This is a genomic window from Vibrio sp. 2130-1 (assembly GCF_033339515.1).
Genome location: NZ_JAWOUT010000008.1, coordinates 1 through 230686 on the forward strand (window position 1 = coordinate 1; position 230686 = coordinate 230686).

General features: G+C 43.6%; 205 protein-coding genes and 2 pseudogenes (1 of these 207 cut by a window edge). 110 read left to right on the forward strand and 97 right to left on the reverse strand.

What is annotated here, in order from left to right; translation table 11 throughout:
• From R7Q09_RS13505 to R7Q09_RS13515, 3 genes and pseudogenes are all read left to right on the forward strand, one after another.
• Positions 1-126: pseudogene (locus tag R7Q09_RS13505) on the forward strand (IS110 family transposase); the annotation flags it as partial.
• Between the two features lie 549 nt (positions 127-675).
• Complete coding sequence (locus R7Q09_RS13510; protein ID WP_042763520.1) at positions 676-2181, forward strand: EAL domain-containing protein; 1506 nt, start codon at positions 676-678, stop codon at positions 2179-2181.
• A 246-nt stretch (positions 2182-2427) separates the two neighbouring features.
• The gene (locus R7Q09_RS13515) at positions 2428-3012 is read left to right on the forward strand and encodes a DUF2913 family protein (RefSeq protein WP_258479228.1); all 585 of its coding nucleotides are present in this window, start codon (positions 2428-2430) and stop codon (positions 3010-3012) included.
• Positions 3013-3842: 830 nt separating this feature from the next.
• On the opposite strand, the gene R7Q09_RS13520 is transcribed toward R7Q09_RS13515, so the two are convergent.
• On the reverse strand, positions 3843-5063 hold the full coding sequence (locus tag R7Q09_RS13520) for a tyrosine-type recombinase/integrase (protein ID WP_318070850.1): 1221 nt from the start codon (positions 5061-5063) through the stop codon (positions 3843-3845).
• 675 nt (positions 5064-5738) lie between these two features.
• Here R7Q09_RS13520 and R7Q09_RS13525 point away from each other — a divergent pair.
• The 5 genes from R7Q09_RS13525 to R7Q09_RS13545 all read left to right on the forward strand — a co-directional run bounded on the left by R7Q09_RS13525 (position 5739) and on the right by R7Q09_RS13545 (position 13568).
• On the forward strand, positions 5739-9404 hold the full coding sequence (locus tag R7Q09_RS13525) for an ATP-binding protein (RefSeq protein ID WP_318070852.1): 3666 nt from the start codon (positions 5739-5741) through the stop codon (positions 9402-9404).
• The gene (locus R7Q09_RS13530) at positions 9388-10554 is read left to right on the forward strand and encodes an EAL domain-containing protein (protein ID WP_170890131.1); all 1167 of its coding nucleotides are present in this window, start codon (positions 9388-9390) and stop codon (positions 10552-10554) included. Before R7Q09_RS13525 ends, R7Q09_RS13530 begins: the two co-directional genes overlap by 17 nt.
• The gene (locus tag R7Q09_RS13535; protein WP_017635347.1) at positions 10547-11143 is read left to right on the forward strand and encodes a response regulator transcription factor; all 597 of its coding nucleotides are present in this window, start codon (positions 10547-10549) and stop codon (positions 11141-11143) included. Before R7Q09_RS13530 ends, R7Q09_RS13535 begins: the two co-directional genes overlap by 8 nt.
• 9 nt (positions 11144-11152) lie before the next feature.
• On the forward strand, positions 11153-12523 hold the full coding sequence (locus R7Q09_RS13540) for a GGDEF domain-containing protein (RefSeq protein ID WP_213874253.1): 1371 nt from the start codon (positions 11153-11155) through the stop codon (positions 12521-12523).
• Between the two features lie 157 nt (positions 12524-12680).
• Positions 12681-13568, forward strand: coding sequence for a LysR family transcriptional regulator (locus R7Q09_RS13545; RefSeq protein ID WP_017635345.1), 888 nt, complete (start codon positions 12681-12683; stop codon positions 13566-13568).
• On the opposite strand, the gene R7Q09_RS13550 is transcribed toward R7Q09_RS13545, so the two are convergent.
• Positions 13565-14173 carry a response regulator transcription factor gene (locus R7Q09_RS13550; protein WP_025767841.1) on the reverse strand — a complete coding sequence of 203 codons (609 nt, stop codon included), beginning with the start codon at positions 14171-14173 and terminating at the stop codon, positions 13565-13567. The genes R7Q09_RS13545 and R7Q09_RS13550 overlap by 4 nt on opposite strands.
• Before the next feature lie 683 nt (positions 14174-14856).
• Between R7Q09_RS13550 and R7Q09_RS13555 the strand changes: the two genes are divergently transcribed.
• Complete coding sequence (locus R7Q09_RS13555; protein ID WP_025998672.1) at positions 14857-15837, forward strand: chemotaxis protein; 981 nt, start codon at positions 14857-14859, stop codon at positions 15835-15837.
• 49 nt (positions 15838-15886) lie between these two features.
• Here R7Q09_RS13555 and R7Q09_RS13560 read toward each other — a convergent pair whose 3' ends face one another.
• Complete coding sequence (locus tag R7Q09_RS13560) at positions 15887-16417, reverse strand: type II secretion system protein (protein WP_318070853.1); 531 nt, start codon at positions 16415-16417, stop codon at positions 15887-15889.
• 444 nt (positions 16418-16861) lie between these two features.
• Between R7Q09_RS13560 and R7Q09_RS13565 the strand changes: the two genes are divergently transcribed.
• The 4 genes from R7Q09_RS13565 (at position 16862) to R7Q09_RS13580 (ending at position 19715) form a co-directional block, all read left to right on the forward strand.
• Positions 16862-17584: a sulfite exporter TauE/SafE family protein gene (locus R7Q09_RS13565; RefSeq protein ID WP_042520743.1), complete on the forward strand. Its 723-nt coding sequence runs from the start codon at positions 16862-16864 to the stop codon at positions 17582-17584.
• A gap of 102 nt (positions 17585-17686) precedes the next feature.
• Positions 17687-18592, forward strand: coding sequence for an EamA family transporter RarD (rarD, locus tag R7Q09_RS13570; protein ID WP_031778926.1), 906 nt, complete (start codon positions 17687-17689; stop codon positions 18590-18592).
• A gap of 209 nt (positions 18593-18801) precedes the next feature.
• Positions 18802-19188, forward strand: a complete 387-nt coding sequence (locus R7Q09_RS13575; RefSeq protein WP_005376510.1) for an MAPEG family protein — start codon at positions 18802-18804, stop codon at positions 19186-19188.
• Positions 19182-19715, forward strand: a complete 534-nt coding sequence (locus R7Q09_RS13580; protein WP_318070854.1) for a DNA mismatch repair protein — start codon at positions 19182-19184, stop codon at positions 19713-19715. The genes R7Q09_RS13575 and R7Q09_RS13580 overlap by 7 nt, the downstream gene beginning before the upstream one ends.
• Positions 19716-19999: 284 nt before the next feature.
• Here R7Q09_RS13580 and R7Q09_RS13585 read toward each other — a convergent pair whose 3' ends face one another.
• On the reverse strand, positions 20000-21364 hold the full coding sequence (locus R7Q09_RS13585; RefSeq protein ID WP_213970382.1) for an endonuclease/exonuclease/phosphatase family protein: 1365 nt from the start codon (positions 21362-21364) through the stop codon (positions 20000-20002).
• Between the two features lie 394 nt (positions 21365-21758).
• Here R7Q09_RS13585 and R7Q09_RS13590 point away from each other — a divergent pair, with 394 nt between their 5' ends.
• Positions 21759-22073, forward strand: coding sequence for a DMT family transporter (locus R7Q09_RS13590; RefSeq protein ID WP_005376506.1), 315 nt, complete (start codon positions 21759-21761; stop codon positions 22071-22073).
• A 79-nt stretch (positions 22074-22152) separates the two neighbouring features.
• Here R7Q09_RS13590 and R7Q09_RS13595 read toward each other — a convergent pair whose 3' ends face one another.
• A complete protein-coding gene (locus R7Q09_RS13595; protein ID WP_005376505.1) occupies positions 22153-23058 on the reverse strand; it encodes a DMT family transporter in 906 nt (301 codons plus the stop codon).
• Between the two features lie 169 nt (positions 23059-23227).
• Here R7Q09_RS13595 and R7Q09_RS13600 point away from each other — a divergent pair, with 169 nt between their 5' ends.
• The 3 genes from R7Q09_RS13600 to R7Q09_RS13610 all read left to right on the forward strand — a co-directional run bounded on the left by R7Q09_RS13600 (position 23228) and on the right by R7Q09_RS13610 (position 25901).
• Positions 23228-23686, forward strand: coding sequence for an NUDIX hydrolase (locus tag R7Q09_RS13600; RefSeq protein ID WP_005376504.1), 459 nt, complete (start codon positions 23228-23230; stop codon positions 23684-23686).
• A gap of 104 nt (positions 23687-23790) precedes the next feature.
• Positions 23791-24363: a GNAT family N-acetyltransferase gene (locus tag R7Q09_RS13605; RefSeq protein WP_047101443.1), complete on the forward strand. Its 573-nt coding sequence runs from the start codon at positions 23791-23793 to the stop codon at positions 24361-24363.
• Between the two features lie 125 nt (positions 24364-24488).
• On the forward strand, positions 24489-25901 hold the full coding sequence (locus tag R7Q09_RS13610; protein WP_151515627.1) for a coniferyl aldehyde dehydrogenase: 1413 nt from the start codon (positions 24489-24491) through the stop codon (positions 25899-25901).
• A gap of 176 nt (positions 25902-26077) precedes the next feature.
• On the opposite strand, the gene R7Q09_RS13615 is transcribed toward R7Q09_RS13610, so the two are convergent.
• Positions 26078-26557 carry an aminoacyl-tRNA deacylase gene (locus tag R7Q09_RS13615; protein WP_005376501.1) on the reverse strand — a complete coding sequence of 160 codons (480 nt, stop codon included), beginning with the start codon at positions 26555-26557 and terminating at the stop codon, positions 26078-26080.
• 156 nt (positions 26558-26713) lie between these two features.
• Here R7Q09_RS13615 and R7Q09_RS13620 point away from each other — a divergent pair, with 156 nt between their 5' ends.
• The 4 genes from R7Q09_RS13620 to R7Q09_RS13635 all read left to right on the forward strand — a co-directional run bounded on the left by R7Q09_RS13620 (position 26714) and on the right by R7Q09_RS13635 (position 31694).
• A complete protein-coding gene (locus R7Q09_RS13620) occupies positions 26714-28255 on the forward strand; it encodes a glutamate synthase-related protein (protein WP_213962494.1) in 1542 nt (513 codons plus the stop codon).
• A 186-nt stretch (positions 28256-28441) separates the two neighbouring features.
• Positions 28442-30616, forward strand: coding sequence for a catalase/peroxidase HPI (katG, locus tag R7Q09_RS13625; RefSeq protein ID WP_158159342.1), 2175 nt, complete (start codon positions 28442-28444; stop codon positions 30614-30616).
• Between the two features lie 153 nt (positions 30617-30769).
• Complete coding sequence (locus R7Q09_RS13630) at positions 30770-31222, forward strand: antitoxin Xre/MbcA/ParS toxin-binding domain-containing protein (protein ID WP_017820987.1); 453 nt, start codon at positions 30770-30772, stop codon at positions 31220-31222.
• A gap of 1 nt (position 31223) precedes the next feature.
• Positions 31224-31694, forward strand: a complete 471-nt coding sequence (locus R7Q09_RS13635) for an RES family NAD+ phosphorylase (RefSeq protein ID WP_005376497.1) — start codon at positions 31224-31226, stop codon at positions 31692-31694.
• 79 nt (positions 31695-31773) lie between these two features.
• Here the strand turns inward: R7Q09_RS13635 and R7Q09_RS13640 are convergent, their stop codons facing one another.
• Positions 31774-33624, reverse strand: coding sequence for an acyltransferase family protein (locus tag R7Q09_RS13640; RefSeq protein ID WP_158159343.1), 1851 nt, complete (start codon positions 33622-33624; stop codon positions 31774-31776).
• A gap of 241 nt (positions 33625-33865) precedes the next feature.
• Between R7Q09_RS13640 and R7Q09_RS13645 the strand changes: the two genes are divergently transcribed.
• Positions 33866-34141 (forward strand): nitrogenase-stabilizing/protective protein NifW, encoded by a 276-nt coding sequence (locus R7Q09_RS13645; protein WP_151515625.1) that lies wholly within the window; start codon positions 33866-33868, stop codon positions 34139-34141.
• A 117-nt stretch (positions 34142-34258) separates the two neighbouring features.
• On the opposite strand, the gene R7Q09_RS13650 is transcribed toward R7Q09_RS13645, so the two are convergent.
• Both R7Q09_RS13650 and gloA read right to left on the reverse strand, forming a co-directional pair.
• Positions 34259-35359 (reverse strand): alkene reductase, encoded by a 1101-nt coding sequence (locus tag R7Q09_RS13650; RefSeq protein ID WP_104976130.1) that lies wholly within the window; start codon positions 35357-35359, stop codon positions 34259-34261.
• Positions 35360-35370: 11 nt separating this feature from the next.
• Positions 35371-35757, reverse strand: a complete 387-nt coding sequence (gene gloA / locus R7Q09_RS13655) for a lactoylglutathione lyase (RefSeq protein ID WP_005376490.1) — start codon at positions 35755-35757, stop codon at positions 35371-35373.
• Positions 35758-35968: 211 nt separating this feature from the next.
• Between gloA and R7Q09_RS13660 the strand changes: the two genes are divergently transcribed.
• On the forward strand, positions 35969-36397 hold the full coding sequence (locus R7Q09_RS13660; protein ID WP_104976129.1) for a PaaI family thioesterase: 429 nt from the start codon (positions 35969-35971) through the stop codon (positions 36395-36397).
• Positions 36398-36423: 26 nt separating this feature from the next.
• A complete protein-coding gene (locus tag R7Q09_RS13665) occupies positions 36424-36813 on the forward strand; it encodes a MazG nucleotide pyrophosphohydrolase domain-containing protein (protein WP_005376487.1) in 390 nt (129 codons plus the stop codon).
• A gap of 43 nt (positions 36814-36856) precedes the next feature.
• Here R7Q09_RS13665 and R7Q09_RS13670 read toward each other — a convergent pair whose 3' ends face one another.
• Positions 36857-37732: a universal stress protein gene (locus tag R7Q09_RS13670; protein ID WP_213877285.1), complete on the reverse strand. Its 876-nt coding sequence runs from the start codon at positions 37730-37732 to the stop codon at positions 36857-36859.
• Between the two features lie 215 nt (positions 37733-37947).
• Between R7Q09_RS13670 and R7Q09_RS13675 the strand changes: the two genes are divergently transcribed.
• From R7Q09_RS13675 to def, 5 genes are all read left to right on the forward strand, one after another.
• Positions 37948-39291 carry a magnesium transporter gene (locus R7Q09_RS13675; protein ID WP_186585352.1) on the forward strand — a complete coding sequence of 448 codons (1344 nt, stop codon included), beginning with the start codon at positions 37948-37950 and terminating at the stop codon, positions 39289-39291.
• A gap of 288 nt (positions 39292-39579) precedes the next feature.
• The gene (locus R7Q09_RS13680; RefSeq protein ID WP_318070856.1) at positions 39580-40122 is read left to right on the forward strand and encodes an AAA family ATPase; all 543 of its coding nucleotides are present in this window, start codon (positions 39580-39582) and stop codon (positions 40120-40122) included.
• Positions 40123-40229: 107 nt separating this feature from the next.
• Positions 40230-41675: an AGE family epimerase/isomerase gene (locus R7Q09_RS13685; protein ID WP_085569062.1), complete on the forward strand. Its 1446-nt coding sequence runs from the start codon at positions 40230-40232 to the stop codon at positions 41673-41675.
• Between the two features lie 537 nt (positions 41676-42212).
• Positions 42213-42677, forward strand: coding sequence for an ABZJ_00895 family protein (locus R7Q09_RS13690; protein WP_017635325.1), 465 nt, complete (start codon positions 42213-42215; stop codon positions 42675-42677).
• A 233-nt stretch (positions 42678-42910) separates the two neighbouring features.
• Positions 42911-43417, forward strand: coding sequence for a peptide deformylase (gene def / locus R7Q09_RS13695; protein WP_005388756.1), 507 nt, complete (start codon positions 42911-42913; stop codon positions 43415-43417).
• Between the two features lie 72 nt (positions 43418-43489).
• On the opposite strand, the gene R7Q09_RS13700 is transcribed toward def, so the two are convergent.
• Positions 43490-43897, reverse strand: a complete 408-nt coding sequence (locus tag R7Q09_RS13700) for a helix-turn-helix domain-containing protein (RefSeq protein WP_021707542.1) — start codon at positions 43895-43897, stop codon at positions 43490-43492.
• Positions 43898-43981: 84 nt separating this feature from the next.
• Between R7Q09_RS13700 and R7Q09_RS13705 the strand changes: the two genes are divergently transcribed.
• The 4 genes from R7Q09_RS13705 (at position 43982) to R7Q09_RS13720 (ending at position 47625) form a co-directional block, all read left to right on the forward strand.
• Complete coding sequence (locus R7Q09_RS13705) at positions 43982-44485, forward strand: DUF2938 domain-containing protein (RefSeq protein ID WP_005376471.1); 504 nt, start codon at positions 43982-43984, stop codon at positions 44483-44485.
• Positions 44486-44711: 226 nt separating this feature from the next.
• Entirely contained in the window at positions 44712-45740 is a 1029-nt protein-coding gene (locus R7Q09_RS13710; protein ID WP_017820977.1) for a phospholipase A, read from the forward strand.
• 93 nt (positions 45741-45833) lie between these two features.
• Positions 45834-46292 carry a hypothetical protein gene (locus R7Q09_RS13715; protein ID WP_005388759.1) on the forward strand — a complete coding sequence of 153 codons (459 nt, stop codon included), beginning with the start codon at positions 45834-45836 and terminating at the stop codon, positions 46290-46292.
• A gap of 328 nt (positions 46293-46620) precedes the next feature.
• Positions 46621-47625, forward strand: coding sequence for a metal-dependent hydrolase (locus tag R7Q09_RS13720; protein WP_017820976.1), 1005 nt, complete (start codon positions 46621-46623; stop codon positions 47623-47625).
• Between the two features lie 40 nt (positions 47626-47665).
• Here R7Q09_RS13720 and R7Q09_RS13725 read toward each other — a convergent pair whose 3' ends face one another.
• The 4 genes from R7Q09_RS13725 to R7Q09_RS13740 form a co-directional block, all read right to left on the reverse strand.
• Positions 47666-48058 carry a hypothetical protein gene (locus R7Q09_RS13725; RefSeq protein WP_005376463.1) on the reverse strand — a complete coding sequence of 131 codons (393 nt, stop codon included), beginning with the start codon at positions 48056-48058 and terminating at the stop codon, positions 47666-47668.
• A 500-nt stretch (positions 48059-48558) separates the two neighbouring features.
• Entirely contained in the window at positions 48559-50319 is a 1761-nt protein-coding gene (locus tag R7Q09_RS13730; protein ID WP_318070857.1) for an ABC transporter ATP-binding protein/permease, read from the reverse strand.
• A gap of 117 nt (positions 50320-50436) precedes the next feature.
• Positions 50437-50964 (reverse strand): DUF6795 domain-containing protein, encoded by a 528-nt coding sequence (locus R7Q09_RS13735; protein ID WP_213866366.1) that lies wholly within the window; start codon positions 50962-50964, stop codon positions 50437-50439.
• A 252-nt stretch (positions 50965-51216) separates the two neighbouring features.
• Entirely contained in the window at positions 51217-51831 is a 615-nt protein-coding gene (locus R7Q09_RS13740) for a PolC-type DNA polymerase III (protein WP_171053569.1), read from the reverse strand.
• Positions 51832-52187: 356 nt separating this feature from the next.
• Here R7Q09_RS13740 and R7Q09_RS13745 point away from each other — a divergent pair, with 356 nt between their 5' ends.
• The 4 genes from R7Q09_RS13745 (at position 52188) to R7Q09_RS13760 (ending at position 55323) form a co-directional block, all read left to right on the forward strand.
• The gene (locus R7Q09_RS13745) at positions 52188-53048 is read left to right on the forward strand and encodes an immunity 49 family protein (RefSeq protein WP_086047428.1); all 861 of its coding nucleotides are present in this window, start codon (positions 52188-52190) and stop codon (positions 53046-53048) included.
• A 137-nt stretch (positions 53049-53185) separates the two neighbouring features.
• Entirely contained in the window at positions 53186-54262 is a 1077-nt protein-coding gene (locus R7Q09_RS13750; protein WP_033906520.1) for a threonine aldolase family protein, read from the forward strand.
• Between the two features lie 82 nt (positions 54263-54344).
• A complete protein-coding gene (locus R7Q09_RS13755; RefSeq protein WP_005376453.1) occupies positions 54345-54605 on the forward strand; it encodes a DUF5062 family protein in 261 nt (86 codons plus the stop codon).
• Positions 54606-54828: 223 nt separating this feature from the next.
• Positions 54829-55323 (forward strand): YcxB family protein, encoded by a 495-nt coding sequence (locus tag R7Q09_RS13760; protein ID WP_005388773.1) that lies wholly within the window; start codon positions 54829-54831, stop codon positions 55321-55323.
• A 119-nt stretch (positions 55324-55442) separates the two neighbouring features.
• On the opposite strand, the gene R7Q09_RS13765 is transcribed toward R7Q09_RS13760, so the two are convergent.
• From R7Q09_RS13765 to R7Q09_RS13775, 3 genes are all read right to left on the reverse strand, one after another.
• On the reverse strand, positions 55443-56183 hold the full coding sequence (locus tag R7Q09_RS13765; RefSeq protein ID WP_213904460.1) for a helix-turn-helix domain-containing protein: 741 nt from the start codon (positions 56181-56183) through the stop codon (positions 55443-55445).
• A gap of 104 nt (positions 56184-56287) precedes the next feature.
• On the reverse strand, positions 56288-56749 hold the full coding sequence (locus R7Q09_RS13770; protein WP_005376442.1) for a carboxymuconolactone decarboxylase family protein: 462 nt from the start codon (positions 56747-56749) through the stop codon (positions 56288-56290).
• A gap of 195 nt (positions 56750-56944) precedes the next feature.
• Positions 56945-57856, reverse strand: coding sequence for a DMT family transporter (locus R7Q09_RS13775; protein WP_005388780.1), 912 nt, complete (start codon positions 57854-57856; stop codon positions 56945-56947).
• Between the two features lie 108 nt (positions 57857-57964).
• Here R7Q09_RS13775 and R7Q09_RS13780 point away from each other — a divergent pair, with 108 nt between their 5' ends.
• The 3 genes and pseudogenes from R7Q09_RS13780 (at position 57965) to R7Q09_RS13790 (ending at position 60488) form a co-directional block, all read left to right on the forward strand.
• Entirely contained in the window at positions 57965-58855 is an 891-nt protein-coding gene (locus R7Q09_RS13780) for a LysR family transcriptional regulator (RefSeq protein ID WP_250156979.1), read from the forward strand.
• Between the two features lie 266 nt (positions 58856-59121).
• Positions 59122-59949: an MBL fold metallo-hydrolase gene (locus R7Q09_RS13785; RefSeq protein WP_235213038.1), complete on the forward strand. Its 828-nt coding sequence runs from the start codon at positions 59122-59124 to the stop codon at positions 59947-59949.
• Positions 59950-60199: 250 nt separating this feature from the next.
• Positions 60200-60488, forward strand: a pseudogene (locus R7Q09_RS13790) (VOC family protein).
• A 239-nt stretch (positions 60489-60727) separates the two neighbouring features.
• Here R7Q09_RS13790 and gcvP read toward each other — a convergent pair.
• The 3 genes from gcvP to R7Q09_RS13805 form a co-directional block, all read right to left on the reverse strand.
• A complete protein-coding gene (gcvP, locus tag R7Q09_RS13795) occupies positions 60728-63592 on the reverse strand; it encodes an aminomethyl-transferring glycine dehydrogenase (RefSeq protein WP_213969406.1) in 2865 nt (954 codons plus the stop codon).
• 126 nt (positions 63593-63718) lie between these two features.
• Positions 63719-64099, reverse strand: coding sequence for a glycine cleavage system protein GcvH (gene gcvH, locus R7Q09_RS13800; RefSeq protein WP_005376432.1), 381 nt, complete (start codon positions 64097-64099; stop codon positions 63719-63721).
• Positions 64100-64152: 53 nt separating this feature from the next.
• Entirely contained in the window at positions 64153-65448 is a 1296-nt protein-coding gene (locus tag R7Q09_RS13805; RefSeq protein WP_005376430.1) for a serine hydroxymethyltransferase, read from the reverse strand.
• Positions 65449-65827: 379 nt separating this feature from the next.
• Between R7Q09_RS13805 and R7Q09_RS13810 the strand changes: the two genes are divergently transcribed.
• Positions 65828-66451, forward strand: a complete 624-nt coding sequence (locus R7Q09_RS13810) for a helix-turn-helix domain-containing protein (protein WP_005376429.1) — start codon at positions 65828-65830, stop codon at positions 66449-66451.
• Positions 66452-66711: 260 nt separating this feature from the next.
• A complete protein-coding gene (gene gcvT / locus R7Q09_RS13815) occupies positions 66712-67830 on the forward strand; it encodes a glycine cleavage system aminomethyltransferase GcvT (protein WP_213968417.1) in 1119 nt (372 codons plus the stop codon).
• Positions 67831-67901: 71 nt separating this feature from the next.
• Here the strand turns inward: gcvT and vdeR are convergent, their stop codons facing one another.
• Complete coding sequence (gene vdeR / locus R7Q09_RS13820) at positions 67902-68630, reverse strand: efflux transporter transcriptional repressor VdeR (protein ID WP_005376423.1); 729 nt, start codon at positions 68628-68630, stop codon at positions 67902-67904.
• A 160-nt stretch (positions 68631-68790) separates the two neighbouring features.
• Here vdeR and R7Q09_RS13825 point away from each other — a divergent pair, with 160 nt between their 5' ends.
• The 4 genes from R7Q09_RS13825 to R7Q09_RS13840 all read left to right on the forward strand — a co-directional run bounded on the left by R7Q09_RS13825 (position 68791) and on the right by R7Q09_RS13840 (position 74870).
• Positions 68791-69864 (forward strand): efflux RND transporter periplasmic adaptor subunit, encoded by a 1074-nt coding sequence (locus R7Q09_RS13825; protein ID WP_017820965.1) that lies wholly within the window; start codon positions 68791-68793, stop codon positions 69862-69864.
• The gene (locus R7Q09_RS13830; RefSeq protein WP_318070858.1) at positions 69864-70925 is read left to right on the forward strand and encodes an efflux RND transporter periplasmic adaptor subunit; all 1062 of its coding nucleotides are present in this window, start codon (positions 69864-69866) and stop codon (positions 70923-70925) included. The genes R7Q09_RS13825 and R7Q09_RS13830 overlap by 1 nt, the downstream gene beginning before the upstream one ends.
• Entirely contained in the window at positions 70925-73984 is a 3060-nt protein-coding gene (locus R7Q09_RS13835) for an efflux RND transporter permease subunit (RefSeq protein WP_213871091.1), read from the forward strand. The genes R7Q09_RS13830 and R7Q09_RS13835 overlap by 1 nt, the downstream gene beginning before the upstream one ends.
• A 175-nt stretch (positions 73985-74159) precedes the next feature.
• Complete coding sequence (locus R7Q09_RS13840; RefSeq protein WP_213872449.1) at positions 74160-74870, forward strand: hypothetical protein; 711 nt, start codon at positions 74160-74162, stop codon at positions 74868-74870.
• An 82-nt stretch (positions 74871-74952) separates the two neighbouring features.
• Here R7Q09_RS13840 and fruA read toward each other — a convergent pair whose 3' ends face one another.
• From fruA to fruB, 3 genes are read right to left on the reverse strand one after another with little or no spacing between them, the layout of a single operon-like run.
• Positions 74953-76692: a PTS fructose transporter subunit IIBC gene (fruA, locus tag R7Q09_RS13845; RefSeq protein ID WP_213893436.1), complete on the reverse strand. Its 1740-nt coding sequence runs from the start codon at positions 76690-76692 to the stop codon at positions 74953-74955.
• A gap of 18 nt (positions 76693-76710) precedes the next feature.
• Positions 76711-77682, reverse strand: a complete 972-nt coding sequence (gene pfkB / locus R7Q09_RS13850; protein ID WP_042520798.1) for a 1-phosphofructokinase — start codon at positions 77680-77682, stop codon at positions 76711-76713.
• 9 nt (positions 77683-77691) lie between these two features.
• A complete protein-coding gene (gene fruB / locus R7Q09_RS13855; protein ID WP_053307673.1) occupies positions 77692-78825 on the reverse strand; it encodes a fused PTS fructose transporter subunit IIA/HPr protein in 1134 nt (377 codons plus the stop codon).
• A gap of 373 nt (positions 78826-79198) precedes the next feature.
• On the opposite strand from fruB, the gene cra reads away from it, so the two are divergent.
• Positions 79199-80179 (forward strand): catabolite repressor/activator, encoded by a 981-nt coding sequence (gene cra / locus R7Q09_RS13860; RefSeq protein ID WP_062730994.1) that lies wholly within the window; start codon positions 79199-79201, stop codon positions 80177-80179.
• 17 nt (positions 80180-80196) lie between these two features.
• On the opposite strand, the gene R7Q09_RS13865 is transcribed toward cra, so the two are convergent.
• Complete coding sequence (locus R7Q09_RS13865) at positions 80197-81150, reverse strand: endonuclease/exonuclease/phosphatase family protein (RefSeq protein ID WP_213893435.1); 954 nt, start codon at positions 81148-81150, stop codon at positions 80197-80199.
• Between the two features lie 226 nt (positions 81151-81376).
• Between R7Q09_RS13865 and R7Q09_RS13870 the strand changes: the two genes are divergently transcribed.
• Complete coding sequence (locus R7Q09_RS13870; RefSeq protein WP_053303581.1) at positions 81377-81910, forward strand: RNA-binding S4 domain-containing protein; 534 nt, start codon at positions 81377-81379, stop codon at positions 81908-81910.
• Between the two features lie 106 nt (positions 81911-82016).
• Here R7Q09_RS13870 and R7Q09_RS13875 read toward each other — a convergent pair whose 3' ends face one another.
• The 7 genes from R7Q09_RS13875 to R7Q09_RS13905 form a co-directional block, all read right to left on the reverse strand.
• Entirely contained in the window at positions 82017-82835 is an 819-nt protein-coding gene (locus tag R7Q09_RS13875) for an EAL domain-containing protein (RefSeq protein ID WP_005386068.1), read from the reverse strand.
• A gap of 92 nt (positions 82836-82927) precedes the next feature.
• On the reverse strand, positions 82928-83848 hold the full coding sequence (locus tag R7Q09_RS13880) for an amino acid ABC transporter permease (protein WP_318070860.1): 921 nt from the start codon (positions 83846-83848) through the stop codon (positions 82928-82930).
• A gap of 81 nt (positions 83849-83929) precedes the next feature.
• A complete protein-coding gene (locus tag R7Q09_RS13885; RefSeq protein ID WP_005386070.1) occupies positions 83930-84748 on the reverse strand; it encodes a transporter substrate-binding domain-containing protein in 819 nt (272 codons plus the stop codon).
• 9 nt (positions 84749-84757) lie between these two features.
• Complete coding sequence (locus R7Q09_RS13890) at positions 84758-85555, reverse strand: amino acid ABC transporter permease (protein WP_005376396.1); 798 nt, start codon at positions 85553-85555, stop codon at positions 84758-84760.
• Complete coding sequence (locus tag R7Q09_RS13895) at positions 85555-86289, reverse strand: amino acid ABC transporter ATP-binding protein (protein ID WP_005376395.1); 735 nt, start codon at positions 86287-86289, stop codon at positions 85555-85557. Before R7Q09_RS13895 ends, R7Q09_RS13890 begins: the two co-directional genes overlap by 1 nt.
• Positions 86290-86451: 162 nt before the next feature.
• Complete coding sequence (locus tag R7Q09_RS13900) at positions 86452-87108, reverse strand: lysoplasmalogenase (protein ID WP_005376394.1); 657 nt, start codon at positions 87106-87108, stop codon at positions 86452-86454.
• A gap of 294 nt (positions 87109-87402) precedes the next feature.
• Positions 87403-88551, reverse strand: a complete 1149-nt coding sequence (locus R7Q09_RS13905; protein ID WP_318070861.1) for an iron-containing alcohol dehydrogenase — start codon at positions 88549-88551, stop codon at positions 87403-87405.
• Positions 88552-88757: 206 nt separating this feature from the next.
• Between R7Q09_RS13905 and R7Q09_RS13910 the strand changes: the two genes are divergently transcribed.
• Positions 88758-89639 (forward strand): AraC family transcriptional regulator, encoded by an 882-nt coding sequence (locus R7Q09_RS13910; RefSeq protein WP_017634187.1) that lies wholly within the window; start codon positions 88758-88760, stop codon positions 89637-89639.
• Positions 89640-89916: 277 nt separating this feature from the next.
• The gene (locus R7Q09_RS13915; RefSeq protein WP_318070862.1) at positions 89917-93078 is read left to right on the forward strand and encodes a chitinase C-terminal domain-containing protein; all 3162 of its coding nucleotides are present in this window, start codon (positions 89917-89919) and stop codon (positions 93076-93078) included.
• Positions 93079-93175: 97 nt separating this feature from the next.
• On the opposite strand, the gene glgC is transcribed toward R7Q09_RS13915, so the two are convergent.
• From glgC to R7Q09_RS13935, 4 genes are all read right to left on the reverse strand, one after another.
• Positions 93176-94393: a glucose-1-phosphate adenylyltransferase gene (gene glgC, locus R7Q09_RS13920; protein ID WP_033906540.1), complete on the reverse strand. Its 1218-nt coding sequence runs from the start codon at positions 94391-94393 to the stop codon at positions 93176-93178.
• A gap of 537 nt (positions 94394-94930) precedes the next feature.
• Positions 94931-96679 carry a formate--tetrahydrofolate ligase gene (locus tag R7Q09_RS13925; RefSeq protein WP_318070863.1) on the reverse strand — a complete coding sequence of 583 codons (1749 nt, stop codon included), beginning with the start codon at positions 96677-96679 and terminating at the stop codon, positions 94931-94933.
• A gap of 236 nt (positions 96680-96915) precedes the next feature.
• On the reverse strand, positions 96916-98220 hold the full coding sequence (locus R7Q09_RS13930; protein ID WP_005376376.1) for an inosine/guanosine kinase: 1305 nt from the start codon (positions 98218-98220) through the stop codon (positions 96916-96918).
• A 233-nt stretch (positions 98221-98453) separates the two neighbouring features.
• On the reverse strand, positions 98454-98924 hold the full coding sequence (locus tag R7Q09_RS13935) for a CreA family protein (protein ID WP_005397614.1): 471 nt from the start codon (positions 98922-98924) through the stop codon (positions 98454-98456).
• A gap of 145 nt (positions 98925-99069) precedes the next feature.
• Here R7Q09_RS13935 and R7Q09_RS13940 point away from each other — a divergent pair, with 145 nt between their 5' ends.
• Both R7Q09_RS13940 and R7Q09_RS13945 read left to right on the forward strand, forming a co-directional pair.
• Positions 99070-99579, forward strand: coding sequence for a flavodoxin (locus R7Q09_RS13940; protein ID WP_318070864.1), 510 nt, complete (start codon positions 99070-99072; stop codon positions 99577-99579).
• Positions 99580-99774: 195 nt separating this feature from the next.
• On the forward strand, positions 99775-100443 hold the full coding sequence (locus R7Q09_RS13945; RefSeq protein ID WP_017634183.1) for an HAD-IA family hydrolase: 669 nt from the start codon (positions 99775-99777) through the stop codon (positions 100441-100443).
• A 430-nt stretch (positions 100444-100873) separates the two neighbouring features.
• Here R7Q09_RS13945 and R7Q09_RS13950 read toward each other — a convergent pair whose 3' ends face one another.
• Positions 100874-102304, reverse strand: a complete 1431-nt coding sequence (locus R7Q09_RS13950) for a methyl-accepting chemotaxis protein (RefSeq protein WP_318070865.1) — start codon at positions 102302-102304, stop codon at positions 100874-100876.
• 314 nt (positions 102305-102618) lie between these two features.
• Here R7Q09_RS13950 and R7Q09_RS13955 point away from each other — a divergent pair, with 314 nt between their 5' ends.
• From R7Q09_RS13955 to R7Q09_RS13965, 3 genes are all read left to right on the forward strand, one after another.
• The gene (locus R7Q09_RS13955; protein WP_017820948.1) at positions 102619-102792 is read left to right on the forward strand and encodes a hypothetical protein; all 174 of its coding nucleotides are present in this window, start codon (positions 102619-102621) and stop codon (positions 102790-102792) included.
• Between the two features lie 81 nt (positions 102793-102873).
• Positions 102874-103476 (forward strand): ACP phosphodiesterase, encoded by a 603-nt coding sequence (locus R7Q09_RS13960; RefSeq protein WP_017820947.1) that lies wholly within the window; start codon positions 102874-102876, stop codon positions 103474-103476.
• Positions 103477-103543: 67 nt separating this feature from the next.
• A complete protein-coding gene (locus R7Q09_RS13965) occupies positions 103544-104797 on the forward strand; it encodes a DEAD/DEAH box helicase (RefSeq protein WP_262664993.1) in 1254 nt (417 codons plus the stop codon).
• Positions 104798-104824: 27 nt separating this feature from the next.
• Here R7Q09_RS13965 and R7Q09_RS13970 read toward each other — a convergent pair whose 3' ends face one another.
• Together R7Q09_RS13970 and R7Q09_RS13975 are read right to left on the reverse strand one after the other, a co-directional pair.
• Positions 104825-105613 (reverse strand): EAL domain-containing protein, encoded by a 789-nt coding sequence (locus R7Q09_RS13970; protein WP_213866350.1) that lies wholly within the window; start codon positions 105611-105613, stop codon positions 104825-104827.
• A 187-nt stretch (positions 105614-105800) separates the two neighbouring features.
• Complete coding sequence (locus R7Q09_RS13975) at positions 105801-106433, reverse strand: hypothetical protein (protein ID WP_005376385.1); 633 nt, start codon at positions 106431-106433, stop codon at positions 105801-105803.
• A gap of 183 nt (positions 106434-106616) precedes the next feature.
• On the opposite strand from R7Q09_RS13975, the gene R7Q09_RS13980 reads away from it, so the two are divergent.
• The 3 genes from R7Q09_RS13980 (at position 106617) to R7Q09_RS13990 (ending at position 108139) form a co-directional block, all read left to right on the forward strand.
• On the forward strand, positions 106617-106859 hold the full coding sequence (locus R7Q09_RS13980) for a DUF2164 domain-containing protein (protein ID WP_318070866.1): 243 nt from the start codon (positions 106617-106619) through the stop codon (positions 106857-106859).
• 174 nt (positions 106860-107033) lie between these two features.
• The gene (locus tag R7Q09_RS13985; protein ID WP_262651261.1) at positions 107034-107573 is read left to right on the forward strand and encodes a cytochrome b; all 540 of its coding nucleotides are present in this window, start codon (positions 107034-107036) and stop codon (positions 107571-107573) included.
• Positions 107570-108139 (forward strand): YceI family protein, encoded by a 570-nt coding sequence (locus R7Q09_RS13990; RefSeq protein WP_017634178.1) that lies wholly within the window; start codon positions 107570-107572, stop codon positions 108137-108139. Before R7Q09_RS13985 ends, R7Q09_RS13990 begins: the two co-directional genes overlap by 4 nt.
• 137 nt (positions 108140-108276) lie before the next feature.
• Here the strand turns inward: R7Q09_RS13990 and focA are convergent, their stop codons facing one another.
• On the reverse strand, positions 108277-109728 hold the full coding sequence (gene focA / locus R7Q09_RS13995) for a formate transporter FocA (protein WP_005390162.1): 1452 nt from the start codon (positions 109726-109728) through the stop codon (positions 108277-108279).
• Between the two features lie 301 nt (positions 109729-110029).
• Here focA and R7Q09_RS14000 point away from each other — a divergent pair, with 301 nt between their 5' ends.
• The gene (locus R7Q09_RS14000) at positions 110030-110935 is read left to right on the forward strand and encodes a LysR substrate-binding domain-containing protein (RefSeq protein ID WP_005376369.1); all 906 of its coding nucleotides are present in this window, start codon (positions 110030-110032) and stop codon (positions 110933-110935) included.
• Between the two features lie 228 nt (positions 110936-111163).
• Entirely contained in the window at positions 111164-111646 is a 483-nt protein-coding gene (locus tag R7Q09_RS14005; protein WP_017634175.1) for a DUF1097 domain-containing protein, read from the forward strand.
• A gap of 153 nt (positions 111647-111799) precedes the next feature.
• Here R7Q09_RS14005 and R7Q09_RS14010 read toward each other — a convergent pair whose 3' ends face one another.
• Complete coding sequence (locus R7Q09_RS14010) at positions 111800-113434, reverse strand: ATP-dependent endonuclease (RefSeq protein ID WP_213874224.1); 1635 nt, start codon at positions 113432-113434, stop codon at positions 111800-111802.
• A 268-nt stretch (positions 113435-113702) separates the two neighbouring features.
• Here R7Q09_RS14010 and R7Q09_RS14015 point away from each other — a divergent pair, with 268 nt between their 5' ends.
• The 3 genes from R7Q09_RS14015 (at position 113703) to R7Q09_RS14025 (ending at position 117559) form a co-directional block, all read left to right on the forward strand.
• Positions 113703-115445, forward strand: a complete 1743-nt coding sequence (locus tag R7Q09_RS14015; RefSeq protein WP_318070867.1) for a bifunctional UDP-sugar hydrolase/5'-nucleotidase — start codon at positions 113703-113705, stop codon at positions 115443-115445.
• Positions 115446-116068: 623 nt separating this feature from the next.
• A complete protein-coding gene (locus tag R7Q09_RS14020; protein WP_318070868.1) occupies positions 116069-117088 on the forward strand; it encodes a TerC/Alx family metal homeostasis membrane protein in 1020 nt (339 codons plus the stop codon).
• Between the two features lie 279 nt (positions 117089-117367).
• Positions 117368-117559, forward strand: a complete 192-nt coding sequence (locus R7Q09_RS14025) for a hypothetical protein (protein ID WP_005376351.1) — start codon at positions 117368-117370, stop codon at positions 117557-117559.
• Between the two features lie 185 nt (positions 117560-117744).
• Here R7Q09_RS14025 and R7Q09_RS14030 read toward each other — a convergent pair whose 3' ends face one another.
• From R7Q09_RS14030 to R7Q09_RS14045, 4 genes are all read right to left on the reverse strand, one after another.
• Positions 117745-118302, reverse strand: a complete 558-nt coding sequence (locus tag R7Q09_RS14030; protein WP_005376350.1) for a PhnA domain-containing protein — start codon at positions 118300-118302, stop codon at positions 117745-117747.
• 289 nt (positions 118303-118591) lie between these two features.
• Positions 118592-118801, reverse strand: a complete 210-nt coding sequence (locus tag R7Q09_RS14035) for a YgdI/YgdR family lipoprotein (protein ID WP_005376349.1) — start codon at positions 118799-118801, stop codon at positions 118592-118594.
• Positions 118802-118937: 136 nt separating this feature from the next.
• Positions 118938-121346, reverse strand: coding sequence for a VolA/Pla-1 family phospholipase (locus tag R7Q09_RS14040; RefSeq protein WP_222712567.1), 2409 nt, complete (start codon positions 121344-121346; stop codon positions 118938-118940).
• A 20-nt stretch (positions 121347-121366) separates the two neighbouring features.
• Entirely contained in the window at positions 121367-122602 is a 1236-nt protein-coding gene (locus R7Q09_RS14045) for an outer membrane protein transport protein (RefSeq protein ID WP_031781326.1), read from the reverse strand.
• 422 nt (positions 122603-123024) lie between these two features.
• On the opposite strand from R7Q09_RS14045, the gene R7Q09_RS14050 reads away from it, so the two are divergent.
• The gene (locus R7Q09_RS14050; protein WP_021035977.1) at positions 123025-124053 is read left to right on the forward strand and encodes a site-2 protease family protein; all 1029 of its coding nucleotides are present in this window, start codon (positions 123025-123027) and stop codon (positions 124051-124053) included.
• A gap of 75 nt (positions 124054-124128) precedes the next feature.
• Here R7Q09_RS14050 and R7Q09_RS14055 read toward each other — a convergent pair whose 3' ends face one another.
• Complete coding sequence (locus R7Q09_RS14055) at positions 124129-124917, reverse strand: M48 family metallopeptidase (protein ID WP_017634168.1); 789 nt, start codon at positions 124915-124917, stop codon at positions 124129-124131.
• A gap of 200 nt (positions 124918-125117) precedes the next feature.
• Here R7Q09_RS14055 and R7Q09_RS14060 point away from each other — a divergent pair, with 200 nt between their 5' ends.
• The 5 genes from R7Q09_RS14060 (at position 125118) to cutA (ending at position 128163) form a co-directional block, all read left to right on the forward strand.
• Positions 125118-125552, forward strand: coding sequence for a hotdog fold thioesterase (locus tag R7Q09_RS14060; protein ID WP_005376340.1), 435 nt, complete (start codon positions 125118-125120; stop codon positions 125550-125552).
• Between the two features lie 6 nt (positions 125553-125558).
• Positions 125559-125792, forward strand: coding sequence for a DUF3389 domain-containing protein (locus tag R7Q09_RS14065; protein ID WP_005376338.1), 234 nt, complete (start codon positions 125559-125561; stop codon positions 125790-125792).
• Between the two features lie 79 nt (positions 125793-125871).
• The gene (locus R7Q09_RS14070; RefSeq protein ID WP_005386283.1) at positions 125872-127581 is read left to right on the forward strand and encodes an SgrR family transcriptional regulator; all 1710 of its coding nucleotides are present in this window, start codon (positions 125872-125874) and stop codon (positions 127579-127581) included.
• Entirely contained in the window at positions 127565-127816 is a 252-nt protein-coding gene (locus R7Q09_RS14075; protein ID WP_005376334.1) for a hypothetical protein, read from the forward strand. Before R7Q09_RS14070 ends, R7Q09_RS14075 begins: the two co-directional genes overlap by 17 nt.
• A gap of 14 nt (positions 127817-127830) precedes the next feature.
• Positions 127831-128163 carry a divalent-cation tolerance protein CutA gene (gene cutA / locus R7Q09_RS14080; protein ID WP_318070869.1) on the forward strand — a complete coding sequence of 111 codons (333 nt, stop codon included), beginning with the start codon at positions 127831-127833 and terminating at the stop codon, positions 128161-128163.
• Here cutA and R7Q09_RS14085 read toward each other — a convergent pair.
• Positions 128125-128721, reverse strand: a complete 597-nt coding sequence (locus tag R7Q09_RS14085; RefSeq protein WP_005376330.1) for a DUF2238 domain-containing protein — start codon at positions 128719-128721, stop codon at positions 128125-128127. The genes cutA and R7Q09_RS14085 overlap by 39 nt on opposite strands.
• 242 nt (positions 128722-128963) lie before the next feature.
• On the opposite strand from R7Q09_RS14085, the gene R7Q09_RS14090 reads away from it, so the two are divergent.
• Positions 128964-129803 carry an isopenicillin N synthase family dioxygenase gene (locus R7Q09_RS14090; RefSeq protein ID WP_005376329.1) on the forward strand — a complete coding sequence of 280 codons (840 nt, stop codon included), beginning with the start codon at positions 128964-128966 and terminating at the stop codon, positions 129801-129803.
• A gap of 128 nt (positions 129804-129931) precedes the next feature.
• Positions 129932-130552, forward strand: coding sequence for a DNA-J related domain-containing protein (locus R7Q09_RS14095; RefSeq protein WP_005386286.1), 621 nt, complete (start codon positions 129932-129934; stop codon positions 130550-130552).
• Positions 130553-130631: 79 nt separating this feature from the next.
• Here the strand turns inward: R7Q09_RS14095 and R7Q09_RS14100 are convergent, their stop codons facing one another.
• The 4 genes from R7Q09_RS14100 to tesA form a co-directional block, all read right to left on the reverse strand.
• Positions 130632-132287, reverse strand: a complete 1656-nt coding sequence (locus R7Q09_RS14100) for an ABC-ATPase domain-containing protein (RefSeq protein WP_318070870.1) — start codon at positions 132285-132287, stop codon at positions 130632-130634.
• Positions 132288-132358: 71 nt separating this feature from the next.
• Positions 132359-134269 carry an EAL domain-containing protein gene (locus R7Q09_RS14105; RefSeq protein ID WP_318070871.1) on the reverse strand — a complete coding sequence of 637 codons (1911 nt, stop codon included), beginning with the start codon at positions 134267-134269 and terminating at the stop codon, positions 132359-132361.
• 180 nt (positions 134270-134449) lie between these two features.
• Positions 134450-135649, reverse strand: coding sequence for an enoyl-ACP reductase FabV (fabV, locus tag R7Q09_RS14110; protein WP_137282643.1), 1200 nt, complete (start codon positions 135647-135649; stop codon positions 134450-134452).
• Positions 135650-135731: 82 nt separating this feature from the next.
• A complete protein-coding gene (gene tesA, locus R7Q09_RS14115) occupies positions 135732-136334 on the reverse strand; it encodes a multifunctional acyl-CoA thioesterase I/protease I/lysophospholipase L1 (protein ID WP_005376324.1) in 603 nt (200 codons plus the stop codon).
• On the opposite strand from tesA, the gene R7Q09_RS14120 reads away from it, so the two are divergent.
• The 3 genes from R7Q09_RS14120 to R7Q09_RS14130 all read left to right on the forward strand — a co-directional run bounded on the left by R7Q09_RS14120 (position 136333) and on the right by R7Q09_RS14130 (position 141273).
• Positions 136333-137025, forward strand: coding sequence for an ABC transporter ATP-binding protein (locus R7Q09_RS14120; RefSeq protein ID WP_047101137.1), 693 nt, complete (start codon positions 136333-136335; stop codon positions 137023-137025). The genes tesA and R7Q09_RS14120 overlap by 2 nt on opposite strands.
• The gene (locus tag R7Q09_RS14125) at positions 137025-139481 is read left to right on the forward strand and encodes an ABC transporter permease (RefSeq protein ID WP_318070872.1); all 2457 of its coding nucleotides are present in this window, start codon (positions 137025-137027) and stop codon (positions 139479-139481) included. Before R7Q09_RS14120 ends, R7Q09_RS14125 begins: the two co-directional genes overlap by 1 nt.
• Positions 139482-139833: 352 nt before the next feature.
• Complete coding sequence (locus R7Q09_RS14130) at positions 139834-141273, forward strand: FAD-dependent oxidoreductase (protein ID WP_318070873.1); 1440 nt, start codon at positions 139834-139836, stop codon at positions 141271-141273.
• A gap of 28 nt (positions 141274-141301) precedes the next feature.
• On the opposite strand, the gene R7Q09_RS14135 is transcribed toward R7Q09_RS14130, so the two are convergent.
• The 3 genes from R7Q09_RS14135 to R7Q09_RS14145 are packed head-to-tail and all read right to left on the reverse strand — an operon-like array spanning position 141302 to position 143672.
• Positions 141302-142237 carry a biotin-dependent carboxyltransferase family protein gene (locus R7Q09_RS14135; RefSeq protein WP_213970879.1) on the reverse strand — a complete coding sequence of 312 codons (936 nt, stop codon included), beginning with the start codon at positions 142235-142237 and terminating at the stop codon, positions 141302-141304.
• Positions 142234-142917, reverse strand: a complete 684-nt coding sequence (locus R7Q09_RS14140; RefSeq protein ID WP_064354778.1) for a 5-oxoprolinase subunit B family protein — start codon at positions 142915-142917, stop codon at positions 142234-142236. The genes R7Q09_RS14135 and R7Q09_RS14140 overlap by 4 nt, the downstream gene beginning before the upstream one ends.
• Entirely contained in the window at positions 142917-143672 is a 756-nt protein-coding gene (locus tag R7Q09_RS14145; RefSeq protein WP_005376312.1) for a 5-oxoprolinase subunit PxpA, read from the reverse strand. The genes R7Q09_RS14140 and R7Q09_RS14145 overlap by 1 nt, the downstream gene beginning before the upstream one ends.
• A 319-nt stretch (positions 143673-143991) precedes the next feature.
• Between R7Q09_RS14145 and R7Q09_RS14150 the strand changes: the two genes are divergently transcribed.
• Positions 143992-145950 (forward strand): diguanylate cyclase domain-containing protein, encoded by a 1959-nt coding sequence (locus R7Q09_RS14150; RefSeq protein ID WP_318070874.1) that lies wholly within the window; start codon positions 143992-143994, stop codon positions 145948-145950.
• Between the two features lie 54 nt (positions 145951-146004).
• Positions 146005-147021 carry a UDP-glucose 4-epimerase GalE gene (galE, locus tag R7Q09_RS14155; protein ID WP_005376309.1) on the forward strand — a complete coding sequence of 339 codons (1017 nt, stop codon included), beginning with the start codon at positions 146005-146007 and terminating at the stop codon, positions 147019-147021.
• Between the two features lie 335 nt (positions 147022-147356).
• Here the strand turns inward: galE and R7Q09_RS14160 are convergent, their stop codons facing one another.
• Positions 147357-149495, reverse strand: a complete 2139-nt coding sequence (locus R7Q09_RS14160) for a TonB-dependent hemoglobin/transferrin/lactoferrin family receptor (protein WP_005376305.1) — start codon at positions 149493-149495, stop codon at positions 147357-147359.
• Positions 149496-149726: 231 nt separating this feature from the next.
• Here R7Q09_RS14160 and R7Q09_RS14165 point away from each other — a divergent pair, with 231 nt between their 5' ends.
• Positions 149727-150614, forward strand: a complete 888-nt coding sequence (locus R7Q09_RS14165) for a LysR family transcriptional regulator (RefSeq protein ID WP_017634152.1) — start codon at positions 149727-149729, stop codon at positions 150612-150614.
• A 77-nt stretch (positions 150615-150691) separates the two neighbouring features.
• On the opposite strand, the gene R7Q09_RS14170 is transcribed toward R7Q09_RS14165, so the two are convergent.
• A complete protein-coding gene (locus tag R7Q09_RS14170; protein WP_238967188.1) occupies positions 150692-153325 on the reverse strand; it encodes a bifunctional acetate--CoA ligase family protein/GNAT family N-acetyltransferase in 2634 nt (877 codons plus the stop codon).
• 236 nt (positions 153326-153561) lie between these two features.
• Between R7Q09_RS14170 and R7Q09_RS14175 the strand changes: the two genes are divergently transcribed.
• From R7Q09_RS14175 to yciH, 4 genes are all read left to right on the forward strand, one after another.
• Positions 153562-154131: an SPOR domain-containing protein gene (locus tag R7Q09_RS14175; protein ID WP_005390018.1), complete on the forward strand. Its 570-nt coding sequence runs from the start codon at positions 153562-153564 to the stop codon at positions 154129-154131.
• Positions 154132-154280: 149 nt separating this feature from the next.
• On the forward strand, positions 154281-155270 hold the full coding sequence (locus tag R7Q09_RS14180) for a D-alanine--D-alanine ligase (protein ID WP_033907069.1): 990 nt from the start codon (positions 154281-154283) through the stop codon (positions 155268-155270).
• A 128-nt stretch (positions 155271-155398) separates the two neighbouring features.
• On the forward strand, positions 155399-155785 hold the full coding sequence (locus tag R7Q09_RS14185) for a DUF3319 domain-containing protein (RefSeq protein ID WP_005376294.1): 387 nt from the start codon (positions 155399-155401) through the stop codon (positions 155783-155785).
• 1 nt (position 155786) lies between these two features.
• Positions 155787-156098, forward strand: a complete 312-nt coding sequence (gene yciH, locus R7Q09_RS14190) for a stress response translation initiation inhibitor YciH (protein ID WP_005376292.1) — start codon at positions 155787-155789, stop codon at positions 156096-156098.
• A gap of 254 nt (positions 156099-156352) precedes the next feature.
• Here the strand turns inward: yciH and R7Q09_RS14195 are convergent, their stop codons facing one another.
• Together R7Q09_RS14195 and R7Q09_RS14200 are read right to left on the reverse strand one after the other, a co-directional pair.
• Positions 156353-156586, reverse strand: coding sequence for a hypothetical protein (locus R7Q09_RS14195; RefSeq protein ID WP_318070875.1), 234 nt, complete (start codon positions 156584-156586; stop codon positions 156353-156355).
• Between the two features lie 248 nt (positions 156587-156834).
• On the reverse strand, positions 156835-157185 hold the full coding sequence (locus R7Q09_RS14200; protein WP_213961464.1) for a hypothetical protein: 351 nt from the start codon (positions 157183-157185) through the stop codon (positions 156835-156837).
• Between the two features lie 81 nt (positions 157186-157266).
• Between R7Q09_RS14200 and R7Q09_RS14205 the strand changes: the two genes are divergently transcribed.
• Both R7Q09_RS14205 and R7Q09_RS14210 read left to right on the forward strand, forming a co-directional pair.
• Entirely contained in the window at positions 157267-158106 is an 840-nt protein-coding gene (locus tag R7Q09_RS14205) for a LysR family transcriptional regulator (RefSeq protein ID WP_137282627.1), read from the forward strand.
• A 296-nt stretch (positions 158107-158402) separates the two neighbouring features.
• Positions 158403-158615, forward strand: a complete 213-nt coding sequence (locus tag R7Q09_RS14210; protein WP_005376260.1) for a hypothetical protein — start codon at positions 158403-158405, stop codon at positions 158613-158615.
• A gap of 90 nt (positions 158616-158705) precedes the next feature.
• On the opposite strand, the gene R7Q09_RS14215 is transcribed toward R7Q09_RS14210, so the two are convergent.
• From R7Q09_RS14215 to R7Q09_RS14260, 10 genes are all read right to left on the reverse strand, one after another.
• A complete protein-coding gene (locus R7Q09_RS14215; RefSeq protein ID WP_053307697.1) occupies positions 158706-159095 on the reverse strand; it encodes a universal stress protein in 390 nt (129 codons plus the stop codon).
• Between the two features lie 805 nt (positions 159096-159900).
• The gene (locus R7Q09_RS14220) at positions 159901-160062 is read right to left on the reverse strand and encodes a YoaH family protein (RefSeq protein ID WP_005376257.1); all 162 of its coding nucleotides are present in this window, start codon (positions 160060-160062) and stop codon (positions 159901-159903) included.
• Positions 160063-160103: 41 nt separating this feature from the next.
• Entirely contained in the window at positions 160104-161225 is a 1122-nt protein-coding gene (locus R7Q09_RS14225; RefSeq protein ID WP_005388052.1) for a conjugal transfer protein TraF, read from the reverse strand.
• A 60-nt stretch (positions 161226-161285) separates the two neighbouring features.
• Entirely contained in the window at positions 161286-162167 is an 882-nt protein-coding gene (locus R7Q09_RS14230; RefSeq protein ID WP_005388048.1) for a DUF2861 family protein, read from the reverse strand.
• A 6-nt stretch (positions 162168-162173) separates the two neighbouring features.
• Complete coding sequence (gene vxrB, locus R7Q09_RS14235; protein WP_005376251.1) at positions 162174-162836, reverse strand: response regulator transcription factor VxrB; 663 nt, start codon at positions 162834-162836, stop codon at positions 162174-162176.
• A complete protein-coding gene (gene vxrA, locus R7Q09_RS14240) occupies positions 162811-164265 on the reverse strand; it encodes a sensor histidine kinase VxrA (RefSeq protein ID WP_025767766.1) in 1455 nt (484 codons plus the stop codon). The genes vxrB and vxrA overlap by 26 nt, the downstream gene beginning before the upstream one ends.
• A 155-nt stretch (positions 164266-164420) precedes the next feature.
• Positions 164421-165797: a Re/Si-specific NAD(P)(+) transhydrogenase subunit beta gene (gene pntB, locus R7Q09_RS14245; RefSeq protein WP_005376248.1), complete on the reverse strand. Its 1377-nt coding sequence runs from the start codon at positions 165795-165797 to the stop codon at positions 164421-164423.
• 8 nt (positions 165798-165805) lie between these two features.
• Positions 165806-167362, reverse strand: coding sequence for a Re/Si-specific NAD(P)(+) transhydrogenase subunit alpha (locus tag R7Q09_RS14250; RefSeq protein ID WP_054575447.1), 1557 nt, complete (start codon positions 167360-167362; stop codon positions 165806-165808).
• A 433-nt stretch (positions 167363-167795) separates the two neighbouring features.
• On the reverse strand, positions 167796-168077 hold the full coding sequence (locus tag R7Q09_RS14255; RefSeq protein WP_115386646.1) for an HlyU family transcriptional regulator: 282 nt from the start codon (positions 168075-168077) through the stop codon (positions 167796-167798).
• Between the two features lie 41 nt (positions 168078-168118).
• The gene (locus R7Q09_RS14260; protein WP_005376241.1) at positions 168119-168487 is read right to left on the reverse strand and encodes a late competence development ComFB family protein; all 369 of its coding nucleotides are present in this window, start codon (positions 168485-168487) and stop codon (positions 168119-168121) included.
• 253 nt (positions 168488-168740) lie between these two features.
• Here R7Q09_RS14260 and R7Q09_RS14265 point away from each other — a divergent pair, with 253 nt between their 5' ends.
• On the forward strand, positions 168741-169979 hold the full coding sequence (locus R7Q09_RS14265; RefSeq protein WP_065275318.1) for a sensor domain-containing diguanylate cyclase: 1239 nt from the start codon (positions 168741-168743) through the stop codon (positions 169977-169979).
• Positions 169980-170231: 252 nt separating this feature from the next.
• Here the strand turns inward: R7Q09_RS14265 and R7Q09_RS14270 are convergent, their stop codons facing one another.
• A complete protein-coding gene (locus tag R7Q09_RS14270; protein ID WP_017634619.1) occupies positions 170232-171191 on the reverse strand; it encodes a diguanylate cyclase in 960 nt (319 codons plus the stop codon).
• Between the two features lie 273 nt (positions 171192-171464).
• Here R7Q09_RS14270 and R7Q09_RS14275 point away from each other — a divergent pair, with 273 nt between their 5' ends.
• The gene (locus R7Q09_RS14275) at positions 171465-171902 is read left to right on the forward strand and encodes a DUF3069 domain-containing protein (protein ID WP_005376232.1); all 438 of its coding nucleotides are present in this window, start codon (positions 171465-171467) and stop codon (positions 171900-171902) included.
• Positions 171903-171978: 76 nt separating this feature from the next.
• On the opposite strand, the gene modC is transcribed toward R7Q09_RS14275, so the two are convergent.
• From modC to R7Q09_RS14295, 4 genes are all read right to left on the reverse strand, one after another.
• Positions 171979-173085 (reverse strand): molybdenum ABC transporter ATP-binding protein ModC, encoded by a 1107-nt coding sequence (gene modC, locus R7Q09_RS14280; protein ID WP_065275319.1) that lies wholly within the window; start codon positions 173083-173085, stop codon positions 171979-171981.
• Positions 173082-173771 (reverse strand): molybdate ABC transporter permease subunit, encoded by a 690-nt coding sequence (gene modB, locus R7Q09_RS14285; protein ID WP_042520927.1) that lies wholly within the window; start codon positions 173769-173771, stop codon positions 173082-173084. The genes modC and modB overlap by 4 nt, the downstream gene beginning before the upstream one ends.
• A 27-nt stretch (positions 173772-173798) precedes the next feature.
• Entirely contained in the window at positions 173799-174554 is a 756-nt protein-coding gene (gene modA / locus R7Q09_RS14290) for a molybdate ABC transporter substrate-binding protein (RefSeq protein WP_042520932.1), read from the reverse strand.
• Positions 174555-174623: 69 nt separating this feature from the next.
• Positions 174624-176075, reverse strand: a complete 1452-nt coding sequence (locus R7Q09_RS14295) for a cobyric acid synthase (RefSeq protein ID WP_042521122.1) — start codon at positions 176073-176075, stop codon at positions 174624-174626.
• A gap of 155 nt (positions 176076-176230) precedes the next feature.
• Here R7Q09_RS14295 and R7Q09_RS14300 point away from each other — a divergent pair, with 155 nt between their 5' ends.
• Positions 176231-176605, forward strand: coding sequence for a NirD/YgiW/YdeI family stress tolerance protein (locus R7Q09_RS14300; protein WP_318070876.1), 375 nt, complete (start codon positions 176231-176233; stop codon positions 176603-176605).
• A 154-nt stretch (positions 176606-176759) separates the two neighbouring features.
• Positions 176760-177296, forward strand: coding sequence for a hypothetical protein (locus tag R7Q09_RS14305; protein WP_017634623.1), 537 nt, complete (start codon positions 176760-176762; stop codon positions 177294-177296).
• A gap of 135 nt (positions 177297-177431) precedes the next feature.
• On the opposite strand, the gene R7Q09_RS14310 is transcribed toward R7Q09_RS14305, so the two are convergent.
• The 3 genes from R7Q09_RS14310 to R7Q09_RS14320 form a co-directional block, all read right to left on the reverse strand.
• The gene (locus tag R7Q09_RS14310) at positions 177432-178115 is read right to left on the reverse strand and encodes an ATP-dependent zinc protease (protein ID WP_042520934.1); all 684 of its coding nucleotides are present in this window, start codon (positions 178113-178115) and stop codon (positions 177432-177434) included.
• A gap of 11 nt (positions 178116-178126) precedes the next feature.
• Positions 178127-179314, reverse strand: coding sequence for an aromatic amino acid transaminase (locus R7Q09_RS14315; protein WP_017634625.1), 1188 nt, complete (start codon positions 179312-179314; stop codon positions 178127-178129).
• A 155-nt stretch (positions 179315-179469) separates the two neighbouring features.
• Complete coding sequence (locus R7Q09_RS14320) at positions 179470-180327, reverse strand: AraC family transcriptional regulator (RefSeq protein ID WP_239945313.1); 858 nt, start codon at positions 180325-180327, stop codon at positions 179470-179472.
• A gap of 120 nt (positions 180328-180447) precedes the next feature.
• On the opposite strand from R7Q09_RS14320, the gene R7Q09_RS14325 reads away from it, so the two are divergent.
• Entirely contained in the window at positions 180448-181833 is a 1386-nt protein-coding gene (locus R7Q09_RS14325; protein ID WP_239932695.1) for an MATE family efflux transporter, read from the forward strand.
• A gap of 84 nt (positions 181834-181917) precedes the next feature.
• Here R7Q09_RS14325 and nrdG read toward each other — a convergent pair whose 3' ends face one another.
• Positions 181918-182388 (reverse strand): anaerobic ribonucleoside-triphosphate reductase-activating protein, encoded by a 471-nt coding sequence (gene nrdG / locus R7Q09_RS14330; protein ID WP_005376213.1) that lies wholly within the window; start codon positions 182386-182388, stop codon positions 181918-181920.
• A gap of 84 nt (positions 182389-182472) precedes the next feature.
• Positions 182473-184593, reverse strand: coding sequence for an anaerobic ribonucleoside-triphosphate reductase (gene nrdD, locus R7Q09_RS14335; protein WP_239945314.1), 2121 nt, complete (start codon positions 184591-184593; stop codon positions 182473-182475).
• A 309-nt stretch (positions 184594-184902) separates the two neighbouring features.
• On the opposite strand from nrdD, the gene R7Q09_RS14340 reads away from it, so the two are divergent.
• On the forward strand, positions 184903-185766 hold the full coding sequence (locus R7Q09_RS14340) for an endonuclease/exonuclease/phosphatase family protein (protein ID WP_239932698.1): 864 nt from the start codon (positions 184903-184905) through the stop codon (positions 185764-185766).
• A 36-nt stretch (positions 185767-185802) separates the two neighbouring features.
• Here the strand turns inward: R7Q09_RS14340 and R7Q09_RS14345 are convergent, their stop codons facing one another.
• The 3 genes from R7Q09_RS14345 to R7Q09_RS14355 are packed head-to-tail and all read right to left on the reverse strand — an operon-like array spanning position 185803 to position 186967.
• Positions 185803-186243 carry a YeeE/YedE family protein gene (locus R7Q09_RS14345; RefSeq protein WP_239932700.1) on the reverse strand — a complete coding sequence of 147 codons (441 nt, stop codon included), beginning with the start codon at positions 186241-186243 and terminating at the stop codon, positions 185803-185805.
• 14 nt (positions 186244-186257) lie between these two features.
• Positions 186258-186671, reverse strand: coding sequence for a YeeE/YedE family protein (locus R7Q09_RS14350; RefSeq protein WP_372058356.1), 414 nt, complete (start codon positions 186669-186671; stop codon positions 186258-186260).
• A gap of 5 nt (positions 186672-186676) precedes the next feature.
• Positions 186677-186967: an ArsR/SmtB family transcription factor gene (locus R7Q09_RS14355; RefSeq protein WP_005376206.1), complete on the reverse strand. Its 291-nt coding sequence runs from the start codon at positions 186965-186967 to the stop codon at positions 186677-186679.
• 151 nt (positions 186968-187118) lie between these two features.
• Between R7Q09_RS14355 and R7Q09_RS14360 the strand changes: the two genes are divergently transcribed.
• The gene (locus tag R7Q09_RS14360) at positions 187119-188822 is read left to right on the forward strand and encodes an FAD-dependent oxidoreductase (protein WP_137282615.1); all 1704 of its coding nucleotides are present in this window, start codon (positions 187119-187121) and stop codon (positions 188820-188822) included.
• A gap of 67 nt (positions 188823-188889) precedes the next feature.
• Here the strand turns inward: R7Q09_RS14360 and R7Q09_RS14365 are convergent, their stop codons facing one another.
• Positions 188890-189588, reverse strand: a complete 699-nt coding sequence (locus tag R7Q09_RS14365; RefSeq protein WP_176311566.1) for an aspartate/glutamate racemase family protein — start codon at positions 189586-189588, stop codon at positions 188890-188892.
• Between the two features lie 136 nt (positions 189589-189724).
• Positions 189725-190525, reverse strand: coding sequence for a PhzF family phenazine biosynthesis protein (locus R7Q09_RS14370; protein ID WP_172563819.1), 801 nt, complete (start codon positions 190523-190525; stop codon positions 189725-189727).
• 147 nt (positions 190526-190672) lie between these two features.
• On the opposite strand from R7Q09_RS14370, the gene R7Q09_RS14375 reads away from it, so the two are divergent.
• Positions 190673-191122: a YkgB family protein gene (locus R7Q09_RS14375; RefSeq protein WP_005376100.1), complete on the forward strand. Its 450-nt coding sequence runs from the start codon at positions 190673-190675 to the stop codon at positions 191120-191122.
• A gap of 198 nt (positions 191123-191320) precedes the next feature.
• On the opposite strand, the gene R7Q09_RS14380 is transcribed toward R7Q09_RS14375, so the two are convergent.
• Complete coding sequence (locus R7Q09_RS14380; RefSeq protein WP_005376099.1) at positions 191321-191797, reverse strand: DM13 domain-containing protein; 477 nt, start codon at positions 191795-191797, stop codon at positions 191321-191323.
• A 195-nt stretch (positions 191798-191992) separates the two neighbouring features.
• Positions 191993-194317 (reverse strand): FdhF/YdeP family oxidoreductase, encoded by a 2325-nt coding sequence (locus R7Q09_RS14385; protein ID WP_239945315.1) that lies wholly within the window; start codon positions 194315-194317, stop codon positions 191993-191995.
• Between the two features lie 667 nt (positions 194318-194984).
• Between R7Q09_RS14385 and R7Q09_RS14390 the strand changes: the two genes are divergently transcribed.
• The 10 genes from R7Q09_RS14390 to R7Q09_RS14435 all read left to right on the forward strand — a co-directional run bounded on the left by R7Q09_RS14390 (position 194985) and on the right by R7Q09_RS14435 (position 208416).
• Positions 194985-195869: a LysR family transcriptional regulator gene (locus R7Q09_RS14390; protein WP_005376096.1), complete on the forward strand. Its 885-nt coding sequence runs from the start codon at positions 194985-194987 to the stop codon at positions 195867-195869.
• 53 nt (positions 195870-195922) lie between these two features.
• Complete coding sequence (gene fdhD / locus R7Q09_RS14395) at positions 195923-196753, forward strand: formate dehydrogenase accessory sulfurtransferase FdhD (RefSeq protein WP_005460891.1); 831 nt, start codon at positions 195923-195925, stop codon at positions 196751-196753.
• 405 nt (positions 196754-197158) lie between these two features.
• Positions 197159-198553 (forward strand): hexose-6-phosphate:phosphate antiporter, encoded by a 1395-nt coding sequence (gene uhpT, locus R7Q09_RS14400; RefSeq protein ID WP_021707729.1) that lies wholly within the window; start codon positions 197159-197161, stop codon positions 198551-198553.
• Between the two features lie 138 nt (positions 198554-198691).
• Positions 198692-199300, forward strand: a complete 609-nt coding sequence (gene uhpA / locus R7Q09_RS14405; protein WP_064369242.1) for a transcriptional regulator UhpA — start codon at positions 198692-198694, stop codon at positions 199298-199300.
• Complete coding sequence (gene uhpB / locus R7Q09_RS14410; RefSeq protein ID WP_239945317.1) at positions 199300-200802, forward strand: signal transduction histidine-protein kinase/phosphatase UhpB; 1503 nt, start codon at positions 199300-199302, stop codon at positions 200800-200802. Before uhpA ends, uhpB begins: the two co-directional genes overlap by 1 nt.
• A gap of 6 nt (positions 200803-200808) precedes the next feature.
• The gene (locus R7Q09_RS14415; protein ID WP_239945318.1) at positions 200809-202149 is read left to right on the forward strand and encodes an MFS transporter; all 1341 of its coding nucleotides are present in this window, start codon (positions 200809-200811) and stop codon (positions 202147-202149) included.
• Positions 202150-202273: 124 nt separating this feature from the next.
• The gene (gene manA / locus R7Q09_RS14420) at positions 202274-203491 is read left to right on the forward strand and encodes a mannose-6-phosphate isomerase, class I (RefSeq protein WP_213987613.1); all 1218 of its coding nucleotides are present in this window, start codon (positions 202274-202276) and stop codon (positions 203489-203491) included.
• A 351-nt stretch (positions 203492-203842) separates the two neighbouring features.
• A complete protein-coding gene (locus R7Q09_RS14425; RefSeq protein WP_054575430.1) occupies positions 203843-205105 on the forward strand; it encodes a hydroxymethylglutaryl-CoA reductase in 1263 nt (420 codons plus the stop codon).
• Positions 205106-205512: 407 nt separating this feature from the next.
• Complete coding sequence (locus R7Q09_RS14430; protein WP_239945319.1) at positions 205513-207081, forward strand: DUF1800 family protein; 1569 nt, start codon at positions 205513-205515, stop codon at positions 207079-207081.
• A gap of 9 nt (positions 207082-207090) precedes the next feature.
• On the forward strand, positions 207091-208416 hold the full coding sequence (locus R7Q09_RS14435; protein ID WP_053349916.1) for a DUF1501 domain-containing protein: 1326 nt from the start codon (positions 207091-207093) through the stop codon (positions 208414-208416).
• 86 nt (positions 208417-208502) lie between these two features.
• Here R7Q09_RS14435 and R7Q09_RS14440 read toward each other — a convergent pair whose 3' ends face one another.
• Positions 208503-209597 carry a ketoacyl-ACP synthase III gene (locus R7Q09_RS14440; protein WP_005387993.1) on the reverse strand — a complete coding sequence of 365 codons (1095 nt, stop codon included), beginning with the start codon at positions 209595-209597 and terminating at the stop codon, positions 208503-208505.
• A 162-nt stretch (positions 209598-209759) separates the two neighbouring features.
• On the opposite strand from R7Q09_RS14440, the gene trxC reads away from it, so the two are divergent.
• Together trxC and R7Q09_RS14450 are read left to right on the forward strand one after the other, a co-directional pair.
• A complete protein-coding gene (gene trxC, locus R7Q09_RS14445; RefSeq protein ID WP_239945321.1) occupies positions 209760-210194 on the forward strand; it encodes a thioredoxin TrxC in 435 nt (144 codons plus the stop codon).
• 176 nt (positions 210195-210370) lie between these two features.
• Positions 210371-211531, forward strand: coding sequence for an MFS transporter (locus R7Q09_RS14450; protein WP_151515542.1), 1161 nt, complete (start codon positions 210371-210373; stop codon positions 211529-211531).
• A 49-nt stretch (positions 211532-211580) separates the two neighbouring features.
• Here the strand turns inward: R7Q09_RS14450 and R7Q09_RS14455 are convergent, their stop codons facing one another.
• A complete protein-coding gene (locus R7Q09_RS14455) occupies positions 211581-211970 on the reverse strand; it encodes a nitrous oxide-stimulated promoter family protein (RefSeq protein WP_005387988.1) in 390 nt (129 codons plus the stop codon).
• A gap of 14 nt (positions 211971-211984) precedes the next feature.
• On the reverse strand, positions 211985-212494 hold the full coding sequence (locus tag R7Q09_RS14460; protein WP_154204417.1) for a GNAT family N-acetyltransferase: 510 nt from the start codon (positions 212492-212494) through the stop codon (positions 211985-211987).
• 136 nt (positions 212495-212630) lie between these two features.
• On the opposite strand from R7Q09_RS14460, the gene R7Q09_RS14465 reads away from it, so the two are divergent.
• Positions 212631-212822, forward strand: a complete 192-nt coding sequence (locus R7Q09_RS14465) for a DUF2986 domain-containing protein (protein ID WP_005376066.1) — start codon at positions 212631-212633, stop codon at positions 212820-212822.
• A gap of 49 nt (positions 212823-212871) precedes the next feature.
• Here R7Q09_RS14465 and R7Q09_RS14470 read toward each other — a convergent pair whose 3' ends face one another.
• Positions 212872-215043, reverse strand: coding sequence for a TonB-dependent receptor (locus tag R7Q09_RS14470; RefSeq protein WP_154204418.1), 2172 nt, complete (start codon positions 215041-215043; stop codon positions 212872-212874).
• Positions 215044-215132: 89 nt separating this feature from the next.
• Positions 215133-215870: a siderophore ferric iron reductase gene (locus tag R7Q09_RS14475; protein WP_154204419.1), complete on the reverse strand. Its 738-nt coding sequence runs from the start codon at positions 215868-215870 to the stop codon at positions 215133-215135.
• Between the two features lie 419 nt (positions 215871-216289).
• Between R7Q09_RS14475 and R7Q09_RS14480 the strand changes: the two genes are divergently transcribed.
• Positions 216290-217621 (forward strand): anaerobic C4-dicarboxylate transporter, encoded by a 1332-nt coding sequence (locus R7Q09_RS14480; protein WP_005376060.1) that lies wholly within the window; start codon positions 216290-216292, stop codon positions 217619-217621.
• 85 nt (positions 217622-217706) lie between these two features.
• Here the strand turns inward: R7Q09_RS14480 and R7Q09_RS14485 are convergent, their stop codons facing one another.
• On the reverse strand, positions 217707-218195 hold the full coding sequence (locus R7Q09_RS14485) for an NYN domain-containing protein (protein WP_005376059.1): 489 nt from the start codon (positions 218193-218195) through the stop codon (positions 217707-217709).
• A gap of 119 nt (positions 218196-218314) precedes the next feature.
• Here R7Q09_RS14485 and R7Q09_RS14490 point away from each other — a divergent pair, with 119 nt between their 5' ends.
• Entirely contained in the window at positions 218315-218755 is a 441-nt protein-coding gene (locus R7Q09_RS14490) for a DUF4174 domain-containing protein (RefSeq protein WP_017820187.1), read from the forward strand.
• 16 nt (positions 218756-218771) lie between these two features.
• On the opposite strand, the gene cobA is transcribed toward R7Q09_RS14490, so the two are convergent.
• The 4 genes from cobA to nirB all read right to left on the reverse strand — a co-directional run bounded on the left by cobA (position 218772) and on the right by nirB (position 223682).
• Entirely contained in the window at positions 218772-219530 is a 759-nt protein-coding gene (gene cobA / locus R7Q09_RS14495) for a uroporphyrinogen-III C-methyltransferase (protein ID WP_318070877.1), read from the reverse strand.
• A 206-nt stretch (positions 219531-219736) separates the two neighbouring features.
• Positions 219737-220585 carry a formate/nitrite transporter family protein gene (locus R7Q09_RS14500; protein WP_005387971.1) on the reverse strand — a complete coding sequence of 283 codons (849 nt, stop codon included), beginning with the start codon at positions 220583-220585 and terminating at the stop codon, positions 219737-219739.
• Positions 220586-220780: 195 nt separating this feature from the next.
• Positions 220781-221104, reverse strand: coding sequence for a nitrite reductase small subunit NirD (gene nirD, locus R7Q09_RS14505; protein WP_005387969.1), 324 nt, complete (start codon positions 221102-221104; stop codon positions 220781-220783).
• A 13-nt stretch (positions 221105-221117) separates the two neighbouring features.
• A complete protein-coding gene (nirB, locus tag R7Q09_RS14510) occupies positions 221118-223682 on the reverse strand; it encodes a nitrite reductase large subunit NirB (protein WP_318070878.1) in 2565 nt (854 codons plus the stop codon).
• Positions 223683-224209: 527 nt separating this feature from the next.
• Here nirB and rnk point away from each other — a divergent pair.
• The 3 genes from rnk to R7Q09_RS14525 all read left to right on the forward strand — a co-directional run bounded on the left by rnk (position 224210) and on the right by R7Q09_RS14525 (position 228073).
• Complete coding sequence (rnk, locus tag R7Q09_RS14515) at positions 224210-224617, forward strand: nucleoside diphosphate kinase regulator (protein ID WP_005390213.1); 408 nt, start codon at positions 224210-224212, stop codon at positions 224615-224617.
• 238 nt (positions 224618-224855) lie between these two features.
• Positions 224856-225809, forward strand: coding sequence for a sensor domain-containing diguanylate cyclase (locus tag R7Q09_RS14520; RefSeq protein ID WP_318070882.1), 954 nt, complete (start codon positions 224856-224858; stop codon positions 225807-225809).
• Positions 225810-226288: 479 nt separating this feature from the next.
• The gene (locus tag R7Q09_RS14525) at positions 226289-228073 is read left to right on the forward strand and encodes an Ig-like domain-containing protein (RefSeq protein ID WP_167416013.1); all 1785 of its coding nucleotides are present in this window, start codon (positions 226289-226291) and stop codon (positions 228071-228073) included.
• 64 nt (positions 228074-228137) lie between these two features.
• Here the strand turns inward: R7Q09_RS14525 and R7Q09_RS14530 are convergent, their stop codons facing one another.
• Entirely contained in the window at positions 228138-229733 is a 1596-nt protein-coding gene (locus R7Q09_RS14530) for a DUF11 domain-containing protein (RefSeq protein WP_318070879.1), read from the reverse strand.
• Between the two features lie 678 nt (positions 229734-230411).
• On the opposite strand from R7Q09_RS14530, the gene R7Q09_RS14535 reads away from it, so the two are divergent.
• Positions 230412-230686: the 5' end (the start) of a hypothetical protein gene (locus R7Q09_RS14535; protein WP_151515534.1), read on the forward strand. It continues 1012 nt past the right edge of the window; only the first 275 of its 1287 coding nucleotides appear in the window; it begins with the start codon at positions 230412-230414; its stop codon lies beyond the right edge, outside the window.

Genomic DNA, 230686 nt, shown 5'->3' on the forward strand with positions numbered 1-230686 from the left:
CTCATTGCACGCCGAGGCAAAGCAAAAGCGATTGTCGCTCTTGCAAACAAGCTCGGTCGGGTAGCATGGCACATCTTAGCGAAAAATAGTGAATACGATATTAATCAGGCCTTTAAGTCTGTTTGATTAAAATAGTAAAGTTCTAAGGAGTTATCCTAGAGAAGCAACTGAGTTTGCAATAGCTGATGAATAAACGGTGAACCCTCCTTACTACACTCTGATAACGCAACAGGGTTATTGAAACCGAGGCTTTGAAAAGACAGTGAGGAGCGGATTACATCATGGCGCAGGTCTATTATCGACCTAGAAAGACGTCGGATATATGTTAGCGACCGTACCATTCAATTAGCCATTGCATCCAGAGGTGCGTCCATATATGTTGTACTGTGTCCAGTTCGTTGTTTTGTAGCGAGGTTTCGGCATGAGACGAGGGGAATTAACTTACTTAGCCGATCAGATCGTAAGCTTCTGATTTAGTTCCCTCGAATTACGCAAAGCCTCATCATAACATTATACCTGTTAGTATACTGATATTATCGACTCTAGCTTAGATAAGCAGCATCTGATACTGTTTTGCTACATCAGTGTCTATTGAAAACCTTTCATATCAAAAAGATCAGTGCTTGATTTTTATATGCTATTTTGTGAGTATGTTATCTTTAGGTTATTGTTCTAATGAATAAATTAAGTTTGCAGACGATTGGTATCGCTACGTCGGCATTTTTGATCCTACTTTTTCTTGCCCATATTGCTATTGCTCTGTTGCAGTCAACTCGGCAAGCCACGTTAACTGAAATACTACTTTCGCATACTGAGCGTGTTATCCAGGATGTTGTGGCGGCGATTGATGATGCCCGTGGAAACTTGGTCGAACACTGTGATTCTGCCACTATCGATGTATTTCAGGTTTTGGCTCATCGTCACTATTTTTTATATGATATTGGCCTTATTCAAGATGAAAAGTTGCTATGTACGGCGAACTGGGGGGATTTAGAACCGCCTCCTGCTGTTCCCATTGAAGGTGAATACGACACTCAATCGCTACACATCTATACAGAGACCAGTGAACTGTTTCCAATTGATTTACCTTTGGTTGCATTTCGACTTGGCTCTGTTGTTGCTTTCGCATCACTAGACTTTTACTCCCAATACCCTAGGTTAGCACCTCATTTTTCCTATCGTATTTTGTCTAAAAGCGAGCCGAAAACTTTGGCTTCGTATGAAGCTAAGTACCAATGGCCAATTGAGCAGCCGTTGTTTTATCATAGTGTTCAGCTATGCAGTGACAAGCTCCCCGTCTGCATTGACACTTATAATAGACGCACGGGGTTGTTGTATTTAACTGCTCCTGAGTTACTCATTGTTGTGCTTCTGTGTGCCTTGTTCAGCGCTTTTTTCTCATCTTGGTGGGTTTCTTTTAAAACACGTCGTGCCTCTATGGAGTATCGCTTTAAAGAGGCTCTTAAATGTCGACTTTTGCACTTGGAATATCAGCCGATCGTTCACGCTCGCTCAGAGCGTATAGCTGGTGTTGAAGCTCTTCTTCGATGGCGTGATGATCGATTTGGACACGTTTCGCCGGAATTTGTTGTTCAGATGGCTGAAGAGTTATCTTTATATGGTGCTCTTTCGGAGTTTATAGTCGATACAGCGTTTTCGGATATGGAAGAGCTACTATTTTCTTATCCCGAACTCTTCTTAGCATTGAATTTATCATCTTATGAGATACTTCATCCTAACTATCTAGAGTCACTTAAGGCTAAGGTCATGTCGAAAGGCCTTAACCCGCGTCAAATAAAGCTGGAAATCACTGAAAGAGTAGAGTTAGAAATCTCTCAACTCAGGGCATTCACACGCAGAGCGAAAGAGCTTGGCTTTATTGTTGCGTTAGATGACTTTGGTACGGGGGTTGCGAATTTGGTGTGGCTGACTGAAATAGACTTTAATGAGATAAAAATAGATAGGATATTTACGCAGTCACTATCTAATGATCTTAAGCGAGAGATGGTGAGACACATTATTATTATGATAAATCGACTTGATAAACCGCTGACTTTCGAGGGGGTTGAACATCTATCGGAATTGACTCACATTCAGGAGCTTTGTGACAACCCAATGGTACAAGGATGGTTGTATTACCGAGCTATGCCTAAATACGAATTACAACGTCTATTAGACTGAGTGGTGTTAGGTTTAAGCGTAATGTTTGTAGTGGTTTCAGTTGGCATATTTTACAGGGAGGAGGCGGAAGAGTTTACTTATGTAAATTTAATCTAGCCTCTTTACCAACGCTAAATACCTCTAACTGATAACGTTTGATTGTCTAGTAAGACAGACGGTTTTTGCGTCGATTGGTCGCCCTTTAGATTGAAATTAGACAAGTACCTCCCCATATATAAAGTATCATTCATAGGCTAAAAAATACCCATGCAAATCAAGCGAGACTTTGATTATTACTACAACCTACATCATTTAGTGACTCACTCTTTACTTCATTTACTCTGTAAGGTATCAGCTACTGAGCGTCATGTTCCTGTGACCACTCGAAATGAGATTCTTATCAAGTATCTGAAACCTAAACTCGCAAATAAATCCCTTTCCAATATAAAGAAAGACATCAAATTGATGCTTAGTCTGGCGAGAAGAAAAGGGGGGAACCTAGAAAAGAAACTGCACGAGCTAAACTCTCAAGCGAATAAAACGAAGCTCGTTGGAGCGGAAAAACTTTACAATTTATTGGTTCATCTTTATGACGAAGAAGGCATCGAGTCTCGTGTCTTTGAAGAGGGAATGGAGGCGCAATCAGGTATCCTGTATATGCTTGATGAACAGATAGAATATGGTTTTGATGATAACGATAAACAAATTGCACCGCTCTCGATGCTTATTCAATTAGAGAGGGCTCCAGAGCTTATTGATGTAATTGATCAACATGGTTTTTTTGTCGCAGAGATGAAAGAGTGGAATTCAGAAACACACCAAGCGCACATCTTGGTTCATCCAGTAAAGTAAACCTCATATCCCTTTGATGAAACGAATGGTTAAGCGTTTTTAGTTAACACGCTAAATTTTACCTAAGACTCCCTCTTCTCGACGCTTAAACGTGCTAGCCGCCGATCGCCTAGGGATTGGTATTACAGCGATAGCGAGTAAAGCCAATTGATTTTGAAAGGCCCTTGTTTTGTTAGAGCTCTTTTGGGTATCAATGAACTAGGGTTTCATTAGGCGATGACTACTGCGTAACCTAGAGGTATCGTATGATAGCTCGGATATTCTAGGTACCTTATAACCGCTCTGAGCAGTTATCGAAAAGTTAGTTCTAAATAATAGTTTGGGTAAGCAGGGCGGTTAAAGTTCAGGATTACTAGTCGTCAAACCGTAGTCTCAGGTGTTTCTTATAATGAAATCTTATGCAAGCCAACAGAAATGATTTTTAATTCTAGGGCTGGTGGTTTTTGAAGAAATAGAAAATATCACTGACATCACTTGATAGTGACACGGGCCAAATAGTGATATTTGGTGTTAGCACTAACTTAATTTGAGAGTCGATTTGGTAACAAGTTACTTGCAGATTCTATAAGTGGCTTACAGTTCCCCCTAAGCTAGTGGACTGCTAGTTAAGCTTGCTATATTTGGCTGAAAGGGTTGGGGCTTCTGTCGTAGTAGGTAGTCATTGACGCTGAGTTGTATAATTCCCTTCTGTATCTTTCGACTCTTTTTACTTTATGGATGTGCCCAATTGCTGATCTGAAGCTCCTTATAACATTGAGGGGGGGGGGCTATATTAAGCCCCTACAACAATTACAGTTCTTTTAAAATTCTAAGGTGTTGATATATATTGTTTATTTGGAGGTGGATTCTGTCTTTTCTATGTAGTCGCTCCACCAGCACATTATCTCTTTTCTTTGTTCGAAAAAATCAGAGCGGTTATAACTGGCTCTAGTCACATTTTTATCCATATGAGATAAACAAGCTTCGATATGAAGTGTATCGAATCCATGTTCGTGTAACGCAGTAGAAGCTATGGCTCTTAGTCCATGTGCGACTAATTCACCTTTGAACCCTAAACTGCGTTTTAAAGCTGCATTGGCCGTGTAGACGCTTATATGGCCATCTGGGTTTCGTTCGCTAGGAAAAACGAAATCTTTACCGATGCTGTGAGCTTTGATCTTTTCAAGTATATTAATTGCTTGCTTGGTCAGAGGTACTCTGTGTTCTCTTCTTCGCTTCATTTCTTCGGCAGGTATAGTCCAGCATTGCTTATCGAAATCAATATCTCTCCAGCGTGTTCTAGCTGCCTCCTTTGGGCGAGAAATAGTGTGTAATTGCCATAGTAGGAGTAGTTTGGTCTTATCTTGGATGCTGTCATTTTTCGACAATCGTGCCATAAGCTCACCTAATAGTTCAGGTCGTATTGTAGGCATGTGTTCGACTTTATGCTTCTCGAATGAATTAATCATCTTAGTCAGTGGATTAGCACTAATTACATCGCTTGCTACCGCATACTCCATAATTTGGTTTAAGCTCTGACAAATTCTTTTGATGGTAGATAACTTTCCGTCTTTTTCGAGAGGGCGTAGCATTTCAATGGCATCACGTCGAGTAATGTCACTTACCGGAAGAGTCCCTAAATGATCAAATACGTACTTTTCCAGTGTTCTCCAGATTCGCTCTGCATGAAATGAGCTGACTGACTTACGCTTCCTATCAAACCACATGGTTGAAATTTCTAGAAAGCTATCATTGTGCTTCCGCAATTCTTCGGTTCGTTTGTTTTCTTTGGAGCGTTTTGGATCGATACCTTCAGCGATTTGTTTCCGATATTCGGCTGCTTCAAGCTTTGCAGCAGCAAGTCGCAGTGAAGGGTAAGTACCCATTGCCATTTTGGTTATTTTTCGCGTTACAGGGTGACGATACTTGAACTGCCAAGCTTTAGTGCCGGTCCCTTTATCTGAACGCTTAGGTCGAATACGTAGCTGTAAACCTTCTTCAACGGTGAATGTATATTCCTTGTCTTTTATAACGAGAGCTTTGATTGTTGTATCAGTGATTCGCTTTGCCATAGCCGATGATCTTTGAGGTGATTACTTGGAGACCATTGTATAGTAAATTGATTTGGTGGGGTACCAGGTGGGGTACCAAAGTGATGATTTTTAGTGAAATCTAGTGGGACGCTATGGAATTGGTTTGTTTATTAAGTTGTTGATATTTAAATTTAAATAGACATTATGGCAAGCTGTGGAATTTTAGTTCAGGTGTCCAGGAAACCACTGGATTGAGTTATTAACCATTTGAATTTAATACCTTAATTTTTCTAATGCTCCAGCGGTTGTAAAAGTAGCAATGTGAATCTTGAGTGACACAATACTAGAACGCATTTTCTAAAACTGTGTTTACTTCAAGCTGCTCGAAACCGCGGAGTTGAGCTTTCTTTCATGTTAATACGCCAGTTTATCATGGAATGATGATGAATCATTCAAGATGAAAGTAAAAAGCTATGGCGTGCAAACCTAAAAGCACACATCCCTTATGTATACCGACTCGCAGTGAATATCCGTCTGGGTGAGAGACCGAACGCAAACACTGTGTAGTCAAAGGTGGATTGTGTTGTCAGATTGTTCTGACGAATTTTGGTTTTTTGGTTTTATATCAAAGCTTTATTTTTATTTCGCTATTGAGCGAAGTTTGACTTTTATCTGACAAAAACTAGTCTGAGCTTCCATTCAGAGGAAGCAGTCATGCTCAGTATTCTTAGAAGTATTACGGTATCGTCCGTCGCCTTAATTTTTTTAGCGAGTTCTTTTTGCTCAACTGCCAAACAGAGTCCTAAACCGAAGGTCATCGTTGGTGTTATTGCGCAAGACGAAGCTAAAGACTCGTTTGACGGTAGCGTTGGTCCTTCGTACGGAATTAGTCTTGAGTATTTGTCTAACATTACTAAAGCTTTGGATTATGAGTTAGAACTTCGGACTTACAAGCATATTCCGTCTTTACTTGCGGATGTCGAAAGCAAGAAGATTGATGGTGCGGTTGGATTTAGTAAAACAGCAGCAAGAGAAAAGCGTTTCTTGTTTTCGATGCCTTTTTTTTCGAGCACTATCGCTGTTTGGTATCGGAATGCCACTTACCGAGATAGTGATGCGCGTGATCTTAAATGGGTGTGTGTTGAGGGCAGTGTATATTGTGACAACCTCACTGAACGCGGTATCGATAAGATACATTACGTTAAAACACGTTTAGAGGCGTTTAATGAAGTTAAGCGAGGTAAAGCGAACGCGCTTATTTACACTTATGTTGGTATTACCCAATATTTGGATTTGAATGACATTGTAAAAGGGGTTGTCGATATTCCCAGTTGGTTGAAAAACGAAGAGGTGAGTTTTATCGCTTCGTTGGACAAACAGAGTCTGATCGATGACATCAACAAAATCCTTCAGTGGGAGCAAAATGGAAAAAATATTCGCTCCGTCGCCTCGAAAAATCCTTACCATATCAGTGATAAGTTATTGGTAGATTACCGACGTAATCATCAAAACAAACTAGTGATAACTTACAGCAGCAGTGACGAAGCTTATCCGTTTCTCTACCGAGATTCGCAAACGGGCGAGTTAGATGGCTTCTTTCCAGATTTTGTCGACTTATTGCAGTCTCGTACTGGCTTGAGCTTTAAGTATGTGAAGTCGACGTCGAGCCTTTCTAATGGATTAACGGCATTTGATGCCGATATAGTCCCCATCTCTTATGTGGGTGAGCTACCTAAGTCAGATTGGTTGTTCACTAAACCATTCATGCACAGTAATTACGTGGCTATCCAAGCGGAGCAGAGTAAGCGCGATAAATCTGCACTGAAAGAAGCGGGTATTCTGCTCACTTTGAAAAAGCAAGGGTTAGTTCATTTGGGCACTTGGCAGCAAGGCCAAGTTGATCATTATGATGATTTGAAAAAGCTGCTTACCGATTTGAAATCGGGCGTTTTGGATGTGGCTTATATTCCTGACGACATCGTTCACAACATGATTGCACAAGATCAAGTCGATGGCTTGGTGATCAATGCGGAGGACGTTTTGACGTTCTCTAATGCATTTGCGGTTGCAAACCACAATACACAACTTCAACACATGTTGAACAGCATCATCGAAACCATTGATTCTAACGAGATCGAAAAACTGCTGCGTTCTCACCGAAGCTTCAAACTGACTTATGGCTATGACTCGGAGCAGATCGCTACATTTGTTGTTGCTGGTTCATTCATATTCTGTCTCATGTTAATTGCGGCGTATTTCATCTTATCTCACATGCGACTTAAAGTGAGGTTAGCCGAATTTAATGCTGACAATGAGGAAGCGGAAAAGCAATGGCTGATGGACATCATCAAAGAGATCAATAGCTTGGTTTTTATCCATAGTGAAAATAACCATATGGAGATGAGTAATTGTGCGAACTACAACAGTAAACAGTGCCAACAATGTAGTTTGAAAAGTGATTCTGCGCACGTTCCTCTAGTGAATAATTTTGATGAACTGACCACTGTTATTGCTGGAAAGCGTATTTCAGAAGAGGTTGCCTCGTCGGGCTGTGAACTTGATATTAAACATGTATATCGAGAACGCAAAGTCATCGCTTCTCCTAGCGGTAAGAACAAGTTTGTACTGACTGTTATTCAAGATATTACCCAGCAAAAAGAACGTGAGCAGGCGTTAATCGATGCGCAAAAAGAAGCGCAAACCGCGGTACGTGCGCGCGAAAACTTTTTGGCAACCATGAGTCACGAATTAAGAACGCCATTGTCGGCAGCACACGGCATCCTCGATTTGCTAAATCGCCAAGTGACGGCAGATTCAAATCGCGAGTTAATTGCCCAAGCCATACGCTCGCTCAATCATTTGAATACGCTAGTAGACGAAGTACTGGATTATTCAAAGTTAGAGGCAGGGCACTTAACCGTCGCCCCAGTTAAGACCGACTTGCTTAAAACCTTGTGCGATGTGTTTCGAAGCTTTGAACCACGAGCGCTTGCGAAAGGTTTGGATTACAAAGTGACAATCAAACCATTTTCGAATGCTTTCATTGAAATCGACGCGCTGCGATTGGTGCAAATTACCACCAATCTACTCTCCAATGCGATGAAATTCACTGCCGAAGGAGAAGTTGGAATCAGTGTCATTCTTCATGAAAAGCAGCTTATTTTGAAAGTGGCGGATTCAGGTATCGGCATGACGGATGACCAACTCGAAGGCATTCTCAATCCTTTTGTTCAAGCGGATGACACTATTACGCGTAAATATGGCGGTACTGGATTGGGGCTAAGCATTGTTGACCGATTGATCGACTGCATGGGCGGCGTGCTCTGCATCGATTCACAATTTGGCTTGGGCACGACGATTACTGTCAGACTGCCAATTGAGCATTGCGACTCTGAGCCAGACGTTTGTTTGAACTGGACGTATAGCGAGAGCTTACCACTTAATATTCGCCAGTGGTGTGACGCGTGGAAAATGCGTCCAGCGACGTTAAAAACAATGGTGGCGAACCTTCACCCTATACACGACAGCGATGCCAGTTTTAATGGCCTAATGCTGCGTGACGAACAAAGGGTACTTGGCAGTCTTACGCTAAGAGAGATTCAATATCCAGATACATTGTTCAATTTGCTCAGCCAAACGCAGCAAGAAACCAAGCTTAGTGACGTAAATCAAGAAGTGGTTTCTTGGGTTCTCGGCACGGTACTGGTCGCAGAAGATAATCCCATTAACCAAAGTGTGATAGCAATGCAGCTTCATGAACTTGGAATCGAACCTGTCATTGTGAATAACGGCCGCGAAGCATGGGAATACATCAACCAAGATGAAAACGTTGTGTTGCTGCTGACCGATTTTCATATGCCAGAAATGGATGGCTATGAGCTTGTTAGGCACGTGAAAAACTCCGAATTTAAAGCAATTCCAATCATCGGTGTGACAGCAGAAGATGCTCGTCTTGCCATTGAACGTACACAGGATATCGGCATTGATGATGTGCTCTACAAGCCCTATGACCTTAATCAATTAAAAACCGTTTTGATTCCATTTATTGGCGAAAAAGAGAGGGGTAGGCTGCCCGGCTGGATTAAACGGTTCAAAGCTCAGGACGCAAAAGAGATTGCGCGCGTGTTTAGTCAATCAATGTCTACAGATATAAAAAACTTAAACGCAGCATCGACTGAGCGAGACAAAAAACGGGTCATTCATGGCATCAAAGGAGCGGTTGGGACGATAGGGGTAAGCATGCTGGCTGAGCTTTGTATTGAGGTAGAACGAGTTACTGCTGCGGAGTTTGACAGGCGAACAGCGGAGCTAATTTTACGAATCGAGCAGGAGATCGAAAACATAAACTATTGGGTAGAGACAAATGAATACACAATTTAATGTGATGGTGATTGATGACCATCCGCTACAAACCACAATACTTACGCAAATATTGGATCGCTATTGCGCGCAAGTCATCCCTTTTAACTGTGTGGATGCCGCTATTCAGAGTGTGCAGGAACAATATTTTGACGTGATTTTTTGTGATATCCAAATGCCCGGAAAAGACGGCATCGATATGATGGAAATGCTCGATAAAGTCCAGTACCAGGGGCAAGTTGTACTGGTCAGTGCAATGGAATTGACCATTATTTCTGCGGTAAGAGCCATGTGCGAGGGATTTAGCTTTGAAGTATTAGGGAAGCTGCCCAAGCCATACGATGAAAATGAAGTCGTTGATTTGTTAGGTAAAATAAGAGATGAAAAAGCGAAACAAGTCAGCTTTGCTCAACCGATTGAAGTGGAAGATCAAGAATTCCTGTTTGCTCTGGCTGAAGGGCGCGTGAAAAATTATTACCAGCCTTTAGTCGATGTGCAAAGTGGGGAAGTGCTTGGGTATGAAGCGCTCGCGCGTTGGAATCATCCTATTTATGGTGTGTTACCCCCTCATTATTTTTTGCCAATTGTAGAGCGTTGCCGCCTTTCAGGAGAGTTGTTTCAAGCTGTATTGAGTAATGTTATCTATGACATGAAACACCGCGGATTGACGCAAAACGTATCCATCAATGTAGACCATGAAAATTTAGAAGATACGGCGTTCTCTCATTACTTTTTACAGCAATGTTTAGAGAGCGAGATTGACCCATCACAAATCACCATTGAAATTACAGAGCGAGATACATTTCAGACTAGCGCGTCCCTGTACAAGAATTTACTCAAGTTGAGGATGAACGGTGTCACTGTCTCAATAGATGATTTTGGCACGGGTTCATCAACGTTTGAAAAACTGGCTCAACTGCCATTCAACGAGTTAAAAATCGATCGTTCGTTTGTACAAGGTGTCGAATGCGATATCAAAAAACGCAACATCGTTGTTGCTATTTGCGCGTTAGCGAAAAGTTTGAATATACGATTGGTCGCGGAAGGTATTGAAGACGAAGTCACACTGCAAGCGATACGTGAGTATGGCATTGATCTTTGCCAAGGCTTCTACATTGATAAACCCATGCCACTAGAAGCCATAACCATACTAAATGAAAGATATGAATAAATTGAATTACTTGATCTTTGACGATCATCCTCTTGTTTGTGTTGCAATCAAGTCGTTGCTGGAAGAGTTAGGTAAAACAAATGGGGTGTTTACTGCAACATCAGCGAAGATGGCATTACAAATATTGAAAAAGGAAGAAATTCAACTGTTGATCTTAGATGTGAACTTGGCAGATTGCGATGGGTTTGATTTCTACAAACGTATCAAATCCCATGGTTATGAAGGCAAAGTCATTTTCTTCTCCGCTGAAACTAGCCAAATGTACAGCCAAATGGCTTTTCGTTCTGGCGCTGATGGCTATGTGTGTAAATCGGAAAATCACGACATTCTTAAAGACGCGATAGAAGCGGTAGAGAAGGGGTATACCTTCTTCAAATTTAAGCAAGTTGTTAATAGCGTTCGAGAAATGCCACAACTTTCAAGCAGAGAAAGCGCAGTAATGAAGTATTTATTACAAGGAAAGTCCAATCGAGAAATCGCTTCAGTGCTATCAATAAGTGACAAAACAGTCAGCACATACAAACGTCGTCTATTGGATAAATTTAACGTAAAGAACATTGTTGAGCTAACAAGAGTGGCGGGGGCGTAAGACCGCATCATGACACTTAAAAGTATCGCGTTGTCTCTTTTCATCGCAACATTACTATTCGTCACTTCTGTCACAATGATTGGTGCGGTGTTAATTTCTTATGAAGTAAAGCAGTTCAACACTTACGCGAATAATTTAGCCAAAATAAAACAAAAAGTAATTCTCATGGGGCTATTGACGGAAGCGCAGCTCGAGCAATACAAAGGCATGAGCGTGAGTGAAGTAGAAGCGCAAACAGAGCTGAGCTTTCAAGATGCGATTTACTCCCTGTCACGTTATGAAAAACTTAATTACGTTGAAGCTGTTGCACGGAAATCGCTTCATCAGGCTGAAGCGTATTTATCAAATGCGTTCAATCGACAAAATGCCGTTATGTATTTTCGTTCTTATACTGGAAACAAACTCATCTTAGAGAGACCGATTGAAGCGCTAGAGGGAGTGAAAGCCACATTTGATGTTGATTGGTGTAAAAGTAACTATTCTTGTGTGTTAGCCGCGTGGAAAGAGCAACTAACGGACCGGGTATTGTTTTCCCTACCATTTAAAACGACATACTCCGATGACATGGCGATAAGCATCATGAGTCCGGTTTACTTTCAAGGTGAGTTAGTGGGAGAGTTCTCGGAAGAATTATACCTCTCGCCGCTTTATAATGATGGGAAAGCGGTGGATGTTCAAATAGCGAATGGGAACAAGCAAATGGTGATTTATTTCGCTGGCTACCCCTTTCCATCATTCGCGTACACCCAATCATATGTCGCAGACAACAACAATCTCATTGTTTACATGTACCCATTCAGTAAAATTGTATTGGATTACGTGTTCTTGTTTATCATCTTCTTTTTCGTAACCTTAGCGTATTACAACAAAGCTTATGAATCTAAAGAGAGCAAACTTCGCCTCGCGAAAGCACTGACGAACGTGACGAAAGATGATTTAACGGGATTGTTTAACCGCAGAGTCTTTCAAGATAGCGAATTCAAACGTCGTTTGGAAACCGCGCCATATTCCGTCATTGCAATAGATGGCGATAGGATCAAGCGAATCAATGACCATTACGGTCACCATGTAGGGGACGAAGTTATTGGGATTATTGCTGATGCTATGTCTAAAGTGTTTCGAAATAGTGATTATCTAGTTCGAACTGGTGGTGATGAGTTTGTTGCGATTCTGCCAGGTTGCAGTATCAGCCAATCTTCAATATTGGCGAAGAAGCTTCGTAGTGTCGTTAAAGATAACCGACTAAAGACCTTGGATATCGAAGTTAGTGTGAGTACTGGTATCGCGGCGAATGAGTTACACGAAACGCTTCAGGACGTTATTGTACGTGCAGATGAAGATCTCTATGAGATGAAAAAACACAGACAAAAGTCCCATTAAGCAGGTCTGGTATTGACTAAATGCAAAGTTACGGAACATAACCATGACATAACTGTTTGATTAATTTGACCAAACAGAATGAGTGGTCTTTTATATTAGAGCAGTCAACAAATAGTGATTGCTCTATTTATTCTCGACCTTACATCTGGTGTCGCACGTGAACAAAGATCTCGACTTAAACTTACTTAAAATACTTGTCTTACTGGATAAGCACCGTCAGCTCAAGCCCGTTGCGAAAGCGATGGGGAAGAGCGAAGCGTCAATTAGCAAATACCTTGCCCGATTGCGACTCCAGCTAAACGATGAATTGTTTATTCGGCATCCTCACCACATGGAACCGACGGACTATTTAAAACGTCAATTACCTAAAATTTCCGATGCACTCGAGAAGCTTGAAACTTGTCTAATTAGAGATGAGTTTGAACCGGAAAATTACGAAAAAGACATCACCATTTGTTTGCCGCAAACCGCTCAATACTCATTTGGGCATTTACTTGCAATGGATTTAATGGCGCTGTTTCCCAAGGCGCACATTTCGATAGCAACGATTACAGAGTATACGATAGAAGAGATAATCCTAGGCAAAGTGGATGCGCAGTTACATTACTTCAACGAGGATGTTCCGAAATCTGTTTATCAGAAGTTCATCGGCTATGCGCCTGCTGTGGTAGTTGTCCCTGAAGAGCTGGGAATTACCACCCTGGAAGAAGCGGCCAAACTTCCCTTTATCATGTTAGAGATTATCGGTTGGAAAGAGAAAGAGCAGCTCGTTAAGCGTGCAATGGAAAGCCACGGTATGGTCATCAACCGTATTGCGGCTCTAGACAACGTAAGCAGCGTATTGAAGCTAATTAAGCAAAAAAGCGCCGCAACCGTGTTACTTGAATATCAGGCGCCAATTGATGGATATAAATTTATAAGAGTGCCAGAGCATTTTTACCCAGATGGCTGGCCAAAAGTGGTTGTACAGGTGAAGCAAAGCTTAAGACATGATGCAATGCACCAGTTGTTAATCGGTGCTATTGCAAAATACATGAGCGCTTAGCGGCAAAACTCAATGTTTTCTGACTGAGGAATAGTATGCAGAAGTTCAATCAACGTGTCCGCATGGTACTTCTTCAGAATACGCGTTTTGTAGGTGCTGATTGTTTTAGCGCTGAGTGAAAGTTGTTCAGAAATCTTCTTATTAGAGTAGCCTTGTACAAGATAATGGAACACCATGGCTTCGCGATTTGAAAGTGTTACGTTACCCGACGATGGTGTGTGAGTCGACTTAAACATTGAGTAACCGCGTGAAACACTCACAATTGCGTCGATAATGGTCTCTCTTGTTTCATGCTTGCTTAAGAAGCCGTTTGCGCCCATTTCGTACGCTGCTTTAGAAAGACTCGAGTAGTCACGTGAAGAAACAAATAACAGTCGGCCACGATATCCTGTCGCTAAAATGTTTTTGGCTAAACGCATACCATCGCGGTCGCCAAGCACTACGTCTAAAATAATCAAATCAATCTTTTGGCCTCGGACAAGATCCATCACTTCCGCACTGTCAGTGGTTTGAATCACTTCAGCTGTGTTGACTACAGATTCAACTAGAGAAGCAATAGCTTCGCTATACAATGGTTGAGCGTCGATAATAAGAACATTATTCAAAGTTAACCTCACCTAATACATCAACTAGTGTGCTGTCAGGCGACAGCGCAATTGGATGAATAGGATTGTAGGAAAAACCTTGCTAAGAGGAAGGAAAATGACTCTTTCCAAAAGTGAAAATCAGTGTCTTGATTATGGGAATAGCGATGTCAGGTATTGAAATACCTAGTGATAGGATGATTGCTTAAAACTTACGCTGACAGAAAACTAACAAACTGAAAGTGTTCTTTCAGTGTTCTATGCCTTCAGATTTTCTTGCGATGCCTCTAGCGCTTCGATTTAAACCCGTGTGTTCACAAGCGCAGTTTTATACCATGCCACTTGAAGAGAGCTTGTTATACACCAGGCATGAGCACAGTAGCCAACTTTGTACTGATATCTGTTAGATAGGTTTGGCTATTGACGCTGAACATCACTTCAAATTATTTCTAAACTTTTCATTGACTCTGCCGCTAAAAGTGGAGGTGTTAATTCGCACTTTGGCCACTCATAATGTCGTGTTCAAAAATGAGACAATTTTACATGGTTTGGTATGGAAATGTGCGTTAGCCGTCCTTTTGATGGTTTACAAATTTTGTTGTAACGACTAAAAAGGACTTTTGGATTTTTAGCCAGAGAACGGCTTCTCATGGCGTTTGCATCAAACTTTTCTGATGCGTATTTTCGGTTGGATAATTGGCTTTATGAGTAACGTAACCAGCACCATTTTGACAGAAAGTGGTACCAATGAGCTTGAAATCATCGAGTTTCATTTAGAAAAAACATTGCCAGATGGCAGCACAAAAACTTGTTATTACGGCATTAACGTTGCGAAAGTACGAGAAGTGATTCGCGTGCCAGAAACAACCGATTATCCAAACGCACAACCTCATATGATTGGTGTGTTCTCATCCAGAGATGTACTGACGCCTTTAGTGGATTTAGCTGGTTGGTTAGGTGTGCCAACACGACAAGATCTGGAGCGCAAGTTTGTAATCGTTACGGATTTCAACAAAATGACCAATGGCTTCTTAATTGACAGCATTTCGCGTATTCATCGCATCTCTTGGAATGATGTGGAATCACCAAGTCAGTTTTTGGAAGCGGGCGAACAAGATTGTGTAGTAGCCGTTGTCCGTAAAGAAGGCAACCTGATCATGATTCTCGACTTTGAAAAAATCATCGCAGACATCAACCCAGAATTGAGTATGGAAAAATACGATGTGAAAGGGGACAAGTCGGTGGATCTCAACCAGAGAATGGTCGGTAAGCGTAATGCTAAAACGATCATGGTGGTGGATGACTCAGCATTTATTCGCTCTTTGATCCAAGATACATTAGCTTCTTCAGGTTACAATGTGATCACATGTAAAGACGGTGGTGAGGCGCATGAGAAGTTGATGAGCTTGATCGAGGTCGCGAAAGAAGAAAACTTGCCAGTTAAAGAGCTATTAGATGCGGTGGTTACGGATGTAGAAATGCCTCGAATGGATGGTATGCACTTAGTGAAGAGACTACGCGATACCGAAGCGTTTCATGAAATGCCGATCATTATGTTCTCGTCATTGATGAGTGAGGATAACCGAGCGAAAGCACTATCTCTTGGCGCAAATGATACGATTACCAAGCCAGAGATTGGCCGCATGGTGAATATGATGGATAAATACGTGTTTAACTTTGCGTAAAAAACCGATCAGATGAAACAAATAAGGCTGCCGATTGGCAGCCTTATTTTTATTGAGGGCAGGGAAGAATATCTAAGGTGTAACTCTCGTTTGGAGTCTGCGGCGGCCCATATAAAATTCCGCATTGTGTAAGGCTAGCTCTTTTTTCGTCGGCTGCAGCAATGACCATTTCGCGAGTTGTTGAACCAGCCGGGTGATGAAATGTTTTCCAATCCGAGTCTTCTTCGTTCAGTCCTTGCACGAGTAACTTCATCGATTCGCTATCAGAATCAGGATATCCATATAAAAAAACACAGCGCTTTGAACCACCAATATTACAGCCGTCAAATGGTAAATCTGCCATTAAAGCACTGTCTACGAAGTTTGAAACGTAAGGCTTGCTTTCCAATCCCGCAATCGCCATTTTCCCATAACCCACGCCTAATGCTGACGCAATAGCGCCTTTCATTCCTTCCAAACGTGCTTCACGTGCATCGCTTTGAAGGTTTAAAAAGCGTGGCGCGGCAGTGACAGCAAGAATACCGAGCACGACAATAACTACGACAAACTCTATTAGAGTAAATCCCGTTTGTTTTTTCATATTATTTTCACAGCAAGTTAAAGGTAGAAAAACACTGACCGTACACTTGTTTATTGTGTAAATAAGTACGGTAATGATAAATCAATCAGTAGTATAAAGAGGTGAGTTGTAAAGTGCTATACCGACGCCGCACTAATTGACTGAATCCATTAAATGCAATGGAGAATTCACGGGTCTAATTCTGCTAGATTTTAAGAGGTCATTAATTCCGCTGAAGAAATGCTGCGTGAACAGGCGAGCATGAATCCTCTTCGATGTAAGCAAACATGTACATCAGCGGAATGAAATACAAAATGCAAATGAGGGCGAACCGCACAAATGGATTGTCTTTTTATTCACTTTGATGAATGCTACGCGGAATTCATATCGCAGTATGCCTGAGGTATTCATCATGCGAATGTGCTTTGGTTTTGTGTTTATTTTTCAAATATAAGAATAATCTAAATGGAATTCGATTCGATAAACTTCCTTGCAATAGGTTTGATATTTCTTGGCTCTTATGTCCAGACCGCAATCGGTTTTGGCTTGGCTATTGTTGCCGCACCTTTACTGATTCTTTGGGCGCCAGAATATGTTCCTGCGCCAATCTGTTTAGTCGCGTTATTTATTTCGTTGATGAATGCGATGAAGCACCGCAGTAGTGTTGAAATCGGCGGCTTAAAGATGGCGTTGATTGGGCGAGTGCCGGGATCAATTGCTGGTGGCTTGCTACTCTTTTTTGTATCTACACAAACTCTCACGCTTTGGATTGGTTTGTTGGTGCTGTTTGCAGTCGTGGTGAGTGTTTTACCGTTTCGGGTTGAGCCTACGCCTTCGCGTATGACATGTGCTGGTTTCTTTTCTGGGTTGTTTGGTACCAGTTCTGCGATTGGAGGCCCTCCGATGGCGTTATTGTTGCAGCATCAAGAAGCAAATCAGTTACGCGGCAACTTATCGGCTTTTTTTGTTTTCAGTTCGATTATTTCACTAATAGTACAAATCCCAGTGGGCTTCTTCACATTGCATCATTTGGTCATTACTATTCCTCTATTACCTGCTGCGGCGCTTGGTTACTGGCTAGCAATGAAAACTACCCAGTCGTTACCAAAAGAAAAGATTCGGTTTGGGGCACTTATGTTGTGTTTTGTGAGTGGCTTTACCGCCGTCGTACAAGCGTTGAGCCAATAATGCCATCTGCATCATAAAGTCACTGCGGGATTGCATTCCTTTTTATGTATGGCGGACTTGTTTACTTACGCCAAATTGGTCGTTTAGATGGGCGATAGTTTTATGAATAACACTCGTTATGGCACTTTTATGGCAGCATTCTCCTTTGTGATCTGGGGATTGCTACCAATTTATTATCGTTATTTACCGAATGCTTCTATGGATGAGTTGCTAGCATGGCGAATCATTGGGTCTGTACCTGTCGGGTTTCTAATTGTACTTGGGATAACCCGTCGAGGGCTGAATTGGAAAGAAATCTGGCTTGATAAAAAATCCTTGTGGTACACGTTTGTGGCGAGCAGTTTGATGTGTATTTCTTGGAGTGCGTTCACTTGGGCTTTGACCCATCATCGGGTCATCGATGCCAGCTTAGGCTTCTTTATTGGACCATTAGTATCTGTTGCGCTGGGCGTATTTATTCTTGGGGATAGGCTCTCAAAAGGCAAACTTATTGCAATAGTGTTGGCAACAATTGGTGTTATGTATCAAGTGATTCACTATGGTCAGCTACCCGTTATCGCACTAACGATGGGGTTGTTCTTTGCTTTGTATGGGCTGTACAAGAAGAAGATAAATTATGACTGGAGTACAACCTTGTTTGTTGAGGCGTTGTTACTGACTCCAGTTGCACTCGCCTATTTGCTCTATAAACAATGGGCAACTGGTGAACTGGCTTCGGGCACAGATACCACAACATTGCTTTTGTATTTTGGCAGTGCACCTATCACACTTTTACCACTCGTATTTTATTCTATCGCAATACGTATAACTAATTTATCAACCGTCGGTCTAATGCAATACATCGAGCCAAGCTTGCAGTTTGTGTTGGCAGTTATGTTTTTTGGCGAGTTGTTTGACGAAGTGAAAGCGGTGACCTTTGCATTTATTTGGGTAGGGCTGTTGTTCACAATTTTTGAAAGTATTATCAAAGGGCATCGGCGCAAAAAGCTAGTCAAACACCCCTTATAGTGGTTTCAATATTCTCACATATTAGCTTCTTTATTCTTATGCCCTCCATTCGAGGGCATTTTTAATACCATAAAGCATTGGCTTTCGTTTTTTGCCCGAATAGAAATCATAACTTGAGATTATTTGACGCATTATCATAATGATACCGCTATAGTTATAGCCAAGTGACACGCTTATATAAGTGAAAACCAGATCAAGAAGGACGACATATGATCACAGCTCTGTATGCCAACATTCTCGCAATACTCATTATTTGGTTGGCTGTTCAAGTAATTAAGCAACGTCGCTTAAATCAAATTGCTTATGCCGATGGTGGGGTAGAGGCTCTACAAATTGCTCGTAGTGCCCAGAGTAATGCGACAGAATATATCCCCATCACCCTGATTTTAATGGCACTTTTAGAATTTAATAGTGCTTACCCAACATGGATACATCTCACCGGTATTATTTTTGTAATTGGTCGAGTTATTCATGCTAAAGGCATATTGAAAAAAGACTTGAAAAAGCGCATTAGAGGGATGCAGGTGACATTTCTGGTGATACTTTCATTGGTTGTGTTAAATATGATTTACCTGCCATACGATAAGTTATGGTAAGTCTGCGACGTTACATTCCACCACCTTGGGTACTCGTCCTGATTGGATTAGTACTGAATATTGGCGCGATCATCGTTACTAGCTTAGTCCTTGATAAGTTGGGTAAACAGCAATCGCAGCTCGCAGAGCAAACAGCAAAAAACTTGTATTCCATCCAACTCGCATGGAACAGTGTGGAAACCCTAGAAAGGAAAAGAGAAGCTTTACTGCTGCATGTGCACATAAGTCAGAGCGTAGCGATACCTTTAGAGCTAGAAGAGGTATTAGCAGGGCATTTATCTTCTTGGGTTCTCAACGAGTCGGATGAAATAAAAATTGATCAACTTCCTCGACTGATGTCAAAGATAAATCAGGCACAAGCTTCGTATAGAGACCGCATCGATAATTACTACATTGAGAATGTAGGGCTCAATGAGGTAATGGCAAAGCAGGATGAAAAGATCGCTTGGTACAAGAATATCGGACTCTTCTTGCAAGTATTCGGACTTGCGTTAATCCTTGCACGCGACTTAGCTAGGAAGCAATAAAAGCAAGAGCTAAAGATCAGGTTTATTGCGAAATGCCAATGGTAGTTTGCAAATTGCAATTTATTCTGTGAGCAAACAGTAGCTATTGGTTAAGTTTTAATGAAAGTGATTAAATAACAACCTGTTTTTGTGCGCTGAAAAGTTGGCACGTCTCATGCTTTAGTATGAGTGACCCTTTCTAAGCCGAGGGTCACCTAGCCAACTGACGTTGTTAGTGAACCATCTTGTTCACAAATATATACAGCCAATCACGACTCCTTGTGGTTGGCTTTTTTTTATGCAGTCTAGAACTGTGCTTTAATCCAGATCATGCGATGGTCGGAAGATACATCCTTACCATCACCATACTTACCGATACGTGCATCGTTAAATAGTTTACGGCCTTCTTCATAAGACGCTGACCAGTACACACCAGAGTCTATTACATTCAAATTTGCTGAAGGCAAGGCATAGTCTACCCCTAAGCCAAACGTTGAAGTGATGCGATTCGGATATGGGTGAGTTGAACTGTGGTCAACAGCGTGTTCAGCTGCACCAAAGCTTGTTGGGTAAAGCTCACCATTCATCACGGTTTGGTTAACCAATGGATCGTTGTGCAGCTCCTGCATTACAGAGCTAATACCGTCACCAGACACTGGATCAAGGTTTTGATCACCCATCATTACGAATTTAGCGCCGTTCGTTAAGCCACCTGTTTTACCCGCATCGTCGTAAAAATAGTCTTTGCCTTGAATGTAATGATGCCAAAACTCCACTTCTGCTGCGTTTTGCGCTTTGTTTTTACCGGTGTCGAATACTGGTGGAGTAGGATGAGACATCAACAAGTGTACAACTTCTTCGCCGTTGCGAGTTGGAATGATGATTGGTGCGTCAACGTGGTTTTTCGAAGATAGACGCACTTGATCCCATTCTTCCGCTGAGTACCATTCATCACCACACTTCATGCCGTCTGGAATCTTTTGCGAGCCATCGCAGATAGTAATGGTTGGAATTTTCGCACCTTCCATATCTTTCCATTTAAATGCTTGGAATGTACGTGTGTTTGCTGTGTCAATTTTATACTTAGACATAAGGGCAAATGCATATTGACCATGGTACATGCCAAAGCCCCATGCATCACCTGGCATTTGACCTGCGGTTCCGTTGTTGTCGAGATCAAACTCACTCAACAACCCTGTATTAGTTGAATAAGATTCAGCATAAGGGTATTCAATAGGCTCAAGGTTTGCTTCACCGCCCGCGCCATCGATACTTTGCGCGACAGACAAGTAGTTCTTCTGGAATCCTTCAATGGCTGCTTTGTTTTCCCCTGTTCCGTCGTTGTTGTATTCCGCCATCATAAGAACATCAGGACGATTCTTTTGAATGATTGCTGCAACGTTACGAATTTGAATGACTTTTTCCGCAGTGGTTTTGTCTTCGGCTGCGATTGAACCGTCTAAATAAGAGGTGACCAACGCAGTTTGCTGCGTTGGTTCAATTTGCATTTCACCTACCAAAGTTTCGAAGGTAGCGCGGTCAAAAGAGAGGTTGTAAGTCGCTATTTTTACTTCTTTAGGCTGAACATTGACGTATTCAGTGTCGTCATTACATCCAGATAGTAGAGCGGCGCCAACAAGGACAGCGATAGAGGTTTTGATTGCTTTCATGGGTACGTCATACCTTATAATTAATTCGGCTGAATATTAAAGTCATCAGTCATTGTTTTAAGCGATATTAGTCACACAAACGTTTTCATATTTACATGTTCAATTAGTTTTTGTGTGATTTGTGCAATAAATGCAACACTTTCAACACCAGAAGGTTATATGTAAATTGTTAAAAAACGGTGTCGTTATTGATGCGAAATAGAGAGTCCGCCACCGTTAAAAAGAAAAGCGTAGAATTTAAGCGTGCATGAGATGTTTGAGTTGTATGCTTATCGCCGTGTTTTATTTTTTATGTTTAGATTTCCGTATATAATAAGCAGTCAATCAGAAGTGAGGACGACCTCACCGCTCTATCTTTTCTCGGGGACGACCCCATCTCGTTGGGAAATGTGACATGGCTTGGGGAATTCTCTTCATTGCGGGCTTGTGTGAAATCGCATGGGCTGTCGGTCTTAAATATTCACAAGGGTTTACCAAATTCGGTGCTTCGGCATTCACTATTGTCTTTATGTTATTGAGCTTTTGGTTGCTTGGCATTGCGTTAAGAACCTTGCCTTTAGGCATTGCTTATGGAGTATGGGTAGGGATTGGCGCAATAGGCACGGCAGTCGTGAGTATTTATCTGTTCAATGAGCCAGCAACACTTATCAAAGCCTTAAGCTTGCTAATGATTGTCGCTGGTATCGCAGGGTTAAAAATATCAGCTTAACGTTAGGCTAAACACAAAACAGCCAGAGTCACTCTGGCTGTTTTTCTAAATGTCGTGTTTACGGTTCTGGCGAGGTATATCAAGCGTTGCGCTTAATAAAAGGTAACCGTAAGTGATGACCAAACGCATTAATTAATGCGCCTGTAACAATCAGACCGCCACCGACGTACGTCCAAATGATCGGAACCTCGCCAAAGAAAATGATGCCCAACAACACAGAAAATACGATCTGGATATACGAATAAGCGGAGGCTTTACCCGCTTGTTGAGTTTGCATCGCTTTGGTTAACCCCAATTGCCCAATTTGGGTAAAGACACCAACTAGAACCAACATGAAAGTCAGATATAGATCGGGCATTACAAAATCGTCGCCAATCAGTAAGAGTGAAGCGGGGAGAGCAACCAACGGGAAATAGAAAATGATCACTGAGCTGTCTTCTGTCTGACTCAGTTTTCTGACAATGACGTAGGCAATTGAGCTACCAAATGCGCCTAAGATCGCAATCATGACGCTAAACATTGGTAAAGCGCTATCTGAGCCTTGCCCCGTTTCTGGGCTTACCATGATATAGATGCCGAGTAAGCACAACGCAATACAAAGGAAAGTTGACGGCTGGATGCGCTCTTTCAAGAAAAATACGGCGAGTAGTGCAGTAAACACCGGATGAATATATTGGAATATCGTCGCTTCTGCCAAAGGTAAGGTGGTCACTGAATAATATACACACATCAGAGCCATCGTGCCCACAGCACCGCGTGCAAATAGTAATGGCTTATTATTGCCCCATACAGAAATTCGTTTTCGCTTTACATCGAAATAACTAATGATAAGTGAAACGAGCGCTCTTGCTGCAACGATTTCAAAAACGGGGATACCGTAGTTGCCGACGTGCTTTACTGTAGCCGACATCAGAGCAAAGCCGAACGCGGAAAGCACCATAAAGCGCACACCGATGGGAATCATAGTGTTGAATGAATTGGACATTTTACTGCTCATTTGTTGCGACAGATCTCACTTTAGCATACTTAGTTAGCGATTAAATCCTCTCAACTCAAACACTTCTGTCGACAAGATGAATAAACAGTAGAATACGTAGCAATTAATCTGCCTCTCTTCAGCGTAACAATAAAAACTCGATATTTAAGGAGCTTACATGATCCCGATAAAAGCAACGCATGTTTCAGGCGTTGTCATTTCAAAAATTGATGGTATAGAAAAAATGCTGTTACTCAAACGCGTAAAAGGTGGCTATTGGTGCCATGTTGCAGGTGGTATCGAAGCGGGTGAAGCCGGGTGGCAAACCATTTTAAGAGAGTTAAAAGAAGAGACACTAATTGACCAAGTTGAGTTACATACAGCAGACTTCCTAGAGCAGTTCTACGAAGCAAAAAATAACCGTATCATGGTTATCCCATGTTTTGTGCTATTTTGTCCGCCTAACCAATCAGTTGTTCTTAACGAAGAGCATACAGAGTATCGCTGGTGTACGCTTGAAGAAGCTAAGCAGCTGGCTCCGTTTGCCAATCAGCATCACCTATATGAACATGTATGGAAACATTATGTAGATGTGGCATCACTAACGCCATTTACGCTGATCGATCAAAAGGGCTAAATGAACGGCAACGGCTTTGATTAGTTTTTATAGAGAGGTTTGTTCTCATAAAATGAAGCGTTAGGATTTGCGCTGAGCGTTCACAATAAAAAGGAATAACATCTATGGATGAAGTCACATGCCAAGAGACGTATCAAGGAAATCACTTACAGAAGCGTTTTTCCGTCTCGCAAAGGGTCTCAATTGAGCCCCTCAACACGAAACACGCGTCCGCTTTACTAGAGGTTGTGAACACTCACCGAGAGAGCCTTGAGGGCTATCTACCTTGGACGGATTCTGTCACGAATCATAGAGAGGCCGTGAACTACATTTCCCAGCGAGTGAACAGTAACGCGCTGGATTCCCACTGGTGTGCAATTTATTTTGATGAGCAGCTTACGGGTGTTATTGGCATTAAAGGTGTGGATTCACATACGCGTGTTACTGAAATTGGCTACTGGCTTGCCAACAATGGGCGAGGCCATCGTGTGATTGATCAAGTGCTCGCAGTATTGATCCCTTTTTTGAAGCAGAAAGGGCACGCACAATTCATTCAGTTCCATTGTATGGAAGATAACATCGCTAGCATCAATATTGCTGAGCGTGCAGGCGCCACATTAAAAGAATACGTTGATCATGAGTTCGATATGCTTGACCGCTCTCAACGACTAGGCATTTATGAACTACGTTTGATGTAGTATCCACCCCAGAAATATTTTAATCAGAGTTCGAACTCTAACTTCACGAGCGCTACAATAGTAACATTGTTGCGCTCGTGTTAACTTGGGGCGTCATTGGCAGAAACTAGGCTAGGAGAAGCATCATGAACGCAATCACAGAGGTTGAAGTAGATAACTTGTTACAGCAAAGCCTCGAACGCTTAAAAGCGGCATATGCAGCCGAGCCTTATCCTAGTTTGGATGAACGTAAACAGCGCCTCGTTTTGTTAAAAAAATCGCTGCTTGAGAACAAACAAGCTTTGGTTGAAGCGTTAAGTGACGATTTTGGCTATCGCTCAGAATTTGATACCGCCATGACCGACGTTTTGCCAACGGTCTCGCATATTAATTATACCCTCAAACGACTAAAAAAATGGTGCAAACCCAGCAAGCGCGAATCCGGCTTATTGCTCGCACCTTCTAAAGTCACCGTTCAGTATCAACCGTTAGGTGTCGTCGGGATCATTTCACCGTGGAACTTTCCTGTGATTTTGAGCCTTGCGCCTTTAGTGACAGCATTGGCTGCTGGCAACCGCGTGATGATGAAGCTCAGCGAATTTACGCCAAAAACCAATAAAGTCATCGTCGATATTTGCCGTGGGTTGTCTGAGTATGTCGAAGTTTTTGAGGGTGAAGCAGACGTCGCACAAGCATTCAGCCAACTGCCATTCGATCACCTTTTGTTCACGGGTTCTACGAGTGTTGGTCGCGCAGTGGCAAAAGCGGCAGCGGAAAACCTTACCCCGGTGACGTTAGAGTTGGGTGGAAAGTCCCCGGTGATCATTGCAAAAGATGCAGACATGAAGAAAGCCGTTGATGCTGTCTTGTTTGGTAAATGCATTAATGCAGGCCAGATTTGTGTCGCGCCTGACTACGCGTTTGTACCGCAAGAACGTGTCGAAGAGTTCATTTCGCTATTCTTAAAACGTTTTGAAAAGCTCTATTTAAAATCCAACAAGAATCAAAAGCTGACCCATATTGTCAACCAACGACAATATGATCGTTTGACTGCGCTACTTGAGGATGCAAAAGCGCAAGGTGCTAACCTTCACACTGTTGAGGCGTCGCCCCAAGAGGAACGACTTCTGTATCCTCATTTGGTCACGGATGTGTCGCCGAATATGCGAATCATGCAAGAGGAGATCTTCGGGCCATTTCTACCTGTTAAGCCCTACAATGCCGTTGATGAAGCGATTGACTACATTAATCAGCACCAAAGACCACTTGCGCTGTATGTTATGTCGGACGACAAATCGACCATCAAACATATTGTACGCAACACCCACAGTGGTGGCGTCGGCGTTAATGATACGGTTTTACATGTTGGCGCTGAAGATGCGCCTTTTGGTGGCGTTGGTGAATCGGGTATTGGGCATTATCACGGAGAGGAAGGATTCAGAACTTTTAGTCATGCGAAAACCATTCTTTACACACCGAAATGGTTGCCAAGAACGAGCGTATTAATGCGCCGTAGGGCTATGGCGATAAAAGCGATCCAAAAGATCTTTGTTCGATAATAATTATGATTTGATTGATAAAAAAACCGCCCGAATAGGCGGTTTTTTGTTTCTATATGCTCTGAAACGCTGGGCAGCAAAGTTCGAGAAACTTCCTTCGCGTGCTACCAACACAACAAATAAAGGCTCTTGTTGAAAGAGCCTTGTTCAGGAAATGTCGAGAGATTTTGGCAAGTTTAATGCAGAACTTCACTGCTGAATCTTAGATATCTACAGTCGTTCATCAGTTCTTTAAACGCCTTTCTGTCCAGCTTAATCAGAGTTTCATGATCGCCAGCTTCAAGGTAGACATGTTCCAAGTTTGCCAGTCTTTCATCGCAAACTGTCGACATGTGGTAAGGGCTACCAATCGGTGGAATAGCGCCGTGTTCACAATCGGTGAAGAGTCGGTAAACCATACGCTCTTTCACCAAGTGGAAGGTGGCATTAAATTCGTCGTTTAATCGCGACAAACTGATTTTGTTGTTGGCAGGTAAGACCGCCATCATATGACGCCCTTCATGATCCTCTAGAATCACACCTTTTGCGATATTCATTAAAGGCACACCTGCTGCAACACCACTTTGTAGCGAGCTATGACTGTGGCTGTGATTCACGGTTTGAAAGTGAATGTTATGCTCAGTCAAATATTCATCTAATCGGGTTGCAATCGTCATATAGCCTCCACGTGTATGAGACCCATAAAAAGTATAGGTTAGTCGGGCGACAATCGCGCATTTTACTCGGCGACACTGACGCTCTTTACGCTCCTGTTCTACGCTTATTGCAAGCCAGCGAGAAAGCATGGTTAACAATAATAAATAGGGGGCAACATGAGCAAGCCAATCATCGCTGATAACAAGCCGATCAAAGTAGAGTTGAAAGCTGGGCAAGAATATTACTTCTGCCGATGTGGGCGTTCTAAAAAACAACCTTACTGCGATGGGTCTCATTCGGGAACCGGCTTAAAGCCAATGAGCTTTAGTGCGGAAAAAGACGAAGATGCCTATCTCTGCCAATGTAAGCATACCGCCAATGCTCCTTTTTGTGATGGTACACACAAGCGATTTACCGCAGAGCAAGTCGGTAAAGAGGGACCGGAACAAAAGCGAGAGAAAAGAGACAAACCAACGGCGTCTGCTACTCAAGAAGAACCAACCCTCGAGTTTATCCACCAATTAGCGAGAGAAGGACTCTCTAAACTCGGTCATCATGGTCCGATGGCTGCAATGGGGGTTCCTAGGCATTTGCTACCACATTGGGATGCTATACAAATTATGGTGGCGCAAATGGCGACACAACCGTTGTTGGAAGACGTTCCTGTGTCTACCGAGTTGATTGTGGGACCAAACGCGCGTAAGCCGCTCAGACTCGCCATTCCTTTGTTGGTGTCGGACATGAGTTTTGGCGCACTTTCTGAAGAGGCGAAAATTGCACTAGCAAAAGGTGCAGAGTTGGCAGGGACTGGGATTTGCTCTGGTGAGGGTGGCATGTTACCGGAAGAACAAGCCGCTAATTCACGGTATTTCTATGAGCTTGCTAGTGCTCAATTTGGCTACGACGAATCTAAGCTTCTTAATGTTCAGGCGTTTCACTTTAAAGGTGGGCAAGGAGCAAAAACGGGCACGGGTGGTCATCTGCCTGCAAATAAAAATGTAGGTAAGATCGCTCAGGTGAGAGGCATCCCCGAGGGACAACCAGCGATATCACCACCAACGTTCAAAGATCTTCACACTACTCACGATTTCAGAAAGTTTGCTGACAGAGTTCGTGGCATCACAGGCGGTATTCCAATTGGATTTAAACTCAGTGCCAACCATATTGAGCAAGACATTCAGTTTGCGCTTGATGCTGGGGCTGATTACATCATCTTAGATGGTCGCGGTGGTGGCACGGGTGCGGCGCCAACTATGTTCCGTGACCATATTAGTGTGCCCACCATTCCTGCGTTAGCTCGTGCACGTAAGTACTTAGATGAAAAAGGTGCAAGTGACCGCGTCACATTAATCATCACCGGTGGGTTGCGAGTTCCTACGGATTTTGTCAAAGCGTTGGCACTTGGAGCAGACGGAGTAGCGATAGCAAACAGTGCGATGCAATCGATCGGTTGTGTCGCGGCTCGCATCTGCAACACCAATAATTGCCCGGCAGGCATTGCGACACAAAATGCCGATTTGAGGCAGCGTCTCGACGTTGAAAAGTCATCCCAGCAACTGAAAAATTTCTTCGAATCCTCGGTCGAGCTCATGAAAGTCATGGCGAGGGCGTGTGGTCATCACGCTCTGAATGAATTTAGTCATCATGATTTAGCGACCTGGGATCACAACATGGCGAGGCTGTCTGGGATTAAGTATTCAGGTATGGACTTAAACTGATCTCTATCCATATTTTCTGCATATAGGTACATGTTTGATAACAATTATTTATTCGCTGAAATGTTTGAAATTTTGACTTGGCGTTAACTAAAAAAACAGTGTATGAACTACGCTGTTTGAGGTGGATATTCGATTTATTGAATAACAAAGAGTGGTTACCACAACCACGACACGAAGGAGCATTATATGAGCAAAGCAAACGGCGGTTCGGTAGGTAAATGTCCAGTTATGCATGGTGGGCAAACATCTACAGATAAGTCGGTGATGGATTGGTGGCCGAATGCCTTGAACTTAGACATCCTGCATCAACACGACTCCAAAACCAACCCATTTGGTCAGGACTTTAATTACAAAGAAGAACTGAAAAAGCTAGATGTCGAAGCACTTAAAAAAGATTTAAAAGATTTAATGACTGATAGCCAAGACTGGTGGCCTGCCGACTGGGGACACTACGGTGGTTTAATGATCCGAATGGCATGGCATGCAGCGGGCAGTTATCGTATTGCGGATGGCCGTGGCGGTGCTGCTACAGGCAACCAACGCTTTGCTCCTCTCAACTCTTGGCCAGATAACGCTAACCTCGATAAGGCTCGACGCCTTTTATGGCCAATCAAGAAAAAATATGGCAACAAACTAAGTTGGGCAGACCTGATTGTCCTTGCCGGTAACATGGCGTACGAATCCATGGGCTTTAAGACCTTTGGCTTTGCGTTTGGACGAGAGGACATCTGGCACCCAGAAAAAGACACTTACTGGGGGTCTGAGCAAGAATGGTTAGCCACAAGTGACGCTGATAACAGCCGCTACTCTGGTGAGCGAGATTTAGAAAACCCGCTTGCTGCGGTAATGATGGGTCTTATCTATGTGAACCCTGAAGGGGTAGACGGTAACCCAGATCCTCTCAAAACAGCACATGACATGCGAGTGACCTTTGCGCGAATGGCAATGAACGATGAAGAAACCGTCGCGCTCACAGCTGGTGGTCACACGGTGGGTAAGTGTCATGGTAATGGTGATGCCGCAAACCTTGGCCCAGAGCCCGAAGCAGCAGACGTTCATGAGCAAGGTCTTGGCTGGATTAATCACAAAACACGTGGCATTGGCCGTGACGCGGTAACGAGTGGTATTGAAGGTGCTTGGACAACACACCCTACACAATGGGATTACGGATACTTCCACCTACTATTTAAGTATGACTGGGAACTGAAAAAGAGCCCAGCCGGCGCGTGGCAATGGGAGCCCATCGACATTGAAGAACAAGACAAGCCTGTCGATGTTGAAGACGGTTCTAAGCGCTACAATCCAATCATGACCGACGCCGATATGGCGCTCAAAATGGACCCTGAATATCGTAAGATTGCAGAAAAGTTCCAAAATGACCCTGCGTACTTTGATGACGTTTTTGCTCGTGCCTGGTTTAAGTTGACACACCGCGATCTAGGACCAAAATCATGTTATTTCGGCCCTGATGTGCCAAGCGAAGATCTTATTTGGCAAGACCCAACGCCCGCAGGTAAGACAGACTACGATGTTGATTTAGTAAAAACAAAAATCGAAGCAAGTGGCCTATCCATTAGTGAGTTAGTAAGTACGGCGTGGGATAGTGCGCGTACTTACCGTGGCTCTGACCGCCGAGGCGGTGCAAATGGCGCGAGAATTCGCTTGGCTCCGCAAAAAGATTGGCAAGGGAACGAACCTGAACGTCTAAGACGTGTTCTTGCGGTGTTAGAAAAAATAGCAGCAGAAGAGGGCTGTAGTGTTGCAGATGCTATCGTGCTTGCTGGTAACGTAGGTATTGAACTGGCTGCGCGTGCCGCAGGTCATGATGTTTCCGTACCATTCGCGCCAGGCCGAGGTGATGCCACCCAAGAGATGACGGATGTGGAATCGTTCGAAGTACTTGAGCCTGTTGCTGACGGTTTCCGAAATTGGTTGAAGAAAGACTACGCGGTTAAGCCAGAAGAGCTTTTATTAGATCGTGCTCAGCTTATGGGGCTAACGGCGCCAGAAATGACGGTACTTATCGGTGGTATGCGCGTTCTAGGCAGTAACTACGGCGGTGGAAAAGAGGGCGTATTTACTGACCGAGTAGGCACTTTGTCGAATGATTTCTTCGTGAACCTTACTGACATGGCATATACGTGGAAACCAGTGAGTGCTAATCAATATGAAATCCGTGATCGTAAAACCGACGCTGTGAAGTGGACGGCTACTCGAGTGGATCTTGTCTTTGGTTCAAACTCGATCCTGCGTTCGTATGCGGAAGTGTATGCGCAAGATGATAATCAGGAAAAATTCATCCATGACTTCATCGCCGCATGGACGAAAGTCATGAACGCGGATCGTTTTGACTTGCAATAAGTGAAACGATGCCCGTCGGTAAATGGGTTGATGAATAAGTAAGAGAGGCGGGCGAAAAGCTCGCCTTTTTCTTTACCTATCTTTTTACTTTGATTGAAAGTTAAGCTCATTTGAACCATAATAACTGGACCATATGAACCATAGGAGCTTGATATGGCAACTGCAGCATTAAAAAGCTTCAAACCGAAACAACCTCATAAAGCCAATTTCTGGTTTATGTTGGGTATTGAAGACGCTGAAACAGGTCGCACTGATGCGGTTCACAAAGGCTTTGAGCCAAAGGTGTATCGCAATATTGTTGAGCGTGTGAAGCTTTCTCAGAGTGAGTTTCAAAACGTCACATTGATACCTGTTAGCACGATCAAGCGTCGTCTAAAAAACGATGAGCGCTTCAATACGCAAGAAAGTGATGCAATCTATCGATTAGCGATGTTATTGAAACTCGCGACAGAACTGTTTGACGACGAAGAGCGCGCGTTAAAATGGATGAGAGAGAATGTGTACGGCTTAGGTGGAAAACGTCCACTTGATATGGTCTCGACCACGGTGGATTTTGAAATCGTAAAAGATTTGATCGGCCGTTTAGAGCACGGGGTATTCTCGTAATATGAAGCTCTATCGTCTCACACAAAAGAAATTTGCTGACACGCCATTCAGCCCCGTTGGCGCAAAGTTGTTTGGAGGGCGATGGAACTCAAAAGGAACCGAAGCCCTCTACTTCTCTGAATCGGAATCCCTTTGCTCGTTGGAAGTATTTGTTCACGTAAACAACGATCCTGCTATCACCAAACTTTACGATTTATATCGTATTGAAATGCCAGAATACCTCATCGCCACCTTAGATGAAGAAGATCTCCCTGTGACGTGGCGGGCAATACCGGCGAGCGAGTCTACGCAGTACATTGGTGATCAGTTTCTCAATGATCCTCATCCAGAGTTTGCCGCGCTGCAAGTGCCTTCAACGATTTCACCTCGTGATAAAAACTACGTGGTGAATCCAAATCATCCCAAAATGAAAGAGATCATCAAGAAAGCCGAAAAGCTCGATTTCGCGTTTGATCCGCGCATTTTCAAATAGACGCCTAGCTTTGTCTTGCTTTAAAGCATTCAGCGCTTACCTGAGATAAGCGCTGAAGCATAAAAGTTTATTTCCTTGGTTATTGTCGGTCGTAAGTGAACTGTTGCGCTTCATTTGTAGTGTTGAGGTAATGCCCAAGCACCAACTCAGCACCTTTGTAAGATAAATGGCTGTCATCCGTATACATCGCATTGTTTGCTCCAACTCTCATTCGACATACGCCATTTCTGCAAATGGCATCGGTCAAGTCGACAAACTCAACGTGCTCAAATTGCTCAAAGTAGTTCACTAACTTCGCCACGTTTTGAGGGTGATGTTGTTTGGGAGAAAAGTCGCAGGCAGACTCTTCTGTCTCGCCAAACAAACGCGCTTTCCAAAGGCATTCTCCTACCGCAAACGGTGCAGAAGGGGTTGGACCGAAAACGACCACTTCCTTTCCTTTCAGTTCATTCAATAATTTGGTTAATGATGCTTCATAATCGGCTTGTGAAAGCTCTTTATTGAAATTAGAAGAGATAACAACGCGACGAATGGAAGGGGTACTTAGAATGGTATCGACAGCCTCATTGAAGAACTGTCGGCAAGAAATTGAGCCAGCAGCTTCTAGGATGTCGACATAACCGACCGCACAGGAATCTTGAGTAAGTTGCACCACGCCAGTTGGTGTTACTTCAGATAGACGCTTCACGTAAACCATGCTGTGACTATTGCCTAACACAGCGATGGCGGGCTGCGGCGCAGACGAGCACACATCGTTAACGTTGGTGTTGCCGTTGCAATCTAAACCATAACCGTTGTTAACGCGCATGGCCTCGAAAAATGCGCTTCTTTCTGGAAAACCACCGTTTTGATGACCGATAACGCCGAGTGTTAGCAAGGGCAACGTCAACAACACAATAACCGCGGACACAGTGCGCATGCTCATGGCTTTTCGGCTACGGAACGGCTTTTCAATAAAGCGCCAAGTGAAGTAAGACAGTACAAAAAGAGCGATCACGTAAAGCGGGATATTGATGTCTTGTGTTGTGTCCAACACGTAGCGGTAAAAGACAAATAATGGAATGTGCCACAAGTATAAGCTGTAGCTGATTAAGCCGACGAACACGACCCACTTTAGGCTCAGTAATCTACCGCAGACATTGCCTTTAGAGGCAAACAAAATCACCAACGCGCTACCGATGACCGGCACCAGCAGCGTAATGCCCGCGCCATCTTGCGATTTTTCAAATAAAAGCGCGGAAGCCAATATCAAAACGATGCCAATGGTTGCTAGAGTATCGTTAGATTGAACTTGGACTTTTCTCATCACTAATGCGAGTAATGAACCGGTTGCCAGCTCCCAAGCGCGAGAGAAGATCATGTAAAAAGCGAAATCAGGATCGTTGCTCGCGTAGACAATAGTCATCAAACTCAGCACAAATACCGTGATAAAAAAAGTCAGGTAAAACGCGTTTTTACCACGAGCGAGTAGCATGAGTAGCAAAGGAATGACAATGTAGTATTGTTCTTCAACGCCCAAGCTCCATGTGTGGAACAGCGGGTTGGCTTGATCTTCTAAACCGAAGTAATTGTGGCCTTTCAAATACAGAAGAATGTTGGATGAAGAGAGAATGGAAGACACTGCAAATTGACCAACGTCTTTGTGTGCTTGCGGCAAAAATAGCCACCAAGACATCAAATAGCTGACGGCGATCACCACCAGTAAGAGGGGGAGTATGCGACGAATGCGTCGCTCATAAAAATCACCAAGGCTGAACTTCTGGTTTTCTAAGTCGTTAATCACGATGGTGGTGATCAAATAGCCGCTGATCACAAAAAACACGTCGACGCCAATAAAGCCACCAGCGAATTGCTCAACTCCTGCATGAAACAAAATCACCAACGTGACAGCAATCGCCCTTAATCCGTCTACTTCTGCTCTGTAAGTCATATCGTGTTGCTCCAACATTCCGTTTAATGAAGTAGAGCAAAATATGAACCAGAAATAATGTTTATTTAAATCAGTGTCTTAAAGTGGTTGTCAAAATGAAAATGCTAGGTGGGTTAACGAATTCCCAAATTGAATTTCAATATGGAAAACCCATAAAGAATGATCTTAAGAAGCGCTAAATCAAAGAACGTAAAGCGCGAGGCACTTAGACTTCATTGAAAATGATTACGCTAAAGAAACGATGACAAAGAATACGATTCAGGAAAAAATTGCCAGCTTTACTTGTATCGAAGAGGCTTTGAATTACTTCGACATCGAGTTTGATAGCCGATTTATCGAAAACAATCGAACCGAGTTGGTTAAGAGGTTTCACGGCTACTTAATCCTCACTAAACCGGATGATTGGTTTTCAGGTCGTCGTGCTTTAAAGAATGCTTACTGTAAAGTACAACGCAGTTTGCTCAGTAAAAAGACGCGCTCTGCGTGTCGAGGTTGTACATCTTGTCAAAGACGTTAATTCTGATGGCTTGCCTAAAAAGAACCCTGCATCTTGGCGTTACAGGGGGAAGAGCAAGGTTCTTTTGGTTTCGCTATTGGTTTGTCGCGAGTTGCGAATCAGCTTTACGTAGATGAATTAACCCGCGTGGTACGCAGGGTAGTCCACTAAGCCTTTTTCACCGCCGCCGAACAATGTGGCAGGGTCATGTTCTGCCAGTGGATAGCCATGCTTGATGCGGCTTGGTAAGTCGGGGTTTGCAACAAACGGACGGCCAAAGCCAATCATGTCAGCTAAACCACTTTCGATCGCGTGTTGCGCCTTTTCATCGTTGTAACGACCAGCATAAATCAGTGTACCTTTGTACGCCTCACGAACTGCGGTTTTAAAGTTGTGCGGAGTGTCTGGCGCGTCGTCCCAATCCACTTCTGCAATGTGAATGTAAACCACATTGAGTTTATCAAGCAGCGCTGCAGCGGCGGTGTAGGTTTCGACTGGCGTACTATCAACGGTGCCATTTAACGAAGTGAATGGCGCAAGACGAACACCAACACGCTCAGCGCCAATGGCTTGCGTCATCGCTTCTATCACTTCACCAAGAAAACGCAGACGGTTTCCAATAGAGCCACCGTATTCATCGGTGCGGTTATTCGCTTCAGAATCGATAAACTGGTTAACCAAGTAGCCATTCGCTGCATGAAGCTCGATACCATCGAATCCGGCTTCTATCGCGTTTAGTGCGGCTTGGCGGTACTCTTCAATAACGTTCTTGATGTCTTGTTTGGTCATTTCACGTGGCTCAACCACGTCGACAAAGCCCGGTTCGTCTGTGCCGTTATCGACAAATACTTTCACGTTTTCTGCTTTTAGCGCAGAAGAAGAAATAGGTTGCTCACCGCCAATGTTATCAGGGTGAGTCACACGACCAACGTGCCACAATTGCGCGAAGATAGTGCCGCCTTTCTCGTGCACTGCATCAGTTACTTTTTTCCAGCCAGCAATTTGCTCTGGGCTGTAAATGCCTGGTGTCCATGCATAGCCTTGACCCATTGGCGAAATTTGTGTGCCTTCAGCAACGATTAGGCCCGCTTCAGCACGTTGAGCATAGTAGGTCGCCATCATGTCGTTAGCGATATTACCTGGTTGAGAAGCACGAGAACGCGTCATCGGAGGCATAACGATACGGTTTTTTAATGAGAGAGAGCCAAGTTGAATGGGTTGAAATAATGCATCTGTCATAGGAAACCTCGTTATTTTTGAGTTTGGATGAGTTCGATTTGGTAACCATCGGGATCTTTAATGAACGCGATGTGAGTTTCTCCGCCTTTCATTGGACCTGGCTCGCGAGTAACGTTGCCACCAAGCGCTTTAATTTTTTCGCAAGCGGCGTAAATATCTTCAGACCCCAGTGCCATGTGTCCGAATGCGTTACCCAAGTCGTAACTGTCGGTATCCCAGTTATAAGTTAGCTCGATGGTCGCGCCATCTGGTTGATCAGGGTTACCAACAAACACCAGTGAGTAACGGTATTCTTGGTTTTCAAAACGATCCAAAACACTCATTCCCAGAACTTTTGTATAAAATTCGATAGATTTGTCTAGGTCAGCTACACGGATCATCGTGTGGAGAAACTTCATAAGTCGCCTTTTCATAACGTTGCGTAATCACTATGCAAACCATATCGCCACTCTAAATAAACTGGAAATTATCGTTAATTATTAAAATGATTATTTAGTGTTATGAAAAGCGAGGTTGCTGGCCCTGCAACATGCAAACAAAGATTACTCGCCGTTTCTTTTTAATTGTTGGCATATGCTAATTACTCTTTTGAGAAACCGAGTAACTATCATGTCCACAAACAGCTACTGTCATTACACTCACGAATCTCATCATCAATGTGCGGTTTGTTCTTCAATTAATGTGAATCCGAACTCTTTGGCCGTGAACTACCAATACCTAGCCGATGACTCTGTTGTCGGAGAGTTTCACGTTTTACCGCGTCATCAAGGTTACACAGACCTGTTACATGGTGGTATTGCCAGTTCGCTTCTCGATGGTGCAATGACGCATTGTTTGTTATCTAGAGACATTCAAGCCCTTACGGCGCAGTTGGATGTGCGCTACCATGCACCTATTCAGTTAGATGATCGAGTCACGATTACTGCACACTGTGAAGGTGAACGACGCGGTATATATCAACTGGTGGCTCAATTACGGGTCAATAGCGAAGTTAGAGTGACGGCTAAAGGGAAGTTTATTCGTCCTAAAAAGGCATAAATAAAAACGTGTTCTACGGAGAGGCAATGAAGAAATTTGATGAGCTGTATGCAATTGCGACGAGAAAATCTCAATATGACCAAACCAATACTTGGTTTAAAGGCGTAGAGACTTATCTGGAGGCCATTGGCAAAGAAGTTGATGAAGTCCGCGAAGAGATTCGTGAGGATCGCCTTTGTCATTTGGAAGACGAGTTAGGCGATGTGTTGTGGAACTATCTTAACGTATTAAAAGCGCTGGAAAGAGAAAAGGGTATAGATCCTGAGAAAGTACTCGAAAGAGCCTGCAACAAATACGATCAGCGTGTATCTGCGATTGAGTCGGGACGCAGTTGGGATGAGATAAAACAGCAGCAGAAACAAGCCTTGAACGCAGAGCATGAAGCCGCGCAGTTAGAAGATGTAAAGAGCCAATAACTGCGCTTGGTATTGAAAGGATAGGTTAATAGGGAATACCTAGTCAGCCCTTGGAGCTGTTGACCAACAGTAGGTCACAAGGTGGTTGGTCAAGTAACGTGTCTACAGTGCTGCCAGACCAAAATTGAGATGACATGCTTCGTTTACATGCCCCCATAATCAAAATCGCTGCTTGTGATTGCTTAACTGCTTTTGGTAACGCCGTTTCAGGGTTTCCTTCCGGTAATAGTAATGGAACTCGCGTTAACTTTTGCGCACTAATAAAATCTGTAATGCCTGCTTTTTGATTGCTTAATATCTCTGCACGATAGCGAGAGAGGTATGGCGCGACGTATCGGCAGTAAACGAGCGTCATTTTCCCGCTTAAGGTTTGTTCTAATTTTGAGCCTCGCGAGACGATGGCTTTATCTACTATCGACTTTTCATCCCCTCGATGAAGTGGGTCGATTGCACAAAGCATGTTGGCGTGAGAAGGCCATGAACGCTCACTCAGTAGCAACAAGTCGCAATCTTGTTGTGCTAGTTCTGTGAGCATCGTTTGAATCTCGTGTTTGTTAAAGTGTCCCACGAGCAGTAAGTCAGTGTGGTCAACAAGTCGTTTCGCAACTTGCTCAACCCAATGGCTCCCTTTGAAATGCTCGTAAGAGAGCGTTGGTGTTTCAAGCTCTTCTTCTTCACAAAGTTCGACAACTAATGCGTTGAACTTTAAGGTCCAAGCTTCAAACTCAGCTTGTCTTTTTTTTATATGGTCAGAGTTGAAACTGAGAAAATGAGCGAATGCGTGATCTTCACTTCGGCGATGGTCTTCCACTAAAACCACAATAGGCTGAGCCAACGCTGTCGAAAATTGAATCACTTTACGAAGCACCTTACGACTTGGTAAGGCGGCCTGCTGAGTCAGAAAAAATACAGGTGCCATTGATTACTCCATTATCAAACAAGGCGAATGAGCCTGACACACATTCAAGTCTATACCATGAACTGATGCAGAGGCGTTTTGTTTCTGCGAGCGAAATATAAATTCCGCAATTAAGTCAACTATCGCCTAGAATTTTAACATCAAGAATTCATGCCTTCGGATAGCACATATCGTCAATGCGGCGAATGTGGTAGTGAAAGCTATAGGTAAAAGTAATGATAGATTCCAACCAATTGCAAATTAACCGCAAAGTGCCACATTTGCTTGCTGAGATCATTAAAGCGATAGAATCGACCGAAGACTTGAGCTTTTTGAAAGACTATCAAGAAGCACAGATTGCGAACATTTTGGAATCGGTCAACATTGCTTACCGTAAACGTGTCATAGAAGCAGTGCCGCCTGAGAAGTATTGGACGGTATTAAATTTGCTCCGATACGACACCGCCAAGCACATTCATCAATCACTCAATAAAGACTTACAACATGAACGCTTGACGTACATAACGGATTCAGAACTGATCATCTTTGCGGACTTTCTACCGACCGAATTTGTAGATGAATACCTTATTGATCAAAGTGAAGAGTCTGTCGCGCATATCCAACAAGCATTGTCGTATGAAGACAACAAAGTTGGACGTTATGCCGAGCCTCACTTTCTGGTCGCAAACCCTAAAAACAGCGTAGGAGGCATCAAAACCGAGCTGCTAAAACGCGGGCAAAGTCCAGTGCGGTTGATTATTGTGCGTGATGCAAGTGGTGTGATTGGTACGATAGAGCCGCAAACCCTGTTGCTGCACGAGAATCATATCAAACTTACCGACTTGACCGTAGTTACGCCAATTCTAGAAGATATTCAAACGATTCAAAGCGTCAGCAAACAAGTCTCGATTGATGGTGGAGCACATTGGTTTCCTATCATGGCTGGTGGCAAAATTATGGGCGTCTTGTCGATGGCGACCATTGCGATTACGTTGCGCGAACTCAGCCTGCAAGCCGTAGTGGCAGAAAACGTACGAAGCGAAGAAGATTTGTTCACACCATTAAGCGTGGCGACAAGGCTAAGAGCACTTTGGTTGGTGATTAACTTGCTGACCGCTTTCGTAGCCTCCGCCATCATTGGGCTTTTTGATAATGTGGTCGAGCAGGTCGTTGCGCTTGCGATCTTAATGCCTGTCGTGGCGAGCATGGGCGGCATCGCGGGTAGCCAAACCTTAGCGGTGGCCATTCGAGGTATCGCACTAAACCACTTGCACCAAAGTAACTTGAAGCTATTGGTGAATAAGGAATTAAAAATCGCCACCATTAATGGTTTAATTATGGGATTGGTGATCGCGGGTGTCGTTTATATGGTGTTTGATTCTTGGCCATTGGCACTTATTATTTGCTGTGCCATTTTCCTCAATAGTTTGGCGGCCGCGGCATCGGGTACGTTGATACCATTCACGTTGAAGAAGTTTAACATTGACCCCGCCGTGGCTGGCTCGGTAGTATTGACGACCGTTACCGACGTCGTCGGTTTCTTTGCGTTCTTAGGCTTAGGTGCCATTTTCTTGATATAGATATCCAATTGACGCGTTAACCAGCAGGACCAATCGCACCATTTCCCAACCCAGTATTTTGGGCGAGCTTGTTTCGCTCAGCATTCCTCCGTTTTCCATAACCGATGAACACGTCGTTTCGGTTCTTACTTTGTATATCTCTTCACTGCCCAGTTCTATTCCCCAAATTTCCCACTACCGATCTCGCTAACGCTGGCGTGCCAAATGCCAATTTCAAACGCCAGATGATGCCCATTTTCTTGGCTGTACACGCATTACTTCACTCAAACAAAAAATAAGGAAAAGATTTTGAATAAACTTATCGTATTCTCTGGTGGTCCCGGTGCAGGGAAAACTTCGGTAATCGAACAGCTAAAAACACAAGGTTTTATCTGCGCGCCAGAAACCGGCCGTCAAATAATACAAACGCAGGTTGCCAATCACGGTTCAGCATTACCTTGGAATGACAAACAAGCTTTTCGAGACGAAATGATGAAGGCAGAAGTGAGCAATTACCGAGCTTTCAATGTCCACCAAGGGAATGTGTTTTTTGATCGCAGTATTGTGGACGTATATGGCTACATTAAGTTGGAACAACTGCCAATCTCGCATGAGCTCATCACGCATTGCCAGACGCTTCGTTATCATTCTCAAGTATTCATTTTTCCACCGTGGACGTCGATATTCAGCAACGACGAAGAGCGAAAGCAAGATTTTTCTGAAGCGGTGGCTACGTATCAACAGATGGTCAACGCTTATCACAAATTTGGTTATCAATTGATCGAAGTGCCCAAAATGTCAGTCGAAGACAGAGTAGCGTTTATTCTCGGCTCAGTCATCGAACAAGGCTGAAAGATGATTGATGCAAACAAATGCGTAAGGCGATTGTGAGCACGACAACAATATGCGTAAAGGGAGTTATTTATACTGGATAAAATTCAATAACTTAATTGAGTGTTATGTCTTTTAAATATCTTACCTTATTGCTCGCAACGACGAGCATGAGCAGCTTTGCTGATGTAGGCCTGCCTTCGGGGGATGATTGGTTAAACCATGTGACGAATGGCCTAGCCCCATATTGGATGATGGAAAGCGCGCATGGACAACCTGCGGGGAATTTTCCGACTTTTCGTTGTGATAACGGTGTCATTCTCGACCCACAAAAGCCGTGTGGAGAATTAAACAAAGGGTGGATTAGCCCGCACTTCGATCGCGAATACACCCGCATGAAATCGCGCCAAACTTACGCTTATGGCGTGCTTTTTCATCTTACGGGTGACAAGCAAGCATTAGAGCTGGCAAAGAAAGGGGCTTATTACCTGATTGATCATCTACAAGATGAGAAAAACGGCGGCTTTGTGAGCTTTACGCGTAGTGGGAAACCGGGGATGGAGTGGCAACAACGAACTTCTCAAGACCAAGCTTACGCCTTGGTGGGTTTGGCGATGTACTACTACTTGACTCAAGATCCAAAGGTCGAACAAGCGCTCATCGACCAGCAAGCGTTTATATTTAAACAATACCGACGAAGCGATGATCGCGGTCTGGCTTGGGTTTTGAAAGACGGTGATGGGGAAAGTGCGAAGCAGCAAGAGCTAGTCGCTCAACTTGACCAGATCAATGGCTATCTGTTGTTAACGGCGCCACTTTTACCAGCGCCAGCGCAAGCCAAGTGGAAGCAAGATCTGCAATGGCTGACGAAAGTGATGCTAGATAACTACCATTCCGTCAAAGAGCAGCGCTTTTATGGCGCGATACACCACAAAGCGGTAATGATGCCAGATGCGAAACACAATGATTTTGGACACACCATCAAAGCGTATTGGATGACGTATCTCACTGGTCAGTTGTTGGAAAATTCCAATTGGACAGAGTTTGGTTTCAAAGGAATGAAACACACGCTTAAGCAAGCGCAATATCAGCAAAACTTTGAGCAAGTCAAAGCACTTTTCTCACCAGAATGGCAGAGTAAATGGGCACAAGAGAGCATTCCTGCTTGGCAATCAAGACCATACAAGCACTATAGCTCGTCTTGGGAATGGGCAGAACTCGATCAAGCGGCGATGACAGTTTCTCTTGTCGATGGTTCGATGAAAGAAACGCTTCAATACACGTTACCCACTTTTATGGACGTATGGGTGGATCATCAATATGGAGGAGTCGGTCTGAGTCCTAAATCAACCAAAGCGTTCCATTGGGGAAATGGTTACCACCAGTTTGAACATGCGTTGGTCGGGTATTTGTACGCGCAACAAATGGCAAAACAGCCCGCCAAGCTTTACTACGCGCGACCAGCAGAGAATAAAATGCCACTTAATCCGTATTACTTTAGCGCAGACGTAAAATCGTTGTCGTCACAAAGTGATGGAGTCGCCACCGCGACATTCACCAATATTCGACCTTAGGTTGGTCGATGGTGATGTGTTAGTTAAAGTCCGCGTAAAAGCCAATAAAGTCCTCCGATAGCAAGGATGACTATTAGCTATCTAGGTCTGTCACTAGATAAGCTTCAAGCAGTAATTGTGTAGGTAATGACCCCTGGGCGCTTATAAAAAGCCGTCAGAACCACTGGTTTTGACGGCTTTTTATTTTATGACAGGTAGAGGATTCAATTTTCAGCGCGATAGGTCCATGAAAACTTAAGTGAGATTCCAATCACGTCGCATAGTCTCACTAGTGTCATTGGAAATAAATGAATTGTTTCTGATACATAGAACGTATTAACATGGTTGCACTGGGCCCATATGAGTAAACTTATTGAATATACAATTTGAGAGAGAGGGTTTAGTTTTAAAAAATAACAGTTAGTTGGAATCTAGGTTAAATGAAAATAAAACTATTTAAAAAGCTACAAGTTGTATTTCTTGTGGTGTTGTTTCTCTAGGTTGTCCAAGCGGAAGCATGATCTAAAACGCTTATTTTATTCAAATAAATGGAAGGAAATGAAAGTGGAATTAAAAAATAACTATTCAGAATCAGAAATAAACCAGCCACCATCGGTACTTCTTGTTACGTCTCTGTTGTGTCTGGCGTCCGTTTGTTGGGCTGCATTGCTGTTGGCCATTGAATATATTGTTGGGATAGAAATGAGTGGTACAGGCTTTCTTAGCACGTTAATCCCAGCCATGAGTGTTGGTTATTACTTCGGCTACAAGACTGGAGATGTAATGCCATCAAAAACAAGATGGTATGCTGTTTTACTGTGGACTTTAGCAAGTTTGGTAGTGTTCTCTCTTATCTTAATGTCGTTAGATATTTCTCCGTTTTATTTATTATCTGAGCTCGGTGGGGTAAGTATTTTTATTGCTATCATAATGCTAATAACGATTGGCATCGCCTACTTAATTTTAAAAAGTGGTGAGAAAATGGCGATTAGAGTATTACTCAAAGCCAAGGAAAGTCAGTAGATAAAATACAACAAACGATTCAATTAGGATCATGACAAGACGTCAGCCATAATGTGCTGGCGTTTTAGTTTCCTGTTTGTAGGATTTTTATCTAAAAGGCAAACCCATTTATTGTGTTGTAGTTTGAGTTAATGGTTTATGCCTTGTGCGCAAGATAGCTTAGCAGGTTTATGTATCGAGAAACGTGTGTATAATTCGCCACGAATTACGATTTATAGATATGAAAGGTAAGTATGGCAGTCCTCGAAATTCTCTCCATTCCAGACCCAAGGCTTAAAGTAAAAGCAGAAAAAGTCACTGATGTATCGACAGTACAAACGCTGATAGACGATATGCTAGAAACACTTTACGCAACGGGCAATGGTATCGGTTTAGCTTCAACCCAAGTAGGCAGAAAAGAGGCGGTTGTTGTCATCGATATCTCTGACGAACGCAATGATCCTTTAATCTTGGTTAACCCAGAAGTGGTGAGCGGAGAAAACAAAGCACTTGGTCAAGAAGGGTGCCTATCTGTTCCTGAGTACTACGCAGATGTAGAGCGTTACACGTCAGTTGTTGTTTCTGCACTAGACCGTGATGGCAACCCGATTACAATCGAGAGCGATGAGTTCTTGGCGATTGTGATGCAGCACGAAATTGATCACCTATCTGGTAACTTGTTCATTGATTACCTTTCACCGTTAAAGCAAAAAATGGCGATGAAAAAAGTGAAGAAGTACGTAAAATCGCAAGCTAAGTAATATGAAAGGAAGTAACTCACAACCGCGAGTTACTTCCTTGTAAATCAAGAATAGGACGGTAGGGAGAGCGGTTTATCTCTGCTTTTGGGGGACATAACGCTTTACGACCTTCATAAGCCTTTGAAATGAAGAACAGTCCATATGTGACTCATGAGGGCAGGTGGCAACATGGTTTAGGCTGTCTCGCACCGCTTTCAAACGTTTTATTTGCTCATCAATCTCAAGTGCCTTTTTCGTTAGTAAGTCACGATCGATATATGGCTTTGAAACTTCTGATTGATTCAACATTTCTGCCATTTCGTTAAGCGATATTCCAGCGATACGCCCCAAACTAATTAAATTGAGTGTATTGAGTACCTCTGGTGAATATTGGCGTCTCAATCCATTCCTTCCTATCGAGCGAATTAACCCCAGCTGTTCGTAGTACCTGAGCGTTGAAGTCGGCAATCCTGATTTTCTAACCACTTCTGCAATATCCATATTATTCCCCATTGACTTCAAGTTGGCTTTAAGTTGTAGCATGCAACTAAGACCTTAACAAATCAAAAACTTGAGGAGAGAAAAATGCTGCTTTTAATGGGATTGCAAGCGGTGCTAATAGGGATTGGTGCCACTTTGATAATGGATTTATGGGCATGGTTACAAAGGAGAGTGTTTGGTATTCCTTCATTAAACTATGCGTTGGTTGCGCGCTGGGTTTTGTACATGCCCCAAGGAAAGCTTATGCATGCGCCAATTATGGCGTCAGAGGCGATGCCGGGAGAAAAGTCACTTGGCTGGTTTTTGCATTATGCCATCGGCGTTACTTTCGCTTTGGCTCACGTTACTGTTTTTGGTCATCATTGGTTGGTAGAGCCCAGTCTAATGCCCAGCTTAATTACAGGCGTGGTAACGTTGATCTTCCCATTTTTGGTCATTCAACCTTGTCTAGGATTTGGTTTTGCTGCGAGTAAAACCCCAACACCTTGGAAAGCCCGTTTTCTTAGCACATTGGCGCATTTGGGTTATGGTTTGGGTTTATTCATAGCCGGGTTTGCAATCAAAGTTACGAGCCAGTATTTTGCATAGATAAAATGAGCATCATGCAAACGAGTGGTTTTTATCTATGATGCTCAACTCTTGGTTGTTTTTTGCGCTTTGATCATAGTTGACCGATATGTCTAAAGTCTGTTGCATTTATCCAAGACGTAAAGTCGGCGGACATTTAACATTGCCTTAACGTCAGAATGGCAAGCGGTTTACCAAGAAAAACTAAAATTATCTGGTTTGACATAAAGAATATTAAGGGTTTCAGATGGCTTCAAAAGTGGCAGGGATATCAATACTGAGTTTATTGGCAGCGCCAGTTGCGATGGGAGAAACAGCCAGTGCTTATGATTTATGTTTGCTAGACAAAATAAAGCAAAGCAAAGGTGAAGAAACCATAAAGAGCATTCGCGCGCAGTGTGAGCTTGACACAGTAACCAGCACAGTGCCCGCAGATCCAGAAATTGAAGAGCCTGAAGAACTTCAGGAAAGTTTGGTCGACAAGCGTTTGGAATCAGAACGAGAAAACGCGTTCGAACCGTTTAGCCTAGTCGCGCATCGCGTTAACTATATTCTTCCGTTTACATACAGTGATCGTGTAAATAAACGCGCGTATGCCGACACCAAATACGGCGATGAACTGCGTAAGGAAGAGGCGGAGTTCCAAATCAGTTTTAAAGTACCAATGAACTATGATGACTTGTTGTTTGATGGAGATGGTCTGTTTTTTGGAATGACTCTTAAATCATTTTGGCAGGTATACACGGGTGCAGCATCTCGTCCATTCCGTGAAACCAATTATCGTCCAGAGCTTTTTTACTACACCCCAACAGACTGGAAACCACTTGATGGTTCGACTTGGTTAGGTTTTGGTATTGAACATGAGTCTAACGGTCAGAGACAGGAGCTATCGCGCAGTTGGAACCGTGTCTATGCCAACTTAACCTTTGCAAAAGACAATTTTGCGGTTTCTATCCAGCCTTGGTGGCGTATACCTGAAGATGAAAAGACATCGCCTAATGATCCCAAAGGTGATGATAACCCGGATATCGAAGACTATATGGGACACTTTGAGCTATCGAGTGCTTACAAGTGGAATGGTTACGAGTTTACCTTTTTAGGTCGCCAGAACTTTCAAACACATAAGGGTTTTGCAGAACTGGGTGTGTCATTTCCGATTTGGGGCAAAGTTCAGGGGTACGCACAATACTCAGCGGGTTATGGTAAGAGCTTGATCGACTATGATCATAATCAGCAGCGGATTGGTGTTGGTATTGCAATCAACGGTGTTTTGTAGTTTTTCGTAGATGGATAGAAATTAACACTGGCAATTGAAATTTCAATATTTAGAATGCGAGGCTGAAATTGATTTCTAACCTAGAGTGATTTTATGCTTCGTGATTACACCTTCGATTGTCTTGTAACTATGCCTCGCCATGAGCTGGAAGAGTTTAGTGCTCGTATGATCAGTAAAATGGTGCCAGAAGACGTGATGAATGAGCTGTTCACTTTTGATCAAGAAGAAGTGGATAGTGAAGACCGCATGTTGTCTGCACGTCTTGATGCAATGCTACGCATGACAGCAATCGCACTGAGTGAAATTCAACAAGCGTTTGATGACTCAGACAACGCAAAGCAAAATAGCGAGCGAATGACGCGATTGGTGCTTTGGCATTTCTACGCGATCTCATTCCGTTTGGAAGAGGCCATCACGCTAGAAACACACTGTGCGCTAGTGGAAAAACTAATCGAAAATGCACCTTCGGATGTTTTTGCGTGGGTAAAAACATTGACGGAGCTGCTGCACACTTACGCTGAAATCAACGCGAAAGAGAATCCTCAAGACTAAACACCTGTCGTTTATCGTTCAGTAAATTAGAAACAAGGCGAGCCATTTGGATCGCCTTGTTTTTTCGCGTCAGATAAACCTTCGGGTTTGAAATACCAAACAAGCCTAGACTCAGATTTGTTCGTTCACTAGCGAACGGCGTGATTCCTTCTTACACTAAATCAAGGTGTTTGTTGCTAAACAAGCAAATGCATGACTAAGTCGTGTATTATTTTCCACTTAAATGCGGATAATTTATGTCGAAGAACCTTCTGGTTTTTAAATTGGAACCGACTATTGAGCGTGTACGCTTTCCAGCTGAGCTTCATCTATCTAAAGGAAGTGAACGATGGATCCGTTAACGCAAGGTTTATTGGGTGCAGCTTTGCCACTGGCGGTGAGCAACAAGCGAAACCTTGCAGTTGTTGGCGTGTTGGGCGTGGTCTCTGGGATGGCTCCGGATTTAGATGTGCTAATCCGTTCTTCAACTGATCCTTTGCTGTATTTGGAATACCATCGCCAATTTACTCACTCGCTCTTGTTTATCCCGTTTGGTAGTTTCATTTGTGCTTTGTTGTTGTATCCATTGTTCGCAAAAAAGCGAGGACTAAGCTTCCGGCAGAGTTGGTTTTACTGCGCGCTTGGTTATAGTACCCATGCGTTATTAGACGCATGCACCAGTTATGGAACACAGCTTCTATGGCCGATAAGCAACACGCGTTATGCTTGGAACACTATTTCGGTAATCGACCCCGCGTTCACACTCCCTATTTTAATATTGCTTTTGTTTGTTGCACTGAAGCGAAGCCCAAACTATGCCCGCATTGCATTTTTATGGTGCCTGGCTTACCTAAGTCTTGGAACGATACAACGAGATAGAGCAGAAGTAGCTGGTTGGGAAATCGTCAAAGAGCGACAACACAACGCTATACAATTAAAAGCCAAACCAAGTTTCAGCAATCTTTTGGTTTGGAAACTAATTTATGAAACGGAAGAGAGCTACTATGTAGATGCCGTAAGGGTGGGGCGTTCAATAAAAATTTACCCTGGCGAATCAACTCCAAAGTTAAATATAAAAGAGCAATTTCCGTGGCTAAACCCGCAATCGCAACAAGCAAGAGACATCGAACGTTTCCGTTGGTTTTCAAACGGTTTTGTAGCGACGGATCCGAATAATGAAATGCGAATTGTTGATATGCGTTATTCCATCGTACCAAACCAAATTAATGCGTTATGGGGCATCAATCTATCCCCAAAAGCCAGCGCAGACGCGCACGTTGAATACACTGCTCATCGAGGAAGTACTGCAGAAGATCGCCAAGTTTTTTTCAACATGCTTACGGATTTTGAGTGATGGTTTTACTTTGGATGTCGATGCGGTTTCGTAATAACTATTACGCAGACTGAAAGTCCTTTACTAGGGTCGGCTTGCTAGCGAAGAAAATCTTGCCAAACAGGGACTTGTACTTCCAGCCAAGAGACAAAAGCCGTTTAGCTAAGTTCTTGTTTTCAATGATTGCAACCTCAACACCTTGGTAGTGGTAAGGATTGCTTTTGATGTAGTCGATAAATGCAGTAAGCACGCCTTGCCCGCGAACGGAGGGTGCAAAGTTGACTGCTACAATAGAAAAGCGTTGGCTACCTGCTGGGCAACGGACTAAACAGTGCCCAAGAGGATGAGTAATAGTCTCAGAAAATTCAGGAAAAGGGCGAGACTCAAGCTCTTGAGAAAGCGCATCGTATCGCTGACATAGATAAGAAAATAGTTGTTTCGCTTCGCTGTTCATATCGGTGCCGCTTTTGTGTTGCTTGGTTTGAAGGCATTGATGTCTCAAACATTGTAACCATAGATAGCAACACAAAACGCGGTAAACTTTTTCAGTAATGATTTCCTATTTTTGAAACCTTAATTGTTACAAATGAAGTTGATTGGGTTTTATATGGTAGTTGTGAACGAGTGTTTCTAGTTGAAGGGAGAATACGCTGGTTACTGGATTCTTACTGGAATTCCTTTGTTAAAAGGCGAGCTGCTTGGTTTAATGCCGCTCGTTTAACTGCGAGTGGCATCTTTTGTATTTCGTCACCTTGTACAGCGACGATGGGACATGATGTGGGATCTTCTATCCTAGCTCTTCATGGTCTAAATTATCTCATTAACCACTCAGCGCACTGCTATCAGATCCCTAGTCTCGCCAGGGCTCACGGGACTGATACAAAAACATCGTTAAGCTATTGTTATTAAATTACTTTGTTCGCCTTTACTTACTTTTGAACGCTTAACTAGACGTTACTCCAAGTGCTTAAATTGCAATGCCACAAGTCGCTGATACAACTCACAGCTTTGCATTAATGATTGGTGGTTACCAACATCGACTAATTCGCCATTGTCGAGCACCGCAATTTTATCCGCATGTTGGATAGTCGAAAGACGATGAGCAATAATCAGCGTTGTGCGTCCTTTCATTAGAGCTTCAAGTGCTTGCTGAACGTGATGTTCACTTTCACTATCAAGGGCGCTGGTAGCTTCGTCTAGCAGTAAGACTTTTGGATCTTTTAGAATCGCGCGAGCAATCGCAATGCGCTGCTTTTGTCCGCCCGATAGCCTAACGCCGCGCTCGCCTAAAAAGCTGTGATAGCCTTCGGGAAGCTTCTCAATAAACTCATGGGCATGGGCTTTTTTCGCGGCTTCGATAACTTGTTCATCCGTCGCTTCAGGATTACCGTAGCGAATATTATGAAAAACATCATGGCTAAACAGCGCTGGTTGTTGTGGTACGAGCGCCATTTGACGTCGAAGCTCGTTTGGGTCGAACTGTCGAATATCTTCACCACCAAACAACACTTGCCCTTTTTGCGGATCATAAAAGCGTTGCAGCAGTTCGAATAGTGTTGTTTTACCGGCACCAGAAGGGCCGACCAACGCCAACACTTTTCCTTGTTCAGCAGTTAGATTTAATTCTTTGATTGCTGGTTGATTTGGTCGAGAAGGGTAGTTGAAACTCACCGAATTAAAGTTAACCTCAGCAGGCATGTCGGAACGGACAGGCAAATAGTTGTTCGGCGCTTTAATATCGCTGTCTACTTGAAGGATCTCAATCAGCCGTTCGGTAGCACCTGCGGCTCTTTGCAATTCACCCATGACTTCAGAAATGGTTGCAGTCGATGAGGCAACCATAATGGCATAAAACACAAATGCGGCTAGGTCACCCGCAGACATTTTTCCGTGAATCACATCGCTGCCGCCTACCCAAAGCATGCCTGCAATCGCGCTGAACACAATCACAATAACGCCTGATATCAGGATCGCTCGCTGCTTTACTCTCTGTCTACCTATTTCATAAGCTTTTTCCACCTCGACAGCGAAAGCCGCTCGTTCATGCGACTCTGAGCTAAAACTTTGCACGGTTTTAATATGTTCTATCGCTTCTCCAGCGTAGCTGCCAACATCGGCCATTGAGTCCTGACTTTGGCGAGAGAGCGCACGCACGCGTCGTCCATAAAACAAAATCGGAACCAGAACCAAAGGCACAGAAGCAAGCACAATCAGCGTGAGCTTAACGTTGGTAGCGAATAACATAATGATGGCACCAAAACACATCAGAGCGCTACGCATCGCCATCGAGAACGATGAACCAATAATGCTTTGCAGCAATGTGGTATCGGTAGTCAGGCGCGACATAATGTCGCCACTACTGTTGGTCTCAAAATAGCTCGGATGCAGCGTAATCACATGGTTAAACACCGCAAGGCGAATATCCGCACTAACGCGCTCACCTACGGAAGAGACAAGGTAAAAGCGAAAGAAAGTCCCAATGGCAATACACAATGTGACACCGACAATAAACTGAATCGCATTGGTAAGCTCTTGCAATGATTGCTGAGCAAAGCCTTGGTCGATAAGTATGCGTACTCCATAGCCAACGGATAACGTCAAACTTGCTGTCGCGACAAGGGCAACTAAGGCCGCCGCAACCCGCCATTTATAAGGTGCAATAAAGGTGGTGAGTTTAAGAAGAATGCTGAGATTTTTGTTATTTTTTCTGCTCATGAGTGACTCACAAAGCGTTTTAGGTACCTGGCATAGTAAGCCAGTTTGGTTGGTGAGACCAGCGAACTACCGCGTTCGGATCAGGAAGTTGAGGAGTTTGATAGAGTAAACATTACTCTATCTGTTTACTTTTAAGTAATCACTTAAGTCACATTGACTACTTACGGAATCCCCATGGGATTGAAATTCAAACTTTCTGATGGGGGTGGTGGCTTCGCAGTTTAAATTAGACATATTTACTCTTTCCTTCATACCGATGACATGATGCCTGAAAATTCCTTTCCAAATAACAACCTTTTGATTGGCAACGGTTGTGGTCACTTCTACACTGCATATTGTTTGAAATAGGCCATCGAAAATACTTAGAACTTTGTTCCTTTTTCTGAAAACAGGATCAAACTTGAATTCCCCATTTGTATTCGTGGTGAAGCTACGTTCGAAAGAACTATTTGCTGACCGAATGTTAAGTACTACATTTGCATTCTTTATGGGAGTATCGTTCTTCGTAATACGTCCTTTTATGCTTGGTGTAAACACTTGAGCTTCCTTACCAAAAAATAAAAAGCCAACAGCAAAAACAGAAATCAGTACGAGTATGAGTAAAGCTGCAAACTGTTCTAAGAACAGAAAAACATTGTTGATCATCGCTTACAAATCAGTAGTCAGTGAATACACCTCGAATTGTTGCGTATTGTCTCGAGTGACTATAGCGAGTATCTAAATCGGTGAGACATAATTCACGATTTTTTTAGAAGTTTTGGAGGATAGAGTGACCCAGGCGATCTTTGTTTTGAATAAGAAGCACTGCGATATTGACAGATATAGCCAATATCGCATGTATATCGAAAATCACTTAAACGTCGAAGAGACTAGAATCAGCTTTTAGTTCGGAGGGTGTTACGCACGGCTTTTGGCGAGTAGCAGGTCGACTTTTCCTTTGGCTGTTTTACTGACCGTTTGCATCAACTGAAAACTTGGTTTTTCGACGCCTGAGTTTTCTATCCCTTCGACCATTAAGAGCCAAAGCTTGGCTGTCATTTGCGCATCGGCTAGTGCACGGTGGAAAACGCCGTCGTTGTCGATATTTTTATAGCGAACAAGTTCACTTAGCTTATGTGATGGGGCATCTTGAATGAGCCGTCTTGCCACCAGTAAGGAGCAAGCAAACTCACCCGAATAACCACAGTTGATTCGTTCAAGCTCTGCATCTAAAAATCGTTTATCGAAGGACGCGTTGTGAGCGATAAGGTTCTCGCCAGCAATGAACTCACTAAATGACGCCATTACCTCTTCGCAGCTTGGTGCCGATCGCAACATATTGTTGGTAATGCCGGTGTAGTTCTCAATGAAAGAACTCACTCTGAAACTGGGATTCATGAGTTGCTGAAAACTATCGACAACCTCGCCATTGACTAACTTTACTGCACCAATTTCTATTGCGCGATCACCTAAAGTAGGAGAGAGACCTGTGGTTTCAAAGTCGAGTACGACCACAGAGTTTGCTTGAGGCATAAAATTTTCCAGCTGAGTAATATTGCGCAAGAGTATTATCGAAAGCGACAGAAAAAGAAAGGCGAACACAATGGTGAATATCTGTCTATCTTTACTCCACAAAGTCAGTGTTCGTCGTCCACTGTTTATGGACAGGTACGTTCTGGCTTACCCATCGCGGCTTGTGCGGTAGCCTTATATTTCAAATGTTTTTCGGCTTTTCGATTCATTTCAATTAAGCATTAACTTTCGATACAACATACTGATTATAAATTGATTTTATAAATCAACTTCGGCATCATTCACGGCTTGATTTTGAGGATGAATATCATCACAGCAAAAAATTAGAACAACTTATAATGCGAGGCTAGGGAACGATGGAACCAATGAAGAATCATTATTTAGAGATACCTGAAGAAAGAAAATTGCGTATTTTTCGTGAAGAAGATGAAGATTTCTACAGCTTCTGGGAAAGAATGCTTGATGAAAAACAATCTTTTTATAAGCAACCTCTTAAAAGAATGAAAGGCGATGCTTGGGATTCGCTTCAGGCATTTTTTACTGCTTCAAAATATGGACAACATCAGGCCTCGCCAGCTTATATAAAAAGGGCGCTTGAGTTACTGAATAACGTCTACTTGCTGGCCAATCATTCAGACCAAGTGGTTGAATTCTCCGTTGGGCACCGACATTTTTCGGAAGTAGGTAACCGTTCTGTTGCAGGGGGAACGATGGATGCTTGGTTGGATGAAATCTGTTTAACGATGGCCGCGAGAGATTGGCGCTGCGTAGAGCTGATGACCATCATGGATGAGTCGTTAGTGCGTTTAAAAGATCCATTCGATGTTGCGCTAGTCGAGTTCGTTAACGGTGTATTTAGCAATTCATCAGCGTTACCTGAGTTATTGCAAACTGTGATGGAGAAATCTTCTCCGCAATACTTAGAGTCAACCAGAGTGCCATATGTACACTCTTTGTTTATTCCATTTGTGAATGTGTTTGTTGCCATTATCGATGGCGATGAGGCACATTATCAAGAGGCACTGAGGGATGCGTTAGAGGCGCATTACCAGTTCTACATAAATGAAGATGTTCGCTATTCGCCAAAAGGAAATGTTTCTCTGAAACTGACTGGTCTTGCTGCATTAGCATACGATAAGTATGGCTGGACGATTCCAGAAGCCGCATATTTACCTAAATGGCTTGTTTACGGTGAGCATGATCTTTGTTCTGCGTAAATCACTCTTAAGTTAAATCTATGTCCAACCGGAGGTTCAGCACGGAGGCATACGCAGAAAATACATCGCGAAAATGCAGTTTACGCCTCCGTTTTAACAAGTTACATTGTTGAAGCTTTGATTCAAAGGACAGAACAATGAGTGCCCACCTAAAACAGCTTTGTCATATCCATCTCTCTGGTAATAAAGAAGATTCTCCAGCCGAACACTTTGCGAAAATGACAAAGTGGTGCGAAGAGAACAACGTAAATCACGATGTCTACGGTGAGGGAGAAACGATTCAAGCGTTCGAGCAAAAGGTTGCCGATCTGCTGGGTTACGAGGCAGGGCTTTTTGTTGTAACAGGGACGATGACGCAGCCAACGGTGCTTGAAATTGTCACAAGACAAAAGCGTAATCCTATTGTCGCCATGCACGCATCTAGCCATATTCCGGTGCATGAAAAACAAGGCTATCAGCTTCAACATCGCTTTAGTATTTTGCCAGTAGGGAACCCTTATCAAACATGGAAGCTTGAGGATCTCACTGCTTGGCCGGATGAAATCGCAGCCGTTCTTTATGAACTCCCGATGCGAGAAATTGGTGGTCAGCTACCTTCATGGCAAGAACTGGAAGAAATCAAAGCGTACTGCGCCGAAAACAAAATTCATCTCCATATGGATGGCGCAAGACTTTGGGAAACCGCAGCTTACTATCAGAAAGAATACCGCGAGATCGCCGCTGGTTTTGATACGACCTATGTTTCACTTTACAAAGGCATCAACGGCATGGGCGGATCTATGTTGCTTGGCTCAAAGTCGTTCATTGAACTGGCTTCAATGTGGATGAAGCGGCAAGGTGGCAACCTCTATCACAGAACACCTTATGTGGTGTCTGCGGCAATGCAGTTTGATGAAAGGTTGTCACAAATGCCGGCTCTGTTTGAGCGAACAAAACAGATCTACAAGATCATTGAAGAGTTCCCATCTTTGGCGGTGAGACCAACCCAGCCTCAAGCAAACATGTTGCACCTTATCCTGCCATTTAGCTGCGAAGAGTTGAAAGAACTCCAACACACGTTTGCCACGGAAAAGGGCATTTGGTTTGGTAACCCGCAAGTCACGGCACATCCAAATCAATCGATTGTTGAATGGTATATTGGTGACTACCTGCTCAATCTTGGTGATGACGAATTAAGGTCGTTTTTCAATCAGTTACTCGGTAAGAAGGCATAAACTTATCAATATGCGAGCTTACTAACACGCCATACGCGACACTTCATGTATTCTTAATTGAAGCGAAGAAGAGGATTTATCAATGTCAAAAAGCTCCAAACTTCACAATGAAGACAAACTGGTTAAGAAGGCACTAGAGATTGGTGGGAAGATGGCGAAGCTACAAGGCTTTGACCTTCCTCAGTCACCACAACCTCTAAGAGTAAAAGCGATTTACCTATTCTTGGTTGATGCCAAACAGATCACCCCATTACCGGAAAGCAAGCTAGACGGCGCAAGCATCAAACACCGACTGGCAGTCTGGATACACAGTGCATTGCCAGACAACGACCCTCTAAAGTAGAAAACCTCATAAGTCATATAGGTCATTAATTAACAAGGCGAGCCAAATGGTTCGCCTTGTTTGATCTTGGCGAGTGCACCGAGGTCTTCTAATGTTTCGTTATCATTGATTTACAAAACAGCATCAAAAGGGCTAAAGATAAAGCCAGAGAAGCGCTACAATGCTCGCGTTGCAAGAGTGCAACCAAGAATACCCATTTACAGAAGCCTTGAAGTAACCATACATGTCTAAAGATTTCGAATTCACTACAGAATACACACTCGACAAGCCATTTTTTGCTGAGTGTTATGATCAAACTAGCCAGCCAGTTAAGTTCCCGCAAGCGTATTTGAAAGGGATCCTCTTTCTAATTTTTGGTGTGGTTTTATTGGAGTTTGAACTGCTACCTAACGGTTACGTCGGTTGGTTCTTTATCGTATTGAGTGTGATTGAAGCGTGCAGCGTTTACTTCAAAAGAACTTGGTGGCTGTGGCGTCAAACCATCAGCTCAAGCCGCGGCAGTAAAGTGGTGTTTGAAGTGAATGCAGATGGCGTGCGCTACAAAAGCGGTAAAGTTGACCGCAGCCTCGCTTGGAATGAAATCGACCAACTCGAACAAACTGATTTGGGCTTTATCCTTCACCTTGGCAAACAACGCCAATACATCAGCAAATCTTGCTTAAACGAAGAAGTGATCGCGTTTATGGTAGAGCAGCACGCGGCATCAAAAGCGAGCTAACCAGCTCATATCAAGCTGGAATGAGCGTTCTAAAAAGTAGGTGATATATGATCGAACATTGTAGCAAGTATATCGTCGATTCTGAATCAATTGGGTTTGATGTAGAAAGCTAATAAGGCTTAGAGGTTTCTCTTTCGGACATACTGCTTCGGTGTCATGCGCGCAATCTGCTTACACTCTCTAGTCATGTGTGCTTGATCGGAAAAGCCTTGCTCCAGCGCCAATTCCGATAAAGTAAGATCGGGTTGCGCTCGGAGTTGCTCTAAAGTGTGCTTCACTCGTTTAATGCGTTGGTAATGTTTAGGAGTAATCCCCAACCATTTCTGAAAATTGCGCTCTCTCTGGCGCTGACTGATGGTCCCTGTAGGTTGTTCAATAATGTGGCCGACATACTGCGGTTCATATTCCTCAATCAGTGTTTGAACCCAGCGATATAACGTAGAAATCCTTGCATATGGCGAACGCGCTGTTTGCAGAGACTCAAATGTTGCTAGTGCAGAAGAAGCCAAAGGGTGGTCGTCTTGAATCCGCAATAGCTGTTCTAGACGTTTACCAAATAGTTGATAACCAACAGCAGGATGAAAGCGTACGCCAGTCATCACCGTGCCTGGCGGTAGGCAGACTTGATGTGCCAGAATGCTCACAGGTAGTAGGACAACCCCTGGCGTTTGCCACTCACCATCCATTTGTACATCATTCTGTAAAATGAATACCACACCTGTACCAGCATCACTGAGTAATTGTTTACGTACGGTTTGCGTCGTATCAGGTTTGACGGATGCTGACCAAATGGCTTGAACATAGCCAGCTAAAGCCTTTTGAGGTTTTAAAATATCAAATTCTAAGTTCAAATGAATCATCCTATTTAACCTCAACTTAAATGAGAAAGTGATACACATGTACTTTTCATCCTATTAAGCTGAGGTATAAGCAGTGGCTTACAAGTAAGAACCGTCAAATAGAATTATCGAGGTTTATAGACTCCAACCTTTGGCTTAAATGCCTTAACTATTCGGTTCCAACTATTGATCGCGTTGATCGCAATTGTTAGGTTGACCATAGCTTCTTCTCCAAAGGTATTCAAGGTCAGCTGATAGGTATCATCATCTACTGGTAGGCCAGCAGTTAGTAATTCAGCCCAGCCAAGCGCAACGTGTTCTGCATCGCTGTAGAATGGCATATCTTTCCATGCACTAAGCCCCCATATGCGTTCCGGCTTTTCACCTAACTTAAGCGCATCTTTACTATGCATGTCGATACAAAATGCACATTGATTGATTTGCGATATGCGTAACTTAACCAGTTCCCATATGATCATGTTCATAGTTTCTGATTGGCTAAATTGTTCATGGAAGTAAGCTTCCTGAGCGTATAGGATTTCTATTGCTTTTGGCGCTACTTCAATATAGTTGAGTCGTTTTTTCATGGTCATTCTCCTCTGTTTTTTACATAGTAAAAAACGCTCTTAGCAAAAGATTGAAGATTTTCGACATGTACTCAATAAAGTTAGATAAAAGAGTGAACGACGAAAGCGAAAAGTGTACCTATTGGAAACCAAGAAAACTTATGCCAATTAACAAAGTATTGCTCTAAATAATGGACTTAAGGTTGGCGTCTATTTTTACTCCACCACCTTCCGTAAACGAGCAAAAGGTGCTGAGTTACCTATATACACACCAGCCGCAACGATAAAGACGCCTAAAACATTTTCCCATTGAGCCTGCTCACCAGAAATGAACGAAATCAGTAGAGTGAATACCGGCATAATATTAAATAATGGAGACATCTTATCTGGACCAAGAACGATAGCGCCTTTCATCCAAAAGTAATAAGCAATCAAAGTTCCAAACAGGCTCATGTAAGCTATTAATGCTAGGTCTTTAAATGTTATGGCATTTAAGCTACGGCTAAAGTCGCCGTGGTACATCGCTATAGCGACCATTTGAATGGCACCAATACTTAACACCCAACGTAACTGCTGAGTTACTGGGATATGAGATGTTAAACGCTTCGCTAGAATTGTGTATAAACACCCACTAATTAAAGCAAATAACATGTATAGATCACCAATATTACTATTGCTGCTAATAGAATGAATATTTCCCCCTGTAATGACGATTACCACTCCGCAAAAACTGATTAGTGCACCTAAAATAGTTTTAACCGAAATGGAAGTCTTGAGAATAAAGCCCGACAACAAGATAGTGACAAGTGGTAGGTTTGCCTGAACAACCGCTGCGTTAACTGGGGTAGTAAATCTCATTGCAGAGAAAATAGAGAAGTTTTGGATAGTTACACCCACGGTTGCTATAACAAACAACGACAACATACTTTTTCGTGTGAGTTTGGCTCCATATGGAGAGCGTTTAGTACCTCTTATCAGTAAGAGTATTAAAGCTGCAACGGAAAATCGTAACGTCGCTGAATCCAAAGGAGAGACATCGCTATTAATAGCCTTTATTACGTTAAAGTTACTAGACCAAAAAAAGATAGCGACAACAACACCGCACCAAATTGATAAATGCTTAGACATAGATCTTCCTGATAAAAATTAACTTGACGCGATAATGCTATATATTTCATATTTGATTTTTAATAGCCAAATTTAAGAGGGTTAATCCCAAATATGGAACGTCACTCTTTGGATGACCTTTTGTTATTCGTTTCTGTTGCTCGCTATCAAAGCCTAACACAAGCATCTGAGCGTCTTAATGTCCCGTTAGCCACGCTAAGCCGGAAGTTAAAAAGGCTAGAAACAAACTTAAATTGCAGACTATTTAACCGCAGTGCACACCACTTTGCGTTAACAACTGATGGCGAAAAATATTATCAACTCTGTGAGCCGTTACTTCTTAGCTTAAATAATGTGACATCGAGAATTGCGACTGAGCGTCAGTCTTTAAGCGGAACGATCAAAATATCAGCGCCAATTAACATGACACAGATGTGGTTAAAGCGGTGCGTTTATGAATTTGCAGAGCAACATCCGAAGATATGTATCGATTTAGATGTACAGAATGAAAAAATCAATCTTGTATCTAACCGTGTCGATGTTAGTTTTCGTCTTGGTGATCTTATTGAACAAGACTGGATTGCTCAGAAATTATGGTCGATTCCATTTGCGCTTTGTGCATCACGAAGCTATTTAGAACAACACCAACCGATTACCCATCCAGAACAACTTGTTCATCATCGCCTAATTACGGTAAACAACGACTGCCAATGGAAATTAGTTAATCAAATCACCAATGAAACATTTGATCATCCGCTAAAGTTTCAATTCACTTCAAATGATGTACTGCTAGTTAGAGACGCCGTCATCCATGGTTTAGGAATTGCGTGGATTCCAACCTATTACTTTCATGAGCTAAATCATGATCAACATAACCTGCTGCCTTTGTTGCCAGAATGGCAATGCTCGGGTAAAGAAGTATTCATTATGTATCGAGACCGCGATAAAAGGCCTGCAAGAGTTGATGCATTTATTGAACATGTCTTAAATTGGAAAAATCGCATTCAAATGTTTGCTTGAAAGAGGTTTATCACATTGTGCTGTGCCGGTAACCTCAATTGAAGCTTCATGACTCTGCTTCAATTGAGTTCATTTATTTAACCTCTAAAAGAATCATGAATACATAGGCAGTTAATGGGATTCGAGTTTACAAGTGATTCGGTCAGCTAAAACTCAAGCTAAGTAGAAAGTATTTGCAGTTGTATTTGCCTCTGAAAATCGTTTAGAGCTTTCTCATCCGCGAAGTTCTATAAGAAATTATTAAGGATATATTTGTGTGCGATTTCGTGAAAAAAATTATTGTAGGTTTACTTTTCAGTGCTTCGTCTTTTGCTTCCTTAAGTCAATATGTTCCAGCAATGAATGATAAGAACGGTTATGTAGAACCATTTCAGATGTTTGATAATGTCTATTATGTAGGAGACAAGTGGGTCTCATCATATGCCATTGCTACAGACGACGGACTCGTTATCATTGATACGCTTGACTTCCCTTACTCTGAGTGGATACCTATCAACCTAGAGAAGCTAGGGCTAAAAGATAAGCCAATAACGCACATATTGGTAACTCATGGGCATTCTGACCACGTTGGGGGCGCCCAGTTACTTCAAGAGAAGTATGGTTCCAAAGTCGTGATGACCAAAAGCGCTCATGAACTATCTATACAGCAATCAAACAAAAGCGAAGGTGAGAACAAGTTCCTTCCTCCAAATTTAGACATAGAGATAAAAAGCGATAGCTCCATGGTTATTGGTGGACATGAGTTTAAGTTCTATCTCACACCTGGCCACACGGAAGGTGACTATTCCTTAGACTTCGCTGTTGAAGATAATGGCGAACAATATCGTGCTTTTATCGTTGGTGGGCATAGCGTAAGTAGCAATGATCCAGAAGTTATTGGCCAGTTCCTGACTAGCATGGAGAAAATTAGAAAAATTTCACTACAGGCACCTATTGTGAACGTTAACCTTTCGAACCATCCACATAAAAATTTCCTTTTTGAAAATAGGAAGAAGCTCGGCACAAGCGGTAACCCGTTTATCAGTGAGGCAAACTTCTTCATGTTCCTTAAGCAACAAGAAGATTTAGCTAAGGGAAAACTAGAAGAACTATAATACCATGGTATACGAGCAGCCTTCGTTATTAGGTTAGAGATTTGCTCTTGAGTTATAGCTAAGGCTTTAATAAGTTGCTCAATCAAGATTCGACACTGGTAGCAGCTATATTGTTTGTCGGTTCTAGTGACAAAGGCGCTGTGCGTAAACATTCGTATTGTGTGCCTTAAACCTTTGCAAGGCGTTACGTGCTTTCTGGAAAAGTCTCAAAATAGCGTACAATTAGCGTTTTGACACAGCGGAAATCATCATGGCCAAAACTGTTCAGCAGCAAATCGGAAACATTGCTCTAGTCGTTGAAAATTACGACGATGCTATCGAGTTCTATACTCAAAAACTTCAATTCACTCTGGTTGAAGATACCCACCTAGGTGGTGGTAAACGCTGGGTTCAAGTTTCTCCTCCAAACTCCAATGGTACAAACCTACTTTTAGCTCAAGCGAGTACACCGGAGCAAACGCATGCAGTAGGAAATCAAACAGGTGGTCGTGTTCCAAGATCTCTATGGTAATAAATGGGACTTACTGCAACTGAACTGAGAAACTACACAGCACCTGCATAACATAGTGTTCATGAGGAGTTTCCAACAAGCTTTTAAGGCCTGAGATATTAGTGCTAATTCAAAGGTTCTCAGAAGTCACTGTATTTCTAAATCACTTTTGTGCAAACAATAACTAGCCATCATTCCTTCTCGATGTATCAACAAATGTTAGGGCGGCACACCAAAAACAAAGGCGAACCAATCGGTTCGCCTTTGTTTATTTAGATTCTACAAAAATTAATCTTCGTAGTTATCGATGCTTGGGCATGAACAGATTAGGTTACGGTCGCCGTATACGTTATCCACGCGATTTACCGTTGGCCAGTACTTCCAAGATTTGGTCGCTTTAGACGGGAAGCAGCCAATCTCGCGAGAGTAAGGGCGGTCCCAATCTTCAGCTGAAAGATCAACTTGTGTGTGTGGCGCGTTAACAAGTGGGTTGTTATCCAGTGGCCATTCACCGTTTTTCACTTTCTCCATTTCTTCGCGGATAGCGATCATCGCATCACAGAAGCGGTCCAGCTCTTCTAGATCTTCCGATTCCGTTGGCTCAACCATTAGCGTGCCCGCTACAGGGAACGACATAGTTGGTGCGTGGAAACCGTAGTCCATTAGACGTTTCGCGATGTCTTCTTCGCTGATACCTGTTTCTTCTTTCAGCGGACGAATGTCGATAATACATTCGTGCGCTACGCGGCCATTTTTGCCACGGTAAAGAACAGGGTAGTGTTGGCGAAGTGTTTCCATCACGTAGTTTGCGTTCAGAATTGCTACTTTTGTAGCATCTGTTAGGCCAGCTTCGCCCATCATTGCGATGTAAGCCCAAGAGATAGGTAGGATAGAAGCGCTACCCATATCTGCTGCTGATACTGCGAAATCTGCGCCTTCTACACCGTCTTCAATATGCCCTGGTAGGAAAGGAGCTAGGTGAGATTTCACACCGATAGGACCCATACCCGGACCGCCACCACCGTGCGGGATGCAGAAGGTTTTGTGTAGGTTTAGGTGAGAAACGTCTGAACCGATGAAGCCTGGTGATGTTAGACCAACCTGCGCGTTCATGTTAGCGCCGTCTAGGTAAACCTGACCACCAGCGGCATGAACCATTTCACACACTTCTTTCACTTTCTCTTCGTAAACGCCGTGCGTAGAAGGGTAAGTGATCATAATGCTTGATAGGTTGTCTTTGTGTTTCTCGATTTTCGCTGCTAGGTCGTCGATGTCGATGTTGCCTTCTTCATCACACTTAACCACAACCACTTTCATTGACACCATAGATGCTGTCGCAGGGTTAGTACCGTGCGCAGAGCTTGGGATCAAACATACGTTGCGGTGACCTTCGCCACGGCTTTCGTGGTAGCGTTGAATCGCGATAAGACCTGCGTACTCACCCGATGCACCAGAGTTTGGTTGTAGTGAGAATGCGTCATAGCCAGTGATTTCACATAGCTTTTCTTTAAGATCTTTTGCGAGTGCTGCGTAACCAGCTGCTTGTTCTGCTGGTGCGAACGGGTGGATCGAACCAAACTCAGGCCAAGTTACTGGAATCATCTCTGCTGCTGCGTTCAGCTTCATCGTACAGCTGCCCAGTGGGATCATGCCGTGCGTGAGTGAGAAGTCTTTGTTCTCTAGCTGTTTTAGGTAACGCATCATCTGTGTTTCGCTGTGGTGCGTGTTAAACACAGGGTGTGTTAGATATTCTGTTGTGCGGCGCAATGCTTCTGGAATGGCTGCAAACTCGTTGCCTGCGATTTCAGTTGATAGTGCTGCGACTTCTTCTTTCACACCGAATACTGCGAATAGGGCTTCTACATCTGCCACGGTTGTGGTTTCGTCGAAGCTCACACCTAGCTGAGTACCCAACTTACGTAGGTTGATGTCTGCGGCTAGTGCTTTCGCGTATAGGTCTTCAGTTTGTGCACCTGTGTTGATAGTAATGGTGTCGAAGAAGCTGTTGTGAGCAAGCTCGAAGCCGCCTTTAGTTAGGCCAGCGGCTAGGATGGCTGTCATGTGGTGCGTACGACGAGCAATCGTGCGTAGACCTTCTGCGCCGTGGTAAACCGCGTAGAAAGACGCCATGTTCGCTAGCAGTGCTTGAGCAGTACAGATGTTTGAAGTCGCTTTTTCACGACGGATGTGCTGTTCACGCGTTTGCATTGCCATACGCAGTGCTTGGTTACCGTTGGTATCGATAGAAACACCGATAACACGACCAGGCATTGTACGCTTGTGCTTATCACGAGTTGCCATGAAAGCAGCGTGTGGACCGCCGTAACCCATCGGCACGCCAAAACGTTGTGCTGAACCGATTGCTACGTCTGCGCCCATTTCACCTGCAGGTTTAAGTAGGGTAGAAGCAAGAAGGTCCGTTGCTACAGTCACTAGTGTTTTGTTTGCTTGCGCTTTAGCGATGATGTCCGTTAGGTCACGAACTTCACCTGTTGTACTTGGGTATTGAACTAGTGCACCGAACACGTCTTGCTCTGATAGTGATTCTAAAGAACCAACCAAGACTTCAAAGCCGATGAATTTCGCACGAGTTTTTACCACTTCGATGGTTTGTGGGTGAACGTCGTCAGCAACGAAGAATACGTTGCTCTTGCTTTTACCCGCACGCTTACAAAGTGTCATCGCTTCTGCTGCTGCCGTTGCTTCATCGAGCAATGACGCGTTCGCGATTTCCATACCAGTAAGATCCATCACCATTTGTTGGTAGTTTAGAAGTGCTTCTAAACGACCTTGTGAGATCTCTGGTTGGTAAGGGGTGTAAGCAGTGTACCAGCCCGGGTTTTCCATCACGTTGCGTAGAATCACGTTCGGCGTGAAGGTGTTGTAGTAACCCTGACCAATGAATGTACGTTTAACTTGGTTCTGATCGGCGAACTTACGCATGGCTGCCAGCATGTCTGCTTCGCTTTTCGCTTCTGCCAAGCTCATTGGTTGCTCTAGGCGAATTTGTGCTGGTACGGTTTCGTCGATAAGCGAATCTAGGCTAACTGCGTTGATCGCTTCCAACATTTTCTGTTGGTCAGATTTGTTTGGTCCATTGTGGCGAGCAACGAACTCGTTTTGTGTGCTGAGGCTTTGAAGTAATTCAGTCATTGTCCTTTACCTACTCCTTGGTTCGGGTAACGGATTTGCGTTACTGATAAATTAAATTATACGTCCGAACCTAGAAAAAAAGCTGTTCTCTAAACAGGCTAGGGAACAGCTTTCGTCACATCCTAATTACTCTTCTTCGATAGAGTTTAGGTATTCGTCTGCGTCTTTCAGGTTATCTAGTTCAGATACATCAGACATCTTCACTTTTACGATCCAGCCACCTTCGTACGGCTCTTCGTTAATTAGCTCTGGGCTGTCTTCTAGTTCTTCATTGATTTCTACGATTTCACCAGTGATTGGTGCGTAGATGTCTGACGCTGCTTTTACAGATTCAACGAGAGAGAAGCTTTCACCTGCTTCAACTTCGTCTTCTACGTCTGGTAGGTCAACGAATACCACGTCACCTAGCATTTCTTGTGCATGCTCAGAAATACCAATTGTTACTGTGCCGTCACCGTTGTCACGTACCCACTCGTGGCTATCTGCAAACTTCAGTGTTTTGTCCATTGCTTAATCTCCGAATAACTTGTCAGGAATTATTATGATTTCAAAAAAATCGTTTACTGGTATAGAGGAAAGCGACTGCAAAGTTCTTTTACTTCTTTGCGAACGCGTTTTTCAACTTCTGCGTCACCTTCAGGGTTGTTCACTAAACCGTCCAGTACGTCACCAATCCAATTACCGATGAGTTTGAATTCTTCAGCGCCAAAGCCGCGGCTTGTACCCGCAGGCGTTCCTAAACGGATGCCCGATGTAATCATAGGCTTCTCTGTATCGAATGGGATGCCATTTTTGTTACATGTGATCCCAGCACGCTCTAGAGCTTCTTCTGCTTTATTACCTTTCAACCCTTTCGGACGAAGGTCAACCAGCATTAGGTGCGTGTCTGTGCCACCAGTTACGATGTCGCAACCGCGAGTTTGCAATACTTCCGCTAGGACTTTTGCGTTATTGATCACCGAATCAATATAAGTTTTAAATTCAGGGCCAAGCGCTTCACCAAATGCGACCGCTTTGGCTGCGATAACGTGCATCAGTGGGCCACCTTGTAGGCCAGGGAATACGGCTGAGTTGATTTTCTTAATGATGTCTTCGTGGTTAGTAAGAATCATACCGCCGCGAGGGCCACGCAATGTTTTGTGTGTTGTAGTCGTAACAACGTGTGCGTGTGGCAGTGGGCTAGGGTGTGCGCCTGTTGCGATAAGACCAGCGATGTGCGCCATGTCGACCATAAGAATTGCATTTACTTCGTCTGCGATTTCACGGAATTTTGCAAAGTCGATAGTACGTGGAATAGCGCTACCACCTGCGATGATCATTTTAGGTTGGTGCTCAAGTGCAAGCTCACGAACATCTTCGTAGTTAATTTCTAGTGTTTCGCGATCAACACCGTATTGAACTGCATTAAACCATTTACCAGAAAGTGCAGGGCGTGCGCCGTGCGTCAGGTGACCACCTGCGTCTAAAGACATACCAAGAATGGTGTCACCAGGTTGAAGCAGTGCCAGCTTTACTGCGCCGTTTGCTTGTGCGCCTGAGTGTGGTTGAACGTTTGCGTATTCACAATTGAAAAGTTTTTTTGCGCGTTCGATAGCAATGGCTTCCACTGTATCTACGTGCTCACAACCACCATAGTAACGGCGACCTGGGTACCCTTCAGCGTATTTGTTTGTTAGGCATGTGCCTTGAGCTTGCATTACCGCTTTAGAAACAATGTTCTCAGAAGCGATAAGTTCGATTTGTTCGTTTTGGCGAGCGGATTCCGCTTGAATTCCAGCAAAGACAGCATCATCTGTCGCAGAGAGGTTGGTAGAGAAAAAGTTTTCCAAGCTGTGGTTAGGGTAACTCTTATTCATGGTAGTTGACCTTCCAAATCTGAAAATGAACCCGCAATAGATGAGTTATGATTTGCGGTTGTGGTTCATTTGTCCTCAAAAACAGCTGAACTGCGTAGCAGAACAGAGTGAACATCCGGCCCTAAATTTGGGCAAAAACTCCGTTGGATTGCGTGTTTCTTTTACCAATCTCTTACGGAAATATGCATCTCTACATCTAACAAGTTGGTAACATAGCGCCTGTGGCGGGAACAATCAACCAAAAATTTCCTATAGGAAACAAGATTTCAAAATTTGTTAACAAGAGCACGGTTTAATTCACTTGGTGGACTTCTATCCACTATGTGCTTCATGCACAATGCGAGTAAGACAAAAAATATGGATATCTATAGAGGGATTTATGGCAGAAAGTATTTACGATGAATACCCATCGATGACGTTGGCAAAAGAGCAACATGACCAAAATATTGAGCCGTTAAAACTGGGCCAGCGTATTAAGGATATCCGCTCGAAACTCGGTATCACATTAGAAGAGGCCAGTCAGCGAACCGGGCTTGCTCGATCTACACTGAGCAAAATAGAAAATGAGCAGATCTCCCCGACGTTTCAAGCGATGCAAAAATTGGCACTAGGCTTACAAATTGACATGCCACAACTCTTTGAGCCACCTAGAAAAAAGGTAGCGACAGGGCGCAGGGATGTTACCAAGAAGAATGAAGGTAAACCACACCCAACACAAACCTATGAACATGAACTGCTCGCGACACAACTTTCCAATAAGAAAATGATGCCGTTTAAGAGCCAAATTCGAGCTCGTAGTTTTGATGAATATAAAGACTGGGTTCGTCATGACGGCGAAGAATTTTTACTTATCTTATCTGGCGAGGTTATGTTCTATTCTGAGTTTTACGAACCTGTTGTTTTAAGCGAGGGAGACAGCGTTTATTACGATGCAAATATGGGACATATGTTGACCAGTGTTAGCGAGGAAGATGCGCTCATTTTGTGGGTGACAGCCAAATAGTGATAAATACTTGTAAATTTCCTATAGTGAAAGCAAACGATTGCTGTTGGTGGTCGTTATGATGAAAAAGCGCTTTTTTGATGAGAACTTGCTCATTAAAGCGCTTTTTTTGTACGATTTGTTGTGATTAAAATGTTAAGAGTCACACTTTTGCAAGTCGATCTACGTCTTGTTCGTGCAAAATAGAATGAGCCATGTTTATTATTGGAAACACATCGAATGCCGATAGCATTCTCGGGTCTATCTAAATGGAGACGAAAATGACTCAAGAACTACTGAAAACACCACTACACGCACTTCACGTTGAAGTTGGTGCCAAAATGGTCCCGTTCGCGGGTTACGATATGCCTGTTCAGTATCCTCTAGGCGTAAAGAAGGAACACTTACATACTCGTGATGCGGCAGGTCTGTTTGATGTTTCTCACATGGGACAGCTTCGCCTAATTGGTGACGGTGCAGCTGCGTTCCTAGAAACATTAGTCCCAGTGGATATTGTGGATCTTGAGTCTGGTAAACAGCGTTACGCTTTTTTCACTAATGAAGAGGGCGGCATCATGGACGACTTGATGGTGGCTAACCTAGGCGATCATCTGTTTGTGGTTGTGAACGCAGCATGTAAAGCGCAAGATATCGCACACCTACAAGCGCATTTACCATCTGGTGTTGAGCTAGAAACTATCGAAGACCGAGCTCTACTTGCAATCCAAGGCCCTAAAGCGGCGGCTGTATTGGCGCGTTTTGCACCAGAAGTTTCTGAAATGCTGTTCATGGATATTCGTAAAGTCGATATTTTAGGCGCCGAGTGCATTGTTTCTCGTAGTGGTTATACAGGCGAAGACGGTTACGAAATCTCGGTTCCTGCTGACAAAGCGGAAGAGTTAGCACGTAAACTGACTGCGGAAAATGAAGTTGAATGGATTGGCCTTGGTGCTCGTGATTCACTTCGTCTTGAGTGTGGCCTTTGTCTATACGGTCATGACCTAGACACAACAACAACACCCGTTGAAGCGAGCTTGCTATGGGGTATCCAAAAAGTTCGTCGTATTGGTGGTGAACGTGAAGGTGGTTTCCCTGGCGCAGACATTATTCTTAAGCAGATTGAGACTAAAGATGTGGCGCGTAAGCGTGTGGGTCTAGTAGGTCAAACCAAAGCGCCAGTGCGTGAAGGTGTTGAACTGTTTGATGCTGACGGCGTTAAAATTGGCGTTGTAACCAGCGGTACGGCGGGCCCGAATGCAGGTAAGCCAGTCTCAATGGGGTATGTTCGTGCGGATTTGGCGGCGATTGGTACTGAAGTGTTCGCTGAAGTGCGTGGTAAAATGCTACCAATGACAGTTGAAAAAATGCCGTTCGTACCACAACGTTACTACCGTGGTTAAAACGAATTGAAACAAAAATGCCGAGCTTTGTAGCTCGGCATTTTTTATGTCTTCTTTTCGCTTGTTTACTTTTAGTTTACTGCTTCATCAATAGTACAGCACATATCAATAACGATATCTTCAAGCTTTTCCGGATGAATCATCTCTTCTTTTGGGATCCCAAATTGAGAGGCCATAATGGTATTAAACAATTCCCAATGCTTGATCAGCAGTTTTTCGCGATTATCTGCAATATCCGGCCATGTTTCTTGCATCATTGGCGCGAGACTGACAGCACCATGTGCGAAGATCAACATTTGCCACTTTGATTCCCACTGATCAAATTGTGCATTAGGGTTTTCGCTGTTGTACTGCTCGAAAATTCCGGTAAATATTGCAGCGAACTCATCTTTTGACTTTAAGAAATACTGCAGCAGAGCACCGTCATCGCCTTGTCGAATGGCATCGGCGATCATCTGTACTGGGTGAGGATTGACGAGAGCAAATGCTAGCATGCGAACCATAAACAGATAAATTTTTCTATTCGAAGGTGTGTTCTCCGGCATTTCATTGATGAGTTCAGCCATATAGCACTGCATGAACTCGTCCATTGCATCGCTAACCGCTTGCCAGATTTTCTCTTTGCTGCCGAAGTGGTGACGGATCAAACTATGTGAAACACCAGCCTTTTCACTGATATTGCGCAGCGAGACACGCTCGTAACCAAGTTCACAAAACATATCTGCTGCCACTTTAAGGATCAGACACTTAGTTTGTTCTGCTGCTTCAGCACTTCTACGCCCCTGCTTTCTTTCATTCATAGTTCGAATTTTCCCGAATATTAATCACGCGCTTACTTTTACCAGAAACCGAACGCTTTGACTAATTAATTTGCTATCCACCTGGAAAATATGTTGATCAATTTCAAATTCTGCTTATACTGCACGGCTGTGTAATATATAAAACCTACGGAGAAAGCGGGTGCGAAAACAATATTTAAAGCGCACTTTAGTTGGCGCAGTGGTGACATTAAGTCTTTCTGGGATGCTAACTGGGTGTAATAAAGCCATTTCTGAGCCGTCTGAACCTTTAATCAAACCTGTAAAATTACTGGCGGTGAAAGACCTAGAACTTGAAGACTCGCACGCCTTTTTAGCGCGTATTGATGCAACACATCGCGCGCAGCTTTCTTTTCAGGTTGGTGGAGAGGTTGATGAATTACGTGTACGCATGGGTCAAAAAGTCCAAAAAGGTGAAGTGCTCGCAACGTTAGACCCTAAAGATCTTCAGCTTGCGTTAGATGCCGCTCAAGCGCAGTACGCGTTAGCGAAAACACAATGGGACCGCGCGAAAAACCTTTACGGAAAAAAACTCATTAGTACTGATGAGTACGATCAGAAAGAAACTCAATATAAAGCGGCATTGGCGAACTACGAACAAGCTAAAACCGATTTGAGCTATACCAAAATTCACGCACCGTTTGATGGCATTGTGTCATATACCTATGTCAACCCGTTTCAAGTAGTAGCAGAGAAGCAGGAGATCTTGAATCTCATTGATAACACGACGTTGGATGTATCTTTCACCTTGCCAGTAAGTTATGCGGAATCTGTATCACTTGAGTCACTGCAAAACTCCGATATGTGGGTGACGATGGATAGCGAGCCAGGAAAACGTATCCCTGGGCAATTTAAAGAAATTTCGACGCAGCCAAACATCGATACCAATAGTTATGAGGCGATCGTGACCATCACTCGACCAGAAGATCGCAATTTGCTGACAGGTATGACTGGGCAGGTACACATTGCTAAACAACATGTATCGGACGCGATGACGTTACCTCAGTCTGCTTGGGTCAACAAAAATGGGACGCAAGGTGAAGTTTGGGTAATGGACAGAAGCACGCAGCAGGTCAATAAAGTCACTGTGTCACTTGACGCAGCAGGTGGTGTGAAAGCCGGGCTTGATAACAATGATTACGTTGTTATTGCTGGTGTTGAGAGACTGGTTGAAGGACAAGTGGTGAAAGCTTGGGTTCGTGAGGGAGGCATTTAATGAAACGTTCTCTACTTACGATCTCTGCGATTGCACTTGCAGTTTTAACAGGGTGCAAAAATGAAAACCAAGCTATCGTCGAGCAGCCACTTTTTGTGTCGACTATCTCGGTGGATGCACCAGTACAAAGTCAACATCGCGCGTTCAAAGGCATAGTAGTGCCTGCAGAGCAAACGCCAATGGCATTTCGCCGCGCTGGGGAAGTTCAGCACGTATTGGTTAAAGCGGGTGACGTTGTGAAGCAGGGGCAAATGATCGCAAAGCTAGATGATAGCAAAGAGAAGCAAGCCGTGAATGACGCAGAAGCACAATACACACTCGCAATTCGTCAGCTTAAACGCGGTGAAGACTTGCATGCACGTCAAATGATTTCAAAAGCGGAACTTGATGAGCTAACCGCCAATAAAGAGCTAGCTGAGGCTACTTTCTATAACGCGACCAATCAATTGAATTACACCCGTTTATTCGCCCCGTTCGCCGGTAAAGTATCCGATGTTTTCAAAGAACGTTTTGAGCGTGTGGCAATTGGTGAACCCGTGTTAAACCTATACCAAAACGATTTGGTTTACGTGCGTATTGAGCTTTCCGACAATGTTTTAGCGATGGTAGACCCAAACTCAGACAGCATGAGCTACAAGCCTAGAGCAACCTTCTCCGGCATCGATGGCAGATTTGCTTTGGACTATTTAGAGCACACAAGTGAACCCAACGCTGAAACTCAAACCTACGAAATGTACTTGACGATGCCACAGCCAAAAACAGAGATATTGCCGGGAACCAGCGTAAGCGTTTTGGTCGATATGGTGAAGGCGGGCATTACCTCTATCGATGGTTACAGTGTTCCTGTCACGGCGCTTCAAGCAGGCAGTGAAGGGAATGAGTTCTTTGTGTGGAAAAAAGAAGGTGACATTGTCACACGAGTGCCTGTCATGATTTCTCGAGTGAATGGCAATGGAGCCATTGTGTCGTCAGGTGTTAGCCAGGGCGATATTCTGATTAATTCAAATCTGCGTAAATTACGCGAAGGTAAACATGTGGATGTTGTGGAGAATAACCAATAATGAACATTGCTGAGTATTCAATAAAAAACAAAGTCATCAGCTGGTTGTTCATTATTATCCTTGCTGTTGGTGGTTTAACGTCATTTTTGGAGCTTGGACGATTAGAAGACCCGGCATTTACGATCAAAGATGCCATGATCATCTCAACATACCCTGGCGCGACGTCAAAAGAAGTTGAAGAAGAGCTGACGTATCCTCTAGAAAAAGAGATTCGAAAACTCCCTTATATCGACAAAATTACCTCTACGTCTTCTAATGGTATGTCTCAAATAACGGTGAGCATGGAAATGGACTATGGTCCTGATGAACTGCCGCAAATTTGGGATGAAATGCGCCGTAAAATTAATGATTTACGACCATCATTGCCTCAAGGTGTTCAGTCTTTACAGATCATTGATGATTTCGGTGACGTTTATGGCGTGATGTTAATGCTCACTGGTGACGATTACGACTATGTAGAGCTGAAACGTTATGCGGATTACCTGACCCGTGAAATCGAGCTTGTTGATGGTGTTGGTAAGGTAGACATCACGGGCGATCAGCAAGAAATGCTATTCGTTGAGATCTCACTTGATCGCCTTGCTGCACTGAACCTAGACATGAATGTGGTTTCGAGCTTGTTGAACCAGCAAAACAATGTGGTTTCAGCAGGTGAAGTGATGGTCAATGGCGAAAGCCTTGTTATTCGCCCAAGCGGCACCTTAAACACTGTAGAAGCACTAGAAAATCTGATCATTCATGGCCGTGACACAGGAAATCTAATTCGTCTAAAAGACGTAGCAACGATTTCTCGCGGTATTCAAGAGAAGCCAGGCAACGTCGTACTCTTTAACGGTCAAAAAGCGATTAATATCGGTATCTCGTTTGCGTCGGGTGTGAACGTGGTTGAGGTTGGTGAACGTTTGGATGCGGAGCTCGCGAGCCTAGAGTCTATCAAGCCTGCTGGCATCGATATGAACTACTTTTACAACCAAGCCAATGAGGTGGATGAATCTGTTAAAGCGTTTGTAATTAGTCTAGCGGAGGCAGTGGCGATCGTAATCATTGTGTTGCTGTTTACTATGGGTTTACGCAGTGGTGTCATCATTGGAGTTGTGTTGTTATTGACGGTATTTGGTACCTTCATTTTGATGAATTACAACAACATCGAACTGCATCGTATTTCTCTTGGAGCGTTAATTATTGCCTTGGGTATGCTGGTTGATAACGCGATTGTTGTCGTGGAAGGCATATTGGTTGGCCTAAAGAAAGGGCGTACCAAAGTTCAAGCGGCTGTCGATATTGTAAAGCAAACACAATGGCCTTTGCTGGGCGCAACTGTTATTGCAATTACGGCTTTTGCACCTATCGGCTTGTCGCAAGATGCGACAGGTGAGTTCATGGGCTCTCTATTCTGGGTGCTGTGTTTCTCACTATTTTTAAGCTGGATTACCGCTATTACACTGACGCCTTTCCTTGCCGATCTTTTGTTGAAAGAGGAAAACAAAGAGCAGGGTACTAGCGAAGATGATCCTTATAAAGGCTGGTTGTTTGTCGTATTTGGGGCATCACTGAAATTTGCATTGCGATTCCGCTGGCTTACCGTTGCTGGTATGGTGGCGCTATTAGTGGGTGCTGTCGTGGCATTTGGTAATGTAAAACAGCAGTTCTTCCCACCATCGAATACGCCGATGTTCTACGTGGATATGTGGATGCCAGAGGGCACTGACATCCGTGAAACGATCAAAAAAGCTGAAGAGGTCGAAAGCTACATTCGTCAGCAAGATGATATTGACTTTGTTTCTGCTTCGATTGGGCAGGGCCTACAGCGTTTTGCTTTAACCTATCAACCAGAAAAAAGTTACGAAGCGTACGCTCAGTTCCAAGTTCGCGCGACTGATCGTGAGAAAATGTTTGGTTTGCTGCATAAGTTAGATGCGAATCTGGCGAAAACATTTGATGCGCCTACGTTCCAGTTTAAATTGATGGAATTTGGTCCATCACCAGCGTCTAAGATCGAAGCGCGTATTACTGGCCCTGATCCACAAGTTTTACGTGACTTGGCGGTGCAAGTTGAAGACATCCTTCATACCGACCCTGGTGCTCGAAACATTCGTCACGATTGGCGAGAGCGCACCAAGGAACTTGTACCCGTTTTCAATGAGTCTAAAGCTCGTCGCTTAGGTATTTCGAAAGAAGATCTTTCAAGCACACTGCAAATGGCGTTTGGTGGTAGCACCTTAGGTTACTTGCGTGATGGTACACATACGTTGCCAATTATGACACGCCTTCCTGAAGAAGAACGCGTAGATTTTGAATCACTACAAAACGTGACCATTTGGAGTCCTTCGTTGCAAACGTACATTCCGGTTGATCAAGTGATTGATGGCGTTCAACTGGATTGGAGTGAGCCGCTAATTCAGCGTCGTGACCGTAAGCGTACGTTAACCGTTCTCGCGGACCATGATGTGTTGAGTGACGACACGGCAGCAAGCTTATTTGCTCGTGTACAGCCTAAAGTGATGGCATTGCATGTTCCAGAAGGATACGAAATCACATGGGGTGGTGAGTACGAATCATCCAAAGATGCACAAGAAGGCCTATTCGGTTCATTGCCGATGGGTTACTTGTTGATGTTCATCATTACTATTTTACTGTTTAACTCAATCAAAAAACCGTTGGTCATTTGGTTCACCGTTCCGTTAGCGATCATTGGCGTTGCTTTTGGTTTGCTTACCACGAACATGCCGTTCAGTTTTACAGCATTCCTTGGTTTGTTAAGCCTAAGTGGCATGATTTTGAAAAACGGTATTGTGTTGCTTGACCAAATAAACCTTGAGTTGGAGTCAGGTAAAGATCCTTACTTCGCGATTGTCGATAGTGCGATAAGCCGCGTTCGTCCGGTAAGTATGGCTGCGCTAACGACTATCTTGGGGATGATTCCATTGGTCTTCGACGCCTTTTTTGGCTCGATGGCAATAACGATTATGGCAGGTCTTGGTTTTGCTACTGTACTGACACTGATAGTGGTGCCAGTGATGTTTGCAATTCTGTTTAGGGTAAAACCGACCACTGCATAGGGACTCCTGGCTATTTGCCAGCTTCCTGCCTAGCCCTGAAGGTTTTCTTCGGGGCTTTTTTGATCTTACTAATATATACCAAACCATTCATTTGCTTGATTTTAATGATTTTCTTACGATTACAATGCAAATCATGCGTATACTGATGTAACGACACATCAAAGATTGAGATTACATGAATAAGCGTATATTAAACGGACTCTTCTTCGTTGGTTCTTTCACCTTGGTTGGCTGCACCGCGACTGATAGCATGCCGACAGAAACCAAACAACCTGCCCCTAAAATTAACAGTGTTAGTGCCGAAGTCATTTCCAGTTGGATTGATAGTAAGGTTTTAGCCCCTGAAGGGCTGTCGCTCGAGCAAGACAATCTACGTTATCTATCGGGTAGCGCCGACCTAAACAGCGACGGCAAGGCAGAATACATAGTGTTGCTTCAAGATCGCTATTTCTGTGGTAGTGGTGGCTGCTCTGCATATATGTTTGATAATGAGGGAAACGTTATTAATCGAATGTCGGTAACTCGCACGCCTATTGTACTAGCCGACAGTTACAGTAATGGTTGGCAGGACTTTATCGTTTGGAGTAATGGCTCATATCGACTCATGAGTTACAACGGTGAGTCTTATCCAAGTAACCCGTCACTAGAGCCAAAGGTGGATCGAGACGCTAACCAGCAGGCGGCAATCGCAAATGTAATGGCGACAGAGCTTTATCAGCAAGACGGCTATGACATTCTGCCCGCAGAGTCAAAAACCTTGTGGACGCCAGCTAACGTTTACCACTTTACCTTCAAGCACTACGGTGACCCGCATAGCGCTTATCAAGCAACGGTGGATATGAGCAGTGGGGAAGTAGACATTGTAGCCGTTCCGGCTGCGGAATAAAAAACACCTCCCTTAACCGGAATTAAAGGGAGGTGCTAAATGCCAAATTCGAGGGTGGCATTGTTAACCGGAGTCGCTCTAATTAGGCTGCGACTTCTTGCTTCGCTTCTGCTTTGCTTTTTAAGAATGCGTAAGTAAAGCCAGTTACCGCTGTACCCGCTGCAATAGCCACTAAATACATTAATACTGGTGAAATTGCGTTAGGAATTAGCAGCACGAATAGACCGCCGTGTGGTGCCATTAATTTCGCACCGAATAGCATCGATAGGGCACCAGTAAGCGCGCCACCTGCCATACAAGATGGAATCACGCGCATTGGATCTTTCGCAGCAAATGGAATTGCGCCTTCAGAGATGAAACACAGGCCCAAGACAAATGATGCTTTACCAGCCTCACGTTCATTTTGTTCAAATTTGTTCTTCGCAATGAAGGTCGCTAAACCCATACCTAGCGCAGGAACCATACCTGCGGCCATGATTGCCGCCATTGGCGCGTAAGTTTGTGAAGCCAGAAGGCCAACACCAAATGCGTAAGCGGCTTTGTTGACAGGGCCTCCTAGGTCGAAACACATCATTGCGCCAAGGATAATACCCAGTAGTACTGCACTGTCAGATCCCATGTTGTTTAGGAAGTCAGTCAGGCCGTTCATGATGCCTGAAACTGGGCCGCCTACGATGTAGATCATGACAAGTCCGGTGAACAATGTTGCCACAAATGGAATGATCAGAATCGGTTTAAGCGCCTCCATCGATTGTGGCAGTTTCACCTTATCTGCGAGGAGTTTCGCTGCGTAACCGGCAATGAAGCCAGCTGCGATACCACCTAGGAAACCAGCACCCGTTGAACTTGCTAGCATACCACCAACAAGACCAGGAGCCAGACCAGGACGGTCAGCGATTGAAAACGCAATATAGCCAGCAAGTACAGGAATCATCAATGCGAATGCAGAGCCACCACCAATGTTCATCAAGGCTGCTGCTAGTGTGCCTTCTTCTTTAAATGCTTCAATACCGAACACGAAAGATAGAGCGATGATCAAACCACCTGCAACGACGACAGGAAGCATGTGCGAAACACCCGTCATTAGATGTTTGTAAGCGCCTTTTTTCTCTTCGGTGGAAGATGAAGAGTTAGCTGAACCAGAATGTTGATACACCGTGGCTTGCTCGAATGCTTTGTCCATCTCTTCGGCTGTTTTCTTCAGAGCTGGGCCTGTTTTCGTGCGGTACATCTTTTTGCCGTTAAAGCGATCAAGTGGCACTTCAATATCCGCAGCAATGATCACCAGATCGGCATCTGCAATTTCTTGCTCAGTCAGTTGGTTTTTAGCGCCAACTGAACCACGAGTTTCCACCTTGATTTGATGGCCACGACGCTTGCCTTCTTCTTCTAAAGCTTCTGCCGCCATAAAGGTATGCGCAACGCCAGTAGGGCATGCCGTGATTGCAACAATCTTCTTTGATGCTGATGTTGCTTCAGCAGTGATAGGGGCTGCAAGTGTGGTTGCTTTTTCAAGTAAAGTGGCGTTTTCAACCGCTTGCTGGAGAAACGCAGTTGCGTCTTTTGCTACTTCGCTAATTTCCGCTTGGTAAACCTTTTTTCCTACAAAACGAGAAGTGTCGACGCTAGTATTTGCCGCAATGACAATGACTTCTGCTTGTTCAACGTCAGCTTCCGTCAATAGTGTTGGTTCAACCACACTTGATTGACATTCTATTTTGGCATTCCAGTTTAATTTTGCGGCGGCTTGTTCTAGTAATCCTGCCGCAAGGATGCTATTTGCTACACCGCTCGGACAGGCAGTAATAATGGCAATATTCATACGATAACCTTCTGTTCCTTAGTTTTGTTCTAAGTTTGTAATAGGGTAAAGCGCGCTAACTTCAGTTTGTCGCTTGATATTTTCCAGTTCTTCCTGACTGGTTAGCCCTACGCCAACTTGACTAACTGCCAAAGCAGAAAGTGCCGTAGCGAAGCGCAATAAATCGTTTTTAGGCATCAGTTGCATGTGGCCCCAACACAAGCCAGCGACCAGCGTATCGCCTGCGCCAACGGTGCTCACGACATGCATTCGAGGCGGTTTTGCACTAAGCCATTCGCCTTGGTTGAGCCACATAACACCGTCAGGTCCCATAGAAACCACGATGTTTTCTATGCCTTTGTCGCTCAGTGTTTGCGCTGCAGCTTGGCACTGTTCAGGTGTTGCTAGATGTTCGCCAACAAAATCACCAAGTTCTTCATCGTTAGGTTTAATTAACCATGGGTGAGCATCAATACCTGACTTCAATGCGGCTTTGCTACTGTCGAACAACACCTTTTTGCCTTGTTGATGCAGTGCTTCTATCCATGCAGCGCATTGCTCTGCAGTAACACCGCCCGGTAGGCTGCCTGCCAATACAAAGTAATCGTGTGTTTCAGCAAGGCGGAATAGGGTTTCTTCAAAGCGCGCGATTTCTTCTGCCGTAACTTGAACACCAGGGAAGTTAATGTCACTAACGTTTCCATTAGCCTCAACGAGCTTGACGTTGATACGAGTTGCACCTTGTACTTCTACAAACTCATTCTTAACGCCGATGTCATTGAAAAGCTGATGGAATAGCTCAGGGTTATCTTTACCAAGAAAGCCGGTAACCGTGACATCTGCGCCTAAATCGCTCAATACTTTTGCTACGTTGACACCTTTACCAGCAGCGTGGAGATTGCTTTGCTGTACTAAGCTCACGGAACCAACGTTTAGTTCATTTACTGAACCTGTTAAATCCAATGCTGGGTTGAGCGTAATAGTGACAACCTTATTTGTTTTGTTTGTCATATCGGATCCTTAACCTTCACCAAGGCCAGAAGCGATTGCATTTCCGATAGACTCCAAGGCTTGCGGCGCATCAGGGCCTTCTGCTGTAAATTGAAGTTGGTGACCGTGCTTAACGCCCAGCGCGATGACTTTCATTAGGCTCTTCGCGTTTACTGCTTTTCCATCTCCGTCTAGGTTGGCAACACGTATAGTGGATTCAAACTTTTTCGCTTCTGCGACTAACATTGCCCCCGGACGAGCATGTAGGCCGTGAGAGTTTTTGATTTTAAATACAGCGGTATTGCCTTCTTCTGAAGATGCGGCTGTGACTTCTTCACCTTTGAACAAAGCAAGAATCTGTTCTACTGATGCATCTAAAAGCTTGCCGTGTTCATTGTTAAACACAATGTTAGAAAGCGTTTTTAGGATAGGTTGGTGAGCATTGTTACATGCCGCGAACGCGACAAGTGCACGCACTTTTTGACCTTCATATTCGCAGTCGTTTGCCGTCGAGACAAATGACACGCCTGTGCGAGTGACATGTTTGTCACTGCCAATTAACCACAGGCCGTTACCTAAGTGAGTTGGTTGTTTGGTAACGAGATCAGCAACGAATTCGTTATCAGCACATCCCGTATTTTTTAACAGGCCACCTGCAACAGCACTCATCTGTAGCATGTCGCTCGCAGGGAACATCAGTTGAATTAAAGAAGCGTCAAAGTCTGCTTCAAGCTGAACATCACCGTGCAGTAGGGCGATGATCTCGTCTTCGTTTTTTGCATTACGCAGACGCTCTTCTACGCCATCTGCGCCTAACACTTTGGTGAGCTGTTTAAGAATGCCAAGGTGCTCATCAGATTTAGCTGCGATACCGATAGCGACGAACACAGTATTGCCATCACCCCAGTCGACACCTTGTGGGAAGTGATGCACAGCAACACCCGTTGTTTTCACCATTGTACGAGTGTCGGTTGTACCGTGCGGTATGGCGATACCGTTCCCCAGAAACGTAGAGTTTTGGTTTTCACGGTTTAGCATGCCTTCAACGTAACCGCGTTCAACTAGGCCTTTATCAGTCAGGCTATGAGCAATACTCTTTATTGCTTCAAACTTATCTGTCGCTGATTGCGAGAGGGTAATGTCGTTCTTATTTAGCTTAAGCATGGTGCTTCTCCAGCCTTAAGGTATCAATTTAAAAATGTATTCTGTGTGAGAAGTTGAACGCCGCTTCTTCTGAGCGCTTATCACTCCTCAAACCTTTTATATTTCCAGCTAAATCGATTCAGCTTGTTGGTAAATTTTTTAAAAGACTCAGAAAAACTGTTTTAAAAACTGACGTTAACAAACGAGCCTTTGCCGCTGTCCTATAGCCTAGCTCACAAATTGGTTTGTTGCGTGTTCGGGTGATTTACGTCAATTTTTAAGTTTTGCTGAATCCTTTCAGCTTTTATACTGAATCGGTTCAGCTTATAATTCAACTTATCGAAAGATCGTTGATGTATTAATATGATCGCGCGCACAGAATAAGGTTTAGAATATGACACTGGATGAAATAGCCAAATTAGCGGGTGTTTCTAAGACAACTGCAAGCTATGTGATTAACGGAAAAGCGCAGAAATACCGCATCAGCGAGAAGACTCAGAAAAAGGTGATGGCCGTTGTAGAAGAGTACAATTATAAGCCAGATCATGCGGCGTCTTCCTTGCGGGCAGGTAATTCACGCTCATTTGGGCTTATCATCCCAGACTTAGAGAACACCAGTTATGCGCGTCTTGCAAAGCTGATAGAGCAAAACTCTCGGAAAGCGGGGTACCAAATTTTGATTGGCTGCTCTGATGATGATCCTGATACAGAGCAAAAGGTGGCGGAAGCATTAGTCAGTCGTCGTATTGATGCGTTGTTTGTGGCAAGTGGTATGCCCACTGCAAACGAGTATTATCTTAAGTTGCAAAATTCTGGTACGCCAGTTATCGCGCTAGACCGTCCAATGGATGATGAGCACTTTTGTTGTGTCATCAGCGAAGATTTTGATGCCGCACTTGAACTCACTCAGTCAGTACTGTCAGAGGATATTAAGTCCATTGGCTTAATCGGTGCATTGCAAGATCTTCAAGTCTCAAAAGAGCGTGAGCTTGGTTTTCTATCTGCTTCTCAACAAGGTGGTAAAACGGCAACAGTGGGTTATGGACAACACTTCTCCCGGGAAGAAGGCAAGAAAGTCTTAGAGAGATGGTTAACAGAGAACGCATTGCCAGATGCCATTGTTACAACGTCATACACACTGTTAGAAGGTGTGTTGGATGTAATGCTAGAAAAACCAGAACTGATGGGAAAGGTGCGTTTAGCGACATTTGGTGATAATCGACTGCTGGACTTTTTGCCTGTGAAAATCAACTCTTTGCCTCAACAGTTTGAGTTGATCGCGGACAGCGCAATGGAGTTAGCACTCAATGCTTCCGCCAAGCGTTACAAGCCTGGCGTAGAACTTATCCCGCGTAAAATTGTGAAACGTCACTAAGTAACTAAATAGGTTGCTCAAAGCTTTACTTCAGCCGTCAGTGCCACAAATGCGTGGTCGCTGGCGTTTTTATCTCTGTCATAAATCGGGTTGATCAGATGTTGGTTAGACACCTGATAGTCAACAACCTCGGCAACCGATATATCTGATAAGGTGTCAAACTCTTGTGAGAGCAAGATATAGTCGAGTACATTCCCAGTGGAAAAATGATAGTGCGTGGCTGGGCGTTCATCCTTCAGGGTGTCACTTTGCAATAACCAACCATCTTTGAGTTGTAATTCAGTGACGCTGTCACCAGTATTGGATACCAATGTGCTGTTAACGCTGATAGGAGTGATAGGCTGATTCATATCGCCCATTAACACTGTCGGCATTGGTTCTTTTCGATACCTCTTTTGCATCGCGTCTCTTAACATCGCTGCTTCCCAGCCTCTTTGCTGGGTGGATAACCAGCGCCCAATAATCGTGCTAGACGTTTCTGGTTGTTCTGAGTCGGCTGGGCGTTGAGATTTCAGGTGCGTTACGTAAACGGCGATATGACCAAGTACAGGATGTATTACTTGGGCATAGATAGGTTTGCGACTGAACTCTGGAACAACACTTACTCCAAAAGGCTCAAGCGTTGCTAAGTCAAACTCTACCGCTTGTACTTTTTCTATTGGAAACCGAGATGCGATTGCCACAACAGGGCTTGAGTAAATGTACTCATCCTCAACATGTGGGGTGTCAACGGTCGCAAAGTAGGGGTAGCCGATGGTTGAAAAGAATGCCTGGGTCTTCTCGATACTGAATACTTCTTGTAAGCCAATCACGTCGCCTTCCAGTTTTTCAACTTGACGTTGCGTCCACGAAAGTTTGTCTCGCCATTGCTCTAACGAGTATATGTTCTCGAAATCATAGTAAGCGTTAGGCGGTGCGACAAAATTAAACAAGTTCGCAGTGACAAAGGTAATTCTACTTGGTTGAGACAAAGTATTCGCTCTTTTCAACAATAACTTAGAGAGTATATACCTTCAGGTTGCGTAATTGCAGCTTCGTTTGAGCTACGCATCGAGATACAAGCTAACGAGCGACAAGCTAAATGGGTTAAGAGGTGCTCAAATGCCAAGGTGAATCGGTGATTGAACATCGCCAGAGGTTTCTATTTTTAAGCATTGCGTTTAAACTTCAGGGCATCAAATAGTAAGAGTAAGTAACATGACCCAAGATTACGACCACGAAGAGTATTTAGAAGGCGAAGAGATTGAGATCGAAGCGATTGGCATCGATGTTGATGCGCATCCAATCGAACTGTACAAGCTTTTTAAAATCGCAAACTTGGTCAGCGGTGGCGGCGAAGCAAAACATATCATCGAGGAAGGCTACGTCGCGGTGAATGGTGAACTAGAAACACGTAAGCGCCGCAAGATGTATGATGGTGACTTTTTTGAGTTTAACCAGGAATATTATGTTGTGGTTTGCGATGCGCCAGTAACCGAACCTGAAACGGCAGAGCAAAAAGCAGAAAAGAAAGCGAAGAAAGAAGCGCAATCTGCACGTAAAGAGAAATCTCGCCAAAGCAAGCCAGCTAAAGGCTCTGGACCTAAGTCAACAGGCCGAAAAGCAGCGCATAAAGAACGTAAAGCGCAGAAAGAAGCGTTGTCTCAGTCTGCTAAGAAAGGCAAAAAAGAAGACAAACCGCAAGCCACTCGTGATCCGAAGAGCGGTCGTAATTCTATTGATTTTTTCTAGGGAAATGAACGCTTAACTAAATAAGTGACATCTGAGTAAAACTAAAAAGCGCCGAGCATATTATATCGGCGCTTTTTTGGTTTCACTGTGCTGTAAGTGGGCAGTGTTAATGCACAGTCGTCTCGATGTTTAGGCTATCTGTCCAGTGATGAATGGCGCAAGGCTTTCCTAAGTAAAAGCCTTGGTAATAATCCAAATTAAGTTGATACATAGCTTGTAGCTGCACGTCTTCTTCAACCCCTTCTATAATGACTTTTGCTCCCATATGATCCGCTAGATCAACGGCGCTATGTATGGAAAAGGTTTCTCCGGCGCAGTAGTCTAGCAAATAGGAACGATCGATTTTGATGATGTCAGGGCAGAGCTGCTGAACACGTGCGATATCAGAATGTTGGGCGCCAAAATCATCGATAGCAAAGATAAAACCATTTGCTTTCATTAACTGTACGGCTTTGATTAATAAATCCGTATTTCCGCATGACTCTTCGACTACTTCAAAAACGACGTCTGATGGGCTCATACCAAGTTCGGAAAGGCGTTTGTAAAGCAGACCGTTATCTTTAAAGCCCATGTCTTTGGTTAGTGTGAGTAGCGTTTGAGGCATGACGTTAAGAAACAGTTTGATCGGCGTCCCCGCGAAATAGCGTGCAAAATTTCGAATGTGCATTGCTCTGGATAAAAACTCTACACATAAGCGAAAGTAGGGATCAAGACCATTATTGGCCAGAAACACGTCAGGACGAATTAGGGAACCATCAATGCCACGAATACGCAGTAAGGCTTCCATACCAATAATACGTTGGCGTCTATCAAAAATTGGCTGATAAACACTGTGAAAAGTGAATTGATTGAGAACTACGTAATATTCACCAAGATTATCTTGTTTTATGTATCGCTCGTAGTCGGATTGATTCTTTAACTCCATGAAAAACGCCGAAAATTTAGCATCTTGCCAATGTAACAGGGTGCAATTCTGATTTGAAGAATCAAATGTGCCTAATTACATATGCGGTTGAGTTAATTTGAAATGGCTTCCGATTTTGCTTCAATATGGCGAAAAATAAGTGACAGACCAAAACAAATTAAGAAGTAAGCAAGGCCGACAATCAACCAAATTTCAAATATATACCCTGATGAATTTGCCATCTCTGTCCCAACAAACGTCATTTCTTGTATCGAAATCAGTGAAACAATAGAGGTGTCTTTCACCAAAGAGATGGTTTGACCGGCAAGTGCAGGTGTTATTGATTTAAGCACCTGTGGCGCGATAACAAATCGGTATTTCACCCATCGAGACAAGCCCAATGAGTCAGCCGCTTCCCACTGACCTTGGTCGATACTTTGTAAACCACCGCGCACAACTTCTGCAATGTAGGCAGAAGAGAGTAAGCCGACGCATAACACGCCAGAGGCAAGGTTTTCCCAAAGGTTAGAAGGCCCAAACAGAAAGCGCTGTAGCGCATTTGGTTCGCCGTTGTAGTTTCGTAGAAGATCTTCCAAACCGAGCAACGGGATCAATTGGTTAGAAATGAAAAAGTAGAAAATAAAAACAAACACCAACGGAGGGATGTTTCTCACTAACTGGATAAACGCATTGGCAGGTGTGCGCAACCAAACGGAACGAGAGAAGCGTGCTAAGCCTAACAAAGTGCCAAACACTAATGCGAAGCTGATGCCCCAAATACTGAGCCTTAACGTCGAAATCAAACCTTGGAAGAAGTAGGGCAAACCACCATCTGCTCTAGGCGTGAAAAGTAATTCAAGCGCCTCTTTCCACTGCCACAAATAATGCACACCAACAGCGGACCGATGGTACAGCCAAACACCACCGATACCGCACATAACAAGTAGTACCCAGTCTAGTGTGTTTAATTGCGGTAAAAGGCAGCCTGTGCTGGATTTCGCGGGTGCTGTGCGAGTGGTAGTGTGTTCGCCCAAAAATTTGACTCCGATAAGTTATGGAAAAGTAAAATGGATGATTGGAGAGTATAGGCTCGCGGCGTCCACGAGCCATTTAGATTACTGGCCTTGCGCGACTTGATCTTGCCAATCTAATGTCGAGAACCAGTATTCATAACGTTGTTTTAACCATCCATCTTGGGTTCTTGCTTCAATCCATTTATTGAAAAAGGCCTTTTTATCTTCTTCCCCCAAGCGAACTGCAAAGGCTTCGTTGCCTTGTGATAGTCGCTCAGAGAATGGAAGGAATAGTTTGTCGCTGTGTTTCACTGTCTCATGTTCTGGTTTTGGGCTAGAAGCAATGACCGCGTGGGCGTTACCATTCAGCACCTCTTGGAACGCTTGCACGTCGTCATCAAATTGCAGGATCTTCGCTTTCGGGAAGGTTTCTCTGGCTACTTGAACGGTGAATGCGCCGCGACGAGCCGCAATTTTTACGCGTCGTGAGTCAAAATCCGAAAATTCGCTAAAACCAGAGGCGAGTTCTTTGTTTGCTGCTACTTGAACGCCTGAGTGCGAGTAGGCCTCAGTAAACAACACGCTTTTGGAACGTTCAGGCGTAACCGACATGCCACCGATGATCACGTCGAACTTTTTCGCCAGTAGTGCGGGAATAATGCCATCCCACGCAGTCGGTACGAATTCCACTTTCAAACCTGAATCTTGTGCTAAGCGTTTGGCAACATCGATTTCAAAACCGATTAACTCACCTTGCTTGTTACGCATTGCCCAAGGTACAAATGTTGACATACCAACGCGCAAAGTGCCTCGTTCTTTGATTTGATCTACATTGGTTGTGGCGACATCTTCTTTCGCGATTGTAGGCATAGCGATGGCTAGCCCTAATAATGCAGTAATGGTCGCTTTGAATAACTTCATGTTATCTCCTTATAATTTGCGCCAACTGGCTCCGAGTTTGTGTTCTAGCCATGCAGACAAGCCAGAAAGTGACAGAGTGAGAGCAAGATAAATTGCTGCCACGGTAAACCAAATTTCGAACGGCATCGCCGTCTCTGAGACGATGTTGCGTGCCTGTGTTGTTAGATCAAAAATCGCCATCACGCTTACAATGGAAGAGTTTTTGATCAAAGAAACCACTTCATTGGTTAATGGCGGTAATGTGCGCTGTAAAACCTGAGGCAAAATCACGTCTTTGTAGGTGTAAAACGGTGATAGTCCGAGAGTTTGTGCTGCTTCGAATTGCCCTTTAGGAATACTGTTTAAACCTGCACGGAATATTTCCGCGGTGTAGGCACCTTGGAAAAGGGATAATGCCAAAACGGCGGTGCTGAATCGGTCCAAACCAATCACGGGGCCAAACACGAAGTAGAGCAAATAGATTTGCACCAACAACGGCGTGTTGCGTATTACCTCGACATAAGTGGTGCCAATAACATTGCCGACTTTCGAATCGCTAAGCCTTAGTAACGCGGTGACCAACCCCAACACTAAGGTAAAAAATAGACTAATAGCAGAGATGTTAAGCGTGACCAATAGCCCATCAATAAGTTCTGCCGGCCACCATTCGCCATCTTCATAAAAAGCGATGTAATCAGGTACGCGCTCCCATTGCCATTGATAGCCCATAGCGTCGGCACCAGAGTCCAACACCCACACAATCGCTATGAAGAGGAGCGTCATTTGCAGTAAAGCTTGAAGGACAGGTTTGATTACGCGAACTATCATCAGTAACTTAAAATTTGGTTCAAAAATGCTTGGGTGCGTGGATGCTGTGGTGTCTCAAATAAGGCGACTGGAGAGTTCATTTCCAAGATTTGGCCTTCATCCATAAATACCACGCGGTTCGCTACTTTTTTGGCAAATCCCATTTCATGCGTGACGCAAATCATCGTCATTCCGCTTTGAGCCAGCTCAACCATGACATCCAACACTTCGTTGATCATTTCCGGATCAAGCGCTGAAGTTGGCTCGTCAAACAGGAGTAAATCCGGTTCCATACACAAGGAGCGGGCAATCGCGACGCGTTGCTGCTGACCGCCAGAAAGCTGGATAGGATACTTACTCGCTTGCTCTTCAATATTGACTCGCTTTAGGTAATGTTTTGCGCGTTTTTCAGCTTCTTGTTTTGATAATTTGAGTGTGCGAATCGGCGCTAAGGTGAGGTTTTCCAGTACAGTCAAGTGAGGAAAAAGGTGAAAGTGTTGGAACACCATGCCGATTTTACCGGGCTTGAGAGATTTTGCGTGAGAAGGCTGGTCGAACACATGAAGCTGGCCTTCTTGAATCGATTCAAGATGGTTGATGCAACGAATGAGCGTTGATTTTCCGGAACCTGAAGGGCCACACACCACGACGATCTCGCCAGAATGCACGGAGAAGTTGATGTCTTTTAGAGCGTGGTAATCGCCATACCACTTATTTACGTCGCTAAACTCAACGACGGGAGTATTCTCTTTCAAAGGGGCACGCTATAACGGAAAAATATCCTTTTACAATAGCAAGTTGTGCGCGTAATTTCATTAAGAATAAGCTAATGTTTAGGCGATGATTTTAAGACTCTATTCAGATCGCTTACAAGAGACATCCATGTTTCTTTAATGTTGGTGCAGTCTAGAGTATGACTAACTCAGTTCAACGAGATACGGATAACGAACAACAATCGCAACAACAGACATAACCATTAGTGTCTGTGCAGAATAGTAGGTCACCATGACAACTTGTCGTGAAAATATTGACCGTCCTCCAAAGCGTTCGAAAGCCAATACGATGCCAGAGATAATAAAGATAAAGCTTCCGAGCACTGCAAAAGAGGAGGATTGTGTTTTCCCACTCAAATAATACTCGATCGAAGCCCAGCACATAGTCATCAGTACCAATATATAACTAGCAACTGGCCGTTTTTCTTTACCGAGATCCGGTCGGAACAACCAGTAGACGCATATACCGAGTCCGAACAAGGCAATTGGGAGCCAAGGTGTAAAATGCCACGCTGACATGATGGCAAAACCATAACTATAGGAGAGATGGGCAGAGCAAAAGAGCACTAATCCTGTAATGAACTTGTCTCTAGGGAGCATTAATAACACGTCACCAAGCAACGAGAGCGATAAGCCAATCAAAATCCAATGCGCATATGGCATTGGGTAAGCCGGGGACTGAATTAAAATACCAAGCATACAGAGCACTGGTAATGGTTTAGAAACGTAAAAGAGCCATTTAGAGCCTTTACGGATACTGATGATATGTATGAATGCTAATACGACAACAACTAGCCACATAAAGTGTTTTCTCGAACAGACAAAATTATGTAGTACATCACTACAACAAATCAAAACTTAATTAACGAGTTAACTCGTTCTTTGATCTCAATTATTTTTATTTGTGTAAAGCTGGACAGTTGTCTCTTTACTAACCAACACGGCCGATTTTTTGTCTGGAGGGAATCGTTGTTTTTAGAAGCCTCCTCGTTTTGAACGTGATGTGGCTTACAAAATAGCATAAAAAAACGGTATTGTGACTGTTAAGTCACAATACCGTTAAACCCTAGGAAGGGCAGTGAAGAATTGTTGCAGTTATGAGACAGCTAACTCTAAGATTTCTCGGCTACGTTCAAGTGTGATCGCCTGGTTTTCACCTAAAACAGTCATGCCGTGTTTGTTTAGTTGATCAATGATGGCATCGATAGCTTGTTCACGGCTCTCACCATAGTTTTCGAGCTTAGTTGCGACATCAAGTTGATGATAAAACGCTTCGATAGCTTCGATTGTGCGCTCTGCTAAATCCTCACCTGCTTCAAGACCAAATACGTTGCGACCCATTTGTTCTAACTTAGGGCGCTTAAACTGCATTTGGTTACGAAGTAACGACGGTTGGACAATTGCAAGAGAACGCGCATGATCAACGCCCCATAGAGCCGTTAATTCATGGCCGATCATATGTGTCGCCCAGTCTTGTGGAACGCCACTACCAATTAACCCATTCAATGCTTGGTTAGCAGACCACATTAAGTTTGCGCGCCACATATCGTCGTCTCGTTCCGCAAACTGTTCTCCGAGTGTTTTTAAAGTTTTCAGCAGTGTTTCTGCGTAACCATCTTGAACCATTGCACCGGTAGGAAGCGTCAAGTATTGCTCACATACGTGCACCCATGCGTCAACAATGCCGTTGATAAGCTGGCGTTCTGGCAGTGTTTTCATTACATCTGGGTCTAACACGGCAAATTTTGGCTGCACTGCTGGAGACATGAACGGAAGTTTGTCTTGAGTTTCTTTTTTAGTGATAACTGCGCCCATGTTTGACTCTGAGCCTGTTGCTGGCAATGTCAAAATTGCAGCTAGAGGCGTCGCTTCAGTGACTTGGTGCTTACCAATCATGATATCCCAACCATCACCATCGTACTTTGATGCCGCTGCTACGTATTTGGAACCATCGATGACTGAACCACCACCTATCGCTAAAATAAAGTCAACGCCATGCTCTTTTACCATTGCGACTGCTTTATCGAGTGTTTCTTTGGTTGGGTTTGGTTCAACACCTGAAAACTCTAGCCATTCATGTCCCTCAAGAGCTTCCGCTACTTGGTCGTACACGCCATTTTTTTTGATGGAGCCACCACCGTATACCACTAAAACTTTTTGGTCGGATGGGATAGCTTCTTTGATTGCTGCGATTTGTTTTTGACCAAAGAAAATCTTGGTTGGGTTTACATAAGAAAAGTTCATTATTAGCCCTCTTGCTTCCAGTGAAGGAGATTGAATACATGCATATTAGTCCTGATTAACGATGGTTAACAGGTCGATTTCTGCAAATAATTTGCCTATTTCTACAAAATTAATGCTCTTGAGCTAGAAAGTTAAAGTCGAGAGGAAGTATAGTGCTCGAAACGATAATAGAGACCAAACTCGTTGGTCATTGATGGAGCGCTCTAATGCACACTCTCGCAGATATCATGCAGCAATATGTTGAAAAGCAGGGGCTGCATGACCTAGAAGGTATGAAGAAAACAGCGATAGATGGCGTATGGTTTTATCGCAGTAGCAAAGGGAATCATCGCCAGCCGTTTGTCTATCAGTCCGGCATCATCGTATTGGGTCAAGGGCATAAGAACATTCATATTGGTGATACACCAGTGCAATATGGGCCCGATGATTACCTTGTTGTCGGGGTTCCCATGCCACTAGAGTGCGAAGCGTTTGCGACAAACAATGAGCCTTTACTTGGCATTTCGATAGATATTTCGCCAACGCTTCTTCATAAACTCGTTAAAAAATTAGAGGGTGAGAAATTCAGTAATAAGTGTCTGGATGCGACCCGTTGCGGCCTTAAGTCGGTACGTATGAATGAAGGTATGTTGGATGCGTGCAAGCGGTTAATGAAAGCAATGTGTGACGAGCTTGATGTCATCATGCTTGGCGAGCTGCTTCTTGAGGAAATTGTGTATCGTACTTTGGTGAGCAAAGAGGGGTATGTTTTATTTGACCTAGCACATCAAGAAGGTTCTTACGCGAGGGTAGCTAAAGCACTAAATCGTGTACATCAAGCGTATCACGAACAGTTGAACGTACAAGCATTGGCTGAAGAAGCCAACATGAGTGTGTCTGCTTTCCATCAAGCATTTCGCAATGTCACGCTTGAATCTCCGTTGCAATATATTAAGAAAGTTCGACTTAACAAAGCGCGCGAATTGATCCAGTTAGAGGGGCGACGTGTTAATGATGCAGCGAGAATGGTTGGGTACACGAGCCCATCACAGTTTAGTCGCGAGTACAAGCGGCATTTTAATGAAACGCCAAGGTCAACAAAGGCTTAGTGATCTTTATTTCAAAATGGCGACTTTTTTTACCTTTTTTATTAATTTGCGAGTGACATATTTATTTAAGTTATAAAATTAGTTACTGGTGCCAAATAATAGGTACGTTGTTGCAATCATTTAGTGGATTGTTGCGAGGCGGTGTGGAAAACTCGTAAATAGATAGTGTGAAATCACCAACTTGTACTTAAGTTATTTTACGTCGAAATAAAAGTATAGATGCGCTTCGTTTAGCGCATTTAGTATTGTTTTAACAATAACTTAAGGAAGAGCGATTATGCACCTTAAAAACGGCAACGCAGTGAAAAACGTGTTCACACTAAGCACACTCACCGCTTCTTGTCTTATGGCCTTCAATAGCTACGCAGCAGTTGACTGTGCCCCTCTAGAAACTTGGCAATCATCAAAAGTTTATAACGGTGGCGACCAAGTTCAGCATGAAGGTAATGCTTATAAAGCGCGTTACTGGACGCAAAACAACAATCCAGCGCAATCTGGTGAGTGGGGCGAGTGGGAAACACTTGGCGCTTGTGATGGCACTGGACCGGTTGATCCACCTCAGAATGAAGTCCCGACGGTTACTCTGACATCGCCTTCTGCGTCGGCTTCTGTGACTGCGGGTGATGTTGTTAACCTAGCTGCAGATGCGGCAGATACTGATGGGACTGTTAGCAAAGTAGAGTTTTTTGTTGATGGTGTATTAGTTGGTCAGGCAACGTCTGCGCCGTATGCTGCATCGTGGACAGCAACTGAAGGACAGCACGAGTTCTCTACCAAGGCCTATGACGATGCAGGTGCCGTTAGTACGGCAAGTGTTGTGACGTTAACTGTGGCATCAGCGCAACCTGGTAACGAAGCGCCGACAGTGGATGTCGCGCTTTCTGCGACCTCTATTGACCTGGGTGGTTCCGTCACACTGACTGCAAATGCTACGGATGCGGATGGTACCGTTTCTAAAGTTGATTTTTATGTTGCAGGTGTACTTGCTGGCACTGCTACAGCAGCGCCATACACGCTGGATGTAACCCCTTCACAAGCTGGCTCATTAAGTGTTTATGCGAGAGCTACCGATGATGCTGGAGCAACAGCAGATTCTGCACTTGCGACGTTAACGGTAAACGGCGGCGCAGTGACATCTAATTGTCGTCCTGATGGTCTTTATCAAACAACGGGTGTAGATGTTCCTTACTGTTCTATTTATGACGAAGAAGGCCGTGAGAAAATGGGGGCTGATCACCCACGTCGTGTAATCGGCTACTTCACCAGTTGGCGAGCAGGTGACGACCCACAATCGACTTACCTTGTTAAAGACATTCCTTGGGAACAACTTACTCACATTAACTACGCGTTTGTGAGCATTGGTTCTGACGGCAAAGTAAACGTTGGCGACGTTAATGATCCTAACAACCCTGCTACAGGTAAAACTTGGCCAGGCGTTGAGGTAGATCCTGCTCTTGGTTTTAAAGGTCATTTTGGTGCACTAGCAACTTACAAGCAAAAACATGATGTTAAAACGCTAATCTCGATTGGTGGTTGGGCTGAAACGGGCGGTCACTTCGATACGAACGGCGATCGTGTAGCTGATGGTGGCTTCTACACCATGACGACGAATGCGGACGGTTCTATTAATCATGCTGGTATTGAGAAGTTCGCAACTTCTGCCGTTGAAATGATGCGTCAGTACAAGTTCGATGGCCTGGATATCGACTATGAATACCCGACGTCAATGGCTGGTGCTGGTAACCCTTACGACAAAGACTTCATGGAACCACGTCGTCAGTATTTATGGGCGTCTTACCAAGAGCTGATGAAAGTATTGCGTGAGAAACTTGATGCGGCATCCGCACAAGATGGTATTCATTATATGCTGACTATCGCAGCACCATCTTCAGGTTACTTGCTACGTGGGATGGAAACCTTCGATGTAACTAAGTACCTAGACTACGTAAACATCATGTCTTACGACTTGCATGGGGCTTGGAATGATCACGTTGGTCATAACGCGGCTTTATTCGATACAGGTAAAGACTCGGAGCTAGCGCAGTGGAACGTATACGGTACTGCTGCATACGGTGGTATCGGTTACTTGAACACAGACTGGGCTTACCATTACTTCCGTGGTTCTATGCCAGCAGGTCGTATCAACATTGGTGTTCCTTACTACACCCGTGGTTGGCAAGGTGTTACTGGTGGCGAAAATGGCCTTTGGGGCCGAGCGGCACTACCAAACCAAGCAGAGTGCCAACCGGGCACAGGTGAAGGTGAGAAGAACAACTGTGGTCACGGCGCTATTGGTATCGACAACATGTGGCATGATACCGACCCTAAAGGAAACGAAATGGGCGCTGGTTCTAACCCAATGTGGCATGCTAAGAACCTAGAAAGCGGTATTTGGGGCTCTTACGCAGCTGCTTACGGTCTTGACCCTGTCAACGATCCTTCAGATAAGTTTGTTGGTACTTATACTCGTCATTACGATAGCGTTGCTGTGGCACCTTGGCTGTGGAACGCAGAGAAGAGCGTATTCCTATCTACGGAAGATAAAGCTTCTATCGAGGTGAAAGCCGATTACGTTATCGATAAAGAGATCGGCGGTATCATGTTCTGGGAACTAGCAGGTGACTACAACTGTTACGTACTGGATGCAAATGGTAGTCGTACGGCAGTAGATGCAACTGAACAAGCTTGTGCGGCGGGTAATGGTGAATACCACATGGGTAACACTATGACCAAAGCTATCTACGACAAGTTTAAGTCTGCGACGCCTTACGGTAACAAAGTAGCGACTGGTCCAACACCAACTGAAGCAGTAGACATTACTGTTAGTGTTGGCGGCTTCAAAGTTGGCGACCAAAACTACCCAATTAACCCGAAAATCACGTTTACGAACAACACTGGTCAAGCGATCCCTGGCGGTACTGAATTCCAATTCGATATCCCAGTATCTGCGCCGGACAACGCGAAAGACCAATCAGGTGGTGGTTTGAAAGTGATTGCTTCTGGACATACTCGAGCAAACAACATTGGTGGCTTAGATGGCGTAATGCACCGTGTGTCGTTCTCTCTACCAGCATGGAAAGACTTGCCAGCGGGCGGCACTTACGAGCTTGATATGGTTTACTACCTACCAATCTCTGGTCCGGCTAACTACTCAGTGATTTCTGGTGGTAAAGAGTTTGCGTTTAAGTTTGAACAGCCAGCTCTACCAATTGGTGATCTCAATGCGGGCACGGGTGGTGGTAGCACTGAACCAGGTACGTGTGATACGACAGGTTTAGTGACATACCCAGCTCTGCCACAAACGGATTGGGCAGGTAATCCAAGCCACGCTAACCAAGGTGATAAGATCATCCACAACGGTGTGGTTTACCAAGCGAACTGGTGGACAGCGGCTGAACCGGGTACAGATGGTAGCTGGTCAACGGTATGTAACATCTAATTATTATGGATTATTTATTATAGCCTAATGTTTACAGGCACTTAAACAAAAGCGTACGATGATTATCGTGCGCTTTTTTGTTGTGATAGTTTGTCGTTTAATCGAATTGGTAACTTTCGGGTATGACGACAATACCTTTGTCTGAGATTTTAAATCGCTTCGCATCTTCAAGTTTGTTGATGCCAATTTGAGTATGTGGCGGAATACGAACATGTTTATCAACTATGCAGTTTACCAACTGACTTCCTTCACCAACTTCTACGTCATCAAAAATGATGGAATCGACTACCGTTGCACTATCTTGAATGCGTACGTTAGAGGAGATTATGGAGTGCTGTACTGAGCCTCCGGAATTGATGACACCGGTAGCAATGATGGAGTTAATAAAAATACCTTCATTACCCGTAGCCGACGATACAGTACGAGCTGGTGGAAACTGCGGCTCGTAAGTACGAATCGCCCAATTAGACTGATAAAGGTTCATTGGCGGCACAGGTTCTAGTAGATCCATATTCGCTTCATAGAAGGAATCAATGGTACCTACGTCGCGCCAATAGCAATCTTTATCGACGCGCCCTTTACTACCACAGAATTGATAAGCGTAAACGGATTCCGTATCAATCAGCTTAGGTATGATGTCTTTTCCGAAGTCATGGCTTGATGAATCGAGTTTTGAGTCTTCTTCAAGCGCTTCTTTCAAAACATCCATATCAAAGATATATATTCCCATGGAAACAAGGCTTCTGGTCGCGCTTCCAGGAAGGGTAGGTGGGGTTTCAGGTTTCTCTATAAACGAAGTAACGAGCCCGTTTTCTGCGGTGCCCATTACACCGAATGCTGAAGCATCCTCTACGGGAACATCCATACAGGCAACGGTGAGCTTAGCACCTTTCTCTTTATGCTCTTCAAGCATTGCAGCGTAGTCCATTCGATAGATATGATCGCCGGATAACACAACCACATACTTTGCATCATTTCGCGATAGCAACCACATGTTGTGATAAATCGCATCGGCGGTTCCTTCATACCATGCACCACCTTTGCGCATTTGTGGTGGAACAGCAGTAATGTACTCGCCTAGCTCTGGATTGAATATCGACCAGCCGTCTCGTAAGTGTTTTTGAAGTGAATGAGATTTATATTGGGTTAAAACAAGGATCTTGCGTAAACCCGAATGTAAACAATTGGTTAGTGTGAAATCTATAATTCTATATTTTCCGCCAAAAGGTACGGCTGGCTTGGTTCTGTCATCGGTGAGTGGGCTGAGTCTAGACCCCATCCCTCCTGCTAAAATTACGGCGAGTGCGTCTTCCATAATATTCCCTTTCCCTTTTCTGACATGCATCAAAACGGTGCTAACCTGAAGGAGGTGGTATGCAACGCAGAGGTTTTGAAAAGCATGTGCTAATGTGCTTATTAGTGAAAAGTCTACTACAAGAATCGAGCCATAGAATATCTCCTTAAAAATCAAGGAGGTTAAAATTTCACTGTAAGACAACTGCACCATATTAGTGAAGCGCTAAATAGCCCGTGCATCAAATTGGCGCAAAATTGTAGAAAGGAGAGGTCAACAAGTATGGATTTACAATGTAAAGTGGCGACAAAACAAGAAGATAAATAGGGTTTTCTAGCTTAATAACTATGGCTAAACAAGGTTTAGGGTTAGCGTTTTAACTCTAAAGGTCTAAAACAGGCGCGTTGATGTAAGGCAAGAGAGCTTTGTATCAACAATTCAAGAGTAGAAGGCCTGAGACAACTCTTTTCACAGTTGTTGAGAGTGAGTGGATAGGTAAGTAGACCACTCACTTAATGAATATGCTCACTTCACTGATAGCGATACGTTATCACTGCACTAAGAGAGACCGATGATATTTCCTTCATCATCAAGATCTAAATTCATAAATGCGGGTTTATCAGGTAAGCCTGGCATCGTCATCACGGTACCAGATAATGCATAAACGAATCCTGCGCCCGCACACAAGCGCAGCTCGCGGATTGGGACGGTAAAACCAGTTGGTGCGCCTTTGACTGCGGAGTCTGTGGTTATCGATAGTGGTGTCTTCGCGATGCAAACCGCTAAGTTGTTAAAGCCTAATTGCTCAAAATGTTTGAGCTGTTCAGTCGCGATAGGAGTCATTTCTATATTGGTTGCTCCATAGCCCGCTTCACATACTGCCATGAGCTTTTCGAGTAATGATTGCTCTTTGTTGTATAACGGACAAAACTCTACAGGCGTGGTACACGCATCAATAACATGTTGAGCTAGTTCCGTTGCGCCTTGTCCGCCTTGCGAAAAAGCGGTGCTGATGGCTACTTTAACTTCTGGATTAAATTGGTGAATCAGCTCTTCAAGAGCTTTAAGCTCTTTCACACAATCTTGTGGAAACTGGTTAATGGCAACGACAGCAGGTAAACCGTATTTATGAACGTTATTTATGTGCCATTTTAAATTTTCAAACCCAGCCTCCAATGCTGCTTGGTCCGGATTAAAAATGGAATCTGGAATAGCCATACCTGGCCGTAAATCGTAGTGTCCAGAATTCGCTTTGAGGCCGCGTAATGTTGCTACGATCACTACACAGTCAGGAGCTTTGTTGGCGGCAGCAGCTTTAATGTTACACGCTTTCTCAAATCCCATATCCGAACCAAAACCGGCTTCAGTTACCGTGTAACCTGACAGTTTTAGCGCAATATCGTCCGCGATAATGGATGAATTTCCATGGGCGATGTTTGCAAATGGACCTGCATGGATCAACGTAGGAACACCTTCTAGAGTTTGCATCAGTGTTGGTGCAATCGCCTCTTTTAGTGTTACTGCCATTGCTCCTGCAACTTGTAGATCTTCCGTGGTGACCGGGTTTCCGTTCAAATCGTACGCTACGACAATTTTCCCGATACGTTGGCGTAAATCTTTTAAATCTTTGGCTAGTGCAATGATAGCCATTAACTCAGAAGCGGCTGAAATATCGAACCCTTCGTCACGCTCGAAACCATTGATGGTTTTTCCTGCATCATTGAGGCCAATTTTGACTTTACGTAGTGCACGATCATTATGGTCCATCACTCGTTTCCAAGTAATACTTGCCGTGTCGATTTTAAGTGCTCTTAACCCGGTGCGTGATTCAAAGGCATCATAACCCTCGCGTTGTTCATGGAACAAGCGAGCGTCAAGAGCGGCTGAAGCAAGGTTGTGCGCCGCTGTCACTGCGTGAATGTCACCAGTAAGGTGTAAGTTTAACTCTTCCATTGGAGCTACTTGAGAATAACCGCCGCCCGCTGCGCCACCTTTAATACCGAAGACGGGTCCCATCGAAGGTTGCCTTATACATGCAATAACAGATTGATTAAGCTTTGCTAAACCTTGCGCCAGGCCTATCGTCGTAACGGTTTTTCCTTCGCCAAGAGGAGTCGGCGTGATCGCAGTGACGAGTACAAGTTTACCGTCATCATTTGCTTTGAGTCGTTCCAAACATTTTGGGTGGACTTTGGCTTTGTGCTTCCCGTGAGTGTCATACTCTTCGGGTGATAGTCCTACTTTTTCCGCGATAACATCAATAGAAGAAAGTGGTGTGTTTCGGCAAATTTCGATATCTGACTGCATGGAGAATCCCCAAAGTGGCACTCAGGTAGCGTTGAAAAACTACCTAAGTTATAACGAGTATTATTGTGAGGCAAAGGTCTGCTTGGTGATGGTACTGTTTCGGTTAGGCTTGTAAAGAGTTTACTGCTTCGTATTGTGCGACATACTAACGAAATCTACTCGTTATAGTGCTAGATAAAAACAAAAAGGCCACCAAATGGTGACCTTGATATATTTTTAGCTTTAAAGCTGTCGTTTTAACGATCCCAATAAGTCTCTTCTAAGCTATCTTCTCGTTCAGGAAGCGCTCGCGATAGGCGAGGAGAGTGCTGCGTCAACACTTCATAGCTTACTCGGTTTGCGTATTTACAGATCTGAGAAAGCGAGGAGTAGGTTAAGCATCGTACTTCGTGCTTTTCTGAGTTAGGCACTTCTTTTTGGTGGAAAGAGTTTGCTGCCATGTCATGCAGTAAGGCTGAAAGGGCTGCATCACCTGCACCGTTAGTGTTCTTAATCTCTAGTGGTCCACCAAGGTAAGGGCCGATGTGAGAGTAGACCTTCATTGGGTTTTGACAGTCTTCTTTACGCATCGCACGACTAAACTCGTACTGGTTAAAGGCTTCGAGGGAGCTTTCAAGGATGTCGTGTGTGGTTTCTCGTTTTACTTTCTCGTCGGTGTAACCAGCCATGTACAGACCATTTGGTCCTGCCGTACACAGTACGAGATCAACCCATTCAAGTGCTTTATCAGCAGCAGCTAGCGGCTCTGTTTCACCTGTTAGCGCCGCACCTTCTTCTTCATTCATAGCGACAACAGAAATGTTTTCGCGAATGTATTCTTGCCACCACTGTGCGTTGCCTTCGATAACGTACTTCGTCCCTAACGTAAGTACAACAGGGACATCGTGCTTCTTAGCAAAGTCGATCGCTCTTTGTACCGCTTTAGGCATTGGATCTTCTTCTTTACCACGCATTAGGTAAGAAGAAACAACCAGGGCTGATGCTTTCTCAAAGATCTCTTCAGGAATGCTTTCCGGAAGTAGTTGATTCATATGACCTTCGTTGATAGCAAATGTACGCTCACCGTCTTGAGAAATTAGGGTGTAGCAGCGACCAATAGGGCCATCTACCGTTTGTAAATGGTTAAGGTTCATGCGTGAAGACGTACGGCAAAGGTAGCGGTAAGCAAAAGAACCGACTTGAATGTTCTTAGACATCACACCGAGCAAAACGGATTTGCTATCGGCTAAAACTGAGTAGTTGTGAAGAGTATTGCCAATCGTGTCACCTGGGTATTGGTGTGTGATCAGGCCTTGCTCAACCAGTTCTTCGTAAAGTGCATCTGCTTTGCTTTCTTCAAGAACGAGCGAATGTCCTTTACTCAGGTTGTATTTCTCTAAAAACGCGTCATCTACACGTGCTTCGATATCTACAATGGTTTGACCGACACCAACAATAGTTGGGCGATATAGCTTAGGTGCCTGTCGGATTTGGTTTACTAATGGATCTCGAGCGTGAGTTGGGAAGTAGTGTTTAGATTTACGCTGACCAGGAAACTTCATGCTTGTTCTTGAGTGAGAAAAAAAAGAGGCGGGATTGTATCACAAAAAAATGAAAATCGTGGCGATTTATTACAAAGAAGTCTGCTCGCTGAAAAAATCAGCGAGCTGAGTAAATAGCAACCAAAGCAGCTGCAATTTATGAGGCTTGTCGTATTGCAATGGGTTGTTTTTTAAACTTGTTGCTCAGCAGCGCCCGGAAAGAGCCTGCTCCGCGCTAACTAAATTTACCCGCGTTACTTTTTCACTTCAGTTGGCTCAACGTAAGCCTTGGTACCCCAAAGTGGGACTGTCGAAAGGCTATGCTTAAAACTACCATCGGTCTCTTTTGTTGTATAAGACAAGTAGAGTAAGGTTTGGTTATCGGCATCATAAATACGGCGAACCTTCATTGTTTTGAAGAAAATGCTTTTTGACTTCTTAAATACAATTTCACCGGACTTACTCTTATCTATTTTTGCAATCATTTCCGGTGTGATTTCGCCAGTCTGACGACATGATATTGAGCTATCACTTGGATCTGCTAAGCTGAAATCCGCTTCGATAGAGGCGATGTGACATGTGACACCTGTTACCACCTCGTCTTTCAACTCACCGACTTTGATGTCTTTCAAAGTAAACCAACCGAGCCCCACGTCAGCAACATCGTTATCTGAACAACCAACTAGAGTAGTAGCAAGCAATGCACTTAACAGCATCTTTTTCATTATTTTTGTCCTTAACTAGGAAAGATATTGATGAAATCTATCAGAGGTTTGCACCTAAAACAAAATTTAGCCACGGAAAGGTCTATGTGCGCTAGGTTTGTTGCGGGCTTCATGCTAATGTACTGCTCTAAACGAAGGTATCAAGATGAATGAACAACAGTTAGCCAGTATCGAGCGTAAAAATACATGGCTGTATGATCTGGTCGAAGTTGAATTTCCGACACCAAAGAGTTTGAAAGGGCGCGATGTCTATTTCAAAACGCTAGAAAAAGCAACGTATCAAGTAGTCGACAAAGACACATTACTGGAAAGTGACTCTGAATTTAACCCCGACGATATTTTTCTGGTCGATTTTCATCGACTGACCATTATGTTCTCTATCTTGCAATCTCAGCGCTGGGAACAGCAGCATGATAAAGATATGATCATTGAATATCTGACACAGATTATCCTCACGCCAGATTTTGAATTATATGTTGGTTTTAAATCAGGAGTCCCAATTGGTGCTGCTATTGTTAGCCATCTCGAAGGAAATACACTCATCTCTGATGTCGCTGTTTCTGAATCAAAATACAAAAGCTCGTTTGTGGCTGATCTGGCTAAAAGACTAAGCACCGAGCAAAAACTGTTAGACTCAGTGGTTATCGAAGACTAACTTACACATCAATGTGCATAAAAAGTAAAGCAAGATGACGTTGGGTGATCTTGCTTAGAAAAACTGTAATTGCTCCCTTCTATTTCCATGAAATGCCAAGCTCGTCGTTTCAACAATCCCAAACTCAAATAAGATTAATCCAAACATTCTTAAAATCAGCTTGGGCTTGAGCCTTTAAGACGTCTGGAGATGGCTATGGCAATTACCAATATTAAGTGCGTGATATTTGACTGTGATGGTACGTTGGTCGACAGCGAAAGACTGTGTTGCCAAGCGCTCGTCAACGTATTTAACCAGCATGGGGCTGCGTTAACGATGGAAGAGTGCGTTTCTCACTTTAAAGGAGGAAAGCTCGCTGACATCCTTTTAGATACTAAAGAATTGAAAGATATCAAAGTCCCAATTGATGTTTTAGAGCCGCAATACCGAGAAGAAGTCCAGTCTCTTTTTGTGCGTCACTTACAGCCGATGGATGGCGCAAAACGATTAATTCAGTTTTTGGATTCGCATAATATCGAATATTGTGTGGCGTCTAATGGACCTAAAGATAAAATTGAATACGCTTTGGAGTTAACCGGTTTACTCGATGCTTTCCGAGGGAAAGTGTTCTCGGCATTCGATGCGAATAGTTGGAAGCCTGAGCCCGATTTAATCATGTACAGTGCTATGAGCATGGGCTTTTTACCAAGTGACTGTCTTTATATTGATGACACTCCTAAAGGAGTTGAGGCGGGACTAAACGCCGGTATCAAAACGGTGCAGTTATTTAATGGTGAAGCTATCAATCGTGTTGATGACGAGCGTGTAATTCGCATCCATCATTTAGATGAATTAAAAGAGCAGCTGTGTGGCTGCTCTGTTTGACCTACTAATGGCAAACCGGACTCAAGCTGTGGATGTGCTTAAGTTTAGACTGTAGGTAAGGCGTTTGATGTAGACATTGGATAGATGAGAAGTTTTTTGTATGAAATCCGCAAGCAGCGCATGTGAATTTCTCGCCATCCGATGAAATGAGATATTCATCTCCTTGGCAGAGTGGGCAATTCAGGTTCTCTATGTCTTTTGTGTCTTTGTAATTATTCATATTGTTTTCCAGCAGCAAATTGGAATTGGCAAGATCAAGCATAGCGGAACGCTTTGTTTAAGAACATTATTTCATCCGGTACAGCGAGAACTTGAGATTCACTTCAAATATCCACTTGGATGTCGTAGGAAATATCGAAGGTAATAGTTGAACACGGTTTAAAGAAAAGGGCTCCTTAAGGAGCCCTTGTTGATCATGAGTTCCACAACGTTATGCGGTGCGGTAGCGTTGTAATATCTCACCAAGAGAAACGGAGGCTTGCGTGAGATTAGCGACGCCAGCGGTAGATTGCTCCGCCACTTCTCTGATTGTGCTTGATTGACTACGAATTTCTGAAAGTTCCGATGCAATATCGTTAGCCACTGCGCTTTGTTCTTCAGCAGATGTGGAAATCTGAATGCTCATGTCCATTAATGAGCGTGCTGACTCGGCAATAGAGGTAACATCATGGCCGATTTCATCAATAAGCTGGCTGCTGGTTTGAGCTTGCTGAACGGTTCGGTTGGTGATTGAAGCAATGTTCTGACTCTCTATTTGAAGCTTCTCAATCATGGCTTGGATCTCTACTGTTGCCTGTTGAGTTCTGCTTGCTAATGTACGTACTTCATCGGCAACCACTGCAAATCCACGACCTTGTTCACCAGCACGGGCTGCTTCGATTGCTGCGTTTAGTGCCAACAGATTAGTTTGTTCTGAAATGGCGTTAATCGTTGTGATCACGTCATTAATCTGCGTCGTATTCTCGTTTAAATTGGTTACTGACGTAGAGGCTTGTTCAATATAGCTAGATAACGTCTCTATCTCGCCAATCACGTTTTGTACACGGCTTCTGCTTAGTTCGATCTTCTGGGCATCTTGGTCTGACTGCGTCGTTGCTTGTTGAGAAATACTTGATACCTCCTTTGCAGAGGCTGTCATTTCTTCCATTGCCGTCGCGACTGAATCAAGCGTTTGATATTGATGAGATATCTGGGTTTCACTCAACTGCATATCTTTTTCGAATGCAGAAGATGTCTCGCTCAACATCGTTGCATTATTTTTAACACTATTAACCAGTTCACTTAAGGTATCCATAGACTTGTCTAGCGCACAGCCGATGGTACCGAATTCATCTCGACCTGGATGGAAACCAAGACGAGAGGTTAAGTCACCGTCACCAATTTTTTCGGTTGTTGTATATAAAACCCACAGAGCTCCTCCGATAAACGTTGCCACCCAGTAAGAGAATAGGGCAAAAGGAATAACCCATAAGAAGCTGAGTAATAGTGACGATAGAGCTGATGATTTTAACGATTCGTATTGTGTGGACACATTTTGAGTCAGCTTAATCACTTCTCCAGAATGCAACTTGGCATAAGCGGTCACAGACCCATCGACAAAAGAACTCTCGCTTACGCGGTTCGATTTCGATACGCCGTCAATTTCTGTAGCGCGGTTTGATTGAGCATCAACGATACCAGAAAGCTTCGCTTCGCTCGCCGAGATGGCTTGCTGCTCAAATTGTTGTATTTCATTGAAGTAGCGGCTTCCAGCCACTGAAGTGAGGGCTACTAAAAATAGTAGGAATATAACCCACATTTTGTCGTTGATAGACATCATGATAAACAGCCTGTCTATCGTTCTAAACTCAACTTCTCTCATTTAAAGCTCCATTAGAGATAAAAGATATTGACCAAATCTATTGCTATATCGAAACAAAATATGCGAAGTTAATCAGCAAAATATGTAACGAATACTAAATTTAGTTTAAGAAATGAGATCTAAGGACGCCTATAACAGTATGTTATATCTTTAAATTGACATGAATGTTGATAAAAGAGTCATTTCTCTAAAGTGTTAAGCGGATATGAAACTTAATTGCAATCGTTTACTTTTGATTATGCTCATAGGTTTTTAAATCTTTACTTCTCGCTGTCATGAATGTGTCATATAAAGACTATAAAAAGGAGTTGCTGATGTGGATATGGCAAGAGCCAGGCCGTCAGCAAGTAAAAGCAAGAGAGCTTAAAATAAAGGAGGTCACAATGAGCGACCAATACCAAAACGATGAGAGCCTAGAGCTGCTAGATGCGCTTGAAATTGGCATTATCTTGTCGGAATACGTTGGCTCAGACAACGAAGCCGAATAGCGGAACACTCTCATCTCGTCGTAATTGACGTTATACTAGGTTCATGTCACACCAAGCCCTAGAGGCCAAAACTGGCGTCGAATGAACTTTCTAGCCCACCTGCATATCGCAGATCACAGTAACAGCCATTTATTGGGAAACTTGCTTGGAGACTTCGTAAAAGGAGATCCAAGCAAGCTGTATGATCGCGATATCTCAAATGGCATCAGATTACATAGATTTGTTGACCGTATTACTGACCATCATCCAATCGTCAACGAATGTAAGCCTCATTTCACTGGTGTTGCGCGACGTTTTGCACCTATCGCTTTGGATATGTTTTGGGATCATTGCCTCGCAAAACACTGGAACGACTTTCATTCCGTGCCTCTCGAACACTTTGTACAAACGGCATACGAGAGAGTAAACCGAGAGGTTCATGAACATTTGCCGCCACGTTTTTTGGTGCTCCACAGTAGGATGTGGCATGGCCGATGGCTTCAATCCTATCAAGATCTAGACAATATAGAATTTGCACTACATCGGATGTCGCAAAGAAGCCCTAGAATGGCAGACTTAATTACAACATTTAAAGTGATTGAAAGTGATTACACCGAATTAGAAGAGAAGTTCTCGTCACTTTATCGAGATGTTTTGCGCCAGTCGTATGATTTTCAGCAACAGCTTAATGACTCAACTCAATGAGATAGAAAAGTAGTATGGCTTTAGGGGCTCTGGTAAACTCTGCGCTCCAAAAATAATGAGGTTACACATGTCTGTTAATTTTGCTGATTTAGGCATCGAACAAAAGCTAATCGAGACGCTAGGCAATCTAAATATCGTGACGCCAACACCAGTGCAAGAAAAGTCAATTCCACACGTCCTTGCAGGAAAAAACTTACTTGCTGCTGCACAAACTGGTACGGGAAAAACGGCTGCGTTTGGTTTACCTATCATACAAACCGTTCAGCAAAAGAAACTTAACGGCACACCTCAAGCATTGATTTTGGTTCCAACACGCGAGCTTGCACAGCAGGTATTTGATAATTTGAATCAGTACTCGGCAGAAACAGAACTTCGCATCGTGTGTGTTTATGGTGGTACAAGCATTGGCGTACAAAAGAGAAAGTTAGAAGAGGGCGCTGATATTTTGATTGCCACGCCAGGCCGCCTTTTGGATCACCTGTTTAATGGTAACGTAAACATCTCTAAAACCGATATGCTCGTGTTAGACGAAGCCGACCGTATGTTAGATATGGGATTTTGGCCTGACTTGCAGCGCATCTTCCGACGTTTGCCTGCTGAGAAACAGATCCTATTGTTCTCTGCGACATTTGAGAAGCGAATCAAAACTATTGCGTATAAACTCATGGAATCGCCAGTTGAAGTCGAAGTTTCACCAGCAAATACGACTGCTGAAACGGTAACACAAATGGTTTATCCAGTGGATAAAAAACGGAAACGTGAATTGCTAGCGTACTTAATTGGCTCGCGGAATTGGCAGCAAGTGCTTGTATTTACAAAAACGAAGCAAGGCAGTGATGAGTTAGCGAAAGAGCTCAAGTTAGATGGCATCAAAGCGGTTTCTATCAACGGCGATAAATCACAAGGCGCCCGCCAAAGAGCTTTGGATGAATTTAAACAAGGTAAGGTGCGTGCTTTGATTGCAACCGATGTGGCAGCACGAGGGTTAGATATTCAAGAGCTAGAACAAGTCGTGAACTTTGATATGCCATTCAAAGCAGAAGATTACGTCCATCGAATTGGCCGCACTGGAAGAGCTGGAAAGTCAGGTTTGGCGGTTTCTCTGATGAGTAGAGATGAGGAGTACTTGTTGCAAGCTATCGAGAATCTGCTTGATCAACGCTTACCCCAAGAATGGCTGGCAGGTTTCGAACCAAGTCTTGTAGAAGAAGTTGAGCCTGAACAAAATGGGCGTCGTCGTAGTCGTTCATCTGAGAAGCGTAAGCTAAAAGCAAAATTGGCGATTCATAAGAATCGTGGTAAATCACTTAGCTCTCGCTAAACCGCGCAAACTTTTGTTCTTACATAGTCAGGCTGTTTTTGCCTCTTCATAGACGTCTAACGTTTGGGGGATAGCAAGTAGGTACCCTTGGTACATATCGAAACCGAGCTTTTTCATTAAGCGAAGTTGATGCTCGGTTTCAATTCCTTCGATAACGGTTTTAGAGCATAACGCTTTTGCGAGTGATAATGCATCGTTAAGCGCTTTAAAATCACCGTTTTCATACCTTAGCAATAAAGAGCGATCCATCTTGATTATATCTGGGCAAACGCTTCTCACTCGCTCAGTTGTCGATGCATTGACGCCATAATCGTCAATCGCTAATTTAAATCCTTCAAGACTTAACTCCCGAGCAGCTTGAGACAAAGAGACTTCATCCTCCACCTTCAATTCAAGTAACTCCATGACGATTTGTTCATTCATCAAATGCGATTCATAAATGGTTTGTTTTAGCAGTCGGTTATAAGTGACGTCTTTGACTAGTATCTCTGCCGCTACCGGTAATACATTGAGAAACAATTGTTTTGTGTGAAAGCGAGACTGAGAGAAATTTTTGATATGGATTAGGCGACTTAAGCGTTCAACATTGAGCAAATCTTGAGTGGGAGTCGCTTTGGATTGGAAAAACTGATCTGGCCTAACCATGGTGCCATTGGCATTGCTAATTCTTACCAGTGCTTCAAGGCCAACGATGGAAATATCGTTCTTATATATGGGTTGAAAGACACTGCGGAGAGTGAAGTTCGCGTATTTCGCAATATACTGCCCGTCGGCTTCTTTCCGGATGCAACTAAGTAGTTGCGAGATGCTCATCATTGTTACCACAACCTAAATCAATGTCTCAACATCAGCGTTATCGCGCTAATTTTTCTATTTCATTGGCAATGAATCTAAGTGTGCTCATTAACTCAAGCAAGAACGATGGTAATGGATGGGTAGTTTTGTCGAGTGATATCAAACAAATTGATGAAATAATTGATAATCTCAGCACTTCAATTTGATGCTACCATTGCAGTACGGCATACAACTGCAAATATTTTCTGACTAACTGCTGTTTGTTCGAACGCCGTAAAGGATGCCCAAACTTAATGTAACAAGGGCTAATACCGAATCGAGTGTCCAACGATTGCGTGAGTTGCGACTCGCTGGTGTACAGTGTGATTCCTTGTTCTGTGTATTCGTTGATCTGATCGGGTAGTTCACCCATCCACCAATGAAGCAATTCTCGGCTCGTTTTGCTGCGACTTATCCAATGATCGCAAACCAAAAAGAGTAGGTCATTAGGCTGTAAGGCATAGCCATATTCACTCTGCCATTCCGTAATTGATGAGAGTAAGTTTTCCCGGCAAGATTTTCCGGCACTGACCATATGGTGACTCAGAACCCAGACAGTGCCAATGTCGGATGAAATTCGATAGTGATGGGGAAGGTCTGGAGAATCCAACACTTCGATTGGCTTTATCACGCAGTTGTATCCAAAGTGACGAAAAGTATGTTCCATCCTTCTTGAAAACGCGAGACCAAGATGATGCTCACTCATGCCTTGGTTATGCACCGCAGGGTAATGCTTTTCACACAGCTTAAGACAGTCGTCTTGAAAATCATTAACACTTTGAATAACTAGGTCGAGTAGCAAAGAATATCCCTTAATAATTACAAAACGAACTGCAAAAGGTTAGCATAGTCTTTTGAGAATAGACTAATTTACTTCGGCAACTTCTTGATCTAAACACCAAATTTCTCACAAATGACCGTGTCTAATCTTTAATAGAACAACACGAAAGAAGCAGAAGTTGAACAAAAATTTGAAAGGGAAAAAATGATAAAGCTAGAACGCGCACAAAAAGAGGCGCTGGCCACCGCCATTCAAGATTACATGCTAGACGAGCTAGATGTTGAAATTGGCCAGTTCGATAGTGAGTTTCTAATTGACTTTATTACAGAAAAACTAGGGCCAATTTATTATAACAAGGGTGTTGAAGATGCTAAGTTACTGGTTGAACGCAGAATGTTAGAAGTTTCCGAAGAGCTGTATGAGATAGAACAAGAAATTAAGCTGTAAGTTTCAGTTTTACAAACGATTTAAAGTTCCTTCAAAAAATTCGAACAACTTGATAGATACGGTACCATTGGCTGGATGTAAATGATGGTAAATAATCTGTTTCATATGACGTAAATAGGTTAATGTAGTGTTTCTTGCTCAGCATTAACTTAGGAATATATCTAGGAACTTGAGATGGATACACTGGTAAAGAATTACAACCTTACTGCACGCGTGATGCATTGGTTATCAGCGCTGTGCATTATTGGTCTATTTGCAGTGGGTTTGTGGATGGTCGACCTTAGCTATTACAGCGAATGGTATCGAACTGCGCCGCATTACCATCGCTCTGTCGGTATTTTACTCGCTATTTTAACTTTGGCACGCATCGTATGGAAGCATGTGACGGCGTCACCAAAGGTAGAAGGCAAACGTTACGAAGTGCTTGCTGCTAAAGCAGCGCATGATGTCATGTACCTACTATTGGTCACCATCTTTGTTTCAGGTTACCTCATTTCAACGTCTGATGGACGCGGCATCGAAGTGTTTAATTGGTTCACTGTGCCAGGAGCGGGAGAGTTATTCCCAGGCCAATCAGATATTGCAGGTGAGATTCACTTCTATGCAGCTTGGGCTGTCATCCTGATTGCAGGTTTACATGCTATTGCTGCACTAAAACACCACTTTATCGATAAAGACAACACATTAAGAAAAATGTTAGGAGCTTCAAAATGAAAAAGTCACTTTTCGCTACAGGATTAGCTATCGCTATGGCACTGCCATTTGGTGCGCAAGCTGCAGATTATGTCATCGATACCAAAGGTGCTCACGCTTCAATCAACTTTAAAGTTAGCCACTTGGGTTACAGTTTCATCAAAGGTCGTTTCAATACATTTTCTGGTGACTTTTCTTTTGATGAAAACAACATTGCTGACTCAAAAGTAAATGTTGTTGTTGATACAACCAGCCTAGATTCAAACCATGCTGAACGTGACAAACACATTCGTAGTGGTGACTTCATCGATGCTGGCAAATACAGTGAAGCAACCTTTACGAGCACAAAAGTGGTTGATAAAGGCAATGGCAAACTAGATGTAACTGGTGATCTAACGCTACACGGTGTTACTAAGCCTATTACTATTGAGGCTGAATTCGTTGGTGCTGGCAGTGACCCATGGGGCGGCGAGCGCGCTGGCTTTGTTGGCAACACTCGCCTAGAGCTTGCTGACTTTGACATCCCAGTAATGGGTGCTTCAAGCTACGTCGATATGGAACTTCATATCGAAGGTATTAAGAAGTAATTAGTTCCTTTTAGATACACTAAAAGCGCTCTTCACTTGAAGAGCGCTTTTTTATTATCTTAATCACATCACTAACATCGATAAACCCGTCAGTGATAGCGATTGAAAGCCAATAGACGTTGTAAATGTTTAGCGAATTACGCTGTTTCTAACTCGCTTTTTTCCACTAGGTTTAAACGCTCACCAAAAATCGGGCGTAGTGCTTTTAATACTTCAGTACGAGTAACCACCCCGACCATCTGCCCATTTTCAAGCACAGGAAGCACTTGTGGCTTACTTACTTTGATACTTTTAGCGCGTTCTTCGAGAGACAAAGACGTCAAGCGAGTGGCAATACCCATACTGCTCGCTGGGTACAACTGCTCTTTATCGATACATAGGAATTCCACAACATCAACGAGGCGATCACCAGCGTCAATTGCAACCACATCTCGGCTCATGATGTCTACGACTTTTTGGTCTTTCACCGGAATGTAGTCCTCACACCATAGTTCTACCATCACATCGTGAGCAGAGAAGAAGCCAACTAATCGATTTTGTACGTCTACAACAGGTGCGCTAGTTACGTTGTTATCAAGTAACACATCCAGCGCGGCTGCAATTGGCGTTTCTGCACGAATGGTGACTGGTTTTTGGTTCATAATGTCTTTAACAAAAGAAGCATTTTTCATGGTGAAATCCTTAACTGACGACAGTGTTGTAGTTGTAGTGATAGAAGAAATATTCGCTGCTTTTAGTTCTGGTCGGCGAAAAATACACCAGTTTGAAAGGCCAACTAATACCGCTCCGCCGACGATGTTGCCAAGCGTGACAGGAATTAAGTTAGCGGTAATAAAGTGGCTAATGTTTAGGTCTGTGTATTGTGACGCGGGCACACCGACAGATGCCCAAAAAGATTCAGGTGCAAAATTCGCGATAACAATACCAAGTGGAACCATAAACATGTTCGCAACACAGTGCTCAAAACCGCTGCTGACAAACATTGCCACAGGCAAAATTGTCATTGCTGCTTTTGTCATTGCATTTGCAGAACTAAATGTCAGCCAAATCGCTAGGCAGACCAACAGGTTACAGAGAATACCGAGTGCAAACGCTTGAATGAGAGTGTGGTGAAGTTTGTGTTGTGCGATGTTAAGCGCATTTAATCCCCATTGACCGCCATCCATCTGATAAAGACCAGCAGCAGTAACCAGCGCAAGTAGGAACATCGCACCAATAAAGTTACCAACGTAAACTTTGCCCCAGATCGAAAGCATCTTACCGAACGAGATTTGTTTATTGGCCCAAGAAATACTGGATAGGACGGAGCTGGTAAATAATTCACCACCGCAGATCACTATGAGGATCAATCCCATGCTAAATGCGAGTCCACCAGCTAGGCGGCTCAAGCCCCAACCAGCGCCCGTACTGCCGGTGGTCACCGTGATGTAAAACAAGAATGCTAACCCGATGAACGCGCCGGCCATAATGGCGAGGCTTAATGTCATACTGCTGGTTTTGTTTGCCTTACTTAACGCAAATTTTTCCGCTTCAACCATCATCTCTTTTGGAGAAAAATACTGGTGATTTTGAGAACTGGTCACCGCCATATTGACTCCTTAATTTGTAATCGCATAAAAAATCCTTAGTTATTAACTCAAAAATGAAATTGTTGTTTTTATTAAGAGCCTCAATGACTTCGGTTTCAAAACCATTGAGGCTTGCGGTGTTCCCGAACCGCGTACTCAGAATAGGGAGAACGGTTAGTAAGGTAAAATTGATAATATTTAGAAACCTCATCAAATTAATTGATAACTTTACGGGGCCAGGTAAAATGAACTCTATTGCTTATTGGGGCATGCTTTAACAATTGTGGGGATTGGGAAATACCCACTAATAATGGAGGACACTTTGCGCTACTCACTTAAGCAATTAGCGGTTTTCGACGCAGTTGCAGATACCGGCAGTGTAAGCCAAGCCGCAGAAAAATTGGCTTTGACACAATCAGCGACAAGCATGTCGCTTGCGCAATTAGAGAAGATGCTTGGCAGGCCGTTGTTTGAGAGGCAAGGCAAGCAAATGGCGTTAACCCATTGGGGGATGTGGTTACGACCAAAAGCAAAACGCTTGCTACAAGATGCATTGCAGATTGAAATGGGCTTCTATGAGCAACATTTATTGAGTGGTGAGATTCGTATGGGAGCGAGTCAAACTCCAGCAGAGCACTTAGTTCCCGACCTTATCAGTATCATTGATAATGACTTTCCAGAAATGCGTATTTCCCTCGGTGTACAAAGTACAAAAGGGGTGATTGATGGGGTATTAGATTACAAGTATGACTTAGGGATTATTGAAGGGCGCTGTGATGATAACCGTTTACACCAAGAAGTATGGTGTCGTGATCATCTTACTGTTGTCGCAGCTTCTCATCATCCTTTTGCGCGTAATCAGTCTGTTAGCCTTGCGCAGTTAGAGCAAGCGAAGTGGGTACTAAGAGAGCATGGCTCTGGCACACGAAAAACATTTGATAGTTCTATTCACCACCTTATTGAAGATTTGGATGTGTGGCGCGAGTACGAACACGTTCCGGTGTTACGTAGTTTAGTTGCTAATGGTCAGTACCTTACTTGCTTACCGTATTTAGATGTAGAGCGATATATAGAAGCAGGTCATCTTGTGGCATTAAATGTACCTGAGTTAAAAATGGAAAGGACGCTTTCATTTATATGGCGTTCAGATATGGCAGAAAACCCATTAGTCGACTGCATTAAAAGAGAGGGACTGCGAATGATGAAAGGGAAGCCTTCAGTTCTTTAAAGGTTGATTAAACATGCCTACGAGATGAGTTGGGTATATTCCCTAAATCTGTTGATTTATCGGTTGCGTCAAACTTTTAATGTAAATTGTGAAAATAACAATATTTTATTGTGATCAATATCACCGATAAGCTGAGCTGATGTATCTAACATGTGTCCTTGATTTCAATGTATGAAGGCAGTTATTGAACCATATAGGTACGATAATAGCCGAGCAGGTATGACTACCATGACGACACTTTTAGCTATTTCTATCACTACTGGAATTTTATCTGGCGTATGGGGTTGGATCGCCATCTCTTTAGGTTTGCTTTCTTGGGCTGGTTTTTTAGGTTGCACGAGCTACTTTGCAGCGCCAACGAGCGGATTGAAAGGACTAGGCATCAGCTTAATCACCAATATGACAGGCGTATTCTGGGCAATGGTAATTATTCACGGTTCCACTTACGTGGGGTTGGAAATTATTGGCTATGTGATTACCGCTATTGTGGCATTCTTTATGTGTATTCAAGCTAAACAGGCTTGGCTCGCGTACATCCCTGGTACTTTTATTGGTTCATGCGCAACATTTGCGGCTGACGGAAACTGGCAACTAGTCATTCCATCGTTGTTGCTAGGTGGTGTGTTTGGCTATCTAATGAAAGCGACAGGGCTATGGTTGCATACGAAATCAACCGCTACTTCTTCTTCGCTTGCTGAGCAAGCACAGTAGTGAACCCCCGATCTTATTGGTATCCACTGTGTATTGAGTTTTATCCCTCTCAATACCCTTAATCAAAATTAATGATGTTTGATACAAGCACACCAAATTGGTGTGCTTTTTTTGTATTACAAGACAATACGCTGAGTGTGAAATACGCCTAACTCATGTATTGCCGTTGGCCATGGTAACAACGCGTTTAAGTGTCCAGCGCAGAAGAACAGGAATACACTCCATGCCTTTCTCTTCACAATGAGAAACAATAGCCAAAGCTAAGTCCGGTTTTGCATGTTTTTTCAAAACACGATTTACGACTTTTTTAGCAGGGATAGGGTGGTCATGAGGAACTTTGATGATGTCCTTAAAGAAAAGTTCAAAACCATTGTTGTACAGAAAGTGCTCGATGTCTCGGTCGGGTAACTCCGTAAGTCGATGCCTTTCCTGATCATGGTCGAGCTGTGCTCGCACTGCATGCGCGTACTTTTTCCCTGCTGGGTCGCCATCGGTAACGACATGCCAATCAATACCAAACTCTTTTGCTACTTTGATGAGTGATTTTAGACCTGATTGAGCAAACTCAACGATTTGAACCCCTTCGGCAGCCAAGTCATACCCGCATTGACGAGCCAGTTCATGAAAAAGCCAAACTTCGGTTTCGCCCTCAACAAGTAACCAGCACCGCGCAAATAATGCTCCTGAACGATGAAAACGAATATGGAAACCAATTCGGCGCAACTCATCTCGACCAAACTTTGTTGAGTTTAAACTCTTAGCGATGGTTCTGTCTGATAGCCGAATTAAACGTCGAATTGAATACAGTGGAACAGAACCGAGTAACGTGCCACTGTTGGTGGTTAATATCTTTTGCATTGGCAACAATTGCAATAAGGACCACGCTCTCGCTAGATGAGTTGGATGCAGTCGACCTTCTGGATCTTCAATAATCAGTATTGGTCTCGCACAGCGCCTTAAATCGGTGGGACCCTTAGCTTGAAGATAGGCATTGAGTAACCCCATTAAAAGCAAGCGGCTTTGTTTGTCATTGGTTTCTTTCAAGAACTGACTCAAGCCTTTATCAGAGGAAGGGCTTGTATAGAAAAGACCATCACGAGGTTTGCGTGGGTTGCCTTTACTGACACTTCTGAACGCGAAATAGTGTTCAACAAGCGTTTGCATTGAGTCGAGGCTACTACGAATCTCACCTTTATTCACATGGCCAGGCATAGCCAATAAGCGTCGACAGGTGTTGTTGATTCGTTTTTCAATCCGAGCATTTTTACCATCGCCGTTGACATGGTTTAAATCTGGGAAGCGTCGGGAGTCACGTAGTCGGATTACAGGATGAAGTGTCATTAACTCAATAGCGAGTTTCTTTGAGTGGTGAAGTTTTTTGGGTTTGCCGTTATGATCCAAAAACGCGTACTTTGTATTAATGCCGTGCTCATCGCGAGACGCACTAATACGATAGTAAATGACTTGCTCACCATCTTCGTTGGTGCACCATGTAGGCTTTATGCGTCTGTAGCGTCCCGCTTTTACTTCGTTTTTATCCTGTGCTTTAAAACAAACAATGATCTGTAAGTGTTGTGTTTGTGGATGAGAAATTGAGTAGTCAACGTGAAAATCTTTCAGTTTGAATTGATACAATGAGCCATTGGCAGGTAGTGCGATGGAAAGGGCATCGAGCAATGATGATTTGCCCCACGTGTTTTCACCGATGAGCGTGGTGAGTTCGTCAAAAGAGAGTGAAAGGCGTTTGATGCCTCTAAACCCGGAGATTTCGATGCGTTCTAGTCTCATCTCAATCCTCCTTGCAATTATTTGAATTATCGAGAGTTATTTTGCTACTCCTAAGCATATATGAATTCGGAATTTTTGAGTTAAGCTCAGTTCACAAAATTACGAGAGCCTCTTACTGAATAGAGACCGTTACAAGCGAGGCTTGCTTTCAAAGCCGGGGGACAGCATCGTGATCACTTAAACATGAAATCCTAAATCGCAGTTTCATAAAATTCATGATTCTGTCATGATTCACTTCTTATTATTATAAGGAATGAAAAAAGAGAAGATGAAGATGAATAACAATCATAAGCCAGTGAGAATCAAACTGGCACACATCAATGACACACATTCCTACTTTGAACCAACGTCATTACAGTTAAAGCTTAAGATAAACAATGAACTCACGCTAGAACCCTATGTCAGTGCTGGCGGCTTTTCTCGTATCGCAACCAGAGTCGAGCAGTTAAGAGATGATGCTCAGCGCCAAGGTCATGGGATGTTGTTCCTCCATGCCGGAGATTGCTTCCAAGGTACGCTGTATTTCTCACTATTTAAAGGCAAAGCCAATGCCGACTTATTGAACGCATTAAAGATTGATGCAATGGCGTTAGGTAACCATGAATTAGATATGGGGAATGAGCCAGTTGCATTGTTTTGCCAACGTACTCAGTTCCCATTGCTTGCTGGCAACTGGGATTTATCCAATGAATCACTTAAAAAACCTCACCGTATCAGTGATTGTAAGGATGTATATAGTTACCAACCGGATACACAGAGCGCTCAATACATTGTTAAAGAATTCCATGGTGAGCGGGTCGCGATTTTCGGATTATCCATAGATAAAATGAGCGACATCGCAAACCCTGATGCAGACACGCCTTTTCACTCAGCAATTGAAACCGCCAAGGCGACCGTAAAACAAATCCATTCATCAGGTATAAAAAATATTATTCTTCTGAGCCACTTAGGTTATGAAGGTGATTTAGAGTTAGCTGAGCAAGTCGCAGGTATTGGTATAATTGTTGGTGGACACAGCCACCGGTTGCAAGGTGATTTTTCATCAATAGGGTTAGGACAAGACGATCCCTACGGTATCAAAATTAATGATACCTATGTGGTGCAAGCGGGTTTCCATGCTTTGACAATGGGGCACTGCGTCATTGAGTTTGATGAACACGGTAAAGCAACGATGTTGAGTGGACAAAATGAACTGTTGCTTGGTCGACGTATTTTTTGGGACTCGACGCTAAACCAACAGCTCGACCAAGGTGTATTCGAAACCGCGTGCGACTTCATCCATGGTCAACCGAATGTCGTGGTTTGTAAGAAACACCCGGAAACTCAAGCGATCCTGAGCGATAAATATATTCCTCAGGTCAGGCAGTTACAGTCACAAGTCATTGCTAGTGTTGACACCAAAAAGCGTCATGTGAGAGTTCCCGATGAATTTGGTGAGAGTGAGTTGGCTTCCTCCGTTGCCCGATCATTTCTGCACTGTTTAAACAAACGTGGATATGACGTTCAATTTGCAATTCATAATGCGGGTGGCGTGCGAACCTCTTTGAACCCTGGTAACATTACAGTGGCAGACATTGCCGGACGGCTGTTGCCTTTTGCCGTTCCTATCGGCTTTTACGATGTAAAAGGCAGCGCTATTCGCCGTGCACTTGAAGGCGCGATAAATAATGCACTCAACAATGGCGTAGAAGGCACTGGATCTGGCAGTTATCCGTACACTTACAATTTAAACTTCGAGTACCACGCAGATGCCCCAAAAGGTGAAAGAGTTCAATCATTAGTGATTTTTGATGGCAAACAATGGGTTGGTGTTCAAGATGATGTTTGGTATCGAGGGACTTCTTCTGCCTATACGATGAAAGGGAAAGAGGGGTACGACGCATTGCAGGAGATGAAAGGAGAAGGGCGTGTGACCAGTTTGTCCATGGCTGATTGTTTTATTGAACTCCTGACCGATGAGCCAAACTGTTTGAATCAAAGTCACAAACTTTACACAAAGCGACGTCGATAATAGATACTGGTATTGATTTTGCTGCTCTCCACTTACTACATGGGTTGATGAGGATGGCAGTATGTGGAATAAAGATTGGGCAGATACGGCAGTCGTGGTTGCCTGGATCGCAATTTGGTCAACACTGGTCTACTTTGTGCCTCTAAGCGGCTTTTGAATTGCTAAGAATGTGGATGCTACAAAAGGGAGCAGTAATGCTCCTTTTTTGTATCTATCTTCCCCGTTAGGCCTCTAACCAATGAAGAGTTTGTCTTGAGCCATTTGCTGCTTTTTGTCTGTTTACTATAGTTGCGGTGGTTGAATCCATTTCTTTCTTTTTTATAGTGCTTCCTGATTTTTGATAAGAATTTTATTTCGATAAGACAAGGTTTTTTTGTTGGAAAGCCTGACGCTCGGCGTTATTATGTCGACGTTTGGGGAGTAGTTAGCGCAAGTTTACTTATCGTCATCTCGTTAAGCATCAGCTTATCCGGTAAGTAAAGGTGTTACGTGGTTTATTCACATCAACACTTCAACGAGACCAACGCATTCATTGACTAGCAGCACATAATCGTTATGTGGCTGTTGGTTGTTATTGTCTGCGGAAGGTCACCAAACGAAGTCCTTCCGCCATGGGAGGAAATATGTCTCTTATCGAAAATACCACCCAATTGAGCCAATCGGTGCCTCTTCAAGAATCATTAGCGATGTATGGTGCTTTTGGTTTATTTACCCTTGTTCTTGTTACGCTTGATATCTATCAAACACGTGGTGGCGCTATCACGATGAAAAAAGCCATCGTTTGGAGTGTTTTTTGGTTCTTGCTTGCCTTTGTTTTTGCAGGTTCTATTTATTTATTCTGGGACTTTTACGCGCCACATAGCGCTTATACGAACGACAAAGCAACGATTTCATTCTTAACTGGTTACTTACTAGAGAAGTCGTTAAGCGTTGATAACTTGTTTGTGTTTGCCATCATCTTTGCACAATACAGTGTGCCGGAGCATTTGCGTTCGAGAGCATTGCTTTGGGGGGTGATAGGTGCGCTAGTTTTACGCGCTGTCATGATTGCGGTTGGTGCTCAGTTACTTGCACAGTATCACTGGGTATTGTACTTATTTGCTGCTTTCCTTATTTGGACAGGTGTTAAGCTAGCTCGCGACAAAGGCGAAGCAGAAGAGGTTAATCCATATCCGGAGCAGTTGATTCGAAAGGTATTGCCAGTTACAGATGACTACCAAGGAAATCACTTAATCTTAAAGCAAGCTGGTAAGTGGGTGGCAACACCGATGCTGATCGTTGTTGGTGTCATTGCAGTAATGGACGTTATGTTTGCATTGGATTCTATACCAGCTATATTCGCGGTAACGCGAGAGCCATTTTTAGTCTTAGCCGCGAACGTATTTGCATTATTGGGTTTGCGATCGCTGTACTTTGTTCTTCAAGCAATGTTAGATAAGTTTGTGTACTTAAAACCAGCATTATCAGTAATCATGATGTTTATCGGGGTGAAAATGCTATTGGTTGGAACAGAATATGAGATTCCGACAGCATGGTCTCTCACATTTTTAGTTGTTGTGATGACATCGGCAGTGGTGGCATCACTCCTAAAAAATAAAGCGAAGCGTCAAACTAGCGTTAATATTACTAATCAAAAAATATAAAGTAAGCACTAAAATCAAAAGAAATAACGAAAAATATTGTTAAATATATGTTGTTGCTTAAGGGGCGATTATGCAGGTAATGTTCAGTTATTCAATGTGATTACAGCAATTTTGATTATTTATGCCGTTATTATTCATTTGTATTTTTGAGTTTTGTAATGAGTTTGTTTTATTAGAAATTCTAATTTGAATGGGTAAAATTTGTCATTTCTTAAACAATAAGAAACTGACTAATATACAACCAACTAAACAGACTACTGCTTTTAAAGAGAGGCAATCATGGCACAAGCAATGCAAATGACAAATGTAGCTTTACCAACCTCTATGGATAAGAAAACCTACGCGGTTAACTTCAAAGGACTGATTGCTCACTTACTGGACATTCTATTTGTAGATAACACTGCGCCACGCAGTTACTACGCAGAAGACTTGTCAGCACATATTCAAAAAGACATCGGTATGTACCGTTAATATTGAAATAGTGTAAGAAATACCGGCCTATGAGCCGGTATTTTTTTATTTGTAAAACATGCCTACTCAACCTACGCCCTAGAAAAGAAACACTCTAGAGGAGGTAGACATGATAGTAGATTAAGTGTTGTATAGAAAAACGGGGCACCATTGGTGCCCCGTTTTGACATGACTGAAGTGCGATATTACTTCTTGCGGCAGTATTCTGCGATCACGTACATCGACTGACCACCATTTGCCTTACCCGAAACTAGCTTTGGATCATCGCCAAGGCTAATACCACGAATCACTGTACCTTGTTTGATTACTTGGTTAGTGCCTTTTACTGGTAGGTCTTTAATTACTGTTACATCGTCACCTTTCTTAAGTTCAGTGCCGTTACAGTCAACCGTTTTATCGTCAGCAGACATCCCTTTCATTGCCCAGTTCATTTGCTCTTCTTCCATGTACATCATGTCAAGAGCATCTTGAGCCCAGCTTTCTGTGTTTAGGCGAGTGAGTTGGCGCCATGCAGTCACTTGTACAGCAGGAACCTGGCTCCACATGCTTTCGTTTAGACAACGCCAGTGGTTAATGTCTTTTGGCTCATCGATCTCACCCAGACACTTATCACAAACCATGATGGCAGTATCAACCGTCACATTACCGTGAGGTGGGACAGCGTATGCAGTTAGTTGAGATTCAGAAGAACACAGTTCACATTTTGACTCGCAGCGCGCAAGCAGAGTAGCTTCAATAGACATAAGGACTCACCTTAGTAATGTTATTTTGTGGCGGTATTATCCACTTTATCCTGAGAAATAAAAGGGTGTTAGCGAATTAAAGACTAGATTTTACAATACTCCAACCTGATTAAGGTGAAGATGTAAAATATTCGCTAAATAAATAATACGGAAGTATAAAAGACACTATTAATTGTTTTGGCTTATGAATTAGTTGTGTCAATTTCTACAACGATTACAAGCCTAAAAGAGGTAAATGTAGAGAGAGGGTGGCTAGAACATAGCCCTCTAATTTACAGAGGGCCTGTCGTTAACGTTCGACAATCTGGACAATTTGCTCTTTTGAAATACTCATTTCTTTACCATCCATGTCTTCATACTCGTACATACCCGTTTCCTCGTTCAGGTCTGGTTTACCGTAAGAGGTAATAATTTTCCCTTCATTTGTCGACATCAGATATTGGCTACTTCCGCATGCAGCAAGAAGTAATACAGTGGCAATAACAGTCAATACGCGCATAGAGTTTTCCTTTTAAACAAGTGAGTTAGGCAAAGACATCGTTTTAACTATAGCAGAGGAAATATGAGTGGGTTTGAATACAATTGAAATGAAAAAGCCCAGTAGAAACTGGGCTTTGGTAGGAAGGGCGTTACGATTACTTCAAAACAGAAGTGTTAGTGACACCTGTTAGTGTTTCATCCATCAAGAAGTCAGTGTTTTCCATCTGCATCTCTACATGATGATCAATATCAGACAGAGTGCCATTTGGCGAAGCAAAAGTACTGTGCGATGCAGTAGCATTAAACTGTACAAAGCTCGCAGTTGCATTCACAGTAGTGTCCGTACTGTTCACAGTCTTCAACCCTAGCTTATTAGCGAGCGGTTCAGTACCCGCGAATGGTGCATTTGGAACGCTGTTTGGTACTGTGCTATCGCCATCCACTTCTGTCATAAAGAATGGTGTCGTTAGCGAACCAGATGCCACTAAATCTGAAGCGTTTGTGAACGGATCGACAGTGTCTAGTGTAGTCTGTGCTGCATAGATAAATTGTGAAAAACCTGCTTCTAGCGCTGCTACTTGAGCTTCCGTTGCCGCAGCCTCAAATGCTTCGTAACATGTTTTATCTTCTAGATCCGCACATGATGCATCAGCGTAACTCGCATAGTCTTTAGATGCTGCATAAGCGAGGTTATGTTTGATCTGAGGGCCGTAATTGTCTGAACCCAGTAACAAATTACCAATTTGTCCACCAGAGTTCTGTACTGATGCAGAACTAAAGGTGTACAGTGCATCCGCAGTAGGGCTGCCCAATGTATTGTTTGCTGCTGCGACGGCAGATGTAGCGACAATACCGCCAAGTGAATGACCTAGCATTTTGACTTTTGAACCCGTCATTGGGTTGAAGCCTTGCAGAGGACCTCCAGCTAAAAGACCGCCTTGAGCAGATACTACCAAGCTAGCGCGCAAACCTAACACATCCAGAACACTTTGACGTAGGTTGTCACGCGCAACGGCTAAGTTGGAAAGATTTAGATAAGCCAGTACATTCGCATTTGCGGAACGTTGTTCATCTAAGCTGCGCGTACCATGAATAGGTAAGTCAATAGCGATAACTGCCACACCAGCTTTTACCATATTGAACGCGAACGCGTACGCATTCTCTTTCGCTGAGGTGATGCCGTGTTGATAAATCACAACGTCTGTCGCGACGCCAGATTTAGGTGTGAAGACCAGTACTTCGATATCTTCGACCGATTTCACTAAGGGAACAGGCGAGTAGCGAGTAATAATACGCTCACTATCAAGCTGGGTACCATCGGTAAGAGTAAGCTTAGCTCCAACAAGTTTTAGCTGCTCTGTAGGATCTGTAGCAAGCTTTGTCACATCAACAGGATCATTTGCAAAAACGCCTGTTGATAGCTGCTGAACCATGTTTGCTTGCTCGTTCGGATCCGCTAATGCTGCGCTTAGCTTCGCTAGGCTTGGCATCGCAGATACCATTGGTTGCATGTTCCAGCTTGCGCCTTTTTCCAGGTAATGAGGCAGTCTTACCACACCTTGTGTCACGCTCACATCGGCACCTGATTGCATGTAAAGGCCTTTAATTGCCGTTTTAGCTGCGTCTAGATCGCTAATGTATTTACTAAAGTCATCGTCAGAGTCTAGCGCAGTGCTAAAGTCTTGGGTTTCACCGAGCGTTATTGTGTAGGCCGTTGATAAGTCAACTGAACCTTCGTTTGAGTCATTTTTGTAAACGGTATTTAGTGTGTTTGCGCCGGTAGAAAAACCAGTAGCGGTTACTCCTTTGACTGCCGCTAACGTATCACCTACAGACTGGGTACTGAACCATGAGGAGTAAACGATGTCGTTAGGGTCAACTTGAGCTAAACCAAAAATGCCTTCAACCGCTTGTGTCACCGCTTGAACAGAAGCAAGAGCACCAGTTTCATAAACGATTTCTTTCGATTTACCTGTCGCGTAACTGGCTGATGTACCGATTGGCTCACCATTCACGTCAGTAACATCTTGTGTAACCGCAAAAATGTACTCGCTTGACTCATCAAGTGAAGCCAAGAACTGGATGTATAGAGAGTTACCTTTTGCTTGAACTACGTAGTCTTGGTTCTGAACGAGTACCTCTTCGATTGGGTTAGATTTACCGTCCCACTCGGTTAAGCGTTGGTTAATCTTGATGACTTTAACACCAGACGGCAACATGCCCGTTGCAAAACCATCGCCGTTGAAGTTAAGAACGATTGGCATAGACGTTGACCATCCATCCATCGTATTCATCGAGGCTCTAGGGTTGGTTAAAGCATCATCGCCATCAGTTGGCAGACCAAGCGTACCATCGCTTGTGTCCATTAATAAGTAAGATGGTGCCGGTACATCTGCGTTCGCTCCTTGAAGCGTAAAACTGATGGATGTTTCGCGATCAAGCAATGCTTGCACTTCATCTTCAAATTGAACTTTGTCGGAAGTACCAGAGCTGGAAGTATCATCACCACAACCAGCAAGAAGGATTGCAGAACAAAGCATTGATAATTTAAACGTGTGTTTCATTGGTTTACTCCGTAATCCCATTATTTGAAGGTGTAGTTCATCTGTACCGCGCTGATGTAAGCAGTACCTTCTGAGTCAAACTTAATCTCTTCACCCAGAGCATTTGTCTCAGTGAAAGAGCCTGATTTACTCTTAACAAGTGCAAAGCCTGCATCGAAAGTTAAATTCTCATTCATTGCGTAAGTTAGGCCCGCGCTGTACCAAAAACGGTCACTGTCAGGGATACTCAATGTCGCTTCACCTGCTTGTTCGTCGTACGCAAAGCCTGCACGGAATGTCCAGTCTGTATTAAGTATGTAAGTTGCACCAATGGAGTAGCGATTGTTGTCTTCATATTTCTCAGGTTTAAAGAAACATACTCCGTCATTACATTCGTTACTGGTCGCTTTTAGTTCTTTAAATGTGCTCCAGTCGGTTTGTTGCCAGCCGTAATGTACAGCCCATTGTTCATTCAGTTGATGGAAAGCCGATAATTCGATAATTGAAGGGAGAGAGATTTTTAAACGGCCATCCACTTTTGGTGATGAAGCTCGACCAGAGTCGTAACTACTAAACTCACCGTCATCAAAATCTAGATCAACCTTAGAGCGGTAGCCAAAGCCAAAACGGTTGTTTTCATTTAGCTCAAATAAAGCGCCGACATTCCAACCCCAAGCGAAAGTTTCGCCTTCCATGCCGACAAGGTTATCGGACTTATTACCACCTAAAATACCGGCGAGTGCGCCTTTGTGACGAGTCAGCTCTGCTTCAGCGTATACGAGGTTGATACCACCACCGACACTGAAAGACTCGTTGATACGGTAAGCGACATTAGGATTGATGTTTACTGAAAGTAGGGAAGTGTCACCCGCCATATCACCTGCGGAAATATCATTTGGATAGTCAGTAGCAACACCGTATGTTGTGAACATACCGATACCCCAAGCCCAGTTATCATTGATAGGGCTGATGTAATAACCTGCTGGCACGATCTGTAAAGGAGCGACATCTTTCGCGTGTTCATTGTTTACAGTGTCGTACACATCGACTTCAGGGTCGATGATAGATAACGCGCCCGAAAATTGAGCTTCTTTGAAAAGTGTCATTGCTGCAGGGTTACGAGCAAGGACGCTGGCATTATCTGCGACAGCCCCTTCACCTGAAAATGCTCGACCAAGACCAGATGCCGAATGTTCAGCTACCTGGAAGCCCGCTGAGTGGGCATTACACGCAAACAATATTGAAATTGTAAGCAGAGAGCAGTGCTTCTTGTTCATCCTTGACCCTCCTAGGGTGTCATAATGCTGGACCGAAGTCCTTGTAATTGTTGTGTGGTACTTACACCAATTGTTAATACGCGAAATACAACGGTGATGTAAATGTAATGTTAATTGTATGTTTAATAACTTGTCAAAGTTTGAGCGTATTTTGCGTTTTAAATATGATGCATAGGTCAAACGATGGCTTGTAAGGGCATGTATTATCGTTATATTTTTGAAGAGAATGGTACGACCAGAATTGTTTTACGAGCTTTATAGTTAAATAACGATCAAATCAAGAGATAGCTCGCTTTGCTGTTTCTTCACTTCACAGGCATAATTCGCGCTCGCTATGTAGTTATTCAATAGACGCAATAGGAACCGCATTGGAATTACTGAATGTTGAATTTTTAGGTCGTTCGCTAAGGCTCGAAGGATCGATGGCTGGGTGGCAGCAGTTATATTGGGATAATACGTTGGTGTCTCAAATCGATGCCAGTGACAATACCGCAGAGACTTGTCTACACCAGTTTAAGCTCTCTGCGGGTGAGGAAATTCTGAACTGTCATTTAGAGTGTTCTTTAACATGGCAACCGTTTGAATTGAGTTACAAGGTCACAATTAACGGTGAGCTCGTCAACGAAGGTTGTCGAAATGAAAAAGACATCGAGCGCCAAGTGCCAGAAGTTACGCCACCATCCGAAAAGCGTTTAAGTGTAATAGGCCTCGTATCTCTTGGGATGAAAGCACTTAAAAGTGCGAAAGTTATTAAAGTGGCGTTAGCGTCTGCAAGTCTCGCTGCATATTCTTGGCTATTTTCCATCGAGTTCGCGCTAGCGTTGATCGCTTGCTTGGTTTTTCATGAATATGGTCACATTAGAGCGATGAAGTATTTTGGAATGAAGACCAAAGGGATCTATTTGATTCCATTCCTAGGTGGTTTGGCGCTAAGTGACGAAAAGATAAACACGCGCTGGCAGGATGTGGTTATCTCAATCATGGGACCATTTTTCGGTTTAGTACTTAGTATAGTTTTTACTTTGCTTTATTGGATGACTGGTGAGGTGATCTTCGCTGGGCTTGCTGTGTTTAACGCCTTGCTAAACCTATTTAATCTGCTGCCTATTTTACCATTAGATGGTGGCCATGTGCTCAAAAGTATTACCTTCTCAATGAATACTTGGGTCGGGTTAGTTGGCAGTATTGCGACCGCTTTATTAGGCATTTTTATCAGTTACTATTTCGGTCTGACGTTGCTAGGGTTTTTATTGTTAATGGGAATGTTGGAAGTGGTGATGGAATGGAGAGCTCGACATCAAAGCCATTTATTGCCATTAACCCGTTATGGGCAACTATTTTCACTTGCTTGGTACTTGGTCTCTGTCGGAGGTTTTGTTTCTATCATCTGGTATTTTGCCACTCTCGGAGATAGTTTGTTAAGTTTGCCGCTACAGATATTGGGCACTTGATTAGAATCATTAAAAAGCTCCCTAGGGAGCTTTTTTATTTGGCAAGCTTAAGTAGTAGACGATAGTAGCAATGAATTAGCCACATCTTGGTGCTTTCGCGTTATACGCAGGCAGCTTATTTATGGTTGCTTGTAAATCTTTAATGCGCGTACTGTGCGATGGGTGGGTTGAGAAGAATTCAGGTGGTTGAGAACCACCTGATGCAGCACTCATATTTTTCCATAAATCGACACTTTGACGTGGGTCGAAACCTGCTTTTGCCATGAATTCCAGCCCGACAATATCAGCCTCGGATTCCTGAGTACGACCGTATGGCAAGATAACACCGTATTGAACACCGACACCAAGTGCCGCCATCGTCATTTGTTGATACTGTTTGTACTCGGAAGCGCCAATGGCAACGTTTGCTAGAGACAACCCGGCATTTGCTAACTGACTTTGTGAGAGACGTTCATTACTGTGGTCAGCGAGGACGTGAGCGACTTCGTGACCAATGACTGTTGCCAACTGATCTTGGTTTTTCGCGACATCTAAAAGCCCGGTATACACGCCGATCTTCCCACCTGGTAGAGCAAACGCATTGACTTGTTCACTATCAAAAACAACGACTTCCCAGTCTTTAAATCCAGATTGAGCGGGAATGGTGTCAGTGATGTGTTTGGCAACGCATTGAACGTAGGCATTCGTTTTGCGATCTTTGCTGATTGGGATATCTTTCTTCATTTGTTCGAAAGATTTAGCGCCAAGCGATGACATTTCCTGATCTGAAAACATCAGGATCTGGTTGCGACCCGTCGGTGATGCGCTACACGCCGTTAAACCCGCGATAGTTAAAAGAGCAGAGGCTTTCATCCATACCTTCATAACAGGCTCCATTTAATTTTTTGTTTTGAAGCAATAGTATATACCCAAATAGTAACATGATGCATGGATCAAGTTATTCATCTGATTAATAAAGAAGGTGAGATGTTACGTCTTGAAGTTATGCCCAAGTAGCGTCATGCTAGCTTCCTAGCACATCGTTACAACCTAACAAACCAGTTTGTGAAACTAAGAGTAAAACAATGAGTATATGGAAAAAGCCCGTAAGCATAGAGATTCTGAATGCCACGTCAAAAAATACCCTGATCGAGCACCTACAAATTAAATATACAGATTTCACTGACGACTCCCTTACAGCAACCATGCCCGTATGCAGCTTTACTCATCAACCTTTAGGAATGCTTCACGGTGGTGCATCAGTCGTGCTCGCAGAAACATTAGGCTCATTGGCTGCAAACTTCTCTGTCGATGAGGGCAGCTACTGCGTCGGTTTAGATATTAACGCGAACCATGTGCGAGCCATGCGAAGTGGTCATGTGATTGGTACGGCAAAACCGCTTCATCTGGGTATTTCAACACAAGTGTGGCAAATAGATATCACTGATGAGCGAGGCCGTTTAGTGTGTACCAGTCGCTTGACCATCGCTGTGAAACAACACAAAACAAAGTCGGTATAAACTAAGATGGTGATTGAGTTTTCATTAGGAAAAATCATTGCAACCCAGCGTGAAATAGTGATTAAGCTCTCCGGCAGTGCAATGGTAACCTTGCAAGCACAAACCGATGCAATTCAGCTGCTGGGTAGAGGAGCGAACGTTGTTTTATCTCATGGAGCAGAGTGCAAATGGTCTATCAAGCTGGACAACGAGGAACAACTGGCTGAACTTTCGCGAGAAATTGGTATCGATATTCAATAATCTATAGTGTGATGTTTGCACTTTTTGGTAAAAATGAGGAAACTTAGCTTATCGACAACAAGATAAGAATTTCCTCTTTATGAGTAGCCCTCGTTTACGTGTTCAGTTCGAAACACTGTTTGAAAAATTTTCCGGTCACGATACGGACGTTCAGCTCGAAGACATCACCGAAGCGTTGTTTTGTACACGTCGTAATGCTCGTATTGTTCTAAATAAACTTGAAGAAGAGGGCTGGATTGAGTGGCATCCGGCAGCGGGTCGAGGAAAACTTTCGAAACTCGTTTTTAAACGTAATCGAAGCGATGTCAGCGAAAACCTCGCCAGGCGTTATCTCGATGAAGGGAAAATCGGTCAGGCTCTAGATGCGCTTGATAACGATGCGGCACGATTGACGCAGGTTATCCAAGGTTACTTAGGGCTTCAACATCGACAGGGCGAGCAGGTCGTGCGTTTGCCTTATTATCGACCATTGTCGATGTTAAACCCGCAGAAACCGATGCGGCGTTCTGAACAGCACATCGCCAGACAAATTTTTAGCGGACTCACTCGCCTTGATGAAAATGAACAACTTCAACCAGATTTAGCCCACACGTGGGAAGCAATTTCTGATACTCATTGGCGTTTTTATCTTCGTCGTGGAGTACGCTTTCATAATGGTGAACCGTTAACAACCAGTTGTGTTCTTGAAAGTGTGCTTGCGTTAAATGGCTTGAACTTGTTTTCTCACATAAAGCGGGTGTCTTCACCACAAGAGTGGACCGTTGATATTGAGCTCGTCCGTCCTGATCGCTACCTGCCTCTGGCTCTGAGTGAGTCGCAAGCAAAAATTTTGCTACCGAGTGCTTTGCGTTCTGAAAGCTTCGATAGACAACCGATAGGGACAGGGCCGTTCCAAGTTAAAATGAATGATGATAAGCGTCTTATTTTGACTGCTTTTGATGGCTACTTTGGTTTTCGCCCTTTACTTGACCAAGTGGAGGTGTGGGTAATCGATGAAGCCTATTCCTCAATGGTTTATCCAAGCCTGTCAAAACCGAAGATGGATAAACAAGGTTCATCCGATGAAGTCGAGCTGGACCCTGGCTGTACATTCCTATTACTAAACAAAAACACTGGGATTGCAAAAGATCCTCGTTGGGCAGAGTTCCTCTCGCAAACCCTCAACAGTCACCAGATTTACGCGCATGTTCCACAAGATAAAGTGATGGAACTGGGAGTATTGCAAGCGTTTGGCCTTAAGCCCGGTTGGATTGATCTTAGGCCAGCAGAAGCGGGCAGCGTACCACAGGCTAATAAGGTAATTTCCGTAGCGTATCAGAAAAAGCATCCGATGTTTCCAGTAGTTGCCAAGGCCATCAAGACACTCTTAAAACCGCACGGTATCGAGGTTGAGTTTATTCGTTATGATTCTCAACCGCCCGCGCCGGAGGAAGTGGATATCTGGGTGAAAGCTATGGGCATTGCAACGAACCGAAATGACGCGTTGGCGGGCTGGCTCCTGGATTACAGTGATATTGAGAAGTTCAGTTCAGGTTACGATTTTAGTGAATGGGCTAAACTTGTCGATCAATGGCGTGCCGGCATGCACACAGACTTTCCTGCGCGTGAGCTAGGACGACAATTAGTAAAAAGCTGTCAGGTGATTCCTATGTTTCACTGCTGGCTAGGCGTGAATAAAGACCACAGCGGTGCGTTACAAAATGCAAAGTGTAATGCCTTAGGTTGGTTTGATTTTAATAATGTATGGGTCAAACCGGATATAGAAAGTAACCATGGCGAAACCGAATAAAAAACAACCGACGAAAACCGTCGATATCTTTTGCTCTAAATGTAAAACTCAACTATTTAAGTACCGTAAAGGCGGGAAAGGCGCACTGGTTAAATGCTTCAAAGAGCGCATTGTTGACGATTTCACACAAACCCCATGTATTTGCCCCGCTTGCGGACAAGAGTTTGCAAGAGATACCCTAGTAAGAGGAACCCCCGCTTACAAAATGATTGGCGGCAAAGTGACGATGAAATAATAAAGGGCTAGAAAATGAGTATGAAACATGACTATTGCATGGTTTTAAGTACAACCAGTAATGAAAAAAATCGAGATCAGATCATTAAAGGTTTGCTAGATGCCCAATTAGCCGCGTGTATTCAAACAATGCCTATTGAAAGCCACTACGTTTGGAAAGGGGAGGTTTGTACTGACAACGAATGGTTGCTAGTCATCAAAACTCGTCGAGAACTTTATGAATTGGTGGAAGAGAAAATAGAAAACCTGCACGAATACGAGGTAGCTCAAATCGTACAGGTTCCAATTGTTAATGGGTTTAACCCTTATTTAGAATGGTTGAGAGAATCGACGTTGAGCCGACATTAAGAATAACGATAACACTGCACCAACGGTATCGCACAACATATCTTTCTGGGCATCCCATATGTCACCTTGCGAGCCCAGAAAGGCAATTCCCTCATCGCCACCAGCCAATTCCGCATACCACCATTCGATAATCTCATAGCCAGCAGCAAGTGACATGATAGCAAACAAAGCAAACCAGCAAGAGAACGCTTTGTTGAACCGTTTTTTGTTTATCAAGTATTCAGCGATCGGATATGCGTAAAGGCCAATTGAAAAGTGCGCAACGCGGTCAAAATTATTTCGCTCTGAACCAATCATGTCGTTAAACCAGTCAAACGGCACTTCGGAGAACGTATATTTCGCACCGATAGTGTGCAAACAGAGCCAGATGAACATTAAAAAGTAAGCCGTATTACTGAACTGATAGCGAATCGAAATCGCCCAAATAGCAACAAGAATACCAATCGCCGGGATAATCTCCGCAAACCAAACTGCACGTGAGTTAGGTTCCAACGCAGAAAATAAAAACACGATGGCATAAAAAATCGTTAATCCTAAGAGTGTCGAGGTGCTTTTCATAGAGTTACTTGATCCTTCAATTTATCTTACAGTGGGACTCCATAGATTGTGTTAATGATTGCACTTAATTGAACGGTGTGCAATTGATATTTTAATGGGTTTTTTGATCACTGAAAATGTTGATTTATTGGCAAACTGCTCAACATTAAAACGTTTGCGCGTGCACTTTTCATTAAAGTTTGATTTACAACATGCCCATCCATAGAATCCATGATTCAGTCTAATAAAAAAGAAGTAAAGCCATGAAACTGGAAACTGTCGATTATCTTGCTGACGATGCTGCTCAACAGTTCGTTACCTCTCTACGCGAAACGGGGTTCGGTGTGTTGAAAAACCACCCGATTCCTCAAGAGCTTGTAGAGTCAATTTACAAAAACTGGCATGAGTTTTTCTGTTCAGATCAAAAGAATGATTTTCACTTTAACGTAGACACCCAAGATGGCTATTTCCCACCTTCAGTGTCTGAAGTGGCGAAAGGGCACAAAGTGAAAGACATCAAAGAGTACTTTCATGTTTACCCTTGGGGGCAGATCCCAGAGCAGCTTAAAGCTGAAATCTTAGAGTACTACGAGCGTGCCAATGCATTTGCTCAAGAGCTATTAGGTTGGGTTGAAGCGTACGCACCTAAGGACGTTCAAGAGAAGTTCTCTATCGCGTTGTCAGAAATGATCAATAACAGTGACAAAACATTACTACGCGTGCTTCACTACCCACCGATGACAGGCGAAGAAGAGCCAGGCGCTATTCGCGCTGCTGCGCATGAAGACATTAACCTGCTAACGGTTTTGCCTGCTGCCAATGAGCCTGGACTGCAAGTAAAGAGTAAAGAGGGTGATTGGATCGATGTACCATGTGACTTCGGAAACTTAATCATCAACATTGGTGATATGCTTCAAGAAGCGTCAGGTGGTTATTTCCCTTCAACGACTCACCGTGTAATAAACCCTACGGGTGGCCGTCAAGAAAAGTCACGTATCTCATTACCGTTGTTCCTGCATCCAAAGCCGGAAGTGGTGTTATCTGAGCGCTACACTGCACATAGCTACCTTATGGAACGTTTACGTGAGCTAGGGGTTATTTAACCTTTACGTGATCTCCTTACAAAGGCCGATGGTGAATGACTATCGGCCTTTTTGCATTTATGCTACAAAGTGGAAACTATGTTTTTTGTGCCGTGAATGGGGCCCTAAACTCGTGTCAGAGAGGATGAATGGAAGGACAACGTACTGTCAATAGTATTGAGCCTCATGCAATAGAAAATCCGCTGCTTTGGCCAATGCTAGAAATTCTGAGAAAACAGCCCTCTAATTGGAAAGTGCACACCTTGGCAAGCTCGTTGGGTGAACAAGGTTATATTTCAAAGCTGGACGACTCTCCCGATAAGGATTTATTCAAAAGAAATTTCCTGATCATGAATGCATTATATCAACTGCAAGACACTCTGTATCCGGATAGCTGGCTTCAAGTCGAAGCCATGGATATTCAGCTCATGTCTTCGATGGAAGCTTTGAGGCATAAGATCGATATTCATGATCCTTTGCGTGAGTATTACTTAGATTGGCGCAATTACGAAGCGGACGAAGATGAAGTGCGTCGACTGTTGAATGAATTTTGGACAACTTATCAAAAGTTCATCGGTGGTTCGTCGGTAGCCAGCGTAGATAAGACAAAGGCACTGTCACTCTTTGAACTTAACACTGACGCTACGCCTGCGGAAATTAGAAAACAATGGCGAAAACTCGCGCTTCGTTGGCATCCTGATCGGGAAAATGGCAATGCAGAAAGATTTAGAGTTCTTTGTGAAGCGTGGAATGTACTGAGAAACGAATGATTCGCTAAGAATAAAGATAAAGGAAGGCAGCTAACTATAGCTGCCTTTTGATTGCACTGTCTTTGTCAGCGTATCAAAACTAGCATGATGGCTTAAACTGAGATTTTCGCATGCGGTTGAGGGCAGCCATAACGTCTAGTGTGCGTGGTTTGGCTAAGTCGCCTTGCTTAGGAAGAGCGGCATGCCACTCACCAGACAGCATTTCTTCAATCTCCTTCGCTGGATGATTACACCAACCTGGAAGTTGAGCAATTTGGAACCATAACCAGCCAATTGTGTTGATTTCATCGGCTGACTCTATCTGTTCCAAAGCGCTGAGATCAGTAAACTCTTTACCAAATCGAAGTGACTCTTTGCCTTTCGCATTCACACGGAACTTGCCGTCAGTGAGAATATTCATCAACGCAACGCGGTTCAGTGCTCGAGGTGGGAAGGTCTGTAAACGTTCTTCCGACTCGTTATGACGTTGAGTAGGGTGCTGAGCGATAACTTCTTTCGCTTTTTCAGTCACGTCAACGGCTTGGTAGTCGTGCATTTGAATGACGGTATCGGCAACGTCTAAGTAGTCGCCTGACCCACCCATAACGATAATGGTAGAGATATCAAGATCATCTCGTAATTGACCAATGCGGTCGACGAGAGGAGTAATTGGCTCATCACCTTTTGCCACCAATGCCTGCATACGCTCATCTCTAATCATGAAGTTGGTAGCAGAAGTATCTTCATCAATCAATAATGTGCTTGCACCCGCTTCAATAGACTCTTGAAGCCAAGCGGCTTGCGACGTTGAGCCTGATGCGTCTTGAGTAGAAAAGTCCGCCGTATCTTTACCCATCGGTAAATGGTTGATGTAGTTCGACAGGTTCAAGTGGTGTACGCATCGGCCATCTTCGGCACGAATCTTCATAGCCTTGTTATCGGCAACAATGTATTCGCGACCATCTCCTGGAATATGAGCGTAAATTGAACGCTCTATTGCATTTAATAAGGTAGATTTACCGTGGAAGCCGCCACCTACGATCAGTGTGATACCTTTTGGAATTCCTAATCCTGTGACATGACCCTTGTTTGGCGCATGTAAAGTGACTTGTAGAGATTCAGGGGCTTTAAACTCAACGGCTTCTTTCATAGGAAGGTCGCAATTACCTGCAATTCGAGGAAGAATACTGCCGTTTGCGACAAACGCGACTAAGTTATTGGCCTCCAACTGTTCTCGCAGGGCATCTTGGTCTTCAACAACTTGGCAGTGCTTAATTAAAGCGGCTTTGTCGAGTTCACGCTCTAAAGTTGCTCGACGGATAAACTTAGGCAGGTGGAAAGTCAGTATGTTGTTGGCTTTTTTCCCCAATACTGAACGACCTTCGGCTGGTAAGTTAACTCGAAAACGCAGTTCAATACCTTCTTCAGTAAACAACACCGCGGTGCTATCCAGTACAGTTTGGCCTGTCAGTGAAATTGATACTGAGTTTTCTTGTTTAGCAAACTGTTCAAAACTACGCGCAATAAAATCACGTGCACCTCTTTGAAATGCAGGAGACTCGTCTCTTAGCCACTCAAGACCAGTCAAAGACCATGCGCGAGTCGCACGAAAACGTGACGCCGATGCATAAGGGTCACCCTGTACATGATCGATAAACAAAGTGAAATCAGTGAAGTCGTATTGACCTTTGATTTGCTGATAAGCTCGGTAGTTCTGCTTTTCAATTTTCTTAAGCGTGGCAGTCAACTGATCCATGAAGATATTGGCCTTTTAATAGAAGCGGGCGGCGATTATAGAAACCACCGCCCTCATAGTAAAGAGAATGCTTAGGAAGAGTAGGCGTATTGCCCGCCAGAAAGGCGCTGATTAAACAAACTTTGCTCAAATTCATTACAAGGCATAGGTTTACCATAAAGAAAACCTTGTCCGATATCACAGCCCTCACCAATGAGAAACTGCTCTTGTTGGGGGGATTCAATGCCCTCAATAACCACTTGGAGGTCCAGTTTTTTAGCTATGTGTATGATAGAGCAAATGATCGCACGATCATCGTCCGACTTTTCCATTTGCTGGACGAAGCTTTTATCAATTTTGATGGCATCAAATGGATATTTCTTTAAATAGCTGAACGAGGCATATCCAGTACCAAAATCGTCAAGTGACAATGTCACGCCCAATTTGTGCAGTTTATTTAATGTAGTGCGTGCTACGACCTCATCGGCAATTAAGGCGCTTTCGGTCACCTCGAGCTCGAGAAAGTGTGCTGGCAAATGAAAAGACTCGAGTAGGTGTTGCACTTGTTCTGCAAAATTTACGTTTTGTAATTGAATGGGAGAAACGTTGACGGCCATTTTGAAGTTATCAATTAACTCAGACCATTGTTTTGCTTTGTCTATCGCGGTTCGAAGAACAAAAGAGCCAACTTCAAAGATAAGCCCGTTTTGTTCAGCCATATGTATTAATGCTTCGTTCGATACGTCGCCAAGTATTGGATGCCTCCAGCGTAGTAACGCTTCTGCGCCAATCCACTTGTGGGTTTGAGGGTGCACTTTGGGCTGAAAGTAGAGCATTAGGTCGTCGTTTCTTACCGCTTGCAATAAGTAGCTTTCCAGTTGATTGTGGTTGTTGAGTTCATTTGAATGGCTTTCACAAAAATAACTATACGCTTCGCCAGATTCTTTACACAAAAGCATGGCATAACATGCGTTCTGGAGTAGTTGTTTAGCATTGCTGGTTCGGTGAGCTTGTACAACACCAATGTAAGAGTTTAGGTGAACCTCTGTGTCTTTTACATAAAAACTTCCCATACCAATATCGGTAATATCATTCAGTAGCTGATGCAATTTTATATCGATGTCTGTGCCCCAAACGAGCAATACGAGATCATTGGAACTAGGCCTCCCCGTAACAAAATGTCTGGACTCCCGCTTACCAAGACGATACCGAAACTCTTTCAATATTTCGTCGAAAGCTTCAAAGCCATAACGGGTTTGGATACTGCGTGCATTGCTAAAACCAATGTTTATTACGATTAATGATTGCTGACTGTGATCTAACGTTCTGAGTGTGTCACTGACTATATTTTCGAGTGCTGCTCGGTTTAGGAATCCAGTTCCTTGATCGTGTTTTTTTTGGTAGCTCACCTGCTTTTCAGCGGCTCTGCGACGATCAATCTCTTGCGTTAGGGAATAACTTAACTGCGCCAAATCTGTAGTGCGATTCTCAACTCTATTTTTGAGTTCGTTGTTAAGACGCTGAAGTTTGTGTTGCTGATGCACGATGGAAAGCTGCGCTTCGATTGAATCTTTAAAAGTCCCAAGCAATTGCCGGTAAGTGTCGCAGTATTCATTCTCCTTAGAATCAAGCATGCAAATAGTTCCAAACGTCTCTCCATTTGGCCAGAATAGCGGTAAGCCGCAATAAGAGATCATACCTAGTTTGATATCAGGGTTATTTTGCCACTCTTCATCTTCAAGCGCGTTTGGGACAATAAGTTCACTTTTGTGTTTTATGACATGCTCACAATACAAACCGTTGCCAAGCAACTCAGTATCGCCAGTACGATAAGGATTACCTATAGTTTCGCTGGATGTATTTACTTCTATGCGATCTGGATGGATACGCATAATTAATGTGGTGGGTACGTGCGTTATTTGAGCCAGTAAGTTGACGATTTCCTGCCAACTTCTTCGCATAGACTCAGGGATTTCGTAGTCTAATGTTTGCAATCTCCCCATATAGGTCATCCTTTACGTGGTTTCACTTCCTGTGAATTAAAAATGCAGACTGCTCTATTTTGTTCTCGCTTTTTAATTAAGTATAGGGTGGCTAGGGCTCGAAACAAAAAAAAGTCCTGAAAAGTGTTCAGGACTAGGAATAGTTGTCACATATCTCATCCTTGAAACAGATAACAAGCATCAAGGCTTAAGCGACATTAACGATTCAATAGAAATGTCTTGCGAATAGTCGACATCCTCAAAGTTAAAGCCATTGAGCTTCATAAACTCATCTTTAAAACCTTGGTAATCACCAATCTCTTTAAAGTTATCAGCATTCATTTGTTCTAAAAGAGCGTGGACTTCTTGTTGAACTTGCGGTTCAAGTTCCAAGTCATCTATTCGAATCAAGCGTTCACCGTCAACTGGCACTTTCTCTTGATCGTATAACTTCGTAGTAAACAGCCGCTGCATTTGTTCAATACAGCGTTCGTGAGTACCTTTTTCCTTCATCACTCGATAAAGCGCTAACAGGTAAGGGCTTAGAGCAGGGATGAATACACTGGCTTTCGTCACCAACGCCTTACACACGGTTGCGTAAGCACCGCCGTCAAAGTTGGCGAGTTTGAGGTTTAATGAATGACTGGTTTGGTGTAAATCGATTTTCGCTCGACCTAACGTACCATCGAGATAAATTGGGTGCGTAATGTCAGGGCCCATGTAAGAAAAGGCGATGGTTTTGCAGCCGTTTGCGATAGAGTCGTTATTGATGAGTGTGTCAATCCAGCTTTCCCAGTCTTCGCCGCCCATTACTTTAATGGTGGCATTGGCTTCCTCTTCTGTTGCAGGCGTTAAGGTGGTTTCTATCCACTTATCGTTCTCCAGCATGATAGAAGCGCCAGTGACAGGTTCACCAATAGGTTTAATGACACTGCGCCAAAACTCATCAGATTCAGGTTTAGGTCGAACACCGGTTGCCAAGCTATAGATGACTAAGTCAACTTCACCCTCAAAGTACGTTTCAATGGCTTCAATCACTTGATTGCGCACCGAACCAGAGAATGCATCGCCAACAATATTTATTGCGGTACGCCCGGCTTGATTTGCTTCTTGCTTAAAAAAGACGTTGTTATACCAACCCGCACTCCCAACCCCTTTCTCTGAAGGGCCACGCTCAAATGAGACGCCAATGGTATCGGCGTTAGCGCCACCGAACGTTAGGGCTATTCGTGCCGCTAGGCCGAAACCAGAGGAGGCACCAATAATCAAAACCCGTTTTGGGCCTTTTTTGATCTGTGGGGCGTGCTTTACGTATTCAATTTGCTCTTTAATAGATGCATGACACCCTTTGGGGTGCGCAGAGCGAGCAACAACACCTTGAATTAACGGTTCTATTCGCATGTTGTTATCTATCCTCGATGAGTGGAATTGAAAATAGATTAACGTAAAGTTACGTAAAACTTATTGAGCTAGACCATTAAAATTAGAGATGTTTAATTAATTCTTGAGCAACGAAATCAGCGATCCAAGGTTGTGCATCTGGTTTTGGGTGAAGGCCATCATCCATCATCCATTCTGGTTTGGTGACAACATGCTCTAAGAAGAATGGCATCAAGGCAACTTGTTGATGCTGTGCAAGCTTAGGGTAGATATCGTAAAACATATCGCTATAGCGCTTACCATAATTAGGCGGAACCCGAATTTGCATCATGACAACGTCCGCACCAGAATCTTTTATCATGGTAATCATTTTTGAAAGATTCGACGTAATAAGTTTAGGAGGGAAACCTCTTAGGCCATCGTTGGCACCTAACTCAATAAGTACCATGTCAGGGCTATGCTGAGTTAGCAACTGAGGTAACCGTGCTAAGCCATTGCCAGTGGTATCGCCAGAAATGCTGGCATTAATAACTGTTACATCTTGACCATGTTCTGACAACGCATCAGGGAGTAAGCTAGGCCAACTCTCTTCGATCGGCATCTGATAGCCTGCACTCAAGCTATCACCCAAGACAAGTAGCTTTTCGCTCGCATGTGCAGTAGCGGAAAAACAAAAAAATAGAACTAAGGAAAGTATACGAATCATGCAAACACCTGTACTTAATGCACCTATTGTTCAAGCCAATTTGGTTTCTAAACAAGTCTCTACTAATCAAGAACAATTAACAATCCTCAAAGATGTAAATGTTGACATCCGAAAAGGAGAAAAAATCGCCATCGTCGGAACTTCCGGTGCAGGTAAGTCAACATTGATGACGTTGCTAGCTGGTCTTGATACGCCGACATCAGGCGAAATTACTTTATTAGGTCATGAATTATCAAAACTGGACGATGAAGCACGTGCGAAAATTCGGGCTGACTCTTTAGGTTTCGTTTTCCAAAGTTTCTTGTTAATCCCGAGTTTGAGTGCATTACGTAATGTCACGCTTCCTTGTCTTTTACGTGGTGAAGCCGAAGATGAAGCAAGAGCAGCGGAATTATTAGCTGCTGTTGGATTGGAAAAACGTGTCGACCATCTACCAAGCCAGTTATCTGGTGGTGAACAACAGCGAGTTGCGCTAGCGCGTGCATTTATGACACAACCTGAACTGTTGTTCGCAGACGAACCTACCGGCAATCTTGACCATCAAACCGCAGACAAAGTGATTGAGCTGCTATTCGATCTTAATGAACAGCACGGGACAACTCTGATTTTAGTAACACACGATGGTCATCTAGCAAGCCGATGTGACCGTATTTATCGTATGGAGGCGGGTGAGCTTAAGGAGGAGATGTAATGTCTGCAGTATCATCAAGTGAAGCAACATCCACAGAGCAAAACAGTACAACACAGCACTCGCCGAATAAAAGTTTGATACGTTGGAGTTTCGGCGAAATAAGGCAGGGGAACCTTTGGCCTATTAGCGTTGCTCTTATTCTCGTGATTGCGAGTATCTTTGCGCTTTCTGCATTAGCAGAACGAATGGAGCAGGTGATCGTCAAGCAAGGGAAGGACGCATTAACGGCAGATGCGGTGTTTGTGTCTGCTAATCCCATTCCGGACACGTTGTTAACCTCGACTGAAAACCTTGAACGTTCGATGATGACGCGATTTGCCACTATGGCATTTAGCGATAATGGTATGCAGCTTATTTCTGTAAGGGCGGTGGATGATAATTACCCTTTAATGGGAGAGCTCGTTCTTGAAAATAATCCAGCCGGTCGCGTTAAAGAGAACCAACTCTGGCTTGATGAGCGGATTATGACTCAACTAAGCGCAAAGTCAGGTGACAGTGTCACGATAGGCGATGCCGAGTTTATTGTATCAGGCGCAGTATTGATGGAACCAGGCTTGAGCTTTAATCCATTTCAACAAATGCCTTCTGCATACATTCATCAAAGTGACGTAGATAAAACAGGAGCAATTCAAGTTGGGAGCCGAGTTCAATACCGTCTGTTTTTACAAGCCGATGATAAAACACTAAAGAGCTTACAAGGTGATACGCGGCTTTCTCCGAGCGATCGCTGGCGCACGCAAGATACTGCCAGTCGTAGTAATGAGGTTTTTGAACGTACGACGCAGTATCTGTCTTTGACCGTAGCGATTGTCATCATTATGGCGGCGACAACATTGGTTCTTACTTGTCAAAATTACGTGAATAGCCGGACACAAACTATCGCGATGTTGAAAAGTCTTGGTGCGAGCCGCCGATGGATTGAAAAGTGGTTATTTATTCAAGTCACAATCCTTCTCATTAGTGCCAGTGTCGTCGGCCTACTGCTAGGGAGCGGGCTGGAGTATTTATTACGCATTCCACTCAAAGACTTATTACCCGATCCACTCCCTAGTTACGGCGTCACACCATTTTTGGTGGCATTTATCTCTGCAGTCTTGATTACTGTTCCCGCTCTCGGTATACCATTGTTAGGCTTGATTAAAACTCCCGCGTTAGAAGTGCTACAGCAGGGCAAAGCGCAACGTTCTTGGAAGAGAATGTTACTTGTTCTAGTTCCCGTTATTCCATTGCTTTTACTGTATGCAGACAACACCTTAGTTTGGATCGTGCTCACTGGTATAGCGGTACTGTTTGTGGTACTCGCAGCAGTTAGCGTCATACTCACAAAACTGTTTGCACGTGTTTCAACCCATCCTGCAATGAAGCTTGCGTTGAGTCGTATCAACCGGACGCCAGTAACCAGCGGTCTACAGTTTGGTGCTTTGGCATTATCTTTGATGTTGCTGTCTATCATTTGGCTTGTGCGCAGCGATATTCTCGCGGATTGGGAGAGAACCTTACCTGCAGACGCGCCAAATGTGTTCGCTTTGAACATTGGTGATTATGAGCTCGATAACTACCTAGAAACCCTAGATAAAAATGGAGTTACGCGGTCACAAGCTTATCCAATAATTCGTGGACGACTAACAGAGATTAACGGTCAAAACGTCAAAGAGATTGATTACGAAGGAGAAGGTTCTGACGCGATACGTCGAGAGCTAAACCTGACATGGGGAGATACCCTACCAGAATATAATGATGTGCTTTCGGGTGAATGGACAAACAAAGGGAGTGTATCTGTAGAAGCGGATGTAGCAAATGACTTAGGCATAAAACTCGGTGATACGCTGCGCTTTGTAATAAACAGCCAGAATTACGATGCAGTAGTAGATACCATCCGTTATGTCGAATGGCGTGACATGAAGCCTAACTTTTATTTTATTTTCTCATCTGACGTGATGGCTAATTTACCTGGTTCTTACCTCATCAGTTATAGGATTGAAGAAGGAAATGAAGCGTTGTTGACGTCAATGTCACGTGCTCACCCAACGGTCTCTGTTTTAGATATCCGAACTATGGGCGAGAAAATTCAGGCTTTGATTCAGCAAATCGTATCAGCAATCACCATCCTTGCTCTTTTAGGCGTTGTTGCTGGTCTGCTGCTCATCTTTACGCTACTGAGGTTAAGCTTGTCCCAACGACAACAAGAGATTCGTTTGTATCGCACATTAGGTTCAAGTAAGAAACGGATCAACACAACCCTGTGGGCCGAGTACGGAATTATGGCGTTGATTGCTAGTGGTGTTGCGGTATTCGCTGCGGAAGTTTGTGTGGCCGCAGTCATGACATATGGATTCGATCTCAATGCACAAATTCACCCCGAATTGTGGATAGCTTTACCGCTTGCAACATTTGTTACGTTGGCACTTGTAGTGATGAGTTTGTTGAAAAGATTGTTAACTCCAGTAAACACTTAATCGCAGCGAGTGTTATCAAGTTTGGAACACTCCATGACACTTTTATTTTAGTTATCCACAAAAACAGTGGATAACTTTTGGGATAACTAAATGGGGTAAAAAGTGGGGTGTTTCTGCAGGCTTTGCGCCATGGGTCTTACAGTGAAATTCTTATTCACATAGACACAAAAAAGTGTCTTCTTAACCATGTCGTCAAGTACTTTTTCGCAAATTTTTTCTACTTTAATGCACTTTACAGGCGCTGTTGGATATTTCGCAAACCCATGAACTTTTTGTGATTTTAATCAAGTCCAAACACGAGTAGAATTCACCGTTAGTAAAGAATTTTCCTTATAAAATTTTTAGTGAAGCAATGAAGTCTGAGTTTCCAAGTTATAAAGATAAGCATATCGCTGTTGTTGGTGGCGGTGTAGCAGGTGCAACAGCAGCAATTCATTTTGCGGAGCTGGGTTTTAAAGTTTCCGTAATAGAGAAGGGCGTATCACTAGTAAATGGTCCACCCATTTGTCATTTGCATGCTGGTGGTAATTTATATCGAGAGATTTCCCAGCAACAATGCTTAGACTTGTTAGAACAATCTATTGATACTGTTCGCCTGTATCCGCTTTCACTGAATATTCGTCCGACAATCATCGCGGTTCCTCATTCCGATGGTGGAGACCCATCCACACTAATTCCGCGATTAGAGGTTGTGAAAAGTGCTTATCAGACGCTCGTTGATAAAGATGAGAATAATAAAGTGCTCGGCGAGCCAAGCGAATACTACAAACTGTATTCAAAAGCGGAGCTAGAAGCTCTCGCGCAACGTACTCAACCAAGTCATCCTACAAACTTCGATGAGTGGTGTATTCCTTTTGCTCAACATGCTGATCTTGAAGCGCTAAAGTATCCTGTTGTCGCAGTTCAAGAATATGGTTGGAGTGTTTTTCGCCTCGCTGCAATTGCCAACTTAACACTAGATACGCTTCCTAATGCTTCAGTCTTCACACAAGCAATGTTCAAGCAAGCCGATTGGATGGGGGAACACTGGCAACTTGGCTATGAACGTGAAGGTATCGATTACCTGATGACATGCGACTACTTGGTTAACGCGTGTGGCTTTGAAACAGGCTCAATTGACAACACAGTTGGTGCCAAGCGAGACAGGTTGGTGGAGTTTAAAGCCGCTTACGTTACGAGGTGGGCAGACTGTCAACAACAATGGCCAGAAGTTATTTTTCATGGCCCGCGTGGAACCGATAAAGGAATGGCTCAATTGACGCCTTATGGCGATGGTTACTTTCAACTTCATGGTATGACAAAAGGAATCACGCTGTTTGAAGATGGTTTAGTGGAGAGCACGAACTCATCTGCTCAACCTGAACTGCCTATGCCTTTACTCTCGAAGATCCGTAACGGCTGGAGAGAAGAAGTGTTAGAAGAGCGAACGAACAACGCCATCAAACACATGGCACAGTTCATTCCCGACTATCACTCTGCTGTAAAAGGAGGAAAAGCATTATTTGGCGCTCAGCAAATTCCCGGCACAGATCCAGTACTCAGAGCGGCAGATGTGACTTTTGAAGATAACCACTACGCGAGAATAGAGGTGGTAAAAGCGTCATCGACACTACTCGCAGCGCAAAAAATGCTTCAATTCTGGTTTGACATCGATCCTAACCAAAATGTGGAAACACAGCATCCGGTCGCTGTAAAGTGGTCTGAACAAGAGGTCGAGCAGTACGCGATTAAACTCACTCAAGAGCGAGGCTATCCACAAGCTTTAGCAGTGCGTTATGGTATGCCTGCATAATCGGCTGTGTTTGGGCTCAGTGGTTGTATTAATACCCAAAAAACCGAGCCCATTGACACCATACTTCTTGCAAGCCTAGTCTGTCTCCTTTCACAAAATTGACTTTTTGTCCGGGCTTCGCCTGTGCCAGTCTAGGTAAGTCAATACGGGCTACGCAGCCAAATTTAGGATACCCGCCAATAGTCTGGTGATCGTTGAGCAGCACAATGGGGTTACCATCGCTAGGTATTTGAATTGAACCTAACGCAATTCCCTCTGATAGTACGCCTTCGTAAGGTGGACGAATGTTATTGCCCTCAAGACGGTAGCCCATGCGATTCGAATTTGGGGAGATGATGAATGCTTTGTTGTAAAATGCTTGGCGAGCGTCTTCATCAAAGTCCTCGTTCTGATAGCCTTCAATCACTCTCAGCTTAATGGGTAAGTTGTAATCTGGCTTAAAGCGAAACGTCATTTGCCTTGGTTTACGTTTCGGTAAGTTATGAGGGACAAAGGGAAGAATATCACCAGCTTTCAAAGCGCCACCATTTGAATCATAACCACCTAGAGATTCTCGCAAGACGGTCGATGCGCTTCCTAAGTGCTGAGCAACATTGAATCCACCTTTAACCGCTAGGTAGGAGCGAAGTCCATTCCTTGCGACTCCGAACTGAAGCTTCTGTCCTTTTTTCAACGTAAAGTCAGACCAATTTGAAATAGGTTCACCATCTATTTTTGCATTTAAATCACCGCCAGATATAGCAAGGTGGCAGTTATGCAAGGCAATAAAACAAGCGTTACCCAAAGTAATTTCAATCGCAACGCTATTGACTACGTTACCAAGCAAATGGTTGGCCCAACTGTAAGCATAGTCGTCGACCGGGCCACCTTGAGTCACACCGACATGCGCCAAGCCAAAACGACCAAAGTCTTGAACTAAAGAGAGCGGTCCTGGCTTTTCCACCAGTAATCCACCGTAACTCATAGTACGCCTCCTAAATCGATAAACTCTTGTTTTGAAATAGCATTAAAGGTGACCTTGTCACCCACTTCAAACGGTATAAAAGGAGGAGAGTCGGAGAAGAGCGCAAGCGGGCTTTTACCAATAATGTTCCATCCGCCAGGACTATCTGATGGATAGACGGCCGTTTTAGAGTCTGCGATTCCGACACTTCCGGCCGGCACGTGAGTTCTTGGTGTGGCAAGCCTTGCCATGTGCAATTGAGTATCAACGTCAGAGAGAAATGCAAAGCCTGGAGCAAAGCCAATTGCAGAAACCGCGTACTCGGTTTTCGTATGCAGGGTAATAAGATCGTCTAATGACAGACCTCGCTTTTTAAAACGAGATAGATCTAACGCGGTTTCTTCAGAGTAATATACAGGGATAGTAATGTGATTCGGCTGGGAAAGCTTAAGTGATTGAGTATCAAACTGGCTCACGATTTGTTGCAGCTCATTGACTAAGTTCTTTTCGTTGATTCGAAAAGGTAAGTAATCAATGAGAATAGTTTGATAGGAGGGGACAACGTTCATAACAATTGAAGCGAAAGTTTCTCTTATGCTGCGAGCAAGCTCTCCGACTGCATTTTCAGAAATACTCTCATCAAACTTAATGAAAATACTGCACTCGGAGATCAAAGAGATATTAAATTTCTCTTTATGCATTAATTTCCTCCAGCGTATAGGCTTTGGCGGATCTTTTGGATCAGCGCGATCGACTCTTCATTGTCACCATGAACACAAATTGTGTCGGCTTCCAATAATATGTAACCGCCTGAAGCGGTTTTGACACGCCCAGAGTCAGCTAAGGTCCGGACTTGCTCAAGTATCGCGTGCTCGCTTTTTAACACGGCATTGGGCTGTGTTCTAGGAGTCAGTAAGCCGTCATCTTGGTACAAACGATCTGCAAATGCTTCAAATAGCAAGGGAACATCATAATCGTCTGCGATTTCTAAGTATTTTTCGTTTTCCTGTGAAGCTAGGATCATTAACGGTACTTTGAACAGTGCTGCCGCCTTTACTACCGCTCTAAATATCGCATCACTTTTCATCATGTCGTTGTATAGAGCGCCATGAGGCTTTATGTAACTGATGTCTGTGTATTGCGCCCGGCATAATGCTTGTAAAGCACCAACCTGATATATAACCATGTTCGTAATTTCATCACCCGTCATGCTTATGCTTCGTCTGCCAAAGCCTTGTAGGTCGGCGTAACCTGGGTGTGCGCCAATATCAACATCGTTGTCATTCGCTAGGGTGATGGTGTCGTGCATGACATTAGGGTCGGAGGCATGAAAACCACACGCGATGTTCGCCATATCAACATGGGGCATCACGTCTTCATCTGCGCCCATATTCCAAGAGCCAAAGCTCTCGCCCATATCACAGTTCAATGTAAGTTGCTGTTTATTCAATGCCATACGTTTTATTTCTACACAAGCAATGGGTTTACGATGCAGGAAAATGCATCTAGGTTCAGTGACTCACTTCATTCTTCTATCATGAAAACGAAGCTTTTTGAGCAGATAGCTGACGAAAAAGATCACGTTAGTCCATAAAGATGTTGCCGTTATTTGAGTTGATCCGAATTTTAAGGTATTTCGTTTCTTTTCCATCCAATTTTTGAGAATTTAAGGTTATTTTGCATTAGCATCGTGTTAATCTTGTCGCCCTTCATGGGTGATAGATTGCATAATGGTTCTTCTGTCATTTTTGTGGTTGTCTGCGACAGGAATATATATGTCATTACGAGCGAAGCTTATTTGGCCTCTTCTGGTCTTTTTAACGGCTATCTTTGTTATCTCAAAAGGTTACACCTCGTATACTGTATACCAATCGTCTAAGCATGAACTGGTCGAGCAGACAAGAAAGTTGATTAACAACGTTTCTTTCTCAATTAAAGATGCGCTGACGACAAAGGACAAGCAAAAAGCTCAAACTATTCTCGCCAACTTTTTAAACCAGCCAAATGTAACGCGGGTCAAACTTTATGACCAAGATGACCAACCATTCGCTGTTATGGAGATAAGTGGGGCACTAGCACCCGTTCCCAGTCAAACCGAAAGAAGTAGGTTGCACGCTCTAGGCTATGCCTTATCAACCAAATTTCTTTATGTTCTAGAGCCGATTATCCATGATGGCTATGTCATTGGTAGCATTAGAGTCACGCTTTCTCATCGTCCAATCGTAGAAGCCATGCAATCTTTACTTCAAGATGGCGCTTTACTTCTTCTGTTTCTGATCGCTGGTGGCACAGTTTTTTACATAAGTATCGAGAGGCTTGTTCTCAAGCCCGTGATGGAACTCAACCGCGTAATAGATAATGTGACACACGGACGAAACACGGAACATCAAGCTCGCTATTACGCCAAGGATGAAATTGGAGACCTCGCGAGCTCTTTCAATCAAATGATGAATAGGTTAACAGTACGTGAGAAGCAGCGGCAACATTCGCTAGACACACTAGAACAAAAGCGCGCATTTTCAGAAGAGGTTATCGAATCTGTTCAGCATGCATTAGTTATTACAGACAATTCCGGACGTGTTATTCATTGTAATACGGCGACCCAGCAAATATTTCAAAAAAAATTAGATGAACTTAAATATGCCAATATTCGTGATCTAATTAAAACCAAAACACCGAATGAGCTGAGTCAGATCCTGAGTCGAGGCCTAGAGTGCGATGATATTCACCTCAAAAATGCAGATAACGAACAGCAGTTGAGCCTAACCAGTCGTCGCCTCTCGACACATGAATACTTACTGTTTTCGATTCAAGATATCACCGAAATTGAAGAAGCCATAAACCGGCAACGTGTTGCGGGACGCGTTTTTGAAAGCAGCCAAGATGGTCTCATTGTTATTAATCATCGCGGTGTCATTACGATGGCAAACCCTGCCGTCACTAAGTTAGTCGGCTTAGAGGTGGATCAGCTTATTGGGAAGTCATTCATCCAAACGCTAAAGTGGCGCAAGTTACAGGAAATGATGCCTAGTATCATCGAGTCGATAGAAAATTATGGCGTTTGGCAAGGTGAAGTTATCGAGAAGAACCATATTGGTCAGTTTGTACCGATGTTTGCTCGAGTCAATCGTATCGTTAAGTGTGAAGACTATGGTTTCTATGATCTGGTTATTGTTCTTACCGACCTTTCCGGCGCAAAAGAGATGGAACGATTGGAGCATTTAGCTCATCACGATGCTTTAACGGGGTTAGCCAATCGATCTAAGTTCCATTTAGAGTTGGAACAACTAGTACAACGCTCTGGATACTTGCGTGACGAATTTGCAGTTTTGTACCTCGATCTGGATGGATTTAAAGAAGTTAACGATACCTACGGTCATGATGCAGGTGATGAAGTTTTGAAAAAAGTTTCCGAGCGTCTAACATCTGCGACGAGGCATAGTGATTTAATCGCAAGACTTTCTGGTGATGAATTTGTCATGTTGGTTAATCCCGCCAATCAAAAAGTGGTCACCCGAATAGCAGAACAGTTGCTCGAGAGCATATGTGCTCCAATTGAGTACAAAGGTCACTTACTCAAAGTTGGCGTTAGTATCGGCGTAAAATTAGTCGGCGTAAATGAGCGCGATGCTACTCGAGTTTTAAAAAGTGCGGATACGGCAATGTATCAAGCAAAGAAAGCCGGGAAAGGCCAAGCAATATTAATGGGATGCGAATTACAAGAGACAGTTTAAATCGTAACGTCAAAGCTTTAAACTAACTCAATTCGCGTCAGAAGGAATAATAAAATGAAAGTACTCGTTACGGGTGGTATGGGCTATATCGGTAGTCATACGTGTATTCAAATGATCGAAGCTGGCATGACGCCAGTGATTCTAGACAACCTGTACAACAGTAAATCTACGGTATTAGATCGAATTGAAAAGGTATGTGGTGTAAAGCCAACCTTCATTAAAGCCGATATCAGAGATAAATTGGCGATGGTAGAAGCACTAAAGTCGCACAATATTGAAGCTGTTATCCATTTTGCAGGTTTAAAGGCCGTCGGTGAGTCTGTAGCAAAACCTTTAGAGTATTACGACAACAACGTTAATGGCACTTTAGTATTGGTTGATGCAATGCGTGAAGCCGGAGTTAAATCGTTGGTATTTAGTTCATCAGCGACTGTATACGGTGATCCTGCTTCTGTACCCATCACAGAGGACTTTCCAACTAGCGCAACTAACCCATATGGGCGCAGCAAATTAATGGTAGAAGAGTGTTTAACCGACTTCCAAAATGCGAACCCTGACTGGAGCATTACACTTCTTCGTTACTTTAACCCGGTAGGTTCACATCCAACAGGCGAGCTAGGTGAAGATCCTCAAGGTATTCCAAACAACTTAATGCCGTTTGTTTCTCAAGTTGCGGTAGGGCGAAGAGAGTTCCTTTCTGTGTTTGGTAGTGATTATCCGACCAAAGATGGCACAGGCGTACGTGATTATATTCATGTAATGGACTTATCCGATGGTCACGTTGCTGCATTAGAAAAAGTAGGTAGCAAAGCTGGCCTTCATATCTATAACCTCGGTACTGGTAACGGCTACAGTGTACTGGACATGGTGAAAGCATTTGAAGCCGCAAGTGGTAAAGATGTCCCATACCAACTTGTTGAGCGTCGTCCAGGTGATATTGCAGAGTGTTGGGCGGATCCATCAAAAGCGATGAATGAGTTAGGTTGGAAAGCAACTCGCACTCTAGAAGAAATGACTGGCGATACATGGCGCTGGCAGTCTACTAACCCTCAAGGTTATCCAGACGCCTAATCTTTAATTTACATAATAGTAACAAAAAGGCGCGTGATTGCGTCTTTTTTGATCCAAATCGGAAAAAATCGTAAATTACTGGTTAAAAGGTAGCAAGTATATATAGAGCTGTTAAACTATGCCCGACTCTTAATTTGGGTTATAAATTTTCTCATAGCTATTGGGGTAGTTCATGGAACTCGGTCTGATCATCACTTTCATCATTGCAGCAGCAGTAATGGTGAAAAAAGAGATGGCAAAACAGTAAACTTTCATTTTTCATACTTTTCTTTACATTTTTGAAATGAAAGCCATAAAAAAAGCCAGCATTACGCTGGCTTTTGTGTTTTTAAGGTTTAGAACTCGTATTTAACACTAATGTTGTAATTACGCTCAGCTTGCGTTTTGTCTCGACTTAACTCAGTCTTACCGCGAACATCGTTCCAAAGATGGTATTCTTCATTCGTTAGATTCATAACACCAGCACGAATGGTTATATCTTTCATTGGTTTGTAGTACGCCGTTAAGTCAACGACTGTCGCAGACGGCAAAGCAACTTGGTCTTTGATTCCGCCTTTATCACCATCTGAGTTGATATCACTGTTCGATTTCTTAGCCGTGTAGTTTACTTTTAGGCTTGTCCCCCAAAGTGCATTTGGTGAATCGTAATTTACAGCAGCCACGGCATTCCATGGGTTTACACTGTTCAAAGGATTACCATCACCATCTTCACCTTCTGTGTATGCTGCAACAAAGCGAGTTGTTACGCCTGATGGAAGACCGGCAATAGCATGCCAATCAAGACGGTTAGAGAGCTCAACCCCTTTAATGTTTGCTTCACTAATATTGATATTTGTGAATTCAGTTAAACCACCATTGTTTGATGACGTTTGCTCAATAAAGTCACTGTAATCACTGTAGTAGAACGCTACTTCAGTTGCCGACGCTGCAGTGTTATGACGGTAACCAAGCTCATAAGACAAACTCTTTTCAGATCCCAAATTTGGGTTAGGGCGGTTGGTATAGCCATGAGCCGGATTATCGTAGGTGTAGTAAAGCTCGTCGAACGATGGCGCTCGGAACCCTTGGCTCACTTGCGCGAAGATCGTGCCTGGTTGCGATATAGAGTAAGTTGCTCCTAAACGACCAGTTAATGCAGAGTCGCTAAACTTCTCGAATGACTCTTCAGAAGTATTTGAAGGATTAGTAGAGAAGTAATCGTAACGCACACCTGGAGTCAGAATTAGCTTGTCATTAAGAAGCGAAATTTCATCTTGCAAGAATAAACCAAAGCTTTCTTCTTTTGCATCCGGTGTGTAAACGTAAACAGTATCTGGCGTGCCAGGATCGGAATTAAACTCGCGATTGGTATTACTGATGTCACTATGTTTGTACGATATTCCGTAAACAATATAGTGATTTTGAATCTCTTTATCTAACTGAGTTTCGAATTCAAATTTGTCTTCAGTATATTCGTAATCTTTTTTCTGTTGGTTGTCACCACTAGGCGGTACGTAAGGTGGGTAACCAGGGCTGGCTTCGATAAAGCGATTAGAGACGCCGTTTTCTTCTTTACCAATCCATGTAAGCTTGGACGTGATCGTATCCGAGATAGCTGCATCTGCAAACCAAATGTGCTTGAGCCCAATGCGATTTTGCTTGGTTGTGTCTTCAGCGTTGAAGTTTTTGTAACTTTTATGTGCGATCTCTGAGTCAGTCTCGTTGTAAATAACTTCTCCCAAAAACTCCAAGCGATGAGCGTCATTCAATTGAGATTGAAGTTTTACCAATAGATCGTTTTTGTAATAATCTTGGTTGTCCACAGAATAGTTATCGTAAGGCGCCTTAGAGAAGTTTTGTAGCTCTGCACCATCACGGCGTGTAAAGGCTATAAGTGCTTCTGTATTACCGAAACGCTTTGCTAAAGCTACATGCTCACTAAAAGAGTTATCTTCCGATGAATAAGAGAGTTTAGCTTGACCACCAAAGTCTTTACCATCTTTGAGGAAATCCTTCGGATCTTTTGTTTCGAATGCGACAACACCGCCAATTGCATCACTACCATGTAGGCTAGAAGCTGCTCCTTTAACAATTTCGACACTCTTTAGCATATCGGGGTCGACAGTAACGGCACTAGAATTGATAAACGAATATGGTCCACCGCTGAATACACCTGGTTGAGATGCACCGTCTACTAAGATTTTAACTCGTTTACCTTCCATCCCGCGAATGTTAATACTTTGGACGCCTTGGCGTTGAGTGCCATTAACAGTAACACCTGGCGTATACTCGAATAGGTCATTCAAGTCCTTTACCATGTTTTCTTCGATGTCTTTCTCTGATACAACAGCAACAGAAGCAGCAACAGTGTTTATGGTTTGGTTGGTACGGGTGGCCGACACAACGACTTCTTCAAACTTAGAAGCTTCTTCCGCATAAGCAGTATGGGAAAGGGCAACTAAAATGGAGGCTGACAAAATTGATTTTTTATACATTGGCTTCAATACCTTAGATCCATAATAGGTAACAACACGCGGATATTAATGGATCTAAATAGTAATTACTATCATTACCATTGTCATTTATTGATTTGTATTGAATCTTCTTCTTAGGCTATGAGCATTCCTAGTCTTTAGTTATCAATATGTTATATTATTTGTCGTTAGTTCTTGATAAGTTCATCTAAACACAACGAATGTGATGAATGTCACATTAAGAGAGGCCATGTGCAGAGTCCAATTACGTTAGAAGCACTCCATATTCTAGATGCTATTGATCGAAGAGGGAGTTTTGCTGCTGCTGCGAATGAGTTAGACAGAGCCCCGTCATCGCTGAGCTATCAAATCCAGAAACTCGAGCAAGACTTAGACATTATTATCTTCGATCGCTCTGGTCACAAAGCCCATTTTACTGAAGCAGGTAAGCTTATTCTTGAAAGAGGAAGAGCCATTTTACAAGCCAGTGAAAAGTTAGTGAACGATGCAACGTTATTGGCGAATGGCTGGGAACTGGATATTACCATTGCCTTCGATGGCATTATTCCTATATCCAACTTTTTCCCGATGGTTGATGCGCTGGCCGAGGTCAGCTCAACTCGAGTCAGGCTGCAAGAGGAGATTTTGGCTGGTAGCTGGGAGTCGTTGAATACGGGGAGAGCTGATTTACTGATTTGCCCATCACTGGATACGCTTCCTCAAGAAGTTAAGTCAGAAAAAATTGGTAAAATGAGTATGTATTGGGTAGCTTCCGCTGATCACTATGTTCACAAGCGCAGTGGTAAATTTGATGAAGCAGCGCGAGAAAAGTATCGGATTATTGCTATTGCAGATACCGCACGTGAGCAACCAGCGCTCTCAATTAATATCATTCAAAAACAGCCTCGCTTGACCGTCACCAACTTTACGGCAAAAGTAGAAGCGCTCACTGCAGGTTTAGGTATTGGTACATTACCAAGCCAAATTGCACAACCTCTTATTGATAGTGGTGTATTGAAACGAATCGAAGGCACTGAAGAACAGCCGATGGATATTATTTTGGCATGGCGCCGGAACACTATGGGTGAGGCAAAATCCTGGTGTATTCAGTACTTAAAAAAGAATTGGAAACTAAAGTAACAACGTAACTTTTACTTCTTAGATTCCCATTGATTATCGAATGTAAGAAGTAAAAGTCATCGCTAATGCTGCGCTTTTCAATTTAAAGGGAGCACCATATCTGCCGTACCGTCTGCAAACTGAACATCGATCTCAAACCCCAAGTTCTGAGCCAACATCAACATTCCTCTGTTTGTTGGCATGGTCATTCCAGACATTTGCTTTGTGCCTTTAACTTTGCAATAGCTGATTATTTTCTGCATCAGCACTTTGCCTAAACCTTTTCCTTTCAAATCTGAACGAACCAAAATAGCAAACTCAGCGTCACTATTGTCTGGTGTAATCAATGCGCGGGCTACCCCTATGATAGACGGTCCGTCAGTATTAAACGCTACCGCAACAAACGCCATTTCGCGGTCATAGTCGATTTGAGTAAAGTTTGCCAAAGCCTCATGGTTGAACTCTCCAACTTCAGAAAAGAAACGTTTATAGAGATCTTCTTTCGATACGCTATTAATGAATTGAGCATGTAGCGGCTCATCCTCAGGCAAGATAGGGCGAAGCAGGATAGGCTGGCCATCTCGAAGCGTTACAGTTTCGACAAACTCTGCCGGGAAAGGGCGAATCGCTAGCCGTTTTTGGGCGTCTCCTTCGTATTTACACAGTGTGACATCTGCATCAAGGATGGTTAAATCGCTTCCGGACACTAGTACTGGATGGATATCCAGTTTTTGTATTTCTGGTAACTCAACTGCCATTTGGGAGATACGAACCAAGAACTTCGACAACTCAGTAATATCGAGCGCATCTTTGTGTTTCTGCAGGCGAATCTTTCCAGACTTTAGGGCAACAACGACAAGGTAGCGCGCAAGCGTCATGTTCAAAGGAGGAAGTGCAGCGACGGCATCTTGGGCGATATTCCACTCAGAGCCGCCTTGACCAAGCAAGATCACTGGTCCAAAGACTTTATCTACTGCAATACTAATCCGTAGCTCTTCAGCGCTGCCGAGCTTTGCCATCCCTTGTACCAACAGCCCATGTACATTGGCGGAAGGATAGCTGAGCTTTACGGTATCTAAAATGGATAGCGCTGCGTTGGAAACTTCTCGACTGTTTCTTAAATTTAGAGCGACACCGTGAACATCCGATTTATGAGGAATGTCTGGAGAACGCAATTTAACCGCAACAGGATATCCAATATTTTCTGCCATATGAACGGCTTCAATGTCGTCAGATGCAATCCACGTCGGCAAAACGTTAAACCCGAACAGCTTAAATAATGGACTGGTTTGATGCGTATCTAAGGTGACTGTATTTTTATCCAGTAGTCGTTCGTTTACCCATTCTTTTGCTGAACTCACACTTCCAGAATGTAATGGCTCTGCCGTCGTTGGCGTTTCCATTAGTTGTTTCTGGTTTCGTCTGTATTCGACCAAGTGCATGTATGCTACAACCGCACTTTCAGGTGTTCTATAGGTTGGAATACCTGCTTGAGTAAATGCCAGTCGTGCCTCTCTCGACGTTTGTTCTCCTGACCAGTTGGTCAAGATATTAAAATGCTTATGCCGAGGGTGAGATTTGATTGAATTAATAACGGCTTGAGCAGTTTCAAGAGGATCAGAAACAGCAGAAGGACTATGCATAATCAATATCGCATCTGCACAGTCGTTATTCATCAGTGCGTTAATGGTATCAATATAGCGTTTTTGGGTTGCGTCACCAGACAGATCAATCGGATTTCGAGCACGCCAGTTGGATGGAAGTACTGCTTGTAATTGCTCAATGGAAGCGTCATCAAGCGTTGCGAGTTGGCCACCACGTTCAATCAAAGTATCAACGGACATAACAGCAGGGCCGCCGCCATTGGTGATGATCGCTAAACGCTCTCCACGAAGTGGCACAGAATGCGTGAGTGTTTCTACCGCGGCAAAAAGCTCATGCGTATTGCTGACTCGTAACATACCAGTTCTGCGAATAGCAGAATCGTAAATTACGTCAAGTGTATCTCCGTCTTGCTGCTCAAAAGTATTCATCTCTTTAGAGCGGCCCGCTTTTAGCACCAATATACGTCGGTTACGTGAAGCGGCGCGCGCAGCAGACATAAATCGGCGAGCGTCTTGGATATTATCAACATAAAGCAGAATAGCTTCAGTGTTTCCATCCATACTCAAATAGTCGAGCAAATCTGCAAAATCGATATCTTGTCCGCGCCCAATCGAAATGAACGAAGAAAAACCAATGTTCTTATCATTTGCCCAGTCTAAAACCGTGGTACAAACCGCCGCGGATTGTGAGATGAAAGCAATTTTTCCGGGTTTAGCTGCAACAGGGGAAAACGTGCAGTTAAAATTGTGCCAAGGAAGGATGATACCTAAGCTGTTTGGGCCTAAGACTCGAATGTTCAATGATGAGATATCTAAAGGCTTAGGGTCATCAGAGATAACAATCGCAAACGGTGTGCCTCTCTCATCTAGCTCTTTAAGCAATTGCTCGTTACGTGAAACGTTCGTACACAAAATTGCAATATCTGGCGTATAGGGCAGGGAAGCTACATCGGGGTAAGCGATCACGCCAGATACGGCTTTATATCGCGGCGTTACTGGCATAATCGCGCCACCAAACCCACTTTGTAGAAGGTTGCGCATCACAACATGTCCTGCTCGCAATGCTTTTTGAGATGCCCCAATAACGGCCACAGAGTTGGGTTTAAAGAGTTTATGTAGTTTATTCATGCTGACTCCTGGCCGTTTGTAAGTCACGTTGGCTTCTCGGTTTCATATCAATCATAAACGAATAATTTACCGATAAAACATCTTCAGACCAGACATTGCAGAAAATGTGTACGATGCTTATGGAGTTTGTGTTATTCATCACATCAAAATCACAGATTATTGTATTTGATGCTTGATAAACGGCCCTGCTATCGGCATGATTTAACGTAATATTTATCCAGAGCATTTGTTACTTCATGAAAAAAATCGCAATCATCGGCTTGTCAGTTCTGCTTTCTGCTTGTGCATCTGAAACTTACATCACGGATGTGACCTCAGAAAGTTACCGAGAGGACTACAAATCAGATCGTATCTCTAAACCAATTATGGCGTCTGAAAACGCTGTAGTAGAAAAAGACGTACAACCAACTGTTGTGAAAATGACGGCAAAGCCTGAAGAGAAGAAAGTAGTCAAGCTAACGCCAAAAGAGCAGGCGAAGCCAGTTAAGATCGTACCACCAAGTAAAAAGCAAGCTGGCATTCAACGATTCGGCTATACCATTCAAGTCGCAGCTGTGGGTAGCCAAGCGAAAGTCGATCAGTTTGCAAATAAGCTGCCACAGAACGGTCAGCCAATTTGGGAAAACTACAAAGTTGTAAACGGTACTAAGTGGTTCTCAGTTTTATACGGAGACTACGCAACAAGCGCAGAAGCCAAGCAAGCGATTTCGACTTTGCCAGCTCAATTTCAGCAGTTAAGACCATTTGTTAAAAGCATTGATGCAATCAAAAACTCAGCTTACCCAACGCTTAACAAATTAAATTAACACATCAAATAAGGGAGCGAATAGCTCCCTTATTTATTTGCTCAAATCCTATTCGAACAACATTCCTCACATTAAAATTACTGTACGTCACACTTCAAAGGTTTATCATAATAAATAGTATCTTTTGTAGGTCACGGAAAGATGGATTCATGATTAAAAATATTCTTTTACTATGCGGCGGTGGCTCTTCTGAGCACGAGATTTCATTATTGTCTGCAAACTTTGTCGAACAACAACTAAATCTTATTGAAGACGTTCACGTTACACGCGTAGAAATAAAAAACGAAGGTTGGATGACCAACCAAGGTGAGTTGGTTTACTTGGATCTCAATACCAAGCAGTTGTGCTCAAGTGAATCTAATCAAACCATTGATTTCATCGTGCCTTGTATACATGGTTTTCCTGGCGAAACAGGCGACATTCAATCTCTGTTTGAAATCGCAGGTATTCCTTATCTTGGCTGCGGGCCAGAAGCGAGTAGCAATAGTTTCAATAAAATCACATCTAAGCTTTGGTACGACGCTATCGGCATACCCAATACGCCATACTTATTCTTAACGCGAAACGATGAAGAAGCTCACGTTCAAGCTCATAAAGCCTTTGAAAAGTGGGGAAAAGTTTTTGTTAAAGCCGCTCGCCAAGGTTCTTCCGTTGGCTGTTACAGTGTCACAGAAAAAGACAAGCTTTCTAATGCAGTAAATGATGCTTTTGGGTTTTCTGACCAAGTGTTGGTTGAGAAAGCAGTAAAACCTCGAGAACTTGAAGTTGCTGCATATGAGATGAATGGCCAACTACATATCACTAAGCCAGGCGAGGTCATCGCGCCTGATGGTGCTTTTTACTCGTACGATGAAAAGTACAGCAGTTCAAGTCACTCGCTCACAGAAGTTGAGGCGAAGAATCTAACTCAAATACAATTAGATTCCATCCAACACGCGTCAGAGACGGTATTTAAACAAATGAATCTTCGTCATTTATCTCGTATCGACTTTTTCCTAACGGAAGATGATGAGATTTACTTAAACGAAGTAAACACATTTCCAGGAATGACTCCGATCTCAATGTTCCCTAAAATGCTTCAAAACAACGGGCACAAATTTCATGAGTTCTTGGAAGATTGTATAAACAGTGCAAAGTGATTAACGTTATCGAGACGCGTTTTATGATACAAGTTGTTTTCTAGAGCAAGGATTATTCAAGCCGTATTTGAATATTGCTCAGTAGCAATTATGATTATATCAACGCATTAAACAGATGACTCAGTGGTATGGCGATTTCAAATTATAGAGGTTTTAACCTGCAGTCAGTCGGATCAGATGGCAGTGTTTGGAAGGTTAAAATCAAGAACCACGTTTTACAGGGCAGTTTGACGGCGGTAAAGAAAAGCATTGATTGGTGGTGTGACACCGCATCGATTATTGATCCCAAAGAGTTTGCTTCACTCGGACAAAGAGTGCAGCAAACTGGTGTTGCAAAATCAGAGGTCTTTAACGGCTATACTATTCAAAACGATACAGGCCAACCTAACTCTTGGTACTGTATGTTTAATGGTAAACTGATTAAGGGCAGTAAAGCCGCTATTCAACGCCATATCGAAGCTTATTTGGTTGCAAAGCAAAAAGCGATGCAAGCTCAACAACAAAAGAAACAATAGAATGACTCTGGTATATTCAACAGAAACCGGTCGAATTAAACCGGAAGAAGAAAAAGTATCTCGCCCTAAAGGCGATGGTGTTGTTCGGATTCAGCGCCAAACGAAAGGCCGTAAAGGTAAAGGCGTATGCATTGTTACAGGTTTAGACTTGGATGATGCACCTTTAAAGTTATTAGCGGCAGAACTCAAAAAAGTCTGTGGCTGTGGTGGCTCTGTAAAAGATGGCAATATCGAGATTCAAGGTGATGCTAGAGACAAGATCAAGGCACATCTTGAAAAGAAAGGCATGACAGTCAAATTAGCCGGTGGCTAATTTAATATTTCCAGTAAACAAAAATGGCGTCTAAAGAAATAGACGCCATTTTTTATAAGTTGCTAATTGAAGAGCAAGCAATCGTAGATTGATAGATCGATATTAGCTATTTTATGGTAAATAACTATTATGTTTAATGCTCACAGTAAGGCCCTTAAATTTAAAATCTGTAGGGGAATAGGAGCATACTCAGACAACATTTAGCGTACGGCTATATGTGATTTAACATAATATACATAATACGAACTTAAGGGTTAGAAGATTAGCATTGGTGAAGTCAGCTTAGTTACGCCGTATTTGGCCTTTGCGGCCTTACAGGCTTCATCGGCTGTTTTGTATGGACCGTGAACTTCGATTTCACCGCAGCGGCCACTTGATAAGAACCAGTCATCAACTTTAAAGCCATGCAGCTGATTAAGTTCCTGCACTGTATCTTTGGTTACGTTCGATACCATGCACGTTGGTTCTGCATCTTGCTCATTCAACATGAGTCAACATGGACACGCATTTGCTTAACCCAAACGTGTAAGTACTACATTAGTTTTATAGGAACAAGGAATCTAACAGATGTAAACTCTCTACTTTTCAATCTATACCTAGATCTTTCTTCATATGTTCACTCAACTCGTTAGTGGTTCTTACATTAATCTTATGTTTGCAATGATGGATTCTCAGCTCTTCACCAAATAATTTTACTAGTGATTTGGTATACAAAGTACTAATATTATTTATTATTCTATACAATGTATCTTTCTGATAAACAGATCTTTTCGAATTTTGTATTGCAGTCTTCATATTTTAATATCCTTACACGTTTAACTTTATAATTTAAAAAATCAATTTCAACTTTTATTATTACTTTTTCCGATATGGAATGAGTCATTATCAATGATGCACAATCAAGAATTAAATCACCCGAATCCAACTTAGTAATTTCACGAGACAAATTTTTTATTTTTAAATCTTTATTTTCTATATTTAATCCGATTGATTTAATTTCTTCAGGATATCGGTTTAACTTAATATCCAATATGATTTTATTAAGATAGTAGTCTGCCTTTATTTCATGGCGGCTTTTAAATATCATTGTCCCCCTCCGATGAAGCAAGTTATACTTTCCCACCAGTTAAAAGACAACGTGACTCAGAGTTGCAAAAAGGTAACAATCATGGAATTGATGAACAATGAGTTGATCTGCTTTGCAGCCATTTGTAAACACCTCTCTCTTACAGAGGCATCAAAAGAACTTGGAAAGTCGAAAGCTCAAGTCAGCAGGCAGCTAGCAGCATTAGAAAAACAACTTGGTGTAACACTCGTCCACAGGACAACAAGGAAACTCGTTTTAACTGATCATGGCGAAAGCATTAGAGAGCTTGCTATCAAGACGTTAGAGAGTTTGCACGAGTTAAATTACAGAGCTAGCTCGTTGAGTGAATGCATTGATGGAAAGTTTAAAATCACAATGCCCAACTCTATAGCCTCTTCTATTTTTGGTTCTGTTCTTAAAGACTTACAAGAACGATATCCAAAAGTTGATTTTGAAATATCGTCAAGTAACAATGTAGAAAATTTATTAGAAAGCAATGTAGATTTAGCGATTAGGCTTAATAATGTTATTGATGACAATCTTATTGCACATAAAATTGGTGATTATAGTGATGTTTTGATATCTAGGGTAAGTAATGCCAACAACAAAACACTATTAATCTACAAACATCATTCGAATAAGGAATCAATTAAAAATCAATATACTGATGTTATCGAAGTTGATAACACCTCTATTTTAATAAACTTTGTTTCTGAGGGAGTTGGGGTTGGTGTCATTCCAAACTATCTTATTAAAAGTAACTATATAGACAAAAACATCCGAATATCGCAAACTTTTGATATAGAACGTTCCATGTATATTGCCTACCCTTATCAAAACCCTTTGCCAAGAAAGCTAGCTGAGATATCTACTTTTATTAGGTCTGAGTTATCACAAGTATTGAAGAGTGAGTCATTTTAGGGCGGTTGTTCAGATTTAGAATTTTGCGTTGTCTACTCCACTAGGCCTAACGCTAATCTTTGTAACATATTGTTTCGGCGGTATTTATTAACACCCCCATCTTTATGCTTGCTATCACAATGTGAGATGCTCTGCCGTCTTGTTATCAAGGTTTTGCGTGGAATAAATCACGTGGGGTAAACGATAGATTGACTTACATTAAAATTTTCATCAAAAGCAACTTTATATAAAATTGATTTCATACCAATCTATGTGTATCTTCTACCCATATCCCCACAATAACCAAGGAGAATGCCATGGATAAGCTACTCGCGTCTGCATTAGAAATTAAGCAGCGAACTATGGTGACTGGCTTTTTTGCTAGAAATGGATTCAAAATCGCTATGACCGATTTTGATGATGTCACTTTTGAGCGAGAAGGCGTGCAAGTTAACGTACATTTTGATCTGCAGTCAAACGCGGAGTCTGCATCTGTTTTATCTCATGAGGCATCAATCATTCCTGGCTAAAAACTTTTATTATCACCGATACACCAAGCCGAACATAAAAGTTCGGCTTTTTAGTGACAAAAAATGATGAGTGCGAACAAGAGTTGTCGATCACTCGTCTAAATAGACGATTAATAAATCAGCTTCAACTTCGTTCACAACCTTTGGTATCGATGAAAAAAAGCGACTCAATAAGTAGTGATGATGACCACAGACAACTAAATCTATCCCCTCTTTTTTGACGATTCCCGATAGTTTTATATGAAGATCGCCGATTACTACCATGGTCTCGTTTACTGGGTATAAGCATTTATCAGCGAGCTCTTGCAGCCTTCTTTCCAATTCTTGCTCTTCCTTAGCTTCCATGACTATGCGATCAACATCTACGTAAACAAATGAGAGTTTGCTGCTTGAGTTATCTGCTTGCATTATTGCTTTTTCGATAACGGCTTGGCTAGATTTAGATAAGTCGACAGCAACCAAAACATGCTTGTAACCCATCATTCCTCCCTTGGTTAGTTTTTGTTCTCATATTAAGTCTAGTCCACATAGAGCGAACACAACATCAAAACTACTGCTACTCATCCAAAGATCAACGATGTTTTTCCAATTTCTTCTCTAATTATCGGACTATTTAACAGGAAGGACGTCAGGAAACGTTACGTTGTAATAGGCGTTACTGCTCTTGATTTCTACTACTCTTGAGGTTTCATATTACCCACTTCAACGTCGCCTAGTTTAGTAAAACTACTTTAGGTTAAACGTGTTCAATATGTAACGCTCCGCTCAAATCCAGGAGACGTATTTCGGCTAAAAAAGCAGCTCAATAAGATGAACTTCGATTCATCTATTATATATGTCTGCGAGTGCTTACTGTTCTTATATCGCTTATTTAATAAGTCTAGTTTAATTACCGCTATAAGTTACGGTGTATCTTTTTTCTTTTTTCAGCATAATCCTCTACCTGGGAACGAAGCCCTCTCGTACTTTGTAATTAAATTACCAGATCAATCACTACCAATATGGTTGACAGATTAAATGACCGAGGTAAATAATTGATATTATTGAGTTTAATTTGTTAGTTCTTTAAAAATGCCTAATTGCCTGTACTGCGAAAAATAAGGTTAACTCGATTAAGTAAAATTTTACTAACTCGCTATTTAGTCTTAAAGGCAATTGAACAAGATTAAAATCATATAGGTATAGTAAATTTTAGTTACAGCGTAACCAGGGTGGTGTTTGGGAGTGTAAAGGAATAGAAAATAGAAAGGCAAAAAACAGGGCGTATGCCCTGTCCATGAATTGATTAGTTTTGTTGCTGTTGTTTTTCTGCGTACTCAGAACGAATCCGTTCGGCAACAATTTTGATAGCTTCTGCAGTACTTGTGCCCTTCGCCATCAATTCTTGAATTCTCTCTACAGCTTGTTGTTGCTCTTGGTGAGATAGAGGGGGTAAATCGTCAAACATAAAAAGCTCCTCATTTTGAGGAGCTGACTATAACGATTCAATTAATAGGTAGCAAGGAAATTAATGGATGCACCCATAGCGTTCTCGTTTGTGTACTGAGCTGCGATATCCAATTCGAACAACTTAAGTGGGGACAACCCGATACCAGCAGTAATGGTTCCTTCGTCATTACTTCGAGCTAAGTTCTTCATATACCCTGCTCGTAATGCCATTTGACGCAAAATATCAAACTCAATACCAGCTCGAATCATTTGCGTATTATCATCAAAGGATGAAAAACGTTTTTCTTCGTTAAGATCGTAGTCAACACTCATCGTAAAGTAATCGGCAACAATCCCTGCCCCAACGGTGTATACAGGACGCATGCTATATTCGTATGATTTTATCGTATCGCTGCCATATTGGAATGATTTTGTTTTAACGTCTCTTCCGATCAAATTTTTCGCTGAAATACCGAGACGATATGGGCCAAAGAACCAAAGTGCGCCTGCGTCTAAGTTAAACATCGTTTCCGCGGTCTCATTTTCACGTAAGTCTTTAGTATCAAAATTCTGAAAACTCGTGGCGTATGAGTATGTGTATATACGCTGAAGTTTAGGAGTAACACCAAAAGAAAGGTGTTGGTTCATGAAATTAGTGTATTTAGCAAGTGAAATACCAGCTTCAGCCACGCCAATAGAAACACCTTGTACATAGCTATCATCTAATGGATTAGTACCTGAGGTATCAACATTTGGTTGTACGAATGATTCAGTGTATAGCTTACCGTATGCAGTTGCAGATAAGAATTTGTTGGGGATACCAATGGCAACGACACCACCAAGATCAAAGTCTGTCTTTTTCCCATCGATAGCATCCATCGATTTTTTGATTTCATCGACGTCTGTCAATTTGCTGATGCGTTCTATCTCATCAACTAGATCATATTGATCATCGTAGCTGCCACCAAAACTTGGCACGATCATGCCTGCATCGTCATTTCGGCGATAAATCGCAGTAAGAGCGGGGTTGAAAAAAGGCGCAGTTAGATAAGTTGCTGATACGGTACCAACGCCACCCATTGCATCACTACGAGCCTCTATCGCATAAGTAGCAGCAGAAGCAGCATTAGCGAAAAGAATAGTAGCAACAGAAGTGGCAAGAATTTTATATTTGTTTTTCATACTACACTTGTGATTTTAGTTCGTCCTGAACCTTTATCGGCACAAGTAGTATTTCTTTAACTATTCTTCCTGGGAAAGATCATAGGTTCGGCTAATAGTTTGAGCCTGCTCAACAATTATATCGCCCTGCCAACGGCGACTATTGATACTTACCGCCAATACGTATCTATCGTTTGGGACACCCGCTAGCTCCAATGAATTTGGATAGTTAGACTCATAAGTCTTTTTCCACATTTGCTCGTACTGGCCATCAATGTAGTCATACAAACCAACTTCAAGTTGCGGTAATGGACAATGGGGATTACGAAGTGCGCTCTTTTCTACTTTCCAATTCTCTTTAGATGTCCAACGAACATATTGAGAAGAGTTTGAATCTCCAAGTATTACCCAAGTTCGATACTCTTGTTTATCAGTAGAAACAACGGTTAAGTGATATAAACCAGCTTCAAGCTTGCCTGTTAAGTTATAGCGTTTCGAGTAACTACGCTCGTTGGCAAGTTCTGTCCCGTTCGGCTGTTGTTCATAGCTGAATGAACTGTCCGCGGATATAGAATCATCCACCCATCGATTAAATGAAATATTTTCGATGTCAGTTGTAGCTCTTAGCTTGATCACCAATCTAAATGTATCTCGCCCAGGGCTTTGAATAGTCTGACGAATAACGTTCACACCACTTATCCAATCAGGCAGCGTTACACCAGTGAGAGCCTTGCCACAGTTTTTGGATAGTGACTGACCAAGAAGATCATTAAGGTGAGGAGTCAAATCTTTACTTGGTTCCGTTTGCCAGAGTTCAACAAGAGAGTTGAACATACCCGCAAGATCATCTTCAAGTAAGTGTTGATGTGCCTGTGTTAAAGGCGTGTTAGTTTGAAACCAGTCCATCGCATGGACTGGTTTCACTAACGCTAATGAGACAACTACAGGGAGTAGTATTTTCATTACGACTTATGCTTTCATCTTGTAGCCAACACCACGAAGTGTTTCAATTTCCAGTCCTGGCAGTTTTTGACGAAGCTGTAGTACATGTGTATCAACCGTACGTGTTGTCGGGAAGTGATTGTAACCCCAAACGTGGTCAAGTAGCTCATCACGAGTAAACACGCGACCTAAGTTTGACGCCAAAAATAGCAGCAAATCAAACTCTGTTCGAGTAAGCGTAATTAGCTCGTCTTTATAAGTCACTTCACGAGTCGAGCGGTCAATCTCTAAGTCTTTTGTAATCACTTTATCAGCGTTGCTTTGTTCTGCTGAATCCGGTGCTCGTAGCTGTGCACGGATTCTCGCAAAAAGCTCCGCCTCAGCAAAAGGCTTTGTTAAGTAGTCGTTCGCGCCGGAATCAAGGCCTGCAACTTTATCTTTTACGGTAACAAGTGCCGTTAACAAGATAACTGGTACGTCTTTAATCTGTTTCCATTCTGGGAGACATTGTACAGAGTCACCATCTGGGAGTTGGCGATCGAGAATTACCAAGTCAGCTTTTTTCCATTGTGGCTCTACGTCTGCAATACGCTCCACATGTAAACACTCATATCCTGCTTGTTCCAGGCTTACTAACAGGCCGTCAGCCAAGTTTTTATCGTCCTCAACGAGAAGCAGTGTCTGTTTCACAAGGTATCTCCAATATAAAAGTTGTAGGTGGTCCCATTAAGGACATTTTTCCGCCCATGCGGCCTACCATAGATTCAACGATTGTTAATCCAAGTCCTAACCCGCTCTTACTTACGAACGGTTTCTTCAAATTTGCCCAATCTTTAGCCGTTAGGCCTCCTGCATCTCGGACTTGGAATACTATTTTTTCTTCACTAGTTGAGACATCCAATTCAACCGGTGCGACACCGTACTTAAGCGCATTACGAAGCAAGTTATCGATACAAGTTCCTAACCAGTACACATTAACTTTAGCAGCCACATCTTCATTGATGTTAAAAAGCACGGCACTATCAAATTCTTCTTCGATCTTAAATTCTAACCAATCTGCAACGGATGGTACCCAGTCTGTTGCAAGCATTTGGTTATCAGATTGCAAATAATCTTTACTCGCTTCTGCCAATTGACGCAGGCGGCGCGTATCTTCACACAATCTGCGGAATTCGTCATACACACTTTCAGGCAAATGCTCGAACTCTCGACGAAAGCCTTCAACCGTTAGTGACAGAGATGCAATCGGTGTTCTGAGCTCATGCGTTAAAATTTGCAACACGAGCATTCTACTACGTAGTTCTTCTCGCTTGCTATTCCAACGGTACACCGCCCAACCAATCACCAAAAGAATATTGGCGATTACCAGTATGATCATACTGATCCGCAAAACTTGCGAGTGATCTTCTACATCCCAACAAATATTGCCTCGTTTAACAAAGCAACTTTTGCTTTGAGAGGCTAGAGCGTATGACAGACCCGCATTCGCTACGTTCTCTTGCCAGATATCTTTCTCGAAAACAAAGTAACGGTCACCACGTCTTAGCCAAAGTTCGTTACCTTCAATAAACATGCTCGCGCCTGCAATCAAAGCATTAATGGCGTCGTCATCCATGTTTTTCAAGCTTTCTAGCAACTCATCCCCTTCCTCGTTATCACGCTCTTTTATATGCATGTACTGAGATAGTTTGGGTTTGAGTTCTGGATACTTATCCACATAACGTGCCGCGTACGTCCCACCACCAGGGTGAATGAGACCACTACGCGAGAACCAACGAGGTGTCAGCTGCGTCCCTTTACAAATCGCTCTTGTAAATACTAAAGGCTCAGTAATTAAAGGACTTAATGGTAATTTGCCACGACAAGTATTCGCCAAGCTGTAAAGCTGTTGGATATCTTTTAACGGATAGTCAGACGTTTGCGGCAGAAGCGAATCTGGCGCAAGTAACTTGGTAGGATAATTTGATTGCAGAATACGAATATCGTACGACTTAAGAGCTACTTCATAGTTAAATAGCTCTGTAAACGTATCTATTCTTTCTGGTAGTGAATCGGAAAATGCAGGTGCCGAAAAAAGCGGCAATACAGTTGCAAAACCGAGCAAAAACTTTTTAATCAAACTGTTACCGTCACTTGTTACATTAGCCAAAACTATACATCAATCTACAAGCAATTGACATCTGCTAACAGAAGGATTTGCATTACTATAACATTGAAACGGAACAAAAAAGGGCCAGCGATTGCTGACCCTGTATAGTTTTAAATCAAGAATGGTTAAAGTGCTTTAAAAATAGACTCAACACTTTCTTTCGCATCACCAAATAGCATTGATGTATTTTCTTTGAAGAACAGTGGGTTCTGTACTCCTGCGTAACCAGTATTCATTGAGCGCTTGAATACCACTACGTTTTTCGCGTTCCATACCTCCAATACGGGCATACCAGCGATTGGGCTGTTCGGATCTTCCAGTGCGGCTGGGTTGACCGTATCGTTAGCACCGATAACCAATACGGTATCGGTTTCTGCAAAGTCATCATTGATTTCATCCATTTCAAGAACGATATCATACGGTACTTTTGCTTCAGCGAGTAACACATTCATATGCCCCGGTAGACGACCCGCTACTGGGTGAATCCCAAAGCGAACTTCAATACCTTGTGAACGAAGTACATCAGTAATTTCATGAACAGGGTATTGTGCCTGAGCTACTGCCATGCCATATCCTGGAGTGATGATTACTGATTTTGAGTTCTTCAACATCTCTGCAACTTCTTCAGCCGTTGTTTCACGATATTCGCCCTGCTCTTCGTCACCTGAAATCACTATCTCTTGACCAAAACCACCGGCAATAACACTGATAAACGAACGGTTCATTGCTTTACACATGATGTAAGAAAGAATCGCACCTGATGAACCTACCAAAGCACCTGTTACAATCAATAGATCATTTGCTAGCATGAAACCTGCTGCCGCTGCTGCCCAACCTGAGTATGAGTTCAACATAGAGACAACAACTGGCATATCAGCACCACCAATTGAAGCGACTAAATGGTAGCCGAATGCGAACGCAATCAAAGTCATCACAATAAGAGCGAACATGCTGCCATCTGCTTTTACGAAGTAGATCATAAGAAGCGTAGAGATAACAACCGCTGCGAGATTCATTTTGTGCTTATGAGGTAGGTTAAGTGGCGACGAAGAAATCACACCACGCAGCTTACCAAATGCGACAATTGAACCGGTGAAAGTTACGGCACCGATGAACACACCCAAGAATACTTCTACAAGGTGGATAACATGCTCAGCATGTGTTGCTGCTTCTGGCGCATCTAGGTAACTGTTGTAGCCAACTAAAACCGCAGCTAAACCTACAAAGCTGTGTAGAATCGCAACCAGTTCTGGCATCTCGGTCATTTCTACTTTCTTCGCATAGAAAATACCGATCGCACCACCTATCGCCATCGCGATAATGATCCAACCAAAACCTTGCGCATCTGGGCTAAAGATCGTCGCTATTAGCGCGATCGTCATACCAGCGATACCGTAGTAGTTACCATTACGAGCAGACTCTTGCTTTGAAAGCCCCGCCAAACTCATGATGAAAAATAATGCAGCAACAATGTAAGCTGCTTGTACTAATCCTGCAGACATTGTGACTCCTATTTATCTTTGCGGAACATTTCAAGCATACGCTTGGTGACGGTGAAACCACCGAAGATATTGATACTCGCGATCAATACGGCAATAAAAGATAGGAATGAAACGACGCCATTACCTTGTCCAATTTGCAGTAATGCACCAACGACAATAATGCCAGAGATAGCATTCGTTACTGACATTAGTGGAGTATGAAGTGCATGGGTAACATTCCATACTACGTAGTATCCGACAACACACGCTAGAACAAATACAGTAAAGTGAGAAAGAAACGCTGCCGGAGCAACCGATGCAACCCATGCAAAGGCTCCAACAGCCGCTGCCACACCAATAATTTTCTTCGTTGGAGACGTAGGTTCTTCTACTTTAGGCTCTGGCTTCACAGGCTGTTCTTGTTTCACTTGCGGCTGAGCTGAAACCTGAATTGGTGGCGCTGGCCAAGTAACTTCACCTTCTTTCACCACGGTAACGCCTCGGATAACAACATCTTCAAAATCAATATTGATGTTGCCATCTTTCTCTTTACACAGCAGTTTTAGAAGGTTAACAAGGTTTGTCGCGTAAAGCTGAGAAGATTGTGTTGGCAAACGACCAACCATGTCAGTGTAACCAACAATTTTTACGCCGTTATCCGTCATGATAACTTGGTCTTTCACTGTATATTCACAGTTACCGCCATTAGCAGCTGCCAAGTCGACAATTACACTGCCCGCTTTCATGCTGTCGACCATTTCTTTGGTGATCAACTTCGGCGCAGGTTTACCAGGGATGAGCGCGGTCGTAATAATGATATCAACATCTTTAGCTTGCTCTGCGTATAACTCTGCCGCTTTTTTGTTGAAGTCATCAGACATTTCTTTTGCGTAGCCATCCCCAGAGCCTGACTCTTCTTGAAAGTCAACGGTCAGGAACTCAGCGCCCATCGATTCAACTTGCTCTTTTACTTCTGGGCGGACGTCAAACGCACGGACAATGGCACCTAAGCTACCTGCAGCACCGATAGCCGCCAAGCCAGCGACGCCAGCACCCGCAACCAATACTTTCGCTGGAGGTACTTTACCGGCAGCCGTAATTTGACCTGTAAAGAAACGACCAAACTCATGAGCTGCCTCAACCACTGCACGATAACCAGCGATATTAGCCATCGAAGATAGCGCGTCTAAGGCTTGTGCACGTGAGATACGAGGAACGGAATCCATGGCAAGAACGTTAATGTTCTTACTTGAAAGTTGTTCCATCAACTCAGCATTTTGAGCCGGCCAAATAAAGCTAACCAGTGTTGCTCCATCTTGCAGTAACGCAATTTCGTCAATGCCTTGCTCATCATCCACAATTGGCGCATTAACTTTTAAAATAAGGCCAGATGCCCAAACTTCTTCACTAGAAACGATTTTCGCACCAGCTGCTTCATAAGCGGCATCATCGAAACTCGCTAGCACCCCCGCTTGGGATTCAATCGCGACATCGAATCCCAATTTTATTAACTGCTCAACCGACTTCGGCGATGCAGCCACTCGCGATTCACCTGCGAGTATCTCTTTAGGTACACCGATTTGCAAAACGCATACTCCTTGTATACATATCAATAAATTAGTCCCAAAACAGAGCGTCGCTCTACTCTAATTCTTTTTTATTTCTATCTGTTTACCACGCAAGACAATTGCAAACGAAAGATGATGTTTGGGGACACCCATTTGCACAAAACACCTTGACTAACAGCCCTGTTATTATTCTGTTTGTATCGAACGCGTCTCATTACTTCAAGTGTTTTGTAATTTAAATACTAAATTTCATTACATATAACGCTAAGTAATGAATGATTGTCGCTCTGTGCACGAAAAATAACAACGCAACACCGTACTAGACTGAGGTCTAACCAGGTAACGATTAAATACTGACTTAACAGAGATTTAAGCGTTAAAAAGAAAGAGCCACTAGCATATACACTAATGGCTCTTTTTAAGATGACTGGAATCAAATTGCAGTAAATTGCTAGTCGAAGATTTTATCGCCCATTTGATCAATAAACATTTGAGATTTCTTCAACATAAGGTCATTGGCATCTTGCTCTGAGCCAAGCAAATCGGAGCGAATAAACCGATGTGTTTTCACTTCATCATCGTCATGCTTTTCTATTCGACCAGCGATGCGATATTGTCCGCCCTCTGAAAGGCTCTCTGGGTAAATAAGGAAACCTTTATATTCAACTGGTTCGATATTTTTGGCTTCAACCGTTTTCTCACTACCACCAAACAAACGCGAAAAAAATCCCACGATTCCTCCTTGGGTCAGCTCACTAGTCAACTGAGCGACTCTTACTTAATATTAACGTTAAGGATCGGTTTTTCATACCAATCCAACTCTTTGTCATCATCATAACTAGTATGGGAAAAAATTACAGGCACATCATACTCTCGGTTCTTACGCCTGTCTTCTTTCACCATTTCTGCGGCGTTTTTCACCGCTATATCCGCGCTTTGCTTAAACTGGCTTAATTTTTGTTCAGGAAGTGAAGACAAAAAATCAATATCATGACGGATATAGACAGGCTTGAGCTGGATAAGCGCAAGGCAAGCAATATCGGCTAACTGTTCGTTGTCATACTGTTCTAAAAATTCGGGCAAACTGAGAACCTGGCCTACTAATGTTTCCATGTAGTTGTGCACATCTGAGCTTATCTGCATCTGTAAATCTCCTTTTTCCTATGAAATGAGTATAGCAACGACTTGTTTATAACAACTTATTGATTGCTCTTAATTTAATCAATCTCTCTCTTTTTGCGGTAATGTCTTCCAAAATACTTGGGAAAAGGAACAAATAGACGTATTCTTGCTAGTTCTCAAAGTTCGAAATTCAATAACGGATAAATATCCATATTGATAAAACGATTTACCTAACCAATTATATAGTCAACTATTTTCAGGCAGTTTGTAATAGATGTCCTCATCGTCAATGACTTCATCAGGCTTCAGATTCTCATTCCCTTTTTTGCTACTGGGCATAGTGAGTTCGGGCATGGACAGCATTATTCAGATGACTCAGGCAAACTGGGGCATTGCCGCAAACTTGCCGTACATACTATTAGGTTGTGCGCTACTCCTTTGTTATTCATTTAAGCAAGGCAGAGAGTCCATGGTGTGCTTGGCAATGTTGCTAGCCTACTTCGTGATACAGCACCGCCTACAAGTCCCGCTTCAAAGTGGTACCGCTTTACTTGAGCTAACCATTTTAGCCACGTTACTTCCTGTCTCGTTTCTTACGGTATTTTTGTTTAGTAAAGAAGGTTTTGACTCTAGAGCCATGTTGACTTACATCTTGATGTTAGCAATGTTCGTTCTTTGGTCTTATCTAACGCTAGCATATTACGTTGAAGGAGGGTTTGAACAATGGACAAGCGGTATTTTATTTATTGTACCTACGGTCTCTAAACTGCCTTTAATTCTTGTTTTATATTGCGTGGGTATTGTCTGTTTTCTTGGAATCCTTGTTTTAAAGAAGAATGAAATTATCCATGCGATGACCTACTCTGCCATGGTATTGGCGTCTGCGACGTTCATTTTCTTTGATGTGCAGTACATATCAAGCACCATGTTTACGCTAACAGGGCTGCTTATCATTATTTATGCCGCTTCCGCTAGCCATCAACTGGCTTTCACCGATAGCCTAACGCTGATTCCGAGCAGACGTGCACTTGATCTCGATCTAAAACACATGGGTAAGAAGTTCACGATCGCAATGCTTGATGTTGACCATTTTAAAAAGTTTAACGACACCTACGGTCACGATACTGGTGATGACGTTCTAAAAATGGTCGCTTCGCGCCTCACTAAAACCCCAGGCGGCGCAAAAGTTTATCGATTTGGCGGAGAAGAATTTACCATCGTTTTTAAAGGCAAATACGCTGACGAATGTAAGAACTTTTTGGAAGAAGCTCGCAAATCGATTGCAGAATACGAGATGATATTACGCGATGAAGAATCTCGCCCTGAGAACCATAAACAAGGACAAAAACGTCGTGGTAGCAACAGTTCGAAAAGAAAGTCGGTTTTTGTTACCGCAAGTTTCGGAGTTGCTGATAGCCGGAATGGGCAAGCTCCTCTGGACGTTATTAAATCAGCGGACGAAGCACTTTACAAAGCGAAAAAGGCCGGACGTAACTGTATAAAGCTTCGTTAGACCCTCACCAATCGTGAAAGTTAACAAGCTTGTCTGGGTTTACAACAAAACCGAACTTCCCCATCAGCATAATAACTGCAATCATCGTTGCCACTATCCCGATGTTATCTATCTAATCAAAGGTATAAGGTATACGCCCGATTGCGACATTCCGTTCGAACTGTGTTGCCTATCTTACTTTGAGTTAGCTTTAAAACAACCACCAAAAAGTGACAACGCAACAAAAAGAGTGACATTCATAAGATTTTGTTTTTAAAAAGAATTGACCACAGTATGTGTGTTTCTTCCCAAAGACTTCGAGGTATATAGTGCTTTATCAACGGTTGCATACAAGTCTGATTGCACTTCTTTCCCTGTCGGTTGAAAAACAAAAACACCCTGTGACACTGTCACTCTATTTGACACACTAGAATACTCATGTGGGTAATCGAGAAAATACATAGCCTCTTGTATACGCTCGGCTTCTCTTTCTGCTGTTTGAGTGTCGGTACACCCTAGCAACACGACAAACTCTTCTCCACCATATCGACCTACATATTCCCCAGAGCGACAAAAAGTAGCCTTGAGTTGATTCGCAATCGCTTGCAAGCAACGGTCGCCCTCAATATGGCCGTAATTATCATTAAACGGTTTAAAAAAATCGACGTCCAATAGAATCAAAGCCATTGGCATATTGTGACGACCATGCCATGCAACCATCGATTCCAACTTATGGTCGATATAACGGCGGTTATAGAGTTTGGTTAGGCCATCTTCATTCGCTTGCTGAGTCAAAAGTTGATTAACCTGCTCCAATTGAGCTGTCGCTTGCTTAAGCTCTCGTCTCATATGAGCAATACGCTGCATTGCGATAAGTTTAGAGTTCAGTACCAGTTTATCTACCGGCTTAATTAAATAGTCATCACCGCCCGCATCTATGGCTTTAGCAATCATTTCTGGCTCTTCGTGACTACTCAAGAAAATAATTGGGATCCAATCCGGAAACGTTTCTCTTATATGAAGAGAGACTTCAAAACCGTTCATATCTGGCATTGATATATCGAGTAACACCAGTTCCGGATCAAAACTCTCATAGGTATTTAACGCCTCTAGTCCACTACCTACGGCTTTTACAATATGTCCAAGTTGCTTTAGACGAATAGCCAACTGCATCCTGTCTAGCTGAACATCGTCAACCAGAAGGATTCGCATCGATGTCCCTGTCGGTTGCATAACGCGTTCCATTTTTAATTATGTCTTTATTAAACATATACCATACTCATAGAGTTGTTGCATTCGACTCATAATTAAGTGCTATATTTTTGTTTGAATATCACGGAATCCATTGCATAAAGCAGTTAGACTGGACGTTACCCTATCTAATCATGGCCTGTGAGCAGAAGTTCAACAAACTCATTCACTTTGGTCATCTTGTGGATTAATGGGTATAGCTATTTGATGCATTTGGTATTAATATTCCCGCCTTTTTGTAATGAGAGACACACCATGTCAGAAGCAACTAACAGCGAAAGCAAAAAAATCGATCTAGCCAGCATTTCTCCAGAGCTACGTAAAGTTATCGAATTTGACGAAGTTCCAGAGCAAATGTTCGAAATGGTTACCTCTATCCATGAAGTGTCTGAAGAAGCGGTACGTGAATCATGGGACGAAATGCCAGCAAGCGCACAGAACATTCTAGACAACTTTGAACAGTTTCATGCTCTAGTTTCTGTAGGCCAAGCATTCGCTGGTATTAATGTGATGGAAGAGTTTCCTACTCTTAATCTGCCAGAAAACATGACAGATGAAGATAAAGAAGAATACCGTGCTCAACTACTTGATAATGTGCTTCACAACTGTGTGAAAGACATGGTTAAGCAACTTAAGAAAGCACGTCGTGACCCACTTCTTAAGCGTGAATTCAAAGAAGTATTCGCGAAGTAATTCCGACATTCTTCTAGTAACAAAGGCCGCACTTTGCGGCCTTTTTTGATCATGAAGCGTAAATCAGTCTAAACGGTTAATGAGGCGCTAGTGCCATATCTTTTTGTGTCACACTGACACCTTTAATTTGTGCAAAAACACGGCTACCAACTTTTAGGTTGAGATCATCAAGGGCCCACGGTGTGATCGTTGCCCACAAATAACATTTCTCGTCTAGCTTGAGTGATACATTAATACTCTGCTTGTCATCGGCTGCGTTAAACGCCTCGATGGAATCGACAATAGCAGGCAAAATATTTCGAATCGACGTCGCCTTGGGTTGCTCGAGCGTGATAGAAACGTCGTTGGCACGCACTTGCAAGCGTATTGGCGTGTCTGGTGTTCCGTCGATCTTTTGCACCCACAGGAATACATTAGGTGCAAGGCTGATACAAGTCAGTGCATAACGTTCATGATGTTCAGCAATCCGGCCTTCAAATAAGCTGCTTTGATCTGAGAAAGATTGCCATGGACGCATAACATGAGAAGCCCACACTTCCTCAAGCTTACCTGAACTCGAAATTTTACCTTGGTCAATAATTGCAAGGTGCTGAGCAAGCCTTAAAATTTCCTGGAGACTGTGTGTGACATAGATAATAGGGATATTTACCTTCTCCGACAACTCCTCAAGAAAAGGCATTACCTCACGCTTTCTTGGCATATCGAGTGAGGCAAGTGGCTCATCCATCAAAAGCAAATTGGGTTTAGATAGCAATGCGCGCGCAATCGCAACACGTTGCTTTTCACCACCAGAAAGTGATACCGGAAAGCGCTTTAGTAACGGTTTGATAGACAAGAGTTCGGTGACTGCATCAAAATACTCGTCATCTTTTTCTTTAACGCCATATAACAAATTGCCTTGAACCGAATAGTGAGGAAACAAACGTGAATCCTGAAACACATAACCAATACCACGCTTGTGCGTTGGTAGGTTGATTCCCTGTTCACTGTCAAACAAAACATGCTCACCAACCGCAACATACCCTTGCCTTGGAGTGACCAATCCGCTGATGATGTTAATCAACGTCGTTTTACCTGCACCAGATCGTCCAAACAAGGCACTAATTCCATTACAGGGTAACTTAAGTTTGATGTCGAAGTCAGTCTCACCAAGCATTTGTTTAAATTGGACTTTAATCGTCATTGCTTCGCACCCAATCTGCTTGCCGCCTTACGATTTAGCCATTCAGAGATCATTAATGTAGACAAGGCTAACGCGATAGAAATGATACACAGACGAGCCGCCTGCATTTCTGCACCTGGCGTTTCAATAAAGTTGTACATTGCCAGCGGAATCGTTTGGGTCTCACCCGGAATGTTAGAGACGAAACTGATCGTCGCCCCGAATTCGCCAAGACTACGAGCAAATGACAGCATCGTGCCCGTAATAATTCCGGGAATGGTCAGTGGTAACGTGATGGTGAGAAACACTTTTAAAGGAGAAGCGCCTAACGTAGAGGCTGCGTGCTCCAATTTAGGGTCGACGCTATCTAAGCTTAAGCGTACTGAACGAACCATCAAAGGCAAAGCCACGACAATACAAGCGACTACTGCCCCTTTCCAATTAAAGCTAAATACTACCCCTAAATTTTCATAGAGCCACTTTCCAAGGAACCCTTGTCGTCCTAAAGAAATCAACAATAAATAGCCGATTACCACTGGCGGCAATACCAGTGGTAAATGAATTAAGCTATCGAGAATCGATTTACCAAAGAACGTTTTTCGAGAAAGTAGCCAAGCAAGAAAAACGCCGAGAGGAATCAGCCAAAGTACTGCGTACGCGCCTACTTTGAGGCTTAACATTAAGGCTTGGTATTCCAGTTCTGTCACGCTTCGTTCCTATAATTGAAGGCCGGTTTATTGCTGAAAGCCATATTGAGCAAAAACGCGTGCGGCTTCGTCCGATTTTAGGTACTGGAAGAACTGCTCCGACTCAGTAGAATCATTCACAATTGCAGCCGGGTAAACAATAGCCGCATGCGTATCACTCGCAAATTCGCCGAGAATTTTGACTTTATCAGTTAACTGAGCATCGGTTTTGTAGACCACACCTAAAGGCGCTTCTCCACGTTCAACCAACGCCAAAGCTAAGCGCACATTCTTTGCTGGTGCGACGTGAGTTTGAACCGCTTTCCATACACCCAGTGTAGTCAATGACTCTTTCGCGTACATACCAGCAGGTACTGACGTCGGATTGCCTAACGCAAGACGATTTCCATGCAATGCCTTCTCCCATGCCTTTGCATCAGAAAAGTTAAATGAGGTTAATTCTGAAGACTGAGGAGCAATCAACACTAAGCTATTGCGCACTAAATTTGTGACATTGTCACGATAAATGACATTTTTATCGACCAAATAATCCATCCATTTCGTGTTCGCAGAAATGAATACATCCGCTGGTGCGCCATTGATAATTTGTCGAGCGATAGAAGAAGAACCACCATAAACGGGAGTGATAGAAACGTCATACTTTTCTTCAAAGTTTTGCGCGATCTCGTTAATCGCATTCGTCATAGAAGAGGCTGCATACACTTTTAGGTTCGTTGCTGCGTTTGCTGAAAATGAAATGCTTAATACTGCCGCAAGGCAAGCATGCTGTTTCCATGCTTTCATAGAGATACTCCAATACAAGGCAAGCGAAAGAACAGGTTATTTGAATATAAAGTTCAATCAGTTAATGTGCTATTTAAACAAAAAATCAAGGCGCATATGTTGTTCTATCGCATCTGCGATGCGATTAATGCCTTGCTCCTTTAACTCTTCAAAGTCTTGTTGTTTGATTTGGGTGCCGTTTACCCATTCTGATACCAGGCTTAAGACATCTGCCTCGTCAAAGAACCCGTGAAGGTAGGTTCCCATGATTTGGCCACACTCGCTGATCGCCCCCTCCGCTTCACCGGAACTGAATGTAAGAGGTTGCAGGCCCCGTACTTCACTTCGCCCTACGTGGATTTCATAACCCTTTACATTGGCTGTTTTGCCGTTAAGAGAAAGCTGTGCTTGTGTGTTTGTAAGCTGTTTGCTGTTAGTTAGCGTCGTAGTGATATCAAGCAAGCCAAGTCCTTCGCTTTGACCTGGTTGGCCTTCGACGCCGTTTGGATCATCAATCAAGTTTCCAAGCATCTGGTAGCCGCCACAGATACCAATCACTTTTCCACCAAGACGAATATGACGCAAGATATCTTTATCCCACTCTTGGCTTCTTAGATACTCTAAATCGTCTCTCACTGATTTGGTCCCAGGCAAAATAACAAGGTCGGCTTTATCTATTTTTTCGCCTTTACCTACATAACGTAGATTGATATCTGGATTCAATCGCAGCACATCAAAATCAGTATGATTACTAATCCGGGTTAAAACAGGCACAACAACATTCAGTTTTACCTCAGAGTGCAACTCTTGATGCGCAGTGATCGCGTCTTCTGCTTCTAAATTCAAACCATGGAGAAAAGGAAGTACACCAAGTACAGGTTTACCTGTTTTTTCTTCTAGCCAATCGAGGCCCGATTGCAATAAACGAATATCACCTCGAAAACGGTTGATAACAAATCCTTTTACTCGCGCTTGTTCAGATTCAGAAAGTAACGCAAGTGTTCCGTACAAATGTGCAAACACTCCACCACGATCAATATCAGCAACAATGATCACTGGTACATCAGCGGCCTCAGCAAAACCCATGTTTGCAATATCGCCTTCTCGTAAATTGATTTCAGCAGGACTCCCCGCGCCCTCGATAATGATCGAATCAAATTCTTGAGTCAGACGAGAGAAGGAATCTAACACCGTGTCCATCGCCACTTTCTTGTAATCATGAAAGCCAGCCGCATCCATATTGGAAATCGCCTTACCCTGCAAAATGATCTGAGCACCTGTATCACTGTTAGGTTTAATCAAAACCGGATTCATATGTACGGTTGGCTCAACATTACACGCCTGTGCCTGAACGGCCTGTGCTCGACCTATTTCACCGCCATCTTTGGTTACCGCACTATTTAGTGCCATGTTTTGTGGCTTAAATGGGGCAACATTTATCCCTTTTCTTACTAATACACGGCATAAACCTGCCACAAGGACACTTTTTCCGGCATCCGAAGTGGTGCCTTGAACCATTAAAGATGGGATCGCTGATTTCATGAACATTTGTAAGGAATAGAGGAAGATGAACAATCATAACGTCATCGTCCCCACTTACTCAAGCAAATGAATAGAATATGAATGTTGAAATCATCATTGGTTCAAACAAGCCCTGTTTTAATGAACCCATCAAAACAAACCGATGAGGATGTAACATGAAAAAGAATACAATTATCGCAACAATCGCCGCCTTAGCTATTGCTCCTTCTATCGCGTTCACGAAAGATAACGCTCAAAACCAATCAAACTTGCAGTTTAACGGTCCTGTCACTGTGGAAAAATTGGATGCCTTGCTAAACGACTCCAATATGTTTACTGAAAAAGATGTGGTCGTTGAAGGTAACTTATTGCGTCAAGTTCGCGCGGATAAGTTTGTCTTTAGCGATGGTTCCGGTGAAGTGATGGTCGAACTCGATGACGATATTCAGCTAAACACTCCGATTGATCACACGACTAAAGTCCGTCTGTTTGGCGAATTTGAAGGCGGGAACAAACCAGAGATTGAAGTCGAACAACTCGTGGTCATGTAAAACAAACCCCGATTGCTGTGCATATCAACATGATGTAGTGACGATTACAGCTAAATAGTGACGGCAAGCACTTAAAATGATAGCTTTATCAATCTTGGTCTGCTTTTTGCAGACCATTTTTTTGTTCATTTTATTCATCTTGCCCGGAGACACCATGCTAGGTAAAGCTCTAAAGGTTGCAGCCTTTGGTTTGTGTGCTATTTTGCCACTTTCCGCACATGCAAATAATTTCAACTACAACACGATGGAATTTCGCATGGGCACTAGCCCTGGTACATTTGGTGGCGAGTTCAATACCTACTTTACAGAGAATACCCATTTCATTGCTCGCGCAGACAGTGAATTCAGCGGAGACTGGGACATTGCTGGTGGTATAGGCTTTAATGGGCCAGCAGGCCAATTTGCAGATATTTATGGCCAAATGTTGGTACACAACATTAAAGAGAACGGCAGTGATAAAGTGGGCGACGAGTGGCGCACGGAAGTGAATATTGGCACTCGTATTTGGTTTATGCAAAATGTTGAGCTACATGGCCGTATCGGCCAAATCATAGATAATGACGATTCGAATACCATTTACAATCTAGGCGCACGATTCCACTCAACTCAGCAACTATCGCTTGGTGCAGATTTTAAAAATAATGGTGTCTATGGCCAGCAAATTGTAATGTCTGCTCGTTTTGCATTTTAGTGGATATGACTATGACTATGACTACCAGGGCATCACAAGCAAGCATATGATTCAATAAAAATAGCCTCCGATTTTGGAGGCCATTTTTTGTTAATCACGAATTATTAGCTTGTAGCAGAAACTAGCTGTAATACATCAGTTTTTAGCGGTTTTTTTAGGTTTATCTTGCACATATTTTTTCGATACATCTACAACGGCGATATCTCTAAAAAAGCTTCGACCAAGCAAAATTGGAAACGTCATATGTCCGCGATCCGCTAACGTAAACTCTGTCTTTTCTTTGTGATCCCCAACGGTAATGTAGGCTTTTACCACCGCTCGTTTATCCACCTCTTCTGACGAAGACTGCTTAACTTTAGCCCAGCGCTCAACGGGTACTTTAAATTCTTTGGTGTCTTTGTCACCTAAATCTATCTTAAATTTAACCCAGTCTTTACCATCACGCTCAAACGGAACAATGTCAGTCGCACTAATTGATGATGTTGTCGCACCTGTATCGACTCTAGCCTTGAAAGTCTGGTCAATTTCAGGAACATAAACCCATTCTTCAGAACCAAGAATTAACATGCCATCGGGTGTTTTTGTGACCTTGACTGGCTTCTTAGGCTTTGGTTCCGGCTTTTTCTCAGGTTTCGCTTCTGGTTTGGGCTCCACCTCTGGCTTTGGATCTACCTCAGGTTTCACTTCTGGCTCGACTTTAACGGGCTGTTCGACCTTTGGCGACTCTGGCTCAACAGGTTCCTGCGTCGTTTGAGTTGACGTACAAGCAATTAAACTGCCGCTCATCATAAGCGGCAGAATCAGTTTCCAGTTTTTCATCCACACTCCAATTAAGCTTGAGATACTTTCTTAATTGCGTCCGCTACGTATGGAATATGAGTTTCGGTAAGTCCGGCAATGTTAATTCGACCATCGCCAACACCATAAATGCCATAATCTTCACGCAGTTGCGCCATTTGGTTTCCACTAAAGCCTAGCACAGTAAACATGCCTTTGTGACCCTCAATGAAATCAAATTGATCTGTATTATGGTTGTTTCTCAACTCGTTACACAAACTTTGACGAAGGCTAACCAAACGATGTTGCATTTCACTCAATTCTTGCTTCCAAACGGAAGTGAGATTGTCATCTTGCAGAATGGTCTTAACTAAAGCTGCACCATGGTCGGGTGGCATCGTGTAAGTAGAGCGAGCTAGAGTGAGGAGTTTACCTTTTGCATTGGTGACATCATGCATGTTCTTACCAACCACAATCGCTGCACCAGTTCGTTCACGGTACAGGCCAAAGTTCTTCGAACATGAAGTAGTAATCAACATCTCTTCAACGTTATCTGCCATAAAACGAAGACCTTTTGCGTCTTCTTCTAGGCCATCACCGAAGCCTTGGTAAGCAATGTCCACAAATGGGATGAAACCGTTCTTCTGCGACAATTCTGTAATGGCTTGCCAAGCAGAGAAGTCAATATCCGCACCAGTTGGGTTGTGGCAACAACCATGAAGAAGTACCACATCTGAAGGCCCAGCTTTCGCAAGATCATCCATCATTTTTGCGGTGTCTACTTGTTTCGTTTCCGAAGAGAAATAGTGGTAGAACTTAACTTTAAGGCCTGCTGCTTCCATCACTGGCTTGTGGTTTACGTAGCTTGGGTTGGAAATCCAAACCGTCGTATCTGGCTGTGCGATCTTCATTAGATCACCGAGCATACGCAGCGCACCACTTGCACCTGGCGTTTGAATAGCTGCAACACGATCCATTGCAGACGTTCCCGTCAGCAGCAAATCGATCATGCTTTTATTAAATTCTTCGCAACCCGCAAGACCAACATAAGACTTGGTTTTTTGAGTTTCAACAACGACATCCTGCGCCATTTGAATAGCTTTCATAATCGGCGTTTCGCCTGCGCTGTTTTTGTATACGCCAATGCCAAGGTCAACCTTGTTTGGACGTTCATCGTTACGGTATGCAACGGATAGAGATAAAATAGGATCTAATACGGGAGTTGGGAGATTAGAAAACATGAAAGTCATAACCCTTTGAAATTCAAGTACCGAACCTCACGTTAACACCATCGCAAAAAATGACGAAATGATTTTTCACTTATTTCATCAATTAGAGAACAAAATTCTGGGTTGCGGTGAGTTTTGTGCGCTCTATCGTTCAGAAAAAGAACGATTCACTCCCCGTCGTACCAATCCACTTTACCGTTTTTTCTAAACTCTCTTGGTGTCATGGTCGACCACGCTTTAAAACGTGTACTAAAGTTAGGGCTTGTCGGATATCCGACTATTTCTCCAATATGCTGAATTGGCCATTCTGTTGAACGAAGTAACCTAGCAGCATATTCCATGCGCATACGCGTTAAATGTGCCATTGGGCTTCGACCAAACTGCTTTTGAGTCAGTCGATGCAAATGAGGCTCCGAACATGGATATAGAGCCGCCACCTGCTCAACGCTCCAATCCTTATGGAGCTGACGTTGGACAAGGTCAAATACACGCCGAAGCCTCAATTGGCTGCGTGATATCGACTCTGAGGGCGGCATGTTTAACATCAGCTCTAACTGAGCCACACTATGCTCACCTACCGCACCACCATAATCGATTGGAAGGTGAATGCTGCGTAGTAACGTTTGGATACATGCATACATCACTTCAGGTGTAGATGAAAGCTGGTAGCGAACATCGCATTCTAACATCGGCCACTCTCTATCAGGAGCAAGAAAAAGCCACGCGATCTGCCAAGGTTCCTCTTCTATACCAAAACCGTTTTCAACACCTGCGGGTACTGTAATCAACGAGCCCGGTTCCAAATCGTATCGACAAGCCCCACTCTCTAGCCACCCTTTACCACGCACCGTATAGAGCAGCATGTGTTTCTTTTGGTTTTTACGATAAACAGAGAAGAAGTCACGACAAGTGGCAATGCCGCACTGCACAATGCCTCTCTCCTCAAGTGCTAATACTCGACTGTGATCAATAAACTCTTGATAAGTTTTTTCTGAAATCGCGTAGCGTTCTTGTTTATCTTCCATGATTTATTGGCTCACATGTGCGTTAGTAGAGAGTTTTACAAAGGTTTTGGATTCCTTTGAAAAATACACCGCCAAATCATGAGGATAAACTACTCGCATTAATCTTTAAGGAGAAATGCGATGCTCTTAACACGCGAATACATCGATAAAGCATTTTGGCAAAAGCTGATTACGATTGGCCTACCTGTTTCACTTCAGTCCATGCTTTTTGCTTTGCTCGGCGTCGTGGATATTTTCATGGTAAGCCTACTCGGTGAATCTGCAACGGCAGCAGTTGGTGTTGGAAATCGTATCTTTTTCTTCAACCTAGCGGTTGTCTTTGGCCTGTGCGGTGCAGTTACCGTACTTGCTTCTCAATACTACGGCTCAGGAAACCTAGCCGGAATTCGCAGAACGTTGGCGCAATCTTGGTTTATTTCCATTTTGGTGACGCTGCCGTTTATCGTTCTTTATGCGATTTTTGATGAAGAGATCGTCTCTTTTATGTCAGACGATCCTGAATACGTCACTTATGCACGTGATTATCTTGTGGTTACGGGCTTTAGCCTCATTGCTACGGCGATAGTAGTACCGATTGAAGCGGTATTGCGCTCCGTGGGCCAAACCAAACTGGCAACCAACGTTAGTATCTCCGCCATTGTCGTTAACGTCGCGCTTAATTATGTTTTGATTTTTGGTTTATTTGGTTTCCCTCAATGGGGCGTATTTGGTGCAGCCGTAGGTAGTTTTGTTTCTCGATTTTTCCAAACCGCCGTCTTGATTTATTTTTTCTACAAACGATATGCTTATCTAATTCCGACTAAGTTCGATTGGGTACAAGGCCGCTTAAAACAGTATCGAAAAAAGTACTTTAAGGTTTCTTTACCCATGTTGGTCCACGATGCGCTTTGGACTGGTGGATTGATCGTTTACAGCATCATCTATGGTCAATTGGGCGTTTCAGAACTGGCGATCATCTCATTCTTATCACCGATTGAAGGGGTACTGATTTCAACCTTTATGGGATTTGCGGTCGCTGCATCCGTTCTTCTTGGGAATGATATTGGTGCAAAACATTATGACCGAGTCGAGAAAACGGCGTGGTGGTATGTGTTAACCAGCGCAATCTTAGCCACCTTGCTGTTTTTCCTAGTGTGGTTGAGCTCGCCCATGATTCATCACCTATTGGTACTGAGCCCGTTAACCGATGCGGACATGGCACTTAACGTATGTTTAGTCATGGCGCTAGGTATGATTTTGAGGGTGTTTAACATGGTTGGGATTGGCGGCGTACTAAAGAGCGGCGCTGATATTCGCTACAGTATTTTTATTGATACGTTCGGTCAGTGGGCTATTGGCATCCCCCTTACTTATTACACAGGCATGGTGTTAGGGCTGCCTTTACATTTTGTCTTGATGTCTCTGCTCGCGGAAGAGTTAGTGAAAGGCGCACTGACGACTTACCGTATCCAATCTAAACGTTGGATAAATAACATGGTCGAAGATGATCAATCGGCGACAGCGTAACAAAAAAGACATTAACGAACTCACACCAAAAGGGCTCACCCGTTATGCACGCGTGAGCCCTTTTTATGTTTGGAGAATACTTGGTTAGATGTCTGTAAAGCGATGAATGATTTGGTTTGAACTGCCACGCCATTCGAGATTGAGGTCTTTCTTGTCTTGTTCAAACTTACCATCAATCAAAACATCGATGTATTGCACCACTTCTCTTTGCGCGTCATTCAGTTCCGTCAGCGTGTAGCCAGTCCAAACCCAAATGTCTTTACCTGGGCACTCCTCTCTCACCCTTTTCACTATCTTCAAAATATGAGGCACATTAGCAGGGTGAAGCGGATCTCCACCCGACAACGACAAGCCACGGCGTTTGATACGCGTGTCGTTTAAGTCAGCGATGATTTTGTCTTCCGCTTCTTGCGTGAAAAGTACACCAGAATCCAAACGTTGCGTCGACTGGTTATAACAGCCACGGCACTGATGCACACAACCCGACACAAACAGCGTGCAGCGCGTACCCGGTCCGTTAACAACGTCAATTGGATAGTATTGGTGGTAATTCATAATGCGTCTCTGTGTTATCGAGAAAGAGAAAATCAACCTGTCTAAAGTTGATTTTCAAAGTGTAAAACGAGTGGTAAGTTAACCTTACAGGTGTTTAACTCGGCGCTTCACTTCTTCTTGCTTACCGAAGTTAAACGGGCGTGCATCTGGGCTGCCTAGGTAGCCACAAACTCGACGTGTTACTGATACTTTAGTTGAGTCATGGTTACCACAGCTTGGGCAAGTGAAGCCTTTACTTGTACAGTCAAACTCGCCGTTGTAGCCACACTCGTAGCACTCATCAATTGGCGTGTTTGTACCGTAGTAAGGCACTCGGGTGTAACTGTAGTCCCATACGTTTTCTAGTGCTTCAACGTTGCGTTGCATGTTCGGGAACTCGCCGTAACAGATAAAGCCGCCACTTGAGATTTCTGGGTAAGGCATCTCAAAGTCGATCTTGTCGTACGGGTTCACCTTCTTCTCTACATCCAAGTGGAAGCTGTTGGTGTAGTAACCTTTGTCTGTTACGCCTTCAATTACACCGAACTCTTTCGCATCGATTCGGCAGAAACGGCTACATAGGTTTTCACTTGGCGTTGCATATAAGCTGAAGCCATAACCTGTTTCGTCAGCCCATTGATTCACAGCATCTTTTAGATGCTTGATGATCGCGACCGCTTTTTCACGCAAAACAGCGTCATCATAAACGTGCACTTCTGTACCGAATAGCGCGTTAATTGTCTCGTGTACACCGATGTAACCAAGAGAAATAGACGCACGACCGTTCTTGAAGATATCTGCGATTGAGTCGTCAGCTTTCAGGCGAACACCACACGCACCTTCCATGTATAGGATTGGGGCCACTCGTGCTTTCACGTTTTCAAGGCGAGAGATACGTGTCTCTAGTGCTTTACGAGCAAGACGTAGGCGGTCATTTAGAAGCTCGTAGAATTTCTCTTCGCTTCCGTTTGCACGGATAGCGATACGAGGAAGGTTCAAGCTCACGACGCCAAGGTTGTTACGACCTTCGTGAATCAGCTCACCGTTTTCTTCGTAAGTACCAAGGAAGCTACGGCAACCCATTGGCGTTTTGAATGAACCGGTTACTTCCACTACTTTGTCGTAGTTAAGAATGTCTGGGTACATACGCTTAGACGCACACTCAAGCGCAAGTTGCTTGATGTCGTAGTTGGGATCTTCTGATTTGTGGTTCAAACCATCTTTGATGCCGAATACAAGTTTAGGGAATACCGCTGTTTTACGGTTCTTGCCTAGACCTGCAATACGATTCTTCAGAATCGATTTCTGGATAAGGCAGGATGCCCAGCTTGTACCAAGACCAAAACCGAACGTAACGAATGGGGTTTGACCGTTCGCTGTGTGCAGCGTGTTTACTTCGTATTCTAGAGATTGGAATGCGTCGTAACACTCTTTCTCAGTGCGCGCTTTTGCGAACTCTTCTGGCTCAGCAATGTTCCACTCTTTTGCGATCTTTAGGTGTTTCTCGTAGCTTGTGATTACGTACGGTTCTAGAACCTCATCAATACGGTTGATGGTTGTACCGCCGTAAATGTGGCTCGCGACTTGAGCAATGATTTGCGCTGTTACCGCTGTTGCAGTCGAAATTGATTTTGGCGTATCAATCTCAGCGTTACCCATTTTAAAACCATGCGTCAGCATGCCTTTAAGATCGATAAGCATACAGTTAAACATGGGGAAGAACGGTGCGTAGTCTAAATCGTGGTAGTGAATGTCACCCACTTCATGCGCTTGAACCACATCGCGAGGAAGAATGTGCGTCTTCGCGTAGTGTTTCGCTACGATACCAGCCAACAAGTCACGTTGAGTCGGAATTACTTTGCCGTCTTTGTTTGCGTTCTCGTTGATTAGATCCAGATTACTTTCTTCAATCAAACCTTCGATTTCGCGAGTTAGTGCACTTTGCTTCTCACGAGCGATGTCGCGATCGTGGCGATATTCAATGTAAGAACGCGCTAGGGCTTTGTAAGGACCTTGCATGAGTTCATTTTCGACTAAGTCTTGAATCTCATGGATGTGAACTTCATCGTGTTCTCTTAACTGTAACTCGACAGCAAGAGCCACATTAAGAGCATAAATAGCGACATCTTTATCTTTGTTTTCCGCTGCTGCTTCAACTGCTGCTTGGATACGATCCCTGTTGAACGGAGCTCTTGATCCGTCGCGCTTGATTACGATTGGTTTCACTTTGTTCTCCTTACCCGAGCATACTCACAGAGTTATCCACAAACACACTATATGGGGTTATTTTTTATTCTAGCAACACAATATATTGTGGCGTATTTAACGAGAAGCACCACTCGAAAACATTGATTTTGATCAATAAAGATTGGCTAGCGAACAAGAAGAAATCGATCTTATTGGCGTTGATCTCAGTTGCGAAGAAAACCATGAAAATTGCAAAATTGGTACTAAATCTACTTGCTATTTTTGGAGGTCTTGTAGGATAAAGGATGGAAAGGAATACGCTAAAAGATAGGAGTGCAACAGGCCAAAATGCGATCACTTTTTGTTACGTTAATATTACTTTTTAGTTCTCTTTCATTTGCTCAAAACTCCATCAATCTAACCAGTTGGAACATAGAATGGTTATCTATAGATGGTGGAAAAGTGTCGAGAACACCACAAGATTTTGAAAAGCTGACCCACTATGTGGATAAAACACAAGCCGACATTCTTGCTTTTCAAGAAGTCGAAAGTGCTGCTGCCATCCAAAAAGCTGTTGGCAATGACTTCACTATTTATCTTTCCGATCGTTCAAACCCCTCCAACCGACACCTTCAGTTTAACGACACCAACCAATACACAGGCTTTGCCGTGCGCAATGGCGTAAGCGTATTAGACAAGCCAGACTTCTCTATCACACGAGGCAACAGCAAGCTGCGCTTCGCGAGCTACCTTGTTTTAAATCCAAACCAAGAAAACGAGACTCACCTACTCTCTGTACATCTGAAAGCGGGTTGCAGTGGCGCGTATCGTAATAACCGCGATTGTAAGATAGTGAAACAACAAGGACAGGCACTAGCTAAGTGGATAAAGGCGCGCGAGGACAACAAACAGCATTATGTCGTGCTTGGCGACTTTAACCACAACTTGGGTTATCAAGGAGATTGGTTATGGGACGTGATATCGGACAATACTAGTGCAAAGCTAGTGACTAAAGACACTAAAGCGGAATGTAAAGTGCGTTCTAATCGTAATCCGAATAAAACCCACCAATTCCGCTCGGTGATAGACCACATTATTGTGAGTGGTGATTTAAAAGCGTCGTCTGGTGTTCAAACCGTTTTCAAAACACAAGATGTGCTCGACTACAAACTGAGTGACCATTGCCCGGTTTCTACGACACTCACTTTTTAGCGTTTAAGTACTATTTTTAACGTTGAAGTACTTTCTTTATTGACGAACCACTCTTTTAGCGGTGAATGACCCAGCCAACATTGCCACTATAAAGAGCAGAACTTGTGTGTTGCCAGTGAAAAGGCTGGCAACCGCAGGACCAGGACACACACCCAGTAACCCCCAACCAATACCAAACAGTACAGCACCACCGACTAACTTTTTGTCTATCGCTTTAGAAGTTGGGCGTACAATCTCATCACCAAACACAGATTCGCTTCTTGGCTTTATTAATAAAAGATAAGCTGGAACGAACACCGCAAGTGCTCCGCCCATTACAAAGGCTAAGCTTGGATCCCATGCTCCAGTAATATCGAGAAAGCCAATCACTTTTGCCGGTTCAGCCATACCAGAGACCACCATACCAATACCAAAGAGCACACCAGAAAATGCAACAACGGACATTTGCTTAATACTTTTCATTACATGAGTTTTCATAACGGCACTATTCCTCACGATACTAGCAAGACGGTTAACATGGCTGTGGCCATAAAAGTACACGTCGCGACCACAGAACGGATTGAGAAACGCCCTATCCCACAAATGCCATGACCACTAGTACAACCATTGCCGATACGCGTACCGACACCGACTAACAAGCCAGCAACGATAACTAAAACAACAGAGCCGCTGTACTGTTCTGGTACATGCCCGCCAAGAACATAAACAGCAAACACGCCACCTAATACCATCGCAATTAAAAAAACAATGCGCCAAACGCGATCTGCGTTCTCAACGGCACCGTTTAAGATCCCACTGATCCCAGCAGTCTTGCCAGTAAATAGCATCAGTGTTATCGCTGATACGCCAACTATTATGCCGCCCAACAGCGACATCCAAGGAACTTCAAACATAGCAACCGCCAAACTAATTACTTACAGAAAACTTGCTTAAAGGCCTCAACCAGCGGACCAACTCTTTCATCAGAAATTGAATAAAATACCTGCTGAGAAACTTTTCTAGCTTTAATAATGTCGTGCTTTCTCAATACGGTGAGATGTTGTGAAAAAGCAGATTGGCTTAATGATGAACCTTCAAACAGTTCACCGACCCCTTTCTCGCCTTCAATCAGCTTACACATCACGATTAGGCGCTCTGGATGAGCCATAATTTTAAGCAGCTCACTCGCTTCGGTCGCACTTTGTAGCATACTGTCGCCCATTCTTATGCCTCTTCATTACTACATTACATTTTATTAGATATTACTAATTAATATTATTAAGTCAATGCTAATGTAGATTAAATAACATTAGACTTAGCTAATTTATTTAAGTAAGGTGTAGGCGTTTTCGATCATTCAGCAGGAGAAATCCATGAGCAAAATCGTGATTATTGGTGGGGTTGCTGGCGGTGCATCTGCAGCAGCTCGCGCTCGTCGTCTTAGTGAAGACGCAGAAATCATTATGTTTGAACGCGGTCCATTTGTGTCATTTGCAAACTGTGGCTTACCCTATCACATTGGTGGCGATATCCAAGAGCGCAGCAAACTGCTTCTTCAAACGCCTGAGAGCTTTCTAGCGCGTTTCAATGTTGATGTCCGTGTGATGAACGAAGTGGTTTCTATTAACCGTCAAGACAAAACGGTTACGGTTAACAATTTGCTTGATGGCTCGGAATACCAAGAGAGCTACGACTTTCTTCTACTTAGCCCTGGCGCAGGTCCAGTTGTGCCGCCTATTCCGGGTATTGATAACCCGTTAACACACTCGCTGCGCAATATTCCAGATATGGATCGCATCATTAAAACGATCGAAACCAACAAAGTTGAACACGCTACGGTCGTTGGTGGTGGTTTTATCGGTTTGGAAATGATGGAAGCCTTCCACCAGCTAGGCATAAAAACCACATTAGTTGAAATGGCGGATCAAGTGATGACACCCGTTGACCGTGAAATGGCTGGCTTCGCACATGCTGAAATTCGTGAGAAAGGCATCGACCTTAAACTTGGCGTCGCACTTGAGTCGGTGAAATTCGTACCTAACGAGCACGTGGCAAGTTTCGACTCTGGTGAGAGCGAAAAACACCAACATCTAGAAGGTGAATTGGAATTAACACTAAACAACGGTGAAAGACTCACCACCGATATTTTGATTATGGCAATTGGTGTTCGCCCCGAGACCAAATTAGCAAAAGAAGCTGGCTTAGAAATCGGCGCTCTTGGTGGTATTTATATCAATGAATACATGCAAACCAGCGATCCTTCGATCTACGCTGTCGGCGACGCGGTAGAAGAGAAAGACTTTGTGACTGGCGAGCAAACTCTAGTGCCACTTGCGGGCCCGGCAAACCGTCAAGGCCGAATGGCAGCAGACAACATGCTTGGCCGCCAAGAAACTTACCAAGGTACGCAAGGCACGGCGATCTGTAAGATTTTTGATTTAGCCGTCGCTTCTACTGGTAAAAACGAGAAACAGCTGAAACGTGAAAACATCGCTTATGAAAAAGTGTATGTGCATACAGCAAGTCACGCGAGTTACTACCCAGGTGCAGAAACCGTGTCATTCAAAATGCTGTTTGATCCAGTAACAGGTAAAATATTAGGTGCGCAAGCAGTAGGTAAAGACGGTGTTGATAAACGTATCGACGTAATGGCAGTTGCTCAGCGTGCTGGTATGACGGTAGAGCAACTGCAACACCTCGAGCTAACTTACGCGCCACCTTATGGCTCTGCTAAAGATGTAATTAACCAAGCGGCGTTTGTGGCAAATAACATCATCAAAGGCGATGCGACCGCAATTCATTATGATGAAATGGATTCACTGACAGAAGACCAACTGTTACTTGATGTTCGTAATCCTGGTGAATTGGAGTCCGTTGGTTATCTTGAAGGTGCAATTAATATTCCTGTCGATCAACTACGTCGTCGCATGCACGAACTTCCTAAAGACAAAGAGATCGTGATTTACTGTCAAGTTGGGTTACGCGGTAACGTAGCATACCGTCAGCTGGTCAACAATGGTTACAAAGCCCGCAACTTGATTGGTGGATACAGAACTCTCAAATTTGCTCGCTTATAACTTGATAATAAAAAAGAGAAAACCACGTGCTTGGTTTTCTCTTTTTTTGCAGGAAAGAAAGCGTAGATCATTCACCTTCAATTGCCAAACGGACTGCTGCTTGAGCATGGATAGAAGTGGTATCGAGTAGTGTAACATCGGTGTGACTTTGGTTTACAAGTAAGGCAATTTCAGTACACCCGAGAATCACAGCTTCAGCTCCCTGCTCTTTTAGTTTTTCAATAATTTGCAAGTATATCGTCCTTGACTCCTCTTTGATTTCACCTTGGCATAACTCTTTATAAATAATGTTATGTACTTTAGAGCGGTCGTCTTGATCGGGAATGATGACATCAAGCCCATAGAGGTCTGAAAGCCTTCCTTTATAAAAGTCTTGCTCCATTGTGAATTGAGTACCAAGGAGTCCGACCTTTTGAACCCCTTTCTCACGAAGTAACTCAGCAGTCGCGTCTGCGATATGTAGTATGGGGATATTAATACTGGCTTCAATTTGAGGCGCAACTTTGTGCATTGTGTTAGTACAAATAAGAATGAAGTCAGCGCCCCCTTTTTCTATTGAAGATGCAGCATCAGATAGAATGCTTGCCGTTTCTTCCCATTTACCTTGATGTTGAAGCTTCTCTATCTCTGAAAAATTCACGCTATACATACAAATTTTTGCAGAATTTAGGCCGCCTAACGCCTCTTTTACTCCTTCGTTGATCAATTTGTAATAGCTAAGCGTCGACTCCCAGCTCATACCACCTAGAAGGCCGATAGTTTTCATATAACTCTCCAATCGTTATACACCACCGTGTCAGGGGGGTTACAAACAAAATTAACCACTTAAATAAGAAGCATTCAAGCGTATTCACTATTGAGCATTGGGTAACACGAAAATAAAATCATTCCCACAGGGACCGCTACGCGATTCTCATATATCCTCGCAATATCGTTACCGCACTTCCAGAAAGTTTAACGTGCTCAGTGCTTAACAACTCTGTATGAACGACCCCACTTCTCTTAGAGGCTTGGAAGCCTTTCAGTTGCTTTTTGTTGAGCTTTTTAGCCCAGTAAACACATAAAGCACAATGTGCAGAGCCTGTAACTGGGTCCTCGTTAACACCCACCCAAGGCGCGAAGTATCGAGAGACAAAATCGGCGTCAGTGCTTGATTGAGCAGTGATGACGACGCCACGGCCTTTTTGTTTAAGCAGCGCACCAAAATCAGGGTCGAGTTGTTCAAGCACAAATTCATCATTAATGACGACCAACTGCTTATTATCAAACTGACCGTAGGCGACTACATTGGCGGCATCTAGCCCCAAACCATGAAGTAAGTCTTTGTTAATACTAGCTCGCATATCTAAAGTTGGAGCAGGAAACACCAAATGAATTTCTTCATGATCGAGTTGTGCAGTTAAAACCCCAGATAGCGTAACGAACTCAATCGTATCTCCAGTATTATATAACCCCTGCTCTTTCAGAACGTGCGCCGTTGCAAGTGTGCCGTGTCCACACAAAGCAACTTCCGTCCTCGGTGTAAACCAACGAAGTTGCATTGTACTGAGTGACAGAAATGCCGTTTCAGATAACGACATCTCGGCCGCGATGGCCAACATCGTTTCCTCATCAAGGCTTGACTCTGTGATACAAACACCCGCGGGATTACCTTTGAAAACCTCTGATGTAAACGAGTCAACCTGAAAAATTTTAACTTCCACGAAATATCCTTAAGTTCTATCAAACACGTAATTCTGTATCACGTGATTTTTAATATCTGTTGTTTGAGCGAAAAAAACCTATGAAATTTTCTACCAACCTTATAGGTCTTGTTGGAAGCGCTAACAAACAGGAGAATGTAGTTAATTATGCAAAACGTAAAAAGCCATCATCAATGTGACTCAATTGGATATCTTATCGGAGTTTTCGGCGTTTCTTTAGTTCTAATATGGATTGGTATTTATAAATTCACACCTACAGAGGCCAAGCTTATACAACCGCTCGTTGAAAATCATTTTCTGATGAGTTGGTTGTATGATGTGATGTCAGTTCAAGCCGTATCAAACATCATTGGCGCAACAGAAATCATTGTCGCTATTGGATTAATCGTTGGCCTTAAAAACACACGAGTCGCTTATTTTTCTGGCATAGCCGCCGCAATTATTTTTCTTGCGACACTCAGCTTTCTAATTACGACACCGAATACATGGAAAGTGTCTGATGGGGTTTTGGTGACAAACTTCTTTTTAGTAAAAGATATTCTATTTTTAGCTATTGCGATTAGCGTCATCGAACGAAACAAGCCAAACAGAGAATAACTCTAAATAGTTCGAAATCTTGTTTTTCCAGAACGTAGCCTGAAAGGTGCAAACGACTTACAAGTCGAATGGTTCTGTCAATAACTCTAAACAAAGGCTCTTAAATTTAGAGTGTTTAAGAGTCTTTGCCTCTTAATTATGCGAAACAACATCCTAGCGTAAAGTGAAAAGAAAAGCCTTTCACTCTACTGCTAAGGTTTATTGATACTTTGCCGAAGTAATGAACTCACCGAATGTCTCGCACCATACAACAACCGTATTGTATTCAGAAATTGAAGTGCTTTGAGGAACCTCAACAACGAAGTTATCGAACGTTTTGACATCACCAATTAAGCTCATCTCAGATTTAAGGTCATTAAACTCTTGTTCCGTTTCGACAAACTTAGGAGATAGATAGAGTTTATAGTCTGGTCCGGGAGCGAGTTTTCCTACCAACGTAATGACTTCAGAACTCAAATGAATTTCTCCCTCTCCCCAATGAAAAGCATCGCTACCTTTGAGTTCCCTCTTAAACACTGCGCTGTATTCTGCACCTTGCTTGCTCTTAGCAACTTGTTCATCGGTCGGCGCAGGTGGTGCAATAAGGATAGGTAAAGTATAGATACCTATCGCAATGCCAATAGAAACTGCCACTAAGTGACTGATTGTTAATTTAATTATATTTTTCAAGGTCATAAGCATCTTCTTATTAGTTTTACTACTTGAAATTAGATTCAAATCGGCCTTATCTGTCTATTATCGAGCAGCATAATGTCATTAACATTATACACAAGCTATGCGCACTAAATGCAGACTGAGCACAATTAAAAACGGCTGATAATTAATATCAGCCGTTTGCTTATCGGAAATGTCGTTGTGCCGGTTTGCTCACTATTCCGCTTCCACCAAAGCGATCTTATCGGATGTCGATTTTTCCAATTTTATCGCAATAAACTTAGAGGTTGGCGTAAACGTTCTATCCCCATAACTTTCCAAAGGAACTAATGGGTTTGTTTCTGGATAGTAAGCCGCCGCCTGACCTGCTGGTACATCATAGGCAACAAGCGTAAATCCGCTCACACGGCGCTCAACGCCATCTTCCCACAGTGACACCATGTCCACTTTGTCGCCCGGTTCAAAACCGAGTTTACGAATATCCGCTTCATTGATAAACAGCACTTCGCGCATACCAAATACTCCACGATAACGGTCATTCAAGCCGTAAAGTGTCGTATTGTATTGGTCGTGTGAGCGCATGGTTTGCAAGATCAAATCTGGCTTTTGGCCTTTTTCGAGTATCGCTTCGCTGATCAACTGTTTCGGCAACTCGCTAGAGCTGAACTGTGCTTTGCCGCTTGGTGTATTCCATCGACGCTCGGCAGCTGGGTTTACCAAGTGGAATCCACCCGGGTGTTTAAGCTTATGGTTAAAGTCGGTAAAGCCCGGAATCGTGTCGGCAATCAAATCGCGAATACGGTCGTAATCTTCAATCGCCCACAACCAATCAATTGGTTTTGCCCCGAGTGTCGCATTGGCAATACCGGCAATAATCGCTGGTTCTGAACGCAAATGCTCCGAACGCGGTTTTAGCTGACCAAATGAGATATGTACCATGCTGAAGGTATCTTCAACCGTCACGCCTTGTGGGCCAGTCGCTTGCTGATCAATCTCAGTACGGCCTAAGCATGGAAGAATAAGCGCATCTTTACCTGTGACAAGGTGAGAACGATTTAACTTCGTCGAAATGTGTACGGTTAAATTACAGTTTCGCATCGCGTTGTGCGTACGTTCTGTGTCTGGCGTTGCTTGTGCAAAGTTACCGCCCAAACCGATAAATACTTTCGCTTGCCCTTCTTCCATCGCTTTAATGGCTTGCACAGTGTTGTGGCCTTCACCGCGCGGGACGGCAAAGTTAAATCGACTTTCAATGCGATCCAACAACAGCTCTGAAGGTTTTTCATCAATGCCCATCGTACGGTCGCCCTGAACGTTACTGTGACCACGCACTGGTGAAAGACCCGCGCCCGGCTTACCAACGTTACCTCGTAACATTTGCACGTTTGCGACTTCTTTAATGGTTGGCACAGAGTGACGATGCTGAGTCAACCCCATCGCCCAACACATGATCACACGTTCTGCACGTCGATACATGCTCGCCACCATCTCGATTTCACTTAAATCAAGACCCGATTGTTCCGCGATGTGTTCCCAAGAGGTTGCGTCCACTTCAGCCAAATACTCATCAATACCTATCGTGTGTTGCTTGATGAATTCACGGTCAAATACCGCTTTGCCACCGTTTTGCAATGCCTCGTGTTCCCATTGCAACAAGAATTTCGCGATGCCACGAAACACTGCCATGTCTCCGCCCAAAGCAGGACGCAGGTACGCCGTGTTGGTAGGCTCTGAGCCGTTACTCAACATCTCAATCGGCATTTGTGGGTTTTGGAAACGCTCTAATCCGCGCTCTTTCAGCGGGTTTAGACAGATAACCTGCGCACCACGTTTTACCGCTTCGCGCAGAGGTTCAAGCATTCGTGGGTGGTTCGTGCCCGGGTTTTGACCAATCACAAAAATCGCGTCGGCTTCTTCAAAATCATCAAAGATCACTGTGCCTTTACCAACGCCAATGGTGTCTTTCATCCCGATTGCACTGGCTTCGTGACACATGTTGGAACAATCTGGGAAGTTGTTGGTACCGAATGCGCGCACAAATAGCTGATACAAAAACGCCGCTTCGTTGCTTGCACGGCCAGAGGTATAAAACTCCGCTTGGTGTGGTGAATCCAATTGGTTGAGATGTTTAGCCACAAGAGAAAAAGCCTCATCCCAAGAGACTGGCACATAGTGGTCGGACTCGGCATCGTATCGCATTGGGTGCGTGATACGGCCTTGGTATTCCAACCAGTAATCGGTTTGCGTTGAGAGAGAAGAAACGCTGTGATTGGCAAAAAACTCAGGATCAACCAGACGATTGGTCGCCTCCCAGTTTACCGCTTTCGCGCCATTCTCACAGAAATTGACTTTACCACTATCCGGCGACTCACCCCATGCACATCCCGGGCAGTCGAAACCGCCATTTTGGTTGGTTTTGAGCATAGTGCGAATGTTTTTAACTGCATTTTCACTGCCCCACCAACTTCTGGTTACGGCTTTCAGTGCACCCCAACCACCAGCTGGACCTTTGTATGTTTTTATTTGTTCTTTTTGGCTCACGACTTTACTCCTCGCAGATATATCAGCAAGCAGGGTGCCCGTGAAAACAAGCGCGTTATTTATTGAGATAATGCGGAAGTATTGAAGGGCTTAGGTTTCTAATCCATGTATTTTTTAATCCAAATAAGTAACCACTCAACATGCTCTCGCCTGTCCGAGCGTTTACTTATCTAGATTCTTGATATCGGATACCCGCCTACTGTTTCTAAGACTGTTAGATTCAATGTGCATTGTTGCGTCTTGATCTAAATCAAAGATTAAGTCGTTATTCAATATGCGTCCAATTGATAATCCTGACCGAGTGATAAACAAAATCTATGACGAATTTTTCCACTGACGGTCATCACATTTTTAATCAATACAATTTATGAGGTTAATCGTTTTCCCATCCGATTCCACCTAGTTCGCTTAACGAACTCAATAAAATCGGCACTCTTGATAATAGATAATATCTATCACACTATAGATACTTTAAATTTGACCCTAATTAATATCAGGAATAGCCTTGATTCAGATCAATTTTGAGTGTGGTTTTATTCTTGACTTGGTTTTGGTTTTCCATTCCCCAGTTAAAACGCTCCAGCGCTTAAAAAGTACGGTAGTGCTGTGCCCTTTTTAGGGAGTTCCCCCGTACATGTGACTCACAACGCAAGGTTAACAAGCCATTATGGATATCAAACAACTTAAATATCTCATCGCACTTGAACAGACCAAACACTTTGGTCAAGCCGCCGCATTGTGCCACATTACGCAGCCTACCTTGTCCATGAGAATCCGAAGCTTAGAGGAAGAACTCGATCTCGAATTAATCCAAAGAAGTCAACGATTTGAAGGGTTTACTGAAGCAGGAGAACGCATTTTAGCTTGGGCAAAAACCGTCTTAGCAGCTCATGATGGATTGCAAGCTGAAGCCGCCAACTGCCGTGGTCAGTTGGTCGGCTCTCTTCGGCTTGGAATGGTGCCACTCGCCAGCCAAAACCCGATGCAATTGCTCAAACCATTAGCTCACCAGTTCCCTGAGTTACGCTTTCAAATACTCTCCATGACGACCGAACAGATCATAGACCAACTCAATCGCAATCAACTTGATTTGGGGATGTGTTATGTCGATCAAGTTAACACCGCTTACTTCGATGTTATCGAGCTAGATTCAACCAAACTTGGCGTTTTATTCGATGAGCGTCATTTTGATTTTGCCGAATCTGAAGTGTTATGGGAGTCACTCAATAACATTCCGCTAGGGCTGCTTTCGAAGGGCATGCACTATCGCCACTCCATTGATCTTAGCTTTGTGAGTAAAGGGCTGGTTCCGCAAACCGTCATTGAAAGTAACTCCACCTTTCACTTGATCCAAGCAGTAACCAGTGGCCTTTGTTGCGCCATTATGCCGCTGAATTGTGGATTGGAAGAGTTGAACGATACGCTTCGCATTATCCCTATCGAAGAAGCCGCCGTTCACGCCCCACTAGGTTTGTTAAAGCGAAAACAAGAACCCTTCTCCGCGCTAACCGATCAGTGCTTCGCAGAAGCAAAAAACATATTCAATCGATAACAACAACCCACACGTCAATGTTTGGCATACATAACGGCTTATGAGGTGATTTCATGAGATGTACTACTCAATCTTATTTTGAACTGTCCGATTTCAATCAAGCACCACCTCAACCAAGTGCGTTCAATTACCGAGAATTGATTGATGGCCGCCCAGTGCAACAAATGTCGCTGGCGAGTGAATCCGCCTTAGCTATCAGCTACAACGGCATTAGCCAAGCGGTCATGATGGTGACGCCAGGCCATCTGGAAGACTTCGTGAAAGGATTTAGCCTAAGCACAGGCATCGTCCACGACTTCAAAGAGATCAAAGACATTGAAATTGGTGGCGATCACGAATCTCACTATGCGGAAGTGGAAATCAGCAACCGCGCTTTCTGGGCGCTAAAAACACAACGTCGGAATCTTGCAGGCACAACCGGATGCGGCATTTGTGGCGTCGAGGCTCTGGAACAAGCTTTGCCTGATTTGGCGCCGCTGACACCGTCTCTTCCTCCGCGCTCCGATGTATTCGAAGGGCTGCGAGACAAAGTCGCACTGCATCAAGAAGCCGCACGTGAATCTGGCGCGCTACACGCCGCTTTATTTTCAGATTTACAAGGCAACATCAAGTTGTGCCGAGAGGACATCGGCCGCCACAACGCGCTAGATAAGTTGATTGGCGCATTGGCCAACAATCACATCGAGCCTCAAAGTGGCTTCGCTATCATGACAAGCCGTTGCAGCTTGGAGTTGATCCACAAAGCCGTTCGCGCGCGTATCCCCACTCTGGTTTGCTTATCTGCACCTACAGCGTTAACCGTCGAATGGGCAAGAAGAAACCATTTGAACCTAATTCACTTACCAAAACACGGCTCGCCGCGTCTATACAGCCCTGCGCCTTAACACGTCAACCTAGCCGAATTCCTAATATTTCTAACGGAGACCTCTGGGTCTCTGTTGTTTGTTTCTCATTCGCGATTGATAGCTAGCAACGAGACACTATTCTTCCAACCAAACGTACTCACCCCTTGTCAGCACTAAGCTTGCGTATATTAACCTGCTTGCATTTGAACGCTTTCCAATCCGATAAGAAACCAGTCAAAAACCCATAAATTAGTAAGGATTTTGTGTGACTCTTTTCACGCTTTTCCTCCTTCCTAGGCATTTCTAGGAATTTTTCCTAGCCGATCTAGGCAACCATCTCATGTGCCTCACAAAACCACTCTCTAGAATTCCGCTCAGTCAAAGGTAACAAGAGCGCATAACGGCCTCCGTTGTGTTTCTAAAACAATTACAAGAGAGTTCATCATGTTAAAATTCCTCGAACAGGTGCGGAAGCCGACCCTCGATCTTCCTGTCGAAGTTAGAAGAAAGATGTGGTTTAAACCGTTCATCCAATCTTACTTGGTCGTATTTATCGGCTACCTAACCATGTACTTGATTCGTAAGAACTTCAATGTCGCGCAAAACGACATGATCTCAACTTACGGTTTGAGCATGACAGACCTAGGTCTTATTGGCCTTGGCTTCTCCATCACATACGGCATCGGTAAAACCGTTGTCTCTTACTACGCTGACGGTAAGAACACCAAGCAATTCCTCCCTTTTATGCTGATCCTTTCTGGTCTTGCAATGCTTGGTTTCAGCTTCAGCATGGGCGGCGGTAGTGCAAGCCTGTTCTTGATGGTGGCTTTCTACGCTCTGAGTGGTTTCTTCCAAAGTACTGGTGGCCCTTCTAGTTACTCAACCATTACAAAATGGACACCTCGTAACAAACGCGGCTCTTACCTAGGCTTGTGGAACATGTCACACAACGTTGGTGGTGCGGGCGCAGCGGGTGTTGCTCTTTTCGGTGCCAACTACCTATTCGACGGCCACGTAATCGGCATGTTCGTGTTCCCTTCTATCATCGCGATCATCGTTGGTTTTATCGGTATGCGCTTTGGTAGCGACTCTCCAGAAGCTTACGGTCTAGGTAAAGTAGAAGAACTTTTCGATGAAGCAGTGAGTGAAGAAGACACCGCCGCTGAAGAAAACCAGATGACCAAAAAAGAAATATTTGTTGAATACGTTCTTAAAAACAAAGTTATCTGGCTACTTTGCTTTGCCAACATCTTCCTTTACATCGTGCGTATTGGTATCGACCAATGGTCAACGGTATACGCGTACCAAGAGCTTGGTCTGTCAAAAGAAACGGCAATCTCTGGCTTTACTCTGTTCGAAGTCGGTGCGCTTGTGGGTACTTTGATGTGGGGTTACTTATCTGACTTAGCAAACGGTCGCCGCGCATTGGTTGCTTGTGTGTCTCTTGGTTTGATCATCGTATCGCTTGAGTTCTACCAACACGCCACTAGCGAGTTCATGTACTTGGCCTCACTATTTGTATTGGGCTTCTTGGTGTTTGGTCCGCAACTTCTTATCGGTGTTGCCGCGGTTGGTTTTGTCCCTAAAAAAGCAATCAGTGTGGCTGACGGCGTAAAAGGTACATTCGCTTACCTAATCGGTGACAGCTTCGCGAAACTTGGTCTCGGTATGATTGCAGACGGTACACCTATCTTCGGCTTAACAGGTTGGAAAGGTACCTTCGCAGCCCTAGATACCTCCGCCATGATTTGTATTGTTTTGCTTGCTTTCGTCGCTATCGCGGAAGAGAAGAAGATTCGACACGCGAAGAAGCTTCAACTTGCACAAAACCAAGCCTAACTTCTCTGCGCGCTTTACTTCGGTAAAGCGCGCAAGATCATTAAAAAGCATGGCTCAATTCAGTATCATTAAAGGTTTTTCTATTGGCTCCTGTTGGAGCTTATTGTTGTTAGTCGTCTGCTCTATTTGGTTGTAATAATGATTCATGTTGCTCTAGTTGATGATCACGTCATCGTGCGTTCAGGTTTCGCACAATTATTAAATTTAGAAAGTGATGTTACCGTTGTTGGTGAGTTCGGCTCTGTCGCCGAAGCGCGAAAAGGGTTGCCTGTGGTACACCCACACGTCGTCATCCTAGATATTTCCATGCCAGATGAAAGCGGCTTAAACTTTCTCAGCGAAATACCAACTGGCATTGCCTGCGTGATGCTTAGCGTGCATGACTCCCCTGCGATGGTGGAAAAATCACTAAAGTTAGGTGCAAAAGGCTATCTTAGTAAACGCTGTAGCCCAGACGAACTTATTCAAGCCGTGAGAACCAGTGCTTCTGGCGGCTGTTACCTCACATCAGATATTGCACTTAAACTTGCAACGCCTAGCGACAACACCACCTCTCTATGCCAACTGACAAAACGTGAAAACGAGGTATGTCAGCTACTTGCCACTGGGTTGGATGTAAAGTCTGTCGCGGCAGAGCTTGGCTTGAGCCACAAGACTGTGCATGTTCATCGTGCGAATGCCATCGACAAACTCGGCGTGAAAAACAACGTTGAGCTCGCCAAACTATTTTCTCAAGAGTCCTTTTAATGCGAGCTTATGCTGTTACCACCATTTGCGGACTTTTTGTTATGGCTTGCGCCTGGTTCTGCTTATGGGTGATTGCCTATTACTTTGTCAATGATCCCGAGCTGGCGATCTTATTGTTTCCTTTCGCTTTACGATTAGGTGTCGCCCTTCACACTCGCACCGCTTATTGGCCGACGATTTACCTTTCGGAGTGGGGACTTTCCATCGCACTTGCGATCTTACTGGGTCAACCGCAGTGGCTTACCGTGCTGATTGCGAGCATTGCCAGTATCCCGGTCACTCTGATTGCGAAAAAATACTACTACGGAGACCAAAACCGCCATTTAGCCGTGATGAGCGCAGTCATTATCATTAGCGCGTTTATTAATGTGATGGCCGTTGGTTTTCACGTTCCTTCGGTTTACATGGTATGGCTGGCTAGCATTTCTGGAGGCTTGCTCGTGGTGCCTATGTGCTACTTGTTATGGAGTTACTTGTTCCAAAGTCGTTGGTCTCCGCTTAGCTCTCTCCTACTTAGTAATGCCGTTGTATTTCAGGTGCGTCATATCGTGCTTTATGCGCTGCTTTTGATCGGCAGTATTTTGGTGCAAACCAGTTTACCTGAAGAGCTAAAACGATTTGCGCCATTTTGTATGGCTATCCCAATTATCGTGTTGGCACTTCGTTACGGCTGGCAAGGAGCTCTGCTCGCCACCATGCTCAACAGCATTGCGCTGATTGCGGCTCGCAGCGGCGTATCAAATCTAGAAATCACCGATTTGTTATTATCTCTCTCGGCGCAAACCATCACCGGCATTATGCTCGGCTTAGGGGTTCAGAAACAAAAAGACCTCAATCACAAACTGCGCGGCGAACTTGCACGCAATCAGAATTTGTCTCGCCAGCTTATCAAAGCGGAAGAATCGGTAAGACGCGATATTGCGCGCGAGCTACATGACGAAATTGGACAGAACATCACGGCGATCCGCACACAAGCCAACATCATTAAGCGGGTAAATAACACAGAAACAAGCGTTGGTTGCGCGGACATGATCGAAGGGCTTTCCCTCAACGTGTACGACACCACTAAGCGACTGTTAAGCAAGCTAAGACCAAAAATGCTGGATGATTTGGACTTGAAAGAATCCGTCGAGCAACTGACGCGAGAGATGGAATTTGCCAATCACGGAACGACTGTTCAACTGAACTGGCAAGGCGATTACACCAACTTGAGTGACACGCTCAAAGTCACCCTATTCCGTTTATGCCAAGAGTCATTGAATAACGCCGCCAAATATGCAGAAGCGCAGTTGATCACTATTGAACTGACGATCGGAGAAGCGGCGGTGTCACTAATGATTCACGATGATGGTGTCGGTTTCAAAGTTCAGGACAGCATGAAAGGCATGGGCGTTCGCGGCATGCAAGAGCGTGTGCACGCGTTAGGTGGAAAAATGGTTATCTACTCCACCAGCGATCAAGTGATCGGCACACAAATCAGCATTACTTTACCTAAGGTGTAACTCAAGATGTTTGGATTTTTACGTTCACCTAAATTTACTCAACCGAGCCTGAGCAACGAGCAAATCGACCAGCGTTACCGCTATTGGCGTTTGCACATTATGTTGGGGATGTACATCGGCTACGCAGGTTTCTACTTTACCCGTAAGACCTTTAACTACGCAGCACCAGCGATGATCACCGACCTTGGCTTAGATAAAGGCGATTTAGGTCTTATCGGTACACTTTTCTACATCACCTACGGCTGCTCGAAGTTTATTTCTGGCACGATTTCGGACCGCTCTAACCCTCGTTATTTCATGGGATTAGGATTGATTGCGACAGGTCTGGTCAATATCGCGTTCGGCTTTTCTAGCTCACTCGCGGCTTTCATTACTCTGTGGATCTTAAACGCGTGGTTCCAAGGCTGGGGCTGGCCTTCATGCTCCAAGCTGTTAACGACTTGGTATTCACGTTCCGAGCGTGGCTTCTTATGGGCCATTTGGAACACCGCACACAACGTTGGTGGCGCGCTGATCCCTATTTTGGTGGGCTATTTAACGTTGCACTACAGCTGGCGTGAAGGCTTTATTCTACCCGGCATCATCGGCGTATTACTCGGTCTATTCGTTTGTTGGCGATTGCGCGACAAACCCACAACAATGGGTTTACCAAGTGTCGGCCAATGGCGCAACGACGCACTAGAACTTGCGCAGGAAAATTACGGACGTGGCCTCACCTACCGAGAAATTCTGAAATCGTACGTATTTAACAACAAATACATCTGGCTGCTCGCGTTCAGTTATGTGTTGGTTTACATCGTCCGAACCGCAATCAATGACTGGGGAAACCTGTACTTGACCGAGCAGCATCACTATAGCCTGATTAATGCCAACGCTGCTCTGTCTATGTTTGAAATCGGCGGTTTTGTTGGTTCATTGGTTGCGGGCTGGGGCTCAGACAAACTCTTTGGCGGTAACCGTGGACCAATGAACTTGCTGTTCGCGATTGGGATTTTCTTATCTGTCTCTGCGCTTTGGCTAATGCCTCTGACCAACTTTGCATTCCAAGCAGCGGGATTGTTCTCCATCGGCTTCTTTGTCTTTGGACCACAAATGCTGATCGGTATGGCGGCGGCGGAGTGCTCTCACAAAGATTCTGCCGGCGCGGCAACAGGATTCGTGGGCTTGTTCGCCTACATGGGCGCAGCATTGTCAGGTTATCCACTGGCGTTAATTCTTGAAGAATATCATTGGACGGGTTTCTTCATCACCATTTCAGTTTGTGCAGCCGTCATTGGCCTTTTGTTGCTGCCATTTTTGCAAGCGCAGCCATCACGAAAACCACTCGAACCAAAGCCTCGGTTGTAAATCGACTTATCGCCCTTCGGGCAAATTGGCGAGTGACCTAACCGCGCTCGCCCTCCTTATTTAACGTATCTCTGCTCAATTTTTCTTCCGATTCAGTTCGGAGGGTTAACTATGGGAAAAATTCATGAATTTGAACACTATTTCATCGCATAGCTTCTTTCAAATGAACAACAAAATCCAAAACTACGCTTGGGGAAGCACCTCTTCTATTCACGATTTGTTTGGCTTTTCTAACGAAACGAATGAGCCTCAAGCAGAAGTATGGATGGGTACTCACCCAAACGGCTGCTCTGAAGTTCAGGTTGAGCAAAACACGCTGCCTTTGTCTGAACTGATCAAACAAAACCAACCCGCTTACTTATCAGCAGAAACCGCAGCGAAATTTGGCGACCTGCCCTTTCTGTTTAAGATCTTAGCGGCCGAACATGCACTGTCGATTCAAGTTCACCCAAGCAAACAAGATGCCAAAATAGGCTTCGAAAAAGAACAAAGTGCCGGGATCCCACTAAACGCAAGCCATCGTAACTACAAGGATCCAAACCATAAACCTGAGTTAGTGTACGCGCTGACAAGTTACCAAGCCATGAACGGTTTTCGTTCGTATGACGAGATTATTGAGGCATTTGGCCTTTGCGATATCGATGAGCTACGCACACCGCTAGATGCATTCAAACGCGAAATCAACTCACAAGGTTTACGCGATTTCTTTGTGCACATTCTGACCATGGAAGGAGAAACAAAAGAGCGAGCACTGAAACAGCTTCTTGCCCACGCTTCACGTCAATCGGAGCAAGGCACTGGCAGCGACGTTTTCCAGCTCATCTTGGATCTATCCACTCAATACCCCGGCGATGTCGGCTTGTTTGCGCCATTACTGTTGAATGTCATCACGCTGCAACCTGGCGAAGCGATGTTCCTGAGCGCAAGAACGCCACACGCTTACATTAAAGGTACGGGATTAGAGATCATGGCGAACTCAGATAACGTTTTACGTGCAGGACTCACGCCGAAACATATGGATGTTGAAGAACTGGTTAAATGCACAGATTTTGTGCCTAAGCCTTTTGACAGCCTTGTTCTAGAACCCAATGCCAATGGTTGCCAAAGCCTTTACCCCGTTCCAGTGGAAGACTTTAGTTTCAGCATTCTTAACCAACCGAATCACGACGTGGTTGAGGCAAACAGCGCAGAGATTTTGATAGCGATTGATGCCGACCTGACACTCATCAGTGATAACGGTGAGACGTTAACCGCCGCGAAGGGACAATCTGTATTTGTTCCTGCTTACGTTGGCCATTACCGTATTCAAAGTGCGGGACGTGTGGCTCGCGCCTTCAACTAGTTTTTGAACAACCGATTCAAACTAACGTCTGACCCAAGGGACTGGGTTAGACAATTTATTCCTTTCATAGATTGAACCATTCCGCTCTTAAGGCACTCATGCTTACACCTTGTCGAATCCAAACACCTACAGGCCAGTTTCTCTAAAAGCCATAACCTCCCGGATCTACCATTTACTCAACATTCATTGTCAAAACCCATTTATGTCCGATAAATTCGTCGCTCCAATATCAAATCACTTGGATAATAAAGGCGCTTGCACAGTGGTATTTGTTGCAAAACGTATAATCAACGTTGTAATCAAAGCCTCAATCACTACAATCTCTGGTTCGATTTTTCAGTTAACGTTTGTATGCCGAAGTTAAACCAAGATAACCCTGTTCAAAGCTCCGCCCTTTCCGATATCGAAACCAGCAGTAAGATTCAATCGGCATTAGAACCGAAGTTTCACAAGCCAGAGAAACGTCTCTGCTTAAGCCCTGGCCTGTCGGATAAGCATTTGGCGCGCCGTTGGCAAGTATTGGAACACGTGACCAATAAAGATCATCTCCTTGATCCTTTCACGCAGTCACATTGCGATGCTTACTCCAACAACATCGAGCACTTCATTGGTACTGTTAATGTGCCGGTCGGCATTGCAGGCCCTTTGCGCATCAACGGCTTGTATGCGAACGATGACTTTTTGGTTCCGCTCGCAACGACAGAAGCCGCGTTAGTCGCTTCCTACAACCGTGGCGCAAATCTTATCACCGCCGCTGGTGGCGCGAGCGCATTGTTACTAAGTGAAGGGGTGAGCCGAACACCAGTATTCGCCTTTAATCACCTTGCTGACGCCGGCCAGTTCGTCAGTTGGGTTGTGACCCAGTTTGACGTATTTCGTCAAATTGCGGAATCCACCACCTCACATGGCAAACTCAAAGACATCAATGTAAATATCGAAGGAAACCATGTTTATTTGGTCTTTGAATACGTGACTGGTGACGCTTCCGGACAAAACATGGTGACCATCGCAACAAACGAAGTGTTCCATCATATTTTGGCGACCAGCCCAATCAAACCAACTCAAGCATTCTTGGATGGCAACTTATCAGGCGACAAAAAACCAAACGCACACACACTGCGCTCGGTACGCGGTAAGAAAGTATCCGCCGAAGTGACCATTCCTGCTGAGTTGGTGGAAAAATATCTGCATACGACGCCGGAGTCTATGGTTCAATTTGGCAAAATGACCACGGTGGGTGGTTTACTCAGCGGGACAATTGGCGTCAACGCGCATTACGCAAATGCCCTTGCCGCGCTTTACATTGCTTGTGGTCAAGATGCCGCTTGCGTTGCAGAGTCTGCCATTGGAATCACTCGTATGGATGTGGACGCTCAAGGCAACTTGTACGCGTGCGTGACCTTGCCAAACATCATGGTGGGAACGGTTGGCGGTGGTACTGGCCTTCCAACGCAAAAAGCATGTTTGGATATTTTGGGTTTGCACGGCAACGGCAATGCGAAAGCGTTAGCCGAAGTCGCAGCTTCGCTTTGTCTGGCTGGCGAACTCTCGATTGTGGGCGCATTTTGTGCCGATCACTTTTCTCGTGCTCACCATAAGCTTGCCCGAAAATAACCTTTGTTGCTTTGTACAAGAGAACATCCGTGTTGTTTTCTCTTGTGCAAACCAATGGACTTTATTTATTGGCTCAATAATTTCTTGAAACTAACTTAAGCCTTAACAAACATACCAATCTCTTGTTACCAGTACTTTAGCTGTCCCCCTTCTATATCCATTGCGATATCTCTGCTTATTACTCTTCACTGGCCATATTTAATATCAGTATCTTAGAAAAAATAGCATCAAAAACTTCTAGCACTATAGTACCAAATTCACCGTTTGAGTTTTTTGTTCACCACTTATAGCTACTATACTCGCCTATGCAGCTGCTTGATTTTCATAAATTTACTAAACAGCTCAAAAGAGCTTAATAACTCCCGTTAAATGGACTTAAATCGTTACTTCGGGTAAGCGAGTTAACTATGAGACGTCAGAAGCTAAATAAAATCTCTGCTTGGGTACTAGGATTGGCTATCTTATTGCTGAGCCATGTGTCTAATGTATCAGCACAAATACAGCAATCCCCATCCGATCAAACCGTTGCGCGTTTTCTCTATCAAACCTCTTTTGGACCAACACCTGCGTTAATTAATGAGGTTAGGGAAAACGGGTTAGAAGATTGGATACAGAAACAAATCAACCTGCCAGCAACCTACCATCAACCACTTTATCAAACGCCTTTTTCTAAAGGCCTACAGTCAAACCGAGAAAATGCTTGGTATCAAATTGTTGTTACTGCTGAAGATCAGCTTAGGCAGCGAACGGCTTATGCATTGAGTCAGATCGTAGTCGTTTCTCGTTATGGCGGCGTTCTTTCCAGCAAACCTACAGGGTTAGTGAATTACTACGATCTGTTGGTTGAGCATGCGTTTGGCAACTACCGAGACCTGTTGTATGACGTTTCCATCCATCCAGTCATGGGGAGCTATTTGTCTATGCTCGGTAGTGAAAAAGAAAATAGTGCGACAGGAACGCTTCCCGATGAGAACTTTGCTCGAGAGTTAATGCAGTTATTCACTATCGGTTTGTATGAACTCAATTTAGATGGCAGTAAAAAGCTAAACCACGCAACAGGCAAACCTATCCCCACGTACAATCAAACTGATATTCAAGAGCTCGCGCGAGCATTAACTGGATGGAAAAATTCCGACATCGCATTCGTGAAACCGATGCGAGTTATCAGTCAAAGACACGACACCGGCGAGAAGCGATTTCTAGGGAACGTGATCCCATCGGGTCTAACCGCACAAGAAGAGCTTTCAAAAGTGATTAATATGTTGATGTCTCACCCAAATGTTGCTCCATTTGTTTCAAAGTTACTTATCCAACGTTTGGTCAGTTCAAATCCAAGCCCAGAGTACGTCGCGCGTGTTGCTACGATATTTAACAACAATGGGGAAGGAGAAAAAGGCGATCTAACCGCCGTTGTTCGAGCCATATTGCTCGACCCTGAAGCATTAGGGATGACGGATACCCCGCCTATAAAAGTGAAAGAACCGATACTGGTCCTGACTAATTTTCATCGAGCATCAGGTTTTACGGTTAAAGGATCACGTTACGAAGACGCAACAACGATGATGAACATCGCTAATCAAGGGCCGCTTCGTTCTCCTTCCGTGTTTAATTTTTACTCTCCAGACTATCAGCCGTCTAACGAGTTTACGGAGTCTGGTATTAACTCTCCAGAGTATGAACTTCTCAATTGGTCTGTTTATACCGATTTGGTCAACTATATGTTAACCAGCACTCGTAGAGGAGGTGGTGATTCCTACCACTTCGATCTTAACGAGTTTTATCTTCTTCTGGACGATCACCGTGCCTTAGTCGAATTGGTTAACGAGCGTTTCTTTGCTGGAACGGCTTCTGCTGAATTGAAAGAGCTCATGCTCACCGCCCTGAATGATTATCGTGGGGACTATGTGCCAACAACAAAACTCGCTCTAGTGATATTTACCGCCATTTCTGGCGACGAATTCTATATTCAGGATTAGGAGTGAATTATGGATATTTCACGACGACATTTTATACAAAGCACGCTATCGATGGGCGCACTAGCCTCTCTTAGTCTGCCAGGTTACTCTCTCGCAGCGCCATCCAATGACTTTCGAGCATTAATATGTGTGTATTTAGCAGGCGGAAACGATGCATTCAACACCATACTGCCATTATCGGAGGCGCACTATCGTCAATATTCCAAAGTCAGAGGGCCACTCTCTGTCGCCAAAGAAGACATACTCCCTATCAATTTGAGTGCTGTCGATAGCTCAAATCACCCAGTGAAGCTCGGCTTACACCCAAAGTTAAATGCGTTAACTTCCGTTTTCGAACAAGGCGATGCCAGCATCGTGCTCAATAGTGGCATTCTCAACCATCCCGTCACCAAACAAGCTATTGAGCAAGGTGAAGCATCACTTCCCGAGCAACTGTTTTCTCATAATTCTCAAACAGACGCTTGGTTACTTGGTGGAATGAGCGAGTCTAAAAATCTTGGTTGGGCTGGTAGAATGTTGGATGTATTAAACTCTGAATCAGAAATAACACCGCTATACAGTGTGCATGGCAACTCGCTTTGGTTACGGGCAATGGAACACCGCCAAACTGTCCTGAAAAAAGATCGCGCAGTTCAGCTTACCGCGATTGATAACCCTCTATACAAGGGGATCTATGATCGCCTTCTCTCTCATCAAACTGACAATCCATTTAATGGTCATTTTAATTTGATGGTTGATGAGTCGATGGTAATGAGCAGTGTACTGAGCGAGCAACTCAACCACATTGCTGACGAGCCGCTGTTTACGTCATCGACGCTCGGCAAGCAGATGCAAACCGTGTACAAATTGATAGCAAGCCAAGATGTCCTGAAGCAGCAACGACAAGTCTTTTTCGTTAAACACTCTGGGTATGACCTGCACGATTCGCAATTGGCACGTCATCCAGTGTTACTTGAGGATCTCGCGACAAACCTTTTAGCAATGTATCGTGCGGTCGAACGGTTAGGGCTAAACAAGCAAGTCACCTCTTTCACTATGTCTGACTTCGGTCGACGGATGATGAGCAACGGAAATGGTACCGATCATGGCTGGGGTGGCCATCAACTATTAATTGGAGGCGCGGTAAATGGGAAACAACCTATCGGTACATGGCCGGAACTAATACTGGGCGGAAACGATGATTACTCTCAAGGCCGACTCATACCCAAAATTGCCGCTGATCAAGTTGGTTCAACACTAGCACAGTGGATGGGCGTGAGTGATAACGCTGCACTGGAATACGTGTTCCCGAACATCCGTAATTTTACTCATTCAAACCTGGGTTTTATGGCTTAAGATATTTTACAGGTTAGCTGTAGAACGCATCATCAAATAAGGGAGCTTCGCGCTCCCTTACTCATCTTATGTTTGCAGAGTGTCCGTTACACCTCGTCTCGACGGCGTTCGTTGCACAGCTTAATTGCGCGCTCAAGTAATTCTAGCGCGGATTGCTCACATTCAGGCAGAACCGCATCACTTTCACCAATTGGCGTTACACGGTCACCCCATTTCAATACTGCCGCACCCCATGTCAAACCTGCACCAAACGCAGCAAGAAGCATATTATCACCTGGGTTAACTCGACCTTGCTCTACCGCTTCACACAATGCAATTGGCACCGTCGCAGCTGAAGTATTGCCATAGTTTTGAATGTTAACAAACGCTTTGTCGTGCGGAATTCCAGACAGGTCACACAAGGTTTGAATAATACGAATATTCGCTTGATGCGGAATCACAACATCGATTTGTTCCGTCGTTAACTGTGATGCTTTCAGTACGGTTTTCGCAGCTAGCCCCATGCCTTTTACTGCACGTTTGAAAATTTCTTGTCCTACAAAGTTGAAATCCCAGTAACCGTTGTCTTCCGCAAAGCGATCCATACAAGTACCAAACTTTGGTACGGACAGAATATCGCGGCCTTTTGCGTCACAACCGATTTGAGACTGTAGTAAACCCGTTTCTTTTTCCGTTCTTGATAACACAACGGCGCCCGCACCATCACCAAATAGAACAGCGGTATCTCGCATTGCCCAATCGATGTAGAAAGACAATCTTTCCGCACCAATAATGATCGCGTTACGATAGTTACCTGATTGAATCAAACGTGTGCCCGTTTCTAGGCCATAGACAAATCCCGTACATGCGGCATTTAAGTCAAAGGCAGCGGCTGCACGAATACCTAGGTTCTGCTGTACCTTAGACGCGATATTTGGAATCAATGAATCTGGTGAACAAGTCGCCACAATGATTAAATCCACGTCTGTTGCATCGACGCCTGCTCGAGCTAATGCATGTTTAGCAGCAACGGTCGCCATGTCTGACGTGTTTACATGACTAATACGGCGGTTTTCGATACCAGTGCGGGTACGAATCCACTCATCGGAAGTATCGAGGAAAGTGCTAAGATCATCGTTAGAGAGCACGGCTGGCGGAACACATTTCCCCCAACCTGTAATTTCAGCGTAGTAATTTGTCATCGCAGACCTATTTATTGTTGTATTTTAATAAAATTTCTTAGAACCTTAGGCTCAAATATAAACCTGCGCTGCGTTATTTCGGCAGGTTAAAAAATAAGTATACAAATAATGAGGCTGACTGGTAAGTCATGTTTTCATCAATACGTAATAAAGGAAGAAGTCATGTCATTGTTTAAAACTCGCTGCCCTTCGTGCGGCGGTCTAAATCGTGTCCCTAATGAGCGCGTTGCCGAATCTGCAACTTGCGGTAAATGTAAAAGTGCACTTTTAGACGGCTCGCCTATCGAAGGTACACAAGATAACTTTTCTGCTCTATTACAAAGTGATATGCCTGTTGTAGTAGATTTTTGGGCCCCATGGTGCAACCCGTGCGTTGGTTTTGCTCCTGTTTTCTCTGATGTTGCTCATGAGCAAGCCGGAACGGCTCGTTTTGTTAAGATTGATACCGAAGCTCAACAACAACTTGCGGCGCAATTTGGTATTCGCAGCATTCCTACCATTATGGTTTTCAAAAATGGTCAACGCGTTGATATGATCAATGGTGCGTTACCTAAAACTCAATTCGATCAATGGTTAAATCAAGCACTTACTAAATAATCTTCCACGCCAACCTCGTTTGTAGGTTGGCGTTTTTATGCAACTTATCAACCTATCTAGTTAACAAATATTATTTGTCGAAACGACTTAAATTTATCATTTTACTTGCCTAACTATTAGCCTCATATTCGCGCCGAATAACCCTTAGATTTCATTTAACTTATAGGCGCAAAACAGTGGAAAACACAGTCGTTCCTGCAGCATCACCACGAGTTACAGTTCCAGTCGTCGCACTGTCTCTTTATGCGGTGGCTTCGGGCTATTTAATGAGCTTGATCCCTCTCATGCTCGGTGAATACAACATCTCAGCAGATTACGCGAGTTGGTTGGCGAGTGTGTTTTATGGCGGCTTATTAACCGGCGCTATTTTTATTGAACGTATCGTACGTCAAGTTGGTCACCGTAACGCGTTTATTGGTTGCTTGGCCGTATTTTCGCTAACTATCGTCACACTACCCGTGTTTGCTAACGGATTGATGTGGCTTGCCGCTCGCTTTATTGCGGGTATCGCGGTTGCTGGTGTTTTTGTCATTGTTGAGTCTTGGCTAATGTCTGGAGACGAAGCATCGCGTGCGAAACGTTTGAGCTTGTACATGCTATCGCTTTATGGTGGTTCAGCATTAGGCCAGTTTGGTATTGGCGTGCTTGGCGTAAGTGGCGGCGTTCCGTTTATTGCGATCACGACGTTGATCCTAATGGCTATGCTGGTGTTAATGTTCATTGATTGTGAGCAGCCAAACAGCCATGAATCAACCGCTTTATCATTTAAGCAAATTGCCAAACTAAACCATGCAGCAATTATTGGTTGTGTTGTTTCAGGTTTGACCTTAGGCGCGATCTACGGATTAATGCCAGTTGAGTTAACTAACCGTAAAATTAGCCATCAAGACATTGGTACATTGATGGCGCTAGTGATTCTAGGTGGCATGCTAGTTCAACCAATGGTGACCGCGTTAAACAAATACATGAGCCGCACAGTGCTAATGGCGTTTTTCTGTATTTTGGGTATTTTTTCGATCGGTATGACCTTTATTTCCTCGTCAGCCGTGGTATTGGCTGCTGCATTGTTCTTTTTAGGTGCAGCTACTTTTGCCTTGTACCCAATAGCAATCAACTTAGGTTGCGAAGGACTTGATGAACGCTTTATTGTCTCTGCGACACAAGTCATGCTGTTTAGCTACAGCATCGGCTCTGTTGCTGGCCCAGTTGTCGCTGATAAATTCATGGGCCAAGAACACGGCTTACTAGGCTACTTGTTTGCCGCTTTGGTTGCGACTGGCGTATACATGCTACTTGCTGCGAGCAAAACCAAGCAGCGTATGGCCGCTGGCCTCTAATCACGCCGCTTCTACTCAACGAAAACGAGGGCATGTCGCCCTCGTTTTTTTATTCTTCGCATTTTTGTTTAGATAAACGCTTGTGACGGTTTGACGCGTTCGCTGCAGGCTTTTCCGGTACCATGCGCTTTTCATGAAGCAAATGACGAACCGCCAAGATGGGATGTTTCAGTAACATTCTGGGGCCAGAGTAACGCATGACCAAACGCATTTGTTCTTTCGGCTCTGGTTTGTAGCAGTGAATCGGACATTTATTACACGTCGGTTTATTCTCTCCATAAGGACAGCGGTCGAGGCGCACTTCTGCGTATTCAAGCAGCTCACGACATTCTGAGCATAAGTCACGTTTTGTTCCATGATGGTCATGACAGTAAACCTCTACCATGGCTTTTACTGTCTTAAATTCAGTGGCGAGTTTGCCAAGTAAAATATCGCTCATGCGCTATCCAAAAATCACAACATCATTGTGTAAAGTTCTAACGTGCGGCCATTATCATATTGCTGCTCAACTCGTTCAAACTCAAAGCCCAGTTTTTTGAGCAAACTTATACTACGAATATTGTCATTGTTGGTGATGGCAACCAAATTATCGAGTTTCATTTCCTCTCTAGCGTATTCCAGCACTGCGGTTGCAGACTCCGTTCCGTAGCCGTAGCCATAAACGGAAGGTAAAAATCCATATCCGAGATCATAGTGTTGTAATGTGTCACGTTTAACCAACCCACAAATCCCGATGGGTTGCCCATCTTCTTTCTTCTCTACAACGAGTAAACTCACGCCTTTAATTTGTTGCATGCGTAGCATGTTTTCTTTTATGTAACGCGCCGCTTCATATTCGGTACGAATTTGTTTGTCTCCGACAAAACGGTAGAAGTCTGGGTGGTTATAAAGTTCTAGTATAAATGGTGCATCATCTACACTCACAAGACGCAGTATCAAACGTTCGGTGTACAGTGTTTTCATTTGGGCTCCATTAAAACGCGATAGATGATCGGACATAGGAACGTACTTGAATTTTGCGACCGATACCGGCGCTTATTTAGTTGTAACTTGATAAAAAAGTAACTATCCTGCCTCGCTAAATTAAAGGACCACCACCATGAACCGCAAGAAGAAAATCAATCAGATCTTGAAAGCGAAGCAGAAGAAGCATAACGCTAAGCTACATAAGAGCAATAAGCCGCGTTATATCTCCAAAGCTGAACGCGCGAAAATGGAAGCTGAAGAACAAAACCAAGCTTCAGAACACACGGAAAACGTTGTAGACACAGCGCAGACAGATCAAGCCTAAAAGAAAAGCCGCTTCAAGCGGCTTTTTTGATATTCGGAGAGAGTTAGCTTTAGTATTCGACACTGTAGTTCAGTGTGAATGTGCGACCTCTTCCTTTGTAGTCGTACGCTGCAGCATCGTAGTGTGCTGCATAAAGAATCTGCGCACGTTGTCCCCAAGCGGTTGTGTAGTCTTCGTCAAATAGGTTTTGAATACCAAAACCTAACTGCCCGATAGGTAGTGTTACGTTACCAAGAAGATCAAACGTAGTGTATCCATCTAGTTTATTGTTTGCGTCATCTTCGTAATCAAACATCGTCTGGCTTTGTAAACGTACTGAATAGCCATCCTGATAGTAAGCCGCCCACGCGTTCGCTTTTGATGTACTTGCTTTACCCGCGCTTAGGTCTTCCCACTTACCGTTGGTTTTAAGCTCAGAAACCACATAGTGACCTGATGCACCTAACAAAATATCACGGTTTACCCAGTAGTTAATGTTTGCTTCGGCACCGTATACACGTTGCTCGTCATCAACATTGGTGATTAGGAGCGTCTTCTTGTCATACTTGATTGAGTTATCCGAAACCGAGTAGTAACCCGCCGCTTGCAGTGCGACAGTATCCGTATCTAATCGGTAACCAATTTCATAGCTGTCCGTTTTGATGCCCGACATTTTTGAGTCAGATACATTAATGCTATTGTTCAACGCGTAGTGACCATTTGCATCCGCGGCATCGTAGCTACCTTGGCCGTAGTACTTTGCAGGATCAGCGAGTTCGAAACCTTGAGAGAAGTTCGCCCAAAGCTGAGATTCATCGTTAAGCTGATAAATGGTGCCCAAATTAAATAAGCTCACAGAGTAGTCAGTGCTGCCACCTGGTACCGCATCCGCTGATACACCATTACCCGATGCGATCTTCTTTTGTATACTATAGGCAACAAAATCATCAATCTTATTGTCCATGTATTGGTAGCGGTAGCCTGCTTGTACTGACCAATCTTGATTGATTTGGTAACCCCCTTGGACAAACATTGCGTAAGACGCCACATCAACATCTGGGTAACGCCCCACTTCGGCATAGGTTCGATTAATTAAGTTCCCAGAGCTGTTCGCAATGGTTGGATCGAACAGAGCCTGGTTACTTTCAAAACGGTCTAAGTACGCATCGACACCATAAACAAGTTTGAATGACTCCCAGCTTTTAGCTAACGCTAAGCGCCCAGCAAAAACTTCTGTTTTTTGTTGAGAGGCACTTTGGTAATAAGGAGTAAAGGTTTGGTCTTCACTACGGTAAGATAACTCGCCTATCAGTTGATGACCGAATACGCTGTCGTGAGCGTAGTTCGCACTTAAGAGAACTCGCTCTGTACCATGTTCACGGTCGGAATCGAACCCCTCTCGTACATCAACAAATTTATTGTTAACAATGTACAAACCGTATGGCGAATCTTGCTGGCTGTCATAGTATTGTGCGACAAGGTTTAACTTGCTGGCATCGGAGATTTGAATCTCGGTCGATCCCATAACATCGAGCGTTGAATTATACTGCAAAGAGCCCTGTGAAATGTCTGGGGTGACAATGTCGCCATTTGCGTCAAATGCACCTTGTGTCTCGGTGTACACAACCGAACCTCTAGCGGTAATTCGCTCATTACCACCCGAGATAGACTGAGCGAGTTTGTAATCAAAGTCATCGCTGCTATTAAAACCTGTAGTGCCACTCACGTAGGATTCAAACGACAAGTCATCCGAGTACGCTTTCTTGGTGATAATGTTAATAACACCACCAGTAGCGCCTGCCCCATAAATGGAGGTTGCACCAGATAGTACTTCAATTCGCTCGATGTTGAATGGGTCTATTGCGTCTAACTGACGACTAATCGGGCGAGAAGACTGTAACGAGACACCATCAATCATTACCAACATTGCTCTACCGCGAAGGTTCTGACCATAGTTAGTTCGACCACCGGTGCCGACGTCTAAAGAAGGGATGGTCGCAGAAAGAATATCACCCAGTGTCTTGCCCGCACGATATTGCTGAGCAATCTCTTCTTGGCCAACAAACCAAACCGTTCCTGGAATATCGGAGATCGATTTCGGCATCACACTGCCTACAACAACCAATTGCTCATCGCTCGGAGTCGATGTTTGTTGAAGATTTTCTGCTGCTATTGAGCTAACTGCGTATCCACTGCTCATCGCAAGTACGATGAGATTGAAAGAAAACGTCCTTTTCATCATTGTATTTATCTTTTTGTTGTCAACAAGAGCATGCAATGATACTTATTCTCACTCTCAAATCGAGCACTGTTACACAAGTTAAATAAATGTTAATTAAGAGCCTTCTTGCTCATAAGCTGTCGATTTTCCTCTAAACGAGGACAATCTGCACAAAGCTTTCTGCCTTCACACTTATAGACTAAACAACAACTTTTTCTTACTAACTTTAGCGGCTGATCAGATTCCGTCTCATGAAGTGAGCGGCTATTATCAACATCCAAACCCATTGCGCTTAGCCACAAGACCGCATGCTCCTGAAGTATCGAGTTAGTCATTTGCGGAAAGCGCTGTTGGAGACGAATTAAACAAGCCATGATTCCGTCCGACATCAATTGATGGGTGAAGCCAGGACGAATGCGTGTCCATTGACTCATCTCTTGTTGATAGAAGTCGAACAGTTCTCGGATTTGACGCCCCGCCTCTTTTATCAACGCTTCTGGCTCGCCATGTATATGCGCTTCGTCGGCGAATCGGTACCCAGAAACAAAACAAGGTTTGAGGTGCTGCGCTATCTCGCGAATGTTTGGCAACGTGTGGTAACCGTAAATAGAGATGAATGCGACATAAACTGGCTGCCAACAAAGTAAATCCCACGTTCTTGTCAACCAATATGCTTTTCCCGCTTCCGGATGAGCCTCCGAGATTTGCTGATAAAGGCCTTGGATGATCGGGTTGATATCATTCTCGATATGGATAGCTTCTTGCCCTATCTCGCCGATATCACCGTGTAGGTAAGGTGTAATCTCACTCGAAGTTTGAAACAGTTGCGGGAAAAATTGCTCAGACATGATGGCTTATTGTTGGTGTAGTCATTCTGACACCTTTATACCCAAGCACCAATCGCAATGCAAACTATTATCCTTTGCGTTTTCATAACAAAGAAGCACTCTTAGGGTTAGTTATGAATGTATTTCCGAGTTCTGTGAAGCTGTAAGGTCTGGTTACGTATGCGATGAATAGCAACAAACTCTTAAACCTCTTCGCATTTAACGCTCACATGATCGTAAAAATACACAGCATAAAAACACCCTGATAAAACTGTGTTAACAGTTTCCCTGTGTAGCGTGAGTTATTGCCAATAATTGAATATTGCTGTTTCTTATCCAGCGGATTGTGAACAACATGAAGTATTTTCTTTCTGAATATCGAGACAATACAAAGAGGTAATTTGGCTATGTAGCCCTCTGTTTTGAATAAGGAAATCCACATGTTGTATCTTGAGTTTCTATTTTTGCTCGTGATGCTGTATATCGGCTCACGTTATGGTGGTATAGGCCTTGGGGTCGTATCCGGAATTGGCTTGGTGATTGAAGTCTTCATCTTTAAGATGCCGCCAACCTCTCCTCCTGTCACCGTTATGCTGATCATTTTAGCGGTGGTAACATGTGCTTCCATTCTTGAAGCCGCTGGCGGTTTGAAATACATGCTGCAAGTTGCCGAGCGTGTGCTTCGTAAGAACCCAAAACGCGTCACCCTTATTGCTCCGTTCGTGACTTACTTTATGACCTTCCTACTTGGTACAGGTCACGCGGTTTACTCTATCATGCCAATCATTGGCGACGTTGCGCTTAAAAATGGCATTCGTCCAGAGCGTCCTATGGCTGCCGCTTCTGTCGCCTCTCAAATCGCAATCACAGCCTCGCCAATTTCAGCAGCAGTGGTTTACTACTTGGCGCAACTCTCCGACATTCAACACGAGATCACTCTGCTCTCAATTCTGCTCGTTACCGTACCTGCAACGCTATTCGGTACGTTGTTGATGTCACTTTACAGCCTAAAGCGTGGTAAAGAGCTAGACGACGATGAAGAATACCAAGAGCGTTTGAAAGATCCTGTGTGGAGAGAAAAAATCCTCAACACAACTGCAACGTCTCTTGATGAAGTACTACCAACAAGTGCTCGTAACTCTGTATTGCTGTTCATTGCTTCTATCTTGGTTATCGTCGTTATCGCGATGTGGCCAGACATTCGTACCATCGTAGATGGCTCGAAGCCAATCAGCATGGCAGTTGTGATTCAAATGATGATGCTCTGCTTCGGCGGTATCATTTTGCTTGCGACCAAAACTGACCCGCGTGACGTACCAAATGGGGTGGTATTTAAATCTGGTATGGTGGCGGCGATTGCTATCTTCGGTATTGCATGGATGTCAGATACCTACTTCCAGTACGCTATGCCTCAATTTAAATCTGGCATCGTTGAGATGGTAACCAACTATCCTTGGACATTCGCGCTTGCGTTATTCATTGTGTCGGTTGTGGTGAACTCTCAAGCTGCAACGGCTCGCATGATGCTGCCTGTTGGTCTCGGCTTAGGTTTGGAACCTGCGCTGCTTATCGGCTTGATGCCAGCGGTATACGGCTACTTCTTTATTCCAAACTACCCTTCAGATATCGCGACTGTGAACTTCGATACCTCGGGCACAACTAAGATTGGTAAGTGGTACTTCAACCACTCATTCATGTCTGTGGGCTTAATCGGCGTGATTGGTGCGTGTTGCTTGGGTTACTTGCTAGGGCAAATGATCATTCCTTCGTAATTAGCCAAATCAACGATAAATTAGAGGCGAGTCATTGTACGTTTCGTACAGCCTGAGTGACTCGCCTTTCTTTATTGCACTATTACTACAGCAAGAAATCGTCATCAATCGCGACAAAATTGTCGGCACAATCAATCAGAGTTTGGGATGTTAGCTTAGGTACACCATAAACGGTCACCGTGTTATTGAAGCGCTGCTGAATTCTCTCTACTAGCAGACTAAAGTCTCCATCTCCCGAAACTAGAATCACTTCCTCAACTTCGGGAGCAATTTCAATTGCATCGAGAGTAATACCCACATCCCAATCGCCTTTCGAGCTACCATCACGACGCTGGATGTAGGGTTTAAGCATCACCTCAAAGCCAACACCCCGAAGAATATGGTGGAACTGACGTTGCTTGGGATCATTGCTCGCAATAGCATAAGCACGAGCACTTACCACCTCTTTCCCTTGTGTGGCGACATACCAAAACTGGTTGTAATCAAAATTGCTTCGATACGCTTCGCGACAGGTGTAATACACATTCTGTACATCAACCAAAATGGCGATTTTTTGTTTGCTTTCCGAACTCATCTATTTCTACGCTCAATTTATTTGCTGCCTACCCTATGCCAGTTTTGGAAAAAGCACAATGAGCCAATTCCACTAAACTTAACGTATAAAAAGTTATTTGGGTTTCTAGGGGAACTGTCATGGGCGGAAAGTTACTAGTGATACTGCTTTCTTGTATCTTGTCATCGACAGCATTTGGTTATCCAGCGCACTCCAAATACTGGCCACATAGAAGTGTGCTCTACTTTGCGCCAGAAAATGATGAATACGTCAAACAATTCTTGCTAGAAACACTTATGAATGAGTGTGAGTTGGAAGACAGAGATGTCGTCACACTGGTCATTACAGAACAAGGTTATACTTTTCCTGCTTGGCTTAAAGAAGAGTTCGACCTAAAAATGCTAGCTCGTCTTTATGCGGTCGAAAAAGGTTCTCATACTGCTATTTTGCTTGGTAAAGATGGTCTAGAAAAGCACCGTTGGGGCGCAGAAACAGACTGGCCGTTTATCAACAACCTCATTGATCAAATGCCTATGCGTAAGCAAGAAATGCAGAGGCAACAAAGCCCCTGTAAAATATAGTCACTTCTGGGCAGTATTACTTTGCGAACCAATCCAATTTGTTGTGCAGCTGTGTAACGCTACCAACCACAATCAATGCTGGGCTCACGGCTTGCTCTGCCATGCTGGATAGCTCGTTCAACTTTCCTTGGAACACGCGCTGCTCTGGGCGCGTACCGTTTTCAATAATGGCGCATGACATATCAGGGGCTAATCCATGCGTGAGCAGCTTATCCATGATGTGTCCGCTTTGCTTCAAACCCATGTAGAACACAAGCGTGTTGTTGGATTGCGCCAGTGAATGCCATTCAATCTCACGACCATCTTTTTGTACGTGACCAGTGATGAATTGAACGCTTTGCGCATGGTCGCGGTGTGTTAATGGAATACCAGCATAAGCCGTTGCACCCGCTGCTGCTGTGATACCCGGAACCACTTCGTATTTGATACCAAATTCCGCTAGTTCTTCTAACTCTTCACCGCCACGGCCAAAGATAAATGAGTCACCGCCCTTAAGACGCACAACACGCTTACCTTCTTGTGCTTTCTGCACCAAGATTTGGTTGATTTGATCTTGAGGCACACAGTGAAAGTCTAATTTTTTACCTACGTAGATCATCTCTGCTGATGCATGAGCCAATTCTAGAATGTCTTTCGACACCAAACGGTCGTATACAACAACTTCAGCCGCTTGAATGGCTTTTAAGCCTTTTACTGTGAGCAAATCAGGATCACCTGGACCTGCACCAACAAGAGAAACAAAGCCGCTGTTTAAAGATGAGTGAGCAGTAGTCATATCAACGCCTATCGAAAAATTTAGATATAAAGAGTAACACTCGCGTTATGCACTTAGGGCTAAAACCACTCTAAGGAGTTATTACTTTTTATAGCTAAATCAATAAAATATGTCGCGAAAGTGAAAGTTAAAAATTGAAATCTAGTTAGAGAATAGTCCCGCCCATCCAGAAGCGGGACCATATTAAGCGAATTACCCGTTAATGGTTATTTAGCCATTGCAGGTTGCGCTTTTACTTCTTCTTCAGCATTGATAGAAGGCGCAGTTTTAGCGTGAGTTAGGTACAGTGGAATACAAGTCATTACTAGACCACCAACAATGTTACCTAGGATGGTTGGGATAAGGTTGAAGTTCAACCAAGTCGCGATACCAAAATCCGCACCTAGAATCATACCTAGTGGGAATAGGAACATGTTTACTACTGTGTGCTCGAATACTAGAGCGAAGAAGATGAAGATTGGGAACCACATCATTGCTACGCGACCAGATACTGAACGTGCTGTCATGTTGCCGATAACGCCTAGACATACCATTAGGTTACAGAAGATGCCGCGTACGAAACACGTGATCCATCCGTCCATACCCATGTTTTCAAAACCAAGGCTACGCGCGGTAGAAACAGCCACAAATTTCTTCGCTACTGCGTTCAGTTCTAGAGAGAAGTTACCTGTTAGAGAGATAGCCACTAGGTAAGCAACGATCAGAGAACCGATAAGGTTACCCAAGCCTACAAGCCCCCAACAACGGAAGATACGACCCCAAGTGATGCCCGGACGGTTAGCAAACTTAGCCAGAGGCGCTAGACCAAAAACACCGGTTACTAGGTCATACCCCATCACACTTAGAATTACGAAACCAACGGGGAAAACAAGTGCTCCTACAAGACCGATACCCGTTTGTACAATCGCGGTAATAGCAACCACCACCGCAAGCGAAAGAATAACGCCAGCCATCGTACCGCGAAGCAGAAGATCTCGCGTGCTTGTATTGGTTTTCGCTTCACCAACATTGATCATGGTTTGCACGAATTCTGCAGGCTTAAAGTCAGTAGACATGAATGTGTCCTTATCCAAAATTGAAAGTTAAAAAGTTAAAGATTGAATAGAGAAAGGCTTCCCGTTGACACCTGAACGCTGTCTACAACACCTCGCTTCCCTGTTCCCCTGAGTTGATGCTTGGAAAGCCTTTGTCTATTAAATCTAGGTTTCAGTTCATTCCCTCCCCCTAAGAGGAGGGAATGAAAACCAAGCTTACGCAGAGATTTCTACTTCGCCGTTGGTTACGCGGGTTTTGTACGCTTTCACGCTAAAACGCTCGTCTTCCATGCACGCACCTGTTGTCAGGTTAAAGCGTTGCTTCTTAAGTGGGCTAGCCACCCAAAGCTCGCCTTGGTGCTCACAGATCAAACCGCGAGAAAGCACGTTTGATTGGAAGAACGGGTCTGTGTTGCTGATCGCCAGCACTTCTTCTGCTTGTGTTGGGCGGAATACCGCAACTTGCTGACCATCAACCAAAGCACAAACACCCGTGCCCGGTACGATGTCGCTGATTTGGCAAATCTTTTCAAATGACATAATCAACCTTCCCTTATGCTTCAGTGATCGCTACGTGTAGGATGTCGCCTTTCGCTTCAGGGTGCTTTTCCGTGAAGGTTGCAGGGCGGTGCTGTTCACGCTCTTGTACAAACACAACGTTGTCATCGCGCTTGTCAGAGTTGATGAAGTGCGCGAAACGAGTCAGTTGTGATTCGTCGTTGATGGTCGCAGTCCACTCACACTCGTACTCGTCTACAAGCTTCGCTACATCAGCTTCTAGTTGAGTGTTGATGCCAAGTTTGTCTTCAACAATCACTTCGCGTAGGTAGTCAACGCCACCTTCCATGTTTTCCATCCAAACTGATGTGCGTTGTAGTGGCGCAGCAGTACGGATGTAGAACATCATGAAGCGGTCGATGTACTTGATTAGCGTTTCTTTATCTAGGTCACTTGCAAGTAGGTCTGCGTGACGAGGTTTCATACCACCGTTACCACATACGTACATGTTCCAACCTGCGTCAGTCGCGATAATACCAAGGTCTTTACCTTGTGCTTCCGCACACTCACGAGTACAGCCAGAAACACCGAACTTCATCTTATGAGGTGTACGAATGCCTTTGTAACGGTTCTCGATGTAAGAACCTAGACCAACAGAGTCTTGAACACCGTAACGACACCAAGTAGAGCCCACACATGTCTTCGCCATACGAAGTGCTTTTGCGTACGCTTGACCTGTTTCGAAACCAGCGTCGATAAGCTTGCGCCAGATCTCTGGAAGATCGTCTTTTTGAGCACCAAACAGACCAATACGTTGAGCACCGGTTACTTTGGTGTATAGGTTGTATTCTGCTGCAACGTTCGCTAGTGCACTCAGTGCTTGAGGTGTTACTTCACCACCCGCCATACGTGGGATAACAGAGTAAGTACCGTCTTTTTGGATGTTACCTAGGAAGTTATCGTTCGTGTCGTGCAGCTTAACCAGTTGTGGCTTAAGGATGTGCTCACCCCAGCAAGAAGCCAAGATAGAACCAGCCAGTGGTTTACAAACTTCACAGCCGTAACCTTTACCGTATTTCTCTAGAAGCTCATCAAACGTTTTGATCTCTTCAATACGGATTAGGTGGAACAGCTCTTGGCGTGAGTATGCAAAGTGCTCACACACGTCGTTCTTCACTTCGATACCAGATTTAGCAAGCTCAGCATTTAGAACAGACGTCACTAGAGGAATACAACCACCACAGCCTGTACCCGCGCCCGTCACGGCTTTGATGTCGCCCAATGTGTGGTGGCCATCAGCAACCGCTTGTGCGATCTTGCTTTTGGTTACGTCGAAACAAGAGCAGATCACTGCACTTTCTGGTAGAGCATCTGCACCTAGTGCTGGTTTCTCAGCGCCTGCGTGTGCAGGAAGGATCAACGCATCTGGGTGTTCTGGTAGGTCGATTTCGTTCAACATAAGTTGAAGCAGGTCGCCGTAGTCAGACGTATCGCCAACCATAACCGCGCCAAGCAGTTTCTTGTTGTCTTTAGAAACGATAAGACGTTTGTAGACTTCTTGTTCTTCGTTCTGGTAAACGTAACTCTTACAACCTTCAGTACGACCGTTCGCGTCACCGATTGAACCTACTTTTACACCTAGAAGTTTCAGCTTCGCAGACATGTCAGCGCCTTCGAATTTGCTTTCTGTGTTACCTAGTAGGTGATCAACGGCAACTGTCGCCATCTTGTAGCCAGGAGCAACAAGGCCGTAGAACATTTCGTTCCAAGACGCACACTCACCAATCGCGTAGATGTTCTCATCAGAAGTCTGACAATGATCGTTGATAGCAACACCGCCACGAGGTGCCACTTCTAGCTCCATTTGGCGTGCTAGTTTGTCTTGTGGACGAATACCTGCAGAGAATACGATGAAGTCTGTTTCTAGTTCTGAACCGTCAGCAAAACGCATAACGTTGCGTGCGTTTGTGCCTTCTGGCGCAATCTCAAGCGTATTTTTGCTGGTGTGAACGTTCACGCCCATACGCTCGATCTTTTGACGAAGCTGGTTACCACCAGCCAGGTCAAGTTGCTCAGCCATTAGTTTTGGCGCGAACTCAACAACGTGCGTTTCTACACCCAGTGCTTTCAGTGCGCCTGCTGCTTCAAGGCCTAGCAGACCACCACCGACAACAACGCCTGATTTGCTCTTCTTCGCACACGCTTCGATCGCTTTAAGATCTTCGATAGTACGGTAAACAAAACAGTCTTTGCTTTCGTGACCTTTGATAGGTGGAACAAATGGGAATGAGCCAGTAGCAAGAATCAGCTTGTCGTATTGAACTTCACGGCCAGTGCTTGAGTAAACAATGCGGTTTTCACGGTTGATGTTAATCGCGCGTTCGCCGATCAGCATGTTAATACCGTGTTTCTCGTAGAAGCCTTCTTTTACTAAAGAAAGTTCATCTGCAGTATGGTGAGAAAAGTAAGAGGAAAGGTGCACACGGTCGTATGCGACACGAGGTTCTTCACAGAAAACCGTAATGTCTATATTAGACATATCAGCTTTCTCGACTAAGTCTTCAATATAACGGTGCCCTACCATACCGTTACCGATGACTACTAGCTTCAACTTGCTCATTATAATTCCTAAGGGTTAGGTTCTTATCACTGAGCTCATTGTTAATTGTGAAAGAAAATTAATACATGATGTAAATCAATTACAATTTCAAACTACCCTAAAGGGGTAGATGAACGTATTTATCTGACTATTGCGAAATAAAAAGTAATTTATTAACGGATATTGGTAGTTTTAACAAACTGAGATAACCGAAGCCATGCTAGCAACGGACTATACCGTTTTGCTTTTATGAAGTTATGCTGACCATCGAAACCGAGCACACCTACGATAAATCCTGCTTTGCTTCTAAACGACGCACTCACTTGACTTCACCGTTTCAAGGTGATCAGAGAACAATATCTGAAGTGATTGAAAGATTTAGAAAAATCAAGCTTCACAACAAAAATTTTTTACTAGCTAAGTCGCACTATAAAGACTAAAATCAGGTTTAGTTCATATGGAATAGCGTCCATATGATTGATACCGTAATTGACATATAGAGTGCCGTCCCATTTTTGTGAGGCGGCCTTTTATTTGGGAGTCATAAAATGTCAGAAAACAATTCTATCTACATCTCAAGCTTAGATATGAACCGAATCACAGCCTTGTTGGATAAAATGCCAAACATCGCAGCGGAGCTTGTGGAATTAGAAGCAGAGCTCGACCGAGCAACAGTTCTTGAGCCAGAACAAATGCCAGATAACGTGGTCACGATGAACTCGACTGTAGAGTTTAAATTTTCAGGTGAAGATAGAACCATGACAAAGACACTGGTTTACCCTTCTGAACTGAAAAGCAGTGATGATATCTCTATTTTTGCGCCCGTAGGCAGCGCACTGATCGGTTTGTCTGTCGGCCAAAAACTTGACTGGCCAATGCCAAATAATCAAGTGAAGACAATTGAAATTGTCGATATCACATACCAACCTGAGCGTTGTGGTGCACTAAACCGCTAACCCTCAGTAGTCCCGGTGCAAAGGCCTCCATTTAAGACTTTGCACCAGGAGAGCCCCTCGCTTACCCCCTATTTCCTTCTTTGTTTTCCAAGCATTTACTTTACTGCTCTTAAGTAACATCACCGATTCTTTATTATTTACCGCATATTCAATATTTATATCTCCAAGCTCAATCATAGAAATTGCAAAGTATTTTTCGTATATTGTCGCTCCGAAAACGACGTAAATTATGCGCAAAATGGAAGAATATCTAACTCGAATTGCCTGCTTAGAAAAAGAAAATGAAGAGCTGAAGCGGAAGAATGCGCGACTACAAGAAAAGTTGAATGCTGCACTCGACAGTAATGGACTGTGTTTGTGGGAGCAGCATATTCCTTCAGGTACTTTGACGATATTCAATATGCAGTGGGGAAAAATGCTAGGTTATCAGCCCCATGAGTTAACCGCGACGGTTGAAACGTGGAAAAACAATCTCCACCCTGAAGATTATGATCTTGCGGTGGGTGCATTTGAAGATCACCTAGCTGGCAAAACCGACCTTTATGAGGTAGTTCATCGCATGATTCATAAAGACGGCAGTGATAGTTGGGTCTACGATCGAGGGCGCATCGTCGAGTATGGTTCTGATGGCGAACCACTGCGCATGATGGGCACTCATATCGATATTACAAAAGAAAAGCGATATGAGCAGCAACTGGCTAAGTTAGCTTCGAGTGATCCATTGACCGGACTGTTAAATAGAAAAGCAATTGAGGAAAACTTTAATCATCAACCTCAAACCAAGCCGTCTCAGCAGTCTGCCTTAGTGTTTGTTGATATAGATAATTTTAAAGCAGTTAACGACCATCTAGGTCATCATACTGGTGATACTCTCCTCATTAATATAGCCAATAGCTTAACAGAGCTTGCGCCAAGCAAGTCTCAAGTCGGACGCATAGGAGGAGATGAGTTTGTCGTTTTAAGCTCTTATTCAAATCAAGAAGAAATATCTCAACTTTGTGATCGACTCTTAAGTTCCATCATTCCTGTGATAAATCAGGACTTAAATAAAGTAACGATTGGAATGAGCATCGGTGTTTGTCTATTTGATAAAGGAAAACAACAGTTTAATGAAGTTTATCAAAAAGCCGATCATGCAATGTATGAGATAAAGAAAAATGGCAAAAATGGCGTTGCCTATATCCAGATATAATAAGTCTCTTGTTTTTTGAAATTAATATTTCTTTAATTTGACAATTTTCTCTATGGAATTGATAGCGTCTTATTTTTAATAAGTAATTTATATATAAAGCAAAAGAAATAACAAACAATTAAGAGTGTTGCATACTACACGGTGTAATATTACTACTGTCTTTGTAACTACTTTTGTTGCATACAATATTGTCTCTTATTATTTTTATAAAAACCACCAGTAAAAATTAGTTAAACATTATAATTCATGGACTTATAAAAACCGAAATGCATGGTTGAATTTTAACCACCCCTTCTGATAATATCTCGCCTCGTGTTTAAAAGTAATAAACACACACAAATATAAAACAAACTTTATAAAACATAATGCACATTTGATAATTACTGGTTCTATTTGGGTAGAGCTCGTTATTTATTTTATTTAAAACATTATGAATTTGTAATTTCATTTAATATCAAAATATTAAGTAGGTATATAAATTGAAGAAGGTCATCCTCCCTCAATTGGGTTTTGTTGCGTCAAATTTACGCTTGCTAGCTCTTGGCTTTGTAACCCTCGTGTCAGCATATTCTTTTTCATCAGAGGCTTATGTTGAGCAAGTGGCTAGTGGTGAACAAAAAACATTAGTTGTACTCGTCAATTTCCAAGAAAACCCTCAAGAGATCCCGATCTCTAAAGAAGACGCCCATCAAGTTGTTTTTAATACCGTTAGCGACTTCTATTCGCAAATGTCCCAGGGGCAACTTTGGCTAACTGGTGATGTTGCTGGAACATTCACCTTGCCGATATCAAACCAAATTTGCGATGATGATGCTGTAGCTGCGGAAGCCAACAAAATGGCTGAAACTGCGGGATATCAACTATCAAACTATGACCGTTTTATCTACTTAACAACCAAAACTGGATGTGCATCAGAAGGCTCTGGTAGTCAAGGAGTAACTCCCTCTAGAGCGTCAATAAATGCGGTTTTCGAGCCTCGAGTTATCGCCCATGAATTAGGACATAATTTTGGATTGCATCACGCTTCCGCACTCGACTGTAAAGACGGTACGTTGGCTGGTGATTGCCGTGTCATAGAGTACGGTGATAGCTACGATACAATGGGTAACTACGATATGGGTTACTTTAGCGCCTTCCAGTTGGAAAACTTAGGGTGGCAGACCTCCCCTGCTCAAATCATTTCTAGTGATGGTGTTTACTCTATTGATGCCTATGAAGACTTTGAAAGTACTTCATCAAAAGTTTTAAAAATCCCAAGAGGTACCGATCCAATTACAGGCCAGCGCCAATGGTTTTACGTTGAATATCGACAAGCTCTTGGCTACGACAGCTTTTTACGTGACCGTTCGTACATCGTATACCGCCAAGATGTGACAGAAGGTGTGGTTGTGCGCCTAGCGACAGACGGTGATCTTAAAAGTAGCCGCTTGCTACACATGAAGCCTGACTCCACTTTCAAACAATTATTTGGGAGTAATGACTGGGAAGACCCCGCTCTTCCAATCGGTGGAACGTTCACCGATCCAAAAACAGGCGTGTCGATTACTTTGGAAAGTGCTAATGGTCAAAACGCACAGGTCAGTGTCATATTTGGTGGTGAATCAGGGCAATGCGTTGCGACATCGCCTCTACTCTCTCTAACCCCACTTTCAGGTTCTGATGCTAATGCCGGAGAAACATTAGCGTATAATCTTAAAGTGACGAACCAGAACAATACAGAATGTGCAGACGCGACCTATACAACAGCTTTAAGCGTTCCTGACGGATGGAATTATGACGCAAGAGCCTTGACGGTTCCTTCCGGCATGAGTGCAGAAACGACGGTCATGGTTACGTCAAACAGCGATGCTCAACCGAACTCTTACAGCATAGCCGTTGACGTTATAGATGCTGAAAATGAACAATCAGCCAAAACCGAGCTACCTTACACAGTGTTATCTGAGTCAACGTCACCACTTGAAGCGGTGAATGATAGCGTAACGATCAGTGATAAATCCGTCGTTCGCATCCAACAGTTAAATAATGACTCATTTGAACAATCGACTTCTCTTGCAATTACGGTCGCTAAGCCAAACAAAGGCAGCGCCCGTGTACTGAGCGATGGCTCCATTGAATACATACCTTCGAAGAAGTTTAAGAATAATGATTCATTCACTTATACGATCAGTGACGGTCAATCTTCTTCAACCGCGACGATTAGCATCACCTTACAATCGAGTTCTGGTGGGAATGGTGGTGGAAACGGTAAAGGGAAACCGAACTAAATCACGCAATTCAATATGAAAAAGCCTGGAGAATACTCCAGGCTTTTTATTCACAAGACGTCAATTAGTTGCTTGGTGCAGGACAAATGTCACAGTCTGCAGAAGCTGTATTCGTCGCTTGAGTATTATCGATTTTCAAGAAACCAACCGCTGTCACAGTATCACGGAAAGATTGTGTTTCTGCATTGCTAAATGCCGTTGGGATATAACTACCAGTATAATACTGACATTGATCCGAAGCGAGTTCGATATTATCTACCACTTTCACGTCATCAGAAGTATCCTCAGGCGTACCTGAGTCATCCACAACAGAAACATTCACTAAAGTAAGTCCAGGCGTTGTATTACATACCATTCCCGAGAAGCTCACTTCTGCAATGATACCGTTTTCAGTAAGTTTGAAGCCGCTTTCACATGATTTCGTTACACTAATCATTGGAGACAAGCTCAATGACTCACATGGATCACTTGCGGTATCAGTAATGGTCGCTTGGCCACCCGGAGTCGCAGCTGCTGTGACTCTTACCGTATTAGTTAGACCGTTATTTGTACTTTCAAAACTGCCGCTATATGAAGCACTGTCACCTGAAGCAATGGCACCTAAGCTATGTGTAGTACCTGCTTCTAAATCCTCTACAACAACATCGTATAGCGTACCAACACCATCATTAATCACGTCGCCGCTGTATGAGTAAACGTAACCATCTTCTGTATCATTCACGACCGCTTGATTACATGTTTTGGTGATATCAACACTACACAACTCAAAGTCACCAACCACAAAGTCTTTCAACTGAGCGGTAATACTGCTTGATGCTCTTGTTTCGGCTGCAAATGAGCTAAAACAGGTGTCTGTTTGTAGAAGTTCAGTAAGGTTTACACCACCTTCAAAGAAGGTTTCTGGAGGGAAGACATTTTCGACACCACTTTTTGGCGTATACGCCCATGGTGCAGGTGAGTCAGTTGTATTGGTTGAAGCACACACATCTTGCGCGCCCGGTGAGCACAGTGCATTTGTCTTAACTTTCAAACGTAAGTTTGTCGCAGCACACTGACCATCTTGTGGATTATTGTTATCAGCTTTCGCACAAGTTGTGTCCCATTCAAGAACCAAAATTTCTGGCCCCTCATTTGCCCCTTGCAAATAATTCACCTGAATCAAAAGGTCGCCAGCAATATGTTGACCAGTGAATGTACCGTCTGGGTTTGTACTGACTGAGTCTTGATAAAACCAAAAACCTAAGAAGGCATCACCGCTGTTACCAAAGCGGTCTGCACCAAAGGTGAGTACAAGGTCATTATTAATGTTGTATGCCGCTGCATACGCATGAAGAATATCCCCTTTATCAAGTACCGTCCCAGTCTTCCAACCGAGTTCTGGTATGTCTTTGATGTCTTTATTACCACCAGTAAAGATTGTATCCGGTGTTGCCGTGTCATTCTCAAAGCTAAATACTAATGCTCCACCACTGTTTGGCGGCGTTGACCAGTCATCTGGAGCTCCCACTCCAGAGTCATCTATCGCATTAGCATTTGCTTCTAACTCAAATACGCCATCTGTTGGTGTTGCAAATGCAGAGCTACCTATTAGCAAACTTGTAAATATTGCATAAAGAAAGCTCTTCATCGTATGCCAGATACCTGACTTACAAGAATTCATAACCTACTCCTTAGAACGCTTCTAAAGCTAGACGAAGGTCCCTATGTCATTAATTGCCTTTTAAGAAAGAGTGAAAGCGAGATACAACTTTCGTTTCGGCTTGTATAACGCATAGAGCATGCCACTACTTAAGGTTATGATTTTATTAAACTAAATATTTTCAACAGCGAAGAGAATGAACAGAGTGTTCAATTTTAAAGAAAGAGAAAGAAAACAAAAGAGACAAAAAACCTACGATAACAAAGATATATACGTGTTCTAGGATAATGTTACAGATTGACACTTTATTGTTTACACCTGTGACAGGTGCACAAAAACGACGGTATTGAAACTGTCCACTATGAATATGAAATATACGCTTACTCACCTGCTCCAACTAATGTGAAGGTGATGTGTAACACCTGTTTGCATAGTGTTACATCCTTTACACATCTAATTGAATACTCATTTAACTAAAACATATTCAGTAGTTTAGCGAATAAGTTTTAGCCCAACCATTTATGAAAATATAAACAAACTGTTCACCCCTCTGTACAAAAATAAAAAATAACCAACAAATACAAAAAGTTAAATATGGAACACTCTATGCTAGTCAACCGACGCAGTTTAACTCTGTGAGAAAACTATCACGTATGTGGGCTCAAGGACGTAGCGAGCCCACTTACACAAGGAGGTTTTATGAAAACCATATTTAACTCTTGGTGGGGCAATAAGAGTTACCGTTGTTCCACTTTATGTAGCCAGAATATACTTACAGCGATCAATATCAGCAGCATGTTTAAGCTGTTTACTTGGGTCATAGCGGTTAGCTTAGTGCTGAGCTCTCAAATTGTTTACGCATCCGCTGGCGACCCTTCAAGCCGAGGCGTGCAACCAATATTTGTTGAAGGGAATAACACCTGTCAACAATTACTTCCAGGGATCGATGGTTTGATAGAATACAAGCTTGAGCC

Excerpts from the sequence above, each read along its gene's own strand:
- R7Q09_RS13965 (WP_262664993.1), top strand. The coding sequence starts at position 103,544 with ATGTCTGTTAATTTTGCTGATTTAGGCATCGAACAAAAGCTAATCGAG.
- R7Q09_RS13535 (WP_017635347.1), top strand. The coding sequence starts at position 10,547 with ATGAATAAATTGAATTACTTGATCTTTGACGATCATCCTCTTGTTTGT.
- trxC (WP_239945321.1), top strand. The coding sequence starts at position 209,760 with ATGTCATTGTTTAAAACTCGCTGCCCTTCGTGCGGCGGTCTAAATCGT.
- R7Q09_RS13950 (WP_318070865.1), bottom strand. The coding sequence starts at position 102,304 with ATGAGAGAAGTTGAGTTTAGAACGATAGACAGGCTGTTTATCATGATG.
- R7Q09_RS14490 (WP_017820187.1), top strand. The coding sequence starts at position 218,315 with ATGGGCGGAAAGTTACTAGTGATACTGCTTTCTTGTATCTTGTCATCG.
- R7Q09_RS14465 (WP_005376066.1), top strand. The coding sequence starts at position 212,631 with ATGAACCGCAAGAAGAAAATCAATCAGATCTTGAAAGCGAAGCAGAAG.
- R7Q09_RS14015 (WP_318070867.1), top strand. The coding sequence starts at position 113,703 with ATGAAGATGAATAACAATCATAAGCCAGTGAGAATCAAACTGGCACAC.
- R7Q09_RS13810 (WP_005376429.1), top strand. The coding sequence starts at position 65,828 with ATGGCAGAAAGTATTTACGATGAATACCCATCGATGACGTTGGCAAAA.
- R7Q09_RS13760 (WP_005388773.1), top strand. The coding sequence starts at position 54,829 with ATGTCTAAAGATTTCGAATTCACTACAGAATACACACTCGACAAGCCA.
- R7Q09_RS13615 (WP_005376501.1), bottom strand. The coding sequence starts at position 26,557 with ATGACGATTGCAACCCGATTAGATGAATATTTGACTGAGCATAACATT.
- cutA (WP_318070869.1), top strand. The coding sequence starts at position 127,831 with ATGAGTATGAAACATGACTATTGCATGGTTTTAAGTACAACCAGTAAT.
- R7Q09_RS14270 (WP_017634619.1), bottom strand. The coding sequence starts at position 171,191 with ATGCAACCGACAGGGACATCGATGCGAATCCTTCTGGTTGACGATGTT.
- R7Q09_RS13705 (WP_005376471.1), top strand. The coding sequence starts at position 43,982 with ATGCTGCTTTTAATGGGATTGCAAGCGGTGCTAATAGGGATTGGTGCC.
- R7Q09_RS13515 (WP_258479228.1), top strand. The coding sequence starts at position 2,428 with ATGCAAATCAAGCGAGACTTTGATTATTACTACAACCTACATCATTTA.
- R7Q09_RS14145 (WP_005376312.1), bottom strand. The coding sequence starts at position 143,672 with ATGGCATTGAATAAACAGCAACTTACATTGAACTGTGATATGGGCGAG.
- fruA (WP_213893436.1), bottom strand. The coding sequence starts at position 76,692 with ATGAATATTGCCATTATTACTGCCTGTCCGAGCGGTGTAGCAAATAGC.
- R7Q09_RS14090 (WP_005376329.1), top strand. The coding sequence starts at position 128,964 with ATGAAACTGGAAACTGTCGATTATCTTGCTGACGATGCTGCTCAACAG.
- R7Q09_RS13750 (WP_033906520.1), top strand. The coding sequence starts at position 53,186 with ATGAGTGCCCACCTAAAACAGCTTTGTCATATCCATCTCTCTGGTAAT.
- R7Q09_RS14340 (WP_239932698.1), top strand. The coding sequence starts at position 184,903 with ATGCGATCACTTTTTGTTACGTTAATATTACTTTTTAGTTCTCTTTCA.
- R7Q09_RS13915 (WP_318070862.1), top strand. The coding sequence starts at position 89,917 with ATGCACCTTAAAAACGGCAACGCAGTGAAAAACGTGTTCACACTAAGC.
- R7Q09_RS13520 (WP_318070850.1), bottom strand. The coding sequence starts at position 5,063 with ATGGCAAAGCGAATCACTGATACAACAATCAAAGCTCTCGTTATAAAA.
- tesA (WP_005376324.1), bottom strand. The coding sequence starts at position 136,334 with ATGATTCGTATACTTTCCTTAGTTCTATTTTTTTGTTTTTCCGCTACT.
- gcvP (WP_213969406.1), bottom strand. The coding sequence starts at position 63,592 with ATGACTGAATTACTTCAAAGCCTCAGCACACAAAACGAGTTCGTTGCT.
- R7Q09_RS14095 (WP_005386286.1), top strand. The coding sequence starts at position 129,932 with ATGGAAGGACAACGTACTGTCAATAGTATTGAGCCTCATGCAATAGAA.
- R7Q09_RS14045 (WP_031781326.1), bottom strand. The coding sequence starts at position 122,602 with ATGAACAAGAAGCACTGCTCTCTGCTTACAATTTCAATATTGTTTGCG.
- R7Q09_RS14215 (WP_053307697.1), bottom strand. The coding sequence starts at position 159,095 with ATGGGTTACAAGCATGTTTTGGTTGCTGTCGACTTATCTAAATCTAGC.
- R7Q09_RS13980 (WP_318070866.1), top strand. The coding sequence starts at position 106,617 with ATGATAAAGCTAGAACGCGCACAAAAAGAGGCGCTGGCCACCGCCATT.
- R7Q09_RS14380 (WP_005376099.1), bottom strand. The coding sequence starts at position 191,797 with ATGACCTTGAAAAATATAATTAAATTAACAATCAGTCACTTAGTGGCA.
- R7Q09_RS14060 (WP_005376340.1), top strand. The coding sequence starts at position 125,118 with ATGAGTATATGGAAAAAGCCCGTAAGCATAGAGATTCTGAATGCCACG.
- R7Q09_RS13730 (WP_318070857.1), bottom strand. The coding sequence starts at position 50,319 with ATGAGCAGAAAAAATAACAAAAATCTCAGCATTCTTCTTAAACTCACC.
- R7Q09_RS14360 (WP_137282615.1), top strand. The coding sequence starts at position 187,119 with ATGAGCAAAATCGTGATTATTGGTGGGGTTGCTGGCGGTGCATCTGCA.
- R7Q09_RS13650 (WP_104976130.1), bottom strand. The coding sequence starts at position 35,359 with ATGACAGATGCATTATTTCAACCCATTCAACTTGGCTCTCTCTCATTA.
- R7Q09_RS13775 (WP_005388780.1), bottom strand. The coding sequence starts at position 57,856 with ATGTCTAAGCATTTATCAATTTGGTGCGGTGTTGTTGTCGCTATCTTT.
- R7Q09_RS13685 (WP_085569062.1), top strand. The coding sequence starts at position 40,230 with ATGTCTTTTAAATATCTTACCTTATTGCTCGCAACGACGAGCATGAGC.
- nirB (WP_318070878.1), bottom strand. The coding sequence starts at position 223,682 with ATGAGCAAGTTGAAGCTAGTAGTCATCGGTAACGGTATGGTAGGGCAC.
- R7Q09_RS14005 (WP_017634175.1), top strand. The coding sequence starts at position 111,164 with ATGACGACACTTTTAGCTATTTCTATCACTACTGGAATTTTATCTGGC.
- R7Q09_RS13690 (WP_017635325.1), top strand. The coding sequence starts at position 42,213 with ATGAAAGTGGAATTAAAAAATAACTATTCAGAATCAGAAATAAACCAG.
- R7Q09_RS14355 (WP_005376206.1), bottom strand. The coding sequence starts at position 186,967 with ATGGGCGACAGTATGCTACAAAGTGCGACCGAAGCGAGTGAGCTGCTT.
- R7Q09_RS14025 (WP_005376351.1), top strand. The coding sequence starts at position 117,368 with ATGGCACAAGCAATGCAAATGACAAATGTAGCTTTACCAACCTCTATG.
- R7Q09_RS13715 (WP_005388759.1), top strand. The coding sequence starts at position 45,834 with ATGCTTCGTGATTACACCTTCGATTGTCTTGTAACTATGCCTCGCCAT.
- R7Q09_RS14305 (WP_017634623.1), top strand. The coding sequence starts at position 176,760 with ATGCTAGGTAAAGCTCTAAAGGTTGCAGCCTTTGGTTTGTGTGCTATT.
- R7Q09_RS13770 (WP_005376442.1), bottom strand. The coding sequence starts at position 56,749 with ATGAAAAAACGACTCAACTATATTGAAGTAGCGCCAAAAGCAATAGAA.
- R7Q09_RS14320 (WP_239945313.1), bottom strand. The coding sequence starts at position 180,327 with ATGGAAGATAAACAAGAACGCTACGCGATTTCAGAAAAAACTTATCAA.
- R7Q09_RS13935 (WP_005397614.1), bottom strand. The coding sequence starts at position 98,924 with ATGAAAAAGATGCTGTTAAGTGCATTGCTTGCTACTACTCTAGTTGGT.
- R7Q09_RS14120 (WP_047101137.1), top strand. The coding sequence starts at position 136,333 with ATGCAAACACCTGTACTTAATGCACCTATTGTTCAAGCCAATTTGGTT.
- R7Q09_RS14460 (WP_154204417.1), bottom strand. The coding sequence starts at position 212,494 with ATGAAAACACTGTACACCGAACGTTTGATACTGCGTCTTGTGAGTGTA.
- R7Q09_RS13985 (WP_262651261.1), top strand. The coding sequence starts at position 107,034 with ATGGATACACTGGTAAAGAATTACAACCTTACTGCACGCGTGATGCAT.
- R7Q09_RS13540 (WP_213874253.1), top strand. The coding sequence starts at position 11,153 with ATGACACTTAAAAGTATCGCGTTGTCTCTTTTCATCGCAACATTACTA.
- R7Q09_RS14200 (WP_213961464.1), bottom strand. The coding sequence starts at position 157,185 with ATGATATTTAAAAGCCGCCATGAAATAAAGGCAGACTACTATCTTAAT.
- R7Q09_RS13940 (WP_318070864.1), top strand. The coding sequence starts at position 99,070 with ATGAATGAACAACAGTTAGCCAGTATCGAGCGTAAAAATACATGGCTG.
- focA (WP_005390162.1), bottom strand. The coding sequence starts at position 109,728 with ATGGCGGTGACCAGTTCTCAAAATCACCAGTATTTTTCTCCAAAAGAG.
- fabV (WP_137282643.1), bottom strand. The coding sequence starts at position 135,649 with ATGCGAATAGAACCGTTAATTCAAGGTGTTGTTGCTCGCTCTGCGCAC.
- R7Q09_RS14390 (WP_005376096.1), top strand. The coding sequence starts at position 194,985 with ATGGATATCAAACAACTTAAATATCTCATCGCACTTGAACAGACCAAA.
- R7Q09_RS13970 (WP_213866350.1), bottom strand. The coding sequence starts at position 105,613 with ATGATGAGCATCTCGCAACTACTTAGTTGCATCCGGAAAGAAGCCGAC.
- R7Q09_RS14130 (WP_318070873.1), top strand. The coding sequence starts at position 139,834 with ATGAAGTCTGAGTTTCCAAGTTATAAAGATAAGCATATCGCTGTTGTT.
- R7Q09_RS14170 (WP_238967188.1), bottom strand. The coding sequence starts at position 153,325 with ATGAATAAACTACATAAACTCTTTAAACCCAACTCTGTGGCCGTTATT.
- R7Q09_RS13930 (WP_005376376.1), bottom strand. The coding sequence starts at position 98,220 with ATGAAGTTTCCTGGTCAGCGTAAATCTAAACACTACTTCCCAACTCAC.
- R7Q09_RS14480 (WP_005376060.1), top strand. The coding sequence starts at position 216,290 with ATGTTGTATCTTGAGTTTCTATTTTTGCTCGTGATGCTGTATATCGGC.
- R7Q09_RS14315 (WP_017634625.1), bottom strand. The coding sequence starts at position 179,314 with ATGTTTTCTAATCTCCCAACTCCCGTATTAGATCCTATTTTATCTCTA.
- R7Q09_RS13530 (WP_170890131.1), top strand. The coding sequence starts at position 9,388 with ATGAATACACAATTTAATGTGATGGTGATTGATGACCATCCGCTACAA.
- R7Q09_RS13725 (WP_005376463.1), bottom strand. The coding sequence starts at position 48,058 with ATGAACAGCGAAGCGAAACAACTATTTTCTTATCTATGTCAGCGATAC.
- R7Q09_RS13755 (WP_005376453.1), top strand. The coding sequence starts at position 54,345 with ATGTCAAAAAGCTCCAAACTTCACAATGAAGACAAACTGGTTAAGAAG.
- nrdG (WP_005376213.1), bottom strand. The coding sequence starts at position 182,388 with ATGAATTACCACCAATACTATCCAATTGACGTTGTTAACGGACCGGGT.
- R7Q09_RS13900 (WP_005376394.1), bottom strand. The coding sequence starts at position 87,108 with ATGTGGCTAGTTGTTGTCGTATTAGCATTCATACATATCATCAGTATC.
- rnk (WP_005390213.1), top strand. The coding sequence starts at position 224,210 with ATGTCAGAAAACAATTCTATCTACATCTCAAGCTTAGATATGAACCGA.
- R7Q09_RS14440 (WP_005387993.1), bottom strand. The coding sequence starts at position 209,597 with ATGACAAATTACTACGCTGAAATTACAGGTTGGGGGAAATGTGTTCCG.
- R7Q09_RS14195 (WP_318070875.1), bottom strand. The coding sequence starts at position 156,586 with ATGTTGAATGAGCAAGATGCAGAACCAACGTGCATGGTATCGAACGTA.
- R7Q09_RS14225 (WP_005388052.1), bottom strand. The coding sequence starts at position 161,225 with ATGAAAAACAAATATAAAATTCTTGCCACTTCTGTTGCTACTATTCTT.
- R7Q09_RS14135 (WP_213970879.1), bottom strand. The coding sequence starts at position 142,237 with ATGAGTTACGGTGGATTACTGGTGGAAAAGCCAGGACCGCTCTCTTTA.
- R7Q09_RS13710 (WP_017820977.1), top strand. The coding sequence starts at position 44,712 with ATGGCTTCAAAAGTGGCAGGGATATCAATACTGAGTTTATTGGCAGCG.
- R7Q09_RS14310 (WP_042520934.1), bottom strand. The coding sequence starts at position 178,115 with ATGAAAAACTGGAAACTGATTCTGCCGCTTATGATGAGCGGCAGTTTA.
- R7Q09_RS13580 (WP_318070854.1), top strand. The coding sequence starts at position 19,182 with ATGGTAAGTCTGCGACGTTACATTCCACCACCTTGGGTACTCGTCCTG.
- R7Q09_RS14375 (WP_005376100.1), top strand. The coding sequence starts at position 190,673 with ATGCAAAACGTAAAAAGCCATCATCAATGTGACTCAATTGGATATCTT.
- R7Q09_RS13575 (WP_005376510.1), top strand. The coding sequence starts at position 18,802 with ATGATCACAGCTCTGTATGCCAACATTCTCGCAATACTCATTATTTGG.
- R7Q09_RS14265 (WP_065275318.1), top strand. The coding sequence starts at position 168,741 with ATGTCCTCATCGTCAATGACTTCATCAGGCTTCAGATTCTCATTCCCT.
- R7Q09_RS13640 (WP_158159343.1), bottom strand. The coding sequence starts at position 33,624 with ATGACTTACAGAGCAGAAGTAGACGGATTAAGGGCGATTGCTGTCACG.
- R7Q09_RS14160 (WP_005376305.1), bottom strand. The coding sequence starts at position 149,495 with ATGTATAAAAAATCAATTTTGTCAGCCTCCATTTTAGTTGCCCTTTCC.
- R7Q09_RS13645 (WP_151515625.1), top strand. The coding sequence starts at position 33,866 with ATGACAAAGAATACGATTCAGGAAAAAATTGCCAGCTTTACTTGTATC.
- R7Q09_RS14075 (WP_005376334.1), top strand. The coding sequence starts at position 127,565 with ATGGCGAAACCGAATAAAAAACAACCGACGAAAACCGTCGATATCTTT.
- katG (WP_158159342.1), top strand. The coding sequence starts at position 28,442 with ATGAGCAAAGCAAACGGCGGTTCGGTAGGTAAATGTCCAGTTATGCAT.
- R7Q09_RS14150 (WP_318070874.1), top strand. The coding sequence starts at position 143,992 with ATGTCATTACGAGCGAAGCTTATTTGGCCTCTTCTGGTCTTTTTAACG.
- R7Q09_RS13835 (WP_213871091.1), top strand. The coding sequence starts at position 70,925 with ATGAACATTGCTGAGTATTCAATAAAAAACAAAGTCATCAGCTGGTTG.
- R7Q09_RS14230 (WP_005388048.1), bottom strand. The coding sequence starts at position 162,167 with ATGAAAATACTACTCCCTGTAGTTGTCTCATTAGCGTTAGTGAAACCA.
- gcvH (WP_005376432.1), bottom strand. The coding sequence starts at position 64,099 with ATGGACAAAACACTGAAGTTTGCAGATAGCCACGAGTGGGTACGTGAC.
- R7Q09_RS13595 (WP_005376505.1), bottom strand. The coding sequence starts at position 23,058 with ATGTCCAATTCATTCAACACTATGATTCCCATCGGTGTGCGCTTTATG.
- uhpT (WP_021707729.1), top strand. The coding sequence starts at position 197,159 with ATGTTAAAATTCCTCGAACAGGTGCGGAAGCCGACCCTCGATCTTCCT.
- R7Q09_RS13745 (WP_086047428.1), top strand. The coding sequence starts at position 52,188 with ATGGAACCAATGAAGAATCATTATTTAGAGATACCTGAAGAAAGAAAA.
- R7Q09_RS14205 (WP_137282627.1), top strand. The coding sequence starts at position 157,267 with ATGGAATTGATGAACAATGAGTTGATCTGCTTTGCAGCCATTTGTAAA.
- R7Q09_RS13560 (WP_318070853.1), bottom strand. The coding sequence starts at position 16,417 with ATGAAAAAACAAACGGGATTTACTCTAATAGAGTTTGTCGTAGTTATT.
- R7Q09_RS14175 (WP_005390018.1), top strand. The coding sequence starts at position 153,562 with ATGAAAAAAATCGCAATCATCGGCTTGTCAGTTCTGCTTTCTGCTTGT.
- R7Q09_RS14295 (WP_042521122.1), bottom strand. The coding sequence starts at position 176,075 with ATGAAATCAGCGATCCCATCTTTAATGGTTCAAGGCACCACTTCGGAT.
- R7Q09_RS14425 (WP_054575430.1), top strand. The coding sequence starts at position 203,843 with ATGCCGAAGTTAAACCAAGATAACCCTGTTCAAAGCTCCGCCCTTTCC.
- R7Q09_RS14040 (WP_222712567.1), bottom strand. The coding sequence starts at position 121,346 with ATGAAACACACGTTTAAATTATCAATGCTTTGTTCTGCAATCCTTCTT.
- modC (WP_065275319.1), bottom strand. The coding sequence starts at position 173,085 with ATGACGATTAAAGTCCAATTTAAACAAATGCTTGGTGAGACTGACTTC.
- R7Q09_RS14275 (WP_005376232.1), top strand. The coding sequence starts at position 171,465 with ATGTCAGAAGCAACTAACAGCGAAAGCAAAAAAATCGATCTAGCCAGC.
- modA (WP_042520932.1), bottom strand. The coding sequence starts at position 174,554 with ATGAAAGCATGGAAACAGCATGCTTGCCTTGCGGCAGTATTAAGCATT.
- fdhD (WP_005460891.1), top strand. The coding sequence starts at position 195,923 with ATGAGATGTACTACTCAATCTTATTTTGAACTGTCCGATTTCAATCAA.
- R7Q09_RS13620 (WP_213962494.1), top strand. The coding sequence starts at position 26,714 with ATGAGCAAGCCAATCATCGCTGATAACAAGCCGATCAAAGTAGAGTTG.
- R7Q09_RS14100 (WP_318070870.1), bottom strand. The coding sequence starts at position 132,287 with ATGGATCAGTTGACTGCCACGCTTAAGAAAATTGAAAAGCAGAACTAC.
- R7Q09_RS14140 (WP_064354778.1), bottom strand. The coding sequence starts at position 142,917 with ATGCATAAAGAGAAATTTAATATCTCTTTGATCTCCGAGTGCAGTATT.
- R7Q09_RS13805 (WP_005376430.1), bottom strand. The coding sequence starts at position 65,448 with ATGAATAAGAGTTACCCTAACCACAGCTTGGAAAACTTTTTCTCTACC.
- R7Q09_RS13610 (WP_151515627.1), top strand. The coding sequence starts at position 24,489 with ATGAACGCAATCACAGAGGTTGAAGTAGATAACTTGTTACAGCAAAGC.
- R7Q09_RS13590 (WP_005376506.1), top strand. The coding sequence starts at position 21,759 with ATGGCTTGGGGAATTCTCTTCATTGCGGGCTTGTGTGAAATCGCATGG.
- R7Q09_RS13700 (WP_021707542.1), bottom strand. The coding sequence starts at position 43,897 with ATGGATATTGCAGAAGTGGTTAGAAAATCAGGATTGCCGACTTCAACG.
- R7Q09_RS13670 (WP_213877285.1), bottom strand. The coding sequence starts at position 37,732 with ATGGCACCTGTATTTTTTCTGACTCAGCAGGCCGCCTTACCAAGTCGT.
- R7Q09_RS13955 (WP_017820948.1), top strand. The coding sequence starts at position 102,619 with ATGTGGATATGGCAAGAGCCAGGCCGTCAGCAAGTAAAAGCAAGAGAG.
- gloA (WP_005376490.1), bottom strand. The coding sequence starts at position 35,757 with ATGAAGTTTCTCCACACGATGATCCGTGTAGCTGACCTAGACAAATCT.
- R7Q09_RS14210 (WP_005376260.1), top strand. The coding sequence starts at position 158,403 with ATGGATAAGCTACTCGCGTCTGCATTAGAAATTAAGCAGCGAACTATG.
- yciH (WP_005376292.1), top strand. The coding sequence starts at position 155,787 with ATGACTCTGGTATATTCAACAGAAACCGGTCGAATTAAACCGGAAGAA.
- R7Q09_RS14220 (WP_005376257.1), bottom strand. The coding sequence starts at position 160,062 with ATGTTTGACGATTTACCCCCTCTATCTCACCAAGAGCAACAACAAGCT.
- galE (WP_005376309.1), top strand. The coding sequence starts at position 146,005 with ATGAAAGTACTCGTTACGGGTGGTATGGGCTATATCGGTAGTCATACG.
- R7Q09_RS14105 (WP_318070871.1), bottom strand. The coding sequence starts at position 134,269 with ATGGGGAGATTGCAAACATTAGACTACGAAATCCCTGAGTCTATGCGA.
- pntB (WP_005376248.1), bottom strand. The coding sequence starts at position 165,797 with ATGTCTGCAGGATTAGTACAAGCAGCTTACATTGTTGCTGCATTATTT.
- R7Q09_RS14020 (WP_318070868.1), top strand. The coding sequence starts at position 116,069 with ATGTCTCTTATCGAAAATACCACCCAATTGAGCCAATCGGTGCCTCTT.
- R7Q09_RS14325 (WP_239932695.1), top strand. The coding sequence starts at position 180,448 with ATGCTCTTAACACGCGAATACATCGATAAAGCATTTTGGCAAAAGCTG.
- R7Q09_RS13555 (WP_025998672.1), top strand. The coding sequence starts at position 14,857 with ATGAGTAACGTAACCAGCACCATTTTGACAGAAAGTGGTACCAATGAG.
- R7Q09_RS13630 (WP_017820987.1), top strand. The coding sequence starts at position 30,770 with ATGGCAACTGCAGCATTAAAAAGCTTCAAACCGAAACAACCTCATAAA.
- R7Q09_RS14185 (WP_005376294.1), top strand. The coding sequence starts at position 155,399 with ATGGCGATTTCAAATTATAGAGGTTTTAACCTGCAGTCAGTCGGATCA.
- cra (WP_062730994.1), top strand. The coding sequence starts at position 79,199 with ATGACACTGGATGAAATAGCCAAATTAGCGGGTGTTTCTAAGACAACT.
- R7Q09_RS13890 (WP_005376396.1), bottom strand. The coding sequence starts at position 85,555 with ATGATAGTTCGCGTAATCAAACCTGTCCTTCAAGCTTTACTGCAAATG.
- R7Q09_RS14055 (WP_017634168.1), bottom strand. The coding sequence starts at position 124,917 with ATGAAGGTATGGATGAAAGCCTCTGCTCTTTTAACTATCGCGGGTTTA.
- R7Q09_RS14345 (WP_239932700.1), bottom strand. The coding sequence starts at position 186,243 with ATGAAAACTCATGTAATGAAAAGTATTAAGCAAATGTCCGTTGTTGCA.
- R7Q09_RS13605 (WP_047101443.1), top strand. The coding sequence starts at position 23,791 with ATGGATGAAGTCACATGCCAAGAGACGTATCAAGGAAATCACTTACAG.
- fruB (WP_053307673.1), bottom strand. The coding sequence starts at position 78,825 with ATGCTTAAGCTAAATAAGAACGACATTACCCTCTCGCAATCAGCGACA.
- R7Q09_RS13960 (WP_017820947.1), top strand. The coding sequence starts at position 102,874 with ATGAACTTTCTAGCCCACCTGCATATCGCAGATCACAGTAACAGCCAT.
- R7Q09_RS13905 (WP_318070861.1), bottom strand. The coding sequence starts at position 88,551 with ATGAACTTTTCTTATGTAAACCCAACCAAGATTTTCTTTGGTCAAAAA.
- R7Q09_RS13720 (WP_017820976.1), top strand. The coding sequence starts at position 46,621 with ATGGATCCGTTAACGCAAGGTTTATTGGGTGCAGCTTTGCCACTGGCG.
- manA (WP_213987613.1), top strand. The coding sequence starts at position 202,274 with ATGAATTTGAACACTATTTCATCGCATAGCTTCTTTCAAATGAACAAC.
- R7Q09_RS13925 (WP_318070863.1), bottom strand. The coding sequence starts at position 96,679 with ATGCAGTCAGATATCGAAATTTGCCGAAACACACCACTTTCTTCTATT.
- R7Q09_RS14050 (WP_021035977.1), top strand. The coding sequence starts at position 123,025 with ATGGCTGGGTGGCAGCAGTTATATTGGGATAATACGTTGGTGTCTCAA.
- R7Q09_RS14300 (WP_318070876.1), top strand. The coding sequence starts at position 176,231 with ATGAAAAAGAATACAATTATCGCAACAATCGCCGCCTTAGCTATTGCT.
- R7Q09_RS13600 (WP_005376504.1), top strand. The coding sequence starts at position 23,228 with ATGATCCCGATAAAAGCAACGCATGTTTCAGGCGTTGTCATTTCAAAA.
- glgC (WP_033906540.1), bottom strand. The coding sequence starts at position 94,393 with ATGGAAGACGCACTCGCCGTAATTTTAGCAGGAGGGATGGGGTCTAGA.
- R7Q09_RS14070 (WP_005386283.1), top strand. The coding sequence starts at position 125,872 with ATGAGTAGCCCTCGTTTACGTGTTCAGTTCGAAACACTGTTTGAAAAA.
- cobA (WP_318070877.1), bottom strand. The coding sequence starts at position 219,530 with ATGACTACTGCTCACTCATCTTTAAACAGCGGCTTTGTTTCTCTTGTT.
- pfkB (WP_042520798.1), bottom strand. The coding sequence starts at position 77,682 with ATGACAAACAAAACAAATAAGGTTGTCACTATTACGCTCAACCCAGCA.
- R7Q09_RS13525 (WP_318070852.1), top strand. The coding sequence starts at position 5,739 with ATGCTCAGTATTCTTAGAAGTATTACGGTATCGTCCGTCGCCTTAATT.
- def (WP_005388756.1), top strand. The coding sequence starts at position 42,911 with ATGGCAGTCCTCGAAATTCTCTCCATTCCAGACCCAAGGCTTAAAGTA.
- R7Q09_RS14035 (WP_005376349.1), bottom strand. The coding sequence starts at position 118,801 with ATGCGCGTATTGACTGTTATTGCCACTGTATTACTTCTTGCTGCATGC.
- R7Q09_RS13990 (WP_017634178.1), top strand. The coding sequence starts at position 107,570 with ATGAAAAAGTCACTTTTCGCTACAGGATTAGCTATCGCTATGGCACTG.
- R7Q09_RS13910 (WP_017634187.1), top strand. The coding sequence starts at position 88,758 with ATGCACACTCTCGCAGATATCATGCAGCAATATGTTGAAAAGCAGGGG.
- vdeR (WP_005376423.1), bottom strand. The coding sequence starts at position 68,630 with ATGAATGAAAGAAAGCAGGGGCGTAGAAGTGCTGAAGCAGCAGAACAA.
- R7Q09_RS13665 (WP_005376487.1), top strand. The coding sequence starts at position 36,424 with ATGAAGAAATTTGATGAGCTGTATGCAATTGCGACGAGAAAATCTCAA.
- R7Q09_RS13830 (WP_318070858.1), top strand. The coding sequence starts at position 69,864 with ATGAAACGTTCTCTACTTACGATCTCTGCGATTGCACTTGCAGTTTTA.
- R7Q09_RS13565 (WP_042520743.1), top strand. The coding sequence starts at position 16,862 with ATGGAATTCGATTCGATAAACTTCCTTGCAATAGGTTTGATATTTCTT.
- R7Q09_RS13675 (WP_186585352.1), top strand. The coding sequence starts at position 37,948 with ATGATAGATTCCAACCAATTGCAAATTAACCGCAAAGTGCCACATTTG.
- R7Q09_RS14180 (WP_033907069.1), top strand. The coding sequence starts at position 154,281 with ATGATTAAAAATATTCTTTTACTATGCGGCGGTGGCTCTTCTGAGCAC.
- uhpB (WP_239945317.1), top strand. The coding sequence starts at position 199,300 with ATGCGAGCTTATGCTGTTACCACCATTTGCGGACTTTTTGTTATGGCT.
- R7Q09_RS13510 (WP_042763520.1), top strand. The coding sequence starts at position 676 with ATGAATAAATTAAGTTTGCAGACGATTGGTATCGCTACGTCGGCATTT.
- R7Q09_RS13635 (WP_005376497.1), top strand. The coding sequence starts at position 31,224 with ATGAAGCTCTATCGTCTCACACAAAAGAAATTTGCTGACACGCCATTC.
- R7Q09_RS14530 (WP_318070879.1), bottom strand. The coding sequence starts at position 229,733 with ATGAATTCTTGTAAGTCAGGTATCTGGCATACGATGAAGAGCTTTCTT.
- R7Q09_RS13765 (WP_213904460.1), bottom strand. The coding sequence starts at position 56,183 with ATGATTCATTTGAACTTAGAATTTGATATTTTAAAACCTCAAAAGGCT.
- R7Q09_RS14475 (WP_154204419.1), bottom strand. The coding sequence starts at position 215,870 with ATGTCTGAGCAATTTTTCCCGCAACTGTTTCAAACTTCGAGTGAGATT.
- R7Q09_RS14030 (WP_005376350.1), bottom strand. The coding sequence starts at position 118,302 with ATGTCTATTGAAGCTACTCTGCTTGCGCGCTGCGAGTCAAAATGTGAA.
- R7Q09_RS13870 (WP_053303581.1), top strand. The coding sequence starts at position 81,377 with ATGACCCAAGATTACGACCACGAAGAGTATTTAGAAGGCGAAGAGATT.
- R7Q09_RS13875 (WP_005386068.1), bottom strand. The coding sequence starts at position 82,835 with ATGGAGTTAAAGAATCAATCCGACTACGAGCGATACATAAAACAAGAT.
- R7Q09_RS14520 (WP_318070882.1), top strand. The coding sequence starts at position 224,856 with ATGGAAGAATATCTAACTCGAATTGCCTGCTTAGAAAAAGAAAATGAA.
- R7Q09_RS14500 (WP_005387971.1), bottom strand. The coding sequence starts at position 220,585 with ATGTCTACTGACTTTAAGCCTGCAGAATTCGTGCAAACCATGATCAAT.
- R7Q09_RS14085 (WP_005376330.1), bottom strand. The coding sequence starts at position 128,721 with ATGAAAAGCACCTCGACACTCTTAGGATTAACGATTTTTTATGCCATC.
- R7Q09_RS13735 (WP_213866366.1), bottom strand. The coding sequence starts at position 50,964 with ATGATCAACAATGTTTTTCTGTTCTTAGAACAGTTTGCAGCTTTACTC.
- gcvT (WP_213968417.1), top strand. The coding sequence starts at position 66,712 with ATGACTCAAGAACTACTGAAAACACCACTACACGCACTTCACGTTGAA.
- R7Q09_RS13945 (WP_017634183.1), top strand. The coding sequence starts at position 99,775 with ATGGCAATTACCAATATTAAGTGCGTGATATTTGACTGTGATGGTACG.
- R7Q09_RS14010 (WP_213874224.1), bottom strand. The coding sequence starts at position 113,434 with ATGAGACTAGAACGCATCGAAATCTCCGGGTTTAGAGGCATCAAACGC.
- R7Q09_RS13885 (WP_005386070.1), bottom strand. The coding sequence starts at position 84,748 with ATGAAGTTATTCAAAGCGACCATTACTGCATTATTAGGGCTAGCCATC.
- R7Q09_RS14260 (WP_005376241.1), bottom strand. The coding sequence starts at position 168,487 with ATGCAGATAAGCTCAGATGTGCACAACTACATGGAAACATTAGTAGGC.
- rarD (WP_031778926.1), top strand. The coding sequence starts at position 17,687 with ATGAATAACACTCGTTATGGCACTTTTATGGCAGCATTCTCCTTTGTG.
- R7Q09_RS13840 (WP_213872449.1), top strand. The coding sequence starts at position 74,160 with ATGAATAAGCGTATATTAAACGGACTCTTCTTCGTTGGTTCTTTCACC.
- R7Q09_RS14485 (WP_005376059.1), bottom strand. The coding sequence starts at position 218,195 with ATGAGTTCGGAAAGCAAACAAAAAATCGCCATTTTGGTTGATGTACAG.
- nirD (WP_005387969.1), bottom strand. The coding sequence starts at position 221,104 with ATGTCATTTGAAAAGATTTGCCAAATCAGCGACATCGTACCGGGCACG.
- R7Q09_RS14455 (WP_005387988.1), bottom strand. The coding sequence starts at position 211,970 with ATGAGCGATATTTTACTTGGCAAACTCGCCACTGAATTTAAGACAGTA.
- R7Q09_RS14430 (WP_239945319.1), top strand. The coding sequence starts at position 205,513 with ATGAGACGTCAGAAGCTAAATAAAATCTCTGCTTGGGTACTAGGATTG.
- uhpA (WP_064369242.1), top strand. The coding sequence starts at position 198,692 with ATGATTCATGTTGCTCTAGTTGATGATCACGTCATCGTGCGTTCAGGT.
- R7Q09_RS14065 (WP_005376338.1), top strand. The coding sequence starts at position 125,559 with ATGGTGATTGAGTTTTCATTAGGAAAAATCATTGCAACCCAGCGTGAA.
- R7Q09_RS14415 (WP_239945318.1), top strand. The coding sequence starts at position 200,809 with ATGTTTGGATTTTTACGTTCACCTAAATTTACTCAACCGAGCCTGAGC.
- R7Q09_RS13740 (WP_171053569.1), bottom strand. The coding sequence starts at position 51,831 with ATGCCTCAAGCAAACTCTGTGGTCGTACTCGACTTTGAAACCACAGGT.
- R7Q09_RS13585 (WP_213970382.1), bottom strand. The coding sequence starts at position 21,364 with ATGAAAGCAATCAAAACCTCTATCGCTGTCCTTGTTGGCGCCGCTCTA.
- R7Q09_RS14470 (WP_154204418.1), bottom strand. The coding sequence starts at position 215,043 with ATGATGAAAAGGACGTTTTCTTTCAATCTCATCGTACTTGCGATGAGC.
- R7Q09_RS14365 (WP_176311566.1), bottom strand. The coding sequence starts at position 189,588 with ATGAAAACTATCGGCCTTCTAGGTGGTATGAGCTGGGAGTCGACGCTT.
- R7Q09_RS14435 (WP_053349916.1), top strand. The coding sequence starts at position 207,091 with ATGGATATTTCACGACGACATTTTATACAAAGCACGCTATCGATGGGC.
- R7Q09_RS13660 (WP_104976129.1), top strand. The coding sequence starts at position 35,969 with ATGTCCACAAACAGCTACTGTCATTACACTCACGAATCTCATCATCAA.
- R7Q09_RS14125 (WP_318070872.1), top strand. The coding sequence starts at position 137,025 with ATGTCTGCAGTATCATCAAGTGAAGCAACATCCACAGAGCAAAACAGT.